The organism is Paracoccus sp. SCSIO 75233 (assembly GCF_027912675.1).
Classification (GTDB): Bacteria; Pseudomonadota; Alphaproteobacteria; order Rhodobacterales; family Rhodobacteraceae; genus Paracoccus.
Genome location: NZ_CP115757.1, coordinates 1 through 225342, shown reverse-complemented (window position 1 = coordinate 225342; position 225342 = coordinate 1). Strand labels below are relative to the sequence as shown.

222 protein-coding genes, 4 tRNA genes, 1 pseudogene and 1 riboswitch (1 of these 228 only partly in view) are annotated in these 225342 nt (G+C 62.6%); of the genes and pseudogenes, 115 read left to right on the top strand and 112 right to left on the bottom strand.

The window, feature by feature from the left end; genetic code table 11:
• The 4 genes from PAF12_RS01135 to PAF12_RS01120 form a co-directional block, all read right to left on the bottom strand.
• On the bottom strand, positions 1-321 hold the 5' portion of the coding sequence (locus PAF12_RS01135; protein ID WP_271108188.1) for a MarR family winged helix-turn-helix transcriptional regulator. 147 nt of this gene lie to the left of the window's left edge; only the first 321 of its 468 coding nucleotides appear in the window; the start codon lies at positions 319-321; its stop codon lies beyond the left edge, outside the window.
• Positions 318-1157: a carbon-nitrogen hydrolase family protein gene (locus tag PAF12_RS01130; RefSeq protein WP_271109622.1), complete on the bottom strand. Its 840-nt coding sequence runs from the start codon at positions 1155-1157 to the stop codon at positions 318-320. Before PAF12_RS01130 ends, PAF12_RS01135 begins: the two co-directional genes overlap by 4 nt.
• A gap of 14 nt (positions 1158-1171) precedes the next feature.
• Positions 1172-1429 carry a glutaredoxin 3 gene (gene grxC / locus PAF12_RS01125; protein WP_271108187.1) on the bottom strand — a complete coding sequence of 86 codons (258 nt, stop codon included), beginning with the start codon at positions 1427-1429 and terminating at the stop codon, positions 1172-1174.
• A 122-nt stretch (positions 1430-1551) separates the two neighbouring features.
• Complete coding sequence (locus PAF12_RS01120; RefSeq protein WP_271108186.1) at positions 1552-2268, bottom strand: double zinc ribbon domain-containing protein; 717 nt, start codon at positions 2266-2268, stop codon at positions 1552-1554.
• Positions 2269-2299: 31 nt separating this feature from the next.
• On the opposite strand from PAF12_RS01120, the gene PAF12_RS01115 reads away from it, so the two are divergent.
• The 3 genes from PAF12_RS01115 to PAF12_RS01105 all read left to right on the top strand — a co-directional run bounded on the left by PAF12_RS01115 (position 2300) and on the right by PAF12_RS01105 (position 4592).
• Complete coding sequence (locus PAF12_RS01115) at positions 2300-3136, top strand: methyltransferase domain-containing protein (RefSeq protein ID WP_271108185.1); 837 nt, start codon at positions 2300-2302, stop codon at positions 3134-3136.
• Positions 3136-4158, top strand: coding sequence for a ferrochelatase (gene hemH / locus PAF12_RS01110; protein ID WP_271108184.1), 1023 nt, complete (start codon positions 3136-3138; stop codon positions 4156-4158). Before PAF12_RS01115 ends, hemH begins: the two co-directional genes overlap by 1 nt.
• 95 nt (positions 4159-4253) lie before the next feature.
• On the top strand, positions 4254-4592 hold the full coding sequence (locus PAF12_RS01105; protein WP_271108183.1) for a 4a-hydroxytetrahydrobiopterin dehydratase: 339 nt from the start codon (positions 4254-4256) through the stop codon (positions 4590-4592).
• A 68-nt stretch (positions 4593-4660) separates the two neighbouring features.
• On the opposite strand, the gene PAF12_RS01100 is transcribed toward PAF12_RS01105, so the two are convergent.
• The gene (locus PAF12_RS01100; protein ID WP_271108182.1) at positions 4661-5269 is read right to left on the bottom strand and encodes a L,D-transpeptidase; all 609 of its coding nucleotides are present in this window, start codon (positions 5267-5269) and stop codon (positions 4661-4663) included.
• A gap of 191 nt (positions 5270-5460) precedes the next feature.
• On the opposite strand from PAF12_RS01100, the gene PAF12_RS01095 reads away from it, so the two are divergent.
• Positions 5461-5973 (top strand): CAP domain-containing protein, encoded by a 513-nt coding sequence (locus PAF12_RS01095; RefSeq protein ID WP_271108181.1) that lies wholly within the window; start codon positions 5461-5463, stop codon positions 5971-5973.
• A 9-nt stretch (positions 5974-5982) separates the two neighbouring features.
• Here the strand turns inward: PAF12_RS01095 and PAF12_RS01090 are convergent, their stop codons facing one another.
• A complete protein-coding gene (locus tag PAF12_RS01090; RefSeq protein WP_271108180.1) occupies positions 5983-9033 on the bottom strand; it encodes a calcium-binding protein in 3051 nt (1016 codons plus the stop codon).
• A 210-nt stretch (positions 9034-9243) separates the two neighbouring features.
• On the opposite strand from PAF12_RS01090, the gene PAF12_RS01085 reads away from it, so the two are divergent.
• The 5 genes from PAF12_RS01085 (at position 9244) to rfbA (ending at position 14336) form a co-directional block, all read left to right on the top strand.
• Positions 9244-10953 (top strand): hypothetical protein, encoded by a 1710-nt coding sequence (locus PAF12_RS01085; protein WP_271108179.1) that lies wholly within the window; start codon positions 9244-9246, stop codon positions 10951-10953.
• 68 nt (positions 10954-11021) lie between these two features.
• A complete protein-coding gene (gene rfbC / locus PAF12_RS01080; protein ID WP_271108178.1) occupies positions 11022-11579 on the top strand; it encodes a dTDP-4-dehydrorhamnose 3,5-epimerase in 558 nt (185 codons plus the stop codon).
• Positions 11579-12616 (top strand): dTDP-glucose 4,6-dehydratase, encoded by a 1038-nt coding sequence (rfbB, locus tag PAF12_RS01075; protein ID WP_271108177.1) that lies wholly within the window; start codon positions 11579-11581, stop codon positions 12614-12616. The genes rfbC and rfbB overlap by 1 nt, the downstream gene beginning before the upstream one ends.
• Positions 12616-13467, top strand: coding sequence for a dTDP-4-dehydrorhamnose reductase (rfbD, locus tag PAF12_RS01070; protein ID WP_271108176.1), 852 nt, complete (start codon positions 12616-12618; stop codon positions 13465-13467). The genes rfbB and rfbD overlap by 1 nt, the downstream gene beginning before the upstream one ends.
• Positions 13464-14336: a glucose-1-phosphate thymidylyltransferase RfbA gene (gene rfbA / locus PAF12_RS01065; RefSeq protein WP_271108175.1), complete on the top strand. Its 873-nt coding sequence runs from the start codon at positions 13464-13466 to the stop codon at positions 14334-14336. Before rfbD ends, rfbA begins: the two co-directional genes overlap by 4 nt.
• On the opposite strand, the gene gph is transcribed toward rfbA, so the two are convergent.
• The 12 genes from gph to PAF12_RS01005 all read right to left on the bottom strand — a co-directional run bounded on the left by gph (position 14337) and on the right by PAF12_RS01005 (position 21258).
• On the bottom strand, positions 14337-14981 hold the full coding sequence (gene gph, locus PAF12_RS01060; RefSeq protein ID WP_271108174.1) for a phosphoglycolate phosphatase: 645 nt from the start codon (positions 14979-14981) through the stop codon (positions 14337-14339). It lies immediately after the preceding gene.
• A 3-nt stretch (positions 14982-14984) separates the two neighbouring features.
• Positions 14985-15677 carry a ribulose-phosphate 3-epimerase gene (gene rpe / locus PAF12_RS01055; protein WP_271108173.1) on the bottom strand — a complete coding sequence of 231 codons (693 nt, stop codon included), beginning with the start codon at positions 15675-15677 and terminating at the stop codon, positions 14985-14987.
• 88 nt (positions 15678-15765) lie between these two features.
• Positions 15766-16698 (bottom strand): glycosyltransferase, encoded by a 933-nt coding sequence (locus tag PAF12_RS01050; RefSeq protein WP_271108172.1) that lies wholly within the window; start codon positions 16696-16698, stop codon positions 15766-15768.
• 92 nt (positions 16699-16790) lie between these two features.
• Positions 16791-17246 (bottom strand): hypothetical protein, encoded by a 456-nt coding sequence (locus PAF12_RS01045; RefSeq protein WP_271108171.1) that lies wholly within the window; start codon positions 17244-17246, stop codon positions 16791-16793.
• Between the two features lie 8 nt (positions 17247-17254).
• Positions 17255-17989 carry a flagellar basal body L-ring protein FlgH gene (flgH, locus tag PAF12_RS01040; RefSeq protein ID WP_271108170.1) on the bottom strand — a complete coding sequence of 245 codons (735 nt, stop codon included), beginning with the start codon at positions 17987-17989 and terminating at the stop codon, positions 17255-17257.
• Positions 17986-18411, bottom strand: coding sequence for a flagellar basal body P-ring formation chaperone FlgA (gene flgA, locus PAF12_RS01035; protein ID WP_271108169.1), 426 nt, complete (start codon positions 18409-18411; stop codon positions 17986-17988). The genes flgH and flgA overlap by 4 nt, the downstream gene beginning before the upstream one ends.
• Positions 18411-19196: a flagellar basal-body rod protein FlgG gene (flgG, locus tag PAF12_RS01030; protein WP_271108168.1), complete on the bottom strand. Its 786-nt coding sequence runs from the start codon at positions 19194-19196 to the stop codon at positions 18411-18413. Before flgG ends, flgA begins: the two co-directional genes overlap by 1 nt.
• Positions 19197-19205: 9 nt before the next feature.
• Complete coding sequence (locus tag PAF12_RS01025; RefSeq protein ID WP_271108167.1) at positions 19206-19925, bottom strand: flagellar hook-basal body complex protein; 720 nt, start codon at positions 19923-19925, stop codon at positions 19206-19208.
• A 3-nt stretch (positions 19926-19928) separates the two neighbouring features.
• Positions 19929-20195, bottom strand: coding sequence for a flagellar biosynthetic protein FliQ (locus PAF12_RS01020; RefSeq protein WP_271108166.1), 267 nt, complete (start codon positions 20193-20195; stop codon positions 19929-19931).
• Complete coding sequence (locus PAF12_RS01015) at positions 20195-20461, bottom strand: flagellar hook-basal body complex protein FliE (RefSeq protein WP_271108165.1); 267 nt, start codon at positions 20459-20461, stop codon at positions 20195-20197. Before PAF12_RS01015 ends, PAF12_RS01020 begins: the two co-directional genes overlap by 1 nt.
• Positions 20462-20472: 11 nt before the next feature.
• The gene (flgC, locus tag PAF12_RS01010; protein ID WP_271108164.1) at positions 20473-20865 is read right to left on the bottom strand and encodes a flagellar basal body rod protein FlgC; all 393 of its coding nucleotides are present in this window, start codon (positions 20863-20865) and stop codon (positions 20473-20475) included.
• A 3-nt stretch (positions 20866-20868) separates the two neighbouring features.
• Entirely contained in the window at positions 20869-21258 is a 390-nt protein-coding gene (locus PAF12_RS01005; protein WP_271108163.1) for a FlgB family protein, read from the bottom strand.
• A 97-nt stretch (positions 21259-21355) separates the two neighbouring features.
• On the opposite strand from PAF12_RS01005, the gene PAF12_RS01000 reads away from it, so the two are divergent.
• Together PAF12_RS01000 and PAF12_RS00995 are read left to right on the top strand one after the other, a co-directional pair.
• A complete protein-coding gene (locus PAF12_RS01000) occupies positions 21356-22684 on the top strand; it encodes a FliI/YscN family ATPase (protein ID WP_271108162.1) in 1329 nt (442 codons plus the stop codon).
• Between the two features lie 100 nt (positions 22685-22784).
• Complete coding sequence (locus tag PAF12_RS00995) at positions 22785-23513, top strand: Crp/Fnr family transcriptional regulator (RefSeq protein WP_271108161.1); 729 nt, start codon at positions 22785-22787, stop codon at positions 23511-23513.
• Positions 23514-23518: 5 nt separating this feature from the next.
• Here PAF12_RS00995 and PAF12_RS00990 read toward each other — a convergent pair whose 3' ends face one another.
• Genes PAF12_RS00990 through PAF12_RS00980 form a run of 3 tightly spaced genes read right to left on the bottom strand, consistent with a single transcriptional unit; the run spans position 23519 to position 26383 of the window.
• Complete coding sequence (locus PAF12_RS00990) at positions 23519-24295, bottom strand: extensin family protein (RefSeq protein ID WP_271108160.1); 777 nt, start codon at positions 24293-24295, stop codon at positions 23519-23521.
• 5 nt (positions 24296-24300) lie between these two features.
• Positions 24301-25626 carry a L,D-transpeptidase gene (locus PAF12_RS00985; protein ID WP_271108159.1) on the bottom strand — a complete coding sequence of 442 codons (1326 nt, stop codon included), beginning with the start codon at positions 25624-25626 and terminating at the stop codon, positions 24301-24303.
• A 46-nt stretch (positions 25627-25672) separates the two neighbouring features.
• Entirely contained in the window at positions 25673-26383 is a 711-nt protein-coding gene (locus tag PAF12_RS00980) for a GntR family transcriptional regulator (protein ID WP_271108158.1), read from the bottom strand.
• Between the two features lie 266 nt (positions 26384-26649).
• Between PAF12_RS00980 and PAF12_RS00975 the strand changes: the two genes are divergently transcribed.
• Together PAF12_RS00975 and PAF12_RS00970 are read left to right on the top strand one after the other, a co-directional pair.
• Positions 26650-27312, top strand: a complete 663-nt coding sequence (locus PAF12_RS00975; RefSeq protein WP_271108157.1) for a ribonuclease HII — start codon at positions 26650-26652, stop codon at positions 27310-27312.
• Positions 27313-27400: 88 nt separating this feature from the next.
• Positions 27401-28513, top strand: coding sequence for a site-specific DNA-methyltransferase (locus tag PAF12_RS00970; RefSeq protein WP_271108156.1), 1113 nt, complete (start codon positions 27401-27403; stop codon positions 28511-28513).
• 141 nt (positions 28514-28654) lie between these two features.
• Here PAF12_RS00970 and PAF12_RS00965 read toward each other — a convergent pair whose 3' ends face one another.
• The 3 genes from PAF12_RS00965 to PAF12_RS00955 form a co-directional block, all read right to left on the bottom strand.
• Positions 28655-29521, bottom strand: coding sequence for a hypothetical protein (locus PAF12_RS00965; RefSeq protein WP_271108155.1), 867 nt, complete (start codon positions 29519-29521; stop codon positions 28655-28657).
• 135 nt (positions 29522-29656) lie between these two features.
• Entirely contained in the window at positions 29657-30781 is a 1125-nt protein-coding gene (locus PAF12_RS00960) for an alkane 1-monooxygenase (RefSeq protein WP_271108154.1), read from the bottom strand.
• Positions 30782-30912: 131 nt separating this feature from the next.
• A complete protein-coding gene (locus PAF12_RS00955) occupies positions 30913-31782 on the bottom strand; it encodes a branched-chain amino acid aminotransferase (protein WP_271108153.1) in 870 nt (289 codons plus the stop codon).
• 151 nt (positions 31783-31933) lie between these two features.
• Here PAF12_RS00955 and PAF12_RS00950 point away from each other — a divergent pair, with 151 nt between their 5' ends.
• Both PAF12_RS00950 and PAF12_RS00945 read left to right on the top strand, forming a co-directional pair.
• Positions 31934-32458, top strand: coding sequence for a MarR family winged helix-turn-helix transcriptional regulator (locus PAF12_RS00950; RefSeq protein ID WP_271108152.1), 525 nt, complete (start codon positions 31934-31936; stop codon positions 32456-32458).
• Between the two features lie 11 nt (positions 32459-32469).
• A complete protein-coding gene (locus PAF12_RS00945; RefSeq protein WP_271108151.1) occupies positions 32470-33171 on the top strand; it encodes a response regulator in 702 nt (233 codons plus the stop codon).
• 76 nt (positions 33172-33247) lie between these two features.
• On the opposite strand, the gene PAF12_RS00940 is transcribed toward PAF12_RS00945, so the two are convergent.
• The 3 genes from PAF12_RS00940 to dapB all read right to left on the bottom strand — a co-directional run bounded on the left by PAF12_RS00940 (position 33248) and on the right by dapB (position 37534).
• Complete coding sequence (locus PAF12_RS00940; protein ID WP_271108150.1) at positions 33248-33571, bottom strand: DnaJ family domain-containing protein; 324 nt, start codon at positions 33569-33571, stop codon at positions 33248-33250.
• Positions 33571-36624 (bottom strand): valine--tRNA ligase, encoded by a 3054-nt coding sequence (locus PAF12_RS00935; protein WP_271108149.1) that lies wholly within the window; start codon positions 36622-36624, stop codon positions 33571-33573. The genes PAF12_RS00940 and PAF12_RS00935 overlap by 1 nt, the downstream gene beginning before the upstream one ends.
• A gap of 100 nt (positions 36625-36724) precedes the next feature.
• Positions 36725-37534, bottom strand: coding sequence for a 4-hydroxy-tetrahydrodipicolinate reductase (gene dapB / locus PAF12_RS00930; protein ID WP_271109621.1), 810 nt, complete (start codon positions 37532-37534; stop codon positions 36725-36727).
• 74 nt (positions 37535-37608) lie between these two features.
• Here dapB and rbfA point away from each other — a divergent pair, with 74 nt between their 5' ends.
• The 4 genes from rbfA to PAF12_RS00910 are packed head-to-tail and all read left to right on the top strand — an operon-like array spanning position 37609 to position 40201.
• Entirely contained in the window at positions 37609-38022 is a 414-nt protein-coding gene (gene rbfA, locus PAF12_RS00925; protein ID WP_271108148.1) for a 30S ribosome-binding factor RbfA, read from the top strand.
• The gene (locus tag PAF12_RS00920) at positions 38006-38767 is read left to right on the top strand and encodes a phosphodiester glycosidase family protein (RefSeq protein WP_271108147.1); all 762 of its coding nucleotides are present in this window, start codon (positions 38006-38008) and stop codon (positions 38765-38767) included. The genes rbfA and PAF12_RS00920 overlap by 17 nt, the downstream gene beginning before the upstream one ends.
• A 40-nt stretch (positions 38768-38807) precedes the next feature.
• Positions 38808-39701 carry a tRNA pseudouridine(55) synthase TruB gene (gene truB / locus PAF12_RS00915; RefSeq protein WP_271108146.1) on the top strand — a complete coding sequence of 298 codons (894 nt, stop codon included), beginning with the start codon at positions 38808-38810 and terminating at the stop codon, positions 39699-39701.
• A gap of 8 nt (positions 39702-39709) precedes the next feature.
• On the top strand, positions 39710-40201 hold the full coding sequence (locus PAF12_RS00910; protein ID WP_271108145.1) for a GNAT family N-acetyltransferase: 492 nt from the start codon (positions 39710-39712) through the stop codon (positions 40199-40201).
• Between the two features lie 35 nt (positions 40202-40236).
• Here the strand turns inward: PAF12_RS00910 and PAF12_RS00905 are convergent, their stop codons facing one another.
• The 3 genes from PAF12_RS00905 to PAF12_RS00895 are packed head-to-tail and all read right to left on the bottom strand — an operon-like array spanning position 40237 to position 42853.
• Positions 40237-41070: a C40 family peptidase gene (locus PAF12_RS00905; RefSeq protein ID WP_271108144.1), complete on the bottom strand. Its 834-nt coding sequence runs from the start codon at positions 41068-41070 to the stop codon at positions 40237-40239.
• A complete protein-coding gene (locus PAF12_RS00900) occupies positions 41067-42446 on the bottom strand; it encodes a M17 family metallopeptidase (RefSeq protein WP_271108143.1) in 1380 nt (459 codons plus the stop codon). The genes PAF12_RS00905 and PAF12_RS00900 overlap by 4 nt, the downstream gene beginning before the upstream one ends.
• Before the next feature lie 59 nt (positions 42447-42505).
• A complete protein-coding gene (locus tag PAF12_RS00895; RefSeq protein WP_271108142.1) occupies positions 42506-42853 on the bottom strand; it encodes a hypothetical protein in 348 nt (115 codons plus the stop codon).
• A 161-nt stretch (positions 42854-43014) separates the two neighbouring features.
• Here PAF12_RS00895 and PAF12_RS00890 point away from each other — a divergent pair, with 161 nt between their 5' ends.
• From PAF12_RS00890 to PAF12_RS00875, 4 genes are read left to right on the top strand one after another with little or no spacing between them, the layout of a single operon-like run.
• Positions 43015-43662 carry a carbonic anhydrase gene (locus PAF12_RS00890; protein WP_271108141.1) on the top strand — a complete coding sequence of 216 codons (648 nt, stop codon included), beginning with the start codon at positions 43015-43017 and terminating at the stop codon, positions 43660-43662.
• Positions 43662-44849, top strand: a complete 1188-nt coding sequence (locus PAF12_RS00885; RefSeq protein WP_271108140.1) for an MFS transporter — start codon at positions 43662-43664, stop codon at positions 44847-44849. The genes PAF12_RS00890 and PAF12_RS00885 overlap by 1 nt, the downstream gene beginning before the upstream one ends.
• Positions 44842-45882 carry a glycosyltransferase family 4 protein gene (locus PAF12_RS00880; RefSeq protein WP_271108139.1) on the top strand — a complete coding sequence of 347 codons (1041 nt, stop codon included), beginning with the start codon at positions 44842-44844 and terminating at the stop codon, positions 45880-45882. The genes PAF12_RS00885 and PAF12_RS00880 overlap by 8 nt, the downstream gene beginning before the upstream one ends.
• Complete coding sequence (locus PAF12_RS00875; RefSeq protein WP_271108138.1) at positions 45879-46535, top strand: glycosyltransferase family 29 protein; 657 nt, start codon at positions 45879-45881, stop codon at positions 46533-46535. The genes PAF12_RS00880 and PAF12_RS00875 overlap by 4 nt, the downstream gene beginning before the upstream one ends.
• Positions 46536-46719: 184 nt before the next feature.
• Here the strand turns inward: PAF12_RS00875 and pheT are convergent, their stop codons facing one another.
• The 8 genes from pheT to PAF12_RS00835 form a co-directional block, all read right to left on the bottom strand.
• Positions 46720-49125, bottom strand: coding sequence for a phenylalanine--tRNA ligase subunit beta (gene pheT / locus PAF12_RS00870; RefSeq protein ID WP_271108137.1), 2406 nt, complete (start codon positions 49123-49125; stop codon positions 46720-46722).
• Between the two features lie 104 nt (positions 49126-49229).
• On the bottom strand, positions 49230-50582 hold the full coding sequence (locus PAF12_RS00865; protein WP_271108136.1) for a sodium:alanine symporter family protein: 1353 nt from the start codon (positions 50580-50582) through the stop codon (positions 49230-49232).
• A gap of 235 nt (positions 50583-50817) precedes the next feature.
• Entirely contained in the window at positions 50818-51300 is a 483-nt protein-coding gene (locus tag PAF12_RS00860; RefSeq protein WP_271108135.1) for a hypothetical protein, read from the bottom strand.
• An 89-nt stretch (positions 51301-51389) separates the two neighbouring features.
• The gene (locus tag PAF12_RS00855; RefSeq protein ID WP_271108134.1) at positions 51390-51821 is read right to left on the bottom strand and encodes a DUF6173 family protein; all 432 of its coding nucleotides are present in this window, start codon (positions 51819-51821) and stop codon (positions 51390-51392) included.
• 107 nt (positions 51822-51928) lie between these two features.
• Positions 51929-53011: a phenylalanine--tRNA ligase subunit alpha gene (gene pheS, locus PAF12_RS00850; protein ID WP_271108133.1), complete on the bottom strand. Its 1083-nt coding sequence runs from the start codon at positions 53009-53011 to the stop codon at positions 51929-51931.
• A 104-nt stretch (positions 53012-53115) separates the two neighbouring features.
• Complete coding sequence (locus PAF12_RS00845; RefSeq protein WP_271108132.1) at positions 53116-54606, bottom strand: sodium:alanine symporter family protein; 1491 nt, start codon at positions 54604-54606, stop codon at positions 53116-53118.
• 82 nt (positions 54607-54688) lie between these two features.
• Entirely contained in the window at positions 54689-55807 is a 1119-nt protein-coding gene (locus PAF12_RS00840) for a pyridoxal phosphate-dependent aminotransferase (protein ID WP_271108131.1), read from the bottom strand.
• Positions 55807-56985, bottom strand: coding sequence for a zinc-ribbon domain-containing protein (locus PAF12_RS00835; protein ID WP_271108130.1), 1179 nt, complete (start codon positions 56983-56985; stop codon positions 55807-55809). The genes PAF12_RS00840 and PAF12_RS00835 overlap by 1 nt, the downstream gene beginning before the upstream one ends.
• 113 nt (positions 56986-57098) lie before the next feature.
• Here PAF12_RS00835 and PAF12_RS00830 point away from each other — a divergent pair, with 113 nt between their 5' ends.
• From PAF12_RS00830 to PAF12_RS00815, 4 genes are all read left to right on the top strand, one after another.
• Positions 57099-57776, top strand: a complete 678-nt coding sequence (locus PAF12_RS00830) for a cell division ATP-binding protein FtsE (protein WP_271108129.1) — start codon at positions 57099-57101, stop codon at positions 57774-57776.
• Positions 57773-58696: an ABC transporter permease gene (locus PAF12_RS00825; RefSeq protein ID WP_271108128.1), complete on the top strand. Its 924-nt coding sequence runs from the start codon at positions 57773-57775 to the stop codon at positions 58694-58696. The genes PAF12_RS00830 and PAF12_RS00825 overlap by 4 nt, the downstream gene beginning before the upstream one ends.
• Positions 58693-59505 (top strand): 1-acyl-sn-glycerol-3-phosphate acyltransferase, encoded by an 813-nt coding sequence (locus tag PAF12_RS00820; protein ID WP_271108127.1) that lies wholly within the window; start codon positions 58693-58695, stop codon positions 59503-59505. Before PAF12_RS00825 ends, PAF12_RS00820 begins: the two co-directional genes overlap by 4 nt.
• An 81-nt stretch (positions 59506-59586) precedes the next feature.
• A complete protein-coding gene (locus PAF12_RS00815) occupies positions 59587-59916 on the top strand; it encodes a hypothetical protein (protein ID WP_271108126.1) in 330 nt (109 codons plus the stop codon).
• A 79-nt stretch (positions 59917-59995) separates the two neighbouring features.
• On the opposite strand, the gene metH is transcribed toward PAF12_RS00815, so the two are convergent.
• Positions 59996-63715 (bottom strand): methionine synthase, encoded by a 3720-nt coding sequence (gene metH, locus PAF12_RS00810; RefSeq protein WP_271108125.1) that lies wholly within the window; start codon positions 63713-63715, stop codon positions 59996-59998.
• A 159-nt stretch (positions 63716-63874) separates the two neighbouring features.
• Entirely contained in the window at positions 63875-64384 is a 510-nt protein-coding gene (locus tag PAF12_RS00805; RefSeq protein ID WP_271108124.1) for a hypothetical protein, read from the bottom strand.
• 143 nt (positions 64385-64527) lie between these two features.
• Between PAF12_RS00805 and metG the strand changes: the two genes are divergently transcribed.
• The 11 genes from metG to PAF12_RS00750 all read left to right on the top strand — a co-directional run bounded on the left by metG (position 64528) and on the right by PAF12_RS00750 (position 76269).
• Positions 64528-66234 (top strand): methionine--tRNA ligase, encoded by a 1707-nt coding sequence (gene metG / locus PAF12_RS00800; protein ID WP_271108123.1) that lies wholly within the window; start codon positions 64528-64530, stop codon positions 66232-66234.
• A 73-nt stretch (positions 66235-66307) separates the two neighbouring features.
• Positions 66308-67228, top strand: coding sequence for an arginase (rocF, locus tag PAF12_RS00795; protein WP_271108122.1), 921 nt, complete (start codon positions 66308-66310; stop codon positions 67226-67228).
• Between the two features lie 156 nt (positions 67229-67384).
• Positions 67385-68353 (top strand): 5-bromo-4-chloroindolyl phosphate hydrolysis family protein, encoded by a 969-nt coding sequence (locus PAF12_RS00790; protein ID WP_271108121.1) that lies wholly within the window; start codon positions 67385-67387, stop codon positions 68351-68353.
• Entirely contained in the window at positions 68353-69135 is a 783-nt protein-coding gene (gene truA, locus PAF12_RS00785) for a tRNA pseudouridine(38-40) synthase TruA (RefSeq protein WP_271108120.1), read from the top strand. Before PAF12_RS00790 ends, truA begins: the two co-directional genes overlap by 1 nt.
• A 100-nt stretch (positions 69136-69235) precedes the next feature.
• Positions 69236-69321: transfer RNA gene (locus PAF12_RS00780), tRNA-Leu, on the top strand.
• 22 nt (positions 69322-69343) lie between these two features.
• Complete coding sequence (locus PAF12_RS00775; protein ID WP_271108119.1) at positions 69344-69991, top strand: 5'-methylthioadenosine/S-adenosylhomocysteine nucleosidase; 648 nt, start codon at positions 69344-69346, stop codon at positions 69989-69991.
• A gap of 57 nt (positions 69992-70048) precedes the next feature.
• Positions 70049-71848: an ABC transporter transmembrane domain-containing protein gene (locus PAF12_RS00770; protein ID WP_271108118.1), complete on the top strand. Its 1800-nt coding sequence runs from the start codon at positions 70049-70051 to the stop codon at positions 71846-71848.
• A gap of 124 nt (positions 71849-71972) precedes the next feature.
• Entirely contained in the window at positions 71973-73118 is a 1146-nt protein-coding gene (locus PAF12_RS00765; RefSeq protein WP_271108117.1) for a phosphoserine transaminase, read from the top strand.
• A 181-nt stretch (positions 73119-73299) separates the two neighbouring features.
• Complete coding sequence (gene serA, locus PAF12_RS00760) at positions 73300-74889, top strand: phosphoglycerate dehydrogenase (RefSeq protein ID WP_271108116.1); 1590 nt, start codon at positions 73300-73302, stop codon at positions 74887-74889.
• Positions 74890-74961: 72 nt separating this feature from the next.
• On the top strand, positions 74962-75711 hold the full coding sequence (locus PAF12_RS00755; protein WP_271108115.1) for a metallophosphoesterase: 750 nt from the start codon (positions 74962-74964) through the stop codon (positions 75709-75711).
• Positions 75712-75807: 96 nt separating this feature from the next.
• Complete coding sequence (locus PAF12_RS00750) at positions 75808-76269, top strand: CreA family protein (protein WP_271108114.1); 462 nt, start codon at positions 75808-75810, stop codon at positions 76267-76269.
• Here PAF12_RS00750 and PAF12_RS00745 read toward each other — a convergent pair whose 3' ends face one another.
• Entirely contained in the window at positions 76270-77010 is a 741-nt protein-coding gene (locus PAF12_RS00745) for a sugar transferase (protein WP_368045151.1), read from the bottom strand.
• A gap of 183 nt (positions 77011-77193) precedes the next feature.
• Here PAF12_RS00745 and PAF12_RS00740 point away from each other — a divergent pair, with 183 nt between their 5' ends.
• The 4 genes from PAF12_RS00740 (at position 77194) to PAF12_RS00725 (ending at position 79326) form a co-directional block, all read left to right on the top strand.
• Entirely contained in the window at positions 77194-77649 is a 456-nt protein-coding gene (locus PAF12_RS00740) for a universal stress protein (protein WP_271108113.1), read from the top strand.
• A 93-nt stretch (positions 77650-77742) separates the two neighbouring features.
• Complete coding sequence (locus PAF12_RS00735) at positions 77743-78300, top strand: NifU family protein (RefSeq protein WP_271108112.1); 558 nt, start codon at positions 77743-77745, stop codon at positions 78298-78300.
• Positions 78293-78880, top strand: a complete 588-nt coding sequence (tsaB, locus tag PAF12_RS00730) for a tRNA (adenosine(37)-N6)-threonylcarbamoyltransferase complex dimerization subunit type 1 TsaB (protein ID WP_271108111.1) — start codon at positions 78293-78295, stop codon at positions 78878-78880. The genes PAF12_RS00735 and tsaB overlap by 8 nt, the downstream gene beginning before the upstream one ends.
• Positions 78877-79326, top strand: coding sequence for a GNAT family N-acetyltransferase (locus tag PAF12_RS00725; protein ID WP_271108110.1), 450 nt, complete (start codon positions 78877-78879; stop codon positions 79324-79326). Before tsaB ends, PAF12_RS00725 begins: the two co-directional genes overlap by 4 nt.
• Positions 79327-79398: 72 nt before the next feature.
• Here the strand turns inward: PAF12_RS00725 and secA are convergent, their stop codons facing one another.
• Positions 79399-82089, bottom strand: a complete 2691-nt coding sequence (gene secA, locus PAF12_RS00720) for a preprotein translocase subunit SecA (protein WP_271108109.1) — start codon at positions 82087-82089, stop codon at positions 79399-79401.
• Between the two features lie 203 nt (positions 82090-82292).
• On the opposite strand from secA, the gene PAF12_RS00715 reads away from it, so the two are divergent.
• The 3 genes from PAF12_RS00715 to mutT all read left to right on the top strand — a co-directional run bounded on the left by PAF12_RS00715 (position 82293) and on the right by mutT (position 84991).
• Positions 82293-83138, top strand: coding sequence for a peptidylprolyl isomerase (locus PAF12_RS00715; protein WP_271108108.1), 846 nt, complete (start codon positions 82293-82295; stop codon positions 83136-83138).
• Positions 83138-84526, top strand: a complete 1389-nt coding sequence (gene argJ, locus PAF12_RS00710; protein WP_271108107.1) for a bifunctional glutamate N-acetyltransferase/amino-acid acetyltransferase ArgJ — start codon at positions 83138-83140, stop codon at positions 84524-84526. Before PAF12_RS00715 ends, argJ begins: the two co-directional genes overlap by 1 nt.
• A 66-nt stretch (positions 84527-84592) precedes the next feature.
• Complete coding sequence (gene mutT / locus PAF12_RS00705) at positions 84593-84991, top strand: 8-oxo-dGTP diphosphatase MutT (RefSeq protein WP_271109619.1); 399 nt, start codon at positions 84593-84595, stop codon at positions 84989-84991.
• Positions 84992-85000: 9 nt separating this feature from the next.
• Here the strand turns inward: mutT and PAF12_RS00700 are convergent, their stop codons facing one another.
• The 7 genes from PAF12_RS00700 to PAF12_RS00670 form a co-directional block, all read right to left on the bottom strand.
• Positions 85001-86221 (bottom strand): phenylacetate--CoA ligase family protein, encoded by a 1221-nt coding sequence (locus PAF12_RS00700; RefSeq protein ID WP_271108106.1) that lies wholly within the window; start codon positions 86219-86221, stop codon positions 85001-85003.
• A gap of 41 nt (positions 86222-86262) precedes the next feature.
• Positions 86263-87084, bottom strand: a complete 822-nt coding sequence (locus PAF12_RS00695) for an ABC transporter ATP-binding protein (protein ID WP_271108105.1) — start codon at positions 87082-87084, stop codon at positions 86263-86265.
• A gap of 62 nt (positions 87085-87146) precedes the next feature.
• Positions 87147-88427, bottom strand: coding sequence for an ABC transporter substrate-binding protein (locus tag PAF12_RS00690; RefSeq protein WP_271108104.1), 1281 nt, complete (start codon positions 88425-88427; stop codon positions 87147-87149).
• Positions 88428-88479: 52 nt separating this feature from the next.
• Positions 88480-89556 carry a branched-chain amino acid ABC transporter permease gene (locus PAF12_RS00685; protein WP_271108103.1) on the bottom strand — a complete coding sequence of 359 codons (1077 nt, stop codon included), beginning with the start codon at positions 89554-89556 and terminating at the stop codon, positions 88480-88482.
• A 135-nt stretch (positions 89557-89691) separates the two neighbouring features.
• Positions 89692-90678, bottom strand: coding sequence for a branched-chain amino acid ABC transporter permease (locus PAF12_RS00680; protein ID WP_271109618.1), 987 nt, complete (start codon positions 90676-90678; stop codon positions 89692-89694).
• 30 nt (positions 90679-90708) lie between these two features.
• Positions 90709-91524 carry an ABC transporter ATP-binding protein gene (locus PAF12_RS00675; RefSeq protein WP_271109617.1) on the bottom strand — a complete coding sequence of 272 codons (816 nt, stop codon included), beginning with the start codon at positions 91522-91524 and terminating at the stop codon, positions 90709-90711.
• Positions 91525-91529: 5 nt separating this feature from the next.
• Entirely contained in the window at positions 91530-93515 is a 1986-nt protein-coding gene (locus PAF12_RS00670; RefSeq protein ID WP_271108102.1) for an AMP-binding protein, read from the bottom strand.
• 181 nt (positions 93516-93696) lie between these two features.
• On the opposite strand from PAF12_RS00670, the gene PAF12_RS00665 reads away from it, so the two are divergent.
• Both PAF12_RS00665 and PAF12_RS00660 read left to right on the top strand, forming a co-directional pair.
• Positions 93697-95574, top strand: coding sequence for a PAS-domain containing protein (locus PAF12_RS00665; protein ID WP_271108101.1), 1878 nt, complete (start codon positions 93697-93699; stop codon positions 95572-95574).
• On the top strand, positions 95567-96277 hold the full coding sequence (locus PAF12_RS00660) for a response regulator transcription factor (RefSeq protein WP_271108100.1): 711 nt from the start codon (positions 95567-95569) through the stop codon (positions 96275-96277). Before PAF12_RS00665 ends, PAF12_RS00660 begins: the two co-directional genes overlap by 8 nt.
• A gap of 171 nt (positions 96278-96448) precedes the next feature.
• Here PAF12_RS00660 and PAF12_RS00655 read toward each other — a convergent pair whose 3' ends face one another.
• A complete protein-coding gene (locus PAF12_RS00655) occupies positions 96449-96634 on the bottom strand; it encodes a hypothetical protein (protein WP_271108099.1) in 186 nt (61 codons plus the stop codon).
• Between the two features lie 288 nt (positions 96635-96922).
• Positions 96923-98365 carry an aldehyde dehydrogenase family protein gene (locus tag PAF12_RS00650; RefSeq protein WP_271109616.1) on the bottom strand — a complete coding sequence of 481 codons (1443 nt, stop codon included), beginning with the start codon at positions 98363-98365 and terminating at the stop codon, positions 96923-96925.
• Between the two features lie 172 nt (positions 98366-98537).
• On the opposite strand from PAF12_RS00650, the gene PAF12_RS00645 reads away from it, so the two are divergent.
• Positions 98538-99200 (top strand): peroxiredoxin, encoded by a 663-nt coding sequence (locus PAF12_RS00645; RefSeq protein ID WP_271108098.1) that lies wholly within the window; start codon positions 98538-98540, stop codon positions 99198-99200.
• Between the two features lie 121 nt (positions 99201-99321).
• Here the strand turns inward: PAF12_RS00645 and PAF12_RS00640 are convergent, their stop codons facing one another.
• The 4 genes from PAF12_RS00640 to putP form a co-directional block, all read right to left on the bottom strand.
• Positions 99322-100056, bottom strand: a complete 735-nt coding sequence (locus PAF12_RS00640; protein WP_271108097.1) for a glycosyltransferase family 25 protein — start codon at positions 100054-100056, stop codon at positions 99322-99324.
• 74 nt (positions 100057-100130) lie between these two features.
• The gene (gene pnp, locus PAF12_RS00635; protein ID WP_271108096.1) at positions 100131-102272 is read right to left on the bottom strand and encodes a polyribonucleotide nucleotidyltransferase; all 2142 of its coding nucleotides are present in this window, start codon (positions 102270-102272) and stop codon (positions 100131-100133) included.
• Positions 102273-102500: 228 nt separating this feature from the next.
• Complete coding sequence (locus tag PAF12_RS00630; protein WP_271108095.1) at positions 102501-102926, bottom strand: DoxX family protein; 426 nt, start codon at positions 102924-102926, stop codon at positions 102501-102503.
• Positions 102927-103321: 395 nt separating this feature from the next.
• Entirely contained in the window at positions 103322-104791 is a 1470-nt protein-coding gene (gene putP, locus PAF12_RS00625) for a sodium/proline symporter PutP (protein WP_271108094.1), read from the bottom strand.
• A 268-nt stretch (positions 104792-105059) separates the two neighbouring features.
• Between putP and PAF12_RS00620 the strand changes: the two genes are divergently transcribed.
• Positions 105060-105647, top strand: coding sequence for a YdeI family protein (locus PAF12_RS00620; RefSeq protein ID WP_271108093.1), 588 nt, complete (start codon positions 105060-105062; stop codon positions 105645-105647).
• Between the two features lie 305 nt (positions 105648-105952).
• Here PAF12_RS00620 and PAF12_RS00615 read toward each other — a convergent pair whose 3' ends face one another.
• Positions 105953-106909, bottom strand: a complete 957-nt coding sequence (locus PAF12_RS00615) for a CorA family divalent cation transporter (RefSeq protein WP_271108092.1) — start codon at positions 106907-106909, stop codon at positions 105953-105955.
• 90 nt (positions 106910-106999) lie between these two features.
• The gene (locus PAF12_RS00610) at positions 107000-107899 is read right to left on the bottom strand and encodes a LysR family transcriptional regulator (protein ID WP_271108091.1); all 900 of its coding nucleotides are present in this window, start codon (positions 107897-107899) and stop codon (positions 107000-107002) included.
• A 112-nt stretch (positions 107900-108011) separates the two neighbouring features.
• Between PAF12_RS00610 and PAF12_RS00605 the strand changes: the two genes are divergently transcribed.
• The 3 genes from PAF12_RS00605 to PAF12_RS00595 all read left to right on the top strand — a co-directional run bounded on the left by PAF12_RS00605 (position 108012) and on the right by PAF12_RS00595 (position 110312).
• Positions 108012-108932 (top strand): alpha/beta hydrolase, encoded by a 921-nt coding sequence (locus tag PAF12_RS00605; RefSeq protein ID WP_271108090.1) that lies wholly within the window; start codon positions 108012-108014, stop codon positions 108930-108932.
• Between the two features lie 84 nt (positions 108933-109016).
• Positions 109017-109652, top strand: a complete 636-nt coding sequence (locus PAF12_RS00600) for an NAD(P)H-binding protein (RefSeq protein ID WP_271108089.1) — start codon at positions 109017-109019, stop codon at positions 109650-109652.
• Positions 109653-109670: 18 nt separating this feature from the next.
• Positions 109671-110312: an NADPH-dependent F420 reductase gene (locus PAF12_RS00595; protein WP_271108088.1), complete on the top strand. Its 642-nt coding sequence runs from the start codon at positions 109671-109673 to the stop codon at positions 110310-110312.
• Positions 110313-110314: 2 nt separating this feature from the next.
• Here PAF12_RS00595 and PAF12_RS00590 read toward each other — a convergent pair whose 3' ends face one another.
• Entirely contained in the window at positions 110315-111064 is a 750-nt protein-coding gene (locus tag PAF12_RS00590) for a ZIP family metal transporter (RefSeq protein WP_271108087.1), read from the bottom strand.
• 196 nt (positions 111065-111260) lie between these two features.
• Here PAF12_RS00590 and PAF12_RS00585 point away from each other — a divergent pair, with 196 nt between their 5' ends.
• Positions 111261-112886, top strand: a complete 1626-nt coding sequence (locus PAF12_RS00585) for an FAD-dependent oxidoreductase (protein WP_271108086.1) — start codon at positions 111261-111263, stop codon at positions 112884-112886.
• A 259-nt stretch (positions 112887-113145) separates the two neighbouring features.
• Here PAF12_RS00585 and PAF12_RS00580 read toward each other — a convergent pair.
• From PAF12_RS00580 to leuB, 3 genes are all read right to left on the bottom strand, one after another.
• A tRNA-Pro gene (locus tag PAF12_RS00580) sits at positions 113146-113222 on the bottom strand.
• 67 nt (positions 113223-113289) lie between these two features.
• On the bottom strand, positions 113290-114264 hold the full coding sequence (locus PAF12_RS00575) for a DMT family transporter (protein WP_271108085.1): 975 nt from the start codon (positions 114262-114264) through the stop codon (positions 113290-113292).
• Complete coding sequence (leuB, locus tag PAF12_RS00570) at positions 114265-115386, bottom strand: 3-isopropylmalate dehydrogenase (RefSeq protein ID WP_271108084.1); 1122 nt, start codon at positions 115384-115386, stop codon at positions 114265-114267. It lies immediately after the preceding gene.
• A gap of 167 nt (positions 115387-115553) precedes the next feature.
• Here leuB and PAF12_RS00565 point away from each other — a divergent pair, with 167 nt between their 5' ends.
• Positions 115554-115928, top strand: a complete 375-nt coding sequence (locus PAF12_RS00565; RefSeq protein WP_271108083.1) for a hypothetical protein — start codon at positions 115554-115556, stop codon at positions 115926-115928.
• A 2-nt stretch (positions 115929-115930) separates the two neighbouring features.
• Here the strand turns inward: PAF12_RS00565 and PAF12_RS00560 are convergent, their stop codons facing one another.
• From PAF12_RS00560 to leuC, 3 genes are all read right to left on the bottom strand, one after another.
• Complete coding sequence (locus tag PAF12_RS00560; RefSeq protein WP_368045150.1) at positions 115931-116980, bottom strand: endonuclease/exonuclease/phosphatase family protein; 1050 nt, start codon at positions 116978-116980, stop codon at positions 115931-115933.
• Positions 116971-117576, bottom strand: a complete 606-nt coding sequence (gene leuD / locus PAF12_RS00555; protein WP_271108082.1) for a 3-isopropylmalate dehydratase small subunit — start codon at positions 117574-117576, stop codon at positions 116971-116973. Before leuD ends, PAF12_RS00560 begins: the two co-directional genes overlap by 10 nt.
• Positions 117577-117666: 90 nt before the next feature.
• Positions 117667-119109 (bottom strand): 3-isopropylmalate dehydratase large subunit, encoded by a 1443-nt coding sequence (gene leuC / locus PAF12_RS00550; protein ID WP_271108081.1) that lies wholly within the window; start codon positions 119107-119109, stop codon positions 117667-117669.
• A 287-nt stretch (positions 119110-119396) separates the two neighbouring features.
• Between leuC and PAF12_RS00545 the strand changes: the two genes are divergently transcribed.
• Positions 119397-119942 carry a pseudouridine synthase gene (locus PAF12_RS00545; protein WP_271108080.1) on the top strand — a complete coding sequence of 182 codons (546 nt, stop codon included), beginning with the start codon at positions 119397-119399 and terminating at the stop codon, positions 119940-119942.
• Between the two features lie 150 nt (positions 119943-120092).
• Positions 120093-120362 carry a 30S ribosomal protein S15 gene (rpsO, locus tag PAF12_RS00540; RefSeq protein ID WP_271108079.1) on the top strand — a complete coding sequence of 90 codons (270 nt, stop codon included), beginning with the start codon at positions 120093-120095 and terminating at the stop codon, positions 120360-120362.
• Between the two features lie 366 nt (positions 120363-120728).
• Here the strand turns inward: rpsO and PAF12_RS00535 are convergent, their stop codons facing one another.
• Both PAF12_RS00535 and PAF12_RS00530 read right to left on the bottom strand, forming a co-directional pair.
• Entirely contained in the window at positions 120729-120974 is a 246-nt protein-coding gene (locus PAF12_RS00535; protein ID WP_271108078.1) for a hypothetical protein, read from the bottom strand.
• 63 nt (positions 120975-121037) lie between these two features.
• The gene (locus PAF12_RS00530) at positions 121038-122648 is read right to left on the bottom strand and encodes an isocitrate lyase (protein WP_271108077.1); all 1611 of its coding nucleotides are present in this window, start codon (positions 122646-122648) and stop codon (positions 121038-121040) included.
• 214 nt (positions 122649-122862) lie between these two features.
• Between PAF12_RS00530 and PAF12_RS00525 the strand changes: the two genes are divergently transcribed.
• Together PAF12_RS00525 and PAF12_RS00520 are read left to right on the top strand one after the other, a co-directional pair.
• Positions 122863-124296, top strand: coding sequence for a short-chain fatty acyl-CoA regulator family protein (locus tag PAF12_RS00525; RefSeq protein ID WP_271108076.1), 1434 nt, complete (start codon positions 122863-122865; stop codon positions 124294-124296).
• 77 nt (positions 124297-124373) lie between these two features.
• Complete coding sequence (locus PAF12_RS00520; RefSeq protein ID WP_271108075.1) at positions 124374-125141, top strand: hypothetical protein; 768 nt, start codon at positions 124374-124376, stop codon at positions 125139-125141.
• A 67-nt stretch (positions 125142-125208) separates the two neighbouring features.
• Here PAF12_RS00520 and prpB read toward each other — a convergent pair whose 3' ends face one another.
• The 4 genes from prpB to PAF12_RS00500 form a co-directional block, all read right to left on the bottom strand.
• Positions 125209-126123 carry a methylisocitrate lyase gene (gene prpB / locus PAF12_RS00515; RefSeq protein ID WP_271108074.1) on the bottom strand — a complete coding sequence of 305 codons (915 nt, stop codon included), beginning with the start codon at positions 126121-126123 and terminating at the stop codon, positions 125209-125211.
• A 177-nt stretch (positions 126124-126300) separates the two neighbouring features.
• Positions 126301-127437 carry a 2-methylcitrate synthase gene (gene prpC, locus PAF12_RS00510; protein WP_271108073.1) on the bottom strand — a complete coding sequence of 379 codons (1137 nt, stop codon included), beginning with the start codon at positions 127435-127437 and terminating at the stop codon, positions 126301-126303.
• Between the two features lie 19 nt (positions 127438-127456).
• Positions 127457-128971, bottom strand: a complete 1515-nt coding sequence (locus tag PAF12_RS00505) for an MmgE/PrpD family protein (protein WP_271108072.1) — start codon at positions 128969-128971, stop codon at positions 127457-127459.
• Positions 128968-129459, bottom strand: a complete 492-nt coding sequence (locus PAF12_RS00500) for an acyl-CoA thioesterase (protein WP_271108071.1) — start codon at positions 129457-129459, stop codon at positions 128968-128970. The genes PAF12_RS00505 and PAF12_RS00500 overlap by 4 nt, the downstream gene beginning before the upstream one ends.
• 23 nt (positions 129460-129482) lie before the next feature.
• Here PAF12_RS00500 and PAF12_RS00495 point away from each other — a divergent pair, with 23 nt between their 5' ends.
• Positions 129483-130877 (top strand): short-chain fatty acyl-CoA regulator family protein, encoded by a 1395-nt coding sequence (locus PAF12_RS00495; RefSeq protein WP_271108070.1) that lies wholly within the window; start codon positions 129483-129485, stop codon positions 130875-130877.
• Here PAF12_RS00495 and PAF12_RS00490 read toward each other — a convergent pair.
• Positions 130856-131749, bottom strand: a complete 894-nt coding sequence (locus PAF12_RS00490; protein ID WP_271108069.1) for a LysR family transcriptional regulator — start codon at positions 131747-131749, stop codon at positions 130856-130858. The genes PAF12_RS00495 and PAF12_RS00490 overlap by 22 nt on opposite strands.
• A gap of 92 nt (positions 131750-131841) precedes the next feature.
• Here PAF12_RS00490 and metE point away from each other — a divergent pair, with 92 nt between their 5' ends.
• From metE to PAF12_RS00430, 12 genes are all read left to right on the top strand, one after another.
• Positions 131842-134115: a 5-methyltetrahydropteroyltriglutamate--homocysteine S-methyltransferase gene (metE, locus tag PAF12_RS00485; RefSeq protein ID WP_271108068.1), complete on the top strand. Its 2274-nt coding sequence runs from the start codon at positions 131842-131844 to the stop codon at positions 134113-134115.
• 296 nt (positions 134116-134411) lie between these two features.
• On the top strand, positions 134412-135113 hold the full coding sequence (locus PAF12_RS00480) for a gluconate 2-dehydrogenase subunit 3 family protein (protein ID WP_271108067.1): 702 nt from the start codon (positions 134412-134414) through the stop codon (positions 135111-135113).
• 3 nt (positions 135114-135116) lie between these two features.
• A complete protein-coding gene (locus tag PAF12_RS00475) occupies positions 135117-136886 on the top strand; it encodes a GMC family oxidoreductase (protein WP_271108066.1) in 1770 nt (589 codons plus the stop codon).
• A 12-nt stretch (positions 136887-136898) separates the two neighbouring features.
• Positions 136899-138278 carry a cytochrome c gene (locus PAF12_RS00470; RefSeq protein ID WP_271108065.1) on the top strand — a complete coding sequence of 460 codons (1380 nt, stop codon included), beginning with the start codon at positions 136899-136901 and terminating at the stop codon, positions 138276-138278.
• A 276-nt stretch (positions 138279-138554) separates the two neighbouring features.
• Positions 138555-138947 carry a phasin family protein gene (locus tag PAF12_RS00465; RefSeq protein WP_271108064.1) on the top strand — a complete coding sequence of 131 codons (393 nt, stop codon included), beginning with the start codon at positions 138555-138557 and terminating at the stop codon, positions 138945-138947.
• Between the two features lie 71 nt (positions 138948-139018).
• Positions 139019-140647 (top strand): AMP-binding protein, encoded by a 1629-nt coding sequence (locus PAF12_RS00460; RefSeq protein ID WP_271108063.1) that lies wholly within the window; start codon positions 139019-139021, stop codon positions 140645-140647.
• 14 nt (positions 140648-140661) lie between these two features.
• Positions 140662-142383: an alpha/beta hydrolase gene (locus PAF12_RS00455; RefSeq protein ID WP_271108062.1), complete on the top strand. Its 1722-nt coding sequence runs from the start codon at positions 140662-140664 to the stop codon at positions 142381-142383.
• Positions 142364-143215 (top strand): poly(3-hydroxyalkanoate) depolymerase, encoded by an 852-nt coding sequence (gene phaZ, locus PAF12_RS00450; RefSeq protein WP_271108061.1) that lies wholly within the window; start codon positions 142364-142366, stop codon positions 143213-143215. Before PAF12_RS00455 ends, phaZ begins: the two co-directional genes overlap by 20 nt.
• A complete protein-coding gene (locus tag PAF12_RS00445) occupies positions 143215-144465 on the top strand; it encodes a DUF445 domain-containing protein (RefSeq protein WP_271108060.1) in 1251 nt (416 codons plus the stop codon). The genes phaZ and PAF12_RS00445 overlap by 1 nt, the downstream gene beginning before the upstream one ends.
• Before the next feature lie 137 nt (positions 144466-144602).
• Positions 144603-146033, top strand: a complete 1431-nt coding sequence (locus tag PAF12_RS00440) for a coniferyl aldehyde dehydrogenase (protein ID WP_271108059.1) — start codon at positions 144603-144605, stop codon at positions 146031-146033.
• Positions 146034-146119: 86 nt separating this feature from the next.
• Positions 146120-147727, top strand: a complete 1608-nt coding sequence (locus PAF12_RS00435; protein WP_271108058.1) for an FAD-dependent oxidoreductase — start codon at positions 146120-146122, stop codon at positions 147725-147727.
• Between the two features lie 102 nt (positions 147728-147829).
• Positions 147830-148663: an SDR family oxidoreductase gene (locus tag PAF12_RS00430; RefSeq protein ID WP_271108057.1), complete on the top strand. Its 834-nt coding sequence runs from the start codon at positions 147830-147832 to the stop codon at positions 148661-148663.
• A 15-nt stretch (positions 148664-148678) separates the two neighbouring features.
• Here the strand turns inward: PAF12_RS00430 and PAF12_RS00425 are convergent, their stop codons facing one another.
• Positions 148679-149695, bottom strand: coding sequence for an AraC family transcriptional regulator (locus tag PAF12_RS00425; protein WP_271108056.1), 1017 nt, complete (start codon positions 149693-149695; stop codon positions 148679-148681).
• Positions 149696-149762: 67 nt separating this feature from the next.
• Here PAF12_RS00425 and PAF12_RS00420 point away from each other — a divergent pair, with 67 nt between their 5' ends.
• From PAF12_RS00420 to PAF12_RS00365, 12 genes are all read left to right on the top strand, one after another.
• A complete protein-coding gene (locus tag PAF12_RS00420; protein ID WP_271108055.1) occupies positions 149763-150128 on the top strand; it encodes a hypothetical protein in 366 nt (121 codons plus the stop codon).
• Positions 150125-151081, top strand: coding sequence for a hypothetical protein (locus PAF12_RS00415; RefSeq protein ID WP_271108054.1), 957 nt, complete (start codon positions 150125-150127; stop codon positions 151079-151081). Before PAF12_RS00420 ends, PAF12_RS00415 begins: the two co-directional genes overlap by 4 nt.
• Positions 151081-151590 carry a hypothetical protein gene (locus PAF12_RS00410; protein WP_271108053.1) on the top strand — a complete coding sequence of 170 codons (510 nt, stop codon included), beginning with the start codon at positions 151081-151083 and terminating at the stop codon, positions 151588-151590. Before PAF12_RS00415 ends, PAF12_RS00410 begins: the two co-directional genes overlap by 1 nt.
• A gap of 322 nt (positions 151591-151912) precedes the next feature.
• Positions 151913-153445 (top strand): terminase large subunit, encoded by a 1533-nt coding sequence (locus tag PAF12_RS00405; protein WP_271108052.1) that lies wholly within the window; start codon positions 151913-151915, stop codon positions 153443-153445.
• Entirely contained in the window at positions 153436-153771 is a 336-nt protein-coding gene (locus PAF12_RS00400; protein ID WP_271108051.1) for an HNH endonuclease, read from the top strand. The genes PAF12_RS00405 and PAF12_RS00400 overlap by 10 nt, the downstream gene beginning before the upstream one ends.
• On the top strand, positions 153764-154999 hold the full coding sequence (locus PAF12_RS00395) for a phage major capsid protein (RefSeq protein ID WP_271108050.1): 1236 nt from the start codon (positions 153764-153766) through the stop codon (positions 154997-154999). The genes PAF12_RS00400 and PAF12_RS00395 overlap by 8 nt, the downstream gene beginning before the upstream one ends.
• 1 nt (position 155000) lies before the next feature.
• Positions 155001-155615, top strand: a complete 615-nt coding sequence (locus PAF12_RS00390) for an HK97 family phage prohead protease (protein WP_271108049.1) — start codon at positions 155001-155003, stop codon at positions 155613-155615.
• The gene (locus tag PAF12_RS00385) at positions 155612-156199 is read left to right on the top strand and encodes a hypothetical protein (protein WP_271108048.1); all 588 of its coding nucleotides are present in this window, start codon (positions 155612-155614) and stop codon (positions 156197-156199) included. The genes PAF12_RS00390 and PAF12_RS00385 overlap by 4 nt, the downstream gene beginning before the upstream one ends.
• 47 nt (positions 156200-156246) lie before the next feature.
• Positions 156247-157278: a hypothetical protein gene (locus tag PAF12_RS00380; protein WP_271108047.1), complete on the top strand. Its 1032-nt coding sequence runs from the start codon at positions 156247-156249 to the stop codon at positions 157276-157278.
• Positions 157278-157532, top strand: a complete 255-nt coding sequence (locus PAF12_RS00375) for a hypothetical protein (RefSeq protein WP_271108046.1) — start codon at positions 157278-157280, stop codon at positions 157530-157532. Before PAF12_RS00380 ends, PAF12_RS00375 begins: the two co-directional genes overlap by 1 nt.
• A gap of 216 nt (positions 157533-157748) precedes the next feature.
• Complete coding sequence (locus PAF12_RS00370; RefSeq protein WP_271108045.1) at positions 157749-158069, top strand: type II toxin-antitoxin system RelE/ParE family toxin; 321 nt, start codon at positions 157749-157751, stop codon at positions 158067-158069.
• Entirely contained in the window at positions 158066-158383 is a 318-nt protein-coding gene (locus tag PAF12_RS00365) for a DNA-binding transcriptional regulator (RefSeq protein ID WP_271108044.1), read from the top strand. Before PAF12_RS00370 ends, PAF12_RS00365 begins: the two co-directional genes overlap by 4 nt.
• Positions 158384-158440: 57 nt before the next feature.
• On the opposite strand, the gene PAF12_RS00360 is transcribed toward PAF12_RS00365, so the two are convergent.
• Positions 158441-158644 (bottom strand): hypothetical protein, encoded by a 204-nt coding sequence (locus tag PAF12_RS00360; RefSeq protein ID WP_271108043.1) that lies wholly within the window; start codon positions 158642-158644, stop codon positions 158441-158443.
• A 90-nt stretch (positions 158645-158734) separates the two neighbouring features.
• On the opposite strand from PAF12_RS00360, the gene PAF12_RS00355 reads away from it, so the two are divergent.
• The 5 genes from PAF12_RS00355 (at position 158735) to PAF12_RS00335 (ending at position 161124) form a co-directional block, all read left to right on the top strand.
• The gene (locus PAF12_RS00355) at positions 158735-158911 is read left to right on the top strand and encodes a hypothetical protein (RefSeq protein ID WP_271108042.1); all 177 of its coding nucleotides are present in this window, start codon (positions 158735-158737) and stop codon (positions 158909-158911) included.
• A complete protein-coding gene (locus tag PAF12_RS00350) occupies positions 158908-159291 on the top strand; it encodes a hypothetical protein (RefSeq protein WP_271108041.1) in 384 nt (127 codons plus the stop codon). The genes PAF12_RS00355 and PAF12_RS00350 overlap by 4 nt, the downstream gene beginning before the upstream one ends.
• A gap of 138 nt (positions 159292-159429) precedes the next feature.
• Positions 159430-159912 (top strand): hypothetical protein, encoded by a 483-nt coding sequence (locus PAF12_RS00345; protein ID WP_271108040.1) that lies wholly within the window; start codon positions 159430-159432, stop codon positions 159910-159912.
• Between the two features lie 4 nt (positions 159913-159916).
• On the top strand, positions 159917-160126 hold the full coding sequence (locus tag PAF12_RS00340) for a hypothetical protein (protein ID WP_271108039.1): 210 nt from the start codon (positions 159917-159919) through the stop codon (positions 160124-160126).
• Positions 160120-161124, top strand: a complete 1005-nt coding sequence (locus PAF12_RS00335) for a tyrosine recombinase XerC (RefSeq protein WP_271108038.1) — start codon at positions 160120-160122, stop codon at positions 161122-161124. The genes PAF12_RS00340 and PAF12_RS00335 overlap by 7 nt, the downstream gene beginning before the upstream one ends.
• An 80-nt stretch (positions 161125-161204) precedes the next feature.
• Here the strand turns inward: PAF12_RS00335 and PAF12_RS00330 are convergent.
• From PAF12_RS00330 to PAF12_RS00265, 14 genes are all read right to left on the bottom strand, one after another.
• A tRNA-Phe gene (locus PAF12_RS00330) sits at positions 161205-161280 on the bottom strand.
• A gap of 66 nt (positions 161281-161346) precedes the next feature.
• Positions 161347-161505 (bottom strand): DNA gyrase inhibitor YacG, encoded by a 159-nt coding sequence (locus PAF12_RS00325; protein WP_271108037.1) that lies wholly within the window; start codon positions 161503-161505, stop codon positions 161347-161349.
• Entirely contained in the window at positions 161505-162548 is a 1044-nt protein-coding gene (locus tag PAF12_RS00320) for a ribonuclease E/G (protein ID WP_271108036.1), read from the bottom strand. The genes PAF12_RS00325 and PAF12_RS00320 overlap by 1 nt, the downstream gene beginning before the upstream one ends.
• The gene (locus PAF12_RS00315; protein ID WP_271109614.1) at positions 162545-163138 is read right to left on the bottom strand and encodes a nucleoside triphosphate pyrophosphatase; all 594 of its coding nucleotides are present in this window, start codon (positions 163136-163138) and stop codon (positions 162545-162547) included. Before PAF12_RS00315 ends, PAF12_RS00320 begins: the two co-directional genes overlap by 4 nt.
• Before the next feature lie 99 nt (positions 163139-163237).
• Complete coding sequence (gene infA, locus PAF12_RS00310) at positions 163238-163456, bottom strand: translation initiation factor IF-1 (RefSeq protein WP_010397442.1); 219 nt, start codon at positions 163454-163456, stop codon at positions 163238-163240.
• 197 nt (positions 163457-163653) lie between these two features.
• A complete protein-coding gene (locus PAF12_RS00305) occupies positions 163654-164880 on the bottom strand; it encodes a FliM/FliN family flagellar motor switch protein (RefSeq protein ID WP_271108035.1) in 1227 nt (408 codons plus the stop codon).
• Between the two features lie 59 nt (positions 164881-164939).
• A complete protein-coding gene (locus PAF12_RS00300; protein ID WP_271108034.1) occupies positions 164940-167585 on the bottom strand; it encodes an ATP-binding protein in 2646 nt (881 codons plus the stop codon).
• The gene (locus PAF12_RS00295; RefSeq protein ID WP_271108033.1) at positions 167575-167838 is read right to left on the bottom strand and encodes a hypothetical protein; all 264 of its coding nucleotides are present in this window, start codon (positions 167836-167838) and stop codon (positions 167575-167577) included. The genes PAF12_RS00300 and PAF12_RS00295 overlap by 11 nt, the downstream gene beginning before the upstream one ends.
• Positions 167835-168212, bottom strand: a complete 378-nt coding sequence (locus tag PAF12_RS00290; RefSeq protein ID WP_271108032.1) for a response regulator transcription factor — start codon at positions 168210-168212, stop codon at positions 167835-167837. Before PAF12_RS00290 ends, PAF12_RS00295 begins: the two co-directional genes overlap by 4 nt.
• A gap of 44 nt (positions 168213-168256) precedes the next feature.
• Positions 168257-169504: a short-chain fatty acyl-CoA regulator family protein gene (locus PAF12_RS00285; RefSeq protein ID WP_271108031.1), complete on the bottom strand. Its 1248-nt coding sequence runs from the start codon at positions 169502-169504 to the stop codon at positions 168257-168259.
• 75 nt (positions 169505-169579) lie between these two features.
• Positions 169580-170422: an ATP-binding protein gene (locus tag PAF12_RS00280; RefSeq protein WP_271108030.1), complete on the bottom strand. Its 843-nt coding sequence runs from the start codon at positions 170420-170422 to the stop codon at positions 169580-169582.
• The gene (gene tatC / locus PAF12_RS00275) at positions 170415-171269 is read right to left on the bottom strand and encodes a twin-arginine translocase subunit TatC (RefSeq protein WP_271108029.1); all 855 of its coding nucleotides are present in this window, start codon (positions 171267-171269) and stop codon (positions 170415-170417) included. The genes PAF12_RS00280 and tatC overlap by 8 nt, the downstream gene beginning before the upstream one ends.
• A gap of 1 nt (position 171270) precedes the next feature.
• Positions 171271-171729, bottom strand: a complete 459-nt coding sequence (tatB, locus tag PAF12_RS00270; protein WP_271108028.1) for a Sec-independent protein translocase protein TatB — start codon at positions 171727-171729, stop codon at positions 171271-171273.
• Between the two features lie 49 nt (positions 171730-171778).
• Complete coding sequence (locus PAF12_RS00265; protein ID WP_271108027.1) at positions 171779-172033, bottom strand: twin-arginine translocase TatA/TatE family subunit; 255 nt, start codon at positions 172031-172033, stop codon at positions 171779-171781.
• A 163-nt stretch (positions 172034-172196) separates the two neighbouring features.
• Between PAF12_RS00265 and PAF12_RS00260 the strand changes: the two genes are divergently transcribed.
• Both PAF12_RS00260 and PAF12_RS00255 read left to right on the top strand, forming a co-directional pair.
• Positions 172197-172811 carry a MarC family protein gene (locus PAF12_RS00260; RefSeq protein WP_271108026.1) on the top strand — a complete coding sequence of 205 codons (615 nt, stop codon included), beginning with the start codon at positions 172197-172199 and terminating at the stop codon, positions 172809-172811.
• Positions 172808-173380, top strand: coding sequence for a TIGR02281 family clan AA aspartic protease (locus tag PAF12_RS00255; protein WP_271108025.1), 573 nt, complete (start codon positions 172808-172810; stop codon positions 173378-173380). Before PAF12_RS00260 ends, PAF12_RS00255 begins: the two co-directional genes overlap by 4 nt.
• Here the strand turns inward: PAF12_RS00255 and PAF12_RS00250 are convergent.
• Together PAF12_RS00250 and PAF12_RS00245 are read right to left on the bottom strand one after the other, a co-directional pair.
• Positions 173377-173829, bottom strand: coding sequence for a DNA polymerase III subunit chi (locus PAF12_RS00250; protein WP_271108024.1), 453 nt, complete (start codon positions 173827-173829; stop codon positions 173377-173379). The two genes, PAF12_RS00255 and PAF12_RS00250, sit on opposite strands and share 4 nt — an antisense overlap.
• A gap of 7 nt (positions 173830-173836) precedes the next feature.
• Positions 173837-175435 carry a leucyl aminopeptidase gene (locus PAF12_RS00245; RefSeq protein WP_271108023.1) on the bottom strand — a complete coding sequence of 533 codons (1599 nt, stop codon included), beginning with the start codon at positions 175433-175435 and terminating at the stop codon, positions 173837-173839.
• 127 nt (positions 175436-175562) lie between these two features.
• Between PAF12_RS00245 and lptF the strand changes: the two genes are divergently transcribed.
• Genes lptF through rsmA form a run of 6 tightly spaced genes read left to right on the top strand, consistent with a single transcriptional unit; the run spans position 175563 to position 183234 of the window.
• Positions 175563-176699, top strand: a complete 1137-nt coding sequence (lptF, locus tag PAF12_RS00240) for an LPS export ABC transporter permease LptF (protein ID WP_271108022.1) — start codon at positions 175563-175565, stop codon at positions 176697-176699.
• Complete coding sequence (lptG, locus tag PAF12_RS00235; protein ID WP_271109613.1) at positions 176696-177796, top strand: LPS export ABC transporter permease LptG; 1101 nt, start codon at positions 176696-176698, stop codon at positions 177794-177796. The genes lptF and lptG overlap by 4 nt, the downstream gene beginning before the upstream one ends.
• The gene (lptD, locus tag PAF12_RS00230; protein ID WP_271108021.1) at positions 177796-180132 is read left to right on the top strand and encodes an LPS-assembly protein LptD; all 2337 of its coding nucleotides are present in this window, start codon (positions 177796-177798) and stop codon (positions 180130-180132) included. The genes lptG and lptD overlap by 1 nt, the downstream gene beginning before the upstream one ends.
• Positions 180133-180164: 32 nt before the next feature.
• A complete protein-coding gene (locus tag PAF12_RS00225) occupies positions 180165-181430 on the top strand; it encodes a peptidylprolyl isomerase (RefSeq protein ID WP_271108020.1) in 1266 nt (421 codons plus the stop codon).
• Between the two features lie 2 nt (positions 181431-181432).
• Positions 181433-182401 (top strand): 4-hydroxythreonine-4-phosphate dehydrogenase PdxA, encoded by a 969-nt coding sequence (gene pdxA / locus PAF12_RS00220; RefSeq protein WP_271108019.1) that lies wholly within the window; start codon positions 181433-181435, stop codon positions 182399-182401.
• Positions 182398-183234: a 16S rRNA (adenine(1518)-N(6)/adenine(1519)-N(6))-dimethyltransferase RsmA gene (rsmA, locus tag PAF12_RS00215; protein ID WP_271108018.1), complete on the top strand. Its 837-nt coding sequence runs from the start codon at positions 182398-182400 to the stop codon at positions 183232-183234. The genes pdxA and rsmA overlap by 4 nt, the downstream gene beginning before the upstream one ends.
• A gap of 53 nt (positions 183235-183287) precedes the next feature.
• On the opposite strand, the gene PAF12_RS00210 is transcribed toward rsmA, so the two are convergent.
• The 5 genes from PAF12_RS00210 to speB all read right to left on the bottom strand — a co-directional run bounded on the left by PAF12_RS00210 (position 183288) and on the right by speB (position 187739).
• Complete coding sequence (locus PAF12_RS00210) at positions 183288-184115, bottom strand: DUF4167 domain-containing protein (RefSeq protein WP_271108017.1); 828 nt, start codon at positions 184113-184115, stop codon at positions 183288-183290.
• Positions 184116-184364: 249 nt separating this feature from the next.
• Positions 184365-185210 (bottom strand): peptide chain release factor N(5)-glutamine methyltransferase, encoded by an 846-nt coding sequence (prmC, locus tag PAF12_RS00205; RefSeq protein WP_271108016.1) that lies wholly within the window; start codon positions 185208-185210, stop codon positions 184365-184367.
• Positions 185207-186259 (bottom strand): peptide chain release factor 1, encoded by a 1053-nt coding sequence (gene prfA / locus PAF12_RS00200; RefSeq protein ID WP_271108015.1) that lies wholly within the window; start codon positions 186257-186259, stop codon positions 185207-185209. Before prfA ends, prmC begins: the two co-directional genes overlap by 4 nt.
• Positions 186260-186312: 53 nt before the next feature.
• A complete protein-coding gene (locus PAF12_RS00195; protein ID WP_271108014.1) occupies positions 186313-186735 on the bottom strand; it encodes a hypothetical protein in 423 nt (140 codons plus the stop codon).
• Positions 186736-186779: 44 nt separating this feature from the next.
• Complete coding sequence (gene speB, locus PAF12_RS00190; protein WP_271108013.1) at positions 186780-187739, bottom strand: agmatinase; 960 nt, start codon at positions 187737-187739, stop codon at positions 186780-186782.
• Positions 187740-187858: 119 nt separating this feature from the next.
• On the opposite strand from speB, the gene PAF12_RS00185 reads away from it, so the two are divergent.
• The 11 genes from PAF12_RS00185 to glnA all read left to right on the top strand — a co-directional run bounded on the left by PAF12_RS00185 (position 187859) and on the right by glnA (position 196726).
• Positions 187859-188938 carry a cytochrome-c peroxidase gene (locus PAF12_RS00185; protein ID WP_271108012.1) on the top strand — a complete coding sequence of 360 codons (1080 nt, stop codon included), beginning with the start codon at positions 187859-187861 and terminating at the stop codon, positions 188936-188938.
• 216 nt (positions 188939-189154) lie between these two features.
• Positions 189155-189520 carry a 30S ribosomal protein S6 gene (rpsF, locus tag PAF12_RS00180; RefSeq protein WP_271108011.1) on the top strand — a complete coding sequence of 122 codons (366 nt, stop codon included), beginning with the start codon at positions 189155-189157 and terminating at the stop codon, positions 189518-189520.
• A gap of 13 nt (positions 189521-189533) precedes the next feature.
• On the top strand, positions 189534-189761 hold the full coding sequence (gene rpsR / locus PAF12_RS00175) for a 30S ribosomal protein S18 (RefSeq protein WP_090520233.1): 228 nt from the start codon (positions 189534-189536) through the stop codon (positions 189759-189761).
• Positions 189762-189773: 12 nt separating this feature from the next.
• Positions 189774-190391 (top strand): 50S ribosomal protein L9, encoded by a 618-nt coding sequence (rplI, locus tag PAF12_RS00170; protein WP_271108010.1) that lies wholly within the window; start codon positions 189774-189776, stop codon positions 190389-190391.
• Between the two features lie 186 nt (positions 190392-190577).
• Positions 190578-191255, top strand: coding sequence for a hypothetical protein (locus tag PAF12_RS00165; protein WP_271108009.1), 678 nt, complete (start codon positions 190578-190580; stop codon positions 191253-191255).
• The gene (locus PAF12_RS00160) at positions 191137-192342 is read left to right on the top strand and encodes a YihY/virulence factor BrkB family protein (RefSeq protein WP_368045149.1); all 1206 of its coding nucleotides are present in this window, start codon (positions 191137-191139) and stop codon (positions 192340-192342) included. Before PAF12_RS00165 ends, PAF12_RS00160 begins: the two co-directional genes overlap by 119 nt.
• A complete protein-coding gene (locus tag PAF12_RS00155; RefSeq protein ID WP_271108008.1) occupies positions 192290-193105 on the top strand; it encodes an NAD(P)H-hydrate dehydratase in 816 nt (271 codons plus the stop codon). The genes PAF12_RS00160 and PAF12_RS00155 overlap by 53 nt, the downstream gene beginning before the upstream one ends.
• An 83-nt stretch (positions 193106-193188) precedes the next feature.
• A tRNA-Leu gene (locus PAF12_RS00150) sits at positions 193189-193273 on the top strand.
• A gap of 17 nt (positions 193274-193290) precedes the next feature.
• The gene (gene tig / locus PAF12_RS00145; protein WP_271108007.1) at positions 193291-194625 is read left to right on the top strand and encodes a trigger factor; all 1335 of its coding nucleotides are present in this window, start codon (positions 193291-193293) and stop codon (positions 194623-194625) included.
• Positions 194626-194896: 271 nt separating this feature from the next.
• On the top strand, positions 194897-195235 hold the full coding sequence (locus PAF12_RS00140; protein ID WP_271108006.1) for a P-II family nitrogen regulator: 339 nt from the start codon (positions 194897-194899) through the stop codon (positions 195233-195235).
• Positions 195236-195319: 84 nt separating this feature from the next.
• Positions 195320-196726 carry a type I glutamate--ammonia ligase gene (gene glnA, locus PAF12_RS00135; RefSeq protein WP_271108005.1) on the top strand — a complete coding sequence of 469 codons (1407 nt, stop codon included), beginning with the start codon at positions 195320-195322 and terminating at the stop codon, positions 196724-196726.
• Between the two features lie 348 nt (positions 196727-197074).
• On the opposite strand, the gene PAF12_RS00130 is transcribed toward glnA, so the two are convergent.
• From PAF12_RS00130 to PAF12_RS00120, 3 genes are all read right to left on the bottom strand, one after another.
• Positions 197075-198046 (bottom strand): TRAP transporter substrate-binding protein, encoded by a 972-nt coding sequence (locus PAF12_RS00130; protein WP_271108004.1) that lies wholly within the window; start codon positions 198044-198046, stop codon positions 197075-197077.
• A 60-nt stretch (positions 198047-198106) separates the two neighbouring features.
• Positions 198107-198766 (bottom strand): DsbA family protein, encoded by a 660-nt coding sequence (locus PAF12_RS00125; RefSeq protein WP_271108003.1) that lies wholly within the window; start codon positions 198764-198766, stop codon positions 198107-198109.
• A 94-nt stretch (positions 198767-198860) separates the two neighbouring features.
• Positions 198861-200102 carry an MFS transporter gene (locus PAF12_RS00120; protein WP_271108002.1) on the bottom strand — a complete coding sequence of 414 codons (1242 nt, stop codon included), beginning with the start codon at positions 200100-200102 and terminating at the stop codon, positions 198861-198863.
• Positions 200103-200210: 108 nt separating this feature from the next.
• A riboswitch (FMN riboswitch) is annotated at positions 200211-200337 on the top strand.
• Between the two features lie 67 nt (positions 200338-200404).
• Between PAF12_RS00120 and PAF12_RS00115 the strand changes: the two genes are divergently transcribed.
• Both PAF12_RS00115 and PAF12_RS18955 read left to right on the top strand, forming a co-directional pair.
• Positions 200405-200875, top strand: coding sequence for a 6,7-dimethyl-8-ribityllumazine synthase (locus tag PAF12_RS00115; RefSeq protein ID WP_271108001.1), 471 nt, complete (start codon positions 200405-200407; stop codon positions 200873-200875).
• Between the two features lie 150 nt (positions 200876-201025).
• Positions 201026-201277, top strand: a pseudogene (locus tag PAF12_RS18955) (BrnA antitoxin family protein); the annotation flags it as partial.
• Positions 201278-201837: 560 nt separating this feature from the next.
• Here the strand turns inward: PAF12_RS18955 and carB are convergent.
• From carB to PAF12_RS00075, 7 genes are all read right to left on the bottom strand, one after another.
• On the bottom strand, positions 201838-205173 hold the full coding sequence (gene carB / locus PAF12_RS00105; protein WP_271107999.1) for a carbamoyl-phosphate synthase large subunit: 3336 nt from the start codon (positions 205171-205173) through the stop codon (positions 201838-201840).
• 223 nt (positions 205174-205396) lie between these two features.
• The gene (locus PAF12_RS00100; protein ID WP_271107998.1) at positions 205397-206185 is read right to left on the bottom strand and encodes a DUF1217 domain-containing protein; all 789 of its coding nucleotides are present in this window, start codon (positions 206183-206185) and stop codon (positions 205397-205399) included.
• A complete protein-coding gene (gene flbT / locus PAF12_RS00095; RefSeq protein ID WP_271107997.1) occupies positions 206182-206583 on the bottom strand; it encodes a flagellar biosynthesis repressor FlbT in 402 nt (133 codons plus the stop codon). The genes PAF12_RS00100 and flbT overlap by 4 nt, the downstream gene beginning before the upstream one ends.
• Positions 206580-206951 (bottom strand): flagellar biosynthesis regulator FlaF, encoded by a 372-nt coding sequence (gene flaF, locus PAF12_RS00090; protein WP_271107996.1) that lies wholly within the window; start codon positions 206949-206951, stop codon positions 206580-206582. The genes flbT and flaF overlap by 4 nt, the downstream gene beginning before the upstream one ends.
• A gap of 90 nt (positions 206952-207041) precedes the next feature.
• The gene (locus PAF12_RS00085) at positions 207042-208286 is read right to left on the bottom strand and encodes a flagellin (RefSeq protein ID WP_271107995.1); all 1245 of its coding nucleotides are present in this window, start codon (positions 208284-208286) and stop codon (positions 207042-207044) included.
• A 153-nt stretch (positions 208287-208439) separates the two neighbouring features.
• Positions 208440-208754 carry a hypothetical protein gene (locus PAF12_RS00080; protein WP_271107994.1) on the bottom strand — a complete coding sequence of 105 codons (315 nt, stop codon included), beginning with the start codon at positions 208752-208754 and terminating at the stop codon, positions 208440-208442.
• Positions 208751-208966 carry a hypothetical protein gene (locus PAF12_RS00075; RefSeq protein ID WP_271107993.1) on the bottom strand — a complete coding sequence of 72 codons (216 nt, stop codon included), beginning with the start codon at positions 208964-208966 and terminating at the stop codon, positions 208751-208753. The genes PAF12_RS00080 and PAF12_RS00075 overlap by 4 nt, the downstream gene beginning before the upstream one ends.
• Positions 208967-209045: 79 nt before the next feature.
• Between PAF12_RS00075 and PAF12_RS00070 the strand changes: the two genes are divergently transcribed.
• Both PAF12_RS00070 and PAF12_RS00065 read left to right on the top strand, forming a co-directional pair.
• Positions 209046-210638, top strand: a complete 1593-nt coding sequence (locus PAF12_RS00070; protein ID WP_271107992.1) for a flagellar hook-length control protein FliK — start codon at positions 209046-209048, stop codon at positions 210636-210638.
• Positions 210639-210651: 13 nt separating this feature from the next.
• Positions 210652-211311, top strand: a complete 660-nt coding sequence (locus tag PAF12_RS00065; RefSeq protein ID WP_271107991.1) for a flagellar hook capping FlgD N-terminal domain-containing protein — start codon at positions 210652-210654, stop codon at positions 211309-211311.
• A gap of 54 nt (positions 211312-211365) precedes the next feature.
• On the opposite strand, the gene PAF12_RS00060 is transcribed toward PAF12_RS00065, so the two are convergent.
• On the bottom strand, positions 211366-212337 hold the full coding sequence (locus PAF12_RS00060) for an SDR family oxidoreductase (RefSeq protein WP_271107990.1): 972 nt from the start codon (positions 212335-212337) through the stop codon (positions 211366-211368).
• A gap of 129 nt (positions 212338-212466) precedes the next feature.
• A complete protein-coding gene (locus PAF12_RS00055) occupies positions 212467-213462 on the bottom strand; it encodes an LLM class flavin-dependent oxidoreductase (RefSeq protein WP_271109722.1) in 996 nt (331 codons plus the stop codon).
• Between the two features lie 108 nt (positions 213463-213570).
• Here PAF12_RS00055 and PAF12_RS00050 point away from each other — a divergent pair, with 108 nt between their 5' ends.
• The 3 genes from PAF12_RS00050 to PAF12_RS00040 all read left to right on the top strand — a co-directional run bounded on the left by PAF12_RS00050 (position 213571) and on the right by PAF12_RS00040 (position 216608).
• Positions 213571-215049, top strand: coding sequence for an AMP nucleosidase (locus tag PAF12_RS00050; RefSeq protein WP_271107989.1), 1479 nt, complete (start codon positions 213571-213573; stop codon positions 215047-215049).
• Between the two features lie 197 nt (positions 215050-215246).
• Entirely contained in the window at positions 215247-215543 is a 297-nt protein-coding gene (locus tag PAF12_RS00045; RefSeq protein ID WP_271107988.1) for an HU family DNA-binding protein, read from the top strand.
• 150 nt (positions 215544-215693) lie between these two features.
• Positions 215694-216608: a DMT family transporter gene (locus tag PAF12_RS00040; protein WP_271107987.1), complete on the top strand. Its 915-nt coding sequence runs from the start codon at positions 215694-215696 to the stop codon at positions 216606-216608.
• Here PAF12_RS00040 and PAF12_RS00035 read toward each other — a convergent pair.
• Positions 216569-217156: a glutathione S-transferase family protein gene (locus PAF12_RS00035; RefSeq protein WP_271107986.1), complete on the bottom strand. Its 588-nt coding sequence runs from the start codon at positions 217154-217156 to the stop codon at positions 216569-216571. The two genes, PAF12_RS00040 and PAF12_RS00035, sit on opposite strands and share 40 nt — an antisense overlap.
• A 62-nt stretch (positions 217157-217218) precedes the next feature.
• Between PAF12_RS00035 and PAF12_RS00030 the strand changes: the two genes are divergently transcribed.
• The gene (locus PAF12_RS00030) at positions 217219-217938 is read left to right on the top strand and encodes a YafY family protein (protein WP_271107985.1); all 720 of its coding nucleotides are present in this window, start codon (positions 217219-217221) and stop codon (positions 217936-217938) included.
• Positions 217939-217977: 39 nt separating this feature from the next.
• On the opposite strand, the gene PAF12_RS00025 is transcribed toward PAF12_RS00030, so the two are convergent.
• The 5 genes from PAF12_RS00025 to dnaA form a co-directional block, all read right to left on the bottom strand.
• Entirely contained in the window at positions 217978-218763 is a 786-nt protein-coding gene (locus tag PAF12_RS00025) for an outer membrane protein (RefSeq protein WP_271107984.1), read from the bottom strand.
• Between the two features lie 113 nt (positions 218764-218876).
• A complete protein-coding gene (gyrB, locus tag PAF12_RS00020) occupies positions 218877-221312 on the bottom strand; it encodes a DNA topoisomerase (ATP-hydrolyzing) subunit B (protein ID WP_271107983.1) in 2436 nt (811 codons plus the stop codon).
• Positions 221313-221397: 85 nt separating this feature from the next.
• Positions 221398-222498: a DNA replication/repair protein RecF gene (gene recF / locus PAF12_RS00015; RefSeq protein ID WP_271107982.1), complete on the bottom strand. Its 1101-nt coding sequence runs from the start codon at positions 222496-222498 to the stop codon at positions 221398-221400.
• Positions 222495-223613, bottom strand: coding sequence for a DNA polymerase III subunit beta (dnaN, locus tag PAF12_RS00010; RefSeq protein WP_271107981.1), 1119 nt, complete (start codon positions 223611-223613; stop codon positions 222495-222497). Before dnaN ends, recF begins: the two co-directional genes overlap by 4 nt.
• Positions 223614-223702: 89 nt before the next feature.
• Positions 223703-225085 (bottom strand): chromosomal replication initiator protein DnaA, encoded by a 1383-nt coding sequence (gene dnaA, locus PAF12_RS00005; RefSeq protein ID WP_271107980.1) that lies wholly within the window; start codon positions 225083-225085, stop codon positions 223703-223705.
• Between the last annotated feature and the right edge of the window lie 257 nt (positions 225086-225342).

Here is a 225342-nt window from a genome sequence, read left to right as displayed (position 1 = left end):
GCTGATCGACACGAACTTCCGACGTGCATCGTCCCAGTCGGGACGGATATGCACATGCCCCGCCCATTCCAGCCGCGCCAGCGTGTTGGTCATCGCACCACGGGTCACATGAAACGCCTCGGCCAGTTGCGCAGGCGTCCGCTCTTCCGACAGGTGCGCCAGCAGATTCAGCACCGAAAAATGGGAAATCTGCATGCCACCCGGCAGGGCGCGCCCGATCATGGCGCGGGCCAACTGCTCAACCACGAGCACCTCGGCAAAGAGGCTCGCAGCGACGGAGTTACGGGACAGATCGTCCAAGGGGGCTGGCAGGTCGGTCAAGGCGCTTCGAAGGGTTGGTCATAACTGACGGCAGGAATGCGTGAACGTGCCTTGTCCACTTGGCGCAAGTCAAGTGAAACCATAGTGATCCCCGGCATTTCCCCTGCATCCGCCAAGACCTCGCCCCAGGGAGAAACCGCAAGACTATGACCATAGCTGCGCCGCGCCCGCGGTTTTGCGGCATGGGTGGCATCATGCAGCCCGCATTGCGCCGGGGCGAGAACATAACACCCCGTCTCAATCGCACGGGCGCGCAGAAGCACATGCCAATGCGCCGCCCCGGTCGTATCGTTGAACGCTGCCGGAACGCTCAGAACCTGCGCACCGGCCTGCGCAAGCCCGCGATAGAGCATCGGAAAACGGATATCGTAACACACGCTCATCCCGATCCGCCCCGGACCATCCGCCACCACGGCCTGCCGACCCGGTCGGTAGGCCTTCGATTCACGGTAAGCTTCGGTTTCGGAAATCGTGACATCGAACATGTGGATCTTGTCATATCGCGCCACGATCCGGCCATCCGGCGCGATCAGGAAGCTGCGATTTGCAAATCGGCTTTCATCGGGCTCCCCGGTCCTGAGGGCCAGCGACCCGATCAGCAGCCAGACACTCAGCTCCGCCGCCTGCGCCCGCAGCGCGGCAAGCGTGGGATCGTCGGCCTCCGTCCGTAACACGGTTTGCTGCCACGCCCGGTCGGAGGAGATGATATTCGTGCATTCCGGCGTCAGGATCAGCGAAGCGCCCTGTCCGGCGGCCTCGGAAATCAGCTCCCGCGTCTGCGGCAAATTCGCCGCCGGGTCGTCCCCGACCGAAAGCTGGACCAGCCCGGCGGACAGCCGTTCGACCATGTTCAGGCCGCCAGAAGCGGGTCGAGCTTGCCCGCCTTTTCCAGCGCATGTAGATCGTCCGATCCGCCAATATGCTTGCCGTCAATGAAGATCTGCGGCACCGAGCGACGCCCCCCGGCACGTTTCATCATCGCCTCACGCAGCGACGGATCGCGGCTGACATCTGTTTCTGCATAAGCGGCATTTTTGCTTTGCAGCAGCTTCTTGGCCGCAATGCAGTAGGGGCAGGTCGGGGTGGTGTAGATCTCGATTTGGGCCAAGATATGTCCTTTCGTTCAGCGAATATGCTCTGCCGCAGGGGCAAGTTGGATTTAGTCGGTCCCGGCCAGGATTTCCAGAAAAGCGCGTTGCCCGGACAGCGCATTCCCTTCATCAAGGCATCTCAGTCCTTGACCGCCCGGGCAAGGACCGCCACGCAGACCGGCCCACACCCTGCCAATTCAAGCGCAGTCGCGGCTGCGCAAAGCGTTGCGCCAGATGCCATGACATCATCAACCAGCAAAACAGCCCGCCCGCTGATCCGCCGCTTTCTGGCCGGATGCACAGACATCGCGCCCCGAAGGTTCTCCACCCTCGCGGCAAGGTTCTTCCGCCCCTGCGAATCCGTTTGCCGTTCCCGACGCAATGCATCGGCGATATGTTCGACATCATGCCAACGCGCCAGTTGAGCCGACAGCAGCGCCGCCTGATTGTATTTTCGCGACATCAGTCTCAGCGGATGGATCGGCACCGGCACCACGGCCATATCCCGCACGACGATCCCGGCCGCCGCCTGCGCCAGCCACGCACCCAGCGGTTTCGCAAGATCGGGCCGGTCGCCGTGCTTCAAGGCCATCGTCAGATTGCGACCGACGCCACGATAGACCAGCGCCGCCCGCGCGGACACCCAGGGTCGGGCTGTGGTCAGACAGTCGTCGCAAGTCAGAAGTTCAGCCGCATCCGCGATTCCCGGCAGCGGTACGCCGCAGAGGTGGCAGCAGCAGCCAGAGACGAACTCGCAATCGCGCCAGCACGCCGGACATAGCGAGCCATCATTCGCAACGGACATCCCGCACGCAAGACATTGCGGCGGATAGATCAGCTGTAAAGCCGCTTTCATCGCCGCGGGAACGCCTCTATGAATCGCGCCCATGAGCCCCGAAACCCCAATCACCGCGGCGCAGGTCAATCGTCTGATAGACCGCCCCGCGCTCATACAGCGCCGAGATCGAGCGCGGGGCTTCGGCGTGGCTGATCCACTTCATCGAATCGCTGCCGATGAAATCGAGGATAGGCTGGCGGAGATTAACAGGCGGTTTACACGCGTGGGTCTCGTGACCGGCTGGCCGGAATTGTGGCAGGGGTGGTTTCCGGACGCAATCGCTGTGCCGGATACCGAAGTTCTGGACCTGCCCGGCGACCTCGACCTCGTCATCCACGCCATGTCGCTGCACTGGGCCGAGGATCCCGTCGGCCAGATCGTCCAATGCGCCCGCGCCCTGAAACCGGACGGGTTGTTCATCGCGGTCTGCTTCGGCGGCGACACGCTGAACGAGTTGCGCGATGTCCTTACGCGGGCAGAGATCGACACGACCGGCGGGCTGTCGCCCCGCCTGCTGCCGATGGGCGAGCTTCGCGATATGGGTGGCCTGCTGTCGCGCGCCGGACTGGCCCTGCCCGTCGCCGATCACCTGACCTTGCCCGCATCTTACCGCGATCTGTTCCATCTGATCCGCGATCTGCGCGCCATGGGCGAGACCAATGCCCTCGCCGCCAGACCGCGCCACGCCACCCGGCGCGAGATCTTCGACCGCGCCGCCGCCGATTACGCCACCCGCTACCCCGACCCGGACGATCCGTCCCGCATTCGTGCGACATTCGACCTGATTTTCCTGACCGGCTGGGCCCCTGATCCCAGCCAGCAACAGCCACTGCGGCCCGGCTCGGCGAAACTGCCGCTGGCCGATGTACTCAAGACGAGGACCTGATGGAACACGCTCCAGCCGATCACCCGAAGATCCCGCAAGGCAAGACCGGAATCCTGATCGCCAATCTCGGGACGCCGGATGGCTATGATTACTGGTCGATGCGCCGCTATCTGAACGAGTTTCTCTCCGACAAGCGGGTCATCGACTATCCATCATGGAAATGGCAGCCACTTCTGCAGGGGATCATCCTGACCAAGCGTCCGTTCAGTTCCGGCGCCAATTACAAGCTGATCTGGAACGAGGAGAAGGGCGAAAGCCCGCTGATGACCATCACCCGCGATCAGGCCGAGGCGCTGCGCGTGCGGGCGCATGAGGAATGGGGCGACCGGGTCATGGTCGATTTCTGCATGCGCTACGGAAATCCCTCCACGCAGGAGGTTCTGGACCGGATGATTGAAGCGGGATGCCGCCGGATCGTGTTCCTGCCGCTTTATCCGCAATATGCCGGTGCCACGTCGGCAACCGCGAATGATCAGCTGTTCCGCGCCCTGATGACGCAGAAATGGCAACCGGCGGTGCGCACGGTCGAACCCTATTTCGACCGGCCAGACTATATCGAGGCGCTTGCCGCGTCGGTCACACGCGCGCTTGATGGGAACCCCCCCGCAAAGCTGGTCGCCTCCTATCACGGGATGCCCAAACGCTACCTGACCGAAGGCGACCCCTATCACTGCCAATGCCAGAAGACCTCGCGCCTGCTGAAGGAGGCTCTGGGCTGGGATGACGGTATCATCGACACCACCTTCCAGTCGGTTTTCGGACCGGAGGAATGGCTGCGTCCCTATACCGTCGAACATGTCGCGGAGCTTGCAAAGCAGGGCCATACCGACATCGCCGTCATCTCCCCCGCCTTTGCATCGGATTGCATCGAGACGCTGGAGGAGATCAACGGCGAGATCCGCGAAAGTTTCGAGCATGCGGGCGGCAAGCGCTTCACCTATATCCCCTGCCTGAACGCCGACCCCGATCATATCGAGGTGATGCTGAACGTGATCGGGGACAATATCACCGGCTGGGTCTGAAAAGCGGATCCTTCTTCGCGTCCGGCGGTTAGGCTGGGTAGGCCGTAGCTTCGGGGCGAAATGCTCCGGGGCGACCTGAGCCGATGGAGGACGACATGACAGATAACGAACTCGCCACCCGGAATTGCGTCGCCTGCGAGGACGGGACGGAGGCATATGGTGCTGACGCTGCCGCAGACATGCTTGCGCGGCTGGATGGATGGTCACTGTCCGACGACGCGAAATCCATCTCTCGCCGCTTCGAGTTCAAGGGATTTCTGCGGGCGGTCGAAATGGCGAACCTCGCGGCATGGCTCGGCAACAAGCAGGGCCACCACCCCGATATCCGCTTCGGCTATGGTTATTGCGAGGTCGAGTTCTCAACCCACGACGCGGGCGGGCTGACCGATAACGACTTCATCTGTGCGGCGCGGCTGGACGCATTGGTCGACTGAAACGGCGATACAGGTTCAGGAACCGGGACAGCCCCTGAACGCCAAAGTTTGCGCAACAGGCCAACCAGCTAGATCAGCAGCACCTGCGTCCCGATCTGGGTCAGGTCGTACATTTCCTTGATATGCTCGTTATAGAGACCGATGCAGCCATTGGACGACTTGCGCCCGATCTTGCGCGTGTCATGCGTGCCGTGCAGCCGGTAGTATTGCCAGCTGAACCACAGCGCATGCGTCCCCAGCGGATTGTCCGGCCCCGGCGGCACGAAATCCGGCCATTCCGGGTTGCGCTTCTTCATCTCGGGCGTCGGCGCCCAGCTTGGGCCGACCACCTTCTTGATGATCTCTGTCCGGCCCTTGCGCGTCAGATCCTTGCTTACCGGGATCGAGGACGGGTAGAGGCGATAGATGCTTTCATCCTCCGACCAGAAATGCACCGCCCGCGAGGTCAGATCGCAAAGGATCGCCCCCTTGGCCAGCGTCGGGAAATAGGGTTGCCAGTCCTGCGCACGGAAACTGGAAATATTGCGCCGCTGATCCGCCTCGGGATCATACTGCACCCGGCCTGCATCGGGGGTTTGCTGCGCGATGGCGGGGGCGGCCAGCCCACCCAGACCGGCTGCGGCGACCGACGTGACAAAGCGACGCCGACTGACGCCGCGACTCTGTGAGGTCATCATGTATCTCCTGCTCGGGCCGTCTGACGCGGCCTCATTGATACAGATGAAATTATGGCGACGCAGGTGATTCAGGCAAATCAAACTGCCGTCAGTTGTGCAATTAGAAGCAGAATTGTTGTGAAAATCACGCATTATTGCCTTTGAAGGACAGGACGTCGCGGGTAAACCATGAACCAAAACACGAGGGCAGTATGAGAAATATTATTCTGTTACTTGCGGCAGGCCTGACGCTGGCCGGTTGCGTATCCCGGACACCGGGTGCGCAGATGGGGGCGCCGGATCAGTCGGTTCCGGTCGCCTACACGATCAACAGTGCCGAGGCTGCGGCAATTCCCGATCGCGTCCTGAATCAGGTCAATATGCTGCGCGCCGGATCGGGCGCCGCGCCGTTGTCACTGGACCCGGCGCTGAATGCAGCCGCCGCCGCGCATTCCCGCGACATGGCGGCCCAGAACCGCGCGTGGCATTTCGGCTCCGACGGGTCGTCGCCGCTGGATCGGGCACAACGGGCGGGCTATTCCGGCAGGCTGGTCGGTGAGAATATCAGCGAAAGCTACGAAAACGACATCGCCACCCTTCAGGCATGGATGGAAACCCGCGACACACGGGACGTTATCATGGACCCGACCGCCAGAACGCTGGGTTTCGCGTGGTATCAGGAGCCGTCCAGAAAAATCTGGTGGACGCTGATCACCGGCAAATAGCCGCGCCGGTCAGAGTATCAGGTCAAACACGCTGAGACCGCGACCGAGAACGTCGATAAAGTGATCGGTCGCGCCGTCGCCGTTCAGATCAATCTGAAGCTGCGTTCCGCCGTGGATTGGCTGAGTTCGCAGCTCCGGACGGCCCTGTCCGCTCAGACTTGCGCTGGCCATCCAGACCATTCCCGTCGCCAGATCCGAAAGATCAATGGCGTCCCGGTCGGGTTCAAAATCCTCGATCCGGTCGCGGCGCAACTGACCGGGGAATGGTTCGAAGACGAAGCGGTCAGCCCCCTCACCCCCGATCAAGCGGTTCTGCCCGCTGCCTGCCAGTAACGTATCGTCACCGCCCCCTCCCTGTAACAGATCATCTCCTGCACCACCGGTCAGCCGGTCATCCCCATCCCCGCCCAACAGCGTGTCGTTGCCGTCTCCGCCATCCAGAAGATCTATCCCCGCCCCGCCATCGAGGTGATCGCTATCCGCATCCCCGAAAAGCGTATCGCTGCCGTATTCGCCCGTCAGGCGGTCAGCGCCCAGCCCCCCACGCATCTCGTCATCACCGGAGCCGCCGAACAGCAGATCCGATGCGGGTCCGCCATCCAGACTGTCCATCCCGGCATCACCATAGAGCGTGTCGCGACCGTAGCCGCCCTTGACCAGATCATCGCCGTCGCCACCCCGTGCGATGTCGTTGTCGATACCGCCATACAGGCTGTCGTCATGGCTGTCGCCCAGAAGGCTGTCATCCCCCGCGAGGCCGAATATCTGATCGCGCCCATGTCCGCCGTGGATGGTATCGCCACCGGCCCGCCCCCGGGCCGTGTCATCGTGATTGCCAAGGAAAATCAGATCGGCTTCCATCCCTCCGGTCACGGTATCATCGCCCGGCCCGGTCTTGATCTGGTTCTTCGGCCCCCAGACCCGCACCCAATCCGCACCGGGTCCGCCGAAAATCATATTGTAACCCTCAAATCCGGTCAGCCGGTCATGACCCGGCCCGCCGAACAAGGTATCCCGTCCGCCGATACCGGACAGATGGTCATCGCCCGGCCCGCCAAACAGGCTGTCACCACCCGGACCACCGAAGATAATGTCGTTTCCAGCATTGCCGTGCAGCGTGTCGGTGCCGCGCTGCCCATAGATCCGGTCATTTCCCGGCCCGCCGAAGACAAGGTCGTCGCCATCCTGACCCGCCAGCCGATCCGCAGACTGCAGACCCTTGATAAGATCGTCGCCGGACCAGCCGAGGATCATATCACTCGCCCCGCCACCAACCATCGTATCGTTGCCGGGACCGCCGTGGATATAGGCCGGGCCCCATCCACCGACGAGGTAGTCATTGCCCTGAGCGCCCTCCATCGCGACAGCACCGCCCTTTCTGACGATGATGTCGGCGGCAGCGGTCCCGCGGATCGGGTCGGCACGGGATGGCGGCGGCGGCAGCACGCCGAACCGGCCCGCCTCTCCCGGTTGGCTGGTATCGGCCTTGTGAACGGGCACGCTTTCAGGACCGGGATCAGGCGTCACCGGATCGACCAGCCGGCTGTAATCGATATTGTTCAGATAATGCGAAAGGTTGAACATCTCCTCCCGGAAATGGGCCGCTGTCAGCGTGGTTCCGTCGGCGGTCAGTATCTCGATCCGGACAGTGCCTGCCTTCACAAGCGCACCGGTCGCCGTCGGACGGATTTCCAGCCCGATCAGGCTGCGAACGAAGGCGAGTTCGGAGAGGTCCAGACTGTCCTGACGCGGGTTGTAGTCGAGAATTCTCACCTCCTCCGCCCCATAGGTTGGAACGAAGCGATCCTGCCCGGACCCGCCGCGCATCGTCACCCGCCTCTCCCGTCCGATCAGCGTATCGTCGCCATCGCCGCCTGAAAGCGCCGACTGCGCACCCGTCCCGGCCAGAATATCATCGCGCGCCGTGCCGGACAGCGCACCAGTACCAGCCCGGGAGGAGCCGATCCGGCCCGGATCGAAAGCAAGCTGGGCAATCCCCGGCTCGGTTGCGCTGGCTGCGAAAATGGCGATCTGACCGCCGATCACCCTGGCCTCAAGACTGGCGACATTCGCAAGCGCCATCTCCGCCTTATCACTTAGCGAGGCAAGATGTATCAGCCGCCCCGTGGGATCGAGCATCAGAACCGTGACCCCGTCATCCCTGCCGCCTGCGATAACGTAGCCGCGCCCGTTGATCTCGACCGCCGTCATCGCGGTCACCGACTGAAACCGGGTCATCAGCGTATCGATGACGTGATCCGTCGCCGTCAGCTTGCCGGACGCGCCGATCCGAAAAACGGAAAGCGATGAACTATCCGTGCCCGCAACGATCAGATAACGCCCATGCCCGGTCTGAAGCGCCGACAAGGCGCTCGGCGCTGCGATCCCGATTTCCGAGGCGGCACTGACCCCGTCGATGCGTTTCAGCCCGCCGTTTTGGATCAGAACCCCGGTGACGGCGTTGGCAAGCGGCGCGGCAGCAAAAGCATAGCTCCCAGCCCCGGCGGAGACGACCGAGATATAATGATATTCCGCATCTTGCTGAGGCCTCGAAGGTGCTGCGAGGTCAGCGACCGGCTTCAACCCGCCCCCTTGCGCCCAGTCATGCAGCTCAAGCGACAGCTTTCCGTTTCGGGCCGCCAGCATCCGCCCGGCCGGGCCACCTTCAACCGGCTGAAGGGCGACGACATCATCCGCCAACTCCCTGCCTGCGAAAATGCGGTCATATGATCCGAAAGCGCCATCACTGCTTAGCTGCAATCCGTGCTGCGCACTCCCCTTTTGCCCGGTCACAACGATATATCTGTCGCTGCCACGCGAAATCTCGGCGAGCTTCGGCTGGTGATGATACAGGCCCCAATCGCCCTCCGCCCGTATGGCAAGCGGCTTCAACGCGGATGTCGCGGCACCAATCCGATAGCTGGACAGCCCGCCACCCGGATTCGTGACCGCGATCAGAACCGGCCCTGCGGAGCTGTCCACAACCGCCATATCCGAGATATTTCTCGTAAATTTCTGCTTCGACGCGACATGCGTCGCGATATGGCGAAAGACCACCATTCAACACCCCATCACCCGTTCTCATCCCCTTTCTCCGGGTCTGATGATGGGTCATCGGGAACCTTTCCGCATCATTAATATATGCGGCATTCGCCTTGAATTGTATCCATTTTTCGACGACTTCATCCGCCATCACCGGGCGCGCCCACTTGCCTGATCGCGCGAGAAATGGAATGAAAGCAGTTCCTGTTCCCGTTGTGGCATGGCGGAATGAAACTCAGCGATCATGTGATAAATGCCGTGCGGCAACTCGACCGGGCCATTCGGGTGCGCGGGCTGCGTCATACTGTCGGGCTCGCGCTGCGCGTGCTGATGCGCGAGGGACCGGCGGGGATTCGCAAACGGATGGATGCACTCGGCCCGGCACTCGGGGCGCGGCGCGCTTCAGGCCCCGGCAGCACGGTGATCCTGACGGTGCCGCACACGCTGCATTTCGCCCGCCGCCTGCAGGCGATCCTGTCGGAAGCGGGGATCGAGGCGGATCTTTCCGACAGCGACCGCGCCGCTGCGGGTTACGAGACCGTGTTCGCCTTCGCCCTACAGAATTTCCCGGCAGTTCCGGCAGAACGCTGCATCGCTTTTCAGGTCGAACAATCCGTCCTGCCCAATCGCTGGACACCCGAATATCTGGCGCGTCTGGCCGAGTGTCGGGCGGTTCTGGAATATTCCCAACTCAATATCGAGGCGCTCGGGGCCCACGTCCCGCTAAGCCGGGTCTTTTATGTCCCGCTGTCACCAGCCCCTGCCCCGACGGCTGAGGATCGGCCCAAAAACGTGCTGTTCTACGGCGATGCGAGCCCGCAGCGCCGTAAAGAGCTTCTGGATCAGGTCGCCCCTGCCATCCCGGAGCTTGAGGTCGAGACCAATCTTTTCGGCCCGCGCATGTCCGAACGACTTGGCAAAAGCGCCATCGTTCTGAACATACATGCCCGGCAAGGCGGCCTGCTGGAAGTCGCCCGTATATCGGAGGCGATGGCACATGGCTGCGTGATTGTCAGCGAGATCTCGCCGGATCAGGCCCAGCATGGCCTCAACGACCGGGTTGTCTTCGTGCCGGAAGGCGATGCCCCGGCCATGATCGCAGCGCTTCGCAGGCTGCTCGACACTCCCGACATACTTCGCAGCCAGCAAATTGCATCCGCATCACCGATGCCGGATCGCTTCCGGTTGGGGGTTCTGCGCGCGCTTCAGGGGCTGGGCATGATCGGGCCCGACCAGTTCGACCAACTCGCGGCGGATTACCCCGATCCGGCGACGTCAAGCACCGCTGAAATGCCGCGCATCTGCCTCAGCCTGCCTGAAACCCCGTCACGGATACGCGAATTTCATGCTGTCAATGGCGACGGTTTTCAGGTCTGGCCCGGCCTGAAGGCCACTCCCGGCTGGCGCGGCGCGGCGCTTAGCTATCGCTATCTGATGCGCCGCCTGCGCGACGCAAAAATCACCGAGGCACTGATTGTCGAGGATGACGCGATCCTGCCGCCCGATTTCGACACAAGACTGGCGACGATCCAGCACTATATGGATGAATGCGACGCCGATATGTTCTCCGGCGTCATTGCCGATCTGCATGAGGATGCGCAGGTGCTTGGCGTCAGGCGACAGGACGGGCTTTGTCTGGTCCAACTCGACCGGGCGGTTTCAATGGTCGCCAATCTCTACCGTCCCCGGATGATCGACTGGCTGGCCGAATGGGACCATCAGGACGACAACGCCTTCACCAACACGATAGACCGCTACATGGAACGCGCGACCCATCTGCGCGTCGTGACCACCTTGCCCTTCACTGTCGGCTTCGGACGGGACGCCCAATCGACCTTACGGCAAAGCGACAACCGCAAATATGACGACATCCTCGCCAGATCGGAGGCCCGCCTCGCCCGCAAGGTCGCGGCATTTGAAACGGATAAGGGAAACTAAACCCTACCTTGTGCCGCATGCCATGCTATGGCACTCCATTTTCAGGATATTCACGGACGGAGCCCGCCATGCAGATCGAAAAAACCCCGCTTCCCGGCGTGCTGCTTCTGACGCCGGCGCGACATGGCGATGAGCGCGGCTTTTTCAGCGAAAGCTGGAACCGCAGCACGTTGCAGCAGGCGGGAATACACCTCCCCGAATTCGTTCAGGACAATCATTCCCTGTCACGCGCCAAGGGCACGCTGCGCGGGCTGCACTACCAATCGCCGCCGAAAGCCCAGGGCAAGCTGGTGCGATGCGGGCGCGGCGCGCTTTACGATGTGGCCGTCGATGCACGCCTTGGCAGCCCGCATTACGGCGAATGGTTCGGCGCGGAACTCAGCTTCGAAAACGGCCGCCAGCTCTGGATACCGGCGGGGTTCCTGCACGGCTTCGTCACGCGGGAGCCGGATACGGAGGTGGTCTATAAATGCACCGATCATTACTCGCGTGAACATGACGGCGCGGTTCGCTGGGATTCGGCTGGCATCGACTGGGGCGTGGGCGAGCCTGTCCTGTCGGAAAAGGACCGCGACGCGACGGCTTTCGCGGACTGGTCATCCCCCTTCAGCTACGAGGCCGATTGATGAAAATCCTGATCACCGGCGGGGCCGGCTTCATCGGCTCGGCAGTCGTGCGGCACGCCATCCGCACCGGTCACGAAGTTGTCAATCTGGACGCGCTGACCTATGCGGCAAATCTGGCGAATGTCGCCAGCGTCTCGAACGCGCCCGGTTACAGTTTCGAACAGGCGGATATCCGCGACCGCGCCGCGCTTGACCGGATACTGGCGACACATCGCCCCGATGCGGTGATGCATCTGGCGGCGGAATCCCATGTCGACCGCTCCATCGACGGCCCCGGTGCCTTCATCGAAACCAATATCAACGGCACCTATAATCTGCTGGAGGCCGCACGGAGCTACTGGGCCGCAGAGGGCAAACCCGACAGTTTCCGCTTTCACCATGTCTCCACGGATGAGGTGTTCGGCTCGCTTGGCGAGGACGGGCAGTTTACGGAAGAAACGCCCTATGATCCGCGCAGCCCCTATTCCGCGTCGAAAGCCGCCAGCGATCACCTCGTCCGGGCATGGCACGAAACCTATGGCCTGCCGGTCGTGCTCAGTAACTGCTCGAATAATTACGGCCCGTTCCACTTCCCCGAAAAGCTGGTCCCGGTCGTCATCCTGAAAGCCCTCGCCGGGGAACCGATCCCGGTCTATGGCGATGGCGGCAATATCCGCGACTGGCTGTATGTCGAGGATCATGCCGACGCGCTGCTGACGGTTCTGGAAAGCGGCCAACTCGGGCGCAGTTACAATATCGGCGGCGAGAATGAGGCGAAGAATATCGACCTCGTGCGAACGATCTGCGCCCATATGGACGCGCTGCGCCCGGCAGGCGCGCCGCATGCCAATCTCATCACCTTCGTCGCCGACCGCCCCGGCCATGACCGCCGCTATGCCATCGATCCGACCCGCATCCGGGAGGAACTCGGCTGGCGCCCTTCCGTCACGGTGGAAGAGGGGCTGCGCCGCACCGTCGAATGGTATCTCGATAACGAAGACTGGTGGCGGCCGCTTCTGGACCGCGACGGTGTCGGCAAACGGCTGGGGACGGGTTGATGCAGGGGCTTCTGGTATTCGGCAAAACGGGACAGGTCGCGACCGAGCTTGCCCGGATCGCCCCCGACGCGCATTTCGCCGGACGGGATAAGGCGGACCTGACCGATCCAAACGCCTGCGCGGCCCTGATCCGCCGGGAACAGCCCCGTGCCGTCATCAACGCCGCCGCCTATACCGCCGTCGACAAGGCCGAAACCGATCAGCAGACAGCCAAGCTGGTCAATGCCGACGCCCCCGCCGCTATGGCGCGGGCCTGCGCCGAACTGAACATTCCGTTCGTACAGATTTCGACCGATTACGTCTTCGACGGCAGCGGCGATCAGCCCCGTGCTGAAGATGCGGACACCGCCCCGCTCGGCGTTTACGGCCAGACCAAGCTGGACGGGGAGCGGAGTGTTATCGCCGCTGGCGGTCAACACGCCATCATGCGCACAAGCTGGGTCTTTTCCGCGCATGGCAATAACTTCGTGAAAACCATGCGCCGCCTGGGTGCAGAGCGTGACCGGCTGACCATCGTGGCGGACCAGATCGGCGGGCCGACAGCGGCGGCTGACATCGCCCGCGCAGCACTCGACATCGCGCAGCAGATGACAGCGGATAGCACGAAATCAGGCATATACCATTTCGCCGGCGCGCCGGATGTGAGCTGGGCCGATTTCGCGCGCGAGATATTCGCACAATCCGACCTTTCCCCCGAAGTCGTCGATATTCCAACGAGTGATTATCCCACCCCCGCGAAACGACCGCTCAATTCGCGCCTGCATTGCGCGGCGATTTCGCATGATTTTGGCATTGCAAGACCGCACTGGAGGCGCTCTCTGGCCGCGGTCATCAAGGAATTGAACGCATGACACAGCGCAAAGGCATCATCCTCGCCGGCGGCTCCGGCACCCGGCTTTACCCGATCACGATGGGCGTCTCGAAGCAGCTTCTGCCGATCTATGACAAGCCGATGATCTACTACCCCGTCTCCGTGCTGATGCTCGCCGGTATCCGTGAGATCGCGATCATCACCACGCCCGAGGATCAGGAACAGTTCCGCCGCCTGCTGAGCGACGGCAGCCAGTGGGGTCTCAACTTCACCTATATCGCCCAGCCATCCCCGGACGGGCTGGCGCAGGCCTATCTTCTGGCCCGCGATTTTCTGGACGGCGCGCCCTCTGCAATGGTGCTGGGCGACAATATCTTTTTCGGCCACGGCCTGTCGGAGTTGATGACCGCCGCCGATGCGAAACCCGAAGGCGGCACCGTCTTCGGCTATCGCGTGGCCGACCCGGAACGCTACGGCGTGGTCGATTTCGACAACGAGGGCACCGTCCGCGCGATCATCGAAAAGCCTTCGGAACCACCGTCGCAATTCGCCGTAACCGGGCTTTATTTCCTCGACGGCTCAGCACCGGACCGGGCGGCGGAGGTCAAGCCCTCAGCCCGTGGCGAGTTGGAGATCACGACGCTTCTGGAAAGCTATCTCCATGACGGGCTGCTGACGGTCGAACGGATGGGGCGCGGCTATGCCTGGCTCGACACCGGCACCCATGCGAGCCTGCTTGACGCGGGGAATTTCGTCCGCACGCTGCAACAGCGTCAGGGCCTGCAAACCGGCTGCCCGGACGAGATCGCCTACGAACAGGGCTGGATCGACGGTGAGGCACTGGCCAAACGCGCCGCCCTGTTCGCGAAGAACGCCTATGGCCGCTACCTGACCGGGCTGCTCAAATAATCAGCGCAGTCCCGCAATCAGCGGCGGAAGCCGGGCGAAATCGTCAAACGACGCGGCGAAGCTGAGCGTTTCCGCCGGGACATGCAGATAGCCCTCGGTGAACAGCAGGAAAGGCAGCCCGGCCGCCTGCGCGGTCTCGGCATCGACATCGCTGTCACCGACATAAACCGTCGCACCGCCGCCCATTCCGGCCTGCGTATGCAGCAGCGCCGCCGGGTCGGGCTTGCGCGGCAGACCGCTATCGCCGCCGGTCACGACATCGAAATATCCGCGCAGGTCCAGATGCCGCAAAACCGCCTCCGCAGGGACGGCTGGCTTGTTGGTGCAAATACCCAGCCGATGCCCCTCCGCCTTCAGCGCGTCCAGCGAGGCGACCACGCCCGGATATGGCACGGTCAATGTCACCGCATCCTCGTAGCGCGCAACCATGTTTTTCTCCATCCGCGCGGCGCGGGCGGCATCGCTGATCCCATGCGCCTTCAACAGGCAGGCGATCAGATGCGGCACCCCGCGACCGACGAAGCCGCGCACGGTGTCGAGATCAAGCGCGCCCAGCCCCTCATCGGCAAGAACTGCATTCGCCGTCGCATGAATATCGGGCGCGCTGTCGATCAGCGTGCCGTCGAGATCGAAAATCACGATCATCGCTCAGCCCGCCGCCGCAACAGCCGCATCGCGGATCGCCCGGATATTCTCGCCGTAAACCTCCGCCGTCTCGACCGTACCGCCACGGAACACGGCGGAACCTGCAACCAGCACATCCGCACCAGCCTTCGCAACCAGCGGCGCCGTGTTCGGGTCGATCCCGCCATCGACCTGAATATGAATGGGCCGGTCCCCGATCATCCCGCGCAGCCGGGCAGCCTTGTCGAGCTGGCTGTGAATGAATTTCTGCCCGCCGAACCCCGGATTGACGGTCATCACCAGCACCAGATCACACAGATCCAGCACATACTCGACCGCCTCCAAAGGCGTGCCGGGGTTCAGCGCCAGCCCGGCCTTTTTCCCCGTCGCCCGGATCGCCTGCAATGTCCGATGAGGATGCGGGCCGGATTCGACATGTGCGGTAATCAGATCCGCCCCCGCCTCGGCATAAGCCTCGATATAAGGGTCGACCGGCGCGATCATCAGGTGAACATCCATGAAACCGGAGACATGGGGCCGGAACGCCTTCACCGCGGGCGGACCGAAGGTCAGGTTCGGCACGAAATGCCCGTCCATCACGTCGACATGCACCCAATCCGCCCCCTGTGCCTCGACCGCGCGGATTTCACGACCGAAATCGGCAAAATCGGCGGACAGGATGGACGGCGCGATCTTGATATTTCGCTCGAAGCTCATGGCAGTTTCCCTGGATACGGAACAATCTGGAGTACCGGCCTTCGATAGGGCCGAAACGCCATGAGCGTCAACCGCAACCGGCCTTCACTTATCTGCGCCGCCGCAGCCGTCCGGCCAGCGCCGCACCATAAAGCGCCGCCGTGCCCGCCGGCGTCTGCCGCCTTATCCCCATGCGCAGCATCGAGGCGGCCATCCGCCAACCCGGTTGCGACAGCGACGCCGTAAAGCGCGACAGCAATGCGCGGTTTTCTTCGGTCAGCAGATCACCCGCCGCACCAAGCGCCGCGACATTCGCCGCCAGCCATGCCCCATAGGCTCCGTCGAAAAGCTGAGAAATCCGCGCCTTCTTCGCCGCAACCGTATCGTTGCGCCCCTTCAGATTTTCCGCGTGCTGGCGGTAGAACAGCACCTCCGCATCGTCGCGCAGCACGCCCAGCCCTGCACCGGACACGAGCTGATAGAGCCACCAGTCATGGGATTCGATCCCCGCCGTCGCAGCAGCACCCGCAGCGCGCCGCGCCAAATTAGCCGCCTCCGGGGTCAGCAGAATCGTATTTCCCGCCGTCACCGCCTGCACCAGCGAATTGCGGAACCCGAACGGCCCGGCAAATCGGCGCGAGCCGGTCAGCGGATTCAGCGCCTCGTCGCAGATCGTCGTGCAGGCAGAATAAATCCCGGCCTCTGGCGCTGCCGCCAGCGCGGTCAAGGCGCGGCTGATCTTGTCGGGCCGCCAGACATCGTCCTGATCCGCAAATGACAGATAGCTGCCGGGCGAGGACCACGCGATCAGCGACAGGAAATTCTGCGTCGCCCCGCGCCGGGGACCGTCGACCAGCACGACCTGCCCCTCGGGTCGCGCCGCCGCAAATTCCCGCACGATCCGCGGCCCGTCATCGTCCGAGCCGTCATCGGACACGATCAACCGCCAATCCGCATGATCCTGCGCCGCGATACTGTCCAGCTGCGCCGCGATATGCGCCGCACCCTGATAAAGCGCCAACCCGATCTCGACCTGCGTCACCAATGCCTCCGCCGGAACGGATGACCCCGTGCCGCCCGTCCGGCCCTCTTCTGCCCGGTAACACGCTAGACCCGCAAGCCCGGTCGTTGTGATTACAGCCGGTCCTGCCGGGCAATATCCTCGATCAGCACATTCGCGATTGCATTGTCCGAGACCGCTTGCGCTGCCTCCAGCAACTCCGTACGGATCCTGCGCATCCGGGGTTCGGTCGTGAAATTACCATCGAACGCGCCGGTATTGGACAGGATCAGCAGCCGCCGCAAAAGCGCATCGCGCAGCCGCAGCTTATCCCGCAGAACCGCCGCTTCGGCATCCTCCGGCATCTCGACCGACAGCGACAGAACCATCGTGCCATCCAGATTGCCCCCACGCATGACCGGCACAAAGAACTGCGTCGGAAAGGCGTAATACGCCGTTGCCGCTTTTTCCGCAGCCTCCGCCCCGCTCTCGGGCGGCACAGGCGGGACGGGGCGCAACGCCTCTCCGGCCAGCAATCCGCCGACCGTCGCAAGCAGCATCGCGAGCACCGGCAACAGTTTCCTGATCATCGCGCCCCTCAATACGGCAACAGAATATCGGCCACCTGCTGACCGTAGCGCGGCTGCTGGACATCGGTGATCTGCCCGCGCCCGCCGTAAGAGATCCGCGCGCCTGCGATCCGGTCATAGGCAATCTCGTTATTGCGCCCGATATCCTCGGGCCGCACGAAGCCCGACACCGTCAATTCGCGCATCTCGAAATTCACCCGCACCTCCTGGCTGCCCTGAACATGCAGCGTCCCGTTCGGCAGGCGATTGATAATCGTCGCCGCAACCCGCAGCGTCAGCTTATCGCGCCGCGAGATCTTGCCGCTGCCCTTGTAGCTGGAGGAGGCATCCGCATTCACCAGCCCCGCCGACGACGCTCCGTCCGGCAGACGCTTGTCCAGCCGTTGAGGAATCCCGCCGAAATCGGCAATCGAGACCTCGTCGGCGGCGGAACGCGAGCGGTTGGAGCTGTTGGAAATCTCCGCCCGGTCGTCGATCTCGATCACCACGGTCAGAATATCGCCGCGCGTCGCCGCGCGCCGGTCCCGCACCAGCGAATTCCGCTGCCCCGCCCAAAGCGACGCGCTCGCTTCCGGTCGTTGCGGCGTCTCCGGCAGGTTCAATTCGGGCGAGATCATTGCCTCGAATTCCGGCGTGCTCTGCGGCGCGCTCATGCTCGGCGGGCGGCCAAGATGATCGGCACGGTTGCAGCCTGACAGCGCCGCGAAAACGCCCACGGCCAGAAAAACGACCCTCGCCTTCATGGCATCACCCCATGACCGGCCACGACAACCGCCCCGTCCGCCATAACCTTGGCCGAGACAGTCGTGCGCGAGGCGAGATTCATCACCCGAACGTCATCGCCCGCAGCACCCTCCGTCAAGGCACGACCCTCGGTCACGATTTCCAGCGATCCGGCCTCATAAGCCATCCGCACGATCTGATTGCGCGACACCAGAACCGGCGGACGCAGCGCGCCCGCCATCACCGGGCGGCCTTCATAAATCGCAATCCGGGTCTGCAAACCGACAGCCTCCTCAGCCATGCCGATCCCCGGCGCATCGGGGTCAAACCCCAGATCGTCCGCCGCGATCACCGTCCCCGGCGGCAGGTTCCGCGCAGCCACCACACCAGCCGCCGCATCAACGGGGGCCAGCAACACGGCCATCAACAAAGCGCCGCGCATCACCGCACCTGCACCGTCGCGCCAAGCATCTGGTCGGCGGCCGTGATCACCTTCGCGTTCAATTCATATCCGCGCTGCGCCTTGATCAATTCCGTGATCTCCCGCACCGGATCGACGGCGCTTTCCTCCAGATAGCCCTGCCGCAACGTGCCGACACCCTCCTGCCCGGGCAAAGCCACAAGCGCAGGCCCGGAGGCATTGGTTTCAAGGAACAGGTTCGACCCGACCGCCTCCAGCCCCTTCTCATTGGTGAATCCCGCCAGCGTGAACTGCCCCAGAAGTTCCGGTTCCACCTGATCGTCGAAATAGGCATAGACCTCGCCATCGGCATTGATCGCCACCCGCCGTGTCTCGTCGGGAATGGTGATGCCGGGCGCAACCGGATAGCCGTCAGACGTCACGATCTGCCCGTCAGGCGAGCGTTTCAGCGCACCGTCACGCGTATAGCCCGATACGCCAGAGGGCAGCGTCACCTCGATATAGCCATGCCCGTCAATCGCCAGATCAAGATCGCCGCCCGTCGAACTCAGCGAGCCTTGCGCGATATTCACCGTCACCGCCGTCGGACGCGCACCCAGCCCAAGCTGGATACCCGCCGGAATGATCGTCCCGTCCGAGGCCGCAATCGTCCCCGGTCGCGTCACCTGCTGATAATGCAGATCCGCGAACTCCGCCCGGCGGGCATTATACCCGGTCGTCGACATATTCGCGAGATTGTTCGAGATCACCTCGACGCGCGTCTGCTGCGCGCTCATGCCTGTGGCGGCAATTTGCAGGGCTTTCATGGAAACCTCCTAACGGGTCATGGCCTGAATTGTGTCGCGGATCCGCTGATCCTCACGGTCCAGCAGCGTCTGGCCGATCTCATAGGCGCGCTGCACCTCGATCATGCGGGTCATTTCGAAAATGGGATCGACATTGGAATCCTCCAGAAACCCCTGCTGGATGCGGGTCTCGAAAGCGGGCTCCAGATCGGCGGGATCGACCGCGAACATCGTCCCGCCCTGACGCAGCATGGTTTCGGGGTCAGGTGCCGCAAACAGCCCGACCCGCGCCAGTTGCTCGCCATCGGCGGACAGCGTGCCATCGGGTCCAAGCGCGACCTGCCGCGCCCCCGGCGGGATCTGGATCGGTGCCAACCCCTCATCCAGCAGCCGGTGGCCCTCGGCGGTCATCAACTCCCCCTCGGCAGAGGTCATGAACGCCCCCGCCCGCGTGATCCTGACGCCATCCGGTGCCTGCACCGCAAAGAACCCGGCCCCGTCAATCGCCAGATCGTAACTGCCCCCGGTTCGCGACATCCCCGCCTGCCGCAGATCCAGCAGACGGCCCCGCGCATTGGCCATCGACAGCCCCTCCCGCCCTTGGCCCGTCGGGGTCAGATATTCGGAAAACACCACCCCTTCGCGCCGGAAGCCGGTTGTCTGCGCATTGGCGATGTTATTCGCAACCACCCGCATCTCCCGCATAAGCCCCGATTGCCGGGTCAGCGTCGCGTAAATGGCGTTATCCATCTCTCATGCTCCTGCGATCAGGGGGATAAGGTTTTCGGTGAAAAAACTGGCCAGAATCGCGGTCATGAAGCTCATCGACACCCAGAACACGGCCAGCATCAGCCCGATCTTCGGCACGAAAGTCAGCGTCATTTCCTGCACCGAGGTCAGCGCCTGAAACAGCCCGATCGCCACGCCCGCGATCAGCGCCACCGCCAGAAGCGGCGCCGACATGCGCACCGCGATCCACAACGACTGCCGGACCAGATCGAAGATCAGGTTTTCGTCCATCAGACCGGCATCCGCAGGATTTCCTGATAGGCCTCGACCACCTTGTCGCGAATGGCCAAGGCCGCATCCAGCGCCAGTTCCGCCTCGGTCAGCGACTGGACGAGCGTATGGGTATCCGCCGTCCCGGACATGGCACCGACAGCGTTCCGGTCGGCGGCATTCATCACCTCCTCGAATGTGCGCGCCGCCCCGGCGGCTGGACCGGATGCTTGCGTCGCAACTGTCGCGCGTTGATAGGCATTGGCAGCATTGACGGATGAGATCATCTTATTTCCTTTCAGCGGCGCAGCAGGTCGAGCAGCGATGACGACATCTGCCGCGATTGGTCAAAGACGCGCAGATTGGCCTCATAGCTCCGGCTGGCCTCGCGCGCGTCGGCGATTTCGGTGACCAGATCGACATTCGATCCGGCGTAATAGCCCTGCTGATCGGCCATCGGATGGGCAGGATCATGGATCTGCGGCAACACGCCCTGATCCAAAAACGGCGCGGACGCCTCCACCAGCCCGGTCTGCCGCCCCCGGCTCAGAACCGCATCGAAGCTGACCAGCTTGCGCCGATAACCGGGCGTATCCGCGTTGGCGATATTTTCCGATATATGGCGCAAACGATCCGCCTGCGCCCGCATCCCGTATGCCGCGATCTCCGTCGCACCGTGGGTCATATCCATCGCTTACCCCCTGCGTCCAAGCGCGCTGCGCAGCATGTTCAGCGACGACCTGTAGACCGACAGGGACAGTTCATGCTGCCGTTTCACCTCGGCGCTGCGCACCATCTCGCGCTCAAGCGAGACCGAATTGCCGTTCGGCGACATCCCGCCGCGCTCTTCGACAGGCTGCAGCCCGGGCCCGGACCCCTTCCGGTGGCCCAGATGCACCGGGCGGGTCGTCCGCATCCAGTTGTCGTCGCCCCTGCCATAGACCTCCGAAAAAGGCCTGACATCACGGGCGCGATAGCCGGGCGTATCGGCATTGGCGACATTTCCGGCGATTAACTTCATCCGCCCGGCGGCATAGGCGCTCAGGGCCTTGGCCATGCGAATTGTTCCAAGTCGTTCCAACATCGGGCTGCTCCTCTGCTGCGGTCAACCCGGTTTTAACCCCGACTGATTTAGAAACCGTTTCGGATCAGTTCGTTGCAGCAGCCTCGGAGTGCGGAAATTGCATAAACTTGAATCAATCGCGGCCCGGATCACCCGCCTTCGCCCGGCCCGTTATTTCGGCACGATCACAGCAATCCGCGCCGGTCTGGTCGAGGCATCCGGGCTGAACGCCATCGCCTCCATCGGGGATCGGGTGACGCTTTCCATCCAAAGCGGGATCGCTGGCGAAATCGTCGCACTGACCGGAAAAACCGCTGAGATCCTGCCCGAAGCGCCGGTGGAGGGGCTTTCCATCGGGACGGAGGTCGAGCTGATCTTCGCCCCCCGCCTCGCCCCCTGCGACGGCTGGATCGGGCGGATCGTCGACCCGATGGGACAACCGCTCGACGACCGCCCGCTCGCACAGGGCAGCCAGCCGCGCCGTTTCATGACCAAACCGCCCGCTGCGGCAACGCGCAAACGCCTCGGTGAGCGTCTGGATACAGGGCTGGCGGTGTTCGACACGCTGCTGCCTATTGTGCGCGGCCAGCGGATCGGGCTTTTCGCTGGCTCCGGCGTCGGCAAATCCATGCTGCTCTCGCAACTGGCTCGCGGGGTGCAGGCCGACATCGTGGTCATCGCCCTGATCGGCGAACGTGGCCGGGAATTGCGCGAATTCACCGAAAACGTGCTTGGGCCGGAGGGGATGGCCCGCGCCGTGGTCATCGCCGCCACCTCCGACCAATCGCCGCTCATCCGCCGCCGCTGCGCCTGGGCCGCAATGGCCGTCGCCGAGCATTTCCGCGACGCGGGCCGGCATGTCCTGCTGCTCGCCGATTCCGTCACCCGTTTTGCCGAAGCGCATCGCGAGGTGGCGCTCGCGGCTGGTGAGGATGCGTCATATCGCGGTTTTCCGCCATCGACCTCGCATCTGATCATGTCACTCGCCGAACGCGCCGGACCGGGGGCGGATGGCAGCGGCGACATCACGGGCATTTTCAGCGTCCTCGTCGCCGGATCGGATATGGAGGAACCCGTCGCCGATATTCTGCGCGGCGTCCTTGACGGCCATGTCGTGCTGGACCGCGCGATTGCCGAACGTGGCCGCTTCCCGGCGATAGACGTACCGAAATCCGTCTCCCGCTCCTTGCCACACGCCGCCAGCACAACGGAAAACGCAGTTATCTCCCGCGCACGCAGCGCCCTGGGCGCATATGCGGAATCGGAGATGATGATCAAAGCCGGTCTCTACGCCGCCGGAACCGACCCGAAACTTGATGAGGCCGTCCGGGTTTTCCCCGCCCTTGACAGCTTCATAACAAGGCCCAGCCCCAATGGCTGCGGCGACAGTTTCACCATGCTCGCAAAGGCGCTGGACGCGGCACAACCCGCACTCCGTCGACCCTGAACCGAAATACCTTGGGAACGATTAACCAAAGTTAGCGTTTAGCCGCATTGCGATTTCCGCTCGGATTTTGCAATTTCGCCAAGTTTTCTGGGGAACTGTAGTGGCCATTTCAGACTTTTTCATTCGCTTCCTTGAACGCCGGGACAGGCTGTCAGAGGCCGAGCGCGAGCGTCTTGCTGCTGTGAGGACTGAGCGGATCAGCTTTTCACCGGGTCAGGTCATCGTCGCCCAGGACACACAGACAGAACATAGCTGCCTCATGCTCAGCGGCATGTCGGGCCGCATCCACAAATTGCCGCGCGGCAATGACCGCGTCATCACAGCCCTTCACGTCCCCGGCGATTTTATCGATCTTCACGGTTTCGTGCTGGCGGGGCTGGAACACACCGTCGTCGCAATGGGCGCGACAGAGGTGGAATTTGTCAGCCACGATCAGCTGCGCGACATCACCGACGACTGGCCGCATCTGACCCGGCTGCTGTGGATGTCAACCACGGTCGACGCGGCGATCCACCGTCAATGGCTGGTCGCCGCCGCCTCGCTGCGCTCCAGCGCGCATCTCGCCCATCTTTTGTGCGAGCTTTACACAAGGCTGCATGCCGTGGGCGCGGCAGAGGATTATCGCTTCACCCTGCCACTGCTGCAACGCGATCTGGCAAGCATCCTCGGCTACTCGCCCATCCACATCAACCGGGCCGTGCGCGACCTGCGCGAGCGTGGCCTGATCCGCTGGTCCGGCTCCGAGGTCGAGATCCTCGACTGGCAGGGCATCGTCGCGCTGGCACGGTTCCGCCCCGATTATCTGGATATGGAGCGCGTCCGGCGCTGAGCCGTCTATTCGCAGATCCGCCAGCCATTTCCGCGCGCGATCACGTCGAAATGAAGATGGTTGTCATGCGCCGCATTCGATCCCGGCCCCAGCACGGTCGAGAAATACGGACATGCCCCGTAGCGCACCGCCTTCTGAAACGCCTCCGCCAGATCGCCCGTTTCATCCCGCGGCGCGACCGGCAACTCGCTGCCATCCGACAGCCGGAAGGCCGCGATGTCGAACGCATTGCCTAACGCATGCTCCGACAGCCGCTCCGCCCGTCCGCCAACCCGTGCCCGGCACTGATAGGTCGATCCCGGCACCAGCCCGGTGACACCCGGCCTTCCCGGCAAGCGCCGCGCTGCGGGTTGCAACTCATCGCGCACCCAAAGCGCCAGCATATGCGCGGTTTCACAGCGCATCTCCGCACCGCCGACGATCTCCACATCCGGTTGAATCGTCGAAATCCGAACCGGGCGGGCGATCCCGCAATCGGGATCATCCGCAGAGCGTATCGGCTGCAGCGCCTCATAACCGACCTTCAGCAGATCCAGTTCCAGCAGACAGGATCGAAAACCGAAACCGTCCTCGGCAAGCGCCGCCCAGGCCGGTTCCTCAGGCTCAACCTCCGGCACCGCCTCCATAGAAACCGCAGGCGGCGAATCCCCGGCTGCTGCGGGCCGATCCGGCGGGCGCGTGGCATCGATTGTCACAGCTTCCGGCACCGATACCTGCTGCGCCGCCGCCGCCGGGGCGAGGGAGCCCAAGCCCGTCAGCATCACGATCTGAACGGCGCGCACGGGGATCACTCCGCCGCGCTGTCGGCACCTGCGGGCTGGCTGACGGTCACATCCGCCGTCTGCGGGATCGCCGCCTGAACCGCAGCGGTCAACGGATCAACCGCATCGACCGCATCGACCGCATCGTCGGAAACGGCAGGGGCGGCAGCAGGCGTCGGCGCCTCGGGTCCCACGACCTCGGCGGAAGGCGCGACCGGGGCCGGCGCCGCCGCCTCGATCACAGGTTTCCGGCGCGGCGCAGCCGAGGTGCCCAGTTGAAGCGATACCGGCTGCTGCGTCTCCTGCACCTCCTGCGTCACCGGCGCGGCTTCGGCAGTCTCCGCCGTTGCCGGAGCCGATTTCGGTGACGAGCCCTTCTCGACAAACTCGACCGAGGTCACGCCGGGCTGGACCATATGCGCCAATTCCTGCGCATCCCAGTTGGTCAGCCGCACACAACCATGCGACTCGCTGACAAACAGACGCGACGGTGTCGGCGTGCCGTGTATCCCATATGTTGGCTTGGTCAGCGCGATCCACACCGAACCGACCGGCCCATTCGGTCCCGGCGGCAGCGTCAGAACCTGATCGTTCGACCCCTGCTGGAAATTCTTCGACGGGTTGTAGGTGTATTCGGGGTTCAACGCGACGCGGCTGACCTTGTGCGTCCCGCTTGGCGAGGGCGTCTGTGCCGATCCGATGGTGGACGGATAATTCACCACCATCCGCCCGGACGCATCGAAGGCCGAGACCCGGTTGGTGCCCTTGTCGATCACGATCCGCGTCACCTTGGCCCGCGACGGATCAGAGGGCGCGACAACCTTGATCGTCGTCCCCGGCGTCAGCGCCACACCCGGATTCATGACCTCGATAAAGTCATCATCCATGTGAAAACGCTCGCCCAGCTTCTCCGCCACGGAAGTATAGCCGAGCGAGGTCATATTCGCCTTTTCCAGATAATCGTCCGGAATCCACCGGGTCAGATTCGCGGCATCCGCCTCGGTGATCGTGTAGTCAGCCGTGAACGCCTCACCCGCATAGGGCTGCAACGCCGCCCAGACCCGCATATCCATGACCCCGTCGGCGGGCAGGTTGCTGCGGCGCTCAAACGCGGCGATGGCGCTTCGGCTCATGCCGCCCTTGATGCCGTCGATGACGCCGGGCGAAATCCCGGCGCGATCCAGCAGGATCTGCACCTTGGCCGTCAGTGCCGACACCCCGCCCGGCAATGCGCCGCCGGAATAGGTGGCGGCCTCGATCGCCTCGGCGCTGACTGCCGCCGCCTGTACCGGCCCGGATAATCCGGCGGACAGAACGGCAGCCAACAGCACGGGGCACAGACGGGCACTCATGAAAAACTCCTGCAACGATAACGTCATTTACGACTGTTTTCTTGTCTCAGCGAACGAAGGCGACGCGATGCGACGGGGGATAGACACGCCGCGTATGCGACAGCGGAACGCCCGCAGACCACAATGTACGATCAAGCGTCAATACCGGAAACCCCTTATCGCCGCCCAGAATATCCGCGCATTCCTCGGTCAGGCGGGTTGCGGAGAACTCCATTTTCCCGGTCAGCTGCGCCACGTTTTCGCGCATCCATTCCAACGGCTCCCCCTCGTCCAGCGCCTCTTCCGGGATGCTGTCGGCTCCCTTGACCAGAAGATACCCCAACTCAGCGCAATAGGCTTCATCGTCCGAGGTGATCAGCGCACAATAACGGATCAATTCTTCGCCAGCGGACAGGTGCATAATGGATGCAATCCGGCTGGACGCCTGAACCCGCTTCCGGTCGATCAGCCGGTAACCATATCTGGCCCCGGTCGCCTCGACCTCGCCACGGATGGGCTGAGCCTCCGCACCCGCCTCCTCGACATTGCCGCTCGCGATGCGCGTGCCGACCCGGCGGCGGCGATGGACGATGCCGTCCTGGGCAAGTTGCGACAACGCCCGGTTGACCGTGGCCCGCGCGCAACCCAATTCTGCCGCAAGCTCATGCTCCGTCGGGATCAGTTCACCGGCACGCCATTCGCCGGTACGGATACGCCGAAGCACCTCGCCTTGCACGGATTGCCAGGTATTCTGTATATTGCGTCCGGCTGGCCTCAAGATGCCCTCTTGAAGCAATGTTTCTCCACCTGAAATCAAGGTCTTCCCTCCTCGAAATAAATTAACTGATCTGCCGACACCCCGACTTCTGAACGGTCCACCTTAATGGTCTTTTTGATAGCGTTCCGAGACCGCCAAGTTGTAAAGTCGGTTTTGTCAGCACCGACGACGCTTGCCGTCTTGCTATACTGCTCAAACCCCACTGGTTTCATATTGCACAATTACAAATTGAACCCAATAGAGTAATAAAACCTAAAGTAGAGAAGTTGTACAAAAATATAGATTCTTATGCCAAAAACACGCTCCCGGACCTGTCTTTCGAGCGTGATGCCCACTCCGCAGGCGCAAAATTCGTCGCAGGAATCGACGAGGTCGGGCGCGGCCCCCTTGCTGGTCCGGTCACCGCAGCCGCCGTCATCCTGAATGCAAAGCAGATTCCAGAAGGGCTCAACGATTCGAAAAAGCTCGGCGCCGCGCGCCGCAGCGCCATCGCCGAACTGATCCGCGACAGCGCCGACTGGTCGGTCGCCCATGCTTCGGTCGAGGAAATCGACCGGCTCAACATCCTCCGCGCCGCGCATCTCGCCATGTGCCGGGCCGTGGCCGGGCTGCGGCAACGCCCCGACTTCGCGCTGGTCGACGGCCACATGATCCCGCAGGATCTCACCGTCCCCGCCCGCGGCATCGTCAAGGGCGACGCGCGCAGCCTCAGCATCGCAGCGGCCTCGATCCTCGCCAAAACCGAACGCGACAGGATCATGGTGGATTTGGCGCAACAGTTTCCCGGCTATGGCTGGGAACGCAACGCCGGATACCCCACCAAGGCGCATAAACAGGCGCTGATCGCCTTGGGCGTGACCCCACATCATCGGCGCAGCTTCGCACCCGTCCACAATATCTTGTGTAAAGACAAAAACGCAAGCTGCTGATTCAAATAAATAAATTGACGCCGAATCAACCCTGAATCATCATTGCCCCAGAGCAGACCGGAAAAATCCGGCAATTCGAGAGGCAGAGATGAACGAAGCTAAGACCGCGTCCGCGCGCAGTTTGCCGCTGAACCAGATTCTGGAAGGCGACTGCATAAAGACGATGAACGCCCTGCCAGAGGGCAGCATCGACCTGATTTTTGCCGACCCGCCCTATAACCTTCAACTGAAGGGCGATCTGCACCGGCCCGATAATTCCCGCGTCGATGCGGTCGACGATCACTGGGACCAGTTTTCCAGCTTCGCCGCCTATGACAGCTTCACCCGCGAGTGGCTCGCCGCCGCCCGCCGCCTGCTGAAACCCAACGGCGCGATCTGGGTCATCGGCAGCTATCACAACATCTTCCGCGTCGGGGCCGAGCTGCAAAATCAGGGCTTCTGGATCCTCAACGACGTGATCTGGCGCAAATCCAACCCGATGCCGAATTTCCGTGGCAAGCGCCTGACCAATGCCCATGAGACGCTGATCTGGGCCTCGAAATCGGAATCCGCGAAATACACCTTCAATTACGAAGCCCTGAAATCGCTGAACGAAGGGGTGCAGATGCGCTCCGACTGGGTGCTGCCGATCTGCAATGGCGGCGAACGGCTGAAGGACGATCAGGGCAACAAGGCCCACCCGACGCAGAAACCCGAATCGCTCCTGCATCGCGTGCTGATCGGCACCACCAATCCCGGCGACGTGGTGCTCGACCCGTTCTTCGGCACCGGCACCACCGGCGCGGTCGCCAAGATGCTCGGCCGCGACTTCATCGGCATCGAGCGTGAATCCGGCTATCGCGAGGCCGCCAGCAAGCGCATGTCCCGCATCCGCCGCCTCCATGCAGAGGCATTGGCGACCTCCACCGGCAAGCGGGCAGAACCGCGCGTCCCCTTCGGCCAGCTTGTCGAACGCGGGATGCTGCGTCCGGGCGAAGAACTCTACTCCGCCGGCAACCGCCACAAGGCCAAGGTCCGCGCCGATGGCAGCGTCACGGGCGGCGACGTCAAGGGCTCCATCCATCAGGTCGGCGCCAAGCTGGAAGGCGCGCCGTCCTGCAATGGCTGGACCTACTGGCATTTCAAACGCGAAGGCAAGCTCTTGCCCATCGACGCGCTGCGCCAGCAGATCCGGGATGAAATGGACGAACGTCCGAACTGATCCCTTTCCACCAGTTTCGCCATGTCCGTCGGCCCCGCTCGTTGGGCCCGGACAGACTTGCCCCGCCCTCAGTCGAAGGCGGGGCTTTTTTTCTCTCCGGCAAGCGCGACCGGACCGGCGGCCACGCCGCGCCGCGCCGCATCATCTCCGCATCCGCTCCCGCTTCTGCAGCATCCAGTCCAACGCGACCATCCTTTGCTCATGTGGATCGACATCATGCCGGCGGCAAAGCCGCTCAAGATATGATCCGGGCACCGGAAGCCCCGCATATTCCGTCGCGATCATCATGCGCTGAAACCCGTAGACATGCACGGAATGGACGCCGTCACGCTCGATATCCTCCGTCGCGACATTCGGGTCGTGCAGTCTCCGAAGCTCCGCCTTGGTCAAAGGGTAAAACACCTCCACCGGCATGGCATGACCATCCTCGCCAGACTGCGCCAGAAAATACCCGAAGGCTTTCGGGCCAGAGCAACCCCAGGGCAAATCCTCGATCCCCCAGCGTTCACCCCGCGCGACACGCTGGGCGTTAAGCTTGCGAAGGCGCGCCCCCCGCCAAGGTTGCGAGGGGTTTTCCGATGTGACAAAGCCCAGCATTTCAGCAAGCGCCGGAGAATCCGGCGGCAAGCCCAAAACGCCGCTTGGGATCGCATTCCCCTCCCGCCCGAACACATAGGGCGTCCCGAACCGGAACGGGCGAAGGCAATAGGCATCCAGATCGACCCAGATAAACCCGGTCGACTGCACCATGCGCAGCCGGAAAATATCCGAAAACACCGCAACCCGCAGCCGGTCATTGTCGCTGATATCGAATGGCGGCGGCCAAAGAATATCTGCGGCAGGCCGGGTCTCGGTTCCGTCTGGAACACCGGCCAGCGGTTCAGCCGTGTAAAGGATGAAGCGATGACCGCGATCGAGATAGGACTTGATGCAAAGCGCCTCCAGCCAGGACAGATCGGAGCCGTACCAGAAGCTTGCGATAACCGGCAGATCCTCGGCGGTCGTCATCGGCGCACGGTCCTCCCCCGCCCTGTGAAACCATAGGTCATTTCTCGCCCGTCACGGCGCAACACGCAACGCCCGCAGCCTGTGTACGCCCTGTGTACGCGCCGTGTACCGTCCGTGCACGCCCGGTGCGGCCCGTCAAAGCGCCTTTCGCGGCATAGGAAATGTCCCGCGGTTATAATCGGTCCAGTCCTCGATATCGGGATAGAACTGCCGCCGCCACGCCCGCACACGCGGGTTCATCCGCCGCCGCCACAACGGCGGAATCATCGCCAGAAACGTCATTCCCGGATAGCCGAACGGAAGCTGCGGCGCCTCATCCTCGTCATAAGTCTGAAGCAGGGGAAACCGCCGATCCGGCTTGTAATGGTGGTCCGAATGCCGTTGCAGATTGATCAGCAGCCAGTTGGACGCCTTGTGCGAGGCATTCCAGCTATGGCGCGGCAGGACATGCTCATAACGCCCCTCGCCCAGATAGCGCCGGGTCAGCCCGTAATGCTCGACATAATTCGTCAGTTCAAGCTGCCATATCGCGATAAATGCCTGCCAGACGAACAGCAGCAATCCCTGCCAGCCACCCAGCAAAAGCGCCAGAAGCAGCATGCCCAGTTGCAGCACGGCGTAGCGCCAGAACGGATTGCGCCGGTCGGTCACAGGCCGTCCGGCGCGGGCCAGAAAATTCCTCTCGGCCCGCCACGCACTGCGCGGCCCCTCGGTCAGCACGCGCCAGAAAAACCGGTGGAACCCCTCATTATAGCGCGCCGAAACCGCGTCGCGCGGCGTCGCCACCCATGAATGATGAACCAGCAGATGCTCGGTACGAAAATGCGAATAAAGGGTCGAGGCGAGCAGAAGATCGCCCAGCCAACGTTCCCATTGCGGCTTTTGATGCAGCAATTCATGGGCATAAACCATCCCGACCGAGCCGGTGGCGACGCCAAGGCCAAAGAACAGCCCCAGCTTCTCCCAACCCGAAAGCCCGGATCGCGTGGTGTAATAGATCAACCCGAACAGCAGGCAGAACTGCACCGGAAACCAGATCACCGTGATCGCGCGATACCAGAAAAGCTGGTCAACCGGCGTCTCCGTATCCGGGTTCTCCTCATTGAGCCCCAGCACCAGATCCAGCCCGGTCACCATGTACCAGGCGTAGACCGGCATCAGCACCCACCACCAGCCGCCCTGAACGGCAGCCAGAACCGCCAGCGGCACAAGACCCAGCGACATCCAGAACGGCAAAGCGGTGCGAAACGATCCAATCATGGTTGCGTTTCTACACTTGTTTCAACCCATGCGAAAGCGCGGCAATTTGTCAGGCCACGCGCTTTCACCCTGGCGGAAATATCCCGGGGTCCGGGGCAGCGCCCCGGAAACCCTTGTCGTCGGCCCGGCGCTTACGCGCGGACCAGCGCCTCATAAGCGTCGGATATATCGCGCGTGATCTGCCCGACCTGGAAATGATGATCCCCGATCTGCCCGACCGGCGTGATCTCCGCCGCCGTCCCGGTCAGCCAGCACTCGCTGAAATCGTCCAGCTCCTCCGGCTTGATCCGGCGCTCATGGACCGTATAGCCCTTGTCCTTCAACATCTCGATCACCGTCTGGCGGGTGATCCCGTTCAGAAACCGATCCGCCAGCGGCGTATGCACTTCCCCATCCTTGATGAAGAAGATATTCGCCCCCGTCGCCTCCGCGACATAGCCCTCCCAGTCATAGAAAAGCGCGTCAGAACAACCCTTTGCCTCAGCCGCGTGTTTCGACATGGTGCAGATCATATACAGCCCCGCAGCCTTCGCCGCGGTCGGGATCGTCTCCGGGCTGGGGCGCTTCCACTTGGCAATATCCAGCTTCGCGCCCTGCCATTTCGCATCCCCGTAATAGCTGCCCCACTCCCACGCGGCGACGGCGACGCTGACCGGGTTGCGGCGGGCCGAAACCCCCATATCCGGGCCGGAAGAGCGCCAGGCGAAGGCACGGACATAGGCATTGGTGAACCCGTTCGCCTTCAACACCGCCTCTTTCGCGGCATCGATTTCCTCAGCCGAATAGGGCAGCGGCATGTCCAGCAGACGGCCCGATTCGATCAGCCGCAGCGAGTGTTCATGGCCCTTGAAAATCTTGCCGTCATAACAACGCTCCCCCTCGAAAACGGACGAGGCATAGTGCAGCGCATGGCTCAACACATGGACCTTGGCATCGCGCCACTCCAACAATTCGCCATTCATCCAGATCTTGCCGTCGCGGTCGTCATAAGCGCCTTCCATCTGCGCCTCCTGCTGCTTCTGTTTCGAAATATTGCCAAGACCTGCCGAAAACGGACGGAATCTTGCGAATAACTGGCATCTCGCTACCGATTGATTCTTGGAAAGTCAACAAGGCTGACGTAAAACAATCTGGGCAATGACTGGAGGTCCGATGAAAAACCCGGCGATCAAACCCGTGACCGAGCAGGGGCCGGAGAATTTGCTGTTCCTGACCGACGACCAGATTCGCGGCGGGATCGAGGCGTTTTTCTTTGCCTATCGCGCCTTCACCTCGGACCCGGACGAGATCCTCGCCGGGATGGATTATGGCCGCGCGCATCACCGGGCGCTGCATTTCATCGCCCGCAAACCCGGGCTGACCGTCTCTGACCTGCTGGATATCCTCAGCGTGACCAAGCAATCGCTGAACCGGGTGCTGCGGACGCTGCTGGAAGACGGGCTGGTCGAATCGCGTGTGGGCCGCCGCGACCGGCGCGAACGGCAGTTATTCCTGAGCGAGGCCGGCTCCGAGCTGGAAAAGCGCCTGTCAGAGGCGCAACGCGCCCGTGTCCGCGCCGCCTATCGCGCCGCCGGGCCGCAGGCCGTGGCCGGGTTCCGCATGGTGCTGGAGGCGATGATGGACGAAGGCGGCGCGCGCCAGTTCCGCGAAATGCGCAATGCAGAGACCCGCGAGTGACGGGATCGGAGATGAAAGACACCGCCCATATCCTCGTCGTCGATGATGACGCGCGCATCTCCCGCCTGTTGCAGCGGTTTCTGATCAAAAGCGGCTTTCTGGTCTCGACCGCGTCGGACGCAGCCCATGCCCGCAAGATCCTGCGCGGGCTGGAATTCGATCTGATCGTGCTGGATGTAATGATGCCGGGCGAGGACGGCATCGCGCTGACCCGCGACCTGCGCCGCCGCCTGACCACCCCGATCCTGCTGCTGACCGCACGCGGCGAGACGGAGGACCGCATCGCGGGGCTGGAGGCTGGCGCCGATGATTATCTGGCAAAACCGTTCGAGCCGCGCGAATTGCTGCTGCGGATCTCCGCCATCCTGCGCCGCATCCCGCAGGCCCAGCCGGCGGGGCCGAAATTCATGACGCTCGGGTCCCTGCGATACGACACCGAGCGTGGCCAGCTGTTCGATGGCGAAGACCATATCCACCTGACCGGGACCGAGGCCGCGCTGCTGCGGCGTCTGGCGGAGACACCGGGTCAGCCGGTCAGCCGCACCGACCTGACGCAGGATCTCGGCCGGACCCCGTCAGAGGAGGCGGATGGATCGGACCGCGCGATTGACGTGCAGATCACAAGGCTGCGCCGCAAGATCGAGCCTGACCCGAAAGAACCGCGCTATCTTCAGACGGTGCGCGGTGCGGGATATATGCTGATGCCGGATTGATCCCGGTTTGAGGTGACGCGGGGGCGCTGCCCCCGCACCCCCGGGATATTTCAGCCAGGATGAATGAGCCGTGGGGTCAGTCGCGCGCGGCGGCGCGGCGCGCATCGGTGGCGATGTTGGCCTTGAGTTCCATCAGCGCGATCTTGCGTTGCAGCGCGCGGCGCTCCTCCGGGTCGTCGATCTGATCGAGGGCGGCGCGCTTCGCCTCCACCTCCTTGCGGATGCGGAATTCTTCGGGGACGAAACCGCCATCGGACATCATCCGGTGCAGCACGTCTTCGGCGCGTTCGCGCAGGCGGGCGCGGTCGAGCGGTTTGCCCTCGCCCGCGAGGCCGCGAAGGTCGCCCTTCGCTTCCGCCTCGTCGGTGCGCCTTTGGGCGATCCGCTCGAACCAGTGCATTACATCGCCTTGAGCTGCGTCAGCGCGGCATTGATCCGGGCGAGGTCTTCGTCCAGATCGGCGAGTTTCTGGCGGGTCTCCTCGATCACCTCGAAATCGGCGTTCTCGACGAATTTCGGGTTGTCGAGGCGTTTGCGCAGCCCTTCGGCATCCTTGCCGGTTTTGGCCGCGTTCTTCTCCAGCCGGGCGGTTTCGGCGGTGACGTCGATCACGTCACCAATGGGCAGCGCAAAGGACGCGCCGGGGGCGGAGACCGCGATCATGCCCTTGCCTGCCGTGCCATCCTGCGGGGCATTGACGCGGGCGAGGCGTTCGATCAGGGGCGCATTGGCGGCGAGGGCAGCGCGCGCATTGCTGTCAGCCTCCGTCACGATCAGATCGATCCGCGCGCCTGCCGGGACGCCCATCTGGGCGCGGGCGGAGCGGATATTCTCGATCAGCTGGATCACCCAGTTCATCTGGCGGTCAGCATCGGCGTCGATGACGTCACGCCCCAACTCGGGCCAGTCGCCGTGGATCAGCATGGACTTGCGGTCGCCGGTCAGGGACCAGAGTTCTTCGGTCACGAACGGCATGATCGGGTGCAGCAGCGTATAGCACTGATCCAGCACCCAGCCCATTGTGGCGCGGGTTTCATCGGCATATTCACCGTCGAAAAGCGGCTTGGCGAATTCGACATACCAGTCGCAGACCTTGCCCCAGACGAAGGCGTAAAGCCCGTTCGCGGCATCGTTGAAGCGGTAGGTTTCAAGCGCCTCATTGGTGGCCTGGGTGGCGCGGGCGACCTCGCTGATGATCCAGCGGTTGACGGTGTGGCTGGGGTTGGGACGGTCGGAGCCGCCGCGCACGCCGTTCATTTCGGCAAAGCGGGTGGCGTTCCAGATCTTGGTGACGAAATTCCGGTTCGCCTCGACATGTTTCGGCCCCAGCTTCGGGTCGCGCCCCATTGCCGCCATGCTGGTCAGGGTAAAGCGCAGCGCGTCGGCGCCGTATTCATCCACCAGTGTCAGCGGGTCGATGACATTGCCCTTCGACTTGGACATCTTCGCGCCTTTTTCGTCGCGCACCAGCCCGTGAACATAGACCGTGTGGAACGGGACATCGCCCACCACCTCAAGCTGCATCATCATCATCCGGGCGACCCAGAAGAAGATAATGTCGAAGCCGGTGACCAGCACGTCGGTCGGGAAATATTTCCGCATCTCCGGCGTGTCTTCCGGCCAGCCGAGCGTGCCGATGGGCCAGAGACCGGAGGAGAACCATGTGTCCAGCACATCGGGGTCGCGCCAGACCGGGTAGACCAGCTTGGTCGGGTCCTGCGACAGGTTGTATTCGGCAAGGCTGCGGCTGAACACGTCAACCGCCTCGTCCCGGTCGGCAACCTCGACGACCCGGCTGACCTCCAAGGGCTGCGGCAGGCCCGCGATGTCGTCACGGAACTTCTCGATCACATCCTCGAAATGCGGGGCGGCGTGGTGATAATCGCCGCGCTGCACCAGCCCGTCGATCAGCAGTTCCAGCAGTTCGACCTCGTCCAGAGCGCCGTCGCCTTCGTCATCGGTGAAGCCGCGCATTTCCAGATCGAGCCCGTACCAGACCGGGATCTGATGCCCCCACCAAAGCTGGCGGGAGATCGTCCACGGCTCGATATTTTCCAGCCAGTGCTCGTAGACCTTGCGATGCTGGTCGGGCAGGATCTGGGTGCGGCCGTCGCGGACCGCGTCGAGCGCCGGGCCGACGATGCGTTGCGTGTCGACGAACCACTGATTGGTCAGCATCGGCTCGATCACCACGCCGGAGCGGTCACCGAAGGGCTGCATGATCTTTTTCGCTTCAACCACAGCCGCGCCTTCGGCATCGGTGACAGCCAGCCCTTCTGCGGTGATTTCGTCGATCACCTGCTTGCGCGCCTCGAAACGATCCAGCCCGCGAAGCTGCTCGGGGACAAGGTTGACGTTCGACACATCGCCCACATCCTCGCCATTGGCCGCGCGCGTCGCGATCTCGGCGCTTTCCTCATAGGACAGCCCGTCCACACGCATCGCGCCCTTGGTGTCCATCAGCGCGTAAAGCGGGATATTGTTGCGGGTCGCGACGCCGTAATCGTTGAAATCATGCGCGCCGGTGATCTTGACCGCGCCAGAGCCGAAATCGGGGTCCGGGTATTCATCGGTGATGATCGGGATCAGGCGGCGATGTTCCTTCGGCCCGACGGGGATTTCGCACAGCTTGCCGACAATGGGGGCGTAACGCGCATCATCGGGGTGAACGGCAACCGCGCCGTCGCCGAGCATGGTTTCGGGCCGCGTCGTGGCGATGGAGATATAGTCGCGGGTTTCCCGCAGCGTGACATTGCCGTCCTCGTCCCGCTCGACATATTCATAGGTCTCGCCACCAGCCAGCGGGTATTTGAAATGCCACATATGGCCGGGGGTGTCGCGGTTCTCCACCTCCAGATCGGAAATCGCGGTCTCGAAATGCGGGTCCCAGTTCACCAGCCGCTTGCCGCGATAGATGATCCCCTTGTTGTAGAGATCGACGAAAACCTTCAGCACGGCGTCGTGGAAATTCCCCTGCTCCCCTTCCGGGGCTGAGGGCGCGCCGGACATGGTAAAGGCGTTGCGCGACCAGTCGCAGGATGCGCCCAGCCGGCGAAGCTGGTTCATGATCGTGTCACCGGATTCCTGCTTCCAGTTCCAGACCTTCTCGACAAAGGCCTCGCGCCCGATCTCGCGCCGGCCCGGTTCCCCGGCTTCGGCCATCTTGCGTTCCACGACCATCTGGGTGGCAATACCCGCATGGTCCTGACCAGGCTGCCACAGCACGTCATATCCGCGCATACGGTGCCAGCGGGCGAGGATGTCCGGCAGGGTGTTGTCGAGCGCATGGCCGATATGGAGGCTGCCGGTCACATTCGGCGGCGGCATCATCATCGCGAAGGTCTCCGCCCCCGGCTTGGCATTGGCACCGGCGGCGAAGGCGTTCTTCGCTTCCCACTCGGCGCTGATGCGGGCTTCGGCGGAGGCGGCGTCGAAGGTCTTGTCCATGCTCATCGTGATCCCCTGATCTTTGCTGGCTGTCCTAGCCCGTTCGGCGGTGAAGGCCAAGAGCGTGAACCGATGCGCAAGTCCCTGCTTCGGGCAGGGCCGACGCTCAGTTCAGCCCCAGCACATCCATCATGTCATATTCGCCCGGCCCCTGATCCTGCCCCCAGATCGCCGCCCGCAAGGCGCCGCGCGCAAAGATCGCCCGGTCGGTCGCCAGATGGCGCAGCACCACACGTTCGCCCTGCGTGGCAAAGATCACATCATGCTCCCCGACCACATCGCCGCCGCGGATGGCGGAAAAACCGATGGTCCCCGGCTTCCGCTCGCCGGTGATCCCTTCCCGTGCCGGGGTGCGCAGATCGGGAAGCGTCGCACCACGCCCCTCTGCCGCGGCCTCGCCCAGCATCAGCGCGGTGCCGGACGGCGCGTCGACCTTGTGGCGATGATGCGCCTCGACCACCTCGATATCCCAGTCCTCACCAAGCGCGGCGGCAACCTTGCGGGTCAGCCCGGTCAGCAGATTGACGCCAAGGCTCATATTCCCCGCCCGGATGATGGGCGCGTGACGTGCCGCGCGCGAGATTGCCGCGATGTCCTCCGCCGACAGCCCGGTCGTGCCGATCACATGCACCGCGCGTGCCTGCGCGGTCAGTTCGGCAAAGGCAACCGTCGCCTCGGGCGTGGTGAAGTCGATAACCGCCTGCGCCCGCGCAATGGCGCTGACCGCGTCGTCGGTCACCAGAATGCCGCTTGGCTGACCGCCCATAGCCTCCCCCAGGTCGCGGCCGATCCAGTCGCTGCCCTTACGCTCCACAGCGCCGACCAGCCGGACCGCATCCGACTCGCTGACCACGCGGACCAGCATCTGACCCATGCGGCCCGATACGCCCGTTATGACGATCCCCGGCTTTTCCATCTGCGCCTCCATTCAATGCTTCCATGTCGCTTAGTCCATTGCGGGGCGCGGCCCAACCCCCTACATCTTCGGGCATGGCACAGAACCGCTTTCACACCGGCCCCGGCCCCTCGCAACGTCAGCTTCGCGTGGGCGAGCTGATCCGTCACCGCCTTTCCGAGCTGCTGCTCAGGGCAGAGGTGCATGACCCCGATCTCAACCGCCACTCCATCACCGTGGCGGAGGTCCGCGCCTCCCCCGATCTGAAGGTCGCGACTGCCTTCGTCATGCCGCTTGGCGGGAACGAGGCCGATGAGGCTCTGGATGCGCTGCGCCGCAATGCGCGCGAGCTGCGCCACCTCGTCGCAAAAGGGCTGAACCTGAAATACGCGCCGGAGCTGCGCTTCCGTCTGGATGAAACCTTCGACCGCATGGACGACACCCGCCGCATGTTCGCTGATGAGCGGGTCCGCCGGGATATCGAGGCCGAAGATGACGATCTGGACTAGGCTGCTCTGCCGGTTGGGCGTCGCGGCAGGCGCAGTGCTGGCGCTCGCCCTGCCCGGCGATGCTGCGGAATGCAGCCGGATGGAGCATGACGGCCAGGGTTATGCGATCTGCACCTTGACCGCAGCCGACGAACCCCGGCTGGGGCTGTGGCTGGAGGACGCGGACGGCAACAAGCTTCGCAATTTCAGCAATCTTCGCGCGGCATTGCCCGACGGGCAGGATCTGGTGTTCGCGATGAATGCCGGGATGTTCCATTCAGATTACGAACCTGTCGGGCTGTATAAATCCGGCGAGGATACGCGCGGGCAACTCGTGACCGGCGGCGGCGGCGGCAATTTCGGCCTGCTGCCGAACGGGGTGTTCTGCACAGGCGGCGCGCAGCCGTTTCAGGTGATCGAGAGCCGGGCTTTCGCGGCAACAAACCCGGAATGCCGGATCGCCACGCAATCCGGCCCGATGCTGGTTATCGACGGCGAATTGCACCCGCGTTTCCTCGTCAACTCCGACAGCGTCTATGTCCGCAATGGGGTGGGGGTTTCGGCGGACGGGCAGACCGCATGGTTTGCAATCTCCGACCGGCCGGTGAATTTCCATACCTTCGGGCGGCTGTTCCGTGACGGGCTGGGGGCGCGCAATGCGCTGTATTTCGATGGATCAATTTCCCGGCTGCACGCGCCGTCGCTGAACCGTTCGGATTTCGGCTGGTCAATGGGGCCGATCATCGGGCTGGTTGACGGCGGCTAAGCCCGGCGCTATCCGCGCAGCCTTCTGACAGGAGGGCCAAATGGCACGCAAAAAGGGCCGCGATATTTCGGGCTGGCTGATCGTGGACAAGCCGGCGGGCATCGGATCGACCGACGTGGTGGGCCGGGTCCGCTGGGCGCTCGATGCGAAAAAGGCGGGCCATGCCGGGACGCTCGACCCTGACGCGACCGGGGTTCTGGCGGTTGCCTTGGGCGAGGCGACCAAGACCGTGCCGCTGCTGACCGAGGCACTCAAGGCCTATGATTTCACCGTCAACTGGGGGGCGGAGACCACAACCGACGACGCCACCGGCGAAGTGCTCCGCCGCGCCGACAGCCGTCCCGATCCGCAGGCCATCCGCGACGCCTTGCCCGGCTTCACCGGCGACATCATGCAGGTGCCGCCCGCCTTCTCTGCCGTGAAGGTCGACGGCGCGCGCGCCTATGATCTCGCCCGCGACGGCGAGGCGGTGCAGCTTCAGCCCCGCCCGCTTTATGTCGACGAATTGTCGCTGATCGAGGCCCGCAGCGACGACGCCGACCTGCACATGGTTTGCGGCAAGGGCGGCTATGTCCGCGCCATCGCCCGCGATCTGGGGCGTGAGCTGGGCTGCCTCGGCCATGTCGCAAGCTTGCGCCGGGTCTGGTCCGGCCCGTTCGAAGTCGCCGACGCCGTGCCATTCGACCTGATCGACCGCGCCAATCAGGCAGAGATCGAAACCCGCCTGCTGCCGATCCAATCCGCCCTGACCGACCTGGCGGAGATGCGCGCCACCGAACAGGGCGCGCTGCGCATCCGCAACGGCAATCCCGGTCAGGTGCTGGGACAGGCAGAGTTCGGCGAGATCGTCTGGGTCAGCCACGAGGCCCGCGCCATCTGCATCGGCCGCTATCTCGGCGGCGAGGTGCAGCCCGACCGCGTGTTCAACCTGTGAGTGCCGCCATGCAAATCCGCCCCGAACAACCCTGCGATGAAGCCGCCATTTCCACGCTGACCACCGAAGCCTTCGCGCCGATGGAACACAGCAGCGGCACGGAGGCGCAGATTATCGAAGGGCTGCGGGACGCCGGTGCGCTGCTGCTGTCCCTCGTCGCCGTTGAAAAGGACGCGATCATCGGTCATGTCGCCTTTTCACCCATCACGATAGACGGCGAGGATCACGGCTGGATCGGCCTCGGCCCCGTCTCCGCCACACCGGGGCGGCAGCGCGAGGGCATCGGCTCGGCCCTGATCCGCGAGGGGCTGGCCCGGATGCGCAGCGCCGGTCGCAAGGGATGCGTTCTGCTCGGCGATCCGGTGTATTATCAGCGGTTTGGCTTCCGGCCTGAACCGGAACTGATCCTGCCAAACATGCCGCCGGAATATTTCATGGCGCTGTCCTTTGACGGCGATATCCCTCAAGGCGAGGTCGCCTTTCACCCGGCGTTCGTCTGATTCTCAAATGGCCGCGCCACGCGGGACAGAAACCCTCAGAAGGCTATAGCAACTCCACCAGCCCGCCTCGCCCCGCGAAACGGACCATCCCCGGCCGCGTCGATCCGGGCGATTGCCGAAGCGATATCCTCATGGATCACCCGCATCCGCCACGCCGTCGCATGAACCATCCGCCCGTCACCGCAGGCCATCGCGACATGGCCCGGCCAGAACAGCAGATCGCCGCGCAGCGCCTCCTCCACCGGCTGAAACGCCGCCTCCTGCAAATCCGCGTCGCCCGGACAGGCGATCCCGCAGCCATGCAGCGCCGCCTGCATCAGCCCGGAGCAATCTATCCCGCCACGCGAGTTTCCGCCCCACAGATAGGGCGTGCCCAGCAGCGTTTCCGCCACCGACACCGGATCATCGGCAAACCCGTCCGAAATCGCCTGCATCGGCACCCAGCCCCCGGTCGAGAGCCGCGCAAACCCGTCCCGTATCTCCACGACCGACAGCCGCGCATTGAGCGACAGCCAGCCGATCTCCCGCAGCTTCATATTGGGTTCAGGGTAAATATGCGTCGCTGGTACACTGACCCTGTGGGTGATCGCGGGCATCTCCACCGTCAGATCGGCCTCTGACACCCATCCGCAATACCCGTCCCGCACCGCCTGCACGAAAGCCCAGGCCTCGCGCCGCTCGATCACCGAGACATCCGCGCCAAAATTCAACTGCCGGTCGCGCGCCCCATCCGGCTGCGCCAGCAATTCGGCCAGCGGCACTGCAATCCGCGCGGCCTCCCCTTCCACATAGACGGCCCGATCGACCTGTCCCCGCAGCGCGCTCAGCGCCACCCGATCCGTCGCCGGGGTCATCCGCCGGTCGCTCATGCCAGCAACCCCGGAAGCGCGCCGAGCAGCGCCCGCGCGCCCTGCTGCACCCCACCTTTCGTGCGCCCCGGCGCAGCAGCCGGCTGCCAGCCGTAGATATCGAAATGCGCGTATCGCCCCGCCCCTTCGGCAAAACGGCGCAGGAACAGCGCAGCCGTAATGGAACCCGCCATGCCGCCCGACGGCGCATTGTCGAGGTCGGCGATACCGGGCTCGATCATCTCCTCATAGGGTTCCCAGAACGGCATCCGCCAGACCGGGTCCCAGAAGGTTTCCCCGGCCCGATAAATCGCCTCCGCCGCCTTGTCATCGTCGCAGTAGAACGGCGGAATATCGGGGCCGAGCGCCACCCGCGCCGCACCGGTCAGCGTCGCCATGCTGACCAGCCAGTCGGGCTTATCCTCGGAGGCATAGGTCATGGCGTCGGCCAGCACCAAGCGTCCCTCGGCATCGGTATTGTTGATTTCAACCGTCAGCCCTTTCCGGCTGGTCAGAATATCACCGGGGCGGAAAGCGTTCCCGGCAATTGCGTTCTCGACCGCCGGGATCAACACCCGCAGCCGGATACCATCCGCTGCACCCGTCGCCACCAGCATCTGCGCCAGCCCCAGCACCGTCGCGGCCCCGCCCATATCCTTCTTCATCAGCTTCATGCTGGCAGCGGGTTTGATGTCCAGCCCGCCCGTGTCGAAGCACACCCCCTTGCCGACAAGTGTCAGGGTTGGGCCGGTTTCACCCCGCGTCATCTCGATCAGCCGTGGCGGCTGCGCCCCGGCACGCCCGACCGCATGGATCATCGGGAAATTCTGCGTCAGAAGATCCTCCCCCGCGATGACGGAGACTGCAAACCCGTGCCGCGCTGCCACCTCCCGCGCTACGACTTCGAGCGCGTCCGGTCCCATATCCGCTGCTGGCGTGTTGATCAGATCGCGGGTCAGGAACTCGCCGTCCGCCATCGCGATCAGCCGCGCCGCATCGACCCCGTCAGGTGCAACCAGCCGCGCTTTCGCCCCCTCTGCCTTGCGATAGCGGCCAAAACCGTATTGCGCCAGCAGCCAGCCAAGCGCGGTTTCCGAGGCATCCACCCCGTCCGGCCAGTCCGCCACGCGCCATGCGCCCGCTGGCAAAGCCGCCGCAGCCTTGGCCAGCACAAAACGCTGCCGCGCCGGACGCGCGGATGGCGCGCCCAGCCCGACCAGAGCGCCCGACAAAGACCCGTCCGCACCCGGTATCAGGCAAATCTGCCCCGCCTTGCCGGAAAACCCTGTCGCCTCCGCCCAGCTTCGCGCATTGGCGTCCAGCCCTTCCGGCAGCGTATCGCGCACCAGCCAGATCGGGCGGGCATCATCGGTTTCATTGGCAAATTCAGGGGTCATCTCGGCCTCGGCACTGTTCGCGGCGCAGCATGGCACCAGCGGCAGCGCGCGGCAAGCGATCAGCAGACTCCGTCCCAGATCTCGTTCAGCGACCTGTTCGCCACCCGCTCCACCCGCCCGGCCAGGGCGGCGATCGCCACCCGGTCGCCGCTTCGGGCGCAGATCGCCGTCTCCCCCGCGACCGCCGCCAGCGAGACCAGCCCGACCTGCCGCGACAGCCGCGACAGTCGCTCCGCCTGCGACACGGTTTCCTCGACCGCATCGGTTTTGGCGAAACGGCACAGCATCTGAACCGACATCAGCACCTGATGCAGCGTGCGGGTGATGATCCGCTCCGCCGCCTCCTCGCCCAACTCACGCACGATTTTCTGAAGGTGGCGTGCATCGACGCTCACCGGCTCAGCCACTGCTATTGCAGCAATATTCCCCATATCAACTCACCTCATGGGCCCACACATGAGGGCAGACTGGACAAGCGGGGTTGCGATTTCCTTTCCGGGCACGGGAAAAATCGCTCGAATTGGAGACAATCACAGCCTATTGCTGGTGCAGAACCAAAGGAAGCAAAATGCATAACGCCAAGCCACTGCCGCAATATCTGGTCAGCCGCTTTCATGGCTGGCACGCCACCACCTTCGCGGAAAACCGCGCCTGGTACGGAAGATTGGCCGAGGACGGCCAGCACCCCCGTGCGATGGTCATTTCCTGCTGCGATTCGCGCGTGCATGTGACCTCCATCTTCGGCGCGGATACGGGCGAGTTCTTCATTCACCGCAATATCGCCAATCTCGTGCCGCCCTATACGCCGGACGGCCACCAGCACGGCACCTCGGCGGCGGTTGAATACGCCGTGACCGCGCTGAAGGTGGCGCATCTGATCGTCATGGGTCACACCAATTGCGGCGGCGTCGCCGGGTGTCACGCCATGTGTTCGGGCAAAGCACCCGAGCTTGAGGACGAATCGAGCTTCGTGGGCCGCTGGATGGACATCCTCCGCCCCAGCTATGACCGCGTTTCCGGCCTGCCGGAGAGCGAGCAGATCCCGGCGCTTGAACGCGAGGCGGTCATGGTCTCGCTGGAAAACCTCATGGGCTTTCCCTTCATCAGCGAGGCGGTCGAGGCCGGACGCATGACCCTGCACGGCCTGATCCACGACATCGCCGACGGCTCGCTATTCCAGTTCGACGGCAGTAAAGACCAGTTCGTCCGCGTCTGATGCGCAAGTTTTCCACCGGGATCTGGGTGCTGGTGCTGGGCTATACGCTCAGCCAGTTCTACCGCGCCTTCATGGCCGTGCTCAGCCCGGTGCTGCGCGAGGAGCTGGGCGCCGATCCCGGCGATCTCGCCGTCTCCTCCGGTATCTGGTTCTTCTGCTTCGCCGCGATGCAGATCCCCGTCGGCGGCTGGCTGGACCGTTTCGGCCCGCGCCGGACCGCAGCGGGGCTGATGCTGGTCGCCGCACTCGGCGCAGCGGTCTTTGCCCTCGCCCAGACCGCATGGCACCTGCATATCGCGATGGCGCTGATCGGGATCGGCTGTTCGCCCGCCCTGATGTCCGCCTATTACATCTTCGCGCGCAACTTCAGCCCACGCGAATTCGGCACACTCGCCGGCACCTTCGTCGCCGTCGGCTCCCTCGGCAATATCCTCTCCTCCTCCCCGATGGAGGCGTTCGCCGGCTGGGTCGGCTGGCGCGAGGCGACATGGTGGATGGTGGCCGCAACCGTCGCCGTCGCAGTCGCGGAATTCGCCGTGGTCCGCGACCCCGACCGGCTTGACAGCAGCCACCCGGCGGGACGGCTCGTCGATATTCTGCGCCTGCGCGCACTGTGGTTCATCCTGCCGCTGTTCATGGTGAATTACGGCGCATCCGCCGCCATCCGTGGCCTCTGGGCAGGACCGTATCTGGAGGAGGTGTACGGCGTCGGCAGCGACGTGATCGGCTTCGCGACGCTGATGATGGGCATTGCCATGATTATCGGCAACTACCTCGCCGGTCCGCTGGTCTCGCTGGTCGGCTCCGTCCGGCGCACCATTCTGATGGGGACCGCGGCCACCGTCATCGTCATCGGCATGCTGTGGCTGTTCACCGCCGTCAGCCTCGCCATCTCGATCACGCTTCTGGCGCTCGTCGGGCTCTCAGGCGCATCCTATGTGCTGCTGATCGCGCATGGCCGCGCCTTCCTGCCGCCGCATCTTGTGGGCCGGGGCGTGACCTTCCTGAACATGTTCTCCATCGGCGGCACCGGCGTGCTGCAATTCGCCTCCCGCCCGGTCTATCGTCTCGCCTCCGAGAACGCGACACCGGCAGAGGCCTATTCGATCCTCTTCCTGTTCTTCACCATCCCGCTTGCAATAGGGTTGGCCCTGTATTTCCTGACACCGGAGGCCCCGGATGACTGAGCCCGACCAGATCGAGGTCGTCGCCCCGAACCTGAAACGCCGCCTCTCCGGCGTGACCGCGACCGTGGTGCGGCTGATCCCGGTGCAGGCGCAGATGATCGGCATCCGCGCCACCGGCCCCGGCCTGCCGCCGGAACTGCCGCATATCCCGCTCAGCCGAGCCGCCACCCTGCCCCGCGACCGCTGGCGGGTCTGGCATGCGCGGCGCAATACGGAAATGCTGCTGGGGCTGGTGTTCCGCCATCTCCTGCGGCGGCGCTACCGGCTGCTGTTCACCTCAGCCGCGCAGCGGCATCATACCGGCTTCACCAAATGGCTGATCCGCCAGCAGGACGCGCTGATCGCCACCTCGCCCAAGGCCGCATCCTATCTGGAGCGTGACGCGACGGTGATCCTCCACGGCGTCGACACGCAGGTATTTCACCCGACCGCCGACAAGCGCGCCCTGCGACAGCAACTCGGCCTCGACCCCGATGCGGTGCTGATCGGCTGTTTCGGGCGGGTTCGCGCGCAGAAAGGCGTCGATCTGCTGGTCGAAACCGCGCTGACCCTGTTCCACGCACACCCCAAGGCGCAACTGATCTTCACCGGGCGCATCACCCGCGACAATCAGGAATTCGTCGATGATCTGCAAAAACAGATCGACGCCGCCGGGCTGACCGACCGCATTCACTTTCTGGGCGAATTGCCGTGGGCAGACGTCGTCCGTCACTATCAGGCGCTCGACCTTTTCGTCGCTCCGGCAAGATGGGAGGGCTTCGGCCTCACCCCGTTGGAAGCGATGGCCTGCGGCGTGCCGGTCGTCGCCTCCCGCGTCGGCGCGTTTGAAACCCTGATCCGCAACGGTGAAACCGGCTCTCTGGTTGCCACCGACGAGCAGGACGCCCTGACAGAAGCGGTCCGGCACTGGCTGGATGATCCGGTTGCACGAGAGGCGGCAGGCCGCGCCGCACTCGCCCATGTCACCCAAAACCACGCCATCGAGGGCGAGGCGCGCGCCATCGTCAACGTCTACCGCAAGCTGCTCGCATGACGCCGCTGCGCTTCTATACCGCGCGTTTCCTGCGCAATGAGGAGATGCTGGCGACGCTGTCCGTCCCGCAGACGGAACTGCTCGCCGCCGCGACCGGCAAAAGCGTCGCACTTATCGGCAATGCCCGCGCCCTTGCCGACGGGCAGCAGGGGGCGGAGATCGACGGGCATGACCTCGTCATCCGCATCAACCTCGCCCCGATGCCAAGCGCCGAAAGCCACGGCACCCGCACCGACTGGCTCGGCCTCGCCACAAGGCTGCGCCGGACGGAACGCCGCCGGATCGACCCGGCCCGCATCCTGTGGATGTCACATAAACGCAAGCGGCTGGACTGGCGCAGCGCCCATTCCCCCGGCTTCTACCTGCACCCGCTTGCCGATTACGAAGCCCTGAAATCCCAGCTCTCCGCCCCGCCCACAACCGGCGCGATGCTGATCGAGTTGCTGCTGCGCTCCGGCCTGTCGCGGCTGGACCTCTACGGCTTCGATTTCTTCGCCTCGAAATCCCTCTCCGGCGGGCGCAGCGCCGATCAGGTGCCGCATGATTTCACCAGCGAGGCGGATTGGGTCGACGCCCTGATGAAGCAGGATACGCGGCTGCGCCTTCACCCGCCGGGCGGCGCGACAGAGGGCCAGAGCCCGACCGCGGGCTGACGCTGCCGGCTTACCCGTGACGCGCTTTATTGTGCAGTTTCGTTGAACGGTCGTTCGGCGTGGATCGGCGAAGAAGCGTCCGCCCATCATGCAATGCATTTCGTTGACATGACGGGCGGACGCCCGCTGGCCCGGCGGCGCTACGCCCCTTGTTCCGGGCCGGGTACTTTGGCGGCGCGCAGCATCAGCTCCGAAGCACACCGCCGGTCGCTTTCGAAACCTTATCGACGATCTTCGCCGCCACAGCCTCGATCTCCGCATCGGTCAGCGTCTTGTCGCGCGGTTGCAGGCGGGCCGTGATCGCCACGGATTTCTTGCCCGCCCCCATCTGCGCCTCGGCCTTCTCGCCGGCGAACTGGTCGAATACCCGCACGCTTTCGATCAAAGCCTTGTCGGCCCCGGCAGCGGCATTCACCAGCTTCAGCGCCTCGACATCCGCGTCGACGACAAAGGCGAAATCCCGCTCGACCGCTTGCAGGTCAGAGGCATTCAGCGCAGGCCGCGTCGGTACGCTGGATTTCGGCAGCGGCACGTTCGGAATATGGATGGTGAACGCAACCGCAGGCCCCTTCACATCCATCTCGCGCAGCACCTTCGGATGCACCTCACCAAACGTGGCCAGCCGGTTCGGGCCAAGCTGGATATTGCCCGACCGACCCGGATGCCACCAGCCATCCAGCTTGCGGTCGATCTGGAACTTCGCCGGCGCACCGATGGCGGACAAAACCGCCTCCGCATCCGCCTTGGCGTCATAAATATCCACCACCCGGCGTGAGCCGTAAGCATCGCGCGGCGCAACCGCACCGACCAGCAGACCCGTCAGCCGCAAGGCCTGATCCCCCGGCTCCCCGCCCGAGAAGACCGGCCCGCACTCGAACAGCGCCATATCCGCAAAGCCACGCGCCTGATTGCGCGACGCCGCCGCCAGCAGCCCCGGCAGCAGATCGGGTCGCAGATGCGTCATCTCCGAACTGATCGGGTTTTCCAGCCGCACCGCATCATCACCGCCCCCGAACAGAGCCGCCGCCGCAGCGTCGATGAAACTGTAGGTCACGCATTCATTATACCCAAGCGACGCCGCCATCCGGCGCGCCGCACCCTCGCGCCGCTGCAACGGCGTCAGGATCGGCTGCGGCACACCCGGCTGAGGCCGCGCCATCGGCTTGCCGACCAGCCGCGTCAGGCTGGCGATCCGCGCCACCTCCTCGACCAGATCGGCCTCGCCCAGCACATCGGGCCGCCAGCTCGGCACATGGGCCAGATCGCCCTCCATCCGGAAACCCAGAGCCTCCAGCGTCCGGCGCTGCACCTCCGCGTCGATCTCCATCCCGACGAGGCTGACAACGCGGTCGGTATCCAGCCGGTAAGCGCGGGCATGATCCGGCACCGCGCCCGCCGTGACCGGCCCCGACGCCTCGCCCCCGCAAAGATCCAGCACCATCTGCGTCGCCAGATCCAGACCCGGCAGCGTGAAGGCCGGGTCAATCCCGCGCTCGAACCGATACCGCGCATCGGAATTGATCTTCAGCGCCCGGCCCGTCGCCGCCGTGCTGATCGGATCGAAATACGCCGCCTCGATAAACACATCCGTGGTATCGGGCTGAGAACCTGACGCGGCACCGCCCATCACCCCGGCAATCGACTCGATGCCGTTCCGGTCACAGATGACCACGGCCCCCTCCGGCATGACATATTCCTTGTCATCCAGGGCCACCAGCGTCTCACCAGCCTTCGCGCCCCGCAAATGCAGGTCACCCGAGACCTTGGCCACATCGAACACATGCAGCGGCCGGTTCAGGTCGTAGGTGAAGTAATTCGTAATATCGACCAGAGCATTGATCGGCCGCAAACCAATCGCCCGCAGCCGCTTCTGCATCCACTCCGGCGACGGACCGTTCTTCACCCCACGCACCACGCGCCCGGCAAAGAACGGCGCCTTCTCGGCAATCGCCGGATCAATGGTCACGTTGACCGGGCTCGCAAACCCGCTCTCGATCCGCGCTTCGGCCAGGGGCTTCAGCACCCCAAGACCACGCGCCGCCAGATCCCGCGCCACGCCGCGCACGCCAAGCGCATCGGGCCGGTTCGGCGTGATCGCAATGTCAAAGACCGGATCGATCTTGTCCGGCGCGTTTTCCGCCAGCCAGTCCACAAAGGGCTGACCGACCTCGCCCGAGGGAAGCTCGATAATCCCGTCATGCTCGTCAGACAGCTCAAGCTCGCGCTCGGAGGCCATCATGCCGTGGCTCTCCACGCCCCGGATCTTGCCGACGCTCAGCGTGACATCAATGCCGGGGACATAATCGCCGGGCTTCGCCAGCACCCCGATCAGCCCCGCCTTCGCATTGGGCGCGCCGCAGACGATCTGCTTCTCGCCCTCATCCGTCGCGACCCGCAACACCCGCAGCCGGTCGGCATCGGGATGCTGCTCTGCCGATACCACCTTGGCAATGGTAAAGCCGCGCAGCCGCGCCGCCGGGTCGATGATCTCCTCGATTTCCAGCCCGAGATCGGTCAGAACGCGGCCGATCTCCTCCACCGAAGCATCGGTTTCCAGATGGTCTTTCAGCCAGGACAGGGTGAATTTCATGGCGCACCTTAATGATCTGCGCCCGCCCCCGTCAGGGGACAGGCGTTGTTCAGAACCTTCAATCCTCCGAAACGCGGGGCGTCAACCCCGCGCAGGCCGAAAACTCAGCCCCGTTCGTTGCGTTGCAGATATTCCTTTGTCAGCGCAACGATGACCGGCGACAGCGCGATCAGCGAAATCAGGTTCGGGATCGCCATGAACGCATTCAGCGTATCCGCCACCAGCCACGCGAAATCGAGCGTCACAACGGTGCCCACGAAAACCGCAACCGTCCACAGGATGCGGAACGGCATCGTGGCTCTGGTGCCGAACAGATAGGCCCAGCACCGCTCGCCGTAAAACGCCCAGCCGAGGATCGTGGTGAAGGCAAAGACCGACAGCAGCAGCGCCAGCAATTCGGACCCGAAACCGGGCAGCGCGCTCTCAAACGCCGCCGCCGACAGGGCCGCGCCGGATTCGCCGGAACTCCAGACGCCGGTGACCATGATCGCCAGCGCCGTCATGGTGCAGATGATGATGGTGTCGATGAATGTCCCCATCATGCCGATCATGCCGGAATAGACCGGATCGCGGGTCGACCCGGCCGCCTGCGCAATACCGGCGGTCCCCAGACCGGCCTCGTTGGAGAAGATCCCGCGCGCGACCCCGTAGCGGATGCCGTGCATGACCGCAGCACCTGCGAAACCGCCAACAGCCGAGGTGGGCGAGAATGCAGATGTGATGATCGTCATCAGCGCCCCCGGCAGCGCGGTCAGGTTCAGCAGCAACACGATCAGAACCGCAACGACATAGATCACCGCCATCGCCGGGATCAGCTTTTCAGCGACAGCGCCGATCCGCTTGATACCGCCCAGAATGACCGCGCCGGTCAGCCCGGCGATGACAACACCGCTGACCCAGCCGGGCAGACCGAAGGCCGTATTCATCGCCTCGGAGATGGAGTTGGACTGGACCATGTTCCCGATCCCGAAACCCGCCAGCCCGCCGAACACGGCAAAGGCCGCGGCCAGCCAGCCCCATTTCGCGCCCAGACCGTTGCGGATCGCGTACATCGGGCCGCCGACGAAATGACCCCTGTCGTCGATCTCGCGGTATTTCACAGCGACGACGACCTCGGCATATTTCGTGGCCATGCCGACGAATGCGGTCATCCACATCCAGAACACAGCCCCCGGCCCGCCAAGTGCTATGGCCGTGGCGACACCGGCGATATTCCCCGTCCCGATGGTGGCCGACAGCGTCGTCATCAGCGCCGCAAAGGGGGTGATGTCCCCGTCTGCAATATCATCCGGCACCCGGCTGCGGCGCACCATTTTCAGCCCGTATCCGATCTTGCGGATCGGCATGAAGCCCAGCCGGATTTGCAGGAACAGACCCGTGCCGAGGATCAGGACGATCATCGGCACACCCCAGACAATGCCGTTAATCCAGCCGACAAAATTACTGATGGATTCCATCAAAACCTCTCCTGTTTAATTGCGGCGGATATGCGGGAAATCGGTTCTGTTGTCGAGCGTTCTGAAGTCATTAATGACCACTCCCGCCAGTCAGTCCGACGGCCGAGCCAAGACCTGCGCACGGCGTATATACGCGTGTGATACAGTTATCATACGGGTATCATACGGGCCGCATATACCGTTTTCAGCCTCGAATTTTGCGACGCTATCGGGGGAATTTATATAAAGAAAAGCGTCAGCCCGTGAATATTCCGACCGTCGCGAAGATCGCCCCGGCAGCCAGCCATACCGGCTTGTTGCGCCGCCCGAACGCCCCGATCAGCAGGCACGGAACCGCCAGAAACCACGGCCAGTACCGCGCCGTCGCAGGCCCCGCCGTGCCAACCCAGCCGGGCAGCAACAGGGCGAGCAGATAGGAAATCAGCGCCAGAACCCCGAAATAGCAGGTCAGGGCGAGTCCGAAATCCAACAGATTCTGTTCCGTCCTCTCGCTGTTCCAACCATAAGGCTTGCGCAGATGCCGCCGCGATACGCCGATAATGGTCAGCGCCAGAAACGTCGCCGCCGCGATCCCCAGAAGCGGCATCAGAAACGCCTGCGTCACAGCCCCCGCTGCCGATCCGCCCTCGCTCACCCGCGCGGCATCGACCAACCCGAACAGGCTGATGGCGCCAAGAAATGCTGAAGCATAGGCTATTAGCGTCGTCGGTTTCGTCATGCTGGCTCTCCGGCTGGGCATTGTTCGCGAAAAAAGACTATGCGCCGGACGATAACGCCACACCCGCCCCTTGTCATCGGTATCGGGGGTTAAATTTCCGCCCCGAACCCGATCCGGTAAGGCGCCTGCTCCGCCGCCGGAGGAACCGCCACAAGCATGAAATTAAGCTGTGAGACATGCTGGACCACAGCCACCTGCGTCTTGCCGTCCAGCAGCCCGTAAAACTCGATGATATTGGGATTGCGGAACCCCATCCCACGCACATGAACCGCACGTTCCCGCCCGAAATTGGCAAGCTGAATCCCAAGCTCATAGTTCTCCGGCAGCGTGTTCTGAAAATCCTTCACCCGCGCCAGCAGATGCTTATAAACCTGCTCCGCCGCCTGCAAAACCGCCTGATCCGCCTCATCACACACCGCAGCCGCTTCAGACACAGCAGGCACTGGGGCGGGCGGCTTTTCCCGTTTTGCTGTCTGGGCGGGTTTCGGCTTCTTGGATTTTCCGCTGGGTGGCTTGGTCATTATGCCCCGCTTATCTGCATATCCCCCGCAGCCTAGCCGCGACGGCGAGGTTTGGCCATGCACCGAATTGCGATCACAGCGGACCGATGATGGCCGCGCACCATAACCTAACGCGACAACCCGCCCGACACCGTCGGCACATCCCCCGCTGCAAACCCGTAATGGCGGAGCCAGCGGAGGTCGCTTTCGAAGAAGGCCCGCAAATCGGGGATGCCGTATTTCAGCATCGCCAGCCGGTCGATGCCCATGCCGAAGGCGAAGCCCTGCCATTCGGTCGGATCGACGCCGGCTGCCTCCAGCACTTTGGGGTGAACCATGCCGGAGCCGAGGATTTCCATCCAGCTGTCGCCCTCGCCAATCTTCAGGCTGCCGCCCTCCCAGCTGCAGCGGATATCGACTTCCGCGGAAGGCTCCGTGAAGGGGAAATGGCTGGCGCGGAAGCGCAGCTCGACCTGCTCGACCTCGAAGAAGGCGCGGCAGAATTCTTCCAGCACCCATTTCAGATTGGCCATCGAAATATCTTTGCCAATCGCCAGCCCCTCGACCTGATGGAACATGGGCGTATGGGTCTGATCCATATCCATCCGATAGACCCGGCCCGGCGCGATAATGCGGATCGGGGCGCCGGTTTCCTGCATCGAACGGATCTGGACCGGCGAGGTATGGGTGCGCAGCACATGGGGCGGGCGGTCGTCGCCCTCGGCCCGGTGCATGAAGAACGTGTCATGCTCCTGCCGCGCGGGATGTTCCGGCGGGATGTTCAGCGCGTCGAAATTATACCAATCGCTTTCCACCTGCGGACCCTCCGCAACCGAAAACCCCATATCGGCAAAGATCGCCGCGACCTCCTCCATCACCTGGCTGACGGGGTGGATCGAACCCTGCGGACGCGGGCGGCCCGGCATGGTCACATCCAGCCATTCGCCGCGCAGCCTTGCGTCCAGCGCCTCATCCTCCAGCGCGATCTTGCGGGCGCGCAACGCGGCGTCGATTTCGTCCTTCAGACCGTTCAGGGCCGGACCGGCAACCTGCCGCTCCTCCGGCGTCATCTTGCCCAGTTCGCGCATTTTCAGGCTGATCTCGCCCTTCTTGCCAAGAGCGGCCAGCCGGACCTCTTCCAAAGCACTGGCATCGGCGGCGTCGGCCACGCGGGCCAGATAGGTGGAGCGAAGCGTTTCGAGATCGGTCATCGGCGTCATCCTGCGTTACGCGGGCGGCTTAGCACGGGATGCGGGACGGTAAAAGATGCGCCCGCCCCATTGATGCGGGGCAGGCGCAGATCATTGCGGAAAGGTCAGCTCCAGATATCGCGGCTCACGCCCGGGGCGATTTCGGGATGTTGGGAGATGCTGAATTGCGGCTCCTCCCCGACCTTGCGCTTGGCGAGGTAATCGCGCGTCACGGCAACCACGGTGCCCGAAAGCAACACAATCGCGATCAGGTTGATCGTCGCCATCAGCCCCATCGAGGCATCGGCGAAGTTGAACACTGTCGCAACCGCTTGCGACGCGCCCCAGATCACCATTGCCATCAGGCCAAGACGCAGCGCGATGATCCCGTTTTTGCCGCCGCCGAGATGGATGACGGCGTTTTCGGCATAGGAATAATTTCCGATGATCGACGTGAAGGCGAAGAAGAAGATCGCCACACCGACGAATATCTGACCGAGATTGCCGAAATGATCGCCAAGCGCGGCCTGCGTCAGGTTCACCCCGGTCAGTTCCTGCGACGGGATGACATCGGCCAGCAGGATCATTACGGCGGTCGCGGTACAGACCAGCAGCGTGTCGATGAACACGCCAAGCGCCTGCACGAAGCCCTGACTTGACGGGTGATGCGGCGCAGGCGTGGCGACAGCGGCGATATTGGGGGCGGAGCCCATGCCGGCCTCGTTCGAGAACAGGCCGCGCTTGATCCCGTTCATGGCCGCCGCAATGACGCCGCCAGCCACCCCGCCGACCGTTTCCTGCAAGCCGAAAGCGTTGAGGACGATGCCCGACAGGATGCCCGGCACCCGGTCGATATTCAGGATCAGCGCGATCACCGCCGCCAGCAGATACAGCCCCGCCATGATCGGCACGACGAATTCGGCCACGCGCGCAATGGACGGGATACCGCCGAAGATGATGACGCCCGACAGAAGCGCCACGACAACGCCGATCACGATCTTGGCGGCAACGAAGGCGCTCATGCCGCTTTCGGGTTCAAGGGCGAACATGCCTTGGTTGACCAGAAAATTCTGGATCGGCAACGCCACGGCTTCGGCTATCGAGTTCGCCTGCACCGCGTTGAAGATCAGCCCGAAGGACAGGATCAGGGCGACGGAAAAGATCGCGGCCAGCCACGGCATACCCAAGCCCCGGGAAATATAGGCCGCAGGTCCGCCGCGATACATGCCGTTCGGACCGTGGGATTTATAAAGCTGGGCCAGCGTCGATTCGGCATAGGCCGTCGCCATGCCGACAAGCGCCACCATCCACATCCAGAAGATCGCGCCCGGCCCGCCAAGCGTCAGCGCAACCGCGACGCCCGCGATATTGCCGGTGCCGACACGGCTGGCCAGCGACACGGTCAGTGCCTGAAACGGCGAGATTCCGTCCTTGTCGGTCTCGCCGGAGCCAAGCACGCAGCGCCACATTTCCTTGAAGTGGACGAATTGCAGAAAGCCGAGCCGGATCGTGAAGAATAAGCCCACAGCGAGCAGGCCATAAATCAGGATATAGCCCCAGAACAGATCATTCGCCTTGTCGATGATGGTGTTGATCAACTCCATGCGGTCCCTCATCCAGGTTATTTTTGACATTTGCTTAACGGCAATGTGATCGACGACAAGGCCGCAATGTCAAGCATCGGCTTGTCAGGGCGCTTTAACCGGCCTCGGCCCTCTGCTGCGCCCGCGCGAAATCCAGTGCTTCGGGCAGTGCTGCGGCAAATGCGTCAAGCGCGGCGTCGGGACCACAGGACACCCGGATACAGCGATTCAGCGGCGCGACGCCCGGCATCCTGACGAAAATCCCCATCCGGTCCAGCCCGGTCAGCACGGCGCGGGCAAAGGCACCGTCATGGCCGCAATCAATGGCCACGAAATTCGTCGCGGAAGGCAATGCGGTCAGGCCGTTATCGCTGGCAATTTGTCCGATGCGCAGCCGCGCGCTGCTGACCTGCGCAACCGTGCTGCGCAGCCATTCACGGTCCTGAAACGCCGCCAATGCGCCCGCCTGACCGACGCGGTTGACCCCGAAATGGTTCCGGATGCGGTCGAACCCTGCGATCAGTTCCGGCGCACCAATCGCATAGGCCACGCGCGCGCCCGCCATTGCGTAGGCTTTGGAGAAGGTCCGCATGCGGATGACACGCGCATCATTCGCGTCAATCTCGGGGATGGCGCTGGCGGGGGCGAACTCGGCGTAAGCCTCGTCCAGTATCAGCAGGCTGCCTTTCGGAATGCGCGGCAGCATGGCCTCGATCACACCGGCATCGTGCCAGGACCCCATCGGATTATCGGGATTGGCGATATAGATCAGCCGGGGGGAGACCTCTGCCGCGCGCGTCAGAAGCGCGTCAGGATGCTCGTAATCGCCGGAGTAAGGCACTTTGACCAGATCGCCGCCGAAGCCCAGAACGTGGAAATTGAAGGTCGGATAGGCCCCGTCAGAGGTCACCACCGGATCCCCGGGCGCGACCAGCAACCGCACCAGCAGGCCAAGCAGACCGTCGATGCCCTCGCCTATGGCGATATTCTCCGGGGCGACGCCATGATGTTCAGCCACGGCCACGCGCAGTTCATGCGCCTCCGAATCGCCGTATTTCCAGATATCGGGGGCCGCCTTCGCCATCGCCTCAATCGCACGGGGCGAGGGACCAAAACCGTTCTCATTCGCACCGATCCGGGCGATATAGGGCGCACCACGCGCGCGCTCCTGCGTTTCCGGCCCGACGAAGGGGGCCGTGGTGGGCAAACTCTCGGGTATCGGGGCAAAGCGCATCATTCCCTCCCTGCGATAGGGTCGATCACGGCGATCGCGGCATCATAAAGATCGGCCCGAAGCGCGTCTATCCGGTCAACCACCATCGCCACCTGCGCCGGGGCCTGCCCGCTGTCCGACCAGATCGCCGCCGCGACATAAGCAATGACGAGCAGCACCAGCACCATGATCGCGCGCGCAAACCCGGCATCATAGCCCCGCCCCACAGCAGGCGTCGCCACTTGCCCCGACACCCCAGCAACATCCGACGCAGGCTGTTCAGTCTGGATTGTCGCTGCGAGTTTTTCCGCATCCGGGAGAGGGCGGCGCTGGCGGTCGGGCAATGTTCGCCGGGTCGCCGGGGCTTGGGGTGAGTTCACGGGCGGAAGCGTTTCCCCGGCCTTTTCTGCGTCCGACAGCACGTCATCGCTCAGAACACGCCGGGGGGCGGTTGCCGGGATCGGGACGAAGTCCGGCTTCGGGCGCGGCTTTTCCTGCGTGGCGACAATGCGCGGCGCGGAATCATCGGGGTCGATCACGGTGGTTGCGGGCCATTCGACATCATCGGGCGACGGCGTTTCGGGGCCAGGCAGGGCTTCCGGTGACGGGTCCGGTTCCGCCGCGCTCTCAGGGGGTGGCTGCACTGCTGGCGGATCGACGTCGTCAACAGGCGGTCCGGCAGCCGCGCCAGCAGATTGAGAAGATTGGCTTGCGGCCAGCTCCGCGCCATCCGCAGCGATTTCAGGCTCATCGCTGAGCGTCTCGACCGGCGGTAAATCAGATGTGATCGGCGCGGTTTCATCCCGATGGGCGCGACGTGCAGAAAGCTCACGCGCGGTTTCCTCGCGCAGGATCGCAAGCACGTCATCCGGCAAGGGGCGCTGCAATTTCGGCGGCTCACCGAGATCGGCAGCCGTTAGCGCATCGCCGCGAATGGCCTCCCCCTCGGTTGATCGAGCCTTCGCAGCATTGCGCAGATCGGAGGCAACGCCACGGTTTTCCACTGCCAAATGCGCCACCTCGGCCGAAACCGGCCCGGTCGGCTGCGCCATCGTGGTGCCTTCCACCGTCGAAACCGGCGCCTGCGTCTGCATCCAGATATTGCCGCAGGCAGAGCATTCGACTTCGCGCCCTTCGGGCGGGATCATCTCGCCAGGCAGGTCGTAACGTGTGTTGCAACGGGGGCAAATGAGCCGCATTCGGGGTCCTTCAAAAGCTGCGCCGTTTCTGGCAATCCACCAAGGGCTGTTCTATCAACGCTAAGCCCGGCTTCCAAGCGCCGCGGCAAAACGGCAACGCGACGGAGGCCGACTTGATCGAAATGCAGGAGCTGTCCTTTGGTTACCGCGAGGGCGGAACCCTTTTGCAGGACATGAATCTCAGCCTGCCTGCCGGGTCCTTTCATTTTCTGACCGGCCCCTCCGGTTCAGGCAAAACCACGTTCCTGCGGCTTTGCTATGCCGATCTGCTGCCCAGCAAGGGCGGGCTGACCGCGTTCGGCCACGATGTCAACGGATTGTCGCGGGACGGCATCGCCATGCTGCGCCGGAAAGTCGGGGTGCTGCATCAGGACGCACAGTTTCTGGACCACCTGCCCGTGGCGGAGAATATCGCACTGCCACTAACCGTCGCCGGTCAGCCTGTGGATATGCAGGCCCTGAAGGAGCTGCTTGGCTGGGTCGGCATGACCTCTCACGCGCGCGCCCTGCCGCCTTCGCTGTCGGGGGGGGAGCGTCAGCGTGTAGCACTGGCGCGTGCCGTCATCATGTCGCCCGACTTCGTGATGGCGGATGAGCCGACGGGCAATCTTGATTGGGAAATGTCGCTGCGGCTGCTGCAATTGCTGGTCGAGCTTAACCGCTCCGGCAAGCCGGTGCTGATCGCGACGCATGATATGGACCTGATCCGGGCGGCGCGTCAGATGGATGTGCAGGCCCGCGTCCTTCGCATTTCCGGCAAGCGGGTCCAACTGGCGGGGGCGGATCTATGAGCGGGAAACTGAGCAATGTCGACTGGCGCAGCCTCTGGCGTGGCCTGATTGGGCGCGATACCGGGCCGGGCCGGATCGTCCCGCCGACCGGATTCACGGCGCAGCTGACGCTGCTGACCGCAGGCGCGATGGCGTTTCTGGCGGTTTTCGCCCTCGCACTCAGCTTTGCAACCGGGCGGCTCGCAGATCGCTGGTCGCAGTCGCTGGCGCAGACAGTGACCGTCCGGGTCTCCGCACCTGCGGATGAGGTCGAGACCCTGACCGGGCGCGTCATGGGTATTCTTGACCAGACGCCGGGTATCGCTGAAGCGCGAATGCTGCCCGAGGAAGAGGTCGATGCGCTTCTGACCCCGTGGTTCGGCCCTGACCTGCCGGTTGAGGCACTGCCGGTTCCACGCCTGATCGAGATCCGCGAATCGGGCGAAGATTTTGACGCCGACGGCTTGCGTTTGCGGCTTGAGGCCGAGACGCCCGGAGCCGTTCTCGACGACCACACGCGCTGGCGGCAACCATTGGTAACGGCTGCGAAACGGCTGCGGACGCTGGGCGTGGTGTCACTGGCACTGATCGCGGCTGCGGGTGCCGCGATGATGGCACTGGCCGCGCAATCCTCGCTGGCGGCGAATGGTCAGGTGATCCGGGTGCTGCGTCTGATCGGTGCGCGCGATGTGACGATCGCACAAGCCTTCGTCCGCCGCTTCACCCGACGCGCGGCAGTCGGCGCCTTCATCGGCACGATACTGGGCATGATCGCAATCGCCCTGCTGCCCGGCATGGATCAGGCAGGCGGCTTCCTGACCGGGCTGGGCTTTCAGGGCTGGGGCTGGCTGTGGCCGCTTCTGATCCCGGTCATCGCGGCAGGCGTCGGCTTCGTCGCGACAAGATGGGCGGCACTTCGTATGCTGCGGGAGGTGCCATGAGCTCTCCGTTGCTGAACGAAACACAGGCCGCGCGATTGTCGCCCATACCGGGAAAGCCGGGCTTTCTCAGCTATCTGGGCACGATCACCTATTACATTCACGTCGCGCTGGCGACCATCGTCGTCGGCCTCTGGGGTGTCACGAAACTGGGACAGGGACGACGCGGCGTGCATCGCGTCGCGACGGTCTGGATCGGATATATGCTGCGCGCCGCGAGGTGGCACATGGGTGTCGCCGTCGAGATACGCGGCACACCACCCGCAGCTAATGAGGGCGCACTTATCGGCGCAAAACATCAAAGCTTTCTGGACATTCTCGCCATCGCCTATGCCGCGCGCAGACGGGCCTTCGTCATGAAGCGCGAGGTTCTGCGCGTTCCGATCATGGGCTGGTATGCGCGCCGTGCGGGATGTATCCCGATCGACCGCAGCAAGGGCCGTGACGCAATGGGCCAGATCATCGCTACCGTGCGCGAGCGGATGGCATCCGACGAGGGGCTGGGTCATCTGATCCTCTACCCCGAAGGCACACGCACCAGACCGGGCGAAAAACGACCCTATAAGCATGGTATAAGCACGCTACATATCGAAACCGGACTGCCGGTGTGGCCGGTCGCGGTGAATTGCGGGATGTTCTGGCCAAAACGGGGCCTTCCCGTTCTGTCCGGTCGGGCTGTCATCGAGTTTTTGGAGCCAATGCAGGCCGAACCGGGCGAAAGCCGCGATGCGTTTTTGCAGCGCATTCGCGACGTGGTCGAAGAAACTAGCGAAAAGTTGATGACAGAAGCGGGCCTGCAAATCGGGCATTAGCCACTTCGCTCACCTTGAAGTTGAATACATTTGCCAATACCTAGCGCTCTGATTGCGGCCTGCATAAAGCCGCATTCGGAATTGTCATATCAAGAATTCAGAAAAGGCAGGAATAAGAAAATGATTATGAGAGCCTTGCTGGCCGCAACCGCCGTCGCTGCTGTTAGCGGCTGCGTAACGAAAAACGATCTTACATCGCAACCCGTGGTCGTCGAAACGGCGTTAGGCCCCGTTGTGTGCCAGCTCTATACATTGGAACAGCTTCTTTTCGACACCTCGGTTCAGCACCCGGTCGGGATGTCCACTGAGGCCGCCAATGAAATCTGCAAGAAAGAAGGGGTGCGTATCCTGAATGGCGGAGCCCCGGTTTACGCGCCGGTAAACTCGCATGGCGAGTATGCCGTTAACTAAGCTCGATTTAATGAGAAAGGCCGCAATATCGTTGCGGCCTTTCTCATAAGTTCAGAATAAATCACCAAGCTTCAGTGTATTACTTATCCGGAACGTAATTGAGGACCGGGGCAAGCCAGCGTTCGACCACACGCTGCTCCATTCCCTTCCGCATCGCATAATCCTCAACCTGATCGGCCTCGACTTTTGCGACGCCGAAATAATAGGCGTCCGGATGCCCGATATAGAGGCCGGATACCGACGACCCCGGCCACATCGCCATTGACTCCGTAAGCTCCACCCCGGTTGCCTCCGTCGCGTTCAGAAGATTGAAAAGCGTGATTTTTTCGGTGTGATCGGGTTGCGCCGGATATCCCGGTGCGGGGCGGATCCCGTCATAACCTTCCGCGATGAGATCCTCATTGGAAAGGTTTTCATCAGGTGCATAGCCCCAGTAATCCCGACGGACGCGCGTATGCATTAATTCTGCCAGCGCCTCTGCAAAACGGTCGGAGAGCGCCTGCACCATGATCGCGGAATAATCGTCGCCCTTCTCCTTGAAGGCCGCGGCAATCTCGTGATCCTGCGGGCCGGAGGTGACGACAAACCCGCCGACATAATCCGGCTGCCCCTCGGGCGCGACGAAATCTGCCAAGGCGGCATTCGGCCTGCCCTCGCGTTTCGAGACCTGCTGACGCAGCGTAAAGAACGTGGCCAGTTCTGCCTTGCGGTCTTCATCGGTGAACAGGCGAATATCGTCACCCACACGGTTCGCGGGCCAGAAGCCGATCACGGCGCGCGGCTTGAACCAGTCCTCCGCTATGATCTGCTTCAGCATCGCCTGCGCATCGGCGAACAGCGCCCGCGCCGCCTCCCCCTGTTTTTCGTCATCCAGAATGCGGGGATAGACGCCGCGCATTTCCCATGTCTGGAAGAAGGGCGTCCAGTCGATATAGGTGGCGATCTCGGCCAGATCGAAATCCTCGATCACGCGGGGGCCGAAGAATTTCGGTGCCGTCGCCTGCCAGTTTGCGAAATCGACCGGCACCGGGTTCGCGCGGGCATCCACAATGGAGGTCCGTTTCTTGTTCTTGTCGCCGCGATTATATTTCTCGGCGACCTCTTTGTATTCCGTGTTGATTGTCGCCGTGTACTCCGCCCGCTGATCCGACAGAAGCTGTGACACCACGCCGACCGCCCGGCTGGCATCGGTGACATAGATCGCCTGCCCCTTGTGATAGCGCGGATTGATCTTGACCGCGGTATGCACCCGGCTGGTGGTCGCGCCGCCGATCAGCAGCGGCAGGTCGAAACCCTCCCGCTCCATCTCCGCAGCAACATGGACCATCTCGTCAAGCGAGGGCGTAATCAGCCCGGACAGACCGATCACGTCGACCTTTTCCGCCTTGGCCGTTTCCAGGATTTTCGTCGCCGGAACCATGACGCCAAGGTCGATGATCTCGTAATTGTTGCAGGCCAGCACGACGCCGACGATATTCTTGCCGATATCGTGCACGTCACCCTTCACCGTCGCCATGAGGATTTTGCCGTTGCTGCTTTCCTCGCCCGACTCGGCCTTTTCGGCCTCCATATAGGGCAGCAGATGGGCCACGGCCTGTTTCATGACGCGGGCGGATTTCACCACCTGCGGCAGAAACATCTTGCCCGCGCCGAACAGGTCGCCCACAACGTTCATCCCGGCCATCAGCGGGCCTTCGATGACATGCAGCGGACGGGCGGCGTTCAGCCGCGCCTCTTCGGTGTCGGCGTCGATATATTCGGTGATCCCGTTCACAAGCGCATGTTCCAGCCGCTTCTCAACCGGCAATTCGCGCCAGGACAGATCCTTCTCGCGGGCCTTGCCGCCGCCCTCGCCGCGATATTTCTCGGCGATTTCCAGCATCCGCTCCGTCGCATCAGGACGGCGGTTCTGGACCACGTCCTCACAAGCCTCGCGCAACTCGTCATCGATCTGGTCATAGACGGCCAGCTGCCCGGCATTGACGATGCCCATATCCATCCCGGCCTGAATGGCGTGATAGAGGAAGACCGCATGCATCGCCTCTCGCACCGGTTCGTTGCCGCGGAAGCTGAAGGACAGGTTCGAGACCCCGCCCGAGATATGCACATGCGGCAGCGTCTGGGTGATGCGGCGCGTGGCGTTGATGAAATCGACGCCGTAATTATCGTGTTCCTCGATCCCCGTGGCGACGGCGAATATATTCGGGTCGAAGATGATATCCTCTGGCGGGAAGCCGATTTCCTGCGTTAGAAGCTCATAGGCGCGGGTGCAGATCTCGACCTTGCGGTTTTCGGTATCGGCCTGCCCGGTCTCGTCGAAGGCCATGACGATCACCGCCGCCCCGTAAGCGCGGCAAAGACGGGCGTGGTGCAGGAACTGTTCCTCACCCTCCTTGAGGCTGATCGAATTCACCACGGGCTTGCCCTGAATGCATTTCAGCCCGGCCTCGATCACCTCCCATTTGGACGAATCCACCATGATCGGCACGCGGGCGATATCGGGTTCGGAGGCGATCAGGTTCAGGTAATCGACCATTGCCTTTTCGCTGTCGATCAGCCCCTCATCCATGTTCACATCGATGATCTGGGCGCCGTTTTCCACCTGATCGCGCGCCACATCCAGCGCGGTTGCGTAATCGCCATTGGTAATCAGCTTGCGGAACCGGGCCGAGCCGGTGACATTCGTCCGCTCACCCACATTCACAAAGGGAATATCGTCGGTCTTGATGAACGGCTCCAGCCCCGACAGGCGCAGCAGCGGTTCTTTCTCGGGGATTTCACGCGGGGGCAGGCCCTCAACGGCCTCGGCAATGGCCCGGATATGATCATAGGTCGAGCCGCAGCAGCCGCCAACCACGTTCACCAGCCCCTCACGCGCGAACTCGGCCACCTGGGCGGCCATCTGTTCGGGCGTCTCATCATATTCGCCCATCTCGTTCGGCAGGCCGGCATTGGGGTATGCGCAGACCAGCGTGTCCGCCGCGTCCGAGATTTCCGCCAGATGCGGCCGCATCGCCTCCGCCCCGAGCGCGCAGTTCAGCCCGACGGTCAGCGGCTGCGCATGGCGGATCGAGTGCCAGAACGCGGTCGGCGTCTGCCCCGAGAGCGTCCGGCCCGACAGATCGGTGATCGTGCCCGAGATCATGACCGGCAGGCGCAGATTGTTTTCCGCAAAGACCTGCTCACAAGCAAAGATCGCGGCCTTGGCGTTGAGCGTGTCGAAAATCGTCTCGATCAGGATCAGATCGGCGCCGCCTTCGATCAGCGCTCGGATCTGTTCGGCATAAGCCTCGGCCAGCTGGTCGAAGGTCACGGCGCGATAGCCAGGGTTGTTCACATCCGGGCTGATCGAAGCGGTCCGGTTCGTCGGCCCGAGAGCACCGGCCACGAAGCGCGGCCGCCCGTCCTCAGCCGTGGCGCGATCCATCGCCTTGCGGGCCAGTCTCGCCCCTTCGGCATTCAGATCCTTCACCCGGTCCTGCAGCGCATAATCCGCCTGCGCGATCGTGGTCGAGGAAAACGTGTTCGTCTCCACGATATCGGCACCCGCCATCGCATAAAGGTAGTGAATCTCCTCGATGGCATCGGGACGGGTCAGGTTCAGAAGGTCGTTATTGCCCTTTTGCGGATGGTTAGAATGGATATGGCAGGCACAACCCGCGCCGTGGCCGGTGAAGTCGTCCTCGGACAAACCAAGCCGCTGGATCTGCGTGCCCATTGCGCCATCGAGAATAAGAATGCGCTCTTTTGCAATGCTGCGAAGTTGTTCAAATACGGGGGAGAGGGGAAGCTCGGCCACGGGACCACCTGTTTCGGAATCAGGCCCCGCTTCTAGCAGGCGCACAAGACATGCACAAATTCATGTCCGGCCCCGAATTCAACCGATCAATTTTGTCCGAAATGTTGACGGAAGGCGCGCGCGATCAGGAGCAGTTTTCCTTCCGTCAGGAGGGCCTGTTCATTTCGGGCCAGCTTCCGGAGAGTTGGTCTGGTGATCGGCGGCGGATGCGTTGTCGACCGCGATCTTCGGGACCGCGGCGACGGCTTGCCCGTTCACGCTGTCTTCACCGCCAAGCAACTGTAGGCCGACGGTTTTCTGCCCAGAGCCGCCGGTTTCCCCGTGGTCAACAGGCTGTGAGCTGTCATGCCGGGGGATATCGAACAGCGTGATCGTCCCGCTGCGCGGCGATATCCTGTTGCCTCGGCTGTGGGAATCAAGCGCACTGATCTGACTGACACGTTCGTCAATCAAAGCGCCCGATTCAGCATCGTAGACGAAGACGACACGTAGTCCGCCACGCAGCGCCTCAACCGTAACATGAAGCGAGCTCTCGAAAAAATTTATGCTTTCAAACCCCTGAGCGGCTAACTTCATGTGAACCCGCTGGGCCGAAAACTCTGCAAAAGCAGGACCGGCAAAAAGAAACAGCAGAAAACCTATCAGCGAGGATCGCATCATGGGAACCATTCTGGCATATATTTTTATTATGATAGAAAATTGCCAATTCGTCCATGCCCTGCTGCGTAAAAACGGATTGGAACGAAAATCCGGCACTCTTTCAAATCGGATAAGCAGCGGTTAGATACCCGTCGACATATGCGGGAATATTCATGGCACGCCACCTCATCACATCTGCCCTGCCCTATATCAACGGCATCAAGCATCTGGGAAATCTGGTCGGAAGCCAGCTTCCGGCCGATCTCTATGCGCGTTACCTGCGCGGTCGCGGGCATGAGGTGATGTTCATCTGCGCGACCGATGAACATGGCACGCCCGCGGAACTCGCCGCCGCGAAAACCGGGGAGCCGGTGGCGGAGTATTGCAAGCGGATGCATGCGGAGCAATCCGCGCTGGCCGAGGGGTTCGGGCTGAGTTTCGATCATTATGGCCGGTCCTCCAGCCCGCAAAACCATCGCCTGACCCAGCATTTCGCGGGACGGCTGGACGAGGCCGGACTGATCCGCGAGGTCAGCGAGAAACAGGTGTATTCCATCGACGACGGTCGTTTCCTGCCGGACCGTTATATCGAAGGCACCTGCCCGAATTGCGGCTACGAAAAGGCACGCGGCGATCAATGCGAGAACTGCACCAAGCAGCTCGACCCGACCGATCTGATCGATCCACGCAGCGCAATCAGCGGCTCCACCAATCTGGAGGTGCGCGAGACCAAACATCTGTTCCTGCGTCAGTCCGCCATGCGCGATCAGATTGCGGAATGGATCGACAGCAAGGCCGACTGGCCGGTGCTGACCACCTCTATCGCAAAGAAATGGCTGTTTGACGGCGACGGGTTGCAGGACCGGGGCATCACCCGCGATCTCGACTGGGGCGTGCCGGTGCAGAAGGGCGATCAGCCCTGGCCGGGGATGGAGGGCAAGGTCTTCTATGTCTGGTTCGACGCGCCCATCGAATATATTGGCGCGACGGCGGAATGGGCCGATGCGAAAGGCGGCGATTGGGAACGCTGGTGGCGAACGGACAAAGGCGCGGAGGACGTGACCTATACCCAATTCATGGGCAAGGATAACGTGCCGTTCCACACGCTCGGCTTCCCGGCCACCATCATGGGTTCCGGCGAGCCGTGGAAGCTGGTCGATTACATCAAGTCGTTCAACTACCTGACCTATGACGGCGGCCAGTTCAGCACCTCGCAGGGGCGCGGCGTGTTCATGGATGATGCGCTTGAGCTGCTGCCCGCCGATTACTGGCGCTGGTGGCTGCTGTCCCACGCACCCGAAAGCGGCGACAGCGAGTTCACATGGGAGAACTTCCAGCAATCGGTGAATAAGGATCTGGCCGATGTGCTGGGCAATTTCGTCAGCCGCATCACCAAATTCTGCCGCTCGAAATTCGGCGAGCAGGTGCCGGAGGGCGGCGAATGGGGTACGGCAGAGCGTGACCTGATCGCAGCCCTGACCCGCCGTATCCGCGCTTACGCCGAGCAGATGGACCGGATGGAAGTCCGCAAATCCGCCGCCGAACTTCGCGCGATCTGGGTTCTCGGCAATGAATATCTGCAATCCGCCGCACCTTGGGCCACCTTCAAGGAGGACCCGGAGCAGGCGGCGATGCAAGTGCGGCTCGGCCTCAATCTGATCGGGCTATATGCGGTGCTGTCCACCCCGTTCATTCCCTTTGCCGCCGCCAAGCTGCGGGAGGCCATGAACGGCCCGGCGGAATGGCCGGATGATGTCGAGGCGGCGCTTGGCGCCCTTCAGCCCGGACATGAATTCGCCGTGCCCGACAACCTGTTTGCCAAGATCGCTGACGAGCAGCGCGACGAATGGCAGGCGCGGTTTCAGGGCACGCGAAGCTGATCGCAGCCTGTCAAAGGGTGGCACGCATGGGCGCTGTGCCCTATCCTCGCGCAAAACCTGACGGGGACAAAATATGACCAATTGCATACTGATCGGCGCGCCGGTCGATGAAGGGCAGCGCAGGCCGGGTTGCCTGATGGGACCGGCGGCTTACCGCGTGGCCGGGCTGGGCGCTTTGCTGGAAACGCTGGGCCACACGGTCGAGGATCGCGGAGACGTGACACCCGCCTCCTCCGGCGGGCAGACGCACCCGAACGCGGCGGTACATCACCTGCCGGAGGTCATTGGCTGGACCAATGCGCTGCGCGAGGCGGCCACCGGGGCGATGCGGGACGGGATGCCGATCTTCATGGGCGGGGATCATTCGCTGGCGCTCGGTACGCTCGCCGGGGTCGCGGAACATGCTGCGGCAAAAAACCGCCCGCTTTTCGTGATCTGGCTGGACGCGCATAGCGATTTCCACACCCCGGAGACGACGACATCCGGCAATCTGCACGGCACACCGATGGCCTACGCCGCCGGTCGCCCCGGTTTTGCGCCCTTCCCGGATTTCCCCGTCCCGATCCCCGGTGAGAATATCTGCATGTTCGGCATTCGCAGCGTCGATCCGGCGGAACACGCAGCGCTGCAGGAAACCGAGATCACCGTGAACGACATGCGCGTCCTCGACGAACAGGGCATTGTCGCGCCGCTGAAGGAGTTTCTGTCGCGGGTCGAGGCGGAGAACGGGTTGCTGCATGTCTCGCTCGACGTGGATTTCCTCGACCCGGCAATCGCACCTGCGGTCGGCACCACGGTCCCCGGCGGCGCGACCTTCCGCGAGGCGCATCTGGTCTGCGAGATGCTTCACGAATCCGGCCTCGTCACCTCGCTCGATCTGGTGGAGCTGAACCCGTTTCTCGACGAACGCGGAAGGACCGCAAAGCTGATGGTGGACCTTGTCGGCTCCATGATGGGGCAGAAGGTGTTCGACCGCCGCACCCGCAGTTACTGAGCCATTTGCTTGCAATCGCGGCACGCCCGGCCCATCTGTTCGTTAACCCGCAAACGGAGAAAGCAATGTCCCGGAAGGCGACCCAGAGGCTGTCATTCTATCTGCTCGTCCTGCTGACGCTTTATGCGTCGCTGGCTGGCGCGTAAGGGGAGCATCATGGCGAAACGATTTGGCGGGCGCTTTTCGCCCGGTGCGCAGGATCCGGATATTCCACAACCGAAAGGGGCGCCGGTTCATCCGCTGGAATCGCGGGTCAAGTGGATCACGATTGCCGCCATCCCGTTTCTGATCGGCGCGTTCTGGCAGGACCCGTTCGGGCTCGTGACCAATCTCGCGGGGTTCGGCATCGTGGCACTCGGGTCTTACATGACGCGCGAAGGGCTGAAGGCCGAGGCCGCTTACGACGCGCGTCGCGTCGCACGCCGCCCGTCACTGCCGCGCAAGCTGTTCGGGGGCATCCTGACCGGGCTGGGTCTCGCGGTCGGGGCCTGGGAACCGGGGGCCTTCGCCGGGGCCGCGCTGATCGGGGTTGCCGCCGTTGCGCTGCACTATCTGGCCTTCGGCCCGGACCCGATGCGCGACAAGGGCATGGAAGGGATTGACCCATTCCAACAGGACCGCGTGGCCCGGATCGTGGCCGAGGGCGAGGAATATCTGGAAGGCATGCAGGACGCGATCCGCCGCGCCGGCGACAACAGGCTGGAGGCACGGGTGCAGGTCTTTATCGAAACCGCCCGCGAATTGTTCCGGCGGGTGGAGGAGGATCCCGGCGATCTGACTGCCGCGCGCCGCTATCTGGGCGTCTACCTGATGGGCGCGCGCGATGCGACGGCGAAATTTGCCGATCTCTATGCGCAGACCAAAGACCAGTCGGCGCGGGCGGATTACGAAGCGCTGCTCACTGATCTTGAGGGCAATTTCGCCGCCCGCACCCGCTCTTTGATCGAGGGCGGTCGCAGCGATTTCGATGTCGAGATGGAGGTCCTGCGCGACCGGCTTGCCCGCGAAGGCGTGAAGCCTCGGGAACCCGCTGCTGAGCGTCCTGCCGCGCTTGAGGATCGCCGGGGGCAGGATCTGACCAGCCTGATCCGCGAAACCGTCAAGGCGGGACGCAAGCAGGACTGATGCCGCGCTACGCTTTTCGTGTCGAATATGACGGCGCGCCTTTCGCGGGCTGGCAGGCACAGGCCGATCAGCCGAGCGTGCAGGGCACGATAGAGGCAGCACTGGCGCGGCTCGATCCCGGTTTTGCCGATGGCGCGCGGATTGCCGCAGCGGGGCGCACGGATACCGGGGTTCACGCAACTGGACAGGTATGTCATGCCGATCTGGTTCGGGAATGGGACAGTTTTCGTCTGTCAGAGGCGCTGAACTGGCACCTGAAGCCCGCCCCGGTCGCCATCACGGCAACAGCAGAGGTCGGGGAAGTTTTCCACGCCCGGTTCTCCGCCCGCGAACGCCGCTACACGTTCCGGCTGATTGCGCGCCGCGCCCCTGTGGTGGCGGATCGCGGTCAGGTCTGGCAGGTTCTGCGCCCGCTGGATGTGCAGGCGATGCGGGACGGCGCGCGCCACCTGATAGGGCAGCATGATTTCACCACCTTCCGCAGCACCATGTGTCAGGCGAAATCCCCGGTCAAAACGCTCGACGAAATCACCATCGAGGAACACCCCTACCCCGCCGGGCAGGAAATCCGGTTCCATCTGCGCGCCCGCAGCTTTCTGCATAATCAGGTCCGCAGCATCGTCGGCACACTCGAACGGGTCGGCGCGGGATCGTGGCATCCCGATCAGGTCAGGGATGCGCTTGAAGCCCGCAACCGTGCTTCCTGCGGCCCGGTCTGCCCGCCTCAGGGGCTCAGCCTGACCGGCGTCGGCTATGATCCCGACCCGTTTGCAGACGGCTGAAAACGCGCCCCCGGCACCCGCCTTCCGACTTGCACCAGCGGAGGGTCATGATAGTGTCGCCGGGCTCGGGAAGCGCTTTATGACGCCTTCCCAGACGGTTGCGGGCGTGGCGGAATGGTAGACGCATGAGACTTAAAATCTCTGGGCCGCAAGGCCGTGCGGGTTCGAGTCCCGCGGCCCGCACCAGCACCCGCCCGGGGGAAACAGCATGACTGACGATCTGCCGCCGCTGACCGAAATATCCGGCGTCCCGGTCCTGTTCGTGATGGCGGCGGAGGCGGAATACGGCAAGGCACTGCGCGAACGGATCACCCCCCTGATGACCGGCATTGGCCCGATCGAGGCGGCTTTGGCAATGGGCGTGGCCCTGACACGGCTGGAACGCAAGGGGGCGCTGCCTGCATTTGTCGTCTCGCTCGGCTCCGCCGGATCGGCGCGGCTTGAGCAGGGTGCCGTCTATCAGGCCCGGTCAGTCAGTTGGCGCGATATCGACGCCTCACCTCTGGGGTTTGAGAAAGGCGTGACCCCGCTGCTCGGCCAGCCCGCGACGCTGCCACTCGACCTGCATATCCCGGGCATTCCGGCGGTCAGCCTGTCGACCGGGGCGAATGTCGTGTCCGGCGATGCCTACGGGGCCATCCCCGAGGATATGGTCGATATGGAGAGTTTCGCCGTGCTGCGTGCCTGTCAGCAATTCGGCCTGCCGCTGATCGCCCTTCGCGGTATCTCGGACGGTGCCGAAGAATTATCGCATATCGACGATTGGAAACGCTATCTGCATATCGTCGATGAACGTCTGGCCGAAGCCGTGGACGCGCTGCGTGACGCTTTGTCATCGGGCGAAATCAAGCTTTGAGTGTTGCCGCCCCCGCCCCTGACGCCTAAACCGGGGCAAACGCAATAAGAGGCAGGCATGGCACGCGCACCCAGCATTCAGGATGATCGCCCTTCCAGCCGTCGCGTCAGCGCCTTATCCGCGCTATGGCCCTTCATCCGGCCCTATCGGGGCATGGCCATTGCCGCCCTCGCCGCGCTTGTCGCCACGGCCACGATCAGCCTGATCCTGCCGCTTGCTGTCCGCCGTGTGGTCGACGGCTTCGACGTCGGATCGGCGCTTCTGGACGAATATTTCGGGGCGGCATTGATGATCGTCATCGGCCTCGCATTCGGCACCGGGCTGCGATATTACCTCGTCACCCGGCTGGGCGAACGCGTTGTCGCGGATATTCGCAAAGCCGTATTCTCACGCGTGATCGGCCTGTCGCCCGCGTTTTTCGAGCGGGTCATCACCGGCGAAATCCTCAGCCGGATCACCACGGATACAACGGTCATTCAGTCGGTCGTCGGCTCCTCCGTCTCGGTCGCGCTGCGCAATGTGCTGCTGATGATCGGCGGGCTGGTGATGTTGTTCCTGACCTCGCCCAAGCTGACCGGCCTGGTCCTGCTGCTGGTGCCGGTGATCCTGATCCCCATCATCGGGCTGGGCCGCAGGCTCCGCGTTCTGGCGCGGGAGAACCAGGACTGGATCGCGGCATCGTCCGGCTCCGCCTCCGAAGCGCTGCAAGCGGCGCAGACCGTGCAGGCCTACACCCACGAGACCGCGACGCGGGCCGAGTTCGCGCGCGTGACGGAGGAGAGCTTCTTGTCGGCACGCCGCCGCATCGCAACCCGTGCCGCGTTGACAGTGATCGTGATCTTCCTGATCTGCGCAGGCATCATCGGCGTTCTGTGGATCGGCGCGCGCGATGTGCAGGCCGGGCTGATGAGCGTCGGTGAACTGGTGCAGTTCGTCATATATGCCGTGCTGGTCGCGGGTTCCGTCGGCGCCCTGTCCGAGATCTGGGGCGAGCTTCAGCGTGCCGCAGGCGCCACCGAGCGGCTGGCGGAGTTGCTGGCCTCTGACGACAGCATCGCCGATCCCGCAGCCCCCTCCCCGCTGCCCCGCCCGGTTCGCGGGGAAATCGGCTTTGACGGGGTCAGCTTCGCCTATCCCTCCCGCCCGGATGGCGCGGCGCTGATCGATCTCGACCTGACGATCCAGCCGGGAGAGACGGTTGCACTTGTCGGCCCGTCGGGCGCTGGCAAGACGACGGTGATCCAGCTGATCCAGCGCTTCTGGGACCCGCTGCAGGGCCGGGTGACGCTGGACGGCATCGATCTGCGCGACATGGCACGAGTCGATTTCCGCGAGGCGATGGCGCTTGTTCCGCAAGACCCGGTGATCTTTGCAACTTCGGCCCGCGAGAATATCCGCTTCGGTCGCCCCGATGCCAGCGACACGGAGATCGAGGCCGCGGCGCGTGCCGCCAATGCGCATGATTTCCTCTCCGCCCTTCCGCAGGGTTACGACACGCAACTGGGCGAACGCGGGCTGATGCTGTCAGGCGGGCAGAAACAACGCATCGCCATCGCCCGCGCCGTTCTGCGCGACGCCCCGGTGCTGTTGCTGGATGAGGCGACATCGGCGCTCGACGCCGAATCTGAATATGCTGTTCAGAAGGCGGTCGAGAAGCTGGCCGAGGGGCGCACCACGATCATCGTCGCGCACCGGCTGGCCACCGTCAAAAGCGCCGACCGCATCATTGTTTTCGAGAGCGGCCGGATCGTCGCACAGGGCAATCACGAGGAACTGGTGGCACAAGGCGGCCTTTACGCCCGCCTCGCAAGGCTTCAGTTCACAGCAGGTCACGACAGCGCCCGAGCCGCTGAGTAACCCAGCCTGATACGGCGGCGACATAACGGTCAAGTTTCCTGTTGCAGTATCCACGGGGTTTGCGTATGTCCCGAGGCGGGACACCCCTCCCCAACGAGGGGCTTTTGCCTGAAAGGGTAACGTTATGGCGAATACGCAACCGGCTGCGCGCCCGGCTAATCCGCGCTTTTCTTCTGGCCCCTGTGCCAAAATCCCCAATTACAATTTGAACCTGCTGTCCGACGCGCCTCTGGGCCGCTCGCACCGTGCCGCTGTTGGCAAGGCGAAGCTGGCGCAGGCGATCGAACAGACCCGCGAAATCCTCGGCGTGCCGGAGGATTACCGGATTGGCATCGTGCCCGCCTCCGACACCGGCGCGGTCGAGATGGCGATGTGGTCGCTGCTGGGCGCGCGCCCGGTCGAGATGCTGGCCTGGGAAAGCTTCGGTGCGGGCTGGGTGACCGATGTGGTCAAGCAGTTGAAGCTGGATGCGAAGGTGCAGACCGCCGATTACGGGCAGATCGTCGATTTCTCGACGGTCGATTTCGACCGCGACGTGGTGTTCACCTGGAACGGAACAACCTCTGGTGTGCGTCTGCCGAATGGCGATGCGATCCCGGCGGATCGGGTTGGGCTGACCATCTGCGACGCGACCTCCGCCGCGTTTGCGATGGAACTGCCCTTCGACAAGCTGGATGTGGTGACGTTCTCCTGGCAAAAAGTGCTGGGCGGCGAAGGCGGGCATGGTGTGCTGATCCTCAGCCCTCGCGCGGTCGAGCGTCTGGAAAACTATACGCCCGCATGGCCTCTGCCCAAGATCTTCCGCCTGACCAAGGGCGGCAAGCTGATCGAAGGGATTTTCCGCGGCGAGACGATCAACACGCCGTCCATGCTCTGCGTCGAGGATTATCTTGTCGCGCTCGAATGGGCCAAGTCGGTCGGCGGGCGGCAGGGTCTGATCGACCGCGCGACGACCAATGCGCAGGCGGTCTGGGACTTCTGCGCGGATCGTGACTGGATCGCCAATCTGGCCGAGGATCCGGCGACGGCGTCGACCACCAGCGTTTGCCTGAAATTCACCGATGACCGGATCGCAGACGGTGCAGCCTTCGCGAAAGCCGTGGCAAAGCGGCTGGAGAAAGAAGGCGTCGGGCTGGATATGGGTGCTTATCGCGATGCGCCCGCCGGTCTGCGCATCTGGTGCGGCTCGACCGTGGAGACCGCCGATGTGCAGGCGCTGCTGCCGTGGATCGAATGGGCGTTCAACGAAGAGATTGCGGCACAGGGGTGATGGGTGTGGCGGTGCGCTGAAGCGTGCCCTGCATCTTGCAGCCTTTCCGAACCGCTTGGTGCGCTGAAGCGCACCCTACCTCGCAATTCCGTCCTGACCCGTAGGGTGCGCTTCAGCGCACCACCCCCAAACCAACATAATACGGGCTGCCTCCCCGCAGTCCCACCCAAAGGAACATCACATGCCCAAGGTACTCGTCTCCGACAAGCTGTCGGAAACCGCCGTCCAGATCTTCCGCGACCGTGGAATCGACGTGGATTTCATGCCCGAACTCGGCAAGGACAAGGAAAAACTGGCCGAAGTGATCGGTCAGTATGACGGTCTCGCCATCCGTTCGGCCACCAAGGTCACGGAAAAACTGCTCCAGAATGCCAACAATCTGAAGGTCATCGGCCGCGCCGGGATCGGCGTCGACAATGTCGATATTCCGGCGGCGTCGAAGAAAGGCGTGATCGTGATGAACACGCCGTTCGGCAACTCCGTCACCACTGCCGAACACGCCATTGCACTGATGTTCGCGGTCGCCCGGCAATTGCCGGAGGCCAGCGTCTCGACCCATGCCGGGAAATGGGAAAAAAGCCGCTTCATGGGCGTCGAGGTCTTCAACAAGACGCTGGGCCTGATCGGTGCGGGCAATATCGGCTCCATCGTCGCGGACCGCGCGCTTGGGCTGAAGATGAAGGTTCTGGCCTATGACCCGTTCCTGTCGGAAGAGCGCGCGGATCAGCTTGGCGTCAAGAAGGTCGAGCTGGACGAGTTGCTGGGCAAGGCCGACTTCATCACCATGCATGTGCCGCTGACCGACAAGACCCGCAATATCCTGTCGCGCGAGAACATCGCCAAGACCAAAAAGGGCGTCCGCATCGTCAACGCAGCCCGCGGCGGTCTGGTGGACGAGGAAGCTCTGGCAGAGGCGCTGAAATCGGGCCATGTCGCCGGTGCCGCGCTTGATGTATTCGCGACGGAACCTGCGACGGACAGCCCGCTGTTCAACCTGCCGAACGTGGTGGCGACGCCCCATCTCGGCGCATCGACCACGGAAGCACAGGAAAACGTCGCGCTTCAGGTGGCCGAACAGATGTCGGATTACCTGCTGACAGGTGCCGTGACCAATGCGCTCAACATGCCCTCCGTCACTGCCGAGGAAGCCAAGACGATGGGTCCGTGGATCAAGCTGGCAGGGCATCTGGGCAGCTTCATCGGGCAGATGACCAACGAGCCGATCAAATCCATCAATGTCACCTATGATGGCGTCGCGGCAGAGATGAACCTGAACGCCCTGAACGCTTCGGTGATTTCGGGGGTGATGAAGGCGTCAAACCCGGATGTGAACATGGTCTCGGCCCCGGCAATCGCGAAGGAACGCGGCATTCAGCTTGCCACCACCCGGCAGGAGGCAGGCGGCGTTTATGACGGCTATATCAAGGTGACGGTCGTGACTGATGAGCGTGAACGCTCCATCGCCGGGACCGTGTTCAGCGACGGCAAGCCGCGCTTCATCCAGATCCGCGGCATCAATGTCGACGCCGAAATCGGCGAACACATGCTGTATACCCGCAACAAGGACGTGCCCGGCGTGATCGGCGCCCTTGGTTCAACGCTGGGGGATCTGGGCGTGAACATCGCCAATTTCCAGCTTGGCCGGACCAGCTCGGGCGAAGACGCCATCGCGATCCTGTATCTGGATGAGGCAATGTCGGACGAGGCGCTGGCGGCGCTCGAAAAGACGGGCAAATTCCTGCAGGCGCGCGCCTTGCATTTCGAAATCTGAGCAGGCAGCTTTGAGCCAGCGATTATGGCCCGGCGGGTGATCCGCCGGGCATTTTTTTGAATGGGTCTGCGTATGACAAGCTCCGACGGACCAAGGCTTTATGCCATCGGCGATGTGCACGGCCAGCTTGAGCAACTGCAACAGGCGCATCTTCGTATCGAACGCGACGGCGGCACCGACGCAAGGATCATCCATCTGGGCGATCTGATCGATCGCGGCCCGGATTCGCGCGGCGTGATCGAATATCTGATCGACGGGATCGCGGCTGGCCGCGACTGGCACAGCGTGAAGGGCAATCACGACATCGAGCTGCCGCGTCTGCTCAGGGATGAAGGGATGAGCGATCCCCCAAACCCGCCACTCTGGACCGAAGAGCTGAACCACGGCGCGGAGACCACGCTCGCCTCATACGGTATTCCCGACGCGCGGAGCCTGCCTTTTGACGAGGTTCAGGACCGGGCGCGGCGTCTCGTTCCACAGCAGCATGCGGATTTTCTGGATCGCTTACCGCTTTACATGCAGGAGCCCGGATTCCTGTTCGTCCACGCCGGCATCAGGCCGGGTATCCCGCTGGCAGCGCAGTCGCCCATTGATCTTATGTGGATCAGAAACCCGTTCCACGACTCCACTGCCGATCACGGTGCCTTGGTCATCCACGGTCATACGCCGCTGCGCAAAGCGACACATTACGGAAACCGGGTGAATATCGACAGCGGTGCCGGATATGGCCGCCCGCTCTCGGCCATTCGGCTGGATCGGGACGGGGTCTGGCTTCTGGGCACGGAAGATGCAGAATTGATGACGCCCGGGCCGACGCTGTAGATCGGGCCGGAACTATCTTTGTTTATGCGGACCCGTGGCGCTGCAATCTGTATCATCCCGGGAAACCAACGCGGCCTGCAGGACTGGAGAGGTAAGATGAAACGACTGTTCACAGCGATGGCGCTTTGCACCGCGGCACCCGTCGGCGCGGAAGAGGTCGCCAAGATCGGCGTCGACTGGGTCGGCAATGACATCGTCATCGAGGCAATCCATGATCCGCAGGTCGAGGGCGTGACCTGCCATCTGGCCTATTTCTCCCGCTCGATGATCGACCGGCTCAGCCAGGGAAACTGGTTCGAGGACCCCTCCAACAGCGCGATCGAGTGCAGCCAGACCGGCCCGATCCGGCTGGGCGAGGTATCGCGTCGGAAAGATGGCGAGGACGTGTTTTCCGAAGGCCGCTCGCTGGTGTTCAAATCGCTGCGGGTGAAGCGGATTTATGACGAGGAAAATCAGGTCCTGATCTATCTGGCCCATGCGAACGAGCTGACGGAAGGGTCTGCGAAAATGTCGATCTCCACGGTTCCGCTCAACGGCGCGGCGGCCACTGCGGAATAATCAGCGGCCCCGGCGTTTGCGCGGACGGTCACATCCGGGGATCAGCGCCAGCAGGGTTTTCCACATGATCCACATATCCAGCGTGGGCGAGGCTGTCCGGCGATAAATCAACTCGATCCGCAGCTTGGTGGGCAGGCAGCGGGCATAATAGGCGCGGTCGGTTTCCTCGGCGGAATCACATCGCGACATGATCTTGTCTTCATGCCGGTGATAGATCAGCGTCGCGAGGCCGGTCACACCGGGACGCGCCTTCAGCACCGCGGCATAGAGCGAGGGGAAACGCTCGACATATTCCGGCAAGGGCGGGCGCGGCCCCACGAAACTCATGTCGCCGCGAATGATATTGATGAGCTGCGGCAATTCGTCCATCCGGGTCCGCCGCAGGAAACCGCCCAGCCGGGTGATGCGCCAGTTCTTATAGGCCCCGGTCGCCCCGCGATCCTCCTCCGCGCGCATCATGGTGCGGAATTTATACTGCTGAAAATGTTCGCCCGGGGCTTTCATCCGATGCCCGGAATAGATCAGCGGGCGGCCCTGAGTGACCAGCAAGAGTGCCGCGACGACAAGCATCGGCACGAACAGAACGACCAGCAGCAGGATCGCGAGAACCAGGTCAATTGCCCGTTTTGCATATTTTCTGTAGAAACGGTGATCGGCCTGTTGCGCGTCAAGGCCCCAGACCTCTCCGGCGGATAGGGCATCGCGATGCTCGACTGTCTCCCAGTTCTGTTGGATCGTCAAAAAAACAGCCCTCGTTGGCAAGTGTCGCTGCGCGGAACCAAGTATCATGCCCGGTACGGGAATGCATAACATACTGCATCCCACTGGTTAACCGAAGATAAAGCGGCTGGCACGAACTGTTGCCCGTTTCCCTCAAATTGGGCAGATTATAGCCTAGCGTCATCAGATTTATTAAGGCGAAAAATGCGTAAATTCTTGGTAGTTATGGATGAATCCCCGGAATGTCAGAATGCGATGCGTTTCGCGGCAATGCGCGCATCGCGAACATCAGCGGGGGTTGTCGTCCTTGCAATCATCCCGCCGGACGCGATTCAGCACGGTATCGGCGTGGCGGATCTGATGCGGCAGGAGGCCGAGGACCGGATCGCGTCCGAGTATCAGGTCTTCTCCCGATGGATGCGCGACAATCAGGGCGTCGATCCGGAACTGGTCATTCGGGAAGGCGAGCCGACAGTGCAAATTCTGGCCCAGATCGACGAGGATGGCGAAATCGGCGTTCTGGTCCTGGGTGCCAGCGGCGGCAATGACGGCCCCGGGCCAATCGTCTCGCGGCTTCTGCGCGATCTGGGCAAGCTTCCCTGTCCGGTTACACTCGTCCCCGGCGATATTTCGCGGGAACGACTCGAAGCGATCTCCTGACCTAATCGTCCACCCGCACGGCAAGTATCGGCCATCACAGTGCTTGACCGAAGATCGTATGAAGCCCATATGATTCCGCAAAGGAGCATGCCCATGTTTATCCAGACCGAAACCACGCCGAACCCCGCAACCCTGAAATTCCTGCCCGGCCAGCCGGTTCTGGACGAGGGCACCGTGGATTTCGTCTCGGCTGACGAAGCCGCCGTCTCGCCGCTGGCCAGCCGCATCTTCGCCACCGGCGGCGTCACCGGGGTGTTTCTGGGGGCCGATTTCGTGACGGTGACCAAGCAGGACGACCGGGAATGGGATCACATCAAGCCCGCCCTGCTGGGCGCGATCATGGAGCATTACCAGTCCGGCGCCCCGGTGATGACCGGCAGTGCCGAAAAAGTCGGCCACGCAGACCATGACGGCGAAGACGCCGAGGTGGTGAACCAGATCAAGGAACTGCTCGACACCCGTGTACGCCCCGCCGTTGCGCAGGATGGCGGCGACATCACCTTCCACGGCTTCGACCGCGGCGTTGTCTATCTGCATATGCAGGGGGCCTGCGCGGGCTGCCCGTCCTCGACCATGACGCTGAAAATGGGGATCGAGAACCTGCTGCGACATTATATCCCAGAAGTAACCGAGGTTCGTCCGATTGCCTGATGCGCTGACGCTCGGCTTCGACACATCGGCCGCGCATTGCGCGGCCGCTTTGCTGTCAGGCGACAGGGTTATCGCAACGCGGCTGGAGCAGATGAGCAAGGGACAGGCCGAACGGCTGTTCCCGCTGCTTGAGGAGCTGCTGGCATCCGCAAATGCGCAATGGCGCGATCTGAGCCTGATCGGCGTCGGAACGGGCCCGGGCAATTTCACCGGCATCCGTATCTCCGTCGCCGCCGCGCGTGGGCTGGCGCTGTCTTTGGGCATTCCGGCAATCGGGGTCAGCGCGACCGAAGCGCTCGCCTTTGGCCTGTCCCGGCCTTGCCGGATCGTCATACCCGGGCGGCGCGATCAAGCCATCTGGCAGGATTTCGGCGTTGGCCCGTCCAGCCCCCAACAAGGTGAGATCACCAGCCTTCCGCCCGGACCACCAGTCGCCGATCCAATCGTGACCATTGCCGAAGGCACAGCCCGTATCGCACGGGAGCAGGCCGACGAACCGCAACCAAGGCCGGCACCGCTCTACCTGCGCCCCGCAGACGCAGCACCTTCGCGCGAGCGTGGGCCGGTCATGCTTCCATGAGCCCGGAGTTTCTGGCGCAGATCCATGCGAAATGCTTCAAACGCCCCCGGCCGTGGGGCGCGCGCGAATTTTCGGATCTGCTGCAGGACGGCATGATCTTCCTCATCCCTGACAGTCATGGCTTTGCACTCGGGCGGGCGGTTGCTGACGAAGCCGAATTGCTCACCATAGCCGTCCTCCCCGAGGCGCGGCGCAAAGGTCTGGGGCTGTTTCTGCTCGAACAGTTCGAGGCCGATGCAAGCGCAAGGGGCGCGGCAACCGCATTTCTGGAGGTCGCAAGCGACAATCGGCCCGCACAGAGCTTATACCGCCGCGCCAACTGGCAAAGCGCCGGAGAACGGCCCAACTACTATGCTCGCGGGGTCAATGCCATCGTGATGCGCAAGGAATTGGCAGATACAGACCGGGGCGCTGCCCCGGACCCCGGGATATTTACACCAGTGTGAAGGCTTGCGCCTTTCAGCCTGGCTTAAATATCCAATCCGAGTTCCGGTAACCGCAGCCTTAACGCCGGTCGGTCAGACCGGCTTGCCGTGGCAATGTTTGTATTTCATGCCCGAACCGCAGGGGCAGGGATCGTTGCGCGACAGGTTGCCCCATGTGGATGGGTCGTCCTTGTCGAAGCCCGGCCCGGCATCCGGCGTTTGGCGGGGCGGCGTGGCATCTACCTGTGCTGCCTGCTGTTGCTGGACCTGCTGCTGGCGCAGCATCTGTTCGCGTTCTTCATCCGTCAGCGGGCGAATACGCGAGAGTTGCTGGGTGACGTCGCTTCGCAGCCCATCGAGAAGACCCTCGAAAAGCTGGAAGCTCTCGGTCTTGTATTCCGACAGCGGGTCACGCTGCGCGTAGCCGCGGAAGCCAACCACAGAGCGCAGATGCTCAAGCGTCAGCAGGTGGTCGCGCCATTTCTGATCGATGGACTGCAGAAGGATCTGCTTTTCGATCTGCCGCATCGTATCGGCGCCGAAGGTTTCTTCCTTCTCGGCCATATATTTGTCCGTGGCTTCGACCAGACGCTCGCCAATGGTCTCCTGATCGACGCCCTCTTCCGCCGCCCAGTCGATGACCGGCAGGTTCATGTTCAGCGTCTCGGCCACGGCCCGGTTGAGCCCGTCCGTATCCCACTGCTCCGCATAGGCGCGGGCGGGCATGTGCTGATCGACCAGATCGTTGATGACCTGATGGCGCATATCGGCGGCGATCTCGCCGACCTCCTCGCTGTCCATGATCTCGCGGCGCTGGCTGAAGATCGCCTTCCGCTGGTCGTTCATCACGTCGTCGAATTTCAGCAACTGCTTGCGGATGTCGAAGTTGCGGCCCTCGACCTTCGCCTGTGCGCGTTCCAGCGATTTGTTCACCCACGGGTGAACGATGGCCTCGCCTTCCTTCATGCCCAGCTTGGACAGCACGGAGTCCAGCCGCTCCGACCCGAAGATCCGCATCAGATCGTCCTCAAGCGACAGGAAGAACAGCGAACGGCCCGGATCGCCCTGACGGCCCGAGCGGCCGCGAAGCTGGTTGTCGATGCGGCGGGATTCGTGGCGCTCGGTCGCCAGAACAAACAGCCCGCCCGCGCCGATCACGCGCTCCTTGTCGGCGGCATGTTCCGCCTCGATCTTCGCGCGCAGCTCGTCGGGGTTCGCTTCCGGATCGGCGTCGAGCGCCTGCATCACCTTCATCTCGACATTGCCGCCAAGCTGAATATCGGTGCCGCGACCGGCCATGTTCGTCGCAATCGTCACAGCACCGGGCTTGCCGGCTTCGGCGACGATATAGGCTTCCTGCTCGTGCTGGCGGGCGTTCAGGACGTTGTGCTTGATGCCAGCCTTGTCCAGCATCTGTGACAACATTTCCGATTTCTCGATGCTGGTGGTCCCGACAAGGATCGGCTGGCCTTTTCCATGCGCTTCCTGAATCGCCTCGATAACGGCGGCGTATTTTTCATCGCCAGTCCGATAAACGCGGTCATGCTCGTCAACCCGCGCAATCGGGCGGTTGGTCGGCACCTCGACCACGCCGAGCTTGTAGATATCGGCGAATTCCTCGGCCTCGGTTGCCGCAGTGCCGGTCATGCCGGACAGCTTTTCGTAAAGGCGGAAGTAATTCTGGAAGGTCACGCTGGCCAGCGTCACGTTTTCCGGCTGGATCGCCACGCCTTCTTTCGCTTCGATCGCCTGATGCAGACCGTCAGACAGGCGGCGGCCCTTCATCATCCGGCCGGTGAATTCGTCGATCAGCACAACCTCGCCATTCTGGACGATATAGTTCTGATCCTTCTGGAACAGCTTATGCGCCCGCAAGGCCTGGTTGGCGTGATGCACGATGGTTGTGGATTCCGGATCATACAGCGTCTGGCCCGGCGGCAACACGCCCGCAGCGGCGAGAAGATGTTCCAGCTTCTCGTTCCCCTCCTCCGTGAAGGTCGCATTACGGGTCTTTTCGTCGACCTTGAAGTCTTCCCCGGTCAGTTCGGGGATGAATTCGTTCAGCGACTTGTACAATTCGCTGCGGTCCTGAGACGGGCCGGAGATGATCAGCGGCGTCCGCGCCTCATCAATGAGGATCGAGTCGACCTCGTCAACGATGGCGTAGTAGTGATCGCGCTGCACCATCTGTTCGACGCTGGATTTCATATTGTCGCGCAGATAGTCGAAGCCCAGTTCGTTATTCGTCGCGTAGGTCACATCGGCCTGATAGGCGGCGCGTTTCTCCTCATCCGGCTGGTGCGGATAAACCACCCCGGTTTTCATGCCCAGTGCGGCGAACACCTTGCCCATCCATTCGGCGTCCCGCTTGGCCAGATAATCGTTGACGGTGACGATATGGACGCCACGCCCCGACAGCGCGTTCAGATAGGCCGGGAAGGTCGCGACGAGGGTTTTGCCCTCACCCGTTTTCATCTCCGCAATATTGCCCTGATGCAGGAAAATCCCGCCCAGAAGCTGGGTATCGAAGGCCCTGAGCCCAAGCGCACGGCGCGCCGCCTCACGGCAATTGGCGAAGGCTTCGGGCAAAAGCACATCCAGCGTCTCGCCTTTCTGGAACCGATCCTGCAATTCGCGGGTCTTTGCGATCAACTCTTCGTCAGAGCGGGCCTCGGCCTCCGGCTCAAGATTATTGATCTTCGTCACCAGCGGACGCACCGATTTCACCTTGCGGTCATTGGGCGTCCCAAAGACCTTCTTCGCAATATTACCTAGACCCAGCATGAACACTCCGGCCGTCTCGTTTCAGGAAGGCTGCGGGCCACGGCCCCTTGCCCGGACCGTCCGTCCTGCCGTAACAGTGCAGGGATTAAACGACGCGGGCGCGCCTTTTCGGTTGCGCCGGATGTATGCCCGCGTCCATGCAGTGTCAACGCTTGCCCCCTTTAAACAACCACGTCAGGGGGGCCGATCAATGGGAATTCATCATGTTGAAACGTACCGCCTCCGCTGCCGCACTGATCCTCGCCCTCGGCACCACGCCCTCGCTGGCACAGGATGCCGATGCCTCGACCGTTGTCGCAACCGTCAATGGCACCGAGATCACACTGGGCGAAATGGCGGCCCTGCGTCAGAATATCCCGGCGGAAGCCTCTGCCATGCCGGCGGAAGAGTTGTGGAACCTCCTGCTTGACGAGATGATCCAGCAAGCCGCCGTTGCCAGCACCGCGGAAGGGGAGCTGACCGCGCTCGACAACGCCAATCTCGCCAATATGCGCCGCGACTATCTGGTCCGTGCCGCAATGGAACGCATGGCGGATTTCGAGCCGACCGATGAAGAAATTCAGGCCGAATATGCCAAAGCCTTCCCAGCCGACGATCCGCAGGTCGAATATGATGCCGATCACATTCTGCTGGAATCCGAAGAGGCGGCGAATGCCGTGATCGAAGAACTCGCAAACGGCACCGAATTCGCCGTGCTGGCGGAAGAGCGTTCTACCGATCCCGGTTCGGCCCAGAATGGCGGCGATCTGGGCTGGTTCACGCTCGACCGGATGGTCCCGGAATTCAGCGAGGCGGTCGGCGAAATGGAACCCGGCACCACCTCGGAAGCGCCGGTCCAGTCGCAATTCGGCTGGCATGTCATCAAGCTGAACGAAACCCGCGACGTCGTCCCGCCGACGCTTGAGGAAATCCGCGAGCCGCTGATCCAGCAGATCCGCCGCGAACGCGTCAGCGCCGAGATCGAGCGCATTGCAGGCGAGGCCACGATCGAAAAGACCGAGGGGCTGGAGCCCAGCCTGCTCGATCAGGACGTATTGGGGATCAATTGATGGCAAAGGGCGACAGCAAGGGCGAGAAGAAGAAGGCCGGAAAAAAGAAGAGCGGCGAGAAGAAAGCCGCCAAGCTCAAGGCGTCGAAGGTCGAGAAGGCCACGAAGAAATCTTTGAAAGCGTCGAAAGCATCTGCTGCAAAGAGCGGTTCGGTGATTTCGCCGCTGGCCCCGGCTGAGTTTCCCGCGCTTCCCGTGATCGCGGGGGTGGAGTTTGCTTCCGCCGCTGCGGGGGTGAAGTATCAGGGGCGCACCGACGTGATGCTCGCCCGGCTGGCGCCCGGTACGTCTGTGGCCGGGGTCTTCACCCGGTCATCGACGCGCGCCGCATGCGTGCTGGATTGTCAGCAAAAACTGTCTGGTCCGCAGGACACCAGCCAGGGCGCGGCGATCATCGTGAACTCCGGCAATGCCAACGCGTTCACTGGCGCGGAAGGTCAGAAAGCGGTCGATCAGGTGACGGCAGCGGTCGCGGAGGCCGTGGCCGTACCAGCAAGCCGGGTATTTTCATCCTCGACCGGGGTGATCGGGGAGCCGTTGCCGGTGTCGCGCATCACCGCCGTGATCGGCGACCTGACCGCCCGGCTGGACAAGAACGGTGCCAAAGCCGCAGCTGACGCGATCATGACGACCGACACCTTCGCCAAGGGGGCCGCCGCGACGGTCGAGACCGAAAGCGGGCCGATCCAGATTGCCGGGATCGCAAAAGGCTCCGGCATGATCGCCCCGGATATGGCAACGATGCTGGTCTATATCTTCACCGATGCGAAGATTTCACCGGCGCATCTGCAAAAGCTGCTGTCGAAGCAGGTCAACGATACCTTCAACGCGATCACGGTGGACAGCGACACGTCGACCTCCGACGCGCTGATCCTTGCCGCAACGGGCAAATCCCCGGCCGCGCCAATCGACGATCTGCGCTCGAAAGATGCGCGCGGCTTCAACAAGGCTCTGGGCGAGGTCATGCTCGATCTGGCCCAGCAGGTCGTCATGGACGGCGAAGGTGCCACGAAATTCGTCGAGGTGCAGGTGACCGGGGCTGAAAACCGCCGGGACGCGCATAAGGTCGCGATGGCGATTGCGAACTCCCCGCTGGTCAAGACCGCCATCGCGGGCGAGGACGCCAATTGGGGCCGCGTGGTCATGGCCGTCGGCAAATCGGGCGCGGCGGCGGACCGGGACCGGCTGACCATTCGCTTCGGCGATATCGTGGTCGCGGAAAACGGCTGGCGCGCGCCCTCCTATAGCGAGGCGGAGGCGAGTGCCTATATGAAGCGCGACCGGCTGGTGCTGGGCGTCGATCTGGGCATGGGCGCGTTCAGCCGCACCGTCTGGACCTGCGATCTGACCCATCGGTATATCGACATCAACGCCGATTACCGATCATAAGCCGCAAGCGGGGGCTGCGCGCCCCCGCACCCCGCGGGATATTGTTGCCAGGATGAAGATATGCCGATGAAAATGGTGTTGGTCGCGGCGGTCGCGCTGATCGATGTCGATGGCCGGGTGCTGCTGGCGCAGCGGCCCGAAGGCAAGTCGATGGCGGGCCTTTGGGAATTCCCCGGCGGCAAGGTCGAGCCGGGGGAGACGCCGGAAGCCGCCCTGATCCGCGAATTGAAGGAGGAGCTGGCGATTGACACCCATGCCTCCTGCCTTGCCCCGCTGACATTTGCGAGCCATGCCTATCCGGATTTTCACCTGCTGATGCCGCTGTTCGCCTGCCGCCGCTGGCAGGGCATCCCCGCCCCGCAGGAGGGGCAGAGGCTCAGCTGGGTCCATGCGAAGGATCTGCGCAAATATGAGATGCCGCCAGCGGATCTGCCGCTGATCCCGATTTTGCAGGATCTGCTGTAGCGCCGCCGCTCAGTCGTATTTGCGCCGGTCCTCGATCACCAGCCCATCATTGGGCAGGGTTCCGGGCGGCACCACCTCGACCCGGCCCTTCAGTTTCAGCGCCTCGGCCACTGAGGCCGCATATTCACCATTGGCGTCACGCGGGCTTTCAACCTGAACCGTCATCGCGTCCATCTCCCCCTCCCGGTCGGCGATCACACGGGCGCGGGCGATTTCGGGGTGGCGGGAGACGAAATCGGCGACCTGTTCCGGGCGCACGAACATGCCCTTGATCTTGGTCGTCTGATCGGCGCGGCCCATCCAGCCCTTGATGCGCATATTGGTCCGCCCGCAGGGCGAGGCCCCCGGCAGGACCGCCGACAGATCGCCCGTGGCGAAGCGCACCAGCGGATAATCGGGGTTGAGCGTGGTGACGATCACCTCGCCGACCTCGCCATCCGCGACCGGGTCGCCGGTGCCGGGGCGGACGATTTCCACCACCACGCCTTCGTCAACCACCATCCCGTCAATCGCCTCGGTTTCGTAGGCGATATTGCCGAGATCGGCCGTTGCATAGCATTGCAGGGTCGAAATTCCGCGCGCTGCATAAAATTCGCGTAAGGACGGGAAAAGCGCGCCGCCCGCAACCGTCGCGCGCGTGATCGGCAGCGCCTCCCCCAACTCGTCCGCGCGTTCGAGAATGATCTTCAAGAAATCGGGCGTTCCGGCGTAAACCGTACAACCGATATCCGCCGCCGCCCTGACCTGCAAATCCGTCTGCCCGGTCCCGGCAGGCAGCACCGCCGCATCGACGGCACGGGCACCGGAATCGAACATCATCCCGGCAGGGGTCAGGTGATAGGCAAAGCAATTCTGCACGATGTCGCCCCGACCGACGCCCGCCGCATGCAGGAACCGGCCAAGCCGCCACCAATCGGCGTCACGCCGACCCGGCTCATAAATCGGGCCGGGGGACTGAAAGATGTGATCGAACTCGGCTGCGAGGCGGGTGGCGAAGCCACCGAAGGGCGGGTTTTTCTTCTGCGCCTCGGTCAGTTCGGCCTTGCGGATCACCGGCAGCCGCGACAGCGCCTCCCGGTCCCGGACCGACGCCGGATCGACATCGCGCAGCAACCGCGCAAGTGCGGGCGCGGTTTTCGCGCGGCCTATCGCCGCCGGAAGCGCATCCCCCAGCCACTCGGCGCGTTCTTCGGCGCTGCGCGTCTCAAGCTCGTCGTAAAACCCCGGCATCGCGTCCTCCTGACACTTTCGTCCCGTTACCCAAAATCCGCTCAGGACAGCCAACGCTTGCGGCGGCGGTAGCTGCGCACGTCGCGGAAGCTCTTGCGGCCCTCATCCGACATGCCGAGATAGAATTCCTTCACATCCGGGTTCTCGCGCAACTCCTTGGCTGCCCCGTCCATCACCACCCGGCCATTTTCGAGAATATAGCCGTAATGGGCAAAGCGCAGCGCGACATTGGTATTCTGCTCGGCCAGCAGGAAGGTCACCCCTTCCCCTTCATTGACCGCCTTCACGATCTCGAAAATCTGTTCAACCAATTGCGGGGCAAGCCCCATTGACGGCTCGTCCAGCAGGATCGTTTCGGGCCGGCTCATCAGGGCGCGGCCCATGGCGACCATCTGCTGCTCGCCGCCTGACGTATACCCGGCCTGCGATTTCCGGCGTTCACGCAGACGCGGGAAATACTCGTAGACCATCTCCAGATCCTGCTTGACCGCGGCACCGTCGCTGCGGGTGTAAGCGCCGGTCAGCAGGTTTTCCTCCACCGTCAGATGCTCGAAGCAGTGGCGGCCTTCCATCACCTGAATGACGCCCTTCTTGACCAGAGCTGCCGGGTTCAGATCGGCAACCCGGTCGCCGCGATAGACGATACTGCCCTTGGTCACCTCGCCGCGTTCCGACGCCAGCAGATTGGAGATCGCCTTCAGCGTCGTCGTCTTGCCCGCGCCATTGCCGCCCAGAAGCGCGGTAATGCTGCCCTTGGGCACCGAAAGGCTGACGCCCTTCAGCACGAGGATGACGTGATTATAGATCACCTCGATATTGTTCACTTCGAGCAGGTTTTCCTGTGTCGGTGTGCTGTCCAGCATGGTGCATCCTCGGTTCGGGCGTCAGGCCCCGGCGGCGGTGACCGCCGGGGTTGAGTGTCGTCTCAGCAGTCCCGCGGGGTGATCCCGGCTTCTTCCGCATAGGCGGTCGAATCTTCGGCAATCAGCGGGTCGAGAACCTCGTTATCCGGCTCCATGAAGTCGGTGATCAGGTTCCATTGCTTGGCCGCCGCGTCCCATTGCTGGATGCGCGCCATACCGTTGCCGCCGTGGTTCTCGCAGGTCATCTCGAAAGCCGGGCCGAAATCGGGCAGACCGATCTCCGCCAGCCGCTCATCGGTCATCTGCAGGTTCTCGAAGCCTTCGCGAAGCTGCGACGGATCGATGGCGGATGTCCCGGCGAGTTCCTGCGCCTTGCGGATCGCCTCAGCAATCACCACGGCCGCATACATGCCGCGCGAATAAACCGCGGAGCCGACATGCTCGCCGCCCTGGCTGGCCTTGCCGGTGTCCAGCACATAGGTCTTGATGTCGTCATAGATCGGATAATCCATGCCGACACCGTTGAAGGTGATCGCCTTGTAACCGTTCGACCCCTCGCCCGCAGGCAGCACGTCGATCTCCGAGCCGGCCCACCAGATGCCGATGAAATTCTCCATCGGGAAGCGGATGTTCGCGGCTTCCTGAATGGCGACCTGGTTCATCACGCCCCAGCCCCACATCAGCACATAATCCGGCTTGTCACGGCGGATCTGCAACCATTGCGATTTCTGCTCCTGCCCCGGTGCCTCGACCGGGATTTCGGACAGTTCGAAACCGTGCTTCGCGCTCAGATCGGTCAGGGTGCGGATCGGCTCCTTGCCATAGGCGGAGTTGTGATAGATGAGCGCGATTTTCTTGCCGCTCAGATCGCCGCCGTTTTCCTCCAGCAGATACTTGATCGCCACCGAAGCGCCGTCCCAGTAGTTTGCGGGCGCGTTGAAGACCCACTCGAACACGGTGCCGTTCTTGGCCGAGGTCCGGCCATAGCCGGGGGTGTAGAGCACCTTCTGGTCAACGGCGACCTTGGGGATAAGCTGATAGGTGATCCCGGTCGAGAGCGGGTTGAACACCAGCCCGTCGGCCTTCAGCGATTCATAGCATTCGACGCCCTTCTCGGTGTTATAGGCGGTTTCGCATTCCGGCACCTGGATCACCTCGCCGCCGATGCCGCCATCGCGTTCGTTCAGGAGCGTGAAATAATCGTTGAACCCGTCGGCATACTGCGTGCCGTTCGCGCCATATGCACCGGTCCGGTAGGACAGATGCGGGACGACCAGATCGGCCAGTGCCGGGGCGGCCACCATCATGCTGGTTGCGGCCAGTGCTGCGAGTTTCAGTTTCATTCTCAATCTCCTCCCAGAGTTGTTTGAGGCCGGGTTCAGCCCGGTTCTGTCGTTAATGCGGGAACGGCCACAGCCGCAGTTTCTCCTTCACCAGCTGCCACAACCGGGCCAGCCCGTGCGGTTCGACGATGAGGAAAAAGATGATAAGCGCGCCGACGATCATCAATTCGATATGCGCCGCCAGGTCGGTCGGCCAGCCAAGCGCGCCAACCAGCAGGTTTTTCAGCAGGACCGGCAGCAGGACCAGAAAGGCCGCGCCAGCGAAGCTGCCGAAGATGGAGCCGAGCCCGCCGATGATGACCATGAACAGCACAAGGAAGCTCTTGTTGATCCCGAAGGCCTCGGTCACTTCCGCAGCGCCCAGATAGACGGCGAACAGCAGCGCCCCGGCAATGCCGACAAAGAAAGAGCTGATCCCGAATGCCGACAGCTTGGCGGTCAGCGGGTTCACCCCGATGATCTCGGCGGCAATATCCATATCCCGGATCGCCATCCATTTCCGTCCGACCATGCCGCGCGTCAGATTGCGCGCCACCCAGGCCGCGAAGACCACGAACAGCAGGCAGACCAGATATTTCGCCGCCGGAGATGCCGCAGGCCCGGTCACGGCCCAGCCAAGCACGGTCCGCTCAGGTGCCGTGATCTGACCGGATGCCGAATAGTTGTAGAACCACGGCACCTTGTTGAACAGCCAGACAAGGAAGAACTGCGCCGCCAGTGTCGCCACGGCGAGGTAAAACCCCTTGATCCGCAGGCTCGGCAGCCCGAAGGCGATCCCGACCATTGCGGTGATCCCGCCCGCCAGCAGAATATGGATCAGGACGCTGACTTCGGGAAACGCCGTCATCAGCTTATAGACCGCATAGGCCCCGACCGCCATGAACCCGCCCGTCCCGAGGCTGACCTGCCCGGCATAACCGGTCAGGATGTTCAGCCCGATCGAGGCGATCGCGTAGATCAGAAACGGCAGCAGAACCGCGCTTGCCCAGTAATCATTGATGACAAAGGGCACCACCATCGCCGCCACACCGAGGATGACGTAATATCCCATCCGGTCCAGCTTGATCGGGAAGGTCTGGCCATCGTCGCAATAGCTCGTCTTGAAATCGCCCGCCTCACGATAGAACATGCTGATCCTCCCGGTATCTTCCGCCGCAGCGGGGGTTTTCCACCCCCGGACCCCCGGAGGATATTTGCGCCAGGCTGAATTCAGGCAGCGGGGTTCGCCCTGGCATAAATATCCCCGCCGGAGGCAATCTCATGGTCACACCCGCTCGATAATGCGCTCGCCGAACAGGCCTTGGGGCCGGAAGACGAGGAAGATCAGCGCCAGAACATAGGCGAACCAGTTCTCCGTCGCGCCGCCGACCAGCGGGCCGACCCAGAATTCGAAGAGCTTCTCGCCCACACCGATGATAAGCCCGCCGACAATCGCGCCGGGGATCGAGGTGAAACCGCCCAGCATCAGCACCGGCAGCGCCTTCAGCGCGATCAGCGACAGCGAGAACTGCACGCCCGATTTCGTGCCCCACATGATCCCGGCGACCAGTGCGACGAACCCGGCGATGGACCAGACCATGATCCAGATGAATTGCAGCGAGATGCCGACCGACAGCGCCGCCTGATGGTCGTCCGCCACAGCACGCATTGCACGGCCCTGTTTGGTGTATTGCGAAAATGCCACCAATGCCGCGACCAGAAGCGCTGCGATGATCGTGGCCCAGATATCCAGCCGGTCGATGAAGAAGCCATAGCCGAAGAGGTTATACGTCGCCGTCTCGATGCTCTCAGAAATCCCCTGAGGCAGCCCGACATCCAGCGTCTTGATATCGGCGCCCCACATCACGTCGCCCAGACCTTCGAGGAAATAGGCCAGACCGATCGTCGCCATGAACAGGATGATCGGTTCCTGCCCGACCAGATGTTGCAGCACCAGCTTCTCGATCAGGATCGCCAGCAGCACCATCACACCCGCCGTCAGCAGGATCGCCAGCACCGGGCCGACCGTCCAGCCGAAATTCTCCAGATGCGTACCGAAGATCGCGTTGATGATATGGCGGAACGGCACCTGCCCTTCCATGATGCCGACGAGCGTCAGCGCCGCGAACAGCGCCAGCACGCCTTGCGCATAGTTGAACACGCCAGATGCCTTGTAGATCAGCACGAAACCGAGCGCGACAAGGGCGTACATCACCCCGGTCATCAGCCCGTTGATGAACACCTCGGAGGCGTAGAAAAACTGCTCCATCAGCGGGCTCCTTTCACGGAAATCTTTTCGAAATCAGTCATGGGCCACCCCCAGATAGGCATCGATGACGTCCTGATTGTTGCGGACCTCGTCAGGGGTGCCGTCGCCGATCTTGCGGCCATAATCCATCACCACCACGCGGTCGGACAGGTCCATCACCACGCCCATATCATGTTCGATCAGGGCAATGGTGGTGCCGAATTCGTCGTTCACGTCGAGGATGAAGCGGGACATGTCCTCCTTCTCCTCGACATTCATCCCGGCCATCGGCTCGTCAAGCAGCAGGATCTGCGGTTCCGCCGCAAGCGCCCGCGCCAGTTCCACGCGCTTCTTCAACCCATAGGGAAGCCGGCCAACAGGGGTTTTGCGGATATTCTGGATTTCCAGAAAGTCGATGATCTTCTCGACCTGCTCGCGGTTCTCGATTTCCTCGCGCTCCGCCGGACCCCACCAGAGCGCCTGCGTCAGCAGCCCGGCCTTCATCTTGTTCAGCCGACCCGTCATGATGTTGTCGAGCACCGTCATGCCGTCGAACAGCGCGATGTTCTGGAAGGTCCGCGCGATCCCAAGCCGCGCAACCTCATAGGGTTTCATCGGCCCGCGCTTGTAGCCCTTGAACCAGACCTCGCCCTCCTGCGGGACATAGAAGCCCGAGATCACGTTTAGCATCGAGGATTTACCGGCGCCGTTCGGCCCGATAATCGCCCGGATTTCGCCGCCGTGGATATCGAAGCTGATATTCTTGATCGCCTCCACCCCGCCGAAGCGCAGCGTGATATTGCGCAGATCCATCAGCACGCCGCCGATCTTGCGGCCATCTGCCGTGGTGTAGCCTTCCTGATCCTGCATCTGGTTCATTCCGCTGCCACCTTCTGCTGTTCGATCCCGAAGACCTCGACCGGCTGGATTTTCAGCGTCGCCTTGATCTGTCCCTTGCGGCCATCCTCGTAAGTGACCTCGGTTTCCGTGTAGACACTGTCCGAGCCGTCATAGAGCGCAGTCACCAGATCGGCGAATTTTTCGTTGATGACAGCCCGGCGGACCTTGCGGGTCCGGGTCATTTCGCCGTCATCCGGGTCCAGCTCCTTATGCAGGACAAGGAAACGATGGATCTGACAGCCCGCCAGCATCTCATCCTCAGCGACGGAGGCATTCACCGCCTCCACATGCTCCTTGATGGTTGCATAGACCTGCGGATGACCGGCCAGCTCCTGATAGGAGGCGTAGGCGATATTGTTCCGCTCCGCCCAGTTGCCGACTGCGCTCAGATCGATATTGATCATCGCCGTGCATTCGGCGCGGCCATTGCCGATCACGACCGCCTCAAGGATATTGGGATAGAATTTCAGCTTGTTCTCGACATATTTGGGCGCGAACATGCTGCCATCGGCCATTTTTCCGACATCCTTAGCGCGGTCGATGATGCGCAGATGGCCGCTGCTTTCTTCAAAGAAACCGGCGTCACCCGTGGCCACCCAGCCCTCAGCATCCTTGGTCGAGGCGGTGCTTTCCGCATTGTTGTAATATTCGACGAAAGTCCCGGGGCTGCGGTAGAACACCTCGCCATTATCGGCGATCCTGACCTCGACCCCCGGCGAGGGTACCCCGACCGTGTCAGAGCGCACCTGCCCGTCCGGTTGCTGGGTGATGAACACCGAGGCTTCAGTCTGGCCGTAAAGCTGTTTCAGGTTGATCCCGAGCGAGCGGTAGAAATCGAAGATCTCCGGCCCGATCGCCTCCCCCGCCGTGTAGCCCACGCGAATGCGGCTGTAGCCGAGCGTGTTTTTCAGCGGGCCATAGACGAAGATCTTGCCCAGCCCGTAAGCCAGCTTGTCCGCGAACCCGACCGGCTCGCCATCCAGCAGCGCCGGACCGACGCGGTTGGCGACCTTCATATAGTGGTCGAACAGCCATTTCTTGATCCGGCCCGCATCCTCCATGCGGATCATCACATTCGTCAACTGCCCCTCGAACACCCGAGGCGGGGCGAAGAAATAGGTCGGCCCGATCTCGCGCAGATCGGTCATCATCGTGGCCGCGCTTTCCGGGCAGTTCACGGTGAAGCCGGTCCACATCGCCTGCCCCATCGAGAAGATGAAGTCGCCGACCCAGGCCATCGGCAGATAGGCCAGCACCTCGTCATGATTGTTCAGCCCGTCGAACTCGGATGTGTTCTTCGCCGTCTCGATGATATTGCGGTTCGACAGCACCACGCCCTTGGGCTTGCCGGTTGTTCCCGACGTATAAAGCATCACGCAGGTGCTGTCGTAATCCAGCCCGGCAATGCGGCGATCCAGTTCACCGCCAAGACGGATATCGGCGGCCCGGCCCTCTTTCTGCACATCGGAAAGCGCGTTCATCTTGGTGTGATCGTATTTCCGCATGCCGCGCTTGTCGGTGTAGACGATCTGCTCGACCGAGCGGGGTGCGTCGGGCATCGCCTGCACCTCCAGCACCTTGTCCACCTGCTCCTGATCGCCGCAGACCACGAAACGCGCGCCGCAATGGCCCAGCACATAGGCCATCTCCTCGGCGACGGCGTCCTGATAAAGCGGCACCGGCACCGCACCACACATCTGTGCGGCGACCATGGACCAGTAATGCATCGGCCGGTTGCGCCCGATGATCGCGACATGATCGCCCGGCTTCAGCCCCAGCACCAGCAGGCCGAGCGCAAGGGCGCGGATTTCCTCCGCCGCCTCTGCCCATGTCCAGCTTTGCCAGATGCCGAATTCTTTTTCGCGATAGGCCGGACGATTGCCGTATCTATCGGCATTTCGCGCCAGTAGCGCAGGTATGGATTGCAGACCCGTATCGGCGGGCGCGGCAAGCTCGGCCATGTTTCCTCCCGGTTTCGGTCCCGCAACGGGGCCGTCCCTCATCGTCGGCAAGCCCTCCTGCCCGCCTCTGACAATCGCATATTCAACCGAGAGTATTTCCGCAATTTTTCTGAAATCTAACGAATTCTAACGCGCTTCCCGAAGCCGGTTCAGGATGCTAACCAGCAGCAGGGAGGACCAGATGATCGCCAGCAATTCAAGGGCCGAGCTGATGCAATCCGGCCTGAACCTGATCGGACAGGCCCTGTCGATTTTCGATTCCGACCTGCGGCTTGCCGTCGCCAATCGCCAGTATCAGGCGATGTTCGGCCTGCCAGACAATCTCTGCCTGCCCGGCACCTATTTCGAAGACACGATCCGGCATATGGTGCTGCGCGGCGAATACGGACCCCAGGACGACCCGGACGAGGCCGTGCGCATCCGTGTCGAGCAAGCCCGCACCTTCCAGCCGCATTATCTGGAACGCCAGCGCCCGGACGGAAGCTGGATCTCGGTCGAGGGCGCGCCCTTGTCCCAGGGCGGCTGGATCGCGGTCTATACCGACATCACCGAAACCAAACGTCAGGAAACGCTGCTCCGCGCCCGCTCTGAAGAACTTTCGGAGCAGGTGCTTGAAAACGCCGAACGCCTCGCCGCCGCCAACCGCGAACTCGCCGCGACCATCACGGCGCTTCAGGAAACCAAGCGCGTCGTCACCGAAACCCAGGCCCGCACAAGGCAGGTGACGGAAATGATCCCGGCCCATATCGCCCATATGGATCGCGACTATCGCTATGTGTTCTCGAACCGGCAGATGCCGCAGGTCTTTCCCGGCACCCGGCCCGACATCGTCGGGCTGACCGGCGATCAGGTGCTGGGCACCACCACATTCGCCGTCGTGCGCCCTTACATGGACCTCGCGCTCGCTGGCCGTCATCAGGTGTTCGAGATGACGCATGAGGAGTCGGGCCGCCGCATCCGCATCGCCCTGACGCCGGACCGCGCCGGAAACGGGGTCTATATCCTGTCGACCGATGTCACCGCCGAGGTCGAGGTGCGGGAGGCCCTGACGCACGCCTCGCGCCGCGAACTCGCCGCCAAGATCACCTCCGGTCTCGCCCATGATTTCGGCAATCTGCTGACCGTGATCCTCGGGCTCCAGGACCGGCTGACCCATGCCGGGCTGCCGCTTGAGGCGCATGCCGATGTGCAGGCCACACTGGCGGCGGCGCGTCGCGGGGTGGAGCTGCTTGAACGGATCGGCCAGATCGCCGCCCCGCAAGGCACGGCACTGGCACCGATCCGCCTTCAGGATTTGCTGCGCGACGTTGTGGAGATGGCGAAAGCCACGGTCGGCGGCTCCGCCCGGCTGACGCTCAATGCCGATCTGCCCAAGGAACGGCTGATGCTCGATCCCGGCCATGTGCAGGACTCGCTGCTCAACATGATCCTGAACGCCCGTGACGCAATGGGACCGAAGGGCGGCGAGATCACGCTCAGCGCCCGCGCCGCAGCACCGTGGCTGGAGCTGGAGATCGCGGATACCGGCCCCGGCTTCTCGCCCGAAGCCCTCAGCCGCGCCACCGAGCCGTTCTTTTCGACCAAGCAGGGGCAAGGCTCCGGCCTTGGCCTTGCGATGGTGTTCGATCAGGCCAAGCTCGCCGGCGGGACGCTGCGCCTGTCGAACCGCGAGGACGGACCCGGTGCCCGCGCCCGGCTGCGCCTGCCGCTTCGACCCGTACGCCCGCAAATGGTGCTGCTGGCCGAGGATGACAGCGAATTGCGGAAGATGCTGCGCCAGATGCTGATCCGGCTGGGCCATTCGGTGATCGAGGCCGCCTCGCTGGCAGAGGCACAGGGGCTGGCGGACCTGCCCGGTCTGACGGTGATCCTGTCGGATCTGCAACTGGGTGACGGGCTGGGCAGCGAGCTTGCCACCCCGTCCGGGCCGCCGCTGATCCTGATGACCGCACTTCCCCCCGGCGATCCGCTGCGCGACAGCGCCACCGGGCCGGTTCTGAACAAACCCTTCGACGCGGCCACGCTGGCGGCGGCATTTACACAGGTAACACATGACTGACGCCCCGCTGATCGCCATTCTCGAAGACGAACCCGACATCCGCCGGATCATGTCCGACACGCTGGACGCTGCCGGTTTCCGCACCATGAGCTTCGCCCGCGCCACGGAATTCGAGGCGGCGCTACGCAATATCACCCCCGATGCCTGTCTGGTGGATCTCGGCCTGCCGGATCGCGACGGGCTGGCCCTCGTTCACCGGCTCGCCACCGAATCCGGCGCGGCGATCATCATCGTCTCGGGCCGCGCGCAGGTTCAGGACCGCGTGACCGGGCTGGAACTCGGTGCCGACGACTACATCATCAAGCCGTTTGAACCGGCGGAACTCGTCGCCCGTATCCGCGCCCGCCTGCGCCGCCCGGCCGCACAGAACCGCCCCGGTCAGCGCAGCACCGCCAGCTTCGCCGGATGGCGCGCGGATTTCGACCGCTACGCCCTGATCGCGCCGGACGGAACCGAAACCCCGATCAGCCATGCAGAGGCCGAGGTGCTGCGCATGTTCCTCGACAATCCGCGCCGCCTGATCTCTCGCGGGCAGATGCTGGAAACCCTGGGCGGCGCGGGCGGCGAAAGCTTTGACCGGGCGATGGATGTCCGCATCTCTCGGCTGCGCAGCAAACTGGGCGAAGACCCCAAGAACCCGCAACTCATCAAGACCATCTACGGCGCAGGCTATATCTTCCTGGCCGAGGTGAGCTGGGGCTGATCCTGCCCGAGCGTCGCAAGCGATCCGCAAATCAAAAAGGGACGGCCTGAGCCGTCCCTTCCCGTTCTCGCGTCCTCGGTGGCTGGCGTGATGCTGGCTGCCTTGGTGGCGATATTCTTGCTGCCTTGGGTAACTGGCCGTTTCGGCTCGCTACCTGGGTGGCATCTGGCCTTATGCGGCGTCGAAGTGACCGCACCAGTCGTTCGACTTCACCACCGGCCACAGGCCGCGCTTGTCGGCGGTCGGCTGGGTCACGGGCGGGTTGAAGCGGCACAGGCCGGCATCGTCGAGATTAACTTCGCTATTCGCCTTGTGATCTTCAAAGAAGGCGCAATCGGAGCAGGAGCTGTTAGCCATCATAGTCTTCCTTTATTTGCCTGAGGGCGAAAATCCCTTGGGTCATTGCTGCGGGGCGGTTTCCCCTTTCGATGACAGGAATATAGTCCAGCCTGCGCCGGGATTCAAGATTTTTATCAATAAAATCAAATAGTTGATAAGTTTACTTGGCTTCTGATCCCGACATTTTCGCTAGGATAGCCAAGCCCCTGAATTTCTTCAAAAGACCGTTTTCCGACTATTTTCGATAGAAAACGCCCGCCCCATTCAGCGAACGGGACGGGCGAATTTTTCAAAAAATATTTTCGGTCAGGCGTCGCTGTCCCAGCCACTGATGGCCTTCGAATCCATGAATTCCTCGATCCCCCAGACGCCGCCTTCGCGCGCCCGGCCCGACCGGCCGATACCGCCGAAGAACGAGCCCGGCCCGCGCGATTCGCCATTCGTCTCGACCATCCCGGCCCGCAGCTTCCGCGCCATGCGGTTGCGCCGCGCGCCGTCCCGGGTCTGGACATAGTTGGTCAGCCCGTAATCGGTATCGTTGGCGATCCGTACCGCCTCTTCCTCATCCTCGAAGGGAATGATCGACAGGACCGGGCCGAAGATTTCCTGCCGCGCAATCGTCATATCGTTATTCACGTCGGCAAACACGGTCGGGCGCACGAAATACCCACGGTTCACCCCTTCCGGCAGACCCGGCCCGCCCGCGACAAGCCGCGCGCCTTCGTGAATGCCGGTCTCGATCAGCCCCTGAATCTGGTCCCACTGCTTCTTGGACACAACCGGACCGATATGCTTGCCGTGCTCATGCGCGCTGGCAACCTTGGTGCTTTCTGCAACCTCTTTCGCCGTCTCCACAGCCTGATCGTAGATCTCGCGCTGCACCAGCATCCGGGTCGGCGCGTTGCAACTCTGCCCGGAGTTCTGGAAGCAATGCCGCGCGCCACGGACCACGGCCTGATCATCGGCATCGGCGAAGATCACATTCGCTCCCTTGCCGCCAAGTTCAAGCGCCACCTTTTTCAGGCTGTCCGCCGCCGCCTTGGAAATCGCAATGCCCGCACGGGTGGAGCCGGTGAAGCTGATCATCTCCACATCCGGATGCACCGAAAGCTGCGTGCCCACACCCACACCGTCGCCATTGACCATATTGAACACGCCCGCCGGAACCCCGGCCTCATCCATGATCTCCGCGAACAGCATGGACGAAAGCGGCGCAATCTCGGACGGTTTCAGCACCATCGTATTGCCGCCAAGAAGCGCCGGGATCACCTTCAGCGTCACCTGATTCATCGGCCAGTTCCAAGGCGTAATCAGCCCGACCACGCCAATCGGCTCCCACGCGATCATCGTGCCGGGGGCTTGCGGACCCAGCGGACGAACGAATTCGAAATCTCGGAACGCATTGATGAAATTCGCCATATGGCCAATGCCGGTCATCACCTGCGCCTGCGCCGACAGATCGGCGGGCGCGCCCATCTCATGCGTGATCGCCCATGCCATGTCGTCGGCGCGCTTCTGGTAGACCTCAAGGATCTTCTCGACATATGCCAGACGCTCCTCCTTGGAGGTCTGCGACCAGCCCTCAAAGGCGCGCTTTGCTGCCGCGACCGCCGCATCCGTATCCGCCTGATCGCCAAGCGAGATTACCGCCACCGGCTCCTCCGTCGAGGGGTCGATCACCTCCAGATCATTCGCGGCAACCGGGTCCACCCATTTGCCGTCGATGTAGAATTTGCGCTTGTCGAGAATATCGCTCATCGGAACCTCCTGTGCTTACCAGCAAGGTGGCACCTGCAACCGCGCCGCACAAGAAGCCGCGTAAAAGATTGCCAGCCATGCCGGGAAATCCACCCGCCATTTGACCTTGGAACTTCGTCCCCAACCCCTATGTTGCCTTGGAAGCAAACCGAAAGGACCATTCATGAGCCTGCGCATCAACGATACCGCCCCCGATTTCACCGCGAATTCGACCGATGGCGAAATCAGCTTCCACGATTGGGCCGGTGACGGCTATGTCGTGCTGTTCTCGCATCCGCGCGATTTCACCCCGGTCTGCACGACCGAATTCGGCGCCGTCGCCCAACTCGTCCCGGAATTCGAGAAGCGCAATACCAAGGTGCTCGGCGTCTCGGTCGACTCGGTCGAGGATCACGGCAAGTGGAAAGCCGACATCGAGAAAGTCGCAGGCGTCCCGGCAAATTTCGCCATCATCGACGATACCGGGCTGAACGTCGCCAAGGCTTATGACATGCTGCCCGCCGATTACTACCTGCCGACCGAGGGCCGCACGCCGCAGCATTCGGCCACCGTGCGCACCGTGTTCATCATCGGCCCGGACAAGAAGGTCCGCCTGACCATGACCTACCCGATGTCCGTGGGCCGCAACTTCGCCGAGATCATCCGCGCGCTCGACGCCGTGCAGGAAACCGACGGCGCGCCGCTGGCGACCCCTGCCAACTGGGTGCCGGGTCAGGACGTGATCGTGGCGCTGTCGCTCGACGACGCAGCCGCCGAAGCGCAATACGGCAAGCTGGACAAGAAGCTGCCCTATCTGCGCTTCGCCAAGGACCCCAAGCACGGCTAAGCGCATTTCTGCCACGCTCATATAGGGGCGTGGCAGATCCCGCCCCGGCCCGGCGCATGAGCGGGATGCGTGCCAGAAGGTCTGGAAAGGCGCGGTTTGGAAGGCTGGCGCGGTTTGCCGCCTAGCGGCCGACCTTGCGCGCTAGCTTGCGCCTCAGAAAGTTCTTCCAATAAGCGCGGTTCAGATGTCGGCGAGGATTCTTGGTCTGGTGATCCGCCACGCTGCGCTGCGCCTCCAGATGCGAGGGACCGGCGCCGGGCGGTCTATGCTCGACCGGCCTCGGCACCACCAGCTCTGCGCCCAGCTGATGCAGATCCGTCGGCCAGTCGGCGACATAGCTGACCGGCGTGCTGGCCGCCAGCAGATCCGCCGCGCTAAGACGTGACACGGAATAGGCCGAGGCCAGCGTCGGACGCTGTGCGGCGCGGTAGAAGTCCCATTGTGCGCGGCGCTGTCTTTGCCAGGGCAGCGCGCGGCCAAAGCGATAATCCAGCAGCGCCAGCCGCGCGCAGCGATGACAGCCCGCAGCCAGAAAGGCGGGAAAATCAGGGCCGGGAATCGCGTCATCTTCAAGGATGACGGCCCCTTCCAGACCCTCGGACAGAATGGTTTCATAGATCAGACGGTGCGACAGCGCGCAGGCGAATTCGCCATCCGTCATGGCCCGCCCCATGCGCCGCGTTGCCGCCGCGCGGTCGATCAGGGGCTGGTAGGTCTCGGCCAGCCCATTGCGACCATCGACCCCGAAAAACAGGCGATGCGCAAGATTGGCGGCATCCAGCGCGTCGATAAGTGCCTGGCGGCGCAGATCGTCGCCCTCAAGTGTCAGGACGAAAATCGGCCAGTCGCTATCCATGTCGTTCTTCTCGTATCGAAAAAACCGGCCCGAATATTCCCGGGCCGGTCTGCAGTATCAGACGGAAGCGCCGATTATTCGGCGTCTTCCTCCTTATTCTCGGTGATCTCCTCGCCGGTCTCCTGATCGACCATCTTCATGCCAAGGCGCACCTTGCCACGGTCGTCGAAGCCCAGAAGCTTGACCTTTACTTCCTGACCTTCCTTCAGAACGTCGGAGGGATGGCCCAGACGCTTGTTCGCGATCTGGCTGACATGGACCAGCCCGTCACGCTTGCCGAAGAAGTTCACGAAGGCACCGAAATCGACCAGCTTCACCACCTTGCCGGTGTAGATCTGGCCTTCCTCGGGTTCGGCGACGATCGAGTGGATCATCTCATAAGCCTTCTTGATCGATTCACCATTGGCCGAGGCGATCTTGATGATGCCATCGTCATTGATGTCGACCTTGGCACCCGAAACCTCGACGATCTCGCGGATCACCTTGCCGCCCGAGCCGATCACTTCGCGGATCTTGTCGGTCGGGATCTGCATCGTCTCGATGCGCGGCGCGTGTTCCGAGAACTCGCGGCGGCCTTCGGTCAGAGCCTTGCCCATCTCGCCCAGAATATGCAGACGGCCATCCTTGGCCTGCGCCAGCGCCTGTTCCATGATCTCGGGCGTGATGCCCTGGACCTTGATGTCCATCTGGAGGCTGGTGATGCCGTTCTCGGTGCCCGCGACCTTGAAATCCATGTCGCCGAGGTGATCCTCGTCGCCCAGAATATCGGTCAGAACGGCGTATTTGCCATCATCCTCAAGGATCAGACCCATGGCGACACCCGCGACCGGGGCTTTCAGCGGCACGCCCGCATCCATCATCGACAGCGAGCCGCCGCAGACCGAAGCCATCGAACTGGAACCGTTCGATTCCGTGATCTCCGACACGACGCGGATCGTATAGGGGAAATCCGTCGCCGCCGGCAGAACCGCCTGAAGCGCGCGCCATGCCAGCTTGCCGTGACCGATTTCACGACGACCGGGCGAACCCACGCGGCCAACCTCGCCGACCGAATAGGGCGGGAAGTTGTAATGCAGCAGGAAGTTGGACCGGAAATTGCCATGCAGCGCGTCGATGATCTGTTCGTCATCGCCGGTGCCCAGCGTGGTCACGACCAGACCCTGCGTCTCGCCCCGCGTGAACAGCGCCGAGCCGTGGGTCCGCGGCAGGAAGCCGACTTCGCAATCGATCGGCCGCACCGTCTTGGTGTCGCGGCCGTCGATCCGGGCACCGCCTGCGATCACGTCGCCGCGCAGAATGCCCGACTCCAGCTTCTTCAGGGCCGAACCCAGGTTCGGGTCCTCCAGCTCTTCCTCGGACAGGCCCTCACGCACCTTGTCCTTGGCGGCAGAGACGGCATCCTGACGGTCGCTCTTGTCCTTGATCGCGTAGGCCGCACGCATATCGGCCTCGCCCAGTTCACGAACGCGGGTATAAAGTGCGGAATAATCCGGCGACTGGAAGTCGAACGGCTCTTTCGCCGCCGCCTCTGCCAGACCGATAATCAGATCGATGACCGGCTGCATCTGCTCATGGCCGAATTTCACGGCGCCCAGCATCTCTTCCTCGGTCAGCTCGTAAGCTTCCGATTCGACCATCATCACGGCGTCCTTGGTCCCGGCAACGACCAGATCCAGACGCTGTTCGGGATTGCCGCGCAGGTTGTCCATGTCCTGAACCTCGGGGTTCAGCACATATTCCCCGTTGGAGAAGCCGACGCGCGCCGCACCAATCGGACCCATGAACGGCACACCCGAAATCGTCAGCGCCGCCGAAGCCGCGATCATCGCGACGATATCGGGATCGTTGACCAGATCGTGGCTCAGCACCGTGCACATCACCAGAACTTCGTTCTTGAAGCCCGGCGCAAACAGCGGACGGCAGGGACGGTCGATCAGACGCGCGGTCAGCGTCTCCTTCTCCGTCGGGCGCGCCTCGCGCTTGAAGAAGCCGCCCGGGATCTTACCGGCGGCGTAATATTTCTCCTGATAATGGACCGTCAGCGGGAAAAAATCCTGTCCCGGCTTCGGTTCCTTGGCAAAGGTGACGTTCGCCATGACGCTCGTCTCGCCCAGAGTGGCGATGACCGAGCCGTCCGCCTGACGCGCAACCTTGCCCGTTTCCAGCGTAAGCGTCTCCTGCCCCCACTGGATCGATTTCTTCACTTCATCAAACATGCGGTTTCCTCTCGGGATGCGCCGGCCCTCCGGCCATCCCATGTCATATGGCGGCCCCATTGCCGCCGCCCCCGAATCCTTTGCGTAGCCCCGGGGCACGGGCTTCACGTCTCAGATTTTCGGGGCCTTACATGAAAATGCAAGGCTTGAAAAGCGAATGCGCAACAGGCCGGACCCGGAAAGAAGCTTGTTCAAAGCCCGGCCGTCACACTCTTGGCCCTCTCTGCGTCACACCCCGCGACGCCGGATGCGCATCATATGGCTGAATGCGGAAATCGCGATAAGCCCGCCGATGACCGTCAGATGCTCCTCGCTTTCGAGCTTCGCCTGGACCGCGGCGGCGCCGGTCATGTTCCAGAAATCATGAACCATCGGGATCGTCGTCAGCGTAAAAACCGCCAGCATTCCGGCACCCAGCCACGCAAAGCGCCCCTGAATCACCAGCACCGAACCGATCAGCTGCACGGCAATCGTCAGCGCGGCGATAGCTGCGGGGCTCGATGTAAACCCATTGGCCTGCATCGCCGCAACCGCTCCTTCGAAATTCAGCAGGAACCCGAGACCGGCATACCAATACATGAAGGTGCCGAGAATGCGGGCCACAAGCCACAGCGCCGGGGACTCCAAGATCGGGAAAACAAAAGAACGTTCCATTTTTTCATCCTGTTCTGTCCCTCCCCGAAGCGACTGATAACGAAAAAACCGCTCTTGTATATGTCGGCAATACCCATCCGCCGTGTTTTCCTCGGGAGTATTCTCGGGACTATAGGCATGACGCTTCCCGCTGATGCCAGTCCCGACCATGCCCATAAGCGGGCATCCGGCCGCCCGTGACGCAAGACACAGGGCATCATTTTCTGTGTACGCCCGGTGTACAGGCTGTGCACGCGCTGTGTACGGAAATCACAGCGAAAAACCCGGCAAACGCAGGCGTTTCCGCACGGCCCGGGCGCAGCCCGGCAAAACCGCAACGCACGCTCCTGTTGCCATAAGAAAAGCGCACGCCCCTTCTCAGGGCGTGCGCCGGTTTCAGATCATCCTAAGACGGATCAAACCCGCTTCGGCGCGCGGTACTCGCCACGGTCGGGGGTCAGCATGCTGACCACGACAATCGCGATCCACGAGGCCACAAAGCCCGGCACGATCTCGTAAAGACCTTCACCCATGAAACTGCCGCTCAGCCCGGTGGAGATCCACAGGATCACCGTGACCGCGCCGACGATCAGCCCGGCCAGCGCGCCCGCGCCGGTCATCCGCTTCCAGGTCAGCGACAGGATGATCAGCGGCCCGAATGCGGCGCCGAACCCGGCCCAGGCATTCGCCACCAGCCCCAGCACCTGCGAATCCGGGTCACGCGCGATCACAACCGCCACGATCCCGACCGCCAGCACCGCAAGACGCCCGATGGTCACCAGTTCTCCATCCGTCGCATCACGCTTCATGACGGTGTGATAAATATCCTCCGTCAGCGAGGACGAGGCCACCAGAAGCTGGCTCGACACCGTCGACATGATCGCCGCAAGCAGCGCCGCATAGAGGAAACCCGTCACCAGCGGATGAAACAGCAGGTCCGACAGCACGATGAAAATCGTCTCCGGGTCCGCGATTTCCAGCCCGTTCCGCAGCGCGTAGGCGCGCCCGAAAATCCCGACGGAAACCGCGCCGATCAGCGAAATCGCCATCCAGCTCATACCGATATTGCGCGCCGTCGGCACCTCCTCGACGCTGCGCACGGCCATGAAACGCACGATGATATGCGGCTGCCCGAAATAGCCCAGACCCCAGGCGACCGTGGACAGCCAGCCCAGCAGGGTGACCCCGGTCGTCAGCGACAGGAAATTCGGATCGACCTCGGTCCGCAGCCGCTCCGCCGCCGTGCCGATCCCCTCGCCCTGCCCGGTCGTCAGGATCACGATAGGCATGATGACCAGCGCCAGCATCATGATGCAGCCCTGCACGAAATCGGTCAGCGACACGGCAAGGAACCCGCCCATCACCGTGTAAACCAGCACGATGCCCAGCGTCAGCAGCACCCCGCTCATATAGCCGCCATCAAAGGCGCTGACGAACAGCTTGCCGCCGCCGACCAGCCCCGAAGCCGTGTAAACCGCAAAGAACACCACGATCACGATGGCCGAGGTGATGCGCAGCATCCGCGCCGTGCTGGGGAACCGCGCGCCCAGAAAGCCCGGAATCGTCAGGCTGTTATCGTATTCCTCGGTCTGCTGACGCAGCCGCGGCGCGACGATGATCCAGTTCAGATACGCACCGACGAACAGCCCGATCCCGATCCAGCTTTGCGCAAGGCCCGAGGCGAACAGCGCCCCCGGCAGCCCCAGCAGCAGCCAGCCGCTCATATCCGAGGCCCCGGCCGAAAGCGCCGCAACCGCCGGCGGCAGGCTGCGCCCGCCAAGCATATATTCTTCTGAATTCGAGGTGGATTTGCGCCACGCATAGACCCCGATTGCCAGCATCAGCAGGAAATAAGCCGCAAGACTTATCCAGACTCCTATTGCCATAAACGTCCCTCCTTGTTTTGGTCTCCTTGCCCGGTTCCTGTCATAAAAACATCAGAATTCGAAGGAAATTCATCTGCAAATACCGCATGATCGGCGAATTTGGTCCAACGCCCTGAATTTGGGATTTTGGGATTTCAGACGGGCTGCAAATGTTTGAAATTCAGGACATCCGACCAGCGGCATTCTGACCGGAAAACCCCGCGATCAGCGATGATGGACAAGGCAGGGCGTTCCGGCAACACTGAACCAGACTCAGGCGGAGCCGCGCATGTCCGACACCAACCCGAAAGTCGACGCCCTGTTCGACAAGCTGACCGACTGGCGTACGGAGCTGGAAGCCCTGCGGTCCATCCTGCTGGCAAGCCCGCTGACCGAAGAATTCAAATGGCGCTCGCCGGTCTACACCTATGAGGGCGGCAATGTCGCCATAATCTGGGGCTTCAAGGACCGCGCAACGCTCGGCTTCTTCAAGGGTGCGTTGCTGAAAGACCCCGAAAACATCCTCGAACGCCCCGGCGACAACTCCCGCTCCTCCCGGATTATCAACTTCACCGACCCCGAAACCATCGAAATCCATCGGAAAACGCTGGAGAAATACATTGTGGAGGCCATCGAGTTGCAAAAATCCGGCGCAAAGGTCGAGTTCGCAAAAGACGATCTCGCCTACCCGGACGAACTCACCACCCGCCTCAACCAGGACAACAGCTTCCGCACCGCCTTCGAAACCCTAACCCCCGGCCGCCGCCGCAGCTGGCTCCTGCATTTTTCCGGCGCAAAACAGCCCCAAACCCGCATCTCACGGATCGAAAAGGCCAAGGCAAAAATCCTTGCCGGAAAAGGAATGAACGACCACTGAGCGATGCTCGCTGGCGGCGGATCTGTATGGGAGGTCGTGCAAATTGCCAGCCAAGCCGTCCTCTGCAGCCATTTAAAATCATGGGCTCAGATATTGCTTGCGCACCAGTATTTCCTCCTGTGGCAATCAACCCCTCCTCTACGGCTGGCCGTTACCGCATGCGGCATGAACCGGCGAAATACGGGACAATACTGCCGTTAGCCGCGGGCGTTCGATGGGCGCTGCTACCGCGAAGTCATCAGAAAGTCGGGCGGATTCCGGACATTCGCTGCGCGTCTCTCCGACGCCCGCGTCCCGCATGATCCTCAAAACAACTTCCGCGACCTCAGCCAACTGACCACAACCACGATCAGTGCCACGCAGCCGCCCAGCAGAGCCCAGAACCCCCAAGGCGGCTGTGCCATCGGGATCCCGCCGACATTCGCGCCGAACAGACCAGTCAGAAAGCCCAGCGGCAGGAAAATCGTGGCGGCGACGGCGAAAGCCAGCGAGTTCTGGCTGATCTTGCGGTCCTGTACCCGGCTGACCTGATTGTCCAGAATATCCACGCGGTCGCGCAGGTTCTGCAGGGCCTCAAGGATGCGCATCAGCTGGTTGGCGCTGTCCTCGATCCGGGCGCGATCGTGATCGTCAAGGACGGGGTGATCCGCTGCGGACAGGGTTTCCAGCACGATCTGCTGCGGACCCAGATGGCGGATGAAGCCGCTGATGCGGGACAGGGCGTCGACCATGGCGGGGCAGGCTTCCTCGATCTGGTGGCCGGTGACCATGCCGCCGATCCGGTCGACCTGATCCTCAAGCGCCTCGATCTGGGGGTCGATTTCCTGCAGATGTTCTGCGATCAGATCGGCCAGGAAACGTCCCGGCGTTTTCGGGCCGGTGCCCGCCTCGATCCTGCGGGCGAGGTCCAGAACCGGCGCCAGTTCGGCCTCACGGGTGGTGATGATGCGGCTCTCGTCGATCCAGACCCGAAGCGAGGCCATCTCGCCTGGCCGCGCTTCGCCGTCGCTTTGCAAAGGCATCGTTTTCAACAGCGTCATGATCCCCGCGGGACGGATGCGGACGCGGGATCGGGCGTCTTCCTGCAGCATGGCATCGACGATCAGATCCTCCATCTGCGCCTCGTCGATCAGGAATTGCCGCGTGGCCTTGTGGCGGATGCAGAGATGCGCCCATTTCGCGGAATTCTCCCCATCGAGGCGCGTCAGATGCAGAAAATCGGGCGCCGGTGCGGCGGCTTTGCCGATCTTTGCGGTATCCATCGTCGCCTTGTCCCCTTGCCCCGGCCAAACATGGGCCATTCTGCCAGACGGGAACCAAAAGGAAAGGCCGCGCCGTTTCAGCGCCCTGCCTCAGCGCCTCGTATTGCGCCGCAGCGCATCGACGAACAGGCGGAACGCGGCCGAACTCTGGCGGCGGCTTGGGTAATAGAGGTGATAGGCCGGCAGCGGCGGCGTCCAGCCCTCCATCACCGTCACCAGCCGGCCCGAAATCAGGTCTTCATCCACCTGATCGCGCGGCATATAGGCCAGCCCGACGCCTGCGCGCGCGGCATCGCGGATCAGGTCGATGGTGTTGAAGATCAGCGGCCCGTCGACGCGAACGCGCATCTCTTGCCCGTCCTGCGCCAGCCGCCATGTGTTCAGCGTGCCCGAGGTCGGCAGCCGCAGGTTCAGACCGCGATGCGCCGTCAGTTCGTCCGGCGTCTGCGGGCAGCCATGCTGCGCCAGATAAGAGGGCGCGCCGACGATCACCATCGGGATCTCGTCCGAGATGCGCAGCGCGACCATGTCCCGCTCGACCGCCTCACCCAGCCGGATCCCGGCGTCAAACCGCTCGGCGACGATATCGGCCAGACCGTAATCGATGACGATCTCGACCGTGATTTCGGGGTAATCCTTCAGCATCCGGGACAGCAGCGGCGTCAGGATGGTCTTGGCGGCATGTTCGACCGTCGTGATGCGGATCGTGCCTGCAGGTTTGTCGCGCAGTTCGTTCAGCGAGGCGACGCTGCGTTCCAGATCGTGCAGCATCGGTCTGAGGGTTTTCAGCAGCCGCTCGCCGCCCTCAGTCGGGGCGACGCTGCGGGTGGTGCGGGCCAGAAGGCGCAGGCCCAGCCGTTCTTCCAGCCGCTTGACGATCTGGCTCAGCGCGGATTGCGTGACGCCCAGAGTCTGCGCGGCACGGGTGAAGCTGCCCGCTTCAGCGACGGCGGCAAAGGCGATCAGATCGGCAACGTCTTCGCGGCGCATTCATTACCAGATTAATAAGTCTAATAAGTTAATAACACCTAATAACTGGTTTGCAAATGCGCCACAGTCCTTCTGTAGCCTGCGGCATGTTCCGCCAGACCAGGAGTTTGAGATGGGTAAGATCAACTTCACCAATACCAATAATCCGAACATTGAAATGTCCGCCGTGATCAATTTCCCGGAAGGATTCGACGAAGGCGGCAGCTATCCAGCCGTTGTCGTCTCGCACCCGGGGGGCGGCGTGAAGGAACAGACCGCCGGGACCTATGCCGCCGAACTGGCCAAGCAGGGTTTTGTGACCATCGCCTATGACGCCAGCTATCAGGGCGAAAGCGGCGGCCTGCCGCGCCAGACCGAGAACCCCGCCGTGCGGACCGAGGATGTCAGTGCAGTGGTCGATTACCTGACCACGCTGGATTATGTCGACAGCGACCGGATCGGCGCGATGGGGATCTGCGCGGGCGCGGGCTATACCGCCAATGCCGCGATCAACGACCCGCGGATCAAGGCGGTGGGCACAGTCAGCGCAGTGAATATCGGCCAGATGTTCCGCAATGGCTGGGAAAACAATGTCGCGGATGAAGATGCCCGTGGCGTGATCCAGATGGGCGCCGATGCCCGCACCGAAGACGCGAAGGGTGGCGAACCGGCCCGGTTCCCGCTGGCTCCGATGAACGAGGCCGATGCGCCCAACGAAGAACTGCGTCAGGCCTGGGAATATTACCACACGCCGCGCGCGCAGCACCCGACCGCGCCGGGCTATATGACAGCACGTAGCCTCGACCAGATCATCCCCTACGACGCCTATCACAAGGCCGAGGCCTATCTGACCCAGCCCCTGCAGGTGATCGCGGGTAGCGAGGCCGGCAGCAAATGGATGAGCGACGATCTGTTCAAACGCGCCGCCAGCAAAGACAAGAAGTTCCATGTCGTCGAGGGCGCCAATCACATGGATATGTATGACGGCCAGCCCCAGATCGCCGAGGCGGTCGGCGTGCTGACCCCGTTCTTCCAGAACAAACTGAAAGGCTGAGGTCAAGGGCGCGACGCGGACAGTCGCTGCGTCGCACATTCCGGCATAACAATTCTGGAACCAAGTACTTTCGGGAAAACAATCATGTCCAATATTCTTATCCTGGGCGCCAGCGGTAAAATCGCACGCCATGTGGTCGAGGCGCTGGCCGGGCAAGGCGCGCATCAAGCGACGCTGTTTCTGCGCAATGCCTCGAAACTGGCGGGGCTGGACACATCCGGCATGGTGGTGATCGAGGGCGACGTTACCGATGAACAGCGCCTGACCCAAGCGATGCAGGGCCAGGACATCGTCTATGCCAACCTGACCGGCGAGGTCGATGTCATGGCCCGGACCATTCTGCCCGTCATGCAGGCCAGCGGCGTGAAACGGCTGATCTTCGTCACTTCTATCGGCATTCTGGACGAGGTGCCCGGCGCTTTCGGCGAATGGAACCGGCAGGCCATTGGCCCCTATCTGCCGCCCTTCCGCCGAGCCTCGGACATGATCGAGGCCTCGGATCTGGAATACACAATCCTCCGCCCCGCATGGCTGACCGATAAGGACGAGGTGGATTACGGCACCACCACGCGGGATGAGCCTTTCACCAATACTGAGGTTTCGCGCAAAAGCGTCGCCGCCTATGTGCTGTCGCTGCTGGACGATCCATCGCGCGATATCGGCGGCAATATCGGCGTGCACAAACCGGGCAGCGAGGGCGACAAGCCCGCATTCGTTTAAGCATCGGAGGAACAGTATATGCGTATCGGAATCCTGGGATCTGGCGGCATGGGGGCGCGGCTGGGCACGATCTGGGCCCGCTCGGGCCATGACGTGACGTTCAGCTATGCCCGCAGCCGCGACAAGCTGGAGCGTCTGGCGCAAGAGGCGGGCGGCAATGCCCGCGCCGGCACCCCCGCCGAGGCCGTGCAGGACGCGGATGTCGTGCTGGTCGCCGTCCATTGGTCGCGCATCGACGATGTGCTGGCGCAGGCGGGCGATCTGTCCGGCAAGGTGCTGCTGACCTGTTCGCTGGCGATGAGCGAGGATAACAGCCATCTGGTCGTCGGCCACACTTCCTCCGGCCCCGAGGCGCTGGCGGAAAAGGTGCCGGGTGCAAAGGTCGTGGGCGCCTTCAACACCATTCCGGGCGAAATCCTGTTTCCCCTGTTCGAAGCCAAAGGCAAGGGCGACACCCCGCCCGACCTGATCTATTGCGGTGACGACCGCGCCGCCAAGGAACGCGTGGCAGAGCTGATCCGCGATGTCGGCTTCAACCCGGTCGATCTGGGCAAGCTGCGGACCTCGCGTTACATGGAGCCCTTCGGGCTGGTCGTCTCATTGCTGGCCTATGGCGGCAAGGACGGCCCGGAAATGGCCTATCGCTTCGTGCGGCTTTAGGCTCAGCCCCCGCCGATCATCGCCTCGATCCCGCCGGAGACCAGCGTGAACAGCACGAATCCGCCGGCGAAGGCGATGATCGAGCCCTGGTTATCCTCATCGCCCTCATGCGCCTCGCCCAGCATTTCCTCGATCGCGGCGACGGTCAGCAGACCCGCGACAAAGGTCAGCGCCAGCATCTTGACCGTCTCAGGCGCATTGCGCAGCAGCAGATAGGCCAAGAGCGCCGCGCCGACCGAGAACAGGATGAACGAGGCAGACAGCCAGATCCGACGCGCCCGCGGCACGCCCTTGGCCCGGAAATTGGCGATCACCGCGTAACCTTCCGGCAGATCGGCCAGCACCTGCCCAAGCGCCAGCGTCAGCGCCAGCCCCCATGACAGCGCGGCACCCGAGCCCAGCATCAGCCCGTCACTGGCCAGATCGACCGCCACTGCGACATAGATCATCCACATGCCGGATGTGCCCGCGCCTTCGCCTTCCTCCTGACGGCTTTCGACAAAGGTGTCGATCAGGATATAGGCGATGGCGCCGACCGCGAAACCCAGAGCAATCCACCAGCCTTCGAGCACGGCGACGGCTTCGGGCATCAGTTCCACAGCGACAATCGCAATCACGATCCCCGAGGCCGCATGCAGCGCCCAGTTCAGCGCGCGCGGCGAATTCGGCCCGAATTCAGCGGCTAGACCCCCAACGAAGTTGCCGAGACCCGGCAAAAGCGAGAGCAACAGAACCTGCCATAGTCCACTCATGAAACCACCCGTTTATGTAAGCCATCAAGGCGAGACGCGAACCGCAGCCGGGATGCCAGCGCCATCTGCCACTGCATAAGGCAAAGCGTTCTCGGACAGGTTAACGCGTCATTGTTAATTCTGAATGTACATGCCAACAATCGGTCACTGCAACCTCGCCACCTTTATTCAAGCGTGATTTTCAGGAGTACCCGGCATGGAAAGCATTGGCGCAGATCTGGATGAAATGCGGCGCAGGCCGTTGTCTGCGGAACATGTTGCCGCACTGCGCGAAATCAGTCAGGAACGCCAATATGCGCCGGGCGAGATGGTTGTGGAAATCGGCACGCCCATGGACCGCTTCATCTATATCGAGGACGGCGAGGTCGAGGTCGTCGATCCCCATAGCGGCGAACGCTTAGGCGAGGCGACGCTGGGCCCGACCCAATTCGCGGGCGAGCTGGGCTTTCTCAGCGGCGGCAATAATTTCCTGTCGATGCGCGCTTGTAAGCCGACCCGCACGATGGAGGCTCCGCGTAAGGATGTACTGGCGCTGATGTCGCGGATGCCCGAATTGTCGGACCATCTGATCACCGTCTTTTCGGCGCGCCGCAGGTTGCAGGTCGAACGCCGGACAAGCTCGATTGTGGTGATCGGGGCCGACCGCGATCCCGCGGTGCAGCGGGTCGAGGCCTTTCTCAGCCGCAACCGCGTGCCTTTCCAATCCTACGATCTGGACAGCGCCGACGCCCAGATGGCCAGCCTGCAATGCCTCGCCAGCCATGAGCCGGGCGTCATCTTCAACCAGAACCAGCGGATCGAGGATCCGACCCCGCGCAAGATCGCGCGGCTGCTGAATCTGGACCTTGAAGTCGCAGATGGCGCGGTCGTCGATGTGCTGATCGTGGGCGGCGGCCCGGCGGGGGTGGCAGCGGCGGTCTATGCCGGGGCCGAGGGGCTGTCGGCCCTGCTGATCGAGGATACCGCGATTGGCGGGCAGGCCGGGACCTCCAGCCGGATCGAGAATTACATGGGTTTCCCGACCGGCATTTCGGGGGCCGATCTGGTCTATCGCGGCCAGATTCAAGCGCTGAAATTCGGTGCTCATTTCGCCATGCCACGCCGCGTGCAGTCACTGGAAAAGCGCGCCGACGGGCTGTTCTGTGCGACGCTGAACGACGGGGCCGAACTCTGCGCGCGCAGCGTCGTGGTGGCGACCGGGGTGCAATATCGCGGCCTGCCGCTGGAACGGCTGCCGGAATTCGAGGGTGCGGGCATCTTCTATGCCGCGACCGAGATGGAGGCCCGTTTCTGCCGCCGCACCGATGCCGTGGTGATCGGCGGCGGCAATTCCGCGGGTCAGGCGGCGATGTATCTGTCGCGCGTCGCGGGCCATGTCCATGTGTTGGTGCGCGGCGACAGCCTTGCCGATTCCATGTCGCAATATCTGAGCCACCGGCTTGAGGCCGCGCCGAATATCGACATCCATTACGGCACCCAGGTCACCGGGCTGCATGGCGGCGATCACCTTGAGGCGGTGACGCTGAAAAGCCCCGATGGCGAACGCCGTGTCGATACGCGTGCGCTGTTCGTGATGATCGGTGCAGCACCCAATACCGGCTGGCTGTCGGGTCTGGTGGACCTGGACGACAAAGGCTTTATCCGCACCGGCGAAGAGGTCGGCGGCGCCTCGCCCTACGAAACCTCGCATCCCGGTATTTTCGCGGTTGGCGATGTCCGCGCGGGTTCGGTCAAGCGCGTGGCGTCGGCAGTGGGCGAGGGCTCAGTCACCATCTCGGGCGTGTTCTACCGGGTGCAGGAGGCTTTGGCGGATTTGGTGTAAGTAGACAGGCTTAGGTTCCAAAACCAATAACCGCTACGGCGTGCCGCGCCACAGAATTCCAGAAGCGATTGAGTTCAGCTTTGGGCCGAATTGCCCGACACAATGGGCTGCAGCTATCAAGAGGATGATGTCAGCAGCTCTTCTCGGACGCATGAAGACGAGGCGGGTCTTCTGCCAAATCTGGTCAGCTTTGCTAACGCAAAGGAAGAATAGTGGCCACTTGAGGACGACTTCAGTGGCAATCCTCAATCGGGAAAACTGGTCGGAGCGAGAGGATTCGAACCTCCGACCCCCTGCTCCCGAAGCAGGTGCGCTACCAGGCTGCGCTACGCTCCGACCGTAGGAGGGGCAGGTAGCGCGAGCCGGGGCGGAATGCAAGGGGTCTCTCGTGGGAATTCGCCGATCAATGCGATGAACCGCTGCGATTGAACAGCACCCGCTGGATGAGGGTCGAGCGGGGGGCGGTCACGGTTTCGGTCCGCAGGCGCGAGGACAGCACAGGGCGCTGGCTGTCATCGCCGCGGCTGCGCTCTCGCCAGACGATATAGAGCCCGGAGATTATGATCACCCCGGCACCGGTCACCGTCGCCGCATCCAGCCGTTCGCTGAAGATGAACCAGCCATAGACCGAGGCCCAGATGATCTGGGAATACTGCATCGGGGCAACAATCGCGGCCTCTCCTGCGCGGTAGGCCATGATCATCAGGAAGTTCCCGATCAGGCCCAGCACCGCGATCATGCCGGCCAGCCCCAGATGCGGAAGCTGCATCGGCACATAGGCGATGGTCAATCCGGCACCTGTCACCAGAAGATTGCCCAGCATCGGCCACATCAGCAGCACCAGCGGGCGTTCGGTTCCGCCCAGTTTGCGGGTCACGACGGCAACGGTGGCGCTACAGCAGGCCGCCAGAAGCGCCGCCAGATGGCCGAGCGACAGCGCCTGACCAGAGCCCGGACGCAGCACGATCAGCACCCCGATCAGGCCGAGCCCAATCGCCAGCCAGCGATGAATACCGACCTTCTCCCCCAGAAGCGGGATCGACAGGATCGTGATCAGCAAGGGCGCGGAAAACAGGATCACATAGACCTGCGCCAGCGGCAGGACCGAGAAGGCGTAGAACCCGAACACCCCGGCCATCATTGCGCAGACGGACCGCAGCGCCACCCATGCGGGCCGGTTCGCGCGCAGCGTGCCCGGGGTGCGTTCCTGCACCAGGATCATGGAGATCAGCGGAAAGGACAGGAGCGAGGAAAAGAACAGCACCTGCAAGGACGGGTAGTAGGCGCCGAGCGTTTTGATAACGGCATCATGGGTGGCGAACGCCCCCATTGAGAGAAGCGCGAAGCCGATACCTCTGATATTGCCCGACGCCGCCACTTACGCGCCCGCCAGCGCCGCGACGATAAGGTCGCCCATTTCAGAGGTCGAAACCGGCGTACCGCCCTCCGGCCCCATCAGATCGGCGGTGCGCACGCCCTTGGCCAGAACCGCCTCAACCGCCGCTTCCAGTTGATCGGCGGCCTGCCCTTCGTTGAAGGAATAGCGCAGCGCCATCGCGAAGCTGAGGATACAGGCGATCGGGTTCGCCTTGCCCTGCCCGGCGATGTCCGGGGCGGAACCATGCACCGGCTCATACAGCGCCTTGGGACGGCCATTCTCCATCGGCGCACCCAGTGAGGCGGACGGCAGCATGCCAAGCGATCCGGTCAGCATTGCCGCCAGATCGGACAGAAGGTCACCGAACAGGTTGTCGGTCACGATCACATCGAACTGACGCGGCGCACGGGTCAGCTGCATCGCACCGGCATCGGCATACATATGCGACAACTCGACCTCGGGATATTCGTTGTCATGCACCCACTGGACTTCTTCGCGCCAGAGAATGCCCGACTCCATGACATTCGCCTTCTCCATTGAGCAGACCTTGTTGCCGCGCTGCTTCGCCAGTTCAAAGGCAGAGCGCGCCACCCGCCGGATTTCGCCCGAGGTATAGCGCTGCGTGTTGATCCCAACCCGGCCACCTTCGTTATCCGGGTTGTTGTTGTCGTCGTGAATGCCGCGCGGCTCGCCGAAATAGACGCCGGAGGTCAGCTCACGAACGATCAGAATATCGAGACCGGCGACGATGTCGCGCTTGAGCGAGGAGAAATCGGCAAGCGCGTCGAAACACTGGGCGGGGCGAAGATTGGCGTAAAGATCCATCTCCTTGCGCAGACGCAGCAAGCCGCGCTCCGGCTTCACCGAAAAATCGAGCTGATCGTATTTCGGACCGCCGACCGCGCCAAGCAGAACCGCGTCCACGGACTGCGCCTTGGCCATTGTTTCATCGGTCAAAGGCGTGCCATGCGCGTCATAGGCGCAGCCGCCGACCAGACCTTCGGACACCTCGAAGCGCATGCCGCGATTGGCCTGGAACCAGTCAATGACCTTGCGAACCTCGGCCATGACTTCGGGGCCGATGCCGTCACCGGGCAGGATCAGAAGCGAGTAATCGGACATGTCTTCCTCGTGATTTTCAGGGTTTGGGTTGGGGTAGCCGCGTGTTTCGACAGGGTCAAGATCACGCTGATTTGGGTTGCGATTCGGTGTAGGATCGTGCGGATTCGCTTGATGACGCTGATTCCCGGGAAAGATACATGATCCGCAGTTCCGCCATACAACTTGTGATGGCTTTTGTTATAACGATAAGCGCCGCCCCTGTTCTGGCGGAAGGTCGGGTTGCCGTGCCGGTGCCGGATTTGTCCGGCATGTCGGACGCGGATGCCGAGAAGCTGATCGCGGCGCTTGCCCAGATCAACGTGATCACCTCGAACTGCCCGGAATACCGGGTCAGCGACGGTGAATGGATGCTGCTGACCGGGACCGGCGATCTGTTGTCGAATATGCTCGGCCTCGATCCGTCGGCCTATGACAAGACCTATTTCGGCCCCGCTTTCGACACGCTGGACGATCCGGGTGCCTGCGACCGGATCGGGCCGAAAGCACGCCCGATCATCGACGATCTGATCGAAATGGGCGGCGGTACGGAACCGACTGACTAGGTTCATCCCCCAGCCTCCACATCGACCCAGACCAGCCGGTGATCCGATGCCGCAATCGCGGCGGAGCGGCTTGCCTCATCCTGCGCAGGCCAGAATACACCCGATCCCCGAACGGTCAGCCCTGCCGAGGGCAGCACATAGGTGACCCGCAAATTGCCCGGATCACCCCCCGGCCAATCGACGGTATCAAGCGCGGGATCACCCGCATGATCCGCATCGCCTGCCGCCAGAGCACCCGCACTTCGCGGCGCAGGATCCTGAAGGCGCGGATCGGCCAGCAGGTTACGGATCGCCTCATGCCGGCCATCGCCATCGACCGGATCGAGATTGGCATTCCCCGCGATCACGAAATCCGCATTGGGCAGATGATCGATCCAGAAGGCAATCTCGTCATGATTGCGGCGGCCATTGCGGTCCTCCGCCCCGTCGAAGACCGGCGGGCTGGCCCAGAATGCCAGCACATGCAAAGGCGGCTCCGTCAGCAATTCAACATCCCAATGCCCGGAGGAGGAAAGCCGCTGCACCTCCCTCGCCTCCGCGCTCAGTGAATTGCCGATCATATTGCCCGGCATGTCGCGCCATAAAACGCCGCTGTAATCCGTCACCTCGCCAACCGGCAGGCGCGACAGAAGCGCCATTGCGTTCTGCCCGCTGAACCTGCCCCAGCCATGCGCATCCGCCGCCTCGCCAAGCCGCCCGTCACCATCCAGATCCGAGCCGCTTTCCATCCCCCGGTTCGGGCGCGGCGCGACAATATGGGGATAGTCGACGCCAGAGCGTTTCAGAAGCTGCACAAACGCCCGCAGCCCAGCCAGATCATGATCCCAGTCGATGCCGGTCAGGACCAGTACATCCGGCTTCACCTCCGCAATCACCAAGGCGGCAGCGAGGATCTGCGGATCGTTGCCCTTCTGAATATCGCGCAGCAGCAAGCCCGGTCCGTCGCGTGTCAGTCCGGGGTTGTAGCTTGCGATGCGCAGCGTCTCGGCGGCGGCCGCAGACAGGAGAAGCGGCGACAGGAAAGCCGCCGCCAGGGCCGCGTTCAGACCCAAGGGCGCGACTGGCCCGCAGCCTGCTCGAACGCGTCGATTGCCGCGCTTTTCTCAAGCGTCTGACCGATATCGTCCAGCCCGTTCAGCAGGTTATGCTTGCGGGTCGGGTCGATCTCGAAGCTATATTCGGTGCCGTCGGGCGAGGTGACCGTCTGCGCCTCCAGATCCACGGTCAGCTTCGCGTTTGCGCCGTTGCGGGCATCCTCCATCAGCGCATCCACGGCTTCCTGCGGCAGCTTGACCGGCAGGATGCCGTTCTTGAAGCAGTTATTGTAGAAAATATCCGCAAAACTGGTGGAGATCACGCAGCGGATGCCAAAATCCAGAAGCGCCCAAGGGGCATGTTCGCGCGACGAGCCGCAGCCGAAATTATCCCCCGCAACAATGATCTCCGCATTGCGGTAGGCGGGCTGGTTCAGCACGAAACCCTCGATCTCATTGCCCTCGCGGTCGTAGCGCATTTCATCGAACAGGTTCTTGCCGAGACCCGAGCGATGAATCGTTTTCAGGAACTGCTTCGGGATGATCATATCGGTGTCAATATTGACCAGCGGCATGGGCGCCGCAACGCCGGTGAGTGTGGTGAATTTGTCCATGTCCTAAATCCTGTCTGGTGGCGCCTGTATCATGCGCGCACGGCCAGCAGACTGACCGTGCGGCGCATCGATAGAAGCGGCTAACTCATCTCATGCCTCGACCGCGCCGATGATCTCACGCACATCGACCAGATGCCCCGCCACGGCGGCAGCGGCGGCCATCGCGGGCGACATCAGATGGGTGCGGCCCTTATAGCCCTGACGCCCCTCGAAATTGCGGTTGGAGGTCGCGGCGCAGCGTTCTTCCGGCGCGAGTTGGTCGGGGTTCATGCCAAGGCACATGGAACAACCCGCCATGCGCCATTCAAAGCCTGCATCGGTGAAGACCTTGTCCAGCCCCTCCTCCTCGGCCTGCGCCCGCACAAGGCCCGAACCGGGGACAACCATGCCGCGCACACCGTCGGCGAGCTTCTTGCCCTTGAGGATATCCGCCGCAGCGCGAAGATCCTCGATCCGGCCATTGGTGCAGGAGCCGATGAAGACCGCGTCGATGGCGATATCGGTCAGCTTGGTGCCGGGTTCGAGGCCCATATAGTCAAGCGACCGCCGCGCGGCCTCGACCTTGCCGCCGGTGAAATCTTCCGGCGCGGGAACGGTTCCGGTGATCGGCAGCACGTCCTCGGGCGAGGTGCCCCATGTCACGACCGGCGCAATATCCTCGCCCCGGATGGTGACGACCTTGTCGTAATGCGCGCCCTCATCGGTGTGCAGCGTCTTCCACCATGCCAGAGCGGCCTCCCACGCAGCCCCTTTCGGCGCATGCGGACGGCCCTTCACATATTCGAAGGTCTTTTCGTCAGGCGCGATCAGACCCGCACGCGCGCCGCCCTCGATCGCCATGTTACAGACCGTCATGCGGCCCTCCATCGACAGATCGCGGATCGCCTCGCCGCAATATTCGATGACATGGCCATTGCCGCCCGCCGTGCCGGTCTTGCCGATCACCGCGAGCGTGATGTCCTTGGCGGTCACACCGGGGCGCAGCTTGCCGGTGATTTCGACCTTCATGTTCTTGGACTTGGACTGGATCAGCGTCTGCGTGGCCAGAACATGTTCGACCTCCGACGTGCCGATGCCGTGGGCGAGCGCGCCGAACGCGCCATGCGTCGCCGTGTGGCTGTCGCCGCAGACAACGGTCATGCCGGGCAGGGTCCAGCCCTGCTCCGGTCCGACGATATGGACGATGCCCTGACGGATGTCGTTCATCGCATAGTAATTCGGCAGGCCGAACTCCTTCGCGTTCTTGTCCAGCTCGGCCACCTGAATGCGGCCCTCGGGGTTTTCGATGCCGTTCACGCGGTCGGGCGTCGTCGGCACGTTATGGTCCGGAACAGCGATGGTCTGATCCGGGCGGCGGACCTTGCGGCCCGACATGCGCAGCCCCTCGAAGGCCTGAGGCGAGGTGACTTCGTGGACCAGATGGCGGTCGATATAAAGGATTGTCGTGCCGTCATCGGTGACATCGACGACATGGGCGTCCCAGATTTTATCGTAAAGCGTGCGGGGCGCGCCCGCGTTGGTGGTGCCGGTCATGGCTTTTCTCTTTTTCAGAATGGCTCATAAGGGTGATCTGGCAGGTGCCGGATCACAGTCGGGCAGTCACGGACAGGCTTTCGCCATAGAAGCGGCCCGGAAGGCGGGCGCGGTCGTGAATGTTGAAATAGCGCATCATGGATGCGGAGATTACGCCCGTGACGCTGCCGAGGCAAGGGATTCGGCACCGGGCCGTCCCCGCCACCCGTAGGGTGCGCTTCAGCGCACCACCAACACCACCACGCATCACCCTTGCTCTCACCCCCCAGCCTTGCCACAACCACCCCATGCTGATCCTGCTGAACAAACCCTATGGCGTGCTGCCGCAATTCACCGACAACTCCGCCACGCCACGCCCGACGCTGGCCGACTATGTCAATGTGAAGGGCGCCTACCCCGCCGGACGGCTGGATATGGACAGCGAGGGGCTGATGCTGCTGACCGACGACGGCAAGCTGCAAGCGCGGATTTCCGACCCGAAACACAAGATGGCAAAGACCTATCTGGTACAGGTCGAGGGCAGCCCGGATGACGCGGCGATGAAGGCGCTCCGGCAGGGCGTAACACTGAAAGACGGCCCCACCCTGCCCGCGAAAGTCGAGGCGATCCCTGCCCCCGATCTCTGGCCGCGCGATCCGCCGGTGCGGGTCCGCAAGACAGTGCCGGATCACTGGCTGCGCCTGACCATCCGAGAGGGCCGCAACCGGCAGGTGCGGCGCATGACAGCCGCCGTCGGCCTGCCAACGCTGCGGCTGGTGCGCTGGCAGGTCGGGGATTGGGTTCTGGGCGATCTGCGGCCCGGTGAGTGGCGGGAAGCCGGACGAGCGGATTGAGCTGCCTCATCCGACAGGGCTTTCATTTTGCGGGAGAATTGCGTATACGCGCCCGTCCGTTGGGAGATCCCGGCGGACATCCTCCACGGGCCTGTGCTGGACGACATCCCGGCCTGCGCCATAACCCTTTGTTTTCGAAAGGAGACCCCGATGTCGATTACGGTTGAAGAAAAGAATCGCCTGATGAAAGAATTTGCGACCAAGGAAGGCGACACCGGTTCGCCCGAGGTTCAGGTTGCGATTCTGTCGTCGCGGATTTCCACGCTGACGGAGCATTTCAAGACCCACAAGAAGGACAACCACTCGCGTCGTGGCCTTCTGAAGCTGGTCGCACAGCGCCGTAAGCTGCTGGACTATCTGAAGGGCAAGGATGAGGGCCGTTATACCGACCTCATCAAGCGTCTGGGCATCCGCCGCTGATGTTCTGAGCGGCTGCGGCGCGGTCTTTCGCGCTGCCGGTCAGGCTTGGATCTCTATAAGAAAACGCTCGTGGTTTTGGCTGCGGGCGTTTTTCTTTTGCGCCCTGCGGGGTGGGGCAACGGGTGCGGGCGTTGCGTTTGGTGCAATTGGCGCCGGCGAAGGGGATTGGGCCGGGATTGCTGGGGGTTTGGGGTGTGATTTGCGTACACGGGGTGTGCACAGGGTGTACACAGGGGGTGCACTGGTTGGGAGGGGTGGTGGTGCGCTGAAGCGCACCCTACGGGGGTGGGGATATAAATTTGGGGTCGGGATATGGAAAAGGCGGGCTCAAGGCCCGCCTTTCCGGTTTCATGTTCAGGCTCAGGGTCAGGCTTTGCCGTCTTCGGCCTTGTCGCCGGTGCCGCGGATCGTCGGCACGATCTGGTCGCCCCATGCGCCTGCGCCGTTATGGAAGCGCGAGACGCGGATCAGCTCTACCGAGACGCCTTCATTGACGGCACGTTGTACCGCCTCGTTCACGCGATGGACGGCCTCTGCCACGCGGTGAATGGCGCGGGTTTCGCGGTCAGCCTCGGGAAGGTCGACGCGTTGGAATTCGGTATCTGCACTCATGTCTCGGTCCTCCGTTGAGAATCCCCGCCACCTTAGCGGCGGGGATCGGCAGTTTACAGAGCCTTATTCGGCTGCGAACTGGTTCATCGTGTTCTTGGAACCGCCGGCTTTCAGCGCACGGTCGCCGCCGACCATTTCCTTGAACGTGTCGCCCAGATCGGAGCCGACCTCGTGCTGGTGCTTGACCGCGCTGATACCGCGACGGATTTCCTCGCGCTGAACGGTTTTGACATAGGCCAGCATCTTGTCGTCGCCGAAGTAGCCGCGCGACAGCTCGTCCACCGATTTCGCGGTCAGGTGGAAGGTCGGCAGGGTGATCAGGTTGTGGAACACACCGGCCTGAGTCGAGATGTCATGCTGGAAGCGCTGCAGACGTGCATCGGCTTCCTGACCGAGTTCGGTCGCATCGTAATCCGGCTTCATCAGCTCATTGCCATCCGGGTAGTCACCGGCAGCGATCTTGCCTTCGTTCACCCATTCCTCGCGGACCTGCTTGCGCAGGTTCAGGGTCCAGTTGAAGGATGGCGAGTTGTTGTAGACCAGCTTGGCATTCGGAACCGCCTCGCGCACCTCGTTCACCATACCGGCGATTTCGGCGACGTTCGGGGTGTCGGTTTCGATCCACAACATGTCCGCGCCGCCCTGCGTCAGGTTGGCGATGCAATCCTCGACCACGCGCGCCCGGCCGGAGCCTTTCTTGAACGGGAAGAGACCGTTCGGCAGGCGCTTCGGCTTGACGAATTCGCCGTTCTGCATGATCGCCAGCTCGCCGTCGCGGACCGGGTTTTCATCGGTGATCGCATCGGTGTCGAGCCATTTGATATATTCGGAGGCCAGATCGCCCGCTTGCTGCGACACCGGCACCTTCTGGGTCAGACCGGCGCCGAGGCTGTCGGTGCGGGCCACGATGACACCATCGTCAACGCCGAGTTCCTCAAAGGCCAGACGGCAGGCACGCAGTTTCTCAATGAAGTCCTCGCGCGGCACGGTGACCTTGCCGTCCTGGTGGCCGCACTGCTTGGCGTCGGAGACCTGGTTTTCGATCTGCAGGCAGCAGGCACCGGCCTGGATCAGCTCTTTGGCGAGCAGATAGGTCGCATGCTCGTTCCCGAAACCGGCGTCGATATCGGCAATGATCGGCACGACATGCGATTCGAAATTGTCGATCTTCTCGATGACGGCATTGCGGGCTTCGTCATTGCCGGCGGATTTCAGTTCCTTGAACAGGTCGTTCATGGCGACTTCATCAGCCTGACGCAGCGAGACATAGATCTCGCGGATCAGGTCGGCGACGGCGGTTTTCTCGTGCATCGACTGGTCCGGCAGGTGGCCCCAGGTGTTGCGCAGACCGGCGACCATCCAGCCCGACAGGTAGACATAAGCGCGCTTGGTTGTGCCCCGCAGGCGCTTGACCGATTTGATCATCTGCTGGGCGTGGAAGCCCGACCAGCAACCCAGCGACTGTGTGGAGAGCGTCGGATCGGCGTCATAGGCCGCCATATCCGCGCGCATGACGGTTGCCATGTCGCGGGCGATATCGAGATGGGTGTCATAGCTGTTCTGCAGCTTGAGCTGGACGATATCGTCGATATTCACGCCGCCGACGGTCTGGCCGTTCGGGTAGCGCTTTTCGAGTTCCGCGCGGAGTTCGGCGTAGGTTTTCCGGTTTGCCATGGTCTCTCCTTTCATGACGTCTTTTGTTCTTGCCATGCAGGTCGCGGGTGTCGGTCCACTCGCTGCATCTCTATTCGTTTCTGCGGGGCGATTCCCGCCTTTGCATTTGTTACTCTAGTAATGTCATGCTTGTTATGCATTAGCTTATTGTGGGAATCAGGTCATTCTGTAACAATTGTAAGATCGGTTACGTTTGTAATGTCAGGAATGTAATATGGCGCGCGGCGAAAAGCTAATCATTGGCAAGCGGCTCAAGGTGTTGCGCACGACACTGGGTCTGACGCAGGCGCAGATGGCGGAGCAGCTTGATGTGTCGGCGAGCTATATCACGCTGATCGAGTCGGATCAGCGCCCTGCCTCGGCCAAGCTGCTGATGCGGCTGGCGCAGGTCTATGACATCAATGTGGCAGAGCTTGCGCCCGGCACCGACACGCAACTGGCCGTGGATTTCGAGGCGGCGCTGAAAGACCCCTCGCTGGAGACGGACGCGGTCAGCCGGGCGGAGATGGAGGCGGTGCTGCAGGCCTCGCCCCGCATCGCCTCCGCCCTTGTGCGGCTGCAGGGGCGGTTGAGCGATGCGATGATGCGCGGGCAGGCCGATGACAATCCGCTGACCGACCGCAACAAGGTCGAGGTGCTGGCCCAGATCGCCAAGCCTGTCGAGTTGGTGCGGGATTGGTTCTACGACAACCGCAACTATATGGACGCGCTCGACCGGGAGGCGGAGAAGGTGGCGGAGAAGAACCGCATTCACCGGGACGAGACCGGGACCGGGCTGCACCGGCTGCTGGCCGCGCATAATGTGCGGGTGCGGCGGCTGCCCGCCTCGGTCATGGGGGGATCGCTGCGCCGCTATGATCCGCATCGCAAGGAGCTGATGCTGTCGGAATTGCTGGACGCGGCGAGCCGGCGGTTCCAGATCGCGGTGCTTCTGGCGCGGCTGGAATATGAGGATCTGATCGACGAAATCATGTCGCAGGCGGAACTGGAGGGCGACGCGACGCGCAGTCTGGCGCGGGTCAGTCTGGCGAATTATTTCGCCGCCGCCTTGCTGATGCCGTACCAGCCCTTCCTCGCCGCCTGCGAATCGGAGCGTTACGATCTGGAGGTGATCGGCCATCGCTTCGGCACCAGCTTCGAACAGACCGCGCACCGGATGACGACGCTGCAACGGCCCGAGGCACGGGGGATCCCGTTTTTCTTCGTGCGGATCGACCGGGCCGGGAATGTCTCGAAACGGTTCAGTGCAGGGCGGTTTCCGTTCTCGCGCTTTGGCGGCACCTGCCCGTTATGGAATATTCATGCCGCGTTCGAAACGCCGGGGCGCATTCAGACGCAGTTGATCCGGATGCCGGAGGGGACGCGTTATTTCTCAATCGCGCGGACGGTGACGCGGGCGGGGGGCAGCGCCTCGGCCCCGGCGCCGCGTCTGGCGGTCGGGCTGGGCTGCGACGTCGCTTTCGCGCCGCGTCTGATCTATGCCGATTCCATCGATCAGGAGAAGGTGCAGCCGACCGATATCGGGCTGAACTGCTTCCTGTGCGAGCGGCAGAACTGCGCCTCGCGTGCGCAAGCCCCGATCAACCGCAACCTGTCGGTGAATGAGTGGGAGCGGAGCGTGGCGCTGTTCAGCTTCGAGGGCGAATAGCGGCGGTTAAGCGCCGGGAAGGGTTTCCCGCCTAGCCTGCGGTCATGCGATTCGTGTTGATGCTATGTCTGGTACTGATGCCCGTTCGGGTTGCCGCCTCCGGGGATGAGGCGGCGGCGTTGTGCGAATGGGCGTCGCAGACAGCGGCGGCCGAGGCCGGGGTGCCGGCGGATATTCTGGGCGCGCTGACGCTGACGGAGACCGGGCGACGGCGGGACGGGGTGGTCCGGCCCTGGGCGTGGAGCGTCAATGCGGAAGGGAATGGAAGCTGGTTCGACGATCCCGGCGCGGCGATGGCCTTTGCCGAGGCGCGGGTGACAGAGGGGCGGCTGAATGTCGATATCGGGTGCTTCCAGTTGAATTACCGCTGGCACGGGATGCATTTCGCCTCCGTCGCGGAGATGTTCGATCCGCTGAACAATGCCCGCTACGCGGCACGCTTCATCAGCGATCTGTACCAGGAGAGCGGCGACTGGCGGATTGCTGCGGGGATGTTTCATTCCCGCACGCCGAAATATGCGACCCGGTATCTGACGCGGTTCGACGAGTTGCGCGCGTCCTTGCAGCGCGGCGGCTTCGGCGGGATGCGCGGCACGGCGGAGACCTATAACCGCTTCGCCGCAGCAGCGCCCGCCGATCTGGCGCGGCTTGGCCCGCCCTCCCGCAGCGTGCGGATTGTGGAGAAACGCATGTTGCTCGGCGCGCCGCTCGGGACCGGGGTGACGGGGATGCCGGGGTCGCTGGCGGCGATTGGCGGGAAGCGAACCGCATTGATCGCCCCTGTCCGGGGGCCACTATTCGGGCCGGATGTCGTTAATGACGCGCTGCCGCCACCCGATCTGTAATGTCCCGACGAAAAAACCGCCGGACAAGCCGGCGGTCTGAGTTCTCGCGACGAAAGACAGGGGCGGTCTATGCCTTCCAGTCAGGGGCGACCGAGGCGGCGATGCTGGCATCAAGCGCCTCAAACGCGTTCAGGCCGATCGTGTCGTAAAGCTCCTGCCTCGTCTGCATCTCGTCCAGCATGGCGGTCGTCGCGCCGTCGCGGGCGATTGCCGCATAAAGCTTCTCCTGCGCCTTGTTCGCAACCCGCAGCGAGGAGACCGGCCAGATCACCATATCGTAGCCGAGATCCTGGAACTCCTGCGCGGTCAGCGCCGGGGTGCGGCCGAATTCGGTCATATTGGCCAGCAGCTTCACGCCGGGCAGCGCGGCGCGGACTTCCTTGAACATCTCGACCGAGGTCAACGCCTCGGGGAAGATCGCATCCGCCCCGGCCTCGACATAAAGCTTCGCGCGCGCGACCGCGCCTTCGAGCCCCTCGCTTGCGGCGGCATCGGTACGGGCAATGATGCGCAGATGTCGGCGGGCCTTGGCGGCGGCGGCGACCTTGGCGGCCATGTCGGCAGCCGCGGCCAGTTTCTTGTCGTTCAGATGGCCGCATTTCTTGGGCAGCAACTGGTCCTCAAGATGCACGGCACCGGCACCCGCGTCCTCAAACGTGCGGACCATGTGCATGACGTTCAGCGCCTCGCCATAGCCGGTGTCGCCATCGACCAGCAGCGGAAGGCCGGTGGCCCGCGCGATCTGGCGGATGAAGAAGGCGACCTCGTCCACGGTGATGATACCGAGATCCGGCAGACCCATCGACGCGGTCATCGCCGCGCCGGACAGATACAGTGCCTCGAACCCCGCAGCCTTGGCCTGAAGCGCGGACTGACCGTTATGCGCGCCGGGCAGGCGCAGGATGCCGGGGGCGTCCAGAAGCGTCTGGAAGCGCTGACCGGCGGGCACGTCGTTATATTCGGCCCCGATGAGATATGGCATGTATGTTTCCTTACATTGAAATTGCCGAGGACAGATCAGAGCCGCATTGCACAGCCGTCGCGCCAGCGACGGCCACGCGTCCGCCCTCCCCCAGGCGGGCGCGTTGCGCGCCCACCAGGTCGGACGCTTTCCGTTCAGAACGACCCATGTCGCGCATCTGCCATCAGCCTGTGATCCTCAGCCGCGCTTCGCCAGCGGCACGAATTCCCGGTTCTCCGGCCCGGTGTAATGCGCGGAAGGCCGGATGATCTTGCCGTCTTCGCGCTGCTCCAGCACATGCGCGCCCCAGCCCGAGGTCCGCGAGATCACGAAAAGGGGCGTGAACATGGCCGTCGGCACACCCATGAGGTGATAGGACACGGCACTGAACCAGTCGAGATTTGGGAACATCTTGCGTTCCTCATCCATGACCGTCTCGATCCGTTCGGCCACGTCATAGAGCCGCGTATCGCCGGCCTCATCCGAAAGCTGTTTCGCAACCCGCTTGATGACCACGTTGCGGGGATCGGAGACCGTATAGACCGGGTGGCCAAAGCCGATGATGATCTGCTTTTCGGCAACGCGGGCGCGGATGTCTTCCGCCGCCTCGTCAGGGGTCGCGTAGCGGGACTGGATGTCGTAGGCGACCTCATTCGCGCCGCCATGTTTCGGGCCGCGCAGCGCGCCGATGGCCGCCGTGATCGCGGAATACATGTCCGACCCGGTCCCGGCCACCATCCGCCCGGTGAAGGTGGAGGCGTTGAACTCATGCTCCGCATAGAGGATCAGCGAGGTCTGCATCGCCCGGATATGGCTCTCCGACGGGGTCTTGCCATGCAGCAGCCGCAGGAAATGTTCCGCGATGCTGCGCTCATCCCCTTCGACATCGACGCGGCGGCCATTATGGCTGTAGTGATACCAGTAGAGCAGCATGGAGCCGAGCGAGGCCATCAGCCGGTCGATCACATCGCGCGCGCCAGCCGGGTTGTGGTCATGCGTCTCCGGCAGAACGCAGCCTAGGGCGGACACGCCGGTGCGCATGACATCCATCGGATGGGTGGCGGCAGGAAGCTGCTCCAGCACTTGCAGCACCGGGGCGGGCAGCCCGCGCAGACGCGCGAGCTTTTCTTCATAGGCGGCAAGCTGGGCCTTGTTCGGCAGGGTGCCGTGAACCAGCAGATGGGCGATTTCCTCAAACGTCGCGGTTTCGGCGAAATCGAGAATATCGTAGCCGCGATAATGCAGGTCGTTGCCGTGTTCGCCGACGGTGCAGAGCGCGGAATTACCGGCCTCCACCCCCGACAGGGCGACGGATTTTTTCGCTTTCTTGGCCATTATGTCCTCCCCTCCCCGATTACGATTTGAAGTCGAAGATGCCGGTCGGGCGCGGATCGCCCAGCTTGCCGGGTTCGACGACGAAGTTGAGCGCCGCAAGATCGCCCGCCTTCAGGTCACGCAGCGCCTCTGCCGCTTGCAGGAAGCGGGTCTGTTCCGCAGCCGACAGGATGCCTTCGGAGAGCGTCAGGAACTTGTTCTTGTAGTTCTTGCGCACGAAGGGGCGGGCGCCATCGGGATGGGCGTCGGCAAGGGCAAGCTCATCCTCGATAACCGTGCCGTCCTTCAGGGTCACGACGACGCGGCCGCCGAACGCCTTCTCCTTCGGGTCCTTGGAGTGGTAGCGGCGCGTCCATTCCTTGTCCTCGGTCGTGGAAATCTTGTGCCAGAGTTCGACGGTTTCCGGACGGTTCGCGCGTTCCGGGGCGTAGGATTTCTCGTGATGCCAGCCGCCATCCTCAAGCGCCACGGCGAAGATATACATGATGGAGTGATCCAGCGTCTCGCGGCTGGCCTTCGGGTCCATCTTCTGCGGGTCGTTCGCGCCGGTGCCGATCACATAATGGGTGTGGTGGCTGGTGTGGATGACGATGTTGTCGACCTTGGACAGATCGCCGACCTTCGGCCCCATCCGGCGGGCGAGGTCGATCAGGGCTTGGCTCTGGTATTCCGCCGAATGCTCCTTGGTGTAGGTGTCGAGGATGGCGCGCTTGGCCTCCCCCTTGCCCGGCAGCGGGACGTTGTAGATCTTGCCCGGACCGGACAGCAGATAGGCGATGAAGCCGTCCTCGCCCTCCCATGCGGGCGACGGCGCGCCCTCGCCGCGCATCACGCGGTCCACAGCCTCGATCGCCATCTTGCCAGCAAAGGCGGGGGCATAGGCTTTCCACGAGGAGATCTCGCCCTTCCGCGACTGGCGGGTGGTGGTGGTGACGTGAAGGGCCTGCTGAACGGCCTGATAGATGGTCTCGGTGTCGAGCCCCAGAAGCGTGCCGATCCCTGCCGCCGCTGACGGGCCGAGATGGGCGATATGGTCGATCTTGTGTTCGTGCAGGCAGATGCCGGTTACCAGATCCACCTGAATTTCATAGCCGGTCGCAAGGCCCCGGATCAGCTCGGCACCCGACTTCCCGGTGTGTTGAGCAACGGCGAGGATCGGCGGGATATTGTCGCCAGGGTGAGAGTAATCCGCCGCCAGATAGGTGTCATGGAAATCCAGTTCCCGAACCGCGACACCATTGGCATAGGCGGCCCATTCCGGCGAAATGGTCGTGCCGCTGTCGACGCCGAACACGGTCGCACCGGGCTGATAGGGATGCGCCATCGCCTGCGCGCGGGCCGAGGCAACCGGACGGCGGGCGACAGACGCCGCCGCGACGGAGGCATTGTCGATGATCCGGTTGATGATCATGTCGGTCACGTCGTCATCGACGGCCACGTCATCGGCGGCCACCTCGGCGATTTTCCACGCCAGTTGATCCTCGCGCGCCAGATCTTCGGCCGATTTATAGGTGCGGACTTCGTGTTGGTTCATGTGATTATCTCCCGTGACGTGAATTTTTTCGGCCTGCCGTCCTGATTGACGGCGACCATCTGAAACTGACCTTGCGCGACCGTGGCGGCGTCTCCGGTTTCGGGATTTTCCCTTCGCCCGGTAACGTCGACCATCATGGAGCTGCGACCGGCATCGATCACCCGCGCCTCTACCGAAAACAGGCTGCCCACTGGGATCGGCTCATAAAAACGCATGTCCTGAACCGCTGCGAGAACAACCTTTTCGCGGGCATGGCGGCTGGCGGCGGTGAATGCCGCGCTGGCCATCATCGACAACGCTTCGCCCGCGAACAAGGTGCCGTGATGGTTGCTGTGCGTGGGCCGCACCAGCTCTGTCATCACTGTCACCTCGGGCTCGGGGTCCACCATCGCGATCCTTCGCAAGATTTGCAGGCCAATCTTCCCATAAGCCAGTATTCGCAGTAAACATTGATCTTGTGCAGAGTTGCGAAGCCTGCCACGATACATTGCGAATCTTGCGAAGGAAGCTGATGAGGAACGCCTATATGGGCAGCCAGTTGCGGCGCTTGCGTGGGGATCATGCGATGACGCAGGCCGCGCTGGCCCGTGCTTTGAACCTGTCGCCTAGTTATCTGAACCAGATCGAGCGCAATCAGCGGCCGGTCACCTCGGCTGTGCTGCACAAGCTGGACACGCTGTTCGGGCCGGAGGCGCAGGTGTTCCACGATGCGGGCGACGGCAGGCTGGCGTCGCGGCTGCGGGCAGCGCTTGCCGATCAGGGCGGGCCGGTCAGTCAGGCGGAACTGCACGATCTGGCCGACAACACCCCCGGCCTTGCCAAGCTGATCCTTGATATGCGCAGGCGGCTGCGCGCCGCGACGGAGCGGGCCGATCTGCTGGCAGAGCAGGTCTCCGGCCAGCCCGGCCCGGCTGCTGCACCGACCGCGTTCGAGGCGGTGCGGGACTACTTCTATGGCCGGCGCAACCACATCGCCACGCTCGACCGGGCGGCGGAGCGGATGGCAGAGTGGCTTGATCCGCGGGCGCGGGCTGCGGGGGTTGAAAGATTGCTGGCCGACCGGCACGGCATCCACGTTGCGACCGGCACCGAGGGCGGCGATCTGCGCCGTCTGGATACCGGGGCCGGGGTGCTGCACATCGCGGCACGGCTGACGGAGGCGCAGCGGGCGTTTCAGCTTGCCACCCAGTTCGCACTTCTGGAGGAGGCGGCAGCGATCGACCGGCTCTGCGAAGGCAGCGGTCTGTCGGCGGAGGATCAGCCATTGCTGCGGATCGGGCTGGCGAACTACTACGCCGGGGCGCTGATCCTGCCTTACGGGCGGTTTCTGGCGGCGGCGGAGGCGGAGCGCTATGATATCGAATTGCTGGCGCAGCGCTTCGGTGTGGGGTTCGAGACGACATGCCACCGGCTGTCCACCCTGCAACGACCCGGTGCGCAAGGGGTGCCGTTCTTCTTCATCCGCGTGGACCGGGCGGGCAATATCTCGAAGCGGCAATCGGCGACGGATTTTCACTTCTCGCGCTTTGGCGGGTCATGCCCGCTGTGGACGATATACGAGGCATTCTCGCGGCCCGGCGAGGTGCTGACACAGGTCGCGCAGATGCCTGATGGACGGCGCTATCTGTGGGTTGCGCGCACGGTCAGCCACGGTCAGGGCGGCTATGGCGCGCCGGTCAAGCATTTCGCCATAGCCCTTGGCTGCGATATCGCCCATGCGGAACGGCTGGTCTATGCTCGGGGGCATGATCTGGGCGGCACTGCGCAGGCCACGCAGATCGGGCCGGGCTGCAAGCTGTGCGAGCGTCCTGCCTGTGCGCAGCGGGCGTTTCCGATGATCGGGCAGCGCGTGGCGGCGGAACCGTCGCGCAGCGGGTTTGCGCCCTACTCGACCGGGGAGGTCTGAGCCGCGGTTTCGATAAATCCACGCAGGAAATCGGGGGCCGCGTCATCCTCGCGAAAGCCCAGATGGATATGCTTGGGGATACCCGCCTCCCCCAATCGCAGCGAGGTCAGGCCGGGCGGGACGTTATCCTCCTGCAGCAGCCAGTCCGGGATCGCGCTGACGCCGCGCCCGGCGGCGACCATTTGCAGCATGACATCCGTAGTCTCGACCACCCGATGCCGGCGCGGCAGACAACCGGCGGGGACCAGAAACCTGGTGAAGATGTCCAGCCGTTCGGCCGGGACCGGATAGGTGATCAGGGTCTGGTCGCTGAGATCCTGCGGGGCGGCGACCCGCTTTCCGTTGAGCTTGTGGCCGGACGGCACAGCCAGCACCATCTCATAGCCGAACACCGGCTGGTAGCGGATGCGTTTCAGCGCGACCGGATCGGGCGTGATCAGCAGGTCGATTTCATGGCCGAGCAGCGCCGCGATACCGCCGAAGCGGAAGGCCGATCTGATGTCGAGATCAACATCTGGCCAGTCGCGCAGATAGGGGCCGATCACCCGGTTCAGCCATTGCTGGCAGGGGTGACATTCCATCCCGATGCGCAGGCTGCCGCGTGTCCCGCTGGCGAAATCCTCCAGCACCCGCTCCGCATGTTCGAGCTGCGGCAGGACGCGCCCGGCGAGGTCGAGCAGATAGGTTCCGGCCTGGGTAAGGCGCAGCCCCCTGCCCGCCTTCTCCCACACGGCGACGCCGTGCCGCGCCTCGAATTTGCGCATCATGTGGCTGACGGCGGATTGGGAGATGTTCAGCTTGTCCGCCGCCGCCGTGACGGAGCCGAGCCGGTCGACCTCGCGGAGAATGGTCAAATGTTGCCGATCAATCATGATCCATATTCATTGATTTATGAAAACATACCATTTTTGTTCATTGATTTACTCCGCTAGTCAAGCCCCGGCAATCACATTCGGAGCATGACATGGCACAATCGGCAAATCTGGGCTTTCCGCGCATCGGCGCGCGGCGTGAGTTGAAAAAGGCGGTCGAAGCCTACTGGAAGGGCGAAACCGACGCGGCGGCGCTTGTGGCTGAGGGCAAGCGTCTGCGGGCGGCACATTGGCAGGCGCAGGCGGATGCGGGGATCGGGGTGATCCCGTCCAATGATTTTTCGTTCTACGATCAGGTACTGGATATGGCAGCCCTGCTGGGCGCGGTGCCAGCGCGGTTCCGGGATGCAGGCGACGGGCTCGATCTCTATTTCGCGATGGCGCGGGGGACCGACGCCGCCCCGGCCATGGAGATGACGAAATGGTTCGACACGAATTATCACTACATCGTGCCGGAGTTTTCGCGCGACCAGAGCTTCAGCCTGTCCTCGGCGAAACCTGTCGAGGAGTATCTGGAGGCCAAGGCGCTCGGCATCGAAACCCGCCCGGTTCTGCTTGGCCCGGTCAGTTTCCTGTCGCTTGGCAAATCGCGTGATGACGGGTTCTCGCCGCTGGAGCATCTGGATGCGGTCCTGCCGGTCTATGCCGATCTGCTGGCGCGGCTGCACGAGGCCGGGGCGGCATGGGTGCAGATTGACGAGCCGGTGCTGGTTTGCGACCTGACCGAAGCGCAGCGAAACGCATTCAGCCGCGCATATGCGGCCTTGGCGGATGCCGGGCCGAAGCTGATGCTGGCCAGCTATTTCGGCGGGCTTGGCGACAATCTGGAGGTTGCGACGGGCTTGCCAGTCGCGGGGCTGCATATCGATCTGGTGCGCGCGCCGGAGCAGTTGGCCACGGTTCTGGCGAATTCCGGCGGCAAGGTGATTTCGCTCGGTCTGGTGGACGGGCGGAATATCTGGAAAACCGATCTGGCGCGGGCGCTGACCGTCGCAGGAAAGGCGGTGCAGCGCTTGGGGTCTGATCATGTCCAGATCGCACCGTCCTGTTCGCTGCTCCATGTGCCGGTCGATCTCGATCAGGAAACCGGGCTGGATGAGGAGCTGAATTCATGGCTCGCCTTCGCCGCGCAGAAACTGGCCGAGGTGGCGACGCTGACCCGGGCCTTGAACGACGGCGAGGACGCGGTTGCGGATGCGCTCGCGCAGAACCGCGCGGCTTGCGAGGCGCGCGCGGTTTCTCCGCGCATCCATGACCCGTTGGTGAAGGCGCGTGTCGCTGGCGTGACCGATGACGACCGCAAGCGGAGATCGCAATTCACCGACCGGATCGCGAAGCAGCAGGACAGGCTGAAGCTGCCGCGCTTTCCGACGACGACGATCGGTTCCTTCCCGCAGACCCAGCAGGTGCGCCGCGCCCGTGCCGACCATCGGAAGAGGGCAATTTCGGACAGCGCCTATGATGTGTTCCTGAAAGCGGAAACCGAGGCCTGCATCCGGCGGCAGGAGGAAATCGGGCTGGATGTTCTGGTGCATGGCGAGTTCGAGCGGAACGATATGGTCGAGTATTTCGGCGAGCAGCTTGCCGGTTTTGCCTTCACCAAATTCGGCTGGGTGCAAAGCTACGGCACGCGCTGCGTCAAGCCGCCGGTGATCTTCGGCGATGTCTCGCGCCCGAAGGCGATGACTGTCGCGTGGTCGGCCTATGCGCAGTCGCTGACCGACAGGCCGATGAAGGGGATGCTGACCGGGCCGGTGACGATCCTGCAATGGTCCTTCGTTCGCGACGACCAGCCGCGCCGGACCACCTGCGAACAGATCGCGCTTGCCATCCGCGACGAGGTCGCCGATCTGGAGGCCGCCGGGATTGGTGTGATCCAGATCGACGAACCGGCGCTGCGCGAAGGCTTGCCGCTGCGCCGCGCGGCGTGGGAAGGTTATCTGGCGTGGGCCGTCGATGCATTCCGCCTGTCGGCCAGCCCGGTCCGGGATGAGACGCAGATTCACACCCATATGTGCTACTCGGAGTTCAACGACATTATCGGGTCGATTGCTGCGATGGATGCGGATGTGATCTCCATCGAAACATCGCGCTCGGACATGGAGCTGCTGCGGGTCTTCGCGGATTTCGATTACCCGAACGATATCGGGCCGGGGATATGGGATATTCACGCGCCACGCGTCCCGTCGGGTCAGGAGATGACCGGATTGCTGCAAAAGGCGGCTGCGGTCATCCCGGCGGAACGGCTCTGGGTCAATCCGGATTGCGGGCTGAAAACCCGAGGCTGGGACGAGGTGGAGGCGTCGCTGCGCAATCTGGTCGACGCCGCCCGGACCCTGCGTGAGGACCGGTCGGCAGCGGCGTGACACCCAAGATCATAGCAAGGCCCGTCCGTGTGGCGGGCCTTTTTTATATATCCGCGTGGCACGACAGCATCACCTGAAAAGGCGCTGCAGGATTGCTTTGACAAACGTCGCGCCTTGCAAGGCCTTTTTCTGCAAGGCGAAGATCGGGTTGCGCGCAATTCGTCATAGGCAATCAGGCCGGATTGCATCCATTACCGCCGCCACGGCACCCAATCACGGCTGGACACGCGCCCGTCAGTCGTTACGCTGAATACATTCTGAGATGCTTCCCACCCAAACAGGCAGGAGCCGTAACGATGAATGAACCTCCCGGATATCCCAGCCGCCGCAGCTTCCTGAAGGCAACCGCCGCAGGGTTTGCGCTGACCGGCATCGCCGCGTCCGCACAGGCGCAGACCGCCGAGCCGCCACCCCCGCTGGAGGAATACGAGCCGGAATATTTCACCGCGGAGGAGTGGGCCTTCATCATGGCCGCGACCGCGCGGCTGATCCCGTCGGAAGGGGATGGGCCGGGTGCCTTGGAATGCCGGGTGCCGGTGTTCATCGACCGTCAGCTTGCGGGTGACTACGGCTCCGCCGATGACTGGTACATGGTCGGGCCACATGTCCCGGACGCCGACCCGCAGCTCGGCTGGCAGACCCCGCTTGATCCTGCGCAGGTTTACCGCGAGGGGATCATGGCCTTCGATATCTGGTGCGAGCAGCAGCATGGCGCGAATTTCGCCGCGCTGACGCCGGAACAGCAGGACGCCGCACTGGTATCGCTGCAAGAGGGCGAGGTGGCGTTGCAGCCGGAGATCCGCGATTTCTTCAATCTTCTGCTGGCGAATACCAAGGAAGGTTACTTCGCGGACCCGATCTATGGCGGCAATTACGGCATGCAGTCCTGGGTTTATATCGGCTTTCCGGGCGCACGGGCCGCGTTCCGCGAATGGGCAGGGCGGCATAACGAGCCATATCCGCTCGGCCCCGTCTCGATCTCTGGCGAAAGGGCGTGAAGCATGGCGCGTGAGGAACAGAAGAAAGACGTCGTCATCGTCGGGCTCGGCTGGACCGGCTCCATCCTCGGGATGGAACTGGCGCAGGAGGGGCTTGACATCGTCGCGCTTGAGCGGGGACCCGATCAGGACACCGTGCCGGATTTCAAATATCCCAACATGATCGACGAGCTGCGTTACGGTGTGCGCACGAAGCTGATGCAGCAGCCGAGCCAGCAGACCCTGACCATCCGCCGTACGCTGGATGAAACCGCGCTGCCCTATCGCAAGCTGGGATCGTTCCTGCCGGGCAATGGCGTCGGCGGGGCTGGCACCCACTGGAACGGGCTCAACTGGCGCCCGCAGGAGGTGGAGCTGAAGCTGCGCAGCTATGTCACGGAAAACTGGGGTGAGGACATCATCCCGGAGGACATGCTGCTGGGCGATTATCCCGTCACCTATGACGAGTTGGAGCCGCATTTCGATCGCTTCGAATATGTCGCGGGGATCTCCGGTCAGGCCGGCAATCTGAACGGGCGGACCGTCGCCGGCGGCAACCCGTTCGAGGGCTGGCGGTCGCGCGATTTCCCGATGCCGCCGATGCAGGCGACATGGGACGGCACCAAATTCGGCGAGGCGGCGGCGGCCATGGGCTATCACCCGTTCCCAGCCCCGGCAGGGATCGCCTCGACCGCCTATGTCAATGAATACGGGATGCAGATGGGGCCGTGCAATTTCTGCGGCTTCTGCGAGCGGTTCGGATGCTATCAATACTCCAAATCATCCCCGCAGACGGCCATTCTGGACGCGTTGAAACGGCAACCGAATTTCTCCTACCGCACCCATTCGGAGGTGCTGCGGGTCGAGATGGCGGAGGACGGCAAGACCGCGCGCGGCGTCACCTATTTCGACGAGGAGGCGCAGGAAGAGGTGTTCCAGCCTGCCGATATCGTCATCCTCGCGTCGTATCAGTTGAACAACGCACATCTGCTGCTGCTCTCCGGCATTGGGGAGCCGTATAACCCCAGCACCGGCGAGGGTGTGACCGGCAAGAGCTACGCCTATCAGATGAATGGCGGTATCTCGCTGTTCTTCAAGGACGAGCATTTCAATCCGTTCGTCGGGCATGGTGCCAACGGCATGGCGCTCGACGATTTCGGGATGAACAATATCGACTTCGGGACCGAGGGCTTTATCGGCGGTGCCTATTGGCGGGCCGGGACGTTCAACGGGCAGCCGATCCGATCCATGCGCCTGCCCGGCGGCACGCCCGGCTGGGGTGCGGGGTGGAAGGCCGGGATCAAGGAATGGTACGGCCATTCCATGTCCATGGGCTCTCACGGCTCTCACATGGCCTATCGCCACAACTATGTCGATCTCGACCCGACCTATAAGGACCGGCATGGGCGCCCGCTGATGCGTCTGACCTTCAACTGGCATGACAACGATCTGCGCATGAACCAGTTCATGAAGGAGAAGATGGAACCGCTGGCGGCGTCGATGAACCCCGACTCGATGGGCGTGGGCTTCAAGGGACCGGGCGCGCAATATGACGTGCGACCCTACCAGACCACCCACAACACCGGCGGTTACATCATGTCGGAAAACCCGCAGGAAGGCGTCGTCAACCGCTACTGCCAGACATGGGACGCGCATAACGTCTTCGTCACCGGGGCGGGCAACTTCGTGCAGAACACGCAGTACAACCCGACCGGGCTTGTCGGCGGGCTGGCCTACTGGACTGCCGAGGCGATCCGCACGCAATACCTGTCCAACCCGCGTCCGCTGGTCTGAGGAGGGCACGCCATGATCAAACTGCTTCGCATTCTGGCCGTTCTGCTTCTGATCGGCATCGCGGCCCTTCTGGCCTTCACCCTCATCCCGGTGCGCAAGACCGCGCCGGTGACGGATCTCGCGGAAGACTGGCAGCCCGAGGAAGGGGCGGGCGAATACACCATGTACGCCGCCGATTGCCTTGCCTGCCATACCGCCGAGGACGGGCAGGACTTCGCTGGCGGACGGCCCGTCGAAAGCCCATTGGGCACGATCTGGTCGACGAATATCACGCCCGACACGGAAACCGGCATCGGGGACTACACGCTCGATCAGTTCCGGGCTGTTCTTTATGACGGGATCCGCGCCGACGGCACGCATCTTTATCCGGCGATGCCTTACGAGAACTACCGCAAGCTGACCGAGGAAGATGTCCGGGCGCTCTACAGCTACTTCATGAACGAGGTCGAGCCGGTCAGCAACGCGGTGCCGGAAACGCAGCTCAGCTTCCCGTTCAACATGCGCTTTGGCATCCGCGCGTGGAATTGGCTCGCGCTCAGCCATGATCCGGGATTTGTCGGCGCTGGCCTGTCAGAGGCGCAGGATCGCGGTCAGTATCTGGTCGAGGGGCCGGGCCACTGCGCCTCCTGCCACAGCCCGCGCACGGGGATCATGTCGCAGGACGGTATCTCGGCGGATGACGAGAGCTTCCTGACCGGCAGCGTCATCAACGGCTGGAATGCGCCGGCACTGCGTGGCGAAGGCTCGGTCTCTCAGAAATGGAGCGTGCAGCAAATGGCGCAATATCTCGCCACCGGGCGGAACGCGCATGCCACGGCAAATGGCGAGATGGGGCTGGTGATCCGCGACTCGCTCCAGCATCTGTCGGATGAGGACAATATCGCAATCGCGGCCTTCCTGAAGGGGATGGATGGCGGCGAGGTGGATCTGCCCGAAACGCTGATGCCCGAAGGCGCACAGGCGATCCCGCCCGAAGAAGCTGACGAGGCCGGGGCGGAAACTGCCGAAATGCTGGCATCTGCCTCGCCCGACATGCCCATTGGCGCGCGGCTGTATCTGGACAACTGCTCCGCCTGCCACTTCGTCACCGGCAAGGGCGCTCCGGGTATTTTCCCTGAGCTGGCCGGGAACGATCTGGTCACGGGATCGGAGGCGGGGCCGCTGGTCTCGATCATCCTGAACGGGGCCGCTGTCGACTCTACAGACCGGCGACCGATGCGACTGGTGATGCAGGGCTACGCGGACCGGCTGTCGGATGGCGAGGTCGCCGCACTGGCAAGCTTCGTCCGCGGCGCATGGGGGAATGACGGCGCCGAGGTCACAGCCGAGGAAGTCACGCAGCAGCGCGAAAGCGCGGTCGCACGGCACGGCGGTGAAGAAAGCGGAAGCTGATCGACCAACCAAACCGAAGCAAAGGGGCGGGGGAAGTTTCCTCCGCCCCTTTCGCTTTCCCGTTACCGGCTCCTTCGTTTGAAGCACGATTTTTCGTGTCAAAGCGGATTGAAAGGTTCCGAAGAATTCGTTTAAGCTGCTGGATACATTTGAAAATATCCGAATTTGCTTTTGCGACGATTTTGTCGTCTGAAGTTAAAATCATATCGCGAGGTGGCAAGAAAGTGGCGCAGGATACTGCGATACTGGGTCCACATCATTCACAGGAGACCCATTATGACCAGTAAAACCACGAAACCCGCCGCCGCCAAATCCGCCATCCAGGCCGGTGCCGACGCAGTTCAGCAGCCGCTGGCTGCCACGCGCGAAATCGCAGGCAATCTGGGCAGCGCGCTGACCGACAGCGGCAAAGCTTACTATGCAGGCATCATGGCGCTTGGCCGCACGCTGGGCGAGTTCGGGCGCGAGACGTTGAACGAAGCAAGCGAGCATCTGCGCCAGACCATGAGCGCCAAGAACGTCCGTGAAGTCGCGGAAATGCAGGCGGCCTATGCTCAACGACGCGTCGACATGTCGGCGACCCACGCCAAGGAATTCATCGATCAGGCGCATGACAAGTCGCTGGACGTCATCGCACCGATCTCCGGCCTGCTGAACAAGGCAGCCTGATTTCTGCCTGCACGCTGGTCTGATGAGGGCGGACCGGCGTGCATTCCATTTATTTTAGGGAGGACCCACCAATGACCAAACCGTGGCTTGCAACTTACAGCGAAGATATTCCGCACGAAATCAACGCAGACGCCTATCCGTCCGCAGTCGCCGTTTTTGACGAAGCTGTCGCAACCTTTGCCGACAAACCGGCGTTCGAGTGCTTCGGCAAGACCATGACCTATGCCGAAATCGACCGCGCCGCCCGCTCTGTCGCGGCATGGTTGCAGAAAACCGGGGTCAAGCGCGGCGACCGGATCGCCGTGATGTGCCCGAACATCTTCGCCTTTCCGATCGTGATGCTGGGCGTGATGCGGGCCGGGGCCGCGCAGGTGAACGTCAATCCGCTTTATACCCCGCGTGAGCTATCGCATCAGTTGAACGATGCAGGCGCGGAAACGATCCTGATCTATAGCGGCTCGACACCCGTGCTGGCCGAAGTGCTCGACCAGACACCGATCAAGAATATCGTCACCATCGGTCTTGGCGACGGTGCGGGCCTGCCGATCCAGTCGCCCCCGGTCGATGAACGTCTGTCGGACACCGTGGCGCTTGCCGATGTACTGACGGAAGGTGCCGGGCTGGAGTTCACGCCGGTCGAGCTGAACGGCGAAGATATTATCTTCTTCCAGTATACCGGCGGCACGACCGGCCTGTCGAAGGGCGCGGTTCTGACGCATCGCAATATCGTCGCCAATGGCGAGCAGTTCAAAGCCTTCATGCCTGAGGTGCATGAGGTCGGGACAGAGATCGTGGTGCTGGCTCTGCCGCTCTATCATATTTTCGGGCTGATGGTGATGATCGCCTTCGTGTCTTCCGGCGCGAAGCAGATCCTGATCCCCAATCCGCGCGACATGGACAGTTTCGTCGGGGCGATCAAGGATTCGAAGTTCTCGGTCATTCCGGGCGTCAACACGATGTTCCAGGGGCTGATGATGCATCCCGATTTCGACAAGATCGACCTGTCGGGCTACAAGGTTGCCATCGGCGGCGGCGCGGCTGTGATCAAGGCAACGTCGGAGAAATGGCACGCCCTGACCGGGCATCAGATCAAGGAAGGCTACGGCCTGTCCGAAACCTCGCCGGTGCTGTGCCTAAATCCGATGAACGTCACCCATTTCACCGAATCCTGCGGGCTGGCCGTTCCTTCGACGGACATCAAGCTGCTCGATGATGACGGAAACGAAGTCGCCGAGGGCGAAGCCGGTGAAATCTGCGCCGCCGGTCCGCAGATCATGCGCGGCTACTGGAACAACGACGATGCCAACCTGAAGGCGTTCACGCCGGACGGGTATTTCCGCACCGGCGATGTCGGCATGTTCATCGAGGGCGGCTTCCTGAAAATCGTCGACCGCAAGAAGGACATGATCCTCGTCTCCGGCTTCAACGTCTATCCGAACGAGGTGGAGGCAGTCGTGACCGCCTGCGAAGGCATCGCCGAATGCGCCTGCATCGGTGTCCCGGATGAGAAAAGCGGCGAAGCGGTTCGCATCTACGCGGTCAGGATGGCCGGCTCCGATGTCACCGACAAGGACGTCATCGCCCATTGCCGGACAGAGCTGGCGGGCTACAAGGTGCCCCGTCAGGTCATCTTCCTCGACGCGCTGCCGAAATCCAATGTCGGCAAGATCCTCCGTCGCGAACTTCGCGAGCAGGCCTGAGGGGGGATATTGCCATGACATCTGAACCGAAAACACCCGGCACCGCCGAGAAGGTGGTCCGCAAGACGCTTGGCAAGGTCAGTGAAGGGCGTGACGCGATTACTCAGCGGGCCGAAACTGCTGTCGACCTCGGGAATGCGTTCCGCAATTTCTACCTTGCGGCCCTGACCCAGCCAACCAAGGCCATGACCCAGTCCATGAATGCGAGCATGGGCATCCTCGCCAGCTTGTCCGGGACATCTGAGATCGCACCGGAGAAAGGCGACAGACGCTTCAGCGACCCGGTCTGGGCCACGAACCCGGCCTATCGCGCGCTGATGCAATCCTACCTGTCATGGGCGAAGGCGAGCAATGACTGGATCGACAGCCTCGACCTGCCGCATCGCGACAAGCTGCGCGCCCGGCTGCTGACCAGCCTTTCGGTCGATGCGCTTTCGCCGACCAATTTTCTGGTTGGCAACCCGTCCGCGATGAAGGCCACGCTTGAAAATGGCGGCAAGAATCTGTGGAAGGGCGCACGGCAGCTTATCGAGGACATGGTCAATAATGGCGGTCTGCCGACGATGGTGGACAAGTCGAAATTCAGTATCGGCGAGAACCTTGCCCTGACCAAGGGCCATGTCATTTATGCCGAGGATCATCTGGAACTGATCCAGTACGCGCCGCGCACACCCGAGGTTCACAAGGTTCCGGTGTTCATCGTCCCGCCCCAGATCAACAAATACTATGTCTGGGATCTGGCTCCGGGCCGGTCGATCGTCGAATATCTGGTCGAGGCGGGTCATGAGGTCTTTATCGTCAGCTGGCGCAACCCGACGACGGAGCAGGCGGCCTGGGGCCTCGCAAGCTATATCGAGGCGCTTGATCGCGCCAGCGCTGTCGCCTGCGAGGTTTCCGGCAGCCCGGAACTGAATGTCGTCGGCGCCTGTTCCGGCGGCATCACCGCTGCCCTGCTTCTGGCGCTTTGGGGGGCGCGCGGCGATAACCGTGCCGCCAGCCTGTCGCTGCTGGTCGCAATTCTGGACGTCGAGGGCGGCAAGGACACCTCAATGGGGCTGTTTGCCAATATCGAAACGCTGGAGCTTGCGAAGCTGTTTTCACGATCCAAAGGCGTGCTTGGCGGCAAGGATCTCGAACGCGCTTTCGCCTGGCTGCGCCCCAATGATCTGATCTGGGCCTATTGGGTGAACAATTACCTGCTGGGTAACGATCCTGCGGCGTTCGATATTCTGTACTGGAACGCCGATACGACCAACCTGCCTGCCGCGCTGCATAACGATCTGCTCACCTTGCTGCAAAAGGGCGGTCTGGCTGATGGCGGCGAGGGTCGCGTCTTTGTCGATGGTCACGAGCTGGACCTCAAGGACGTCACCTGCGATGCTTTCCTCGTCGGCGGCGAGACCGATCATATCACGCCCTGGGATGGCTGCTATCTGACCCGCAAGCTGCTGGGCGGAAAATCCGAATTCATCCTCAGTCAGGCCGGTCACATCCAGTCGCTCATCAACCCGCCCGGCAACAAGAAGGCGCGCTTCCTGATCAACAGCGGCGAGCATGATACGGCCGAAGCCTTCCTCTCAGGTGCCGAAACCAATGAGGGAAGCTGGTGGCCGACATGGCAAAGCTGGCTGGAGGCACATTCAGGCGACAAGGTTCCGGCACGCAAACAGCCGGGGTCGCGCAAACGCAAACCAATCTGTGAGGCTCCCGGAAACTATGTCAGTCAACCTGCCTGAAACACGCGCGGAAGAAGCCGCGCAACCGAAGACGATCAGGATTTCCGGCCAGGAACTGCGCTATGTGCTGCTTGGCCCGAAAACCGCCTCGCGCATCCTGCTGGTCTTCAACGGCATCGGGGCCAGCCTGGACACGGCCATCCCCTTTGCCGAGCGGTTTCGCGACACCCGCATCCTGACCTTCGACGTCCCCGGCGTCGGGGGCTCGCCCGCCCCGGTGCTGCCTTATCGCATGAGCTGGGTGACACGGCTTGCCGCGCGATTGCTGGACAATCTCGGGATCGCGGAGGTCGATGTCTTCGGCGTCTCATGGGGTGGTGGGCTGGCGCAGCAATTCGCGCATGATTTCCCCAAGCGCACCCGCAGCCTGATCCTTGCCGCAACCTCGGCCGGTTTTGTCATGGTGCCGGGCGATCCCCGTGTGCTGATGAAGCTGGCAACGCCGAAGCGCTACACACTGCCCGACTATATGCTGATGATCGGACCGTCGCTTTACGGCGGCAAGCTGCGCGCCGACGACAGGGCTTTGCGCGAACATGCCTCCGCCATGAAGCCGAATTCGCAGCGTGGCTACCTGTATCAGCTTATGGCCGGCATGGGCTGGACAAGCTGGCTGTGGCTGCCCCGGATAGAAGTGCCGGTGCTGGTCATGATGGGCGAGGATGATCCGATCGTGCCCGCTGTCAACGGGCGGATGCTGGTATCGCGCCTGCCGAATGCCCGGCTGGAGATCATGGATTGCGGCCACCTGTTTATCCTGACCGATCCCAATGAGACCGCACGCCTGATTGAGGCGTTTCTGGACGACATCACAACCCAAAAGGCCGCATGATGTCGGGTCCGGCCGATCCCGTCCCTGATCCGGCGGAAAGGCTGAAACGAACACGCAGGCTGGCGACGGGCATGCTCGCCGCTTTGGCTGCCGTGTTCGCGGTGACCTATCTGGTGGGCGATCCTCCGGGCTGGATCATGCTGATCCGTTCGATGGCGGAGGCCGGGATGGTCGGCGGGCTGGCAGACTGGTTCGCGGTCACGGCGCTGTTTCGCCACCCGCTTGGCCTGCCCATTCCGCATACCGCGCTGTTGCCGCGCAACCAAACACGCGCGGCGCAGAATGTCGGCAGGTTCTTCGAAAGCCATTTCCTGCAACCGGAACAGCTGCACACACGGCTGATCGCGCTTCAGCCCTCGAACTTCCTGCGCGACTGGATCTCGCAAACGCCGAATGCCCGGCTGATCGCTGCGGAACTGACCGCGCTTCTGTCGCAACTGATCCGAACCGATCCGCCGCCCCGGCTGCTGGCGCGCGGGCGGATGTGGCTGCGCCGCGCCGCGTCCGATTTCGGCTCTGACGAGGCGATTGCCGCAAGGATGTCGGAACTGGTCAAGATCGGCATTCGCACCGGGGTGCTCGATCACGCGCTTGCGCAGGTCGAGAAATCGGTCGAAGGCGGGCGCATCGGTGCCAATGAACTGGTTCAGGACCACAGCCGCTGGTGGATATCCTCGCGCGTGGATCGCCGGGTTGCCGATCTGGCGGTCCGGGGCATTCTGTCCGTGCTGGACGATCTGCGCGACCCGCAATCCCGCCTGCGTGCCTCGTTCGAGCGCGCCTGTGACCGGATGGTCGACGATCTGGTCGAAAAAGGCGCGCTGACCAAAGCCGTCACCGAAGCACGTCAGCATATGATCCGTTCCGGCGAACTGGATGATGTGGTGTCGTCTATGGGCCGGCAGGCGCAGGACCGCATCCGCAGGAAACTTGCGGAAGACCCCGAAGCTGTCACCGACGCCTTCACGGCTGCGATCAAACATGCGGCCTCCGAAATGCTCGGCACGGCAGAGGCAAGGGCCGCGTTTGATGAAAGGCTGGCGGAACTGGCAAGCCGCGTGATCGGAGAGATGCGTCCGCAAATTGCCGCCTATGTTACCGATGTGATCGCTGGCTGGGAACCGGAAGAGCTGAACGAACGCTTCGAGACGGAAATCGGCCCCGACCTGCAATTCATCCGCATCAACGGGGCGGTTCTGGGGGCTGTGATCGGGGGCGTTTTATTTTTCCTCGACACGCTTCTGGGCTAGCCGGATTGCGCCGCGATATTGGACGACACAAGCCCTGTCGCTTGAAGATAAAAAACTGTGACCCTGCGTTAAGCGGTCCATATAGGCGCCCGGTACTCTGCCATTAATACGAAATTTGTATCTGGGAGGATACCGCCATGCAAAACACTGCTGTTACCCCATTCCCGCAGCCTGCTGAGGAAATCCAGCGGCTGTTCGATTTGCAATACCGCGCGTCGCGTGATGAACCGGCCCCGGATTATGAGCTTCGCCGCGACCGGCTGGACCGGCTGCGCAAGATGCTGACCGAGAATGACAAGGCCTTCGTCGAGGCGATCAACGACGATTTCGGCAACCGCTCCAACCACGAAACCGAGCTGTTCGAGATCGTGACGGTGCTGAACGCGCTGCGCCACACCCGCAAGCACCTCAAACGCTGGATGCGCGATGAGCGCCGCCCGGTCGACATGGCGTTCAAACCCGCATCCGCCCGCATCCGGCACGAACCGCTTGGCGTGATCGGCATTATCGCGCCGTGGAACTTCCCGATGCAGACGGCGCTGACCCCCCTGGTCGACGCGCTGGCCGCAGGCAACCGGGCGATGATCAAGCCATCGGAATTCACCCCGCGTTTTTCGGAATTGCTGCGATCGCTTGTCGCCAAATATTTCGATGACGCCGAACTGACCGTCGTGACCGGCGGCGTGGAGGTCGCGCAGCGTTTCGGGGCGCTTCCTTTCGATCACCTCGTTTTCACCGGATCGACCATTGTCGGCCGTAAGGTGATGGAGGCAGCCGCGAAGAACCTGACCCCGGTCACGCTGGAACTGGGCGGCAAGTCCCCGGTCGTGGTGGCCGAGGATTATCCGCTGGAGAAAGCCGCGCAGAGTGTCGCATTCGGGAAATACTCCAACTCCGGCCAGATCTGCGTCGCCCCGGATTACGCGCTTGTGCCGCGCGAGCGGGTTCGGGATTTCGCTGAGGCCGTCATTGCACGGGCGAAGAAGTCCTTCCCGACCGTGGCACAGAACCCCGACTACACCTCCATGATCTCCGAACGTCACCGTCAGCGCCTTGTCGACGCCATCGAAGAGGCCCGTGCCGCCGGGGCGACCGTCCTGACGCATGAGGATGACGGGATGGGGCAGGCCCGCAAGATCGGCCCGACCGTCATCATCGACGCGCCGAAGGACGGGGTTCTGATGAACGAGGAAATCTTCGGCCCGGTTCTGCTGGTGAAGCCTTATGACACGCTTGACGACGCGCTGGCCTATATCCGCGACCGTGACCGTCCTTTGGCGCTGTATGTGTTCACCAACGACAAGGCGACGGAGCGGAAGGTGCTGGATGGCGCAATCTCCGGCGGCGTGACGGTCAACGGAACCATCCTGCATGTCGGTCAGGACACGCTGCCCTTTGGCGGTGTCGGCCCAAGCGGGATGGGTGCCTATCACGGCATTGACGGGTTCCGCCGGCTGAGCCACGCGCGTTCCGTCCACAAGGTCGGTTTCATCAACGGGTTCGAGAAGATGGGACCGCCCTGGGGCGGGCTCGCCAACTCTGCCGCGAAGTTCCTGAAACGCCGCTGAGCCGCCACAGGCCGGGCGACGGACCCGGCCAGCATCCATCTAGCAAGTCAGAAGAGCCGTCAGCCGGGCTGACGGAGGGAGGAAACATGACCAGCAACACCACAGATCACGACTACGACTATCTCATCATCGGCAGCGGCTTCGGCGGCTCGGCCTCGGCACTCCGGCTGGCGGAAAAGGGCTGGCGCGTGGCCGTGGCCGAACAGGGCCGGCGCATCGGGCCGGACGACATCAAGGCGGCAAAGAAAAGCATGTTCAAACTGCTCTGGATGCCGGGGCTGCGGCTGCGCGGTTACTTCGTCCAGCATATGTTCAAGCATGTGAACGTCGTGGGCGGCGTCGGTGTCGGCGGCGGCAGTATCGTCTGGGGCGCGGTCATGTTGCCGCCGAAGGACGAGTTCTACGACGACCCGCAGGTCAAGCGCCTGGGCGTCGATCTGCGCAGCGAACTTGCCCCGCATCTGAAAACCGCACATCGGATGCTTGGCGTGTCGGTGAACCCGCATCTGACCAAGCAGGACGAGTATCTGCGGCAGGCAGCGCGCGCCATGAACGCCGAGGATAGCTTCGGCCCGGTGCCGAATGCCGTGTTCTTTGGCGAGCCGGACAAGACGGTCGACGATCCCTATTTCGACGGCGAAGGTCCGGCGCGTGTCGGCTGCAATTTCTGCGGCGGTTGCCTGACCGGCTGCCCGACCGGGGCCAAGAACGCCCTCTATCAGAACTACCTCTATCTGGCCGAAAAGAAGGGTGTTCAGGTCATGCCCGACCGCAAGGCCGACAAGATCGAGCCCCTGCCGGACGGCGGCTATCGCGTCAGCTTCGTCGATCCGGTCAATGGCAAACCCATCGACACAATCACGGCGGGCAAGGTCATCATCGCAGCCGGCGTCGTCGGCACGCTGGATCTGCTGTTCCAGAACCGTGATCGCTACCGCACGCTTCCCGGCATCTCGGACAGCCTGGGCGGGGTCGTGCGCACCAACTCCGAGGCGCTGACCGCCGTGCTGCATCCGAAGGGCGAAAACATGATCGACGGGACCGCGATCTCAAGCGATTTCTACGCGGACAAACACACCCATATCACGCAGAACCGCTTTGACCGTGGCTATCGCTTCATGAAATCCTATATGGGACCGCTGGTCGACGGGCATAAGCCGGGCCGCCGCGCCCTGCGGACCATCGGCAAGATGATCACCCGCCCCGGCATCATGTTCCGCAACCTGTTCGCGAAAAACTGGGAAGAGCGGATCACCATTTTCACCGTCATGCAGAACCACGACAATGCCGTGAAGCTGCGCTACCGCAAACGCTGGTTCTCGCCCTTCAAGCCGACGCTCGGCTCGGCCGAGCTGCCGGGTGCGGCGCTGCCCAGCTATCTGCCGCCCGCCAATGAGGTCGCGCGCGAATTCGCCAAGGCATCGGGCGGAACCCCAATGAACTTCCTAACCGAATCGCTGGCCGGGACCACCACCACGGCCCATATCCTCAGCGGCTGCCCAATGGGCAATTCGGCGGTCGATTCGGTGATCGACGCAAACCACGAGGTACATGGTGCGCCGGGTCTGTTCATCGTCGATGGCTCCAGCATCCCGGCCAATATCGGCGTAAACCCCAGCCTGACCATTACCGCAATGGCAGAACGCTTCGCGGAGCGTCAGCCCGCGGCTGAGCAACGCGACGTCGCCGCCTGAACCGAACCAGCACTTCGGCGGCAACGCGCCAATGTTGCCGCCTGACACAACCGCCCTTGGGCGAACGAGACGGATCAACCCGAAAAACTGGAGGAGAGAGAAATGAGTAAACTGGATTTCAAAGGCAAGCATGTGGTCATCACCGGCGGCAACTCCGGCCTTGGGCTGGCGCTTGCCACGGCGCTGGCGAAAGACGGCGCAAGGCTGACGCTGATGGCACGCAATGCCGCGAAGCTTGAAACGGCGGCGGCTGATATCACGGCAGCGCATCCGGGCGCGGTCGTGCAGACGCAGAGCCTTGATGTGACTGACGAGGCGGCGGCGGCCAAAGCCATGAATGCGGCTGCCGAGGCACAGGGCGGGATCGACGCCCTGATCAACAATGCCGGTATTCTGCGGGAAGGCTATTTCCAGAACCTCGCGGCAGAGGATTTTCGGCAGGTCATGGAAATCAACTATTTCGGCGTGCTGAACGCAACCCGCGCCGCGCTGCCGCATCTGCAGAAATCAAAGGGCCGGCTTATCAACGTGGCCTCGGTCGCCGGGCTTGTCGGGGCGTTCGGATATACCCCTTATTGCGCCTCCAAACACGCGCTTGTCGGACTGACCTCCTGCCTGCGCTACGAATTGGAGCCAATGGGCATCACCGTCCAGTTGGTCTGCCCCGCCGAATTCGATTCGCCGATGGTTGACGAGCTGGACAAGAGCCGCACGCCGGAAAACCGCGCCCATGTCCTGACCATTCCGAAATCGACGATGGACGGGATTGTGGCCGGGGTCATGAAGGGGCTGACAACCGATCGCTACGAAATCGTGCCGACCGGCATGGCGCGCGCAGCAGTGAAGGCCTCGCGGCTTGCACCGGGCATGCTACGCCGGGCCGGTAACAAGGCAATCGCGAAGGTGTATCAGGGACCGGCGGCATCCAGCCTGTAGGTTCTAGGCGTCGCCTCAGCTCGCCTCCTGCATGCCGATCACACGCTGGCGATAGGAGAGCGGTGCATGCCCGTACCATCTGAGGAATGCCCGCGAAAAAACGGCCTGATGCGCGTAACCAAGCGCATCGGCCACATCCGACAGCGGCATCCGGGTCATCGTCACCAGCGACATCGCCCGCTCGCGCCGCCATTCGTCGACCAGTTCGCGGAAGGATGTCCCCTCAGCCTTCAGGCGCCGCTGCAGGCTGCGCGGCTCCATCCGAAGCGCGTGCGCGACACTTTCCAGCGTGCATTCCGCCAGCTCCATCTGCCGCGCGATTTCGTTACGCGCCACGTCAGAAATTCGCCTGCTCGCGCTCGCCCGCTCGGTCGACAGATAGCGCTGGATGATGGCGTGATAGGCCGTATCGCTACGTTCAAGCTCCAGATCCAGAACCGCGCGATCGAAATAAAGCGCCGTCCGCTCGACCCCGAAACGGACCGGACAGGCGAACAGGGCCTCCGCCGTACGCCTTGTGCCGCCATCCTCCTCGCTGAAGGTCGCCTCCAGAAACTGCACCGGATGACCAGCCGCCTGCTCGATCACATTGCGCGACACGGCCAGCGCCAGCATGATATATTGCCGTGCGGATTGCGGCTGGCTGCGCACCGACAGGATAAGCGCCGCCACGTCGTCCTGCTCCTCAAGCGAGGCGACCAGCATATTCGTATACACGACCAGATTATCGAGTATCGCCAAAACCGCGTTCCGGAAATTACGCTCCATCCGGGTGACCAGCGCCACGGGTCCAAGGATTTCGAGGTGATGATAGGGCGCCATCCGAAACCCCAGATCGGGTAAACGCCAGAGTTCAGCACAATGCTCTAAAAGGCGGCAATAAGCTGAAAAATCGATCAGCTCCTCCGCTTTGCCCAGCAAGGCCGGATCCAACCCCACATCCGTCAGCACAGCCCGCAGATCGCCGCCATGCTGCGCCGCCAACTCTCTCAACCCAGTGAGACTACGCGCCCGGATATATTGTCTGGTCACCCCCGCCCTCCCCGCGTCAGCTCCCTTAAACGATCATTCTTGCACAATTTTTAGGCGACTGCGAGGATTGAGTCGTGGTGACCCATTCGCAAAGCCCATGACACCCGGGAGCGTTAGCGGAATTAAGGAAATAAAGGGGAAATCATGGTGCCCGGAGGCGGATTCGAACCACCGACACGCGGATTTTCAATCCAAAGAACAATCACAATATAACAAACACATAGACCTAAAAAAGTATCAGGACAAAGCGGGAACCTCCGCAGAACCTGATACCTCCGCATCTAGCACTGATCTGACAGCAAATGAAAACCCCGGCGCGCTGGCGGGCGCAACCGGGGCTGATGTGCAGAGCACTGAAATCACCTACGACCATACCGCATTCGTGGAGTCACGTCACCCCATAATCGCCCTTCATTGGGGGATTGCGGCATGAGCGATCTGGACATCATCAACGCCACCCTGTTCGCAGAAAATCAGGCTGGCCCGAAAAAACGCAACCGGGGCTATATCGAGGATTACAAGCCAAGCACCAAGACCCGCGCGCTGCTGGAACAGGTGCAGGCCGTTCTGGACGAATACAGCGAATACTGGCCTCTGACCTGTCGCCAGATATTCTATCGCCTGGTCGGCGCACATGGCTATCACAAGACGGAGGCGGCTTATGGTCGCCTCTGCCACCACCTTGCCAATGCCCGCCGGGGCAAGGTGATCCCCTTCGACGCGATCCGGGATGACGGGCTAACCACCTACAGCCTTGGGCATTTCGAGGACAGGGATGACTTTATTCGCCATGTGCGCGGGCTGGGCAGGCAATACAAGCGCAACCGGCTGGCTGCGCAGGAACACCATATTGAAGTCTGGTGTGAGGCGGCGGGGATGCTGCGACAGCTTCACCGTGTCGCTGAGTGGTATTCGGTGCCGGTTTATTCATCGGGCGGCTTCGACAGCCTGACCGCGAAGAAAAACCTGTCTGACCGTATATGCGAATTCGGCAAGCCTGCCATCATCCTGCATCTTGGCGACTACGATCCCAGCGGGGAATCTATTTTCAACGCAGTTGCCGATGACGTGGCCGCATTCGTGGAAGCAGATCGGCCATGGGGCACGATTACTGTCGAGTTCGAGCGGATCGCTCTGACCGCTGAACAGGTTGCTGAATACGATCTGCCGACCGCCCCGGCGAAAGCCTCTGACAGCCGTGCCAAGGGCTGGAAGGGCGGCACCTGCCAGCTTGAAGCGCTGTCGCCCGACCAGATCGCTGAAATCCTGAAAGAGGCAATCGAGCGCCGGATTAATTGGACGCAGTTCTGCGAGGACTTGGACGCTCAAGACCGCGAGCGCGAGGAAATCCAGACTCTGCTTCTGCCAGCACCGGGGGCCGTGTGATGGGACGTGATAAGCGCAACGAGCAACGCGGCGAGAAGGCAACCATGCTGCGCCTGTCCATGATGCAGACGCCTGCATGGCGGGCGCTGTCACCCACGGCGCAGGCGCTCTACGTCTGGATCAAGCACGAGTGGCGCGGGTCCAAGTTCAACAACAACGGTAAGCTGCGCCTGTCTGTGCGGCAGGCGGCTGAGTGTATGGGGTGTGCCAACAACACTGCAATGCGCGGCTTCCAAGACTTGCAAGCCAAGGGGTTCATCATCCAGACCGAAGGCGCATGTCTCGGCGTCGAGGGACAGGGGAAAGCCCCGGCCTATGAGCTGACCGAGATCAACCCGGCAGGCGTCCAAGGTCCGGGCAAGCAGTGGTTCCTGAACTGGTCGGAAGGTCACGACTTCCCGGTGAAGATGGCCGTCACACAAGCACGCCGTGGGGGCAAAACGAAAACAAAACCCCGTCTCAATAATGAAGACAGCACTGTCGTAATTTTGGAGACGAAACGCAAATGACCTGTCTTAAAAATGAAGACACCCTGTCGTCAAAATTGAGACGAAACCCGCCTATTCAGGCCGTTGCCTGTCTTAATAATTGCGACATCCTTAATAGCCATGGGGTGGCGGTCGGGGGCGAGGCGGACGCCTCCCACAGAACCCCTTTCATCAACAGAGCTAAGCGGTCTGGCCGTCCGGTAGTCATCCACGAACGGACGGGCGGACAGGCCGCGTGGTTGGCGCTTCGTGCTCTGGTCCCAATGGTCGGCTTTGGGAGGGGGATACACACCGCGGGGCGGGGTGTTCCTTTCTCTCTCCCGAAAAAAATCCGGGGGGTGGCATGAGCAGACCTTCCAAACTTGCTGCATCGGCGCTGGATTTCCTTGGCAGTCTGACGATCCCTGAGGGCAAACTTGCCGGGCGTCCGATGAAACTGGCGAAGTATCAGCGGAAATTCGTCTGCGGATCACTGGCACCGGGCGTTATGGTCGGGGTGCTGTCGATCGGTCGCGGCAACGCCAAGACGGCGCTGTCTGCCGGGCTGTCGCTGGGTCATCTGGTCGGGGCGTGGGATAACCAGCCGAAACGCGAGATCATCTTCGCCGCCCGAAATCGAGATCAGGCGAAGACGGCATTTCAGTTTCTGGTCGGCTTCATTGAAGGGCTGCCCGAGGAAGAACAAGAACTGTTCACGATCCGGCGCGGGTCGAAACTGGAAGTCGAGTACGAGGGCAACGGCGGCGGGCTGGCGAGGGTCATCGCAGCCGATGGCAAATCCATCCTTGGCGGCGCTCCGACGCTGGCGGTCATGGATGAACGGGCGGCTTGGGAACGCGAGAAAGGCGACAATCTCGAAAACGCCATCCTGTCGGGTCTGGGCAAGCGCGATGGTCGGGCGCTGATTATCTCCACGTCTGCGCCTGATGACAGCAACACGTTCAGCCGCTGGTTGGATGAACCGCCACCCGGCACCTATGTGCAGGAACATCGCCCCGCGTTCGGTCTGCCCGCCGATGATCTGGATTCGTTGCTGGAAGCCAATCCCGGCGCGAAAGAGGGCATCGGCTCATCGCCCGAATGGCTGGTCGCACAAGCCCGTCGCGCGATTGCACGGGGCGGATCGGCACTGTCGAGTTTCAGGAATCTCAACCGCAATGAACGGGTCAGCACCGAGGATCGCAGCGTTCTGGTCACGGTTGACGAATGGCTGGCATCCGAAGTTGATCCCGATGATCTGCCGCCCCGTGACGGTCCTGTTGTTCTGGGCGTTGATCTGGGCGGGTCGCGGTCCATGTCGGCAGCGGCGTTCTACTGGCCACATACCGGACGGCTGGAAGCGGTCGGCACCTTCCCCGGCAATCCGTCGCTGGCGAACCGGGGCGCGGCTGATGGCGTCTCTGGTCGCTATGTCGAGATGCAGGAACGCGGCGAGTTGTTCACGCTGGGTGATGCGACGGTGCCGCCGGGACCGTGGCTGGCTGAGATCGTCAAGCGGCTGGACGGCATCACCCCCGCCTGCATCTGTGGCGACCGTTTCCGTCACGCTGAATTCGCCGAGGCGATGGACAAGGCCGGTCTGGGCCGGGTGCCGTTCATCTGGCGCGGGTTCGGGTGGAAAGACGGCTCCGAAGACATTGAGAGATTCAGGCGGGCGCTGTTTGACGGCGAGGTCAAAGGCGTGCCGTCGCTGCTGCTGAGATCGGCCATGTCTGACGCAATCACGCTGATAGACCCGGCGGGCAATGCCAAGCTGGCGAAGTCGCGTTCTCTGGGCCGGATTGATGCCACGGCAGCAACGGTTCTGGCAGTCGCACAGGGTCAGAGGATGATTGCCCGCCCCGAGGGTAAACGGAGGGCTGCGCAATGGCTCTGAAACGCTATGACCGCTTTTCTGCATCGGTGATCCGCTCTGCCCGCTGGAAGGGTGTGAGGCAACAGGCCAAGCGCCGGGACGGCTGGAAATGCGTCCAGTGCGGGGCGCAGGGCCGTCTTGAGGTCGATCACATTATTCCGGTCAGGGATGCGCCCGAACGCGCCTTCGATCTGACCAATCTGCAAACGCTCTGCCCGTCCTGTCATTCGCGGAAAACGCGGATTGAGGTCGGCATGGGGCAAGAGAATCCCGCCCGTGAGGCGTGGAAAAAGGCTGTCAGGGAACTGACGGCGAAACTTTCGAGCAAAAGAGGTAATCATGCTTGATTCTGTGAAAATCAGCCGCCGTCAATCTGAGATACGGCAATCGCTGTCTGAACTGGTCGGGAAAGAAAAACCGACCGAAGACGAAACCCGTTCCATGACCGATTTGGACGCGGAATATCGCTCCAATGAAACCCGCTATCGCGCGGCGCTCATTGCCGAGGATACCGAACGCCGCGAGGCTGGCGAAGAACTGGAAACCCGGTCGGATCGTGAATGGTCGGACCTGATGGGCAAATTCGAGATGCGTCAGGTTGCCTTCGCGCTTGATGAAGGCCGGATGCTGGATGGTGCCACGAAAGAGATCGTGGACGAAATGCGCTCCAAGGGCGGTTATCAGGGCATCCCGGTTCCCTTCGAGGCGCTGGAAACCCGCGCGGGCGAAACCGTATCCGGGTCCGATCTGGTCAATCCGAAGGCGATCCGCCCGACCATTGACCGCATCTTCCCCGGCTCTGTCGCGGAAAAGATCGGGGTGCAGCGCATCCAGATTGCGCAGGGTGAATTGGCTTTCCCGGTCGCCACGTCTGGCGCCGTGTTTGGCTGGCAGACGGATGAGCTGTCGAATGTCGGGGCGGCAAACCCCTACCAGACGACCGAACGCAGCCTGACCCCGGATCACACCGGCGGTGCGCAGATGACCATCACCCGCAAGGCGCTGAAACAGGCGGGCGCGGGTCTGGAAGCCGCTATTCGCCGCGACATGAACGCGGTGATCGGGACCGAACTTGACCGGGTGGTCATCAACGGATCGGGTGCCACGGGTGAACCGCTGGGCATCATCCCCGGCGCAGCGACCTATGGCATCACCGAAACGGCGGTCGGGGCCGCGGCGACTTGGGCCGCGTTCCGGGCCGAGGTGGTGGCCTTCATGGAGGCGAACGCGATCACTTCCGCATCGCAGGTCAATCTGGCCTTCACGCCCGCGATCTGGGCCGATCTGGACGACGCCCTGATTGCAGGCACGGCTGTGTCGGAATGGGACCGGCTGGTCAAGCATGTCGGCACCCCGGCAACCAGCAACGTGATCCCGGACGATACCGCGCTGATGACCGCGAATGTGCAGGGCATCGCGCCGGGTTATCTGGGCCTTTATGGCGGCGTTGACTTGATCCGCGATCCCTACACGAAAGCGGCTTCCGGTTCGCTGGTGCTGACGGGTCTGGTCACGGCGGATTTTGTCGTCCCGCGTGGTCTGCAAACCCGCATCCTGACCGGGCTGGCTGCGTAATATGGACGCCGCCACCTATGAAGGCGGACTTGAACTGCGGGCGTCGGGCGATGGTTCCCGGCGTCTGCGGGGTAAGTTTCCGTATCGGTCCCGTGCCGTCATGCATAGCGGCGGCAAGGGGCAGCGTCCACGCAAGGAAGAATTCGCGCCGGGGGCTTTCAGCTTCGCGGTCGATGATCCCGAGCGTGAAATTCACCTACTGGTCGGGCACAGTTTTGACCGCCCGCTGGCGTCTAAAAAGGCCGGAACGCTGATCTTCAATGACACGCCCGAGGCTCTGCTGTTCGAGGCTGAACTGACGCTTGAAATTCAGCGAACGTCGTGGGTTCAGGACTTCTTGGCAGCGTTCGCGGCGGGACTGATTACCGGACTGTCGCCGGGGTTCAGGGTCGCGCCTATCGAGGGTGCGGAGGAGACCACGGAGGAAGACCCGGCAGAGGGCAATGCGCTCATTCGGCTGTTGCTGGCGGTGGTGTTGTTTGAATTCTCACTGGTCACGCGGCCCGCATACGACGCAACTGAAGCCGACTTGCGCAACTGGAAGCCGACCGATGGCGGCGTGCTGCTGCCCGAAAACCCGCCTGTCAGGCAGGCTTTGAACAGGTGGAGGGCATGATGGAGTTGATGCGCGAAATCGAGGAACAACCGGAAAGCTGGCCTGAAATCACCGATGGGCTGCTGATCCCGGATATGCCACACAGCCGGGCCGAATACGACGCCGGCCTGCCGTGGGTCTGGCAGCGTATCGAGGCATATTGCTGCGACCGCTGGACGCCGCGCAGCGTGGTCTGGATGGTGCAGGGTTCGGGCGAATGGCAGATGCCCCTGCGCCCGGCTGTGGTGGTCTCTGTGCATGGCTGGACCGGCTCTGACTGGTCGGAAGCCGACTACAAGGTCACACCGTGGGGCGGGCTGTATCTCAACCATGATGCGAACCGGATCACTGCCACGGTCGGCGCAGATAATGCCCCGCCGCCTGCGGTCACAAAGGCCGTCACCCGTCTGGCGAATTACCTGTCGCAACAGGTGAACCGAAACGATCCCGACCTATGGGCGACATCAATGAACTGGACACGGGTTGCCGATGAAGACGGAGAACAGACGAATGAAGGTTACACGCGCAAGGCGGATTACATCGCCAAGGCTCTGCAATACTCTGGCGCTGCTGATCTGCTGCGCCCCTATCGGAGGGTGAAATAATGGGATTCATGGATCTGTTCAGGCGCAAATCGGCAAACATTGCCGATATGGAAAAGCGCGCTGTGGCGATGGGCTACACGTCCGATCTGATCGCCGCCCGTGCCGAATGGCTGGCAGGCGGTTCCGGCGTTGGCGAGTTGACCGCGACCGTTCAGGGCTGCGTGAGCCTCTGGGAAGGTGCCTTCGCTTTGGCTGACGTGGACGGCACCACCTTGTTGAACCGGCGCAACATGGCGTTGTTCGCGCGGATGCTGGCGCTGCGTGGCGAGGCGGTCTTCGTGATCCGGGGTGATCGGCTCTTGCCGGTCACGGATTGGGACATCAAGACCCGGCAGGGCATCCCGTCCGCCTATCGGGTAAGTATCTCCGAAGTTGGCGGCGGGCTGTCAGAAACCGTCCTGGCACCCGAGGTGCTGCATGTCTGCATCGGATCATCGGCAGCGGCACCTTGGGCCGGAACATCGCCCCTGCACCGGGCGTCTTTGACGGCGGAACTGCTGCAAGAAGTCGAGACCGCCTTGCGGGACGTGTATCGGGATTCGCCAATCGGGTCGCAGATCGTACCATATCCTGAAAGCCAAGAGGATGACCTGACCACACTGGCGCGGGGGTTCCGTGGACGCCGGGGCCGGATCATGATGCGCGAATCCGTGAACGTCGCTGCGGCGGGCGGACCTGTCCCGGCGCAGGATTGGCGGGCATCGGGCGTCACCCCGGATATTCAGGGCGTCATGCCCCGTGAGACGCTCACAGCGGCCCGTGGGGCGATCATGGCGTCCTATGGGGTGTTGCCTGCTTTGTTTGCAGAGAATGCGCAGGGACCGCTTGTCAGGGAAGCACAACGTCATCTGGCGCAGATCGTGCTGCAACCCGTCGCAATGCTGCTGGCAGAGGAAGCTTCGCAGAAAATCGGGCCTGCCGTAAAAATCGACATCGTGCGACCTGCGCAGGCGTTCGACGCGGGCGGCAAGGCGCGGGCATTGGCAACGATGGTGGAGGCGATGGCGCGGGCGAAAGAGGCCGGACTGGAAGCGGCAACGCTCAAGGATGCCGAAAGCTTTATCGACTGGGCGGACTGATGGACGCCGCCGATATCGAGATCACCGAAATCCGGTTTAAGCCTGAGGAGAAGCCGACATTCGGGCGCACGGTTGTCATGCGCTTTGACGCAAAAGTGCATGGCATACTACTGCGCAACTGCGCCCTGATACATCGCGAGGATAAAGGATTTGAAGTGTGGGGGCCGTCGAGGAAGTTTGTGCAGGTGCCGTCCAAGCTGCGCAATGCGATCAAGTCCGTGGCGCGGCCGCTTTATTTCGAGGCGCAGGAATAGGCCGGGGGTGGCCGTGCTGCCCCCGGTTTTTGGATACTTAAATGCCGTGTGTAGCTCAGAGTGCGGCACATAAACCTCACATTAATCACTTATATATTATCGCTATTGCCGCCTATGCACCTTAGGCGTATATGTAAGTTACGCAGTTACTGGGGAACGCGAATGCATACGGTTCTTGAGACGCCCACGTATGTTAGAGCCGCTGACGATGCGGGGATGACCGAGGAAGATAGGCATAGATTGTCTGTCTTTCTCTCTCAGAACCCGGACGCTGGCGATCTAATTCAGGGAACGGGCGGCGCAAGAAAACTGCGCATTCCGCTCAAAGGTAAGGGCAAAAGCGGTGGAGCAAGGGTCGTCACTTACTTCGCTGGGGACGATGTTCCAGTCTTCCTTTTGGATGTGTATTCAAAGGGAGATAAGATCAATTTGACGAAGGCGGAACGGAATGAAATGAGGGTTATCTTGGCTGATCTGGCCGAAGCCTATCGGGATGGTGTTAAGGTAAAAACGAAGAGAATCGGGGATGCATCATGACCAAAGCTGGTGAAAGACTTATCGGGGCAGCGCGCGAGGCGCTGGCTATTGCCCGCAATGAAGCGGCTCCTGCTGGCTCGTTCATTCCTGCTGACATCGACGTGCGGGCCATCCGCAACAAGACAAAGCTATCGCAGGAGGACTTCGCCGCTGTGTTCGGATTTTCTGTGTTCCAGATCCGGCAGTGGGAGCAACACCGTAGCCGTCCGCTCGGTGGCGTCAGGGCCTACCTGATGCTGATCAACGGCCATTCCGAGGAGCTTGTGAAGATGCTCCATGACATGGCGAAAGCGCGTCAAGAGGAGGCCGCTTAACTGAAAGCTAGACCATAATCGTGGTTTCAGGCCCTGCCATTGGTGGGGCCTTTTCTTTTACTGGTGCCGCCCTTTCCATTCTTCCATCAAACGCCGGATCATCTCAGGCCGCGACGGTTCCGGGTCCAACTTTGTGCGCTGTTCGTCCAGCCAGTCGAGTTGATCGGGCGCGAGCCGCACAGTGATGGGCGTCGAATCGACCCGAGGTCTACCCATTTTTTTCTTTTTACTTTCCGACATTGAATAGTCCTTGACGCTCACCACTTGTTAATGCCAGAAAGTAAGCAGGCTGACAAGGTGTCCTACCACCTGCCAGCCCTAACCGAAACGCTAACCTTGGGAGTTTAGCGAATGGCTACGCATACTCATACACCGCCCGGCATATCTGACGCCAGCTTGCATGTGATCCGTGACATGATCCTTCTGGCGCTGGATGCGACCGACCCTGAGAGGCTGACGGCGGAGAGCCTCACCGAAGCCCGCCACGCGATGATTGAAGCGTTGGACGTGGTGGAGGGCGCAGCATGATCCCCGAATTTCCGAAGACCGTTGCCGACCGCATGGCCCAGTTCTGCGAACATTATGATGTGGAGCCGTGTAAGCTGCGTTACACTAACCGCTCAACCGACAGTATCGTCATGAGCGATGAACTGCTGGCATGGCATGTCAAGAACGGCGCAAGTCTGGACTGGATATGCACCGGCAGCGTCACCCCCATGATGACCGCCTATCGCAACAACGATCTGCGGCAACAGCGCGCAAGGGATACCTTTCGGCACCTGACCGATTCAGAGGCGGCGGCAATGCTGTTCGTTCTCAAGGCCGTTCTGGACGATGGGCTTGAACTGGAACCGGCGCTTGAATTGTGGAAGGCCGAATGCGCCAAGCGCCGGGAAGAAGCTGCGTGACAGCACCACCCCCGGCTGCGTTGCGTGGTCGGGGGTGGTGAAACACTATTGACCGAGGCGCATAGCCACGGTATATACGAGGCACATAGCCACGGTTCAGTAGAAATGAAGAGACCAGAGTTCGCAGGAGTGCCGCATATGACCCCAGCCAAGTTGGCGGAGGTCACAGGATTGTCTGCGGATATGCAGCGGGATTGGCGGAGAAGGGGCTATATCACCTTGGGAACGATGCAGCCGAATGGCCGGTGGTTGTATGATTGGTATGACGCCTTTTGCATCTATCTGATTCGCAAGCTGTATGACGCGGGTTGTGAGTTGCCGCGCGCCAATCTCTTTTCGGCATCGATCCACAAACAGGTTCTCATGAATGCGTGCCACATACGCGCGCCCGAAGCATTTGGCCCGCAGCGACGCTTCATTCGTATGCAAATTGACCCGCGCGGTCGGGCAGAGGATGGTCACTGGCTCGGCATAACTTTTGACAGCCTTAATGGGATTGAGGCAAAGGGTTTCGCCTTTGTAGTCGATTGCGAGCAACTGGCCCGAGAAATTCCGGAATCCCTCGATCCCGTGATCGAGCATCTGATCGCCGTGGCACGCGGCGAGGATGTTGAAGGCTAAGTCCATGAAAGCACCCCGTCCCATTTTTGCCAGCGAAACGACCGCCGCCAAGCTTCTGGATATGAAGCCGGGCGAGTTTCGTTCGCTGGTGGAGGCGGGACATCTGCCGCGTGGTCGCGAGATCGCCCCCGGCATGGTGCGCTGGTCGGTTGATGAAATGCAGCAAATCGCCAGCGGGCAGGCGGTCAACGGGATGGGTGGTGTGCAATGGTGAAGCCGAAGAAATACATCTGGCGTCATCCCTCTGGCCGCGTCTACTTCCGCAAGACCGGCATGAAGCTGATCCCCATGCAGGCACCGGAGGGCACCGAAGCTTTTGATCGCCAGTATTGGGAAACCCTGACTGGCAAACTCATGCAGGCCAAGACCTCGTGGAACGCCCTGATGGACGACTACCTCACGTCTGACCGCTGGACCGGCCTCAAGCCGCGCACCCGGTCGGATTATAACAAGGTGATGGAGTACCTGCGCGAGAAGATCGGCACGCGCGATGTCAAGGCGCTGACCCGCAGTGACGTTATCGCAGCGCAGAAGGCAAATGCGCATCGGACTCGGTTTGCAAACTACATTCCGCAGATGCTTGTTGTTCTCTGCGAGCACGCAATTGATCTGGGCTGGATCGAGCACAACCCCGCGAAGGGCGTCCGCGCTCTCAAGACCCCCGAGGACCGCAAGAAGCAGCATGTGCCGTGGCCTAACTGGGCTGTGGACAAGTTTCGAGCGGAGGCTGCGCCCCTGCCCCGCCTGATCTTTGAAATCGGCGTCGGCACCGTCCAGCGGCCCAGCGACTGGTTGTTGTTCACTTGGGGCGACTATGACGGCGACACGCTGAAACTGCGCCAAGGCAAGACAGACAAGCCGCTTATCCTTCCCTGCACCGATCAGCTTACAGCGGCACTGGAACGGGCTAAGCGCGCTCTGGGAGTGACGCCGATAGCGGCACGCCGCATCCTGACCCAGCCGAACGGCAACCCGATGACCTATTTCTATATGGCGAAGATCATGCGGAAAGAACGCCTTCGCCTCGGGCTGGAAGCCTATGACCTCCACGCCCTTCGCTATCGCGCGATCAAGGAACTGGCTTGGGACGGCTGCGACGACAAAGAGATTGCCGCCTACAGCGGTCACGCGACCGAGGCCATGATTCGTAAGTATGCAGGCGAGGCGCGGCAGGAAATGCGGGCACGTCAGGCGCGGGAGAAACGCCGGTGAACGGAACAAGATCAGAACGTGAAACTGATACCCTGAGTGATACCCAGAAAGGAGTAGTTATAGCTATGTCATTGAAATCATGGTGCCCGGAGGCGGATTCGAACCACCGACACGCGGATTTTCAATCCGCTGCTCTACCAACTGAGCTATCCGGGCACGCCAGCCTTAGCCGGAGTGGGCTGTATTTACGCAAGCCGTTTGTCGGTGTCCAGACCGAAAACGTCATTCATCGTCTTTGCTTTCTTCCGGTGCGGCGCGCTCACCGGGGATGACGTAATCGCCGCGCAGCCAATGTGCCAGATCGACATCGGCGCAGCGTTTCGAACAGAACGGACGATATGCGGCGGCGGTCGGCTTGTTGCAGATCGGGCAGCGGGACATCAGCTATCCCCCATGAACAGGCTCAGGGGGATCCGGTCGCGCTTGCGGCTCAGCTCATACAGGCCCATCGTGGTCCAGCCCGACAGCACGGTGTCCGGGCCGTCGCTGCGGAAGGCTTTTTTCAGTTCCTGCTCCAGCGTCCCGCGGTCGCGCTTCGGGATCGGCGCGAAATCGACGACCACCTGCCCACCCAGTCCGCGCAGACGAAGCTGACGCGGCAGGTCACGCGCCGCGGCGATATTCGCCTTGAGCGACGCGGCAGGCGATGCGTCAGGGCCGGTATTGACGTCCACGGAAACCAGCGCCCGGGTCGGCTCGATGACGGCGAAGGCCCCGCCCGGCAGGCTGAAGCGCGGATCGGAGAGCGCATTTATCGCGTCGAGCACATCGTCGGGCAGAACATCGTCATATTCCTCAACGGCATCCGGGGGCGGATCGGCCCAGTCACGCCATGCGGTCTCGGACGGCTCCGGCGCGTCAAGCAACAATTCCGGCGCACCGTTGATATCCGCCGAGATCGCGTCGGCGATGGCGATGGAGCTTGTCAGTTCCTCGGCAATCTCGGCGTCGTCGGCGTGTTCCGCCGCGCTGCGCAGGATCGCACCCGAATCCCGGCCCTGCAGCGCGTCATCGCCCAAAGCCTGCAAGGCATTGCGCCGATCCGCATCCCTGATGGCGCGGGAGATATTCGCACCGGGCCGCCCCGGCGTGACAATGGCGAAGCGGCCCCGGATCAGCAGCTTCGAACTCAGCGGGATGGCCTTTCCGGGTTCGGCGACGCCGCTGACCTGAACCAGCACAGACTGGCCTTCAGCAAGGCCGGATCGGGCGCGCAGATAGCCGCTTTGGCCATCGGGGAGCGTGACGAACACGCCGCCCTGACCCTTCATCAGCCGGTTCACCCGCCCGCGCAGGATCGCGCCGGGGGCAAAAGGCACCAACTCACCCGGATCGATTTCGAGTTCATCGATACGCCCGTCGACCATCATCACGGCCGCCTCACGCCCGCCGAACTGGCCCAGAATAATCTGGCGGCCCTTCATACTGCTTCCCCCTGAATCTGACCGCTGTCTTCCGCCGCCTGCAAGAGTATCGCGGTTTCGGCAAGCGGCAGCCCGACCACGGCGGTATAGGACCCGCTCATCCAGCTTACAAATGCGCCCGCGCGGCCCTGAATGCCATAGCCGCCAGCCTTGCCCCGCCATTCATCGGAGGCAATGTAGTCCGCGATATCCCGCCCGCTCAGCAGACGAAGCTTCACCGTGCTGGACACCAGACGGGACCACTGGCGCTCGCCCCGGCGCAGTGCAACCGCCGTCATGACCCGATGCCTGCGCCCGGACAAAAGCCGCAGAAAAGCTTCCGCTTCTGCCGTATCCGCAGGCTTACCGAGGATGCGCCTGCCCGCCGTCACAACCGTATCGGCAGTCAGGACGATGTCGTCATCGCCCGATGGCACCGCACGCATCTTCTCACACGCCATGCGCAGCACATAGTCCCCGGGAACCTCGTCGCGAAGCGGGGTTTCGTCAATATCGGCGGGGCGCACATCGTCAGGCGTCACCCCGATCTGGGCGAGAAGTTCCAACCGGCGCGGGCTGGCCGATCCCAGTATCAGCCGGGGTTTCGGCATTTCGGTCATCGCAAATTCGCCCCTGCCCCTAGCTGCCTGATCGTGCGGACGGCGATTGCCATCCCCCGACATCGGCCGCACCCGGCATCACATGCCGGATCACTTGAAGCGGTAGTTGATCCGCCCCTTGGTCAGATCATAGGTGTTCATTTCCACCTGAACCTTGTCGCCGGCGAGGACACGGATACGGTTTTTCCGCATCTTTCCTGCCATATGCGCGATGATTTCATGGCCGTTTTCCAGCTCGACCCGAAATGTCGCATTAGGCAGGAGTTCCTTCACGACGCCGGGAAATTCGAGCATTTCTTCCTTGGCCATGTTCACTCCTTGGTAGCGCGCCTTTCTTCGGCGCAGGCGATGGTTAGATGCGTCCGGGACAGTTGGTTTTCAAGCGGAAAAGCACGGTCGACCGCTTTTTATGGCGTTCGCGTGACAAAACTAGCGCGCTTGGCCGGGCTTGTCCGATGCCGCCCTGCCAGCTTGCAACGCAAAACTGACCGGCTGCGATTCTCGGGTCAATCGGCAAGGATGTTCAGCGGTAATCCAATGACTTCGCCCCGATCTTCGGCGGCCCCCGGTGCCGGCTCAGCGTCCATTTGCGCAGCTGCGGAACTCCCTTGCGCATCCCCGTTGCGGAACGAATCGTCATGATCGAGATCACCGATGGGCGGCTCAGCGGTTTCCGTATCCGGGAAGTCGTCTGCAATCAGGCTTTCCTCGAACAGGTTCGCGCCGCTGCCGACCATATCCGAGGCATCCGGCATGGTTGTCGCACCGACATCGCCCACGGCGCGGATACGCATCGCGTGGCTGCCATGCAATTTCCCCAGACGTCCCCGTAATACCGGCATACCGGACGCTGTTTCGAGGCTGAGCAGATCAATCGCATCGCGTGGCAGCGATATCAGCGAACCCGGTTTCACCTGCTTCAACTCACGCAACGGAATGCGCCGCCGGCACAGAACGGCACGCAGCGTGATCGGTGCCGACCTGACAGCCCGGGCGAGGGTTCCCGTTACAAGGCTTGGTTGATCGCCGTGCCGGAGTTCGTCGCTTGCATGCGGCCTTTGTGGTGGCGGGACGTCGCATCCGCCGGGCAGAAAACACGTCAGCGCGCAATCCCGCACGCCGCCCTCACCGGCGCGAAACGCCACACGGATGGTTCTGTAGCCGATATCCTCAAGCATCAGTTCAAGCGGTCGCGCATCCTCCAGAAAGCTGGCGAAACGAAACCTGCCGAGCGTCTGATCCCCGCCATTCGCGGTCATTTCCGTCGATAATTCAGCCAACAGGATATTGACGAAATCGGCACAGATCGAAGCATCTGTCCGCGTCGCCCGACGTATTCGCGGAGGATGTGGCAGAACCCGGCCCAAAGACTGGCTTTCGATTACCGACGCCAGCAGGGCACCGCAAAGCGCAACCACGCCGAGCGCGCCGTGCTGGTCCTCGACAACAAGGATCAGGGGCGCATCGGGCAGAAGCTCCGGCATTTCGGCCAGCGTGGATTGACCGATCCGCACCGCCGTCGGCAGGACCGGCATTCTGCAGGCCCGCTGCGCCGCGCGACCAACGGCAATTGCCGCCGCCCTGTCCGGCGTCTGCCGGGGCACGATCACCGGCGGGGAGATATCCGCGGCACGGGATTTCACACGCGCCAGATATTGCCGCAGCACCCCTGTCGCCTCGCCCATAGGCGACACCGCATGTTCTGGCGCTTCACTGATCGCCGCTTTTACCATGCCTGACCCGAATCGTTTCCGCTCTGCCGCAGATTGTCACGGAGCCGTTGCAGTTTGGTTTACGCGCGCGTTTCGGCGCCTGAAAACCCCGGCGGGCGCAGCGGCAGTTCCAGCCGGAACGCAGCCCCGTCCTGCCCCGGCAGGTAGGTGATCGAGCCACCAAGCGCCGTCATCACCTCACGCGAAATCGCCAGCCCCAGCCCCGCCCCGCCAGCCCGTGCAGGATCATTGAGGCGGGAAAATTTCTCGAACACCAGATCCTGCTTGTCCGCAGGGATACCTTCGCCATTATCCATGACGTCGATCCGGGTCACGGACGGCATCCGCCTGACGCGGATGGTCAGGATGGGGCGCTCCGCCACGCAGTATTTCCGCGCATTGCCGATCAGGTTGATGAGCACCTGCAAAAGCCGGTCGGCATCGGTAATCACCATCAGATGCTCGGACGGGATATCGCGATCTATCGTCAAATCACGCGCATTACCGGTCGCCGAGCTGGCCTCGATCGCGCGCGAGATCAGGTCATGCAGATTGGTGACCGATGGCGAGAGCGTCCCACGCCCGCTTTCCAGCACCGACAGATCGAGCAGATCGTCCAGCAGCCGGGTCAGCCGCGTTGCCTCATCATGGATAATGCCGGCGAAACGGGCGCGCTCCTCATCGGAAATATCGGGCAGCTTCAGCAATTCCGAAAACGCCCGGACCGAGGTCATCGGTGTACGCAATTCGTGACTGATCTGGCCCAGAAACGCGTCCTTCTGTTTCGACAATGTAGTCAGCCGGTCATTCGCCTCACGCAGTCGGCGCGCGGTTCGGGACAGCTCATCGGTGTCGTCCTTGAGTTGCCGCGCCTGTGCCTTGGCCCGCTGCGCTTCGCCAGCGACGGCCATCAGCTCGGCCATTGTGGTCGGGCGCTGCCCGGCAAACTGGGCCAGCATCGCATGCGCCGTGGCAGAGCCGACGGCGCTGGCCAGCCTGCGTTCCAGCCGCGACAGGAAGCCGGTGCTGACATCGGGGAGGAAGCCGGATTTGCCCTGTCGTTCGGCCTCTGCCCGGAACAGCCGCAACGCCTCCTCCCCGCCCCACACGCGACGGGCGAGCGCCAGAAGCGCCTCCGCCCGGGCGGCGCTGTTGCCACGCGGGCCATGCGACAGGGCAGCGGTTTCGGGCGAGACGACATGAACGAAGGACAACCCCTGCAACCGCTCCTCCGGGTCGGGCAGCGTCAGCAGCGACACGCAGGTGAAAAGCGTGATGTTCAGGCCAAGCGAAATGAAAATCGCCGCTGCCAGAGGGTCAACCGATCCGAAGGAGGCGGTCGGCAGCACACCAAGCGACGGCAGAAACACCAGCACCAGCCAGACGGCAGCACCCGCGACAATCCCGGCATACGCCCCTATCCGCGTCGCACCACGCCAGACCAGCCCGCCCAGCATCGCGGGCAGAAGCTGCGCGACGCCGACGAAGGCCACCGTCCCCATTGTGGCAAGCGCCTGACCGCCGCCCGAGGATCGGTAGGCCGCGCCCAGCCCGATAACCACAAGAATGGCGATCCGGCGGGAGGCGATCAGCGGCCCGCGCAGATCGGCCTGCGCCATATCATCCGTCTCCCGCCGTCGAAGCCGCAGCAGAAACGGCACCAGCCAGTGGTTCGAGATCATCGTCGCCAGCGCAATTGCACTGATGATGACCATCGAGGTCGCGGAACTCAGCCCGCCAAGGAAAACCAGCAAGGCGAGGCTGTCCCGCCCCTGCGACAAGGGCAGATGCAGCACATAGAGATCGGGCGAAATATCCGGCGGCAGCAACTCACGCCCGATGACCGCAATTGGCAGCACGAAAAGCGACATCACCATTAGATAGGTCGGAAACGCCCACGCGGCGGAGGCGAGCGGTTTTTCGTCCGCAGGCTCGATCACCAGCACCTGAAACATGCGTGGCAGGGTCAGGACGGCAGCGGCAGAGACCATGATCAGCGCCGTCCAGCGGTCGGGCCGCAGCATCCACCCGGCAGCATCGGGCGCGGCTGCACGCGCGGCGATGCGTGCCAGAACGTCAACCGGCCCATCCGCCAGCCCCCAGACAACCCAAACGCCGAGCGCGATGAACGCCAGCAGCTTCACAACCGCCTCAACCGCAATCGCCATGACGACACCGTGATGGCGCTCATCCGCAGCGAGGTTCCGCGTCCCGAACAGGATCGCAAACCCCGCCAGCCCAAGCGTCACCCACATATCCAGCGGCCCGGGCAGCACGTCCCCGGACCCGAACGCCGCGAAGGACAGCGAGATGGACTGAAGCTGAAGCGCTAGATAGGGCGTCGCGGCGATCAGGGCGATCAGCGTGATCAGCGCCGCCAGCGTGTTGGATTTGCCATAGCGCGCCGAGATCAGGTCGGCGACCGAGGTGACACGATGCATCCGTGCGACCTGCACCAGTCGCCGCAAACCCCACCAGCTTCCCGCCAGAACCAGCGTCGGACCCAGATAGATCGTGGCGAATTCCAGCCCCGACCTGCTGGCATAGCCGACCGCGCCGTAAAACGTCCATGCCGTGCAATAGACGGACAACGACAGGGTGAAGATGATCGGGCTGTCGGTCCATCCCGTGCGCCCTCGTGCCGCTGCCCGGTCTGCCGCCCATGCGACTGCAAACAGGAACCCGACATAAAGAAGCGCCGCGACCGCGAGCGCGTCAAAGCTCATCCGGCGGTGCCTTCTGGCCGGGCGCTTTCGCCAGCAGCCGGTGAATGATGGCCGACATGACAATAATCGCCAGCCAAAGCGAGAACAGCCAGACCATTCCCCCGGCCCCCGAGACGGTCACAGGCAGCAGCCAGACCGGCACCAGCACCGCCAACACGGCAAAGATAGGCAACAGCCGCGCCGCGTCCTCCAACCGGCGGCGGCGATAGGCAGTGCGTTCCAGAAATATCGGGCGGTCGGGTGGCAGGCTCATCGCGGCAGGCCCAGCATATCGGCGACGATCCGGCGCAGTTCGGCATTGTCGAAAGGCTTCGCGAGCACCCGGTCAGCCGCGCAAGGCTCAATCCCGGTCCGGCCTGTCGTGCCGCGTGCGGTCAGAAGCAGCACCGGGGTTTTGGCCAGCGACGGGTCCGCCCGCAGCGCCTGCAATATCTCAAGCCCCGACCGGGTCGGCAGCATCACATCGAGGATCACCAGCTTCGGGCGCAGTTCCCGCACGCGGGCCATCGCCTCGCCCCCCTCCGGCCAATGGGCGATCTGCCAGCCGTCGCGGGACAGAATGAACTCGACCGCCGCAGCGATATTGGCCTCATCCTCGACCAGCAGAATGTCGGTTTCAGACGACATGCCGTTCCTCCCTCACACCGGATTAGGCACAGCCGCAGCACTTGTCAAAGCGGTTGCGTGTCGACTGTCGCCAATGCCTGAAGGATCGACGGCACCCGTCGGGCGGGGCAAGCCGCGCGCGGGCAGATGCGGCAGGTCGGGCCGACGGATATTGCAGACTTGGCGGATTCGGGATCGGGACGCAGCAACATCACCGACCGGCTCAGAACAGGGCCCGCCAGATCACCCGCAGGCAGCCGCACCGCGACGGCAATCGCATGCAGGCGAAGCCCGGTTTCGGTCTCCACCACACGGGCGACAGGTGCTCCGGGCTGGGCCAGCGCCTCGAATATCGGCAGCATGGCACAGGGCTCGCCCGGACGGGCCGGGTCCATCCCCCGTGCCGGACGCCGGAAGATCACCCCGCCCGCGCCGTCGCAGATCATCAGCCCGGACTCAGGCTCAACGGCGGCAAGCCGGCGCAGCACCAGATCAAGCGGCAGGCCGAGACCCGCCGAAAGCGTCACCGGATCCGCCCCCGCAGCACCTTCCAATGCGGCATCGGGCAAGGCGGCGCGATCCGCCCGCTCCGCCTCACGCCATCGCCGCGCCAACTGCCGCGCCGCATCCGAGACGAGGCCATCTTCCGGGCAGTCCCGAGCGATCCAGTTTTCGAATTCTTCCTGCGGGGTCAGCAGCCCCGCATCCTCCTCGAAACTGTCGAGATAGGCGACCAGCGCCTGCGCCGTCACGGAAAGCCGCTGGCTGTCCTGATCGAGATTGCCGTGAAATCTGGCGCGCCACGCATCCTCCATCTTCGGTTCATGCACGAGGATCGAGGCCGTCGAACGAAGCGAGGTCACCGCCGACAGAACCTCATGCAGCGTATCCAGCAGATAGGGGTTCTGCGTCATCCGGTCGGACATGTCGGCAAGTCGGCGGGTCTGCGCCTCCGTCTGTTGGGAAAGGGCCACGACCATGCTCGCCCAGCCGGGCAGCCGGGTGGCGAATTCCGCGACACGGCCCTCCTCGACAGCGATGTCGGCGCTTGCTGACGCCGCCAGCCGCAGCCCTGCCAACAGGCTGTCCTCCCGCCCGGTATCAAGCTCCGCCTCGTTGGTGCCGAGCGCATCGGCCAGTTTCCCGCGCAGCTTGTCGGTCAGATTGCGCCGGTCATGTTCGATAAGGTTCAGGTAAGCAGGCGAAATCCCTGCCGCGCGCGCCAGTTCCGCCTGCGTTCGGCCAAGCGACAGCCGCCGCTCCCGGATGCGGGTTCCGGCAGGGACACGGGGCGTGGCGTTTTGCTGGCTCATCTTTACATGAAGCCTGACGCAGTCAGCCCGCGCAACCCCATTCCCTGAAGGGAAATTTACGGAACGAAGGAAACTTTACAAAGAAACCCCGTGACGACCGGCCAGATCGGTAAAGAACTGCCACGCCACACGACCGGAGCGCGCACCACGCGTCGCCTGCCACTCGATCGCCTCAGAATGAAGCTGATCGGGATCGACATTCAGACCCGCGGCGTCGCAGTATCCCCGGATCATCTCCAGATATTCGTCCTGCCCGCAGGGGTGGAACCCGAGCCACAGGCCGAAACGATCCGACAGCGAGACTTTCTCCTCGACCGCCTCGCCCGGATGAATGGCCGTCGAACGCTCATTCTCGATCATATCGCGTGGCATCAGATGGCGACGGTTCGAGGTTGCGTAGAGGATCACGTTATCGGGCCGCCCGGCCACGCCGCCATCCAGAACCGCTTTCAACGACTTATATTGCGTATCGTCATGGCTGAACGACAGGTCATCTGCAAACAGCAGGAAGCGCTTGTCCTTGGCGCCGCCCAGAACCGACAGCAGCCTGCCGACACTGCCGAGTTCCTCGCGCGCGATTTCGACCAAGACCAGCGGCAGTCCTTGCGCCACGGCCTCGGCATGGGCGGCTTTCACCAGCGAGGATTTCCCCATCCCGCGCGCACCCCAAAGCAACGCGTTATTCGCCGCATGTCCACGCGCGAATTGCAGCGTATTGGCCAGCAGAATGTCGCGGGCGCGGTCGATACCGACCAGACGCGCCAGTTCGACGCGATTGACCTTCGCCACCGGCTCCAGCCGGTCGGGGTCCGTGTGCCAGATATAGGCGTCCGCCTCGGCAAAGCTTGGTGCAGGTGCGGGCGCGGGCGCAAGACGCTCCAGCGCCTCGGCGATACGGGTCAGTGTCTGGTCATTCATCTTCGTCAAGCAGCCCTTGCGCGCGCAATTCCTCGTCGCGGCGTTTTTCGATCCGGCGGACAAGCTGGATGGAAATCTCGTACAAGCCATAGACGACCACAAACAGCACGATCTGGCTGATGACATCAGGCGGCGTCACGATCGCCGCCAGCACGAGGATCAGCAGCAGGGCATATTTCCGCATGCTGCTTAGCCCGTCGGCGGAGACCAGACCTGCCTTGCCCATCAAGGTCAGCGCCACCGGCAACTGGAATGACAGGCCGAAGGCGAGAATGAATTTCGTGGTCAGGGCGAGATATTCGCTCACCGAGCCCTGAAACACGATCCCCGCCATTGCCGTATTCTCAGCCGGGGCCTGCGGGTCATCAGGCAGCGTCAGCGGACCCTGCTGGAAGCCCAGGAAGAAATCATAGGCCATCGGCAGGATGATATAATAGGCGAAGGCCGCGCCGAGGAAGAACATCGCGGGCGATGCCAAGAGGAACGGCAGGAAGGCCTGTTTTTCACTGCGGTAAAGCCCGGGCGCGACGAAACGCCAAAGCTGGAAGGCGATGATCGGAAAGGCCAGAATGAACCCGCCGAGGAAGCTGATCTGGATGGCGACGAAGAACCCTTCCTGCAATTTCAGCAGGATCAGCCCGCATTCCTGACCGCGTGAATCAAGTGCCGAGCAGATCGGGCGGGTCAGGTAGTTATAGATCGGGTTCCAGACCGTATAGCAAAGCACCATCGCCACGACGAAGGCCAGCACCGACCAGATCAGCCTTGTCCGCAACTCGGACAGATGCTCGATCAGCGGGGCAGAGCTGTCGTCGATTTCATCCCTTGGATCGGTGCCGGAACTCACGTCAGACGTCCTTTGCGTCGCTGCGCCGGATCGCGTGCAGACGCCGCTGACCCGCAGATTCGGTTGTGTTCTCCGCAACCTCTATCGGCGCGGATGCGGGCGTCTTGCCATCGGCAGGTGCAGGGTCCGCGACCGCCGGGTCCGGCTTCGCCGGTGCGCGCGCAGACGGCATCTTGGGATCCCATTTCTCGAACCGGTCGGCGGCGCGGTCGAGCGCGTCGACGCCAAGCGAGCGCTTCGATGTCATCTTGCGCACGTCGTTCAGCGATTTCGATGCCTCATCCAGCCCCGATTCGCGGGCCGCATCCTCCATCGCCGACGAAAACTCACGCGCCATCGACCTCACCTTGCCGGTGATCCGTCCGAGCGCGCGGAACATATGCGGCAGATCGCGCGGACCGACAACGATCAGCGCCACCACACCAACAAGCAGCAGTTCGCTCCAGCCGATATCCAGCATCAGGCGCCTCTAAGGCAAAACGTTGCGAAACGAGCGGCGTTCAGCCGGCTCAGGCGCGGGTCTGGTCGTCCGGCGTCACGTCGCGCAGCTTTTCATCGCGCTTGGCCTCTTCCAGCTTCATCTCGTCGGTCAGTTCGCGACCTGCGGATTCGGCCTCTTCGCTGCCTTCCTTGACGCCCTTCTTGAACGAGCTGATGCCCTTGCCAACCTCACCCATCAGTGAGGAAACCTTGCCCCGCCCGAACAGGACGAGCACAACGACGGCGATCAGCAGAAGGCCAGGAAGGCCGATGTTATTCAGCATGTCTAGCTCCCTTCCGGGCAAGGATGGCCCGGTGACGCATCACATCTAGGGTGTTCGGCGGGATTTGCAAAGAGCGTATCCGGCCCGAATGCTGACAATATATTGCGAAACCAAGCCGGATCGGCGACTTGGCAGGGCTGACAGACTGGGCCATAAGGCGCGCATGGAACTGGCAGCCATCATCACTGCTTTCGTTACGCTTTTCGTGGTCATCGACCCGGTCGGGCTGGCACCGCTGTTCATTGCCCTGACCGACGGCATGACCGACAGCGAGCGCAGGCGAATCGGCTGGCGGGCGATTTTCATCTCTGCCGTGCTGCTGACATTGTTCGGCCTGGCGGGGGACAACATCCTGTCCGCAGTCGGCATTTCCCTGCCCGCATTCCGTATCGCCGGCGGCATCCTGCTTTTTCTGACCGCGCTCGACATGCTGTTCGAACGCCGGACGGAACGGCGGGAGGGCCAGACGGAGCAGCATGCGCAGGATCCTTCGGTCTTTCCGCTGGCAACGCCGCTTCTGGCCGGTCCGGGCGCACTCGCCTCGATGATCCTGCTGGTCGGGACGGGGCAAGGACCGGTGCATACCCTGATCATTCATCTGGTGATGTTGTCGGTTCTCGGGCTTGCGATGATCCTGTTCATGCTCGCGGGACCGATTTCGCGCGTCCTTGGACGGACCGGAACGATGGTCGTGACCCGCTTGCTTGGCATGTTGCTCGCCGCACTCTCGGTCCAGTTCATCATAGACGGATTGCTCGGGTCGGGACTGTATCAATGAGCGGCGACTATATGCGTCTGGCCTATCTTCTTCTGCTTCTGGTTGCCGTTGTCGGATATCTGATTGTCGAGATGCGCAGCAATCCGGGAAAATCGGCGCGGCAACTTCTGGCATGGGGTCTCATCATTCTGGGTCTGATGGCAGGTTACGGTTTGTGGGAGGATATTCGCAGCGATGTCGCGCCCAGCCAGATTGTCGAGGGCCGGCGCATCGAGTTGCCGATGCGGCATGACGGGCATTTCCAGATTGAGATGGACCTGAACGATGTGCCGGTGCAATTCATGATCGACACCGGCGCGACCGAGATTGCCTTGCGCCGACGCGATGCCGAACGAATCGGCATAGACGCAGGAAGCCTCCGCTATATCGACATGGCCTCAACCGCCAACGGTGTCGTCTATACCGCCCCGGTCAGAATCGAGCACATCCGGATCGGTGAGATTGTCGACGAAAACGTGCCCGCCAGCGTGGTCGAGGGCGATCTCGATATCTCTCTGCTGGGCATGTCCTATCTGCGCCGCTTTGCCCGCGTGAGCTTTGAAGACGACGTGATGGTTCTGGAGCGCTAGCGCTTCTTTTCCCAGCGACCGCCCGCCTCCGACCAGTATTCCGCCATGATCCCGGCCCCGGTCAGGCTGCGCCATTGCTCCCTCGCACGCTCGACCGCCTGCGGATCATTGCCGTCGAACACCACGCAGACGCGGTCCAGCGCGCCCGCCTCCTCTCCCGCGACCTCTGCCCCGTCAAGCGCGATCAGGCATTGCGGCACATTTGCGGGTGGCGGCGCGGCGGCATCGCGCAGCAAGACCGGCTGACGGGCATCATGCTGACCACCCGCCAGACCATGCGGCAGAAAGCCCTCACCCATCCACAAAACTTCATCCAGCCGCGCCAGACGGTCCGCGTCGGTTCCGCGCAATTCCACACGCCAACCCGCCCCGATGGCCTTGCCGAGAAGCTGCGGCAGCAGCCTTTCGGCGGTCGAGCGGGTGAGGTGATAGAATAGCGCGTTGCCCAAACCCGGCTCAGCCCTCGTAATTGTCGCGGATCAGGCGGTTGAGTGTCATGACGCCCCAACCGGATGCGCCCTTGGGGGCCAGATCGGTCGCCGATGGCGGCAATGCGACGCCCGCAATGTCGATATGCGCCCAAGGCTGGTCCTTGCGGATGAACCGCTGCAGAAACTGCGCCGCCGTGATCGACCCTGCCGGACGACCGCCGGTGTTCTTCATATCCGCAAGCCGACTGTCGATCTGCTTGTCATAGGCAGTGGCGAGCGGCAGCCGCCACGCGCCCTCCCCCTCTGCCTTGGCAGCGCTGAGAAGCTGTCCGGCGAAATCGTCGTCATTCGAGAAAACGCCCGCATGATCGTGGCCAAGCGCGATGATGACAGCCCCCGTCAGCGTCGCCAGATCGATAACGGCTTTCGGCTGATATTCCTGCTGCGCGTACCAGAGCACATCGGCCAGAACCAAGCGGCCCTCGGCGTCGGTATTGATGACCTCGATCGTGTCACCCTTCATGGATTTCACGATGTCACCGGGTCGCTGCGCGCGGCCATCCGGCATATTCTCGACCAGACCGACCAGTCCGACGACATTGGCCTTTGCCCGACGCAGCGCGAGGGTGCGCATGACACCGGCCACGACGCCAGCGCCGCCCATATCCATCGTCATCTCTTCCATCCCGGCGGCAGGCTTGATCGAGATACCGCCGGTATCGAACACCACCCCCTTGCCGACGAAAGCCACCGGGGCGTCGTCCTTTGCGCCGCCATTCCAGCGCATCACCACCACCTTCGACGGCGATTCCGAGCCCTGCCCGACTGCCAGAAGCGCGCGCATCCCGAGCTTCGCGAGTTCGTCCTCCTCAAGGACGTCAACCTCCAGCCCAATCTCCTCCATCGCTTTCAGGCGGTCGGCAAAATCCGTGGTGGTCAGGACGTTTGCGGGCTCATTCACCAGATCGCGGGTGAAGAACACACCTTCCGCAACCGCAGCCTGATCCGTCACGCCCTTGGACAAAGCCTCCGGCTTGGCACACATGAAGGTCACACTCGCGCGCGCCGGATCGGGACCATCCGCACCGTTGCTGTCCCCGTCCTGCGACACATCCGCCGCATCGCCGAGAACGGCATTGTCCTGCCCGCCTCCGGCAATCATCTGCGGCGGATTTGCGGGATCGGCGCCATCGCCTTCGCCGCCATCGTCCTTCCTGGTCTTGTAGGCCGAAAAATCGTAACCACGCAGCGCCAGACCGAGCGCGACCTCGCCCGCTTGCGCGTGGTTTCCGGCCAACACCAGCATCTCGCCATCGCCAAGTTGCGCGCCAATCGCCGCACCGGCCTTGCGGGCTTCGGTCATACCGGCCTTTTTCGGCAGGCGAACCAGCATCACCGATTCGGCCTGCCATCCGGCCGGATACGCAAGCGTCAGGGCCTGCCCGGGTTTCAGCTTGCCGAAATCACGCGATTCCGCGGCGCGGACAAGGGCGGCACGGGCCGCCCGGGGCAGCTTGGGCGGCAGTTTTCCGTTGTCACCGAGGATAACGGCAACGCGGCCTTTGCGATCAGCGATCCCTTCCATGCTGGTTTCGGTAAAACGGATTTCGACCGGCTGGGCCATACGGAACTCTCCTTACTCGTTGCGGGCAAAGTTAGCCGCGCGCCGCCCGCTTTTCCAGAGTGCAGCGCGACGGTCTTTCCCCTTGCGTCATCAACGGCTAATCAGGGGCGAGCCCGAAGGACCGCGCATGAACCGTATCGACCGCTATATCCTGAAGTTGATGCTGATCCTCTTCGGCTTCTTCGCGCTTGTGCTGGTCGCGGTGTACTGGGTCAACCGGGCGGTCTCGCTGTTCGAGAACCTGATCGCGGACGGCCAGACAGCGCTTGTCGTGCTGGAGTTCACCTTGCTGACCCTGCCGCTCGTGATCTCCGTCGTGCTTCCGGTCGCGGCCTTTGCGGCAACCGCATATGGCACCAACCGGCTTTCGGGCGAATCCGAACTGGTGGCGATGCAAGCCGCCGGGCTGTCACCGTGGCGCATGGCTCGGCCGGTTCTGGTGTTCGGGATCATCGCCGCGGTCATGGTGGCGATCCTTGTCCACGCACTCGTTCCAATGGCGCGCGCACGGCTGGCGGAGCGGGAAGAACAGATCGCCGAGAATATCACCGCGCAGTTCCTCAAGGCTGGCGTATTCCAGTTCCCGGCCAGCGGGATAACCCTGTTCATTCGCGACATCACCCCACAGGGGGAGCTTGAAGGGCTGTTCCTGGAAGACGCACGCAACCCGGACAGCATCACCTCCTACAGTGCCGAGCGGGCGCTTATCGTGCGTTCGGATGAAGGGCCGAAGCTGGTCATGATCAGCGGCATGGTTCAGGCATTGCGGCAGACAGCAGAAACGCCGCGCCTGTCGCTGACCCGGTTCGAGGATCTCACCTATGATCTCGGCGCAATCGTCGGCGGCTCCGACCCCGATGACCGGGATCTGCGCGATTTTTCGACCGCCCGCTTGCTCAGCCCGGATGCGGAGTTGCTCGCGGCCACTGGCGAAACCGCCATGCGGGCCCGGCTGGAGGCGCATGAGCGTCTGGCACAACCGCTGCTGTCGCCGGTTGCAGCCATGCTTGGATTTGCAACCTTGCTGATCGGCGGGTTTTCCCGCTTCGGCGTCTGGCGGCAGGTCACATGGGCAATCCTGGCCCTGATCTTCGTGCAGCTTCTGACCAACTGGACAGCCAACCGCGCTGGCGAAGACCCGGCCTTGTGGCCGCTGCTTTACCTGCCATCGGCGGCAGGCGCGCTGATCTGCGTCTTTCTGCTATGGCTCGCAGCAAGGGCGCGGCGACCGCGACGACACGGGGCGGCAGGGGCAGCCACATGATCCTCGCCCGCTATATCGCGAACCGCTATCTGCGCGCCTTTCTGCTGCTTGCCGGGGTGTTTCTGGCCATCCTGCTGCTGATCGACATGGTAGAACAGATCCGCCGCTTCTCCGATGACGGGATCAGCATCGGCGGCGCTGCGCGGCTGTCGGCGCTGTCGGTCGCGGGTAGTTTCTACAATATCCTGCCACTGATCGCGCTGCTGGCCGGGATCATGCTGTTTCTCGGCCTGTCGCGCAGTTCCGAGATGGTGGCGATCCGCGCATCGGGCCGCTCCGCGCTCAGATGCGTGATGGCCCCGTCGGTCATGGCGCTGCTGATCGGGATATTCTGCGTGGGCATCCTGAACCCCATCGTTGCCGCGACCGAAGCGCGCTATTCTGCCGCTGTCGCCCGCATCGAATCGGGGACCGCGCAGACCGTAAGCCTCGGCAACGACTCCGTCTGGTTGCGGCAGGGGCTTGGCGAAAGCGAGGCGCAGATGATGATCCGCGCCGCCCGCACCAGCCCCGACGCCACCACGCTTTACGGCGCGAGTTTCATCATCTTCGAGCCGCAGACCGGGCCTGCCACACGCATCGAAGCTGCACAGGCGGAGTTGACCGATGGCGAATGGAAACTCACCAAGGTGAAGGAATGGCAGCTTACCGATGCCAATCCGGAGGCGGATGCGAGGGCGCTGAAATCCCTGATCCTGCCAACCGACCTGACCGCCGAGCGGATCCGGGACGGCTTCGGCAGCCCGCAAGCGATCCCGATCTGGGAGTTGCCGAAATATATCGCCGGGCTGAAACGGGCGGGGTTCTCCGCGCTGCGTCATCAGGTCTGGCTGCAAATGGAACTGGCGCTGCCGCTGATGCTGGCGGCAATGGTGCTGATTGCCTCGGTCTTCACGATGCGGCATATGCGCGGGCGCAAGACCGGCGGGCTGGTGCTGGGGGCATTTGCCGCCGGTCTGGGCTTGTTCTTCCTGCGCAGCATGGCGCAGGTTCTGGGTGAGAATGCGGGGGTTCCGCCGGCACTCGCAGGCTGGGCGCCGCCACTGGTCGCGATCCTGTTCGCCGTCGGGATCCTGCTGAGTTTAGAGGACGGATGATGCGCCGCCTGACCGTGATACTGCTCTGCATCGGCAGCACCGCAACGCCCGTGCTGGCGCAGGATCTGCCGCCTGAACCGTGGTGGGTGACGCATTCCTCATATGACGGCGCGGATGGTCCTGCCCTCGCCCCGACCGAGGATATCGACAGCAATGCGCCTTACGCAGACGGCACCGAGCTGAGCAAACTGACCAGCACGGTCCGTCCGCCGCGCCAGGATGTGACCATTTCCGGCGAGGATGTCGGCGATGACGGCGGGTCGGCGACGCTTCTGGCCGACTACATCACCTTGTCGGGCGACCGCACCCTGACCGCGTCCGGCGGGGTCGTCGTGTGGTATCAGGGCGCGCGTCTGGTGGCGGATCGGGTCAGCTATGATGGCGGCACCGGCGACATGACCATCACCGGCCCCATCCACCTGACCCGCCCCGGCCTTTCCGACAACGACGATGACGCCATCCTGATCGCCGATCAGGCGCAGCTTAGCCAGGATCTGCGCGAGGGCCTGCTGCGCGGCGCCCGGCTGGTGCTGGCGCGCGAAATGCAGTTGGCGGCGAAAGAGGTGATCCTGTCCGATAGCGGGCGCTACACCACGCTGAACAACGTCGTCGCCTCCTCCTGCCGGATCTGCGCCGAAGACCCGACGCCTTTATGGGAGGTACGGGCGCGGCGAATCACCCATGACAATGAGCAGAACACGCTGATTTTCGAACATCCCCAGCTTCGCGCTTTCGGCCTGCCGGTCGCCGCATGGCCCGGCACCGTCCGCGCCCCCGATCCGACGGTCGATCGGTTGTCGGGGTTCCTCAGGCCACGGGTGCGGACGACCTCGAATCTCGGCTTCGGGGTTATGGTCCCCTATTTCAGGCCGCTCGGGCCACATGCCGATGTGACCCTGACACCTTACCTGTCCGCCTCCTACACCGCCACGCTGATGGCCCGCTACCGTCAGGCGTTCTGGAATGGTGCGATGGAATGGAACGGCGCAATCACGCGCGATGACATCCGCGATGGCGAGACACGGGGATATCTGTTCGGTGCCGCTAAATGGGAGTTGCCGCGCGGCTATGAGCTGGGCCTGCAAGTGCAGATGGCCTCCGATGACGGCTATCTGCTGGATTACGACATTACCGATGCCGACCGCCTGTGGAGCGGGCTGACGCTGGTCCGGGTCAGCAAAGACAAGCTGGTCTGGGCGCGGGCCGGGAATTATCACTCGCTGCGCGATGACGAGGATAACGTCACCTCGCCCGCTCAGATTGCGGACACAATGTGGGCGCAACGCTGGCAGTTGGCGGGCGGCAATGCGGAACTGGAATGGTCGACCCACGCCCACAGGCGCCCCTCCGGCGAAAATATCGTGGGCCGGGATGTCGCCCGCGCATCTGTCGCATTCGACTGGAACCGGACGCAGATCCTGCCCGGCGGGTTCGTCGCGACCGGGGCTGCAGGGCTGAGTGCCGATTTCTATTCCATTCGCGACGATGACCGCTACCCGAACACGGCGGCACGAACGACCCCCTGGTTATCGGCAGAGCTGCGCTATCCGCTGACCGGCGGCGACCGTTATGCGTCGTATATGCTGGAACCCGTCATACAACTCGCCTGGTCGCCGGAGGATGACGACGATGACGACATCCCGAACGAGGACAGCCGCCAGATCGAATTTGACGAGGGCAATCTGTTCTCCCTCTCCCGCTATCCGGGCTGGGACGCGCGCGAATCCGGGCTGCGCGCCAATCTCGGCGTGACATGGACGCGCTTCGACCCAACCGGCTGGTCACTGTCGCTCGCAGGCGGCAGGGTCTATCGCAAGGATGAGGGCGACGACGCCGACACGCCGATGTCATTGCGCGGCAGCCGCTCCGACTGGCTGATGGCGGCGCATTATGCCAGCAATTCGGGTCTGAGCATCGCCAACCGCGCGCTTCTGGATGACGATTTCGAGATCAGCCGCGACGAACTGCGCATCGGCTGGGCGCGTCCGGGCCTGCAACTCAGCATGGGCTATCTGTGGATGGAGGCCGACCGGTTCGAGGATCGCGACAAGGATCTGTCCGAACTGACCGGCGAAATCGGCTGGCAGATCGCTGATGGATGGTGGGCCAGCGCCACGACGCGGCATGATCTGGAGGCGAACCGGGCACAGCGGGCCGGTTTCGGCATCGCCTATCGCAACGAATGCATCAGCGCGGAGCTGGAGGTGAACCGGCGCTTCACCGATACCGAGAAGGTCGACCCGGAAACCGACATCGACCTGTCGGTCCGGCTTGGCGGCTTCGGCAGGCAGCCTGCAGGCAAGGGCAGTGTGGCGCGCCGAAGCTGCTTGCGCTAGATTGGCGCAAAATTCAAAGGGGGCATGATTTCATGCGGCAGTTTCTTCTTTCCGTGACGCTCGCAGCCGGGCTTGGTGCCGGGGTCTCGGCTCCGCTTGCTGCGCAGGATTTTTCGCCCGTGGTTTATGTCAACAACTCGGTCGTGACCCAGTACGAGATCGACCAGCGTATCCGCTTCATGCAGGTGCTCAACTCCCCCGAAACCGGCAGCGCGGCGGCGGAAAAGGCGCTCATCGAAGACCGTCTTCGCATTGCCGCGGCGCGCGAGATCGGGATCGAGGTCAGCGATGTCGGGCTGGAAGAGGGGCTGGCGGAATTCGCCGGACGTGCCGGGCTGACAACGGGTGAGTTTATCCAGCTTCTCGAACAAAACGGCGTCGGACGGCAGGCCTATCGCGATTTCGTCAAGGCCGGCGTGGCATGGCGCGCCGTTGTCCGGGCGCGGATCGTCCCCGGCATCTCGGTCAGCGATGCCGAGGTCGAACAGGCCATGAAACGGGTGATCGAGACCCCACGCGTGATCCAGGTGCTTCTGTCCGAGCTGATCATCCCCGCCCCGCCGGGTCAGGAAAGCGCCGCAATGTCCCGCGCCGAACAGGTCACCCGCGAAGCTACCAGCGAGGGCGCATTTGCGGCCTTCGCGCGCCAGTATTCCGCCACGCCATCGCGTGATCGCGGCGGACGGCTCGAATGGATGAGCGTCGAGAATATGCCGCCCAGCCTGCGCCCGATCATCCTTGGCCTGCAACCCGGCCAGATGACGCCGCCGCTGACGGTTCCGGGGGCCGTGGTCCTGTTCTATCTGCGCGACACTCAGGGCGAGTTGCGTCCGGGTGCGAAAGAACAGCAGCTTGATTATCTGACCGTCACATTCGCTTCCCTTGCGGAGGCCCAGAACGCCGCCGCCCGCGCGACCTCCTGCGGAACGCTTTATGAAATGGCGGCTTCCTTGCCGGACGAGCAGGTGCAGCGGCGCACGGCCTCGCAAGGTGCGATTTTCGCCGATGTCGCGGTACGGCTGGCAACGCTGGACGAGAACGAGGCGACTGTGATCGGTCGTGGAGCCGCGGCAGATGTGGTGATGCTGTGTGAGCGGACCCCGGCGCTGCTGGCCGGGCTGGATGCCGGGCCGGTCGCCTCTGCCGCGACCGATGGCGAGACCGTAACGGAAGCCGATCCGAATGCGCTGCCCCAGCGTGATGCGGTGCGCGAGCAGATTTTCAACCGCAAAGTCAGCCTCGCCGCCGACGCCTATCTGGCGGAGCTGCGCGCCGACGCGGTGATCCGGCGGAACTAGGGGTGACGCATCCGATCATCGTGACCTGTGGCGAGCCTGCGGGGGTCGGCCCGGAAATCGCGCCCCGGCTGATCGACGCAGATGTGCCGTTGGTCTGGCTGGGTGATCCGCGCCATTTGCCCGACGGAACCGACTGGGCGGAGGTGACGGATCTGCGCAGCCTTCCAAACGGCAAGCTGCCGGTTCTGCGCCACGACTTCGCCGCGCCCAACCCGCCCGGCAAGCCCCAGCCGGCCAATGCACGCGGCGTGATCGAGGTGATCGAGCGGGCGGTTTCGCTGGCCATGACGGGCGACGCCGCCGGGATCTGCACCTTGCCGATCAACAAGAAGGCGCTCAAGGACGGGGCAGGCTTCCCCTTCCCCGGCCATACAGAGTTTCTCGCCCATCTGGCGGGGGGCGTGGATGTGGTGATGATGCTTGCTTCCACCAGCGTCGATCCACCTTGCCGGGTGGTTCCAGCGACAATCCATATCGCGCTTGCCGATGTCCCCGAACAGCTTACTGAGCAGACACTGGACACCGCCATCCGCGTCACCCACGACGCCATCATCCGCGATTTCGGGATAACGGAGCCGCGCATCGCCGTCGCCGGTCTCAACCCCCATGCGGGCGAGGGCGGGGCAATGGGCCGCGAGGAGCTGGAATGGATCGCCCCCCTCATCGAAAGGTTGCGAACCGAGGGCCTGCGGATCACCGGGCCGCTGCCTGCGGATACGATGTTTCACGCCCCGGCCAGACGCCGCTATGACGTCGCGATCTGCACCTATCACGATCAGGCCCTGATCCCGGTCAAGACGCTGGATTTCGCGGGCGGGGTCAATGTCACGCTTGGCCTGCCTTTCATCCGCACCTCCCCCGATCACGGCACCGCCTTCGACATCGCTGGCACGGGACAGGCCGACGCGGAAAGCGCCATTGCCGCATTGCGGATGGCATGGGAACTCGCCCGGACGCGGGGCACCGCATGAGTGCCATTGACGGCCTGCCCCCCCTGCGGGAGGTCATCGCGACCCACGATCTGCGCGCGAAGAAGCAGCTTGGCCAGAACTTCCTGCTCGACCTGAACCTGACCAGCAAGATCGCACGGCAAGCGGGCGATCTGAGCGGCAGCGACGTGCTGGAAATCGGTCCCGGCCCGGGCGGGCTGACGCGCGGACTTCTTGCCGAGGGCGCGCGCCATGTGCTTGCGATTGAGAAGGACGCCCGCGCCCTGCCCGCCCTGGCGGAGATCGCCGCCGCCTATCCGGGGCGGCTGACTGTGATCCACGGTGACGCGCTCGACATCGATCCGCTGGCGCATCTGACCCCGCCGATCCGGATCGCGGCAAATCTGCCGTATAATGTCGGGACCGAGTTGCTGATCCGCTGGCTGACACCCGCCGAATGGCCGCCCTTCTGGGAAACGCTGACCCTCATGTTTCAGCGCGAAGTGGCAGAGCGTATCGTGGCGCAACCCGGCTCCAAGGCCTATGGGCGGCTGGCGGTTCTGGCCCAATGGCGCAGCGACGCAAAAATCGTGATGTCCCTGCCGCCCGAGGCTTTTGTTCCTGCGCCGAAGGTTCACTCCGCCGTGGTCCAGTTGACCGCCCTGCCCGCGCCGCGCTTCCCTGCCGATGCCGAAATCCTGTCCCGCGTCGTCGCCGCCGCTTTCAACCAGCGACGGAAGATGCTGCGCAGCGCCCTGAAGGGGTTGCACCCGGATATCGAGGGGAAGCTGAACGCCGCAGGTATCGCGCCAACCGCCCGCGCCGAGGAGATCGGGCTGGAAGCCTTCTGCGCGCTCGCCCGCAGCTTGGCATAGAAAAAGGCCGGGCATCTGCCCGACCTTCCCGTATTCAACCAAGCCGCCCGGAGTTATTCGTCGGAGGTTTCCGTCGCCGGGACGCTGTCCTCAGCCATCTCTTCCGCAGCTTTTTTCGAGGCGCGCTTGCGGGCCGGTTTCTTCTCCGCCGGCTTGTCCTCGGCCGCGTCGTCGGCAGGTTTCGCCTTCGGCTTCCGGCCACGCGGCTCGCCCGTGCTGGCACGGCGTGTGCGGGGTTTCGGGGCGGGTGCGGCCTCCGCGTCCTCAGCAACCTCAGCCGAATTCGGGGCCTGCGTCTCAATCGGCCCATCAACTGCAGAGATCACGTCGGGCAGCCCTTCTGCGGCCGGCGCCGCATTCGCGACCGTCGCATCCTCGGACTTCTCGCCACGATGGCCGTTGCGATTATCGCCCCGGTTGCTGCGGCGCGCATCATCGGCCTCGGCACGGTCATTGCGCTCCGAGCCGTTCCGGTCTGACCCGTTGCGGTCGAAACCGTTCCGGTCCGACCGGTTCCCCCGCTGGTCACGGCCCTGCTGATGCCCGTTTTCCTCGCCATCGCCGTCACCACGCTGACCGTTATTGTTCTGGTGGTTCTGGTGATTTTGCTGGTTCTGCTGCTGACGCTCCGCCTGCTCGCGCTGCGCCTCGCCCAGCAGGCGGGTGTAGTGTTCGGCATGTTGCAGGAAAGCCTGCTCCGCCACGCGGTCATTCGAAAGCTGCGCATCGCGGGCGAGCGTGAGGTATTTGTCAATAATCTGCTGCGGCGTACCGCGCACCTTGCCCTCCGGCCCCGACGAATCGAAGACCCGGTTGACAATGTTACCAAGGGAGCGTTGACGGTTCGACTTCGAACGCGAACGGGATTTGGATGATCTCATCTGTCTGACTTTATCCAGCCGTCTGGAATGGTTCACTTGCCACCAACAATCTGCGTCAGGCCGCTCTGGCGGGTTCTCCCGCACCCAGACGTCGGCAATGTCGTGGCTGATCGGTGCGGCGAACCATGTCCACCAACACACAACTCCGAATAACCACGGCAGACGCGCCGTGACAAGCGAAAAATGAAGGTTTTAAGAAGGAATATGGCGTGTTTCTCCGTTTTTGGCAAAAATTTGGCGAATTAAACGTTAAAATGCGGCATGGACCACACGGTCACGACCGTCGAGATCGGAAAGGATGCGGGTCTTCGCCCCGACAGCCTCAAACAGCGCACAAACGGCACCGCCCTGTCGCCAACCGATTTCGACCAGCACATGACCGCCGGGGTTCAGATGCGCCTTTGCCCCTGCCACAATCACGCGATAGGCCGACAACCCGTCCGCCTCATCCGTCAACGCGCGACGCGGCTCCCATTCCCGGACCTCGGGGGACAGCGCCGCCATTTCATCCGCCGCGATATAGGGCGGGTTCGACACGATCAGATCGAACCGACCGTCGACCCCGTCGAACCAGTCCGCAACCGCAAACTCTGCCGTCACCCCAATCCGTTGCGCATTGTCACGGGCGACGGAAAGCGCGCCTTGCGAAATATCCGTACCGAGGCCGCGCGCAGCCGGACGCTCCGCCAACAGCGAAATCAGGATCGCGCCGGTTCCCGTCCCGAGATCCAGCACGCTGTCCCAAGGCAGTTCAAGCGCCGTTTCGACCAGCAATTCCGTCTCCGGACGCGGGTCGAGCGTATCGCGTGACACGCTGAAATCATGTTTCCAGAAAGAGCGATATCCGATGATCTGGCTGACCGGCTGGCGCGCGGTGCGCGCTTCGATCATATCCCGATAGGCAGGGATCAATTCCGGCGGGGCCTCCGCATTCAGGTGATCCCTCATATGGTGACGCTTGACCTGTTTGCCAAGAACCCGCGTCAGCGCAGCCATCATCAGCCGCGTCGCATCGCCCTGCGGGTCTTCAACACCGGCATCAGACAACCGTGCGATTGCGTCGGCCCACAAATCGGCCCCGCTTGGCCCGGTCATGCCTGCGCGGCGAGGCGCGCCGCCTGATCGTAGGAAATCAGCGCGTCGATGATCTCCGCCAGATCGCCCGCCATGACCTTGTCCAGAGCGTAAAGCGTCAGATTGATCCGGTGATCGGTCATCCTTCCTTGCGGGAAATTATAGGTCCGGATCCGCTCCGAACGGTCGCCGCTGCCGACCTGCGTCTTGCGGTCAGCGGCGCGTTCCGTATCCGCCCGCTCGCGTTCCATCTCATAAAGCCGCGCGCGAAGCACCGCCATCGCATTGGCCCGGTTCTGGTGCTGCGATTTCTCTGAGCTGGTGACGACGATCCCGGTCGGCAAATGGGTGATCCGCACCGCCGAATCGGTGGTGTTGACGTGCTGGCCACCCGCACCAGAGGCCCGCATGGTGTCGATCCGGATGTCGCCAGCGGGAATGTCGATCTCCACATCCTCTGCTTCCGGCAGCACGGCAACCGTCGCAGCGGATGTGTGGATGCGCCCGCCCGATTCGGTTTCCGGTACGCGCTGCACCCGATGCACGCCGGATTCGTATTTCAGACGCGCGAACACGCCTTCGCCCTCGATCCGGGCGACGGCTTCCTTGATCCCGCCAAGCTCGGTCTCGCTCAGTTCCAGAAGCTGAAAATCCCAGCCCTGCCCTTCCGCATAGCGGCGATACATGGACAGCAGGTCGCCGGCAAAAAGCGCTGCTTCCTCGCCCCCCGTTCCCGGACGGATTTCAAGGATCGCAGGCCGGGCGTCGGCCGCGTCCTTGGGCAGCAGGGCAATGCTCAGCTTCTGTTCAATATCCGGCAGCGCATCCTTCAGACGCTGAATTTCCTCCTCAGCCAGTTCTCGCATATCCGGGTCGGCCAGCATAAGCTGCGCCTCCTCCAGCCCCTCACGCGCGGCCCGCCATTCGGCGATTTGCGACACGACAGGTTTCAGCTCCGCATATTCGCGACTGATGGCCGCGATTTCATCGGCGGAAGGTCCGGCATTCAACTGCGCTTCGAGAAACTCGAAACGCTGCGTGATCTGGGCAAGGCGGTCTTCAGGAAGCATCCGTTGGGATTACCGCCAGGAGTTAGTAATGGTCAATGCAGTACCGCTTCCCGCTATTGTTGCACGGGTTGTGAGGCATATTGTTCTACAATGACCGGTAAGTCCAAAATGAGCGGCTCAACTTCGACAACAGGCTCGACCTCAAAGATCGGCCTGACATATCGACCTAGTGTCATAGACTTCAACTCCGCTGCAGCTTCATCACTTAGGGAATGTGGTCGTTCCGGGTATTGTAGTACGGTGATCGCCCAACTCTTCAGTATGTTGAGCGCGTTCATTTCTTCCACGGAAGCATTTGGTGAGGTCTCAGTACTCAATATTAGCGTAGCGGTTTGGGCCATTGTTGCCATCACTTGTGACTGGGTTCGTTGCGCATTCCAAGTAAACGCAGAGTACGCAACGGCAACGGGAATCAATATCGCTCCCGTTATTCTTCCAATGATATCAAATTTATCCCAAATATCTTTTTCAGCCATCTACTAACAATCCCTCTTGGTCGCTCTACTATGACTCTTAGTTTCTACCGCCGTGTCCAGCCGTAAAGGCAGATCAGATCCGTCGCGACATGGGCCGCGGCAATCGCCGTCGCCCCGGTGGTGTCATATTGCGGCGAGACCTCGACCACATCGCCGCCCAGCAGATGCACCCCGGCAAGCCCCCGCAGCAGCGCCGCCGCCTGCCAGCTCGCCAGCCCGCCCCAGACCGGCGTGCCAGTACCGGGCGCGAAAGCGGGGTCGAGCGCATCTATGTCGAAGGTGATATAGGCCGGACGATCACCGATGACCTGCCGGATGCGGGCCAGCGTTGCCTCCACACCATCCCTATGGACCGACGGAGCATCGAGGATCGTGACGCCAAGCGTATCGGGGTTGTCGGTTCTGATCCCGACACTGACGCTCGCCGCCGGATCGACCACGCCTTCCCGGATCGCCTTGTAAAGAAACGTGCCGTGGTCGATCCGGTCGGGGTCGTCGTCCGCCCATGTGTCGGAATGCGCATCGAACTGGATCAGCGCCAGCGGGCCATGCCGCAGCGCATAGGCGCGCAGGATTGGCAGGGTGATGAAATGATCCCCGCCCAGGGTGATCGTCCCCGCACCCTGATCCAGCAACCCGCCGATATGCGCCTCGATCCGGGCCGGAACCTCGCGGGTATTGGCATAGTCGAACGCCATGTCACCGGCATCGGCGATGGCGAGTTCGGACAGCGGATCATAGCCCCAGCCATACGGCGGATCAAAGGCCTGAAGCGTCGCTGCCTCGCGGATGGCACGCGGACCGAAACGCGCGCCCGGGCGGTTCGTCACTGCCTGGTCAAAGGGAATGCCCGTCACGGCAAGCGCATAGCCGCCGACATCTTTCGTATAACGTCGACGCAGGAACGACGTCGCGCCGCCAAACGCGTTTTCAAAGCTGAGCCCCCGCCGATCCTCGCGTGTGAACGCTTGATCCACCTGATGTTTCGCGTCTTCCAGTGCCATAACTTTTCCCTCGCTCAACTGGCCGGTTATTTGATCTCAGTCATACCTGCGTCGTGCCCGCTGCCCTATGATTCCGTTCAGGAAACGCGAGCCCCCAGGTAATCCCCAAGGAGCAGAATATGCGCATTCCCTTCATTTTGGCGATGCTCGGCATGGCGGCCTCGCCAAGCCTAGCGCAAGAGGCCGAACCGATTGACGTTAAGGAACTGCAGGAAGGCGCGGCGGCGCTTTTCATGCCGATCCCGGCTGAGCCGATCCCGCTGCCCAATCCCGAAGGCGCGGAATCCGTGCCGCTTGATGCAAACAAGATCGAGCTGGGCAAGAAACTGTTCTTCGATCCGCGCATGTCCGCATCGCAGCTTATTTCTTGCCAGACCTGCCATAATGTCGGGCTTGGCGGCGTGGACCAGTTGCCGACCTCCATCGGGCATGGCTGGCAGAAGGGGCCGCGTAACGCACCGACGATGCTGAACGCCGTGTTCAACATCGCGCAGTTCTGGGACGGCCGCGCCCCGGATCTGGCCGAACAGGCGAAAGGCCCGCTGCAAGCCTCGGTCGAGATGAACAACACGCCCGAAAGGCTGCTGGAAACGCTGCAATCCATGCCCGCCTATGTCGAGGAGTTCGAGACGGCGTTCCCCGGCAGCAACGATCCGGTGAGTTTCGAGAACTTCGCCGTGGCGATCGAGCAGTTCGAAGCAACGCTGATTACGCCGAACTCGCCCTTCGACCAGTTTCTTGCAGGCGATCTTGAGGCGATGAATGAGCAACAGGTCGCGGGTTTGCAGGCCTTCATCGACACTGGCTGCGTCGGCTGCCATTACGGCGTCAATCTCGGCGGCGAAAGCTATCACCCGTTCGGCGTCGTGGAGCGCCCCGGCGGCAGCATCCTGCCCGAAGGCGACAAGGGCCGCTTCGCCGTGACCGCAACCGCCGATGACGAATATGTCTTCCGCGCCGCGCCGCTGCGCAATGTCGCGCTGACCGCACCTTATTTCCACTCCGGCGCGGTCTGGGATCTGGATGAAGCGGTACAGATCATGTCGTCCTCGCAGGTCGGCACGGTGCTGACGGATGAGCAGGCCGATGACATCGTCGCCTTCCTCGGCGCCCTGACCGGCGAGCAGCCACGGATCGAACACCCGGTCCTGCCGCCGCGCAGCGAGACCACGCCTGCGCCGGTTTCGATGGTGCAGTAAGGGCTCATCAGCAAACGAACCGGGGGCCGCCTCGCCTGGGCGGCCCTTCCTGCATGAGACGGGGTATCGCAAAGCACGAATCGCCTTGCAATCGCGCCTTTCCCCGCTATAAAGCCGCATCCTTCCGCAATCGCGAAACCGGCTGAGCCTCTCGTGGCGGGGCGTGGAAGGGGTTTTTCCCGCCGTTGAAGCCGCCCTGAAACTGAAAGGTCTGACATGCCGCTTTACGAGCATGTGATGATCTCCCGTCAGGACCTGTCGAACGCACAGGCCGAAGGGCTGATCGAACATTTTTCCACCGTGCTGGCCGATAATGGCGGCAAGGTGATCGACAGCGAATACTGGGGTGTCCGCACCCTCGCCTACAAGATCAACAAGAACCGCAAGGGTCACTACGCCTTCCTGCGCACCGACGCCCCCTCGGCCGCCGTGCAGGAAATGGAGCGTCTGGCCCGTCTGCATGACGACGTGATGCGCGTGATGTCGATCAAGGTCGACGCCCACGAAGAAGGCCCCTCCGTCCAGATGCAGAAACGCGAAGAGCGTGGCGAACGCCGCGAGCGTCGCGACCGCGACAATTAAGGAGATCTGAGACATGGCGAACAAACCGTTTTTCCGTCGTCGCAAGGTCGATCCGTTCGGCGGCGATAACGCCCCCAAGATCGACTACAAAGACACCCGCCTGCTGCAGCGCTATATCAGCGAACGCGGCAAGATCGTGCCGTCGCGCATCACCGCCGTTTCGGCCAAGAACCAGCGCAAGCTGGCGCAGGCCATCAAGCGCGCGCGGTTCCTGGCGCTGCTGCCCTACGTCGTGAAATAAGGAGGAAGACAGATGCAAGTCATCCTGCTGGAACGCGTCGCCAAGCTTGGCGCAATGGGCGAAGTGGTGAAGGTCAAAGAAGGCTACGCCCGCAACTTCCTGCTGCCGCAGGGCAAGGCGCTGCGTGCCTCTGACGCCAATATCGCCGCCTTCGAAGCGCAGAAAGCCGCGCTCGTCGCCAAGAACGACGAGAGCAAGGCCGATGCTCAGACCGTCGCCGACAAGCTGAACGGCGAAACCTTCATCATCATCCGCTCGGCGTCCGATGCCGGTGCGCTTTACGGCTCTGTCAGCCCGCGTGATGCGGCTGATGCTGCGTCCGAGGCGGGCCACAGCGTCGACCGCAAGCAGATCGTTCTGGGCGCGCCGATCAAGGAACTCGGCCTGCACAAGGTTCAGGTCGTCCTGCACCCGGAAGTCGAAGCCGAGATCACGCTGAACGTCGCCCGCTCGAACGAAGAGGCCGAGCTTCAGGCGTCGGGCAAGTCGATCCAGGATCTGGCTGCGGAAGAAGACGCCGCTGCCGAATTCGAGATCGCCGAGCTGTTCGACGACATCGGCTCCGCCTCGCGCGAAGACGAAGATCTCGCACCGGAAGCACCGGAAACCACGGCAAATTCGGGCGAGTAAGCCCGCGCGCCGTCACGACATCAAAGCCGCGCCCGAAATATGGCGCGGCTTTTTCCATATCGGGCAGGCGTGGAAGCTGCCGGAGGTTCCTGCTGCGTTTCCGATTGCGATTTGTCAGCCCGTTAGTCTGGAACGAAACCCGGTTTCAGTTCGTTTCACGCGACAGTTATTGCGAAAGGAACCTCCATGTCGCGCTTCGCTGATGTGACCTCAGACACCCCTCACGGTCCGCGCCCCGTCCCGGAGGGCCATATTGACACCGACGACACGGCACCCCGTCGTCGCGTTCCGCCGCAAGGTGCGGGCCAGCGCGCGCCACGCTGGGTGATCTGGGGCGGCGTCGGTGTCGCGGCGGCAGCGACGACGGCGTTCGGCATCCTCGCGGCACGGGCCGTGGTAGACACCATCTCCGGCAATGATGACGACGGAAAGGCGAGGCAGCCCCGGCGACAGGCAGCGCGTTACGCCAGAACGGAGGCTGAAGAACGCTACCCCAAGCGCCCGCACACCTACCGCGAGGACAACGACGATGACCGCCGCACCGAGGGCACCCGCCCTGCCCGCCCGCGCCGCAGAAAGCCCGAACCCGAACGCAGCTTCCTTGCGGATTTTGCCGAAAGTGCCGGGCAACTGGCCACCAATATCACCGGGCTGGTCGTTGCCGCCAATGCAGCGGTCAACGGTTTCCAGCAGGTCTCCGGAAAAGCTGACGGCATCATTCGCGATTTCCTGAATGCAGCCGACAATGTCGGCGAGGTCTGGGGCAACCGCAAATCCGGCAGCGATGATTCGGCCAAAAGCGCACCGTCCGGGGAAGCCGCGCCGAAGCCCGGACCCGACGACATCCGGACACATCGGCTCTGAACGGAACGGAATGGCGAAACGACCTGAACGTTCGATCTCCGACGCGCTTTTCGGCCCGCTCCCGGAGGAGACCCGCCGTCGCATCGGCCTCGACCGCTATCCAGAGCCCCGCACCGGGAACAGTCAACGCGGTAAGGATCAACACAGCCTTCCCGTACCGCGTCCGGATGCCCCGACATCACCGTGGGGTATGCGCCCCTCCGAATGGTGGCAGGTGCTGAAACAGACGGTGCGTAAAATCAGCGAGGACCGCGTGACCTCCATCGCGGGCGGGGTGACGTTTTTCAGCCTGCTGGCACTTTTCCCGGCGATCACGGCGCTGGTGTCGATTTTCGGCCTTGTCGCCGACCCGGAAGCGATTGCCGATAATCTGACCCTGCTGGAAGAATTCCTGCCGCCATCCGCTTACAACATCATAAGCGGTCAGGTGAATTCGATCGTCAACGCCCCCGGAACGGCGCTCTCCTTTGCCGGTATCGCCGGGTTGCTGGCAACGCTTTGGTCAGCAAATGGTGGTATGAAAGCCCTTATCGACGCGCTGAATGTCGCATGGATGCAGCGCGAGAGAAGGGGTTTCGTGATGCTGACGGTCGTTTCACTTGGCATGACACTGGGCGCCATCGCGCTTGTCATCGCCATGATCGCCGCCATCACGGTGCTGCCAGCCGTGCTGAACTGGCTGCCAATTCCGGCAGAGACCAGATCCTCCGTCGGCCTGATCCGCTGGCCGATCATGTTCGGCGTGCTGATCTTCGCCATCGCGGCGCTCTATCGCTGGGGGCCAAGTCGCGGCAAGGCACGCTTCCGGCTTCTTTCTCCCGGCTCACTTTTCGCATCCATTGGACTCGTTGTCGCATCGGTGGCATTCTCATTTTATGCAGCAAATTTTGCAGGCTATAATGAGACTTACGGCACACTCGGCGCCGTGATCGCACTCATGATGTGGCTCTGGATTGCATCCATTGTTATCATGGTCGGCGCCGAGCTTAATTCAGTGAGCGAGCGCCATCTGAGCGCTTTGCAGGGAAGGGTAAATGACGTTGCAGCGGCCGGCCGAAAATCAACTACAGAAAACGCAGGGACATAAATACGAGCATGGTCATTCGCTGGTCATCGCGGGATCGATGGGACATGGCGGGGCCGCGCGGCTTGCGGCGCGGGCAGCGTTGCGAATCGGATCAGGGCTGGTCACGGTTGCCCCGCCAAGAAGCGCGATAATCGAGCACGCTTTCCAGCCCGACGCCCTCATGCGGCAGCCGGTCAACACGATTGGCGAATTGCACGGCACCATCGTCAGCAAGCGAATCACCGCCATCGCAATGGGTCCGGGATGCAGCGCGGGACGTGCGGCCATGCTGATGCGCGAGGTTGTAAATACCGGCCTGCCAGCGGTTCTGGATGCCGACGCCCTGTCAGCCCTTGCGCGCGAGCCGTTGAAGCTGCGCCCAGACATCATCCTGACCCCGCATCGCGGAGAGTTTGCGCGCATGTTCCCGGCAATCGCCCAGGGTCTTGCCGATACGCCGGAGGCACATCTGCAGGCAGCATCCCGCGCCGCGAAGGAATGCGGGGCGACGGTTCTGCTGAAGGGCCCGGACACGGCAATTGCCGCACCTGACGGCGAAACCCGGCTCCATTCCGCGCATGATGTGCCGTGGCTGGCGACCGCCGGTGCGGGTGACGTGCTGACCGGGATCATTGTCGGGCTGCTCGCGCGCGGTCATGCCCCGCTTGACGCAGCCGAAACGGGGGCCACGATTCACGCCGCCTGCGCCCGGCATTTCGGACCCGGGCTGATCGCAGACGATCTGCCGGAGGAAATTCCGGCGATCCTGCGCAACATGGCTTGATTTTCCGCTCGCACCTCGCGAGGCGCTTTGCTAGAACGACGCGGATTTCGGGTGGGCTTTGGCGGCCTGCCCTGTGAGACATTGCGGGTGTGGCGAAATTGGTAGACGCACCAGATTTAGGTTCTGGCGCCGCAAGGCGTGGGGGTTCAAGTCCCTCCACCCGCACCATGACTGAAGGATGTAACATGCAGGTCACAGAGACCCAGAACGACGGCCTCAAGCGCGGCTACCAACTGACCCTCCCGGCCGCCGATCTGGCCGCGACCGTTGATGCCAAGCTGAAAGAAGCCCAGCCTGAAATCGAAATGAAGGGTTTCCGCAAGGGCAAAGTCCCGATGGCCATGCTGAAAAAGCAGTTCGGCCCGCGCGTCATGGGCGACGCCATGCAGGAATCCATCGACGGCGCGCTGCGCGATCACCTCGAAAAATCCGGCGACCGTCCTGCGGTTCAGCCGAAGATCGAGATGGAAGATGGTGAGAACTGGAAAGAAGGCGATGACGTCGTGGTCAACGTCTCCTACGAAATCCTGCCCCCCATCCCGGAAGTCGACCTGTCCACGCTCAAGCTGGAGCGACTGGTTGTGAAGGCCGAGGAAGCAGCGGTGACCGAAGCCCTCGAAGGGCTGGCGAAAAACGCGACCGCCTATGAGGACAAGGAAGCCGACGCCAAGGCCGAGAAGGACGATCAGGTCGTGATCGACTTCAAAGGCTCGGTTGATGGTGAGGAATTTGAAGGCGGCGCGGCGGAAGATTACCCGCTGGTGCTGGGCTCCAACAGCTTCATCCCGGGTTTCGAGGACCAGTTGATCGGCGCGAAATCGGGCGACGACATCGAAGTGAAGGTGACCTTCCCCGAGGAATATGGCGCGGAACATCTGGCCGGCAAGGACGCGGTTTTCGCAACCACCGTCAAAGCCGTGAAAAAGCCCGTGGACGCGCTGATCGACGATGAGCTGGCCAAGCGTTTCGGTGCCGAATCGCTCGACAAGCTGAAGGAACAGATCACCGAGCGTCTGGAGGCCGAGTATAAAGGCGCCTCCCGCGCGGTTATGAAGCGCGGCCTGCTGGATCAGCTTGACGATCAGGTGAAGTTCGACCTGCCCGAAGTTCTGGTCGAAGCCGAAGCCGGTCAGATCGCGCACCAGCTCTGGCACGAAGAACACCCGGAAGAGCAGGGCCACAACCACGGCGAGATCGAGCCGACCGACGAGCACAAGAAACTGGCCGAACGCCGCGTCCGTCTGGGCCTGCTGCTGGCCGAGATCGGTCAGAAGGCCGAAGTGCAGGTCTCCGATCAGGAATTCACTCAAGCCGTCATGAATCAGGCCCGCCAGTTCCCCGGTCAGGAACGCCAGTTCTTCGAGTTCATTCAGCAGAACGCACAAGCGCAGCAGCAGCTTCGCGCGCCGCTGTTTGAGGATAAGGTTGTCGATCACATCGCCGAGCAGGCGGAAGTGACCGAGAAGGAAGTGAGCAAGGAAGATCTGGAGAAAGCCGTCGAAGCGCTCGACGAACTCTGATCCGACTGGTCATCCGATAAGAAAAGGCCGCATCCCTCGGGGTGCGGCCTTTTTATTTGGCTCGGATCAGGTGGAAAGCTGTCATCCGCGCGACTCACCAGTCGGCACGGCATCATGAATCGTCTGCCTAGTATTTCATCACAATGCGTATGATTTGCACTTTCGCTTCCCTCTTTCCTGTTTTGACGCCCATCGTTTACGCGCCGCGCGTGGACGGCTGCGGCCAAAACCGGCAATGAGGGCAAAGACAAGCGCAGGAAGGATCACCACGATGAAGAAGATCGAAGCGATCATCAAGCCCTTCAAGCTGGACGACGTGAAGGAAGCCCTTCAGGAAGTCGGCGTTCAGGGGCTGACCGTCACCGAGGTCAAGGGTTTCGGACGCCAGAAGGGCCACACGGAACTGTATCGCGGGGCGGAATATGTCGTGGACTTCCTGCCCAAGATCAAGATCGAGATGATCCTGCCCGACGACCAGATCGACTCCGCGGTCGAGGCCATCGTCTCTGCCGCGCGGACGGAGAAGATCGGCGACGGCAAGATCTTCGTCTCCCCCATAGATCAGGCGATCCGCATCCGCACCGGGGAGACCGGCGACGACGCGGTCTGATCGCACTCGACTCTGTATTCCGAACAACCCAAATTGCTTGGGACCGGCCTGTGGCCGGTTCCTCTTTGAAGAAGGAAAGGCTCCATGAAAGTCGAAGACGTCATCAAGATGATGAAGGATGAAGAGGTCGAATATGTCGATGTCCGCTTCACCGACCCGAAGGGTAAACTCCAGCACGTTACGCTGATCAATGATGAGGTCGATGAGGACTTCTTCGAGGAAGGCTTCATGTTCGACGGCTCGTCGATTGCCGGCTGGAAGTCCATCGACCAGTCCGACATGAAGCTGATGCCCGATGCGGCCAGCGTCTATATCGACCCGTTCTATGCGGAAAAAACGCTCTGCGTGCATTGCAACGTGGTTGAGCCCGACACCGGCGAACCCTATGCCCGCGACCCGCGCGGCACCGCCGTCAAGGCCGAGGCCTATCTGCGCTCGACCGGCATCGGTGACGTGTCCTATTGGGGCCCGGAAGCCGAATTCTTCCTGTTCGACGATGTCCGCTATTCGGTCACGCCGCAAAAAGTGGCCTATGAGATCGACGCTGCGGACGCCGCATGGAACACCGACGCGGAATATGAGATGGGCAACCAGGCACATCGCGCCGGTCACAAGGGCGGCTATTTCCCGGTGAACCCGATCGACGCCGGTCAGGATATCCGCGGCGAAATGCTGTCGACCATGAAGCGCATCGGCATGAAGGTGGACAAGCACCACCACGAAGTCGCCTCCGCCCAGCACGAATTGGGGCTGGTTTTCGGTGAACTGACCGAACAGGCCGATCACCTTCAGAAATACAAATATGTGATCCACAATGTCGCGCATGCCTATGGCAAATCCGCGACCTTCATGCCGAAGCCGATGAAGGGCGATAACGGCTCGGGCATGCACGTCAATATGTCGATCTGGAAGGACGGCAAGCCGCTTTTCGCAGGCGACAAATATGCCGACCTGTCGCAGGAGGCGCTGTGGTTCATCGGCGGCATCCTGAAGCACGCCAAGGCGCTGAACGCGCTGACCAACCCGTCCACCAACAGCTACAAGCGCCTGATCCCCGGCTTCGAAGCCCCGGTTCTGCGCGCCTATTCGGCCCGCAACCGTTCGGGCTGCGTGCGGATCCCGTGGACCGAAAGCCCCAAGGCCAAGCGCGTCGAGGCCCGTTTCCCCGACCCGTCCGCCAACCCCTATCTGTGCTTCGCCGCGCTGCTGATGGCCGGTCTCGACGGGATCAAGAACAAGATCGACCCCGGCCCCGCCTCGGACAAGGATCTCTACGATCTGCCCCCGGAAGAGCTGGCAGAGATCCCGACCGTCTGCGGCTCGCTGCGTGAAGCGCTTGAGGAGCTGGAGAAGGACATGGACTTCCTGCTTCAGGGCGACGTGTTCACCCGCGACCAGCTTGAGGGCTACATGGCGCTCAAATGGGAAGAGGTTTATGCCTACGAGCATACCCCGCATCCGGTCGAATATCAGATGTATTACTCGGTCTGAGACCTTAACCTTTCCCCACAAGGTTATCCACAGGCGCCCAATCGGGCGCCTGTATTTTTGTATGAGTTGCCTGCGACATTTTGCCCAAACCCGATTCGTCGCCAAACCCGGCGCTCACTTGCAAATATCGTCGCATCACACTGAAATAGCGTGAGTTTAGAGACACCCGAAACTTTTGGAAGTTCCGTCATCACGGCGTCACAAACGAAGAACCGGCGAAGTTTTCCACAGGTATTTTCGCGCGCGGCAAGCTGTCACAGGATCATTCCCGGCCCAAAACAACAAAGCCTGCCCGCAATGACGCGGACAGGCTTGTGCATGGACCGGGTCAGAACCCAACCGCTGACCTCATTCGGTGGCGATGATATTGTCCATCAGTTCCTTGCCGAACTCCGCCTCGTAATCGACATACACATCCGCAAGCGCGTCCTGGAACAGCTTCTTCTGCTCACCCGACAGGATATTGACCTGCATCCCCCGCTCTTTCAGCGCTTCGATGCCCTCGACCTCGACATTATCCACATAGTCGCGCATTGCGACGACGGCAGCATCACCGGCCTTCTCGAACGCCGCTTTCTGGGTGTCGTCCAGCGAATCCCAAAGCTGGCCGGACAGCATCACGATCGCGGGCGAATAAACATGGCCGTCCAGCGACGCGAAGTCCTGCACCTCGTTCAGATTGGCCGACACGATCACCGAAAGCGGGTTTTCCTGCCCGTCAATCGCGCCCTGCTGCAATGCCGGGATCACCTCCGGCCAGGCCATCGGGGTCGGCGCGGCACCCAGGGCCTCGAACGCCTTGATATGGACCGGGTTCTCCATGGTGCGGATCTTCAGCCCCTCCAGATCGTCAGGCGTTTCAATCGGGCCACGGCTGTTGGTGATGTGGCGGAACCCCTGCTCGCCCCAGGCAAGCGCGTGCAGGCCGACATCGTCGAATTTCGCCAGCATCTCGTCGCCGATTTCGCCGTCCAGCACGGTGCGGGCATGTTCCAGATCGCGCAGCAGGAACGGAATGTCGAACACCCCGACCTCCGGCACGAAATTCGACAGCGTGCCGGAGCTGGCAATGGTCGCGTCGATGGTGCCGATCTGCATCCCCTCGATAACCTCACGCTCGCCCCCCAGTCCCGAGGACGGGAAGTGCTGGACCGTGAACGCATCGCCAAGTTCGGCCTTCAGCGTCTCGTCGAACGCTTTCGCGCCCGCGCCGTAATGGCTGTTTTCAGACAGCGCATAACCCATTTTGACGTCCGCGGCCGAGGCGAGCGCCGTGGTCGCGGCCAGAGCGGCTGCCGCGAGTGCGAAATGTTTGGTCATCTTATCCTCCATTGAGTTGCCGCGACAGATTGATCCGCGCGACCCGCCCCGTCAATGGCACTACAGCAGGTCTTCCCGCGCCTTCGCGACCAGACTGCGCAGATCGTCAAGGCTCATCAGCCCGAAGGCCGCTTCGTGCCCGGCGATGAAGGTCGGCGTTCCCGACAGGCTCATCGTGTCGGCAAGGTCCATCGACTCATAAATCTGCTCGATAATCTCCGGCGCTTCCATGTCAGCGCGCAGCTTATCGATATCCAGCCCGACATTGCGCGCGCTGCGCAGCACCGTCGCCTCCTCCGCGCGGCCGTTCATCTCCATCATATCGGAGTGGAACTGCCAGTATTTCCCCTGCTTCAGCGACGCCAGAGAGGCCTGCGCCGCGAACATCGACCCGTCCCCGAACACCGGCCATTCGCGGAACACCACCCGAAGCTGATCGTCCCCGGTAATCAGCCGCTGCACATCCTTCATGTTCCGGCGGCAGAAGGTGCAGTTATAGTCAAAGAACTCGCTCAGCGTGATGTTCCCGTTCGGATTGCCGAGGACCGGAAGGCCGGGATTGCGCTCCAGCACCTTGCGGATTTCCTCCGGCATCGGGTTCGGATGGGGCTGCTGCGCCGCAGCCACGCGCGGCAGGGACGCCGCGAGCGAGGCCGCCCCGGCCGTGGCAACCAGGGCCCGCCGGCTCAGTTCAGAGGACTTTCTGATGCTGTCGGTCATCACGATCTCCTGTCTACGCTGTTATGGACAGGGTGCCGCGTGCAGCCCTTTCCGGCAAGCCATCGCTGAAAACAATGCCGTGACCGGCGCGAACTCAGGCTCGGCGGGACTTCTCCGGACCATCGCCAAGCTCTGCCGCCGCCATCGCCGAACCGCGCGGCAGCAGAACCGTCAGAACCCCGGCCAGCGGCAGCCAGGCGCAGACCCGGTAGACGAACTCCACCCCTTTCGCATCGGCGATCAGGCCAAGCGCCGCCGCGCCGATGCCGCCCATGCCGAAGGCGAGGCCGAAGAAAATCCCGCTGATAAGCCCGACGCGCCCCGGCACCAACTCCTGCGCAAACACCACGATGGCCGGAAAGGCCGAGGCCATGACGACCCCGATCACCACCGTCAGAACCCCGGTCGCCGCCAGCCCCGCATAGGGCAGCGCAAGCGTAAAGGGCAGCGCGCCGAGGATGGAAATCCAGATCACCGTCAGCGGTCGGAACCTGTCGCCCAATGGTCCGCCAAGGATGACCCCGACCGCCATCGCAGCCAGAAACAGGAACAGCATGAGCTGCGATTGCTGGGTGGACAGCGCGAATTTCTCGATCAGGAAAAACGTGTAGAACGAGGTGATCGAGGCGACATAGATGTATTTCGTGAAGATCAGCAGCGCCAGCACGATGATCGCCCCCTGAACCCGGCGTCGCGACAGGCTGTGAACCCGGCGCGAGACCCGTCGTGCAGACCCGTCACGCAGGCGGTTGCCGTACCAGACCCCGACCCGTCTGAGGATGACCACACCCAGAAAAGCCAGCGCCGAGAACCACAGGATCGCGCCGCGCCCGAACGGCACCACGATAAACGCCGCCAGCAACGGCCCAAGCGCCGATCCGGCGTTGCCGCCAACCTGAAACACCGATTGCGCCGTCCCGAACCGACCGCCGGAGGCGAGGCGCGCGACGCGGCTGGCCTCCGGGTGGAACACGGCGGAGCCGATCCCGATCATCATCGCGCCAGCCAGCAGACCGCCATAGCTTGACGCCCGCGACAGCAGCACCAGCCCGATCAGCGTCGCCCCCATCCCGATGGGCAGCGACATCGGCATCGGCCTGCGATCCGTCAGCGCCCCGATCCCCGGCTGCAACACCGACGCCGTGCCCTGAAACGCAAAGGTCAGCAGCCCGACCTGCCAGAATTGCAGCGCGAACTCCTCCTGAAACAGCGGGTAATTCGCGGCCAGCAGCGACTGCATGATGTCGTTGATCATATGGCACAGGCTGATCCCGGCGAGGATCGGCCAGACGGTCAGTTCCGGCGCAGCGACCGGGGTTTGGGCTGTGTGGGACATGGGCACCTCTTCGCGTGGACCATCTGCCTTGGGTGGCCCGACGTCAAGCTGGGCTGAACGAAACAGGCAAATTGGCTTTGACGCTGGCTGCCGGTTCCGTTAACCGTGGGCCATTCTCAGGGCGGGGTGCAATTCCCCACCGGCGGTTACAGCCCGCGAGCGCCTCTGGTGAGGGTCAGCAGATCCGGTGGAATTCCGGGGCCGACGGTTACAGTCCGGATGGGAGAGAATGGGGTCTGCGGGCGCGAGCCCGGGGGCTCTGTGCGCTCTGGGATTCTGTCATTTGGAAAGGATCTGGAGCAATGACAAAATCCCCAAAATTCGCCTTCATCAAGGCAGGCTGGCACGCGGATATCGTCGATCAGGCACTGGCCGGATTCCAGCAGAGACTGGACGAAACCGCACCCGGCGCGGAGGTCGACGTCTTCGATGTCCCCGGCGCGTTCGAGATGCCTTTGCTGGCGCAAAAGCTGGCCGGGACCGGGAAATACGACGCGATTGCGGCGGCGGCGCTGGTCGTCGATGGCGGGATTTACCGGCATGATTTCGTGGCGCAGGCCGTGGTTTCGGGGCTGATGGAGGCGGGGCTGAAAACCGGGGTCCCGGTGCTGTCGGTTTCTCTGACGCCGCATCATTTCCAGCCGACGCAGGCGCATCAGGGATTCTTCGCGGCGCATTTTGTCGAGAAGGGGCGCGAGGCAGCGGATGCGGCGGTGCAGATAAGTGCAGCGCATAGGCTTGCCGCGCATCCGGGCCAGAAGCAGGTCGCCTGAGCCAGCAAAAACCCGTATGACGCCCGTATTCGGCGCGTGGTGCAGGCGTGTCACAGGCGTATGCGTAACGTATATACGCAACGTACGGCGCATTAACCCCAGACTCAACCGGCCCTGAGAAGATGGTGCCGGTTGAGAAAGGGGGCCGACATGACGGGCAAGGCGGAACAGACACGGCGGGCGAATTATCACTACATGGCCGATGCGATGCGCCGGCTGGAATGGGATCTGCATCAGCGCATTCTGACCGATGGACGTGTCCCGGAGACTTGGCACGAGATCGCGGCAGAGCGGGTGGAGACGACGAAGCAACATATTTCCATCCGGTTGGATGGTGACGTCTTGCAGTTCTTCCGCGACACCGGACCGGGTTGGCAACGGCGCATGAACGAAGTGCTGCGCAGTTTCATGCATGCGCGTCTGGCCGGGCTGCTGCGCGGGGCGGAGACGATGGATTATCTGAAACGGCGCGAGGCGGAGGGGCTCGATGGGCAGAAACCCGGTTGGGGCGGGGTGCAGGCGGAATATGAGGAAACGCTGGGCGAGGACGGCGCGCGGATGATGAGCGATGAGGACGGTGTGCCGATGGGCGATGAACGCCGGGCGGCGCGGGAGGATTTGATGGCGTGGATGCGGGTGAAAGATGGGTAGGGGGGGCGATGCGCTGGTCGTTTTTTGTGGCGCGGATGTTGCGTGTGAACACGCACCTTACGGGTGAGTGGGGGTGTGGGGTGGGGATTGTTTTTGGGGGTTGGTGGTGCGCTGAAGCGCACCCTACGGGATGCGTAGGGTGCGCTTCAGCGCACCGGGTTCGGGCCCGCAATGGAATGGGAGGGGTTCGGCGGGTTGGTGCGATGCGGTAGGGTTTGCACGCGTCGTGATATGGGTTGAGAAAGGTGCGTTAAAACGCACCCTACGGAGGTGGGGTGTCGTAGGGTGCGTTTCAACGCACCGGCCACGGCTCACGCCTGTAGCGACCGCACCCCGACCTCGCCTTCGCCCCGCGACTTGATTGCGGCTATGGCGGCGATGCTGCCTGCGGCGGTCGTGTAGTAGGGGATCTTGTCGTAGAGCGCGACGGCGCGGATTTCGCGGGAATCGGCGATGGCCTGCGCGCCCTCGGTCGTGTTCAGGACCATTGCGATCTCGCCGTTTTTCAGGCGGTCGACGATATTCGGGCGGCCTTCATAGACCTTGTTCACCCGGCTGGTCTGAACCCCGTTTTCGGCCAGGAAATCCGCCGTGCCATTGGTGGCGATGATGGAGAAGCCCATTGCGGTCAGGTCGCGGGCGGCCTGGGCGAGCGCGTCGGTCTTGTCGGCATCCCTGATCGACACGAACACCGCGCCCTCATGCGGGAGTTGGACGCCGGCGCCGAGCTGGGATTTCAGGAAGGCGCGCGGGAAATTGCGGTCCCAGCCCATGACCTCGCCCGTGGAGCGCATTTCCGGCCCCAAAAGCGTGTCGACACCGGGGAAACGGGCAAAGGGCAGCACGGCCTCCTTGACCGAGAACCACGGCGTGATCGGATCGGCCAGTGTCATCGGGTCGGCAAACGGCAGGTCTTCCTCCGGCCCGACGCCGTTCGGATAGGGTTCGCGCGCCGGGAAGTTCGACATCGGCTCGCCCGCCATGAGCCGCGCGGCGATGGAGGCGATGGCGCTGTCGGTGGCCTTGGCGACGAAGGGGACGGTGCGGGAGGCACGCGGATTGACCTCCAGCACATAGATCGCGCCGTCCTTGATCGCGAATTGCACATTCATCAGGCCGATCACGCCAAGCTTCTGAGCCATCGCGACGGTCTGGCGTTTCAGTTCTTCGATGGTCTCCGCATCCAGCGTGTGGGGCGGCAGCGAGCAGGCGGAGTCGCCGGAATGGACGCCGGCTTCTTCGATATGTTCCATGATGCCCGCGACATGGACGGTGTTGCCGTCAGACAGGGCGTCAACATCAACCTCGATCGCGCCGGAGAGATAGCTGTCGAGCAGAACCGGGTTCTTGCCCGACACATCGACCGCATGGGTGATGTAGCGGTTGAGGTGGTCCATGTCCCGCACAATCTCCATCGCGCGGCCGCCGAGGACGTAGGACGGGCGGATGACCAGCGGGAAGCCGACCTTCGCCGCGATCTCCCGCGCTTCTTCGTCGCTATGGGCGATACCGTTGACAGGTTGTTTCAGGCCGAGATCCTGCAGCAGATGCTGGAAGCGTTCGCGGTCCTCCGCCAGGTCGATGGCGTCGGGGGAGGTGCCGAGGATCGGGATGCCCGCAGCCTCCAGATCATTGGCCAGTTTCAGCGGGGTCTGGCCGCCGAACTGGACGATAACGCCGTGAAGCGTGCCGTTTTCCTGTTCGGTGGACAGGATTTCGAGGACATGTTCCAGCGTGAGCGGTTCGAAATACAGCCGGTCGGAGGTGTCGTAATCGGTGCTGACGGTTTCGGGGTTGCAGTTGACCATAATGGTTTCAAACCCGGCATCGGTCAGCGCGAAACAGGCGTGGCAGCAGCAGTAATCGAACTCGATCCCCTGCCCGATCCGGTTCGGGCCGCCGCCGAGAATGACAACTTTCTTGCGGTCCGAAGGCCGGGCTTCGTTTTCGACATCGCCCATGGCGGGGGATTCGTAGGTCGAATACATATAGGGGGTCTGCGCTTCGAATTCGGCGGCGCAGGTGTCGATGCGCTTGAAGACCGGGTTGATGCCCTGATCATGGCGGGTGCGGCGGATGTCGGTTTCGTCGCGCCCGGTCAGCGCAGCGAGGCGGGCGTCGGAGAAGCCCATCATCTTGAGCGCGCGCAGCCCGTCGGCGTCGGGCAGGCCGGTTTCGCGGATGCGGGTTTCGGCGTCGATGATTTCGCGGATACGAGCGAGGAACCACGGCTCAAACGCGGTGACAGCGTGGATTTCATCGTCGGTCAGGCCGTGGCGCATGGCCTGTGCGATGACGCGGATGCGGTCCGGCGTCTGGTTCGAGAGCGCGCGGATGATGGCGGGTTTGCCCTCCTCCGCCGCGCCCGGGATGGTGATGTCGTCGAGGCCGGTGAGGCCGTTTTCCATCGAGGCGAGCGCCTTTTGCAGCGATTCGTGGAAGGTACGGCCGATGGCCATGACCTCGCCCACGGATTTCATCGCCGTGGTCAGTTCGGGCTTGGAGCCGGGGAATTTCTCGAACGCGAAGCGCGGGATCTTGGTGACGACATAGTCGATGCTGGGCTCAAAACTGGCGGGTGTGACCTTGGTGATGTCGTTGTCGAGCTCGTCCAGCGTGTAGCCGACGGCCAGTTTCGCGGCGATTTTGGCGATCGGGAAGCCGGTCGCCTTTGACGCCAGCGCCGAGGAGCGCGAGACGCGGGGGTTCATCTCGATCACCACCATGCGGCCGTCATCGGGGTTGATGGCCCATTGCACGTTGGAGCCGCCGGTCTCCACCCCGATTTCGCGCAGCACGGCGATGGAGCCGTTGCGCATCCGCTGATATTCGCGGTCGGTCAGGGTCAGGGCGGGCGCGACGGTGATCGAATCGCCGGTATGGACGCCCATCGGATCGACGTTTTCGATGGAGCAGACGATGATGGCGTTGTCGGCGTGATCGCGCACCACCTCCATCTCATATTCTTTCCAGCCGAGCAGCGATTCGTCGACGAGGATCTGCCCGACCGGCGAGGCATCCATGCCGGAGCGGCAGAAATGGATATAATCCTCGCGGTTGTAAGCCACGCCGCCGCCGGTGCCGCCGAGGGTGAAGGCGGGGCGGATAATGGCGGGCAGGCCGATATCTTCGAGCGCGTCGAGGGCGGTCTGAACGCCCGCCTCCAGATCGAATTTGCCCTTCGCGTCTTTCGGGGCCGTGACAATGGTGGCCTTGGGGTTTTCCAGCCCGATCCGGTCCATCGCCTCGCGGAAAAGCTTGCGGTCCTCGGCCATTTCGATGGCGGCGCGCTGTGCACCGATCAGCTCCACCCCATATTTGCTCAGCACACCGGAATCTGCCAGCGCCAGCGCGGTGTTCAGCGCGGTCTGCCCACCCATTGTCGGCAGCAGCGCGTCGGGGCGTTCGGCGGCGATGATCTTTTCCACCATGCCGGGGGTGATCGGTTCGATATAGGTCGCGTCGGCCATTTCCGGGTCGGTCATGATCGTGGCCGGGTTCGAGTTCACGAGGATGACCCGATAGCCTTCCTCGCGCAGCGCCTTGCAGGCCTGGGCACCGGAGTAATCGAACTCGCATGCCTGTCCGATGACGATGGGACCGGCACCGATAATGAGGATGGACTGGATGTCGGTTCTCTTCGGCATGGCGGACCCCTGGCGCGTGACTGTCGGCAAATCGTCCGGGGTTATAGTCCAGAAGCGCCGGGAAGCAAGGGGGCGTCGGACAGTCGCGGCACCGACGACGTGGGGTTTCCGCTGCAAAGCCTGAAGCGACCGGCCATTGCTGACGCGACCGCAGGCCGATCCAACCCTTTATCCCGCCGGGTGGTGCGCCCGCCAATATGCCCTGCAGCGGCAACATCATGCCTCAGCGACCGCCCAGCAGTTGCAAGGCAATGGAGAAGCGGTTTGTTGCGGCAGGCTGGACCGTGCTACGCACGAGGAAACCGCGAAGAAGTTTTTCCACATGATCGGGTTCGGAAAACCGCGATATGTCTGAAGAACCGAGCCGGTTTTCCGCAGCCTTGGTGAATTCCTCAAGCTGCCTGTCGATGGGCAGACCTGCGTAAGCGGTGCCGAAACCGAACGCGCCCTCGAACACCTTGCGCAAGGGCGGGCTGCCCAGCACCTCGTACCATTTGGTTTTGTTCGACGTGTCCTGCCGGGCCAGCCGCGACAATTCCCGCCGGGCATTCAGGGCAAGGCGCAGGTTCTGATCGCGCGCCCCGACGCGGGCTTCAAATTCGCGCTGCACATATTGCGTGACCACTCGGTCGGCGAAGCCCTGCGACGCAACCGCCGATCCTGTCGGTGATCCGAAACCGAACGCCTCCGCCAGACGGCGATAGGATTTGTTGGACAACCGGTTGGCAAGGCTGCGCTGATCTGAAAGGTCGCTTTCCAGCACCTGCCGGAGAAACGCCTTGTTCTTCAGATCGCCCTCAAGCCCGAAAGCGCGAAGCGTGACAGTCAGCAGCCTATAGTCGGTCAGCAGTTCATCCGCCTTGCCGATATTGCCGATCCGGTCGCGATAATGCTGCGTCACCCGCTGCGTCCCGGCCTCACCCGCGACCATCCGCTTCTGCCGCGCACCGGTCCGGTTGAGCAACGCCCATCCGGGCAGCCCGCCGCCCCCTGTGAAAACGCCAAGGCTCATTGCCGCGACGCCAGCAGACGGGCCTCTCGCGGCAGCAGGTCACGCAGCAGGCGAAGGGCCCGGTAGAAGTTCTTTGCCAGCACCGAATCGGTCGCCTCCGACAGGATTGTTCTGCTGTCACGATCATCGAAAACCTGTGACAGTTTTTCGAGATGGCCAAGGATCAGCCTGTGGCCATCCTCCGGATGACGATCCCCGCTCAGAACCAGCTGAACGTCATAGCAGGCCAGCTTCACGGGCGTCGTCGCCTCATCAGGGTGAACCGCATCACGAAGGCGGAGGATGCGCGCGCCCGGTGTTCTGATGCGAATACGCGCACCACGGTCGCCATTCTCGATCACGGCACCGTTGATCAGCAGCCGCTCTTTCGGGGCGAGTTTCAGCACAAGCCCGGTCATTCCTGAACCCCGGTCGCGTTCAGGGCGCGGATGATCGCGTTGTTGATTTCGATCAGCGGGGCAATGCCGGCCTGCCTGTTTCTGACCCTCGCGGAATGCGCGACGACGAACCCGGCGAGCGAGATCAATGCAGCTTTCAACGCCTCGGGCAGCGCGTTCTTTTCATGCGCGAGGTCCCCGGCGATATGCGCCCAGAAGCGGTCATTCTCATGCAAAGCCTCAACCGTTGCGGGGATATTCCTGTCCGGATGCGCCATCGCATGTTCCAGACCCGCATTCAGCCGCGTCAGAATACGCGCCTCGGTCTCCCGCTGCGTTTCAACCTTTGCCAGTGCGGTTGCGTAGCCGATCTGCGCGAGTTGGTTCATTCAAAGCTCCTGTCATGGGCACATGCCACTGGGGTGGTTGTTTCACGATCCACCGGGCGGAAGGGGGCGCAAAAGACGCCCCCTTCAAGATCAGCGGAACAGCGACAGCAGGGCCTGCGGCGCCTGGTTCGCAATCGACAGCGACTGGGTGGCCAGCTGCTGCTGCACCTGAAGCGCCTGCAGACGCGCGGATGCTTCTTCCATATTCGCATCAACCAGCGCGCCGATCCCCGACTTCATGGCATCGGTCAGCTTGCCGATGAAATTGCGCTGTGTTTCAAAGCGTCCTTGTGCGGAACCGAAGCTGGCTGCGGCATCATCCGCGACCTTCATCAGCCCCTCGATATCCTGCAGGGCCTTTGCCGCCCCGCCATCGACGGTGACATCAAGGTCGTTCAGCGCCGCCAGCGCGCCGCCAGATGCAGACGCCGCACCCGACCGGGACGATGTCAGCGTCACGTCGATATCGCCATTCCCTGTCCCAGCGTCGAAGTTCAGGACACCGCCGCTTTGATCCAGGGTACCGGACAGACTATTGGCCGTTTTCTGGGCGTTGAGACCTGCCACAATGGCGGCTGCATCATCCCCGGCCTGAACCGTGTAGCTGATGGAATCCGATCCGATCTGAAGCGTGATCTCATCACCGACAAGCAAGGACGCCCCGTCTGAGGCGTCCGCTGCAGGATCCGACGCCGCAATCGCGCCAGCACCGCCCTGAAACGCCAGCGCGAAGCCGATATTTACCGCGCCATTCCCATCCTCAGCCGTGGCCGAGCTGTTCAGACCGGCAACCGGTAGCGAAGTTTCACCGCCCGACATGCGCAGATCGACGGTCGCGACATCAATCGTGCCTGCGGCGACAGAGCCATCAAGGCTACGGTCAAGGGACGACAGCACTTTCATCGGGCTGGTGGTCGTCCCGTTGATCAGGTTCTTGCCGCTGAACTGTGCCGAGCTGACTGCCGAAGCGATGGATTTCTTCAGCGCGTCGATATCTTCCTGAATTTTCACCCGATCCTCAGCCGAGGTTCCCGCCTCTTGCGCGGCGATCACCTTGGTTTTGATCTTGCCGAGCAGATCGCCAATCATCTCCGTCGCCGCGCGGGCAACCGCGACCGTCGATTCGCCCAGCGCCAATGTCTGGTCAATCGCCTTGAACGAGGCAACATCGGTTTCCATCGTCTTCGCAATCGCCCAGATCGCCGCATTGTCCTTCGCCGAACTGATCGTTTTGCCGGTCGAAATCTGGTCCTGCGTCTTTGCGAGATTGGCGTTGATCCCCTTGAGGGTCTGCAGGGCGACCATTGCGCTGTTATTTGTCAGAATGCTGGACATTTCGTCCTCCTAATCATGGCATTTGCCGTTACATCAGGTCGTTCTGACCGCAGAACTATTCCGGCGCATTTTGCGCATCGGCGTTGTGCCGATCTGGTTTCCAACTTGCCGATTTCCGGAGTTATTTCCACTCTTATTTCCGAAGCATTTTATCTAAAAGCGATTGACCGGGGATGTACGATCTTTAATTTCATTTCTATTCCCAACACCGTCATAAATCTCCAGCCGCACAGAATTCCGGATCGCATCCTCGATAATTTTCTTCGCATCCGTGACCCCCTCCAGCGCCGCTTCCGAAAGGGTTACCAAACGTGCCAAACAGGGTTGGGCCATTTCAGCTTCTTCCGGTTCCAGTTGGTCTTTCAGGCGGGACGCCGCATCAAGATGGCCCAGCGTTTCATCATAGTCGCCACGAATAAGCGATTCACTTGCCCGCTCCAAATAATCATATACTTCAATATACTTCACTTCTCGAACCCCAGTTCCAAGCGGGACCCAAGCACCTTGGCATATTCACGATGCAGGTAACTTTGAAACGCGCTTTCACCCGAGGCCGACCCGAGGCCAACGGTGCCTGCAGGCATCGCGTATTTAATCATGCCCTCCAGAAAAGCCTGTTCCAGACGATCATTTATTGCGCCGCTTGAAGGATAAGATTTTACGGATATTTCCATTTTCATGCCATTTTAATTTGCTATCTTTCCTCAACTAATTGCGCGCAGTGAATATTTCGTTAGGGATAGAAGAGTAACAAGGATTATGTTCACGGAGTTTCATCCCTTTATAGCTCGCCGCCTGCCCGAAAATGAGACGGCAGAAATATCGGATATTTCTGGTACAGAAGAAGGGTTCCGTATTATGCTGGACATATCCTGTCGGGCAGATCGCGCAGAACCGGAGATTTATAATCCCGCTGGAGAATCGGGTTGTCCCGATGGCGCGGCGGACCCGAAATACATTGTCCCGAATTTGGGCGTCGGGAGGCCAAACGACGATTTATCCTTCGAAAATGACTCCGCTTATGTGGAGGAGTTTCGCGAGAGCCAACCTCGACAGTCATTCCTTGAGGGCGATTCGCACTTCCCTGATGCAGGAGAGAGAGCGCATTCACATTTTACCGCCACCTCCGAGGGTAGAACCGCCTTGGATGTTGCCGACAGGATCGTCCCATCTCATCAAGGTTTCGTATCACAGTCCAATGTCGCGCCATCGGCCGCGGAAACCGAAACGCAGGCACCCCAACTCCAACAACCTCAACTCGCCGGTCTGCAATTGGAGCTGGATCCCTCTGCCGACCGGAGCAAACCCCTTCAATCGCAAAATTTGCATGAGCGTGGAATTCTTGTCGAAGCTGCTATTCCCGTCGCTTCAAACAACGGAAATCTCGCAAGAATTGCATCACAAGCAACGCGCCCAGATAGAAAAGCAGCAGAAGCAGTGGTCACGGAAGCAGGGCATTCGCTGAATTCCGCACCGGGATCGCCCTCCATTAGCTATCATTCGGATATGCGAACCAGCGGCAATATTGCCGACTGCATAGATAGGTCAAGCGACGAAATCCCGGTGAGACGCCCAATGCGATCGCAAATAGCGGTAGGGCATGAAATGGCCCAGACTGGGAACATTGGGCAGCGCGCCTCCCACAAACTTCTCCCGACGTGGGTAGGGTTTAACGAACAAAAACCATCGAGCGCTGATGCTCGACAAAGCTCTCTTAGAATGACTGGCAGGACAACTGAGGACACTCGACTTTCCGGTCCCACAGACATCCGGCGAAGGGTCGATGGTCTGCAAAACAAGCGGTCATCGGCCATCGACCCACAAATGGGCGTCGGCATCGGAAGCACAGAGGGGGAGGCTGAGAGCTTGCTCCAACCCGGGCAAATGCCAGTAGTTGATCCGGGAAGCCTTCGACAAGGCAGTTTCGAAATGCTCCCGGCGGATATCGAAGCGCCCGGCGCAATGGCGATCCGACAGGTCGGGAAAGCGATTGTGGAATGCAGGGCGCGGGGCAAAGAGGCTGTCGTCAGGCTGATGCCTGAAGTGTTGGGGGCGGTTCAGTTCAGGATCGCTCAGGACAGTCGCGCTGTGGTAATTGCCATAACCGCGGAGATACCTGAAACGCTCAGCCTGCTGCGAAGAAACGTGGATGCACTGATTTCCGAACTGAATAGTCTTGGCGTCGAGAATGCAGTTCTGGACTTCAGTTCCTCCGGAAACAGCCAAAATGACGCTTCGCCGGACGGTCGAAACTGTGCTGCGAACAGAATCCGAACCGAAATAGTTTCCGCGCCACAAGTAATACATGCAGGGACTGAGCAGCCTAAAGCTCATCCCCATATCCGTTTCTGAAAAAGGGGCAACCATGACGTCAACAGCACCTGTCGGGCCGACACCCGCTACTCAAACGACATCGTCTGATAAACCCAGCTTCGCTGGCGGTAACTTTGAAACATTTCTCAAGATGCTCACCACACAGATCAGGAATCAGGATCCGCTGAATCCGATGGAAGGGGCGGATTTCGCGGTCCAAACGGCAACATTTTCGGGTGTTGAGCAGCAGGTCAGGACGAACGACCTGCTACAGAAAATGGCGGGCGGGTCCGGCGACTGCTCACTCACCAGCTTTGCGGGATGGATCGGGACGCGCGTCAAGACAACCGGGGGCGTTTATTTCGCTGACAGGCCGCTTGTTATGGATATACAGCCTGAAATTTCTGCCGACCGGGTTATGCTTATCACGCAGGATGCCTCCGGCGCGCAGATCAGCGTGGAGGATATTGGAACGGGGCGCGGTTTGGTCGAGTGGTTCGGGAAGAATGGTTCAGGCCAGCAGCTGGATCCGGGTGTATACACGTTCAGGTTAGCAAGTTATCGCGGCGATACGTTAATCTCTGAAAAGAGCGTGCCCGTTTACAGTCAGGTCGATGAGGTGGCCCGACAGGGGAAGGAGATTGTGCTTTCGCTCGAAGGCGGCGCGACGGCGAAGATCAGTGACATCACTGCGATTTCCGCTGGCGACTAAGAGCAATCCGGTATGATGGTTCCGGCCGCGACATGGGTTCTGGTGCTGCGACGCTTACCGCTCCGCATCTATGATCGCCTGCAAACCACTGCGAAGGTCGGGATATTTCAGCGCATAGCCCAGCTGTTCTTTCAGCCGATTGTTTCGAACACGCTTGGAATCCCGGTAGAAGCTTCGCGCCATCGGGGTCATCTCGGCATCCGCAAAACCTTCGGCCGGGGGAACCGGCAGATCGGCCAGACGGGCCGCCATCTCGATCGCATCCTGCGGCGGCAAGGGGTCGTCGTCGCAGATATTGAGAATACGCGTGTTTTCACTCCGGGGGGCATTTGGCACGGCGCTTCCATGCCGCGTCAGTTTCAAATCAGCCAGAATGGCACCGGCGATATCGTCGACATGGATGCGCGAAAACACCTGATCCGGTTTGATAATCCGTCGGGCCGATCCGGCGCGCAGCTTGGCAAGCGGCCCGCGACCCGGACCGTAGATCCCGGCGAGGCGGAAGATCGTAAGCGGCCATCCGGCGCGCGAGGCGATTTGCGACCAGGCGTGTTCCGCGGCAAGCCTCGCCCGCGCCCTGTGGCTTGTCGGATTGGGCGGGGTGGTTTCGTCAACCCAGGCCCCGGCATGGTCGCCATAGACGCTCGTCGAGGACAGATAGCCGACCCAACGGGCATTGCTTTGGATCAGGGCATCTTCGAATTCCGCGATGACCCGGTCGGGCGCTTCGTTCTGCGACCGGCGTTGCCGGGCTTCTGGAACCGCCGCGCCGCCGCCCGCAGCGCGATCCCCTTCGACTGCGGCAAGCGATCCGTCGGGCGCAACGCTTATCAGAATGGCATCCGCACGCCTGATTTCCGCACGAACGCGCTGGTCATCGCCCGGCCAAAGCACGGGGTCAGCGCCCGATGCCGAAACCCGCGCCGCGTCATGGCGCGTCGTGCCGACAACAATCCACCCGTCCTGAAGCAAGCGTGGCGTCAATGCGGCGGCGGTATAGCCATGACCCAATATCAACATACGCATGGTGGTTCCCCTCACGACACGATTGCCGGGCGACTGCCGGAGCGTTGCTCAGGCAGCGCGCGCCACGGAGACGTAGTCCACAGCCGGACCCAATTCAATCTGAACCATCCGCTCCGCACACAGCAATGTTCAGGCAGCCAGATCGTCGAGCACCTCCGCCGCAAGCCGATAGGAATGGCGCCGTGCTTCCGCGTCGTGGATCTGACCCGTGATAATCAGCTCATCGGGCCTGTATTGCGAGATCAGCGAGGCGAGTTGATCCCTCACTGTCGCCGGGCTACCGACGGCACTGACCCGCAGCGCCTGAGACACCATGCGTTCCAGCGGCGGCGTGATTTCCGACAGGTCGCGTGTCGGGGCGGGCAGCTTGCCGGGTTTGCCGCTGCGCAGACGGGCAAAGGCAAGCTTCTGGCTGGATTGCAGATACTGCGCCGCATCATCCGTATCCGCCGCGATGACGTTCACGGCCAGCATGAAATGCGGACCGGCTTCAGCCGCCGCACGGCCCGCAGGTTCAAACTGCTCGCGATAAACGTGCAGCGCCTCGTCCAGCGCGCCAGGGGCGAAGTGAGAGGCGAAGGCATAGGGCAGGCCAAGCATCGCAGCAAGCTGCGCACCAAAAAGGGAGGAGCCGAGCATCCAGATCGGAACATGCGTCCCCTGCCCCGGATGGGCGATGACCGCCGCGTCCGATGGTGCATCGCCCAGATATTGCATGAGTTCGATGACATCCTGCGGAAAGTTCTCCGCCATCTGGGGGGATTTGCGCAGCGCGCGAAACACGGCGCCATCACCGCCCGGTGCGCGACCCAGGCCAAGGTCGATACGGTCGGGGTAGATCGTCGCGAGCGTGCCAAATTGTTCCGCAATGGAAAGCGGCGAATGGTTGGGCAGCATGATCCCCCCGGCACCGACGCGGATCCTGCTGGTCTGCGCCGCGATATGCCCGATCAGGACCGAGGTCGCGGCCGAGGCAATGCCGATCATATTGTGATGCTCGGCCAGCCAGTACCGATGATAATTCAGCCCGTCAGCCATTTGCGCGAGTGCGACGGAATTCGCGATGGCCTCAGCCGTTGTGCTGCCTTCGGGAACCGGGGCGAGATCAAGTATGGAATAGCGCATCATCTCAGCTTTCATGGCGGGTTATTACTGCAGCAGAGTTATGCACTCCGCCGCCGTCTTGCCAGTGTCGCCTTCGGCTGGCACTGTCGCAAAAAGAAGAGGTCTTTGATGAATGACGATTTTCTGCCGCTGAAAACGCCCGAGCCGGTTGAGCGTATCTATTACGACGATGCAGAAGCGGCGGTTGCGCGGCTCATGGAGCTTTATGAAATATCTTCAGGCTTTCTGACCGAGCATTTTATCGCCTGTCTGAGCGGCGAAAAACCGCAGGCCCGTTATCGCGCCTTCTACCCCGAGGTGCGGCTGACCACGACCAGCCACACCAAGGCGGATTCGCGGCTGTCCTTTGGTCATGTCACCCTGCCGGGCAGCTACTCGGCGTCGATCACGCGGCCGGAGCTTTTTGCGACCTATCTTCGCGAACAGCTTGGCCTGCTGATGGAGAACCAGCATGCGCCGGTGGCTGTCGGATATAGTGAAATCCCGATGCCGGTGCATTTTGCGATATCCACACGCACCGATTTGAATGTGCCGCAGGAAGGCGTTCTGAAATTCAGCCTGCGCGACGTGTTCGATGTGCCGGACCTGAACACGGTCAATGACGACATCGTTAACGGCGTGGCCCAGTCACATGCGGACGGGGCGGGTCATCTGGCGCCGTTTACCGCGCAGCGCGTGGATTACTCGCTGGCCCGGCTGGCGCATTATACCGCGACCGATCCGACGCATTTTCAGAATTTCGTACTGTTCACCAACTACCAGTTCTATGTCGACGAATTCGAGGCCGTGGCGCGTCAGATGCTCGGCGATCCCGCCTCGGGCTACACGGCCTTTGTCGCTCCCGGTAATCAGGTGATCGACCGTTCCGATGGCGAGATCGTGCCGCTGACCAAGATGCCGCAAATGCCAAGCTATCATCTGAAGCGGGACGGCAATCAGGGCGTCACTCTCGTCAATATCGGTGTCGGCCCGTCCAATGCAAAAACCGCGACGGATCACATCGCGGTGCTGCGGCCGCATGCCTGGCTGATGGTCGGCCACTGCGCCGGTCTGCGCAACAGTCAGAGCCTTGGCGATTTCGTTCTCGCTCATGCCTATCTGCGCGAAGATCATGTGCTGGACGACGACCTGCCGGTCTGGGTGCCGATCCCGGCACTTGCCGAGGTTCAGGTCGCCTTGCAGGACGCCGTCGCAGAGGTCACCAAGCTGGACGGTTACGAGTTGAAGCGGATCATGCGCACCGGCACCGTCGCGACGATTGACAACCGGAACTGGGAACTTCGCGATCAGTCCGGGCCGATCCACAGGCTGTCGCTCAGCCGCGCGATCGGGCTGGATATGGAAAGCGCGACGATTGCGGCGAACGGGTTCCGGTTCAGGGTTCCTTATGGGACATTGCTTTGCGTGTCCGACAAGCCCCTGCACGGTGAGCTGAAGCTGCCGGGGATGGCAACCGACTTCTACCGCACGCAGGTCGCGAACCATCTTCTTATCGGGGTCCGGGCCATGGAAAAGCTGCGCGATATGCCGCTTGAACGGATCCATTCGCGCAAGCTCCGCTCCTTCAGCGAGACCGCTTTTCTTTAAGCATTGTTAAGAAACCGGGCAAGTTTACCCGGCGTAATGTTGCCATTTTCGTCATATTTCGCGCTTTCTGCGCTCTCAGCGCCTGTACAAGGCGAAAAACGGTTGAAATATCCTGAGAAACCGGGTGTAGCAGGTTTATGCCGCAGGAAAAGCGGTGATGGACTTCCCCCGGATTGGGGTAATGAGGAGACAGATAAATGGCTCAAGCCGTCAAGCCGATGACCAAGACGCAGTTCGTGGCAACCCTGGCTGAAGAAATGGGCAGCGATAAGAAATCCGCTGCTGCCGCTCTGGATGCACTCGCTGCTGTTGTGACCCGTGAGGTTTCGAACGGCGGTGCCGTAACCCTTCCGGGCATCGGCAAGATCGCATGCCGCGCCCGTCCGGAGCGTCAGGTGCGCAATCCGCAGACGCAGGAAATGATGACCAAGCCGGCTGACAAGCAAGTCAAGGTCACCGTGGCGAAAGCCCTGAAGGACAGCGTCAACGCCTGATCCCGGGCGGATGACGTAATCTTCGTCAGATGACATTCAGGTCGCCTTTCGGGGCGGCCTTTTTTCGTACCGTGGACCAAACGGCTTTTATCGGCTGGCGGTCACCGGACGCGCAAACTATGCTCGCCGGACTTACGGTTGGGGGCGGGCATGGATCTCAAGGCAGTTCTGATGGGCGTGGCGTTCGCCTTCATGTGGGCGTCGGCTTTCACCTCGACCCGGGTGATCGTGCTGGCCGCCCCGCCCCTCACGGCGCTTGTTATCCGCTTTGCCCTCTCGGCGGTCGTCGGGATCGCCATTGCGCGGGCAATGGGTCAGACGTGGCGGCTTTCGCGGACCGAATGGCGGGTGCTGATCATTTTCGGGATCATGCAGAACGCGCTTTATCTTGGGCTGAACTGGGTTGCGATGACCACGGTCGAAGCTTCGGCCGCAGCGATCATCGCATCGATGATGCCGCTCATGGTGGCTTTTTTCGGCTGGGTCTGGCTGGGTGAGCGACTGCGACCGATTGCCGTGGCCGGGCTGGTGCTCGGCGTGATCGGGGTCGCGATGATCATGGGAGTACGGCTGCGGCACGGGCTGGATCCATTCGGCACCTTGCTCTGCATGATCGCCGTGGTCGCGCTGACGGTGGCAACGCTGGTCGCGCGCGGCGCCGGAGGCAGCCGGAACATGCTGATGATCGTCGGGCTTCAGATGGCGGTTGGCGCGGTCGCCCTGCTGATCCCCGCGATTGCATTTGAGTGGGGGCAGCAGATCGAGTGGAGCTGGCAGCTTATCCTTGCGTTCACCTATACGGTCGCCGGTCCCGGCCTCGCCGCCACGTTCATCTGGTTCTTGCTGGTCAACCGCATCGGCGCGGTGCGGGCGGCGACCTTTCATTTCCTGTCGCCGATCTTCGGTGTGGCAATCGCCGCTATGCTGCTGGGTGAGCGGTTCGGGCCGACGGATATTGTCGGCGCCTGCATTGTGGCGGCGGGCATTCTGATGGTGCAGATGGCCCGCCTGCCGAATAATGCGGCTCAGCGCTCACCCACTGCGCGAACCGCTTCACGATCCTGACAGCGGGCAACCCAGTCCGCGACCGCCGGCGTCGTTTTCATGTTATCGGGGAACCAGGCAAACGGGCCGGAACACAGCAAATCCGCTGCGCTGTAGTCCTCGCCCAGCAGATAAGGCTGCCGCGACAGGACCTCGTCCAGACGCCGGATCGCCGTATCGTAATCCCTGAGCGAGGCCTTGACGACAGGGTGATCGATCCCGGCCCAGTCGATGATCGTCACCGGCTCCAGCACGCCCTGATACCAGATCAGCCAGGACAGATATTGCCCGCGCTGCGGATGCCGGACCGCACGGCCCAGTCCGGCATCGGGGAAACGGTCGGTCAGATAGATCATGATCGCCGCCCTCTCACGCACGAAATCATCGCCATCGGTCAGGTAGGGCACCTTGCCTTCGGGATGCGGGTTAAGGGGATCGCGCCCGCCGGAGCCATCGGCTCGGGGGATCTCAACTTCCACAATCTTGACCTGATCGGCGACGCCCAATTCGTGCAGCAGCACCTTGATCGAGGTCGAGCGGGATTGGGGTGAATGGTAAAAGGTCAGCATTATGGACTCCTGTGATGTGATGGGGCAGTTTTGGCCGAACCCCACTGACAGATCGTGACAGCATGGCACGCAGCGACCGTTTGATGCGATTGATGGATACGCTTCGCCGCCTGCCGCCGCCGATCACGGCAGGGCGGTTGGCGGCGGAAACCGGCGTCAGCAGACGCCAGCTTTACCGCGACATCGCCACGCTGCGCGCCGGCGGGGCATTGATCGACGGGGAGGCGGGCGTCGGCTATCGGCTGGTCGAGGACACGGCACTGCCGCCGCAGAGCTTTTCACGTCTGGAGATCGAGGCGCTGCGTCTGGCCGTGGAAGCCCTGCCCCGCATCGGCGACGACGCGCTTGTCGACGCAGCAGAGGGGGCATTGTCGCGCATCATTGCCACGCTGCCGGATCGGCAGGCGCAGGAAATTGCCCATGCGGCATTGCGAAGCTTCACGGCCCGCGCCGAACGTCAGGAGCCAAGCGTGGATATGGCGCTGGTCCGCTGCGCCTGCTGGGAGGAACGGGAGCTGGCCATCACTTATCGCGATCTGCAAGAGAGGATCAGCGAACGTGTGATCCGGCCGCTCGGCTTGTCATATTCCGAAAGATCGCTGATGCTGCTGGCCTGGTGCTGCCTGCGCGAGGATTTTCGTATCTTCCATTGCAATCGTATCGCAGCAGCAGCACTGACCGGACAGAGCTTCCGCCCACATCGCGCAGCCCTCCTGCGCCGGTATGTGGCTGCGGAGCGCGAAAAACACTGCAAGGAGAGCGCCGCGCGTGATGAAGGCTGAGTGAGGCCAAGCGGCTCGCGCGGCCTCACTCAAAGCCGGTCAGAACTCGTAGTTCACACCGACCCGGATCTGATGCCATTGCGGCGTCGCCCTCGTGGTCTCTCCATAAGAGCCCTTGAGAAGCTTGTTCTTGAACTGCTGGTATTCCCATTCGCCGGTCACGGACCAGTTATCGTTCAGCATATATTCGATACCCGCGCCGAAAATGAGGCCGCTTGAAGACACACCTTCATGTTTCAGCGCAATTTGCCCGACATCGCCATTGCCCGTGACTTCATAGTCGTATTTGACCCGGGCGACACCTGCGATTGCATATATCCAGGTGTCTTGAGCTTTATTCAGCACACCGGCCCTCGAACGCAGCGCAAGGACACTTTTGACGTCAGTGGCGGCGGTGTAGTCATTTATCCGGATTTTGTCATCGATGCCTGTCTGGTCGTAAGACAGTTCGCCCCCGACGGCGACCACGACATCACCCGCACTTGTGACCGGAGCGCGGAAACCCGCCCGCAGCCCGTAAGTGCCGCCCTTGGGCCAGAGCGTGCGCGCGGCCGCCTGAGCGGGATCGAGATTCTGGCCGATGCCGACCCTGTCTTCCCCGCAGCAAGAGGCTCCGACCACGCCACCGACATAGGCACCGTAGAATGCCGGTTTTCCAACGTCCTCAACGGTCAGAGGATTGTTCAGCGGATCGACATACTCGCCCTCGGGCGCTGCAAGCACGGCGGGCGCAGTGCCGACGGCAGACAGAACAGCTATTATCCGGAGAGTGTGTTTCATGATGCCTCCTTGCAAATAAAGGCTGCATACATCAATTTTTTTCAATCGTCAGTTGTATAAAATCAAATATACGACAAATCCCCGAAAAGTGATCGCCGAAGAGGATTTTATATTTCGCCTGAAACAAAGCGGCAGCCGTAATAGCTGCCGCTTTTGGATCAGATATCGAGGTTTTCGACGCTCAGGGCGTTTTGCTGGATAAATTCCCGGCGCGGTTCAACCAGATCACCCATCAGCTTGGTGAAGATATCCTCCGCATCGGACAGGTCCTCAACCCTGACCTGAAGCATCGTCCGGGCCTGCGGGTCCAGCGTGGTTTCCCAAAGCTGTTCCGGGTTCATCTCGCCCAGACCTTTGTATCGCTGAAGCGACAGCCCTTTCTCACCTTCAAGGAAAATCGCCGACAACAGGCCAAGCGGGCCCCAGATGGGCAACTCGCGATCCTTGCGCAGAAGCCGCGCCGGTTGCGCATAGATTTCCTGCAGCTGGCCGGTCATTTCACCCAGACGCCGCGACTCCGCAGAGCGCAGCATGGGACCGTCGAGCGTCCGCGCCTCTTCCACGCCGCGCAGCATGCGGGTCAGACGGATACCGCCATCCTGCGTCGGGCGGCCGGTCCAGCCGCGCTCATATTCCTCGGCAATCATATCCAGACGGGTTGCCACATCGGTTGCAACTGCCGCCGCATCCTGATCGACGCGGCCCTGCACCAAGGCACCGGCAATCGCCGCCTGCTCCGTGATCTGGGGCGGGTAGTGGGTCGGATAGGCGCGCAAGACACGCCGCGCGGTCCGGGCCTCTTCGACGACGCGCATGAGGTCGTTGCCGCTGATATCCTCGCCCGAGCCCAGCCGCAGCGTCGCCCCGTCGATGCCCTGCTGGATCAGATAATCCTCAAGTGCCGCCTCGTTCTTCAGATAAACCTCCGACCGCCCGCGCCCGACCTTATAGAGCGGCGGCTCAGCGATATAGAGATGCCCGGCCTCGATCAGTTCCGGCATCTGACGGAAGAAGAAGGTCAGCAGCAGCGTGCGGATATGCGCCCCATCCACGTCGGCATCGGTCATGATGACGATCTTGTGGTAGCGCAGCTTGTCGAGATTGAATTCGTCCCGCCCGATCCCGGTACCGAGCGCCGTGATCAGCGTCCCGATCTGGTCGGAGGACAGCATCCGGTCGAACCGCGCCCGTTCCACGTTCAGGATTTTCCCGCGAAGCGGCAGCACGGCCTGGTTCTGGCGCGAACGCCCCTGCTTGGCCGATCCGCCTGCGGAGTCGCCCTCGACGATGAACAGTTCTGCCAGAGAGGGATCTTTCTCCTGACAATCCGCCAGCTTGCCCGGCAGGCTGGCCACATCCATCGCGGTCTTGCGACGGGTCAGTTCACGGGCCTTCCGCGCAGCCTCGCGGGCAAGTGCGGCCTCGATGATCTTGCCGACGATCTGCTTGGCCTCGGCGGGGTTTTCCTCGAACCATTCGGCCAGCTTTTCGCCCACCAACCCCTCAACGGCGGGGCGAACCTCGGAGGAGACCAGCTTGTCCTTGGTCTGCGACGAGAATTTCGGGTCCGGCACCTTCACCGACAGCACACAGGTCAGCCCCTCACGCGCGTCGTCGCCGGTGAAATCCACCTTCTCTTTCTTCGCGATCCCGGTTTCTTGCGCATATTTCGTGATCACACGCGTCAGCGCGCCACGGAAACCGGCCATATGGGTGCCGCCATCCCGCTGCGGGATATTGTTGGTAAAGGGCAGGACCGTTTCGTGGTAGCTGTCGTTCCACCACATCGCGACCTCCACCCCGATGCCGTTCCGCTCGCCATCAATGAAAATCGGCTGATCCATGACCGGGGTTTTGGAGCGGTCGATATATTTCACGAATTCCCGAACCCCGCCCTCATAATAGAGTTCGGTTTTCAGCGGCTCTGCCGGACGCTCATCCTCCAGAATGATCCGCACGCCGGAATTGAGGAAGGCCAATTCGCGCAGCCGGTTTTCCAGCGTTTTGAAACTGTATTCCAAATTGGAAAACGTCCCGTTCTCATCGGTGATCTTGGAGGAGGCGAGGAAACGGACCTCCGTCCCCTTCTGACCCGGTGCGTCGCCGACCACCTTCAGATGCTCGGCGGTTTCACCTTTTTCGAACCGCGCGACATGTTCCTTGCCATTGCGCCAGATGCGCAGTTCCAGCCAGTCGCTGAGCGCGTTCACGACCGAGACGCCGACACCATGCAGGCCGCCCGAAACCTTGTAGCTGTTCTGGTCGAACTTCCCGCCGGCGTGAAGCTGGGTCATGATGACCTCCGCCGCCGAAACGCCCTCCGTCTTGTGCATCTCGACCGGAATCCCGCGCCCGTTATCGCGCACGGAGACAGAGCTGTCGGCGTGGATTTTCACATGGACGAAGTCGGCATGACCGGCCAAAGCCTCATCAATGCCGTTATCGACCACCTCATAGACCATGTGATGCAGACCGCTGCCGTCGTCGGTGTCGCCGATATACATGCCGGGCCGTTTCCGCACGGCCTCCAACCCCTTGAGAACCTTGATGGAATCTGCGCCGTAATCAGCCTGCTGCGGAGCGGTATCTGTCATGCCTGAATATTCCTGTTTTTCTTAGGATTATATAGTCAGTCACGCAGGGAAAGTCACGGCAAAGACAATGATCTATGTGCTGAACTTACGGCCTGTCGCTGCCCGTCTCCGCCGCGTGTTCGGCAAACCGCGATGCCCCGTCCGCGCGGCTGACCGCCAGCCTGCGCGCACGATCGCCAAATTCGGCAAAAAGCTCGGCCCCGGTCCCGGTCAGAAGCGTCTGCGCCGATAGCTGTGCGATCTGGTCGTAAAGCATCGCGCGGCGGTCGGCATCCAGATGGGCCGCGACCTCGTCCAGCAGCAGCACCAGCGGCTGATCCGACAGCGCGCGCGCATTGGCCAGTATCAGCGACAGCAGCAGCGCTTTCTGCTCCCCCGTCGAGGAAAGCGCCGCGGGCATATCATCCGCCCCCCAATTCGCGCCAAGATCGGCACGGTGCGGCCCAGTCAGGCTGCGACCGGCGGCGAGATCGCGCGGGCGCATCTCCGCCAGCCGGGTCGCGATATTCGACACGTCAGGATCGTCGGCAAACCCTTCCCCCGGCATCAGGCGCAGCCTTGCCACCGGGAAGCCGTTGCCGCCATCCTGCGCCGCCATGATCGCATCAATTGCCGCCCGCCGGTTCTGTGTCATCTGCGCCCCGGCCTCGGCCATCTGCGCCTCAAGCGCGCGATACCAGCCGGGATCGGTGACCTGATCGCGCAGCAGCCGGTTGCGTTCGCGCATCGCCTTGTCATAGGTCAGCGCCGCCTCTGCATGATCGGGCTGAAAGCTCAACGTCACGCGGTCCAGGAACCGCCGCCGCCCCTCCGGCGCGTCGGTCCAAAGCCGGTCCATCGCCGGGGTCAGCCAGATCACCCGCATCAGCGCGCCAAGCGCCACCTGCGGGGCGGGTTTATCATCCAGCACAACCTCGCGCCGCGCGCCCGGCGGCGCCGTGGTCTCCACCAGCCGCCCGCCGATCTCTGCCCGGATGCGCCACCCCGCACCGACACCCTGCCGCGCCTGATCGGCAGGTGCGGCAGCGCGCATGCCACGGCCCGGCGACAGCATCGAAATCGCCTCCAGCACATTGGTCTTGCCCGAGCCATTGGGCCCATAAAGCGCCACCGGCCGCGCATCGAGGCTCAGATCGAAGCGCGGCCAGGAACGGAACTGGGCAAGTGTCAGTCGGCTGAGGCTCACACGCGCATCGGCATGACGACGTAGACCGCCGACGGGTCGGTGCCTTCGCGGATCAGCGCGGCATCGCCCGAGCCGTTGAACATGAACACGGCATTTTCACGGTCGATCTGGGCTGCGATTTCCTGAAGATATTTGGCGTTGAAACCGATCTCCAGCGCCTCGTCTCCATAAGCAACCGCCAGTTCCTCGTCAGCGGTTCCGGCGTCGGGCGCGTTCACCGACAGGATCACGCGATCCATATCAAGCGCCAGCTTGACGGCCCGCGAACGCTCGCTGCTCACCGTTGCCACGCGGTCGACGGCGCGGGCGAAATCGTTCGCATCCACCTCCATCTTGCGCGAATTGCCGGTCGGGATGACGCGGGTGTAATCGGGGAAGGTGCCGTCGATCACTTTCGAGGTCAGCGTGATATTCGGCGTCGCGAAGCGGATCTTGGTTTCACTGACCGAGACAGCGATTTGCGCCTCGTCATCATCCAGAAGCTTGCGCAATTCGGCCACGGTTTTCCGCGGCACAATGACGCCCGGCATATCCGCCGCACCGTCAGGCAGCGGCGCGTCGATCCGCGCCAGCCGGTGACCATCCGTTGCCACACAGCGCAGCGCCTTGCCGTCCTCCGCGTCGGCGATATGCATGTAAACGCCGTTCAGATAATAACGGGTCTCCTCGTTGGAGATCGCGAATTTCGACTTGTCGAACAGGCGGCGCAGGACAGTCGCGGGGGCTGCAAAATTCGCCGTGTATTCGGAATTCGCCATCACCGGGAAATCTTCGGTCGGCAAAGTGGCGAGCGTGAAGTTCGAGCGCCCGGCCTGCACGTTCAGCCGCTCGCTCGCGCCATCGACCGCAATCGTCACCAGCGCGCCATCCGGCAATTTGCGCGAAATCTCGTTCAGCATCTGTGCGGACACAGTCGTCGCTCCCGGACGCTCCACCTGCGCCGGGGCGCGGTCGACCACTTCCGTATCCAGATCGGTCGCACGGAAGCTGACGCCGTCCGGCGTTGCCTCGATCTGGACATTGGCGAGGATGGGGATGGTGTGGCGGCGCTCGACCACCGATTGCGCCTGTGCCACGGCTTTGACCAGATCGGCCCGTTCAATCGAGAATTTCATCATCTGTCCCCTGTCTCGCGCGCCGGATTGCACGCCTGCCACGACCCAAGGGGCCGGTCAGCAGAATGTTTATTGAAATGCGGCGAGAATCAAGCCTCGAGAGCGCGACGGAGAAGTTGAACGTCCTCGGCCAGCCCGTGATCTTCGGTACAGAGTTCTTCGATCTTGCGCACACCATGCATGATCGTGGTGTGATCGCGGCCACCGAAGCGGCGTCCGATTTCCGGAAGGCTGCGCGTGGTCATCTGCTTGGCCAGATACATCGCCACCTGACGGGGACGGGCAATGGTACGAACGCGGCGCTGACCGACCAGATCGGCGAGCTTGATGTTATAGTGCTCTGCCACCTTTCGCTGAATATCCTCGATGGACAGTTTCCGGTCGGAGGAGCGCAGAATGTCAGCGAGGCAATCCTGCGTCAGTTCCATGTCAATCGGGCGGCCAACCAGCGAAGCGAAGGCGAACAGCCGCTGCAACGCGCCCTCAAGCACCCGCACATTCGAGGTGATACGATGGGCAAGGAATTCCAGAACGCCCGGTTCAATTTGCAGGCCGGAATATTGCGCGCGGAAGGAATCGGCCTTCGACTGCATGATGCCAAGGCGCAATTCGTAATCGGTCGGGTGCAGATCGACGACCAGCCCACATTGCAGCCGCGATTTGATCCTGTCTTCCAGATCCTTGATCTCACCCGGTGCGCGGTCGGCGGAGATAACGATCTGCTTGCCCTGATCCACAAGCGCGTTGAAGGTGTGGAAAAACTCCTCCTGCGTCGAGTCCTTTCCGGCGATGAACTGGACGTCATCGACCATCAGCAGTTCGACGGTACGGAACATTTCCTTGAAATCCATCACGGTCCGCTCACGCAGCGCCTGCACGAAGCGGTACATGAACTGCTCGGCAGAAAGATACAGCACCCGCGATTCCGGGCGACGCGCACGGGTTTCCGAGGCAATCGCGTGCATGAGATGGGTCTTGCCCAGCCCGACCCCGCCATAGAGGAACAGCGGGTTGAAGGTGACCGCCGCGCCTTCGGCGACACGACGCGCAGCCGCATGGGCCAGCTCGTTGGGCTTGCCGACCACGAAGTTGTCAAAGGTGAAACGCGAATCGAGCGGCGCGGAAATATCGTGTTCACTGCCGCGATCTGCGCCACGGGCGGCGTCGGCGCGGACGGGCCCGGCGTCATTTGCAGCCCCGCCCTTGCGCGCAGCAGCGGCGGCGGATTTCCGGGCGGCAGAAACGCGGAAGCTCAGCCGTGCGACAGGGGCACCGGCCTGCACCAGGGCATCGCGAATTGCATCGGCATAATGCCGCTGCACCCAGTCGGAAATGAACCGGGTCGGGGCAGCGACCTGCGCTTCCTGCGATTCAATCGCAGAAAGCTCCAGCGGTGCGATCCAAGCTGTATGGTTATTGCTCCCGACCCGTTCACGAAGGATGTCACTCGCCTGCGCCCAAAACTCGTTCATTCTTGTCTTCTCGTCCGTCAGATCCCCAGTCCCGGCCGCTTGCGCGGCACTGACGATACAGCAAAACCCCTCGGATGCTGCACGGCGACACCCGTGCGAGCTCTATCCGGCCCGATTGGACAAAAACCTTCCCGAGCGGCAGGTGGCAGCCCCCCGCTTTTCCAGTTTCCGACCGTGGACGGTCCGTCCGTTTGCGCCTGCGTTGATCGGTGGCAGTACCGGCCAGGGCGCAAACCTTCCCAGAGGCGATGTGAATC

Excerpts from the sequence above, each read along its gene's own strand:
- PAF12_RS01120 (WP_271108186.1), bottom strand. The coding sequence starts at position 2,268 with ATGAAAGCGGCTTTACAGCTGATCTATCCGCCGCAATGTCTTGCGTGC.
- PAF12_RS01115 (WP_271108185.1), top strand. The coding sequence starts at position 2,300 with ATGAGCCCCGAAACCCCAATCACCGCGGCGCAGGTCAATCGTCTGATA.
- hemH (WP_271108184.1), top strand. The coding sequence starts at position 3,136 with ATGGAACACGCTCCAGCCGATCACCCGAAGATCCCGCAAGGCAAGACC.
- PAF12_RS01105 (WP_271108183.1), top strand. The coding sequence starts at position 4,254 with ATGACAGATAACGAACTCGCCACCCGGAATTGCGTCGCCTGCGAGGAC.
- PAF12_RS01100 (WP_271108182.1), bottom strand. The coding sequence starts at position 5,269 with ATGATGACCTCACAGAGTCGCGGCGTCAGTCGGCGTCGCTTTGTCACG.
- PAF12_RS01095 (WP_271108181.1), top strand. The coding sequence starts at position 5,461 with ATGAGAAATATTATTCTGTTACTTGCGGCAGGCCTGACGCTGGCCGGT.
- PAF12_RS01090 (WP_271108180.1), bottom strand. The coding sequence starts at position 9,033 with ATGGTGGTCTTTCGCCATATCGCGACGCATGTCGCGTCGAAGCAGAAA.
- PAF12_RS01085 (WP_271108179.1), top strand. The coding sequence starts at position 9,244 with ATGAAACTCAGCGATCATGTGATAAATGCCGTGCGGCAACTCGACCGG.
- rfbC (WP_271108178.1), top strand. The coding sequence starts at position 11,022 with ATGCAGATCGAAAAAACCCCGCTTCCCGGCGTGCTGCTTCTGACGCCG.
- rfbB (WP_271108177.1), top strand. The coding sequence starts at position 11,579 with ATGAAAATCCTGATCACCGGCGGGGCCGGCTTCATCGGCTCGGCAGTC.
- rfbD (WP_271108176.1), top strand. The coding sequence starts at position 12,616 with ATGCAGGGGCTTCTGGTATTCGGCAAAACGGGACAGGTCGCGACCGAG.
- rfbA (WP_271108175.1), top strand. The coding sequence starts at position 13,464 with ATGACACAGCGCAAAGGCATCATCCTCGCCGGCGGCTCCGGCACCCGG.
- gph (WP_271108174.1), bottom strand. The coding sequence starts at position 14,981 with ATGATCGTGATTTTCGATCTCGACGGCACGCTGATCGACAGCGCGCCC.
- rpe (WP_271108173.1), bottom strand. The coding sequence starts at position 15,677 with ATGAGCTTCGAGCGAAATATCAAGATCGCGCCGTCCATCCTGTCCGCC.
- PAF12_RS01045 (WP_271108171.1), bottom strand. The coding sequence starts at position 17,246 with ATGATCAGGAAACTGTTGCCGGTGCTCGCGATGCTGCTTGCGACGGTC.
- flgH (WP_271108170.1), bottom strand. The coding sequence starts at position 17,989 with ATGAAGGCGAGGGTCGTTTTTCTGGCCGTGGGCGTTTTCGCGGCGCTG.
- flgA (WP_271108169.1), bottom strand. The coding sequence starts at position 18,411 with ATGCGCGGCGCTTTGTTGATGGCCGTGTTGCTGGCCCCCGTTGATGCG.
- flgG (WP_271108168.1), bottom strand. The coding sequence starts at position 19,196 with ATGAAAGCCCTGCAAATTGCCGCCACAGGCATGAGCGCGCAGCAGACG.
- PAF12_RS01025 (WP_271108167.1), bottom strand. The coding sequence starts at position 19,925 with ATGGATAACGCCATTTACGCGACGCTGACCCGGCAATCGGGGCTTATG.
- PAF12_RS01020 (WP_271108166.1), bottom strand. The coding sequence starts at position 20,195 with ATGGACGAAAACCTGATCTTCGATCTGGTCCGGCAGTCGTTGTGGATC.
- PAF12_RS01015 (WP_271108165.1), bottom strand. The coding sequence starts at position 20,461 with ATGATCTCATCCGTCAATGCTGCCAATGCCTATCAACGCGCGACAGTT.
- flgC (WP_271108164.1), bottom strand. The coding sequence starts at position 20,865 with ATGGATATGACCCACGGTGCGACGGAGATCGCGGCATACGGGATGCGG.
- PAF12_RS01005 (WP_271108163.1), bottom strand. The coding sequence starts at position 21,258 with ATGTTGGAACGACTTGGAACAATTCGCATGGCCAAGGCCCTGAGCGCC.
- PAF12_RS00985 (WP_271108159.1), bottom strand. The coding sequence starts at position 25,626 with ATGAGTGCCCGTCTGTGCCCCGTGCTGTTGGCTGCCGTTCTGTCCGCC.
- PAF12_RS00970 (WP_271108156.1), top strand. The coding sequence starts at position 27,401 with ATGAACGAAGCTAAGACCGCGTCCGCGCGCAGTTTGCCGCTGAACCAG.
- PAF12_RS00965 (WP_271108155.1), bottom strand. The coding sequence starts at position 29,521 with ATGACGACCGCCGAGGATCTGCCGGTTATCGCAAGCTTCTGGTACGGC.
- PAF12_RS00960 (WP_271108154.1), bottom strand. The coding sequence starts at position 30,781 with ATGATTGGATCGTTTCGCACCGCTTTGCCGTTCTGGATGTCGCTGGGT.
- PAF12_RS00955 (WP_271108153.1), bottom strand. The coding sequence starts at position 31,782 with ATGGAAGGCGCTTATGACGACCGCGACGGCAAGATCTGGATGAATGGC.
- PAF12_RS00950 (WP_271108152.1), top strand. The coding sequence starts at position 31,934 with ATGAAAAACCCGGCGATCAAACCCGTGACCGAGCAGGGGCCGGAGAAT.
- PAF12_RS00945 (WP_271108151.1), top strand. The coding sequence starts at position 32,470 with ATGAAAGACACCGCCCATATCCTCGTCGTCGATGATGACGCGCGCATC.
- PAF12_RS00940 (WP_271108150.1), bottom strand. The coding sequence starts at position 33,571 with ATGCACTGGTTCGAGCGGATCGCCCAAAGGCGCACCGACGAGGCGGAA.
- PAF12_RS00935 (WP_271108149.1), bottom strand. The coding sequence starts at position 36,624 with ATGAGCATGGACAAGACCTTCGACGCCGCCTCCGCCGAAGCCCGCATC.
- dapB (WP_271109621.1), bottom strand. The coding sequence starts at position 37,534 with ATGGAAAAGCCGGGGATCGTCATAACGGGCGTATCGGGCCGCATGGGT.
- rbfA (WP_271108148.1), top strand. The coding sequence starts at position 37,609 with ATGGCACAGAACCGCTTTCACACCGGCCCCGGCCCCTCGCAACGTCAG.
- PAF12_RS00920 (WP_271108147.1), top strand. The coding sequence starts at position 38,006 with ATGACGATCTGGACTAGGCTGCTCTGCCGGTTGGGCGTCGCGGCAGGC.
- truB (WP_271108146.1), top strand. The coding sequence starts at position 38,808 with ATGGCACGCAAAAAGGGCCGCGATATTTCGGGCTGGCTGATCGTGGAC.
- PAF12_RS00910 (WP_271108145.1), top strand. The coding sequence starts at position 39,710 with ATGCAAATCCGCCCCGAACAACCCTGCGATGAAGCCGCCATTTCCACG.
- PAF12_RS00905 (WP_271108144.1), bottom strand. The coding sequence starts at position 41,070 with ATGAGCGACCGGCGGATGACCCCGGCGACGGATCGGGTGGCGCTGAGC.
- PAF12_RS00900 (WP_271108143.1), bottom strand. The coding sequence starts at position 42,446 with ATGACCCCTGAATTTGCCAATGAAACCGATGATGCCCGCCCGATCTGG.
- PAF12_RS00890 (WP_271108141.1), top strand. The coding sequence starts at position 43,015 with ATGCATAACGCCAAGCCACTGCCGCAATATCTGGTCAGCCGCTTTCAT.
- PAF12_RS00885 (WP_271108140.1), top strand. The coding sequence starts at position 43,662 with ATGCGCAAGTTTTCCACCGGGATCTGGGTGCTGGTGCTGGGCTATACG.
- PAF12_RS00880 (WP_271108139.1), top strand. The coding sequence starts at position 44,842 with ATGACTGAGCCCGACCAGATCGAGGTCGTCGCCCCGAACCTGAAACGC.
- PAF12_RS00875 (WP_271108138.1), top strand. The coding sequence starts at position 45,879 with ATGACGCCGCTGCGCTTCTATACCGCGCGTTTCCTGCGCAATGAGGAG.
- pheT (WP_271108137.1), bottom strand. The coding sequence starts at position 49,125 with ATGAAATTCACCCTGTCCTGGCTGAAAGACCATCTGGAAACCGATGCT.
- PAF12_RS00865 (WP_271108136.1), bottom strand. The coding sequence starts at position 50,582 with ATGGAATCCATCAGTAATTTTGTCGGCTGGATTAACGGCATTGTCTGG.
- PAF12_RS00860 (WP_271108135.1), bottom strand. The coding sequence starts at position 51,300 with ATGACGAAACCGACGACGCTAATAGCCTATGCTTCAGCATTTCTTGGC.
- PAF12_RS00855 (WP_271108134.1), bottom strand. The coding sequence starts at position 51,821 with ATGACCAAGCCACCCAGCGGAAAATCCAAGAAGCCGAAACCCGCCCAG.
- pheS (WP_271108133.1), bottom strand. The coding sequence starts at position 53,011 with ATGACCGATCTCGAAACGCTTCGCTCCACCTATCTGGCCCGCGTGGCC.
- PAF12_RS00845 (WP_271108132.1), bottom strand. The coding sequence starts at position 54,606 with ATGAGGGACCGCATGGAGTTGATCAACACCATCATCGACAAGGCGAAT.
- PAF12_RS00840 (WP_271108131.1), bottom strand. The coding sequence starts at position 55,807 with ATGCGCTTTGCCCCGATACCCGAGAGTTTGCCCACCACGGCCCCCTTC.
- PAF12_RS00835 (WP_271108130.1), bottom strand. The coding sequence starts at position 56,985 with ATGCGGCTCATTTGCCCCCGTTGCAACACACGTTACGACCTGCCTGGC.
- PAF12_RS00825 (WP_271108128.1), top strand. The coding sequence starts at position 57,773 with ATGAGCGGGAAACTGAGCAATGTCGACTGGCGCAGCCTCTGGCGTGGC.
- PAF12_RS00820 (WP_271108127.1), top strand. The coding sequence starts at position 58,693 with ATGAGCTCTCCGTTGCTGAACGAAACACAGGCCGCGCGATTGTCGCCC.
- PAF12_RS00805 (WP_271108124.1), bottom strand. The coding sequence starts at position 64,384 with ATGGTTCCCATGATGCGATCCTCGCTGATAGGTTTTCTGCTGTTTCTT.
- metG (WP_271108123.1), top strand. The coding sequence starts at position 64,528 with ATGGCACGCCACCTCATCACATCTGCCCTGCCCTATATCAACGGCATC.
- rocF (WP_271108122.1), top strand. The coding sequence starts at position 66,308 with ATGACCAATTGCATACTGATCGGCGCGCCGGTCGATGAAGGGCAGCGC.
- PAF12_RS00790 (WP_271108121.1), top strand. The coding sequence starts at position 67,385 with ATGGCGAAACGATTTGGCGGGCGCTTTTCGCCCGGTGCGCAGGATCCG.
- truA (WP_271108120.1), top strand. The coding sequence starts at position 68,353 with ATGCCGCGCTACGCTTTTCGTGTCGAATATGACGGCGCGCCTTTCGCG.
- PAF12_RS00775 (WP_271108119.1), top strand. The coding sequence starts at position 69,344 with ATGACTGACGATCTGCCGCCGCTGACCGAAATATCCGGCGTCCCGGTC.
- PAF12_RS00770 (WP_271108118.1), top strand. The coding sequence starts at position 70,049 with ATGGCACGCGCACCCAGCATTCAGGATGATCGCCCTTCCAGCCGTCGC.
- PAF12_RS00765 (WP_271108117.1), top strand. The coding sequence starts at position 71,973 with ATGGCGAATACGCAACCGGCTGCGCGCCCGGCTAATCCGCGCTTTTCT.
- serA (WP_271108116.1), top strand. The coding sequence starts at position 73,300 with ATGCCCAAGGTACTCGTCTCCGACAAGCTGTCGGAAACCGCCGTCCAG.
- PAF12_RS00755 (WP_271108115.1), top strand. The coding sequence starts at position 74,962 with ATGACAAGCTCCGACGGACCAAGGCTTTATGCCATCGGCGATGTGCAC.
- PAF12_RS00750 (WP_271108114.1), top strand. The coding sequence starts at position 75,808 with ATGAAACGACTGTTCACAGCGATGGCGCTTTGCACCGCGGCACCCGTC.
- PAF12_RS00740 (WP_271108113.1), top strand. The coding sequence starts at position 77,194 with ATGCGTAAATTCTTGGTAGTTATGGATGAATCCCCGGAATGTCAGAAT.
- PAF12_RS00735 (WP_271108112.1), top strand. The coding sequence starts at position 77,743 with ATGTTTATCCAGACCGAAACCACGCCGAACCCCGCAACCCTGAAATTC.
- PAF12_RS00725 (WP_271108110.1), top strand. The coding sequence starts at position 78,877 with ATGAGCCCGGAGTTTCTGGCGCAGATCCATGCGAAATGCTTCAAACGC.
- secA (WP_271108109.1), bottom strand. The coding sequence starts at position 82,089 with ATGCTGGGTCTAGGTAATATTGCGAAGAAGGTCTTTGGGACGCCCAAT.
- PAF12_RS00715 (WP_271108108.1), top strand. The coding sequence starts at position 82,293 with ATGTTGAAACGTACCGCCTCCGCTGCCGCACTGATCCTCGCCCTCGGC.
- argJ (WP_271108107.1), top strand. The coding sequence starts at position 83,138 with ATGGCAAAGGGCGACAGCAAGGGCGAGAAGAAGAAGGCCGGAAAAAAG.
- mutT (WP_271109619.1), top strand. The coding sequence starts at position 84,593 with ATGAAAATGGTGTTGGTCGCGGCGGTCGCGCTGATCGATGTCGATGGC.
- PAF12_RS00700 (WP_271108106.1), bottom strand. The coding sequence starts at position 86,221 with ATGCCGGGGTTTTACGACGAGCTTGAGACGCGCAGCGCCGAAGAACGC.
- PAF12_RS00695 (WP_271108105.1), bottom strand. The coding sequence starts at position 87,084 with ATGCTGGACAGCACACCGACACAGGAAAACCTGCTCGAAGTGAACAAT.
- PAF12_RS00690 (WP_271108104.1), bottom strand. The coding sequence starts at position 88,427 with ATGAAACTGAAACTCGCAGCACTGGCCGCAACCAGCATGATGGTGGCC.
- PAF12_RS00685 (WP_271108103.1), bottom strand. The coding sequence starts at position 89,556 with ATGTTCTATCGTGAGGCGGGCGATTTCAAGACGAGCTATTGCGACGAT.
- PAF12_RS00675 (WP_271109617.1), bottom strand. The coding sequence starts at position 91,524 with ATGCAGGATCAGGAAGGCTACACCACGGCAGATGGCCGCAAGATCGGC.
- PAF12_RS00670 (WP_271108102.1), bottom strand. The coding sequence starts at position 93,515 with ATGGCCGAGCTTGCCGCGCCCGCCGATACGGGTCTGCAATCCATACCT.
- PAF12_RS00665 (WP_271108101.1), top strand. The coding sequence starts at position 93,697 with ATGATCGCCAGCAATTCAAGGGCCGAGCTGATGCAATCCGGCCTGAAC.
- PAF12_RS00660 (WP_271108100.1), top strand. The coding sequence starts at position 95,567 with ATGACTGACGCCCCGCTGATCGCCATTCTCGAAGACGAACCCGACATC.
- PAF12_RS00655 (WP_271108099.1), bottom strand. The coding sequence starts at position 96,634 with ATGGCTAACAGCTCCTGCTCCGATTGCGCCTTCTTTGAAGATCACAAG.
- PAF12_RS00645 (WP_271108098.1), top strand. The coding sequence starts at position 98,538 with ATGAGCCTGCGCATCAACGATACCGCCCCCGATTTCACCGCGAATTCG.
- PAF12_RS00640 (WP_271108097.1), bottom strand. The coding sequence starts at position 100,056 with ATGGATAGCGACTGGCCGATTTTCGTCCTGACACTTGAGGGCGACGAT.
- pnp (WP_271108096.1), bottom strand. The coding sequence starts at position 102,272 with ATGTTTGATGAAGTGAAGAAATCGATCCAGTGGGGGCAGGAGACGCTT.
- PAF12_RS00630 (WP_271108095.1), bottom strand. The coding sequence starts at position 102,926 with ATGGAACGTTCTTTTGTTTTCCCGATCTTGGAGTCCCCGGCGCTGTGG.
- putP (WP_271108094.1), bottom strand. The coding sequence starts at position 104,791 with ATGGCAATAGGAGTCTGGATAAGTCTTGCGGCTTATTTCCTGCTGATG.
- PAF12_RS00620 (WP_271108093.1), top strand. The coding sequence starts at position 105,060 with ATGTCCGACACCAACCCGAAAGTCGACGCCCTGTTCGACAAGCTGACC.
- PAF12_RS00615 (WP_271108092.1), bottom strand. The coding sequence starts at position 106,909 with ATGGATACCGCAAAGATCGGCAAAGCCGCCGCACCGGCGCCCGATTTT.
- PAF12_RS00610 (WP_271108091.1), bottom strand. The coding sequence starts at position 107,899 with ATGCGCCGCGAAGACGTTGCCGATCTGATCGCCTTTGCCGCCGTCGCT.
- PAF12_RS00605 (WP_271108090.1), top strand. The coding sequence starts at position 108,012 with ATGGGTAAGATCAACTTCACCAATACCAATAATCCGAACATTGAAATG.
- PAF12_RS00600 (WP_271108089.1), top strand. The coding sequence starts at position 109,017 with ATGTCCAATATTCTTATCCTGGGCGCCAGCGGTAAAATCGCACGCCAT.
- PAF12_RS00595 (WP_271108088.1), top strand. The coding sequence starts at position 109,671 with ATGCGTATCGGAATCCTGGGATCTGGCGGCATGGGGGCGCGGCTGGGC.
- PAF12_RS00590 (WP_271108087.1), bottom strand. The coding sequence starts at position 111,064 with ATGAGTGGACTATGGCAGGTTCTGTTGCTCTCGCTTTTGCCGGGTCTC.
- PAF12_RS00585 (WP_271108086.1), top strand. The coding sequence starts at position 111,261 with ATGGAAAGCATTGGCGCAGATCTGGATGAAATGCGGCGCAGGCCGTTG.
- leuB (WP_271108084.1), bottom strand. The coding sequence starts at position 115,386 with ATGTCCGATTACTCGCTTCTGATCCTGCCCGGTGACGGCATCGGCCCC.
- PAF12_RS00565 (WP_271108083.1), top strand. The coding sequence starts at position 115,554 with ATGGCTTTTGTTATAACGATAAGCGCCGCCCCTGTTCTGGCGGAAGGT.
- leuD (WP_271108082.1), bottom strand. The coding sequence starts at position 117,576 with ATGGACAAATTCACCACACTCACCGGCGTTGCGGCGCCCATGCCGCTG.
- leuC (WP_271108081.1), bottom strand. The coding sequence starts at position 119,109 with ATGACCGGCACCACCAACGCGGGCGCGCCCCGCACGCTTTACGATAAA.
- PAF12_RS00545 (WP_271108080.1), top strand. The coding sequence starts at position 119,397 with ATGCTGATCCTGCTGAACAAACCCTATGGCGTGCTGCCGCAATTCACC.
- rpsO (WP_271108079.1), top strand. The coding sequence starts at position 120,093 with ATGTCGATTACGGTTGAAGAAAAGAATCGCCTGATGAAAGAATTTGCG.
- PAF12_RS00535 (WP_271108078.1), bottom strand. The coding sequence starts at position 120,974 with ATGAGTGCAGATACCGAATTCCAACGCGTCGACCTTCCCGAGGCTGAC.
- PAF12_RS00530 (WP_271108077.1), bottom strand. The coding sequence starts at position 122,648 with ATGGCAAACCGGAAAACCTACGCCGAACTCCGCGCGGAACTCGAAAAG.
- PAF12_RS00525 (WP_271108076.1), top strand. The coding sequence starts at position 122,863 with ATGGCGCGCGGCGAAAAGCTAATCATTGGCAAGCGGCTCAAGGTGTTG.
- PAF12_RS00520 (WP_271108075.1), top strand. The coding sequence starts at position 124,374 with ATGCCCGTTCGGGTTGCCGCCTCCGGGGATGAGGCGGCGGCGTTGTGC.
- prpB (WP_271108074.1), bottom strand. The coding sequence starts at position 126,123 with ATGCCATATCTCATCGGGGCCGAATATAACGACGTGCCCGCCGGTCAG.
- prpC (WP_271108073.1), bottom strand. The coding sequence starts at position 127,437 with ATGGCCAAGAAAGCGAAAAAATCCGTCGCCCTGTCGGGGGTGGAGGCC.
- PAF12_RS00505 (WP_271108072.1), bottom strand. The coding sequence starts at position 128,971 with ATGAACCAACACGAAGTCCGCACCTATAAATCGGCCGAAGATCTGGCG.
- PAF12_RS00500 (WP_271108071.1), bottom strand. The coding sequence starts at position 129,459 with ATGTATCGTGGCAGGCTTCGCAACTCTGCACAAGATCAATGTTTACTG.
- PAF12_RS00495 (WP_271108070.1), top strand. The coding sequence starts at position 129,483 with ATGAGGAACGCCTATATGGGCAGCCAGTTGCGGCGCTTGCGTGGGGAT.
- PAF12_RS00490 (WP_271108069.1), bottom strand. The coding sequence starts at position 131,749 with ATGATTGATCGGCAACATTTGACCATTCTCCGCGAGGTCGACCGGCTC.
- metE (WP_271108068.1), top strand. The coding sequence starts at position 131,842 with ATGGCACAATCGGCAAATCTGGGCTTTCCGCGCATCGGCGCGCGGCGT.
- PAF12_RS00480 (WP_271108067.1), top strand. The coding sequence starts at position 134,412 with ATGAATGAACCTCCCGGATATCCCAGCCGCCGCAGCTTCCTGAAGGCA.
- PAF12_RS00475 (WP_271108066.1), top strand. The coding sequence starts at position 135,117 with ATGGCGCGTGAGGAACAGAAGAAAGACGTCGTCATCGTCGGGCTCGGC.
- PAF12_RS00470 (WP_271108065.1), top strand. The coding sequence starts at position 136,899 with ATGATCAAACTGCTTCGCATTCTGGCCGTTCTGCTTCTGATCGGCATC.
- PAF12_RS00465 (WP_271108064.1), top strand. The coding sequence starts at position 138,555 with ATGACCAGTAAAACCACGAAACCCGCCGCCGCCAAATCCGCCATCCAG.
- PAF12_RS00460 (WP_271108063.1), top strand. The coding sequence starts at position 139,019 with ATGACCAAACCGTGGCTTGCAACTTACAGCGAAGATATTCCGCACGAA.
- PAF12_RS00455 (WP_271108062.1), top strand. The coding sequence starts at position 140,662 with ATGACATCTGAACCGAAAACACCCGGCACCGCCGAGAAGGTGGTCCGC.
- phaZ (WP_271108061.1), top strand. The coding sequence starts at position 142,364 with ATGTCAGTCAACCTGCCTGAAACACGCGCGGAAGAAGCCGCGCAACCG.
- PAF12_RS00445 (WP_271108060.1), top strand. The coding sequence starts at position 143,215 with ATGTCGGGTCCGGCCGATCCCGTCCCTGATCCGGCGGAAAGGCTGAAA.
- PAF12_RS00440 (WP_271108059.1), top strand. The coding sequence starts at position 144,603 with ATGCAAAACACTGCTGTTACCCCATTCCCGCAGCCTGCTGAGGAAATC.
- PAF12_RS00435 (WP_271108058.1), top strand. The coding sequence starts at position 146,120 with ATGACCAGCAACACCACAGATCACGACTACGACTATCTCATCATCGGC.
- PAF12_RS00430 (WP_271108057.1), top strand. The coding sequence starts at position 147,830 with ATGAGTAAACTGGATTTCAAAGGCAAGCATGTGGTCATCACCGGCGGC.
- PAF12_RS00415 (WP_271108054.1), top strand. The coding sequence starts at position 150,125 with ATGAGCGATCTGGACATCATCAACGCCACCCTGTTCGCAGAAAATCAG.
- PAF12_RS00410 (WP_271108053.1), top strand. The coding sequence starts at position 151,081 with ATGGGACGTGATAAGCGCAACGAGCAACGCGGCGAGAAGGCAACCATG.
- PAF12_RS00405 (WP_271108052.1), top strand. The coding sequence starts at position 151,913 with ATGAGCAGACCTTCCAAACTTGCTGCATCGGCGCTGGATTTCCTTGGC.
- PAF12_RS00400 (WP_271108051.1), top strand. The coding sequence starts at position 153,436 with ATGGCTCTGAAACGCTATGACCGCTTTTCTGCATCGGTGATCCGCTCT.
- PAF12_RS00395 (WP_271108050.1), top strand. The coding sequence starts at position 153,764 with ATGCTTGATTCTGTGAAAATCAGCCGCCGTCAATCTGAGATACGGCAA.
- PAF12_RS00390 (WP_271108049.1), top strand. The coding sequence starts at position 155,001 with ATGGACGCCGCCACCTATGAAGGCGGACTTGAACTGCGGGCGTCGGGC.
- PAF12_RS00385 (WP_271108048.1), top strand. The coding sequence starts at position 155,612 with ATGATGGAGTTGATGCGCGAAATCGAGGAACAACCGGAAAGCTGGCCT.
- PAF12_RS00380 (WP_271108047.1), top strand. The coding sequence starts at position 156,247 with ATGGAAAAGCGCGCTGTGGCGATGGGCTACACGTCCGATCTGATCGCC.
- PAF12_RS00375 (WP_271108046.1), top strand. The coding sequence starts at position 157,278 with ATGGACGCCGCCGATATCGAGATCACCGAAATCCGGTTTAAGCCTGAG.
- PAF12_RS00370 (WP_271108045.1), top strand. The coding sequence starts at position 157,749 with ATGACCGAGGAAGATAGGCATAGATTGTCTGTCTTTCTCTCTCAGAAC.
- PAF12_RS00365 (WP_271108044.1), top strand. The coding sequence starts at position 158,066 with ATGACCAAAGCTGGTGAAAGACTTATCGGGGCAGCGCGCGAGGCGCTG.
- PAF12_RS00355 (WP_271108042.1), top strand. The coding sequence starts at position 158,735 with ATGGCTACGCATACTCATACACCGCCCGGCATATCTGACGCCAGCTTG.
- PAF12_RS00350 (WP_271108041.1), top strand. The coding sequence starts at position 158,908 with ATGATCCCCGAATTTCCGAAGACCGTTGCCGACCGCATGGCCCAGTTC.
- PAF12_RS00345 (WP_271108040.1), top strand. The coding sequence starts at position 159,430 with ATGACCCCAGCCAAGTTGGCGGAGGTCACAGGATTGTCTGCGGATATG.
- PAF12_RS00340 (WP_271108039.1), top strand. The coding sequence starts at position 159,917 with ATGAAAGCACCCCGTCCCATTTTTGCCAGCGAAACGACCGCCGCCAAG.
- PAF12_RS00335 (WP_271108038.1), top strand. The coding sequence starts at position 160,120 with ATGGTGAAGCCGAAGAAATACATCTGGCGTCATCCCTCTGGCCGCGTC.
- PAF12_RS00325 (WP_271108037.1), bottom strand. The coding sequence starts at position 161,505 with ATGTCCCGCTGCCCGATCTGCAACAAGCCGACCGCCGCCGCATATCGT.
- PAF12_RS00320 (WP_271108036.1), bottom strand. The coding sequence starts at position 162,548 with ATGAAGGGCCGCCAGATTATTCTGGGCCAGTTCGGCGGGCGTGAGGCG.
- PAF12_RS00315 (WP_271109614.1), bottom strand. The coding sequence starts at position 163,138 with ATGCCGAAACCCCGGCTGATACTGGGATCGGCCAGCCCGCGCCGGTTG.
- infA (WP_010397442.1), bottom strand. The coding sequence starts at position 163,456 with ATGGCCAAGGAAGAAATGCTCGAATTTCCCGGCGTCGTGAAGGAACTC.
- PAF12_RS00305 (WP_271108035.1), bottom strand. The coding sequence starts at position 164,880 with ATGGTAAAAGCGGCGATCAGTGAAGCGCCAGAACATGCGGTGTCGCCT.
- PAF12_RS00300 (WP_271108034.1), bottom strand. The coding sequence starts at position 167,585 with ATGAGCTTTGACGCGCTCGCGGTCGCGGCGCTTCTTTATGTCGGGTTC.
- PAF12_RS00295 (WP_271108033.1), bottom strand. The coding sequence starts at position 167,838 with ATGAGCCTGCCACCCGACCGCCCGATATTTCTGGAACGCACTGCCTAT.
- PAF12_RS00290 (WP_271108032.1), bottom strand. The coding sequence starts at position 168,212 with ATGTCGTCTGAAACCGACATTCTGCTGGTCGAGGATGAGGCCAATATC.
- PAF12_RS00285 (WP_271108031.1), bottom strand. The coding sequence starts at position 169,504 with ATGAGCCAGCAAAACGCCACGCCCCGTGTCCCTGCCGGAACCCGCATC.
- PAF12_RS00280 (WP_271108030.1), bottom strand. The coding sequence starts at position 170,422 with ATGAATGACCAGACACTGACCCGTATCGCCGAGGCGCTGGAGCGTCTT.
- tatB (WP_271108028.1), bottom strand. The coding sequence starts at position 171,729 with ATGCTGGATATCGGCTGGAGCGAACTGCTGCTTGTTGGTGTGGTGGCG.
- PAF12_RS00265 (WP_271108027.1), bottom strand. The coding sequence starts at position 172,033 with ATGCTGAATAACATCGGCCTTCCTGGCCTTCTGCTGATCGCCGTCGTT.
- PAF12_RS00260 (WP_271108026.1), top strand. The coding sequence starts at position 172,197 with ATGGAACTGGCAGCCATCATCACTGCTTTCGTTACGCTTTTCGTGGTC.
- PAF12_RS00255 (WP_271108025.1), top strand. The coding sequence starts at position 172,808 with ATGAGCGGCGACTATATGCGTCTGGCCTATCTTCTTCTGCTTCTGGTT.
- PAF12_RS00245 (WP_271108023.1), bottom strand. The coding sequence starts at position 175,435 with ATGGCCCAGCCGGTCGAAATCCGTTTTACCGAAACCAGCATGGAAGGG.
- lptF (WP_271108022.1), top strand. The coding sequence starts at position 175,563 with ATGAACCGTATCGACCGCTATATCCTGAAGTTGATGCTGATCCTCTTC.
- lptG (WP_271109613.1), top strand. The coding sequence starts at position 176,696 with ATGATCCTCGCCCGCTATATCGCGAACCGCTATCTGCGCGCCTTTCTG.
- lptD (WP_271108021.1), top strand. The coding sequence starts at position 177,796 with ATGCGCCGCCTGACCGTGATACTGCTCTGCATCGGCAGCACCGCAACG.
- PAF12_RS00225 (WP_271108020.1), top strand. The coding sequence starts at position 180,165 with ATGCGGCAGTTTCTTCTTTCCGTGACGCTCGCAGCCGGGCTTGGTGCC.
- rsmA (WP_271108018.1), top strand. The coding sequence starts at position 182,398 with ATGAGTGCCATTGACGGCCTGCCCCCCCTGCGGGAGGTCATCGCGACC.
- PAF12_RS00210 (WP_271108017.1), bottom strand. The coding sequence starts at position 184,115 with ATGAGATCATCCAAATCCCGTTCGCGTTCGAAGTCGAACCGTCAACGC.
- prmC (WP_271108016.1), bottom strand. The coding sequence starts at position 185,210 with ATGACCGGGCCAAGCGGGGCCGATTTGTGGGCCGACGCAATCGCACGG.
- prfA (WP_271108015.1), bottom strand. The coding sequence starts at position 186,259 with ATGCTTCCTGAAGACCGCCTTGCCCAGATCACGCAGCGTTTCGAGTTT.
- PAF12_RS00195 (WP_271108014.1), bottom strand. The coding sequence starts at position 186,735 with ATGGCTGAAAAAGATATTTGGGATAAATTTGATATCATTGGAAGAATA.
- speB (WP_271108013.1), bottom strand. The coding sequence starts at position 187,739 with ATGGCACTGGAAGACGCGAAACATCAGGTGGATCAAGCGTTCACACGC.
- PAF12_RS00185 (WP_271108012.1), top strand. The coding sequence starts at position 187,859 with ATGCGCATTCCCTTCATTTTGGCGATGCTCGGCATGGCGGCCTCGCCA.
- rpsF (WP_271108011.1), top strand. The coding sequence starts at position 189,155 with ATGCCGCTTTACGAGCATGTGATGATCTCCCGTCAGGACCTGTCGAAC.
- rpsR (WP_090520233.1), top strand. The coding sequence starts at position 189,534 with ATGGCGAACAAACCGTTTTTCCGTCGTCGCAAGGTCGATCCGTTCGGC.
- rplI (WP_271108010.1), top strand. The coding sequence starts at position 189,774 with ATGCAAGTCATCCTGCTGGAACGCGTCGCCAAGCTTGGCGCAATGGGC.
- PAF12_RS00165 (WP_271108009.1), top strand. The coding sequence starts at position 190,578 with ATGTCGCGCTTCGCTGATGTGACCTCAGACACCCCTCACGGTCCGCGC.
- PAF12_RS00160 (WP_368045149.1), top strand. The coding sequence starts at position 191,137 with ATGTCGGCGAGGTCTGGGGCAACCGCAAATCCGGCAGCGATGATTCGG.
- PAF12_RS00155 (WP_271108008.1), top strand. The coding sequence starts at position 192,290 with ATGACGTTGCAGCGGCCGGCCGAAAATCAACTACAGAAAACGCAGGGA.
- tig (WP_271108007.1), top strand. The coding sequence starts at position 193,291 with ATGCAGGTCACAGAGACCCAGAACGACGGCCTCAAGCGCGGCTACCAA.
- PAF12_RS00140 (WP_271108006.1), top strand. The coding sequence starts at position 194,897 with ATGAAGAAGATCGAAGCGATCATCAAGCCCTTCAAGCTGGACGACGTG.
- glnA (WP_271108005.1), top strand. The coding sequence starts at position 195,320 with ATGAAAGTCGAAGACGTCATCAAGATGATGAAGGATGAAGAGGTCGAA.
- PAF12_RS00130 (WP_271108004.1), bottom strand. The coding sequence starts at position 198,046 with ATGACCAAACATTTCGCACTCGCGGCAGCCGCTCTGGCCGCGACCACG.
- PAF12_RS00125 (WP_271108003.1), bottom strand. The coding sequence starts at position 198,766 with ATGACCGACAGCATCAGAAAGTCCTCTGAACTGAGCCGGCGGGCCCTG.
- PAF12_RS00120 (WP_271108002.1), bottom strand. The coding sequence starts at position 200,102 with ATGTCCCACACAGCCCAAACCCCGGTCGCTGCGCCGGAACTGACCGTC.
- PAF12_RS00115 (WP_271108001.1), top strand. The coding sequence starts at position 200,405 with ATGACAAAATCCCCAAAATTCGCCTTCATCAAGGCAGGCTGGCACGCG.
- carB (WP_271107999.1), bottom strand. The coding sequence starts at position 205,173 with ATGCCGAAGAGAACCGACATCCAGTCCATCCTCATTATCGGTGCCGGT.
- PAF12_RS00100 (WP_271107998.1), bottom strand. The coding sequence starts at position 206,185 with ATGAGCCTTGGCGTTTTCACAGGGGGCGGCGGGCTGCCCGGATGGGCG.
- flbT (WP_271107997.1), bottom strand. The coding sequence starts at position 206,583 with ATGACCGGGCTTGTGCTGAAACTCGCCCCGAAAGAGCGGCTGCTGATC.
- flaF (WP_271107996.1), bottom strand. The coding sequence starts at position 206,951 with ATGAACCAACTCGCGCAGATCGGCTACGCAACCGCACTGGCAAAGGTT.
- PAF12_RS00085 (WP_271107995.1), bottom strand. The coding sequence starts at position 208,286 with ATGTCCAGCATTCTGACAAATAACAGCGCAATGGTCGCCCTGCAGACC.
- PAF12_RS00075 (WP_271107993.1), bottom strand. The coding sequence starts at position 208,966 with ATGAAAATGGAAATATCCGTAAAATCTTATCCTTCAAGCGGCGCAATA.
- PAF12_RS00070 (WP_271107992.1), top strand. The coding sequence starts at position 209,046 with ATGTTCACGGAGTTTCATCCCTTTATAGCTCGCCGCCTGCCCGAAAAT.
- PAF12_RS00065 (WP_271107991.1), top strand. The coding sequence starts at position 210,652 with ATGACGTCAACAGCACCTGTCGGGCCGACACCCGCTACTCAAACGACA.
- PAF12_RS00060 (WP_271107990.1), bottom strand. The coding sequence starts at position 212,337 with ATGCGTATGTTGATATTGGGTCATGGCTATACCGCCGCCGCATTGACG.
- PAF12_RS00055 (WP_271109722.1), bottom strand. The coding sequence starts at position 213,462 with ATGCGCTATTCCATACTTGATCTCGCCCCGGTTCCCGAAGGCAGCACA.
- PAF12_RS00050 (WP_271107989.1), top strand. The coding sequence starts at position 213,571 with ATGAATGACGATTTTCTGCCGCTGAAAACGCCCGAGCCGGTTGAGCGT.
- PAF12_RS00045 (WP_271107988.1), top strand. The coding sequence starts at position 215,247 with ATGGCTCAAGCCGTCAAGCCGATGACCAAGACGCAGTTCGTGGCAACC.
- PAF12_RS00040 (WP_271107987.1), top strand. The coding sequence starts at position 215,694 with ATGGATCTCAAGGCAGTTCTGATGGGCGTGGCGTTCGCCTTCATGTGG.
- PAF12_RS00035 (WP_271107986.1), bottom strand. The coding sequence starts at position 217,156 with ATGCTGACCTTTTACCATTCACCCCAATCCCGCTCGACCTCGATCAAG.
- PAF12_RS00030 (WP_271107985.1), top strand. The coding sequence starts at position 217,219 with ATGGCACGCAGCGACCGTTTGATGCGATTGATGGATACGCTTCGCCGC.
- gyrB (WP_271107983.1), bottom strand. The coding sequence starts at position 221,312 with ATGACAGATACCGCTCCGCAGCAGGCTGATTACGGCGCAGATTCCATC.
- dnaN (WP_271107981.1), bottom strand. The coding sequence starts at position 223,613 with ATGAAATTCTCGATTGAACGGGCCGATCTGGTCAAAGCCGTGGCACAG.
- dnaA (WP_271107980.1), bottom strand. The coding sequence starts at position 225,085 with ATGAACGAGTTTTGGGCGCAGGCGAGTGACATCCTTCGTGAACGGGTC.